The following is a 230686-nucleotide window of genomic DNA, read 5'->3' as shown; positions in this document are numbered from 1 at the left end:
GCGACATGCTAGGCAGCAATTTTCCTTTGGAACTGGTCCGAACCGATATTTCTTCATTCTACGAGAGCATAGACAGAAAAAAACTTCTTGAAAAGCTCGACAGCGACCAGCTCCTAAGCCCCGCATCGAAGAAGTACATCAAGCAAGTTCTGGTTTCGTATGGCGTGAAGTCTGGCACCTCAGTTGGCGTACCGCGCGGGGTCGGCATCAGTGCCTACCTCGCCGAATTTTACCTGCGTCCCGTTGATAACGCGATCCGGATGATACCCGGTCTAGTTCTCTATTGCCGGTTCGTCGACGATATCGTGGCCGTCTTCGCACGGCCCCCGGCTGGCAATAACCTTGGCTCCTACAAGGACCAGATCATCGACATCTTCGGCAAGAACGGGCTTGCGCACAATGCAGCGAAGACACATGATTTTGCCTTTCCTGACCCGAACCCACAGGACTTCGAGTACCTCGGTTATAAATTCAATATAAATGCCGGAAAATGCGAGATCGCGCCCAGCACGGCGAAGGTAGAAAAATATCGCACGCGGATGAAAGCCGCATTTGAGGAGTATCGGATGGAGCGCTCGCTGCGCACGCGGCGCGCTTACCGGGAGTTGATATGGCGAATCAAATTCCTGACCGGCAACACGCGGCTTTCAAACAGCAAATCTCGCGCGGCTACCGGCATCTACTACAACAACTCAATCGCGACCGACCTAACGAGCTTCGGCCAGCTCGACCAGGAACTGAAGGCGCTGATCGGGACGCTACATAGCGGCAGCCTGCAAAAGAAATTGAAGAAGCTCAAATTTACCACTGGATTCGAGCAACGCCGGTATCATCATTTCAGCGCGCGCGAATTGCAGACAATCGTGAGGGCATGGAAATATGCCTAAGCGCCGCATTTCACTTACTCATCGGAAACAACGATCCATCCTCACGGACATGCTACCGTTCGAGGTGCCACCGACATTTTCGAACCGGGGTTATTATCGCTTCCTGCGCGACAATAGCGTGGAGATTGAAAAAGGGCAGTTGCGCTGGGTTTGCAAGACCGACGCGCTCGACTGCACGATGCGTCTTTTGTTCGGCATCAAGGCTGCCACGCCCATCAATGCCAGCGTGGTGACCGAATGGGGCAAAGAGAAGACCATACGGTCAGCGCCCTACAACAAGTGCGAGATGGCGACGATCCCGTTTAATTTCCGGGTCGCGCACAATTTGGACGGTCGCACCCTGAGCGTCGTCCACCCGCGCAATCAGGTCGCTGTCGCGAGCTTCTATGCGACCCACAGCGCGTTGATTATCTACCATACGTCGGTCAGCGAATTTTCGATCCGCCGCCCGGTGTCGGTGTCACGCTATGCCTATTTTAAAGACAAGCTGCATGAGGAGAGGCTGGACTCCGTGGCAGGGCTGGAGGAGGAGGATCGCGAGTATGAGCAACTTGGATCCTACTTTGTTTACCGGAAATACCGGAACATCCATCGCTTCTTCGAATCCTACAAATACCATCGCAGCGAGAAGAAGTATGATGCGATGGTACAGATCGATGTCAGCAAATGCTTTGACAGCATCTATACCCACTCGCTGCCTTGGGCGGTTCTGGGCAAGGACCAAACGAAATTTAAACTAGAAGAGTCAAAGCGCACCTTCGCGGGGCGTTTCGACGCCCTTATGCAGAATTTGAATCATAGAGAGACAAACGGCATCGTAATCGGCCCCGAGTTTTCGCGGATTTTCGCCGAGATCATTTTGCAGTCGGTGGATGCCGAGCTGCTCAAGCAATTGGCAAAGGCCAACCTCCGCCACAAGGTGGATTACGAGATTTTCCGCTATGTCGATGACTTCTTCGTTTTCTACAATGAGGAATCAACGCAGCTCAAGATTTTCGAGACGCTCCAGCAAATCCTCAAGGGCAAGAAGCTCAGCATCAACACCGCGAAAATCAAGCATTATGAGAAGCCGATCATCACTGAGATTACGCTCGCCAAAGAGCGTATTTCTGCGCTTTTAAACGACCAAATTGACCCAGCCTGCGAGCAGGAGCCGCTGGCCGATCCGACCAAATCGCCGAGGAAGAATCTGGCCTGCGCGATCAACGCTAATCGGTTAATCATCCGCTACAAAGCTGCGATTAAGGAGGCCGGCGTCACTTACGGCGAACTGCTGAATTACACGTTCGCGATCATCGAGAACAAAATCGAGAAGCTATTCAAGGCCTACATTGAGAGCGACAAATCGGACCGGGACCGCAAGCGTTTGTCCAACGCCCTGCTGGCTATCATGGAGTTCGCATTTTTTGCCTACTCCGCGAGTCCCAAGGTCAATCACACCATCCGCATCTGCCGAATGATCGCGACCTCAGTGGACTTCGTCCACACGCAAGGTCTTCCCTACGAGCAGAAGCACCTTCTGTTTAAGTACGTCCACGACAACGTGATGCAACAGCTCGAAAAGAACACGATGAGCGAGCATCGCGAGGTGGAAAGCCTGTACCTGCTAATATCGCTCTCGCAGATCGGGCGGGAGTACTGGCTGCCGGTCTCTGTGCTGCTGCGGCACTTCCTGATCAAGGAGGAAGAGGCTACCGGAGATTACATTCGGCCGACCGGCTTCATGAACCATTTCTCGGTCACGATCCTGCTGTCCTATATCAAGCACAAGGTCAGGTACGCGAAGCTGAAAGCCTTCGTGGAAGCCGAAATCCTCGCCAAACTCCAATACATGAAGGCGCATTGCCCGGACGACGCCGAGACGCTGATCATGCTGCTCGACTTGATCGTGTGCCCCTACATCAGCAATGCAACCAAGGATGGCATTGGGGCAATCTTCGGTCTGGATGCCGCCGGTCTCGGAGCCGTTCAGGCGACCAATGACCATTGGTTCACCGCCTGGGGCGACAAATTCGACCTCAGTAAAGAGCTGGACGCCAAGCGCAGCCGTGAGGTATATTAACCTCGGCGCTCCGCTCTACCCTTAATGGCTGTTGGCAGCTCACACACAAGCGCCCACCTTTCCCCTGTATCAATCGGGGGCGGGGTAATGGGACGGTCGGAGCGGGCCGTTTCCCTATCCACCATAATCGACCACTACCAAGAGCCTGTTGCTACGTTCGCGGGCAGCTTGAGATTTGTCACCTCGCCGAGATCGTTGATCATAGCGAAGGTGGCGAGTTGCTTGCCCTTCGGTTTGCCAAACCACGTCTCGGCGACATGGATCAAATCCGAATTGGCCGGACGCTTGCCAAATTTTTCGAGGAGCGTGTGGGTCAGTTCACGGCTGGGCAGAGTAATGAAATCGCCAATGGCATTCAGGCTATCCAGATCGTACGCTTCGGTGGCGTTCGGTCGTTGCAGCATCTTACGCGGTATGACCGTGTCGCCCGTTGTGCCCGCGAAAGACTCCGGGAAGATCGGGGCCATGAAATCGATGATGTGGGTATCGGTCTGGACCCACATATGGAAGCCATCGGAATCTGCGACTATCTGGCCGCCTTCATTGCGACCAAAAAAGGCGACCTTTGGTTCGTCGCTAATGCAGATGGCGAGATTACCAGCGACTGCCGTCGCCGGGATTTTGTAGCGCGTCTCTAGGATGTAGGCCCCGAAGACGGCGAAGAAGATGCAGGACCGTTCGGCGGTGCCTAGGCCTTCGATCACGCCACGCGCCACCTGATGGATGCGGTTATATTCGCTGAGTGTGAGGAGGAATTTTTTCATTTCAGCCTCGGTGATAGATCGGTGGACATCTCTCAAACGCTAGGCGGAATATAAAAGATATCTGGACGCGGGTGATTAGGAAGAACTCTCAGTTAGGTATGCCAAGGCGATGTGGGTCGTCGATCCATCGCTTGATTGTTTCGATGAAGCCCCAGACATCATCATTGGCGGGAGTGAGGTAGTGGGCGTCATCCGGATCAGCGCCCATTGCAGCGAATGTATTCAGCAACCACTGCGTTTTGTTAGCAATCTTGGTGATCCCTCGGACTCCATTCAGCCAACACTCCAACTCGCCTGAAGTCACGAAAAACACGCCATAGCGTGCAAAGTCGTCTATAAGAGCCTTTGCGTCGTCGCGGCTGTCTTCGGGCAGAGCTCCAATCCCAAGCTTTTTGCAATCCTTCCTGCCAGTACTTGCCATGATCTTAGCCAGAGCATCACGTCGAACTTGTAGGGGCTTCAAAACAGCATCCTGTGCGCCGAGTAGCGGCCAGATATGAGCAAAATCGTTGTCCATCAGAACATCGAAATCCATGATGCTCGCCGCAGGCACCCCCAAGCTTCTCAAAGGCAAAGCGATGCGCGGAATAGTTTGCCAGTTCTGTGCGTTCAAAAACAGGGCATCTTCTATTCCGCGATGTTCCATCACCAACCGAGCATTGACCTCATCATAGAATGCTCGATCTGCATCGGCTTCGCAGACAATTACGCCTCGATGAAATAAACCCCGCATTGCATGTGCGGATCGCAAAAGCGGATCGCTCATGAGTTCGCGGACGCGTGCCGGCTCTATGGATCTGCTAGTTGCTCTTCCCAAGTCATGGGTTAGCCGTACGATCCTGAGTTCCGGCGCTGTTTGCATGCATCCCAGAAGGAAATCGGCGCTATGGGTCGCAACCACTAAGGTTGCGTTTCGCTCGCGTGCCGTCTGGGCGAGTACGCTGCCGACACGGCGTGACAGGGTTGGATGCAAGAACGCCTCTGGCTCATCAATGAGCAGAATGCGATCAGGCAAACTCATCACCGCAGACACGAGGCCGACAGATGTTTTGACGCCGTCTCCAAGATCGCTGAGCAGATCGGCATCCGCATGAAATGCGCGTGCTTCGCTATCCAGAGCTTGTTCCTCCGCCTCCGTCTTCGGTGCACGTTTGCTGAGACGGATACGAAATTGCGTCATACCCGTAGGGTCGACAACGAAGAACTTCGCGAACGCATCCTGAGTAAATTTTCTGACTTTCTGCCGGGCGTCTTTATCAAGGAAAAGCGCCCAGAGATGATTTTGCGGCTTCTCTTCAAGCGATCCCGTTGCTTTCGGATCTGTCAGATCAAATCGTGTGCGACCATCCAGTAGGATGGTGAAAAATTGAACGAAATTACTTCGTAAGGATTCGTGAAAAGCGTCGTCGGCCCAGCCCTCGAACCACTTGCCCGTATGGACGTGAATAAGTAGCTGCTGCTCATTCAGTTTTACGCTTGGTTTCTGAAAATAAGTATGATCGGCGACTGTCGTATTACCTGGCGGTGTAGCGATTTCAAACATCTTCATCATCGCCGCGATGCCCTTCCGATCCGGAAGGGAGAGTTCGATGCTGTCTAGTAATTGGTAGCTATCAATCTCCTTGTTCGCACACTTCGCATGTATCTCTCGCAGTGTACGACTTTTGCCGGCATTATTGGGGCCCACAAGGATCGTGACGTTCGGACAATCGATGGCCAAGGGAAGTTGGCCGGGCGCGGAGCCTGCCTTGAATGTCAGTCTAGCGACTTTGAGAACATCTTTCATGACAACGTTAAATCAGAACTCGCTCGACTTCGTCCAGTGTAACGTCATCGGCTGCTCCGATAACGATGCGGCGGGCGGATGACGGTCACCAACTTCCCACTATGATGCCGCTTTCGGGTGGGGGCAAATTCTTGCTGAACGTTCAGCTTGCAGCGCAACGCTGCAGAAGTGGAGCCGCTTTATAAATGGTCGCCTTCCCACGCCGTCGCCAAAGAGCAGCCGGTCCGCCACCCATTGCAGCCATTTTAGAGTGCTATAGCGTAGGTGTAGTTCTCGGTTTCGTCGGCTTCGGCCCGCCATGATGATTGTTCCCTTTGCATGTAAACTTTCGGTGCCGGGCGTTGTTCACCGGCAGGCTGGCCTGTGGCCTGATAGCCCGTTAGTTTGATACCCCGTAAGATATGGACTGCCTCCTTCAGACTGGTTTACGGAGGTCATGGTCCCAAACCGGGGCCTTTGGGAGGGAGCAACATGCAGATATCCGTACTGGTGATCGGTACCGTCGCCATGGCTATCGTGGCGTTTCTGGCGGCCGGGTTGGGGTATCTGCTGGCCATGAGGCGGGCTGGGTTGAAGATATCTGATCTTGCCATGCAGGTCCGGCAGATGGAGGTGGCCTTCCAGCAGGCCAGTGACCGGAATGTCAGGGATGGTGAGGAGCTTGCCCAGCTCAGGAACAGGCTTCATGACACGGAGCTTGCGGAGAATACAGCCCGCACGCAGCTGCGCAATGCCCATGAGACGGTCCAGCGGCTGGATGTGGCCCTGACGGAACGGGGCGGACAGTATGAGGCCCTCCTCCAGAAATATGGCATGCTGGAAAAAGAGCATGTGGAAATCAGAACGACGCTGGAGCGGAAAGAGGAACATTTCCGGGAGCAGATGCAGCAGCTTGGCGAGGCCAGGCAGTCGCTGGGGAAAGAGTTCGAAAATCTGGCCAACAGGATATTCGAGGAAAAAGGTAAAACCTTTGCCGATGCCAGTCAGGTCAGTCTGTCGTCCATGCTGAAGCCGTTCCGGGAGCAGATCGAAGGGTTTCAGAAGCGGGTCAACGAGGTGCATGATGCGTCTCTCCAGGGGAACAGCACCCTCAATGCGGAGATCAGGAAGGTTCTGGAGATCGGCCTGAAGATGAGTCAGGAGGCCACCAACCTGACATCAGCCCTGAAGGGGGATTCCCAGCAGCGTGGTGCCTGGGGGGAGGCGCAGCTTCGCCGGACCCTGGAGATGAGCGGTCTTGTGGAAGAAGCCCATTATGAGGTCCAGAGTTCCTTCCGGGATGCGGAGGGGCGGCAGAAACAGACGGACTATCTGATCCGGCTGCCCGAAGGCAAACACATCATCATCGACAGCAAGGTGTCACTGAATGCCTATGACCGGGCCGTGGCGGCGGAGAGCCAGACGGAGCATGAGGCCGCTCTCAGGGAGCATGTGAAATCCGTCCGCCGGCACATGGATGATCTGGCCTCCAAGGATTACACGAACCTGATCGGGATGCGCAGTCCCGGTTTTGTCCTCATGTTCATGCCGATCGAGCCGGCCTACATCAGTGCCCTGAAAGCAGACCGGGACCTGTTTGACTATGGGTACAGGAAGGGCATCGTGCTGGTGTCCCACACGACACTCATTCCCATCCTGCGGACGGTCGCCAATCTGTGGATGATCGAACGGAGCAACCGGGAAGCCCGTGAGATCAGCGAGAGGGCAGGGGACATCTACAATTCGGTATGCCTTGTGGCCGAAAGGTTGAATAAGCTGGGCGGAAGCCTGAACACGGCAAGCAACCATTACAACAGTGCCGTCAGGGCCTTGGCCGGGCAGCAGGGGCTGTATGGCCGGGTGGACCGTTTCAGGCAGCTTTCAGCCAAGGTCAGCAAAAATCTGCCCCGGCTGGAGGCCCAGCACATGGATTTTGAAACGGAACGTCTCGGTCTGATCGTGGAACCGGTGGAAGACGGCACCGGGCAGCCGGTACCGGTGACCGGTGCCTGAGCACGCCGCCCTTACTGGAAGAGGGACAGGATGTTCTGTGACTGGCCATTGGCGATGGAAAGGGACTTGATGCCGAGGGACTGTTTGGTCTGGAGAGATGTCAGTTTGGCAGACTCGGCAGACATGTCAGCATCCGTCAGCGCACCGGATGCTGCCGTGAGGGAATCGGACGATTTCTGCCCATAGGCACTCATGGAGCTGATGAGCTGCATGTTGGCGCCAAGGTCGGATGTGACGTTGGTCATCGCCTGGATGGCGTTCTGCGTGATCTGGATCATTCTGGGAAGACGCTGGGCCGTGGCCGCCGCATTGAAACCGTCGCTGATGCGGGCACCGTCAGGAGTGGCCGTCAGGAAGTTGTTCACGGTGGGGTCTTCCCCAGGCATTGCGCTGCCAGGTGTCATGCCGAACAGTTCCGTCATGATGTGGCCGATCCCGTAACCGGTCGTGAGGCCGATCATGTAACCGTAGCTGTTCAGTGTCTGCGTGTCTCCCTGGAGGCTGGTGACAAAGGTCAGGCTGTTGGAGGTAATGCCCATTCCGTCCCCCGTGCCGCTCAGCGTGCCGCCGGAAAGAAGATTGACGCCTTTCACCGTGGCGTTTCGGGCGATGGTGTCGATGCTCTTCATGTAACCTGTCAGCTCTTTGTTGAGCTGGCCGAGAGATGATTCATTGCCGATGTTGTTGCCAACGGTTGTCACGGCATTCTGGACATTCTGAAGAACCTTGATGATGCTGTTGGCCGCAGAGTTGGTAGCGCTGAGAACCTGGGAGGCATAGCTTAGCCCGTCATTGACAGCACTTTGTCCTGCAATGTCCCCGCCAATCTGGGAGGCAATGCCGAAAGCGGCTGGATTGTCGGAGGCATTCGCCACTTTCTTGCCAGTGGAAACAGCGTTTTCCGTGTGGGCCAGATCCGTCTGTGTCGTGTTCAGTGTTTCCAGGGCAGCCAAGGAAGACTGGTTGGTGTTGATGGAAAGACTCATGGCCCTTTCTCCCAGTTCATTAAGCGGAACCAACGGACATCTGCTGGCGGATGCAAGGAAACACGAAAATTTTACAAGCTTCTTAAATTTTGAATGAAAAATGGTTCTTCACTTGTTTTATGAAAGTCACATTAGAGCGCCATTAAGATTCATCATGTTGAGAGCTGATTGTTTATAATAGAGCAATATGAGTAATGTTTTAATTATATGAGATGGATTTCATGGCGACATGTCGTGAAAATGGCATATGTGCATCTCAACTTCATGAGCCAAGGACCGTCAGGATGACATGGGTTTCTTCCGGTCCGGTATTGTGAAACCAGTGCTCCATGTCCACGAGAATAATGGCCATCCAGCTGGTGGCAGGTGAAAATGGCGCGGGCAGGCGGTGGATTCAGAGGACAGTTCTGTAAGTATCTGTTTCTGTCATTCTGTCTTTCATGGGGTTGTTCTGTTTTTTCATCGTGTCCATCGCACGAGTGTCTGCTTCTGTTCCCCCAGCCCTTCAATGCCAAGCCGCATTTCGTCACCTTCCTGCAACCACAGGGGCGGCTTGTGTCCCATCCCGACACCGGGCGGTGTTCCGGTGGCAATGATGTCGCCGGGCAGGAGCGTCATGTACCGGCTGAGATAGGCGATGATCTCACGGACAGAGAAGATCATGGTGGCTGTCGAGCCGTCCTGACGGCGGGTTCCGTTCACGTCCAGCCAGAGGCGCAGGTTCTGCGGATCAGCGATCTCATCAGCCGTGACAAGGAAGGGGCCGACAGGCCCGAAATTGTCGCAGCCCTTGCCCTTGTCCCATTGTGAGGACTGCATCTGGAAACTGCGTTCTGACACATCATTGACGATGCAGTAGCCTGCCACATGCTCCAGAGCCTTCGCTTCCGTCACATGGCGGGCTGTGCTGCCGATGACGATGCCCAGCTCGACTTCCCAGTCCACTTGTGAAGCATGGGGCGGGATGGGGATGTCGTCATGGGCACCGCAGAGGGCGGAAGGAGCTTTCAGAAAGACGATTGGTTCCTGCGGGATGGGAAGACCGGCTTCTTCGGCATGATCGGCATAGTTCAGGCCAATGCAGACGCATTTGGAGACATGGCTGATGGGCACGCCGAACCGGGGAGAGCCTTCCACGGCTGGCAGGGTCGCTGCATCAATGGCTGCCACCTGAGCAAGGGATTGTGGGGAGAGACGCTCCGGCGTCAGGTCACTCCAGAGTCCCGAAAGGTCACGCAGTGTACCGGAACTGTCGATCAGTCCGGGCTTTTCAGAACCGGGGCGGCCATAGCGGCAGAGTTTTGTCATGACGGGGTTTTTCCTGAGGGTTGCGGGGTGGTCATCCGCTCCAGTTTTTCAACGATTTTTCCGCATCGTTGCGTGAAAGCTTCCCGGCTGTAATGCTGTTCGATGTAACGTTTTGCAGCTTTGCCGTAGTCGTTCAGCAGGGCCGGGTTCTGAAAAATTTCTGCCAGCGTGTCGCAGAAGGTTTCAGGAATCCTGTCAGGTTGCAGCAGGAATCCTGTCCGGTCAGGCTGGACGCTGTTGCGCATTTCCCCGACCGGTGTCGCCATGACAGGCAGGCTCATGTTCATGGCCTCATGGGCAGCCAGACACATGCCCTCATAACGTGAGGGCTGTGCGTAAAGCTGGAGCGTGCGGAGAAAGGCCGGAACATCCGTCTGGAAACCTTTCAGGGAGACGTGGTTTTCCAGCCCGTGCTGCCGGATGAGGGTTTCAAGCTCCGCCCGCTGGGGGCCATCGCCTGCAAAGGACAGGTGCACGAGGTCTGCCCACTGGGGATGACGTGCGCGGAACAGGGCCAGACCTTCGATGAGCAGGGGATAGTTTTTCACCTCATGCAGTCGCCCCGTGCTGCCGATGTGCAGAGGTGTCCCGCCATTCCAGTCCGGGGCCGGGTGGTTTTCGGGGGCGGCCACATAAAGAGGCCAGGACGTGATTTTCTCCGGCGGAATGTTCATTTTTTCCCGAAGGAAACGGGCTACATAAGCGGAATCTGCAACCCATAGCCGGGTAATGCGACGGCCTGCCGTGGTGGTGAAACGGATGCTGGCACTGTTCTTCCAGCTGACAACGGGAATATTGAGGAGTGCTCCGGCCAGCTGGCCCAGCAGTGTGGCCCGGCTCAGGGAGGTCCAGATGATGTCGGGCCGGTTCCGGCGGAGCAGGCGCAGGAGACGGATCAGCGTGAGGAAGAAACTGCGGCGCCGGCTGTCCAGAAGATGGTAGGGGATTCCGGCCTGTTCCAGATGGGGAGCTGCCCCCATGTCCCGAGGCTCGCAGGCGGTGACATCCACCTGATGGCCGAACTGTTCGAGGGTTTTTACGATATCCGGGATGGCAAATTCAGCCCCACCCGTTTCCAGGCTTGTGACAACATAATGGATCTTCATGGAGACGGCAGAACCTCGGACAAGGGCAGGGAGGCAGAAGTCTGGCTGCCCACAGGCGGGAGATCAAGCCCTTTGCGGGTGGCCTGCGTATGAATCCTCATCATGGGGCAGGGGGATGGGGCCTTCACCACGGAAGGGCTTGCTGGCATCCAGAAAATTCTCGTTTGTCCGCAAGGTGTGTTCGATCACCACAAGATGGGCCAGGGCACGGGTTATTTCCAGCCGGATGATGGCCTCATGGTCCTGTGTGTCCAGCTCACGCAGGCGGCGTATGGCGGCCCGGGTCAGGCGGGCTGCCCGGTCATGCCGGCGGGATGAGTGTTCAATGTAATAGAGAACCAGCGTGATGGGGCGGCGGGCGCTTTCCGGCAGATACTCACGGTTGAGCAACCCTCGCAGGCGGATGATGTTCAGCCCGAGTGTCAGGGTAGCCAGCGTACCCTGAATACCGGCCTCCACAAGGGGGGACAGGGTGGTTGCGTGGCTGAGAAGGCGAGAGAAGCGGTCCGTACTGTGGCCAATCCATGCGCTGATCTGCGGTGTGCTGCTCAGGCTGGCAAGATTGCGCAGCTCCCGCAGTGTGGCACGGCGCAGCCGGAATTCTTCGGCCTTGCGGTTGAAAGGCAGGATGCTGCGGAAGATCAGCACGGCCGTTACACCTGCAAGGATGATGGCGAGGTTGGTGTTGTAGAATTTCGTCTCGTCAATGACATGATGATTCTGGATGCCCAGCATCAGGGGCATCAGCAGGTTGAAGGCCGAGGCTGCCGGGGCTGTGGCGGGGTTGGCCCGGGCTAACCCTCCGATCATCATCACGCAGGACAGGATGAGCACCAGAGGTTCATATGTCGTGACCATGGGAATGAAGATGAAGCAGAGCAGCCAGGCCACGCACCAGCCTACCGCAAGCCCTTTGAGGAATTTGATTGTTCCCAGTACGGGGTCTTCCTTTGTGGCGAAAAGGCCGCAGATCAGGGCCGTGATGCTGATGAGTGTGTTGCCATTGGACCATGCCGTGATTTCATAAATGAAGGATGTGACCAGAATGGTCAGCGCCGCACGGAACCCGTTATTGAAGGCAAGTCGCCCGTCCCGGTGCGTATGGCGCTGGAACTGGAAATGGTCACCACGCACACTGTGCGTGCTGGCGTGATATTCCGTGATGGCTTCTTCCAGATCACCGATCAGATCCCCAAGGGATGAGAACAGAATACGTTCATCCAGTGCGGAATCAGTAATGATGGTGGTCTTGTCCCGTAGAGGGGTTAGTGGGCCAGAGGTGGAGATGATCTTTTGCCGGTGCGGGGTTGCATAACGGCGGCAGATGTCCCGGAGGTGCTGGAGCTCGGCGAGAAGTTCCGAGATTTCGGCTTCCTGGGGAAGGCGGCTGGAGAAGTCCTTCAGAAAATGCCGGAACGCCCGTGCCACCGTGTCAAAATCCTGATGGTTGGAGGAGAGCAGCTCCAACCGTGTAGCCATACCGAAACTGCGGGAGAGCAGGGCAGATACGGCGGCCAGGGCGGCACGGGCATGGTCGCCTTCATGACCATGCGCACCCATTTCCAGTTCCGCAAATTCGATCTGGTCGTTGATGGAGAGGATGGTGCCGAACAGCTTGCGGGCTTCTGTCAGGGCGCCGGTGTCCCTCTGGAGAATATGGTGGAGGGTGTCGGCCACCAATGTCAGGGCCGATTCCAGTTTCTGCCGTATCTTGAGATGGGCTACACGGTCCTGGTTGAAGGCGAAGAGAAGCCCGATGAAGGCCTCACACAGCACGCCGAGGATGATGTAACTGGCACGGGATACGGCAAACATGAAGATGCTGCCCGTATGCGGGACGACATCCATGCAGATGATGGCGCAGGTGTAGCCGGAGAGAACCAGCGCATAGGAGCGGAAGTTGCTGACAAAGGTGGCCAGCCCGCTGCAGAGGCCAATCCACAGGGCAATGATCGGGAAAAACAGCCAGGGAGCCTGCGGATATATGCCGACGAAGATCAGGGCCGCCACACCGCCAGCCAATGTTCCTATGATGCGCCAACGGGCTTTGGAGAGGCTTTCTCCTCGTGTCAGCTGCGCTACGGACCAGACCGTCATGGGGGCCCAGATGGGACTGTCCAGCTCCAGCCAGAGAGCGATCCCCAGAGACAGACAGGCTGCAATGGTAGTCCGCAGGGCGAAGAGAAATCCATCCAGAGACGGGGTGAAGATCCAGTAGAAAAAGGACGGGGTCCTGAAGTTCAGAAAACGGGTGATCATTGCGCATCCAGTGGCTTTCAGGACGGGAGATTACTGCCCTTTACGCATGGATGCGAGGGGTCACACTTATAATTGAACAAAAATATCGGAGTGATTTCAGAGGGAATATTTTTTTCATTATCATGGAATATTTCTCTTTTTTGTTTAAAGGAAAAATAGTAAAACTTTTCTGAAAATTCTGCTGAAGACTTGTAGCTGCAAAGGTTATTCAATGACGGACAATACTCAGGCTGAAGGAACTCAGACGGCCCCGAATGAAGAGCGCAGAAAGCTGCTGGAGCTGACGACTGATATTGTCGTCGCAAAGTTGACTGGTTCTGATGTCTCTGCTGACAGCCTGCCGGGACTGATCCGCCAGGTTTATGAGGCACTTGCCGGGCAGGGGGGAGAAAGCGGTGACGTAGTGGAGCAGACCCGGCAGCAGCCGGCCGTGCCCGTGCGCAAGTCCGTCTACCCTGATTATATCGTCTGTCTGGAAGACGGAAAGAAGCTGAAGATGCTGAAGCGGCACCTGAAGAGCACGTATGACATGACGCCGGACCAGTATCGGGAGAAGTGGGGTCTGCCTGCGGATTACCCGATGGTGGCGCCAGCCTATGCTGCACGGCGGTCCGAGCTGGCCAGAACGATTGGGCTCGGGCGTAATATTGGTGTCTCAGCCGAGAATAAACGGGATAATGGCAGTAAAAACTGAAACCGTTTATTAACATCAATCTGAAAAAAGCCGGGCGTAAACCCGGCTTTTTTCATAGTAGAGCATTTTTTCTTGACGTTTCTGGCGTCCTATTGTCACTCTTCGGAAGAATGATCAGTGACGGAGAGTTTGGATGACACGCTCGGAATTTGTCGCTTTACTGACCTCCCGCCTGGAGGGTGTTTCCAGAGATAAGGTTGATCAGGCTGTTGATGGGATATTTTCCCGTATCGCTTCTGGCCTTGCAGCAGGGAACAGGGCCGAACTGCGTGGCATAGGCAGTTTTGGAACACGCCAGCACACTGCCCATCAGGGACGGAACCCGAGAACGGGTCAGTCAGTGGCTGTCAGGGCGAAGCGTGTTCCTTTTTTCCGGGCTGGAAAAGACCTGCGCGAGAGGGTCAATCAGCCGAAGAAATGAACGGCTCTGCGCTATGTGAGGGGGTTTCTTTCCCCGTACGGGCCGTATTGAGTTCTTCCAGCAGGAAGTCCCGGAAGACTGAAATCCTTTTGGAGCTTCTCAGCTCTTCCGGATAGACAAAGAACGCCTCTGCCAGCGGGCCGTGCACATCTGGGAGGATACGGACAAGGTTAGGATGGGCGGAAGCCGTGTAGAAAGGCAGGGTTCCGATGCCGTTGCCCTGCGCAATGGCCATGCCGACCGCCGCAATGTTGTTGACGGCAAGGCGGACCTTGGGGTGGAGGATGATTTTATCCTTCACGAGCCGTTCAATCAGCCAGTTTACATGGGGCAGGGGAAGGTGCCAGCCAGCAAAGCCGATCAGATTGTGGTCGGCTAGGTCCTTCAGCGTGGTGGGGGTGCCGTGCTCTTCCAGATACTCCCGGCTGGCATAGATGGGCATGTGAAAACTGGCCAGGTGACGTTGGATGAGGTCGGGCTGGGTGGGAGGATGGAGACGGATGGCGACATCAGCTTCCCGCATGCTCAGGTCAAGATCGGAATCCTCAAGCAGGAGCGTGACTTCCACATGGGGATGACGTTCCATGAAATGATGGAGACGGGGTGTCAGCCAAGAGAGGCCAAAGCCTGATGTGGTCGTGACCTTGATCTTCCCGGCCGCTTTCTCCCTGTTTTCACTCAGGAAAGCCTGGGTCAGGGCCAGTTTGGAGAAGACCTCCCGGGCCGTGCGGTGGAGCACCTCGCCCTGCTCGGTCAGGATAAGCCCACGGGCGTGGCGATGGAAGAGAGGTACGCCCAGTACGTCTTCCAGTGCAGAAATCTGCCGGGAGACAGCAGACTGGCTCAGGTTGAGACGATCACCGGCATGAGTGAAGGAGCCGGCTTCCGCCACGGTATGAAAGATACGGAGTTTGTCCCAGTCCATTTTCTGATTCCCGTACGCCCCTTCGCAATAATCATGGCCAGCTCTGCTCATAACGCCCCGCATCGTAACCTTAACCGTCTATCTATTTCATGAAAAATTCCCGAAAAGAAACGATCGGTCAAGGGCAGAATGCCTCTAAAGTTGGTTATATTTTCGTTAAATGAAGATGAAAGGCCATGAAAAGGATAGAGTTTAGTCCATTTTAGCTAGTGTTGACTGATAGAGGGCAGATCATCTTTCAGCAAGGCGAAAATGAGAGATGGTCTGCCCCTGTGCAGGTCTGTCAGGCACCATATTTTTTTTCGGCAAGGTAACGTTCCGCTTCCAGAGCGGCCATGCAGCCCGTACCGGCAGCCGTGACAGCCTGACGGTACGTCTTGTCCTGAATGTCGCCGGCTGCGAAGATGCCGGGGATGGACGTTGAGGCAGTTCCCGGCTGGGTTGTGATGTAGCCTTCTTCATCACAGAGGACTTCATGCCGGAAGGGGCCTGTGCTGGGGCTGTGGCCGATGGCCACAAACACGCCATCCACGGCGAGACGCTCCGTTTTCGTGTTATCCTGCGTGTCTGTCAGCTCAAGGGCCGTCACGACGGCGGGTGAACCTTCACCGATGATTTCGCGGACAGCCCGGTTCCAGTGAATTTTGATCTTGGGATTGTCATGCAGGCGCTTCTGGAGGATGCGTTCGGCTTTCAGGCTGTCACGCCGGTGGATGAGATGCACGGTAGAGGCGTGGTGGGTCAGATAGAGGGCTTCTTCCACGGCCGTATTGCCCCCGCCTATGACGGCAACGTCCTTGCCGCGGTAGAAGAAGCCGTCGCAGGTTGCACAGGCAGACACGCCAGCACCCTGATATTTCTTTTCAGAATCGAGACCAAGCCACTTGGCCTGGGCGCCCGTGGCAATGACGACTGTACGTGCCAGGAACAGGTCGCCAGAATCCCCTTTCAGGTGGAAATAGCCTTCTGCATCAGGGCCCTGCTTGAGGGAGGCTTCCGTGATGAGGTCATAGAGCAGCTTCGTCCCGACATGTTCAGCCTGTTCCCGCATCTGTTCCATGAGCCATGGCCCCTGGACAGGTTGTGCAAAACCGGGAAAATTTTCGATTTCATCCGTGATGGTCAGCTGGCCACCGGGCTGCATGCCGGTAACCAGAAGAGGCTGCATGCCAGCCCGGGCGGCATAGATGGCTGCTGTATAGCCTGCCGGTCCGGCCCCGACGATCAGCATGTCGGTATGATGTGTCTCTGCCATTGAAAGCTCCGTGGTAAAGGGATCATCTTCCCGGCTAGGGGGATGAGAGGAATGGTTTCGAAGGGGCGGGGTGATCTTAGGTCCGCTACGGGCTGGAGGATAACAGATATAGTATATGAAAGATTTCGGTAAAAATAATTATCTTGCGGAGAAACGAAATATTATTTCTCTTTTCCATGGGAAGAGTTTTCACATAAGAAAGATCAGTCTATACAGGCGGGGATAACCCCCTGCGGATGAGCCCGTTCCCCATCCGGGCCGCATGGGGGTTCTGTGAGCAGAGTTGCTGGAAACCATATGAGCATTGCAGACCTTGATGAGATTGACCGCAGTATCCTGGCGGAGCTCCAGCAGGATGGCCGTGTTACCAATGTGGAGCTGGCCCGACGGGTGGGAATTTCTGCGCCGCCCTGTCTGCGTCGTGTCAGGCGGCTGGAGGAGATGGGGCTCATCCAAGGCTATCATGCGACGCTGGCTCCGGCGATGCTGGGTTGGTCCATCACATTTTTTGTTCTGGTCGGGCTGGACAGCCAGAAAGGTGCCGTGCTGGCAGAGTTCGAGGCCCTGGTCGCAGAATGGCCGGAAACGCAGGAATGCCACATGATCCGGGGAGGGGAGGATTTCCTCCTCCGTCTCATGGCCCGGGATGCGGAACATCAGAATCGTCTGACACGGGACCTGATCGAGGTAACGCACGTCGTACGGGTACAGACTTTCCAGGTCATCAGGACAAGCTGTGAGAGAGCCGGCGTTCCGCTCTAGGAGCGGATCATGCTGAAACCTGTCCGCTTTTTCAGGCGCTGGAAGCCATTGCATATCCTGTTCTGCTGTGCGGCTCTGGGGCTCATGGTGCGGCTTTTTCTGGCTGCTGAAGTACCTCTCATACCTGATGAGGCCTATTACTGGCTCTGGTCCCGCCATATGCAGGCAGGGTATCTGGACCATCCCTTCATGGTGGCGTTGTGGATTCGGCTGGGAACCCTCTTGTGGGGGGATACGCCGTTTGGCGTACGGTTCTGTGGTCTGGTCGGTTTTGTCTGTGCCAACATATGGCTTTTTCTGGCCGCCCGTCGTTTTTTCCCTTCTCGTGACAGGGTGGGAGTTCGGGCGATTCTACTGTTGAATGTGACCCTGATGGCGTCTGTGGGGCTTGTTCCGGCCACGCCAGATGTCCCTCTGTTTGTTTTCCTTTGTCTGATGTTATGGGCTTTGTCTGGAGCCTTGCAGTCCCATGGGGCGGCAGCCTGTGGCTGGTGGGTGCTGTGCGGTATTGGTCTTGGTCTGGCAGCCGATTCCAAATACACGGCTCTTCTGCCGGGGCTCGGTCTGGCGGGGTTTGTTCTGTTTGGCGGCCGGGGGGCTTGGCGTATGGCCGGCCCCTGGTTGGGGGGAGGGGCAGCAGCCCTCATGGTGCTGCCAACCCTGGTCTGGAATGAAAGGCATGGCTGGGCGGGTCTGCTGAAACAGGGCGGACGGGCTTCGTACTGGCATCCTGAACGGGCGGGGCAGTTTCTGGGGGAACTGCTGGCGGGGCAGCTGGCCCTGTTGACCCCTTGGGTTGCTGTCCTGTGTTTCATGGGGCTATGGCGTGCCCGCCATGGGCAGCGTGTGCTGTTGTGGCTGTCCGCTCCTGCGCTGCTGCTGTTTCTGGTGAATGTGACGGGAGAGCGTGTCCAGCCCAATTGGGTCTGGGTGCTGTATCCAGCCCTTATCCTGGCCGGGGCCGCTTATGCGGGTCGGCTCAGGGGAGCCTGTATGACGGGGGGCATCTGCACGGTTCTGGTCTATGCTCAGTGTCTGACGGGATGGTTGCCACTGCCCCCGCATATGGATCCCATCGCAAGGTTGGGGGCAGGTTGGGGTGATCTGGCAGCAGCGGTCGCAGAAGAGGCCGAAAAGGCAGGGATTTCATGTCTGGCAACGGACGATTATGCCCTGGCCTCAATTCTGGCGTTTCAGAAATCGCAAGGTCTTGCGGTGCTGGGAAAGGATTCCCGATGGGGCTATGTGGCAGGGCTTCCTCATGAGACGGTCAGGACGGTCCTGTATCTGAAGGATGGTCGGTATGGACCGGTGCCCGCAGGCGGCTGGGCCGTATGGCGGAAGGACAGGAAGCGGCCTGTAAGGGTCTATCTGCTGGAAAAACGGCACGACCTTTCCGGCTGGATCGTGCAGCGGCCTTGATGGGCGGCATGAAGGCAGACATGAAAAAAGCCATCCGAACATGGATGGCTTTCTCATTCGTACAAATACGAACAGGCTGACTTCAGAAGCCCTCGCGCTCCAGGCGCTTGCGCTCCATCTTGCGGGCGCGACGCACGGCCTCGGCAACCTCGCGGGCGCGGCGCTCGGACGGCTTTTCAAAGTGGCGACGGAGCTTCATCTCACGGAAGACGCCTTCGCGCTGCATTTTCTTCTTGAGGGCTTTCAGCGCCTGGTCAACATTATTATCACGAACGAGAACCTGCACGGTGTCGTCATCTCCTTTGGGGTTCTGATCCTTCCCGAGCGGTGTCTGTAGCATCACCCATTGAAGGACGCGGATCCGATTACAGTGTGAAGTGGCCTATCATACTCCAAAACGACAGACAATAGTTTCTGATGGGCATAAAGGGTGGAGGCCCTCTTTATCTGTGGATTATTTCGCCTGTCTGATGGTTCCTCATGGCTGGTGGGCGTATGGTGCATGTGGATGAGTGTGTGGTGAACAGGAGGAGGACGGGATGGGGGTACAGAATGACAGGCGTACCATGGTGGATGCGCACCTGTATCTGCGTGAAAATTCCATCAGGCAGTCCTTTGAGGGGCTCCTGGCCCTCTGGCGGTCCCTGTCCGCTGCTTGTGAAGGAGGGCTCGACTCTCACGGTCTGGGGCCTGCCCATTACCGGATCATGTTTTTTCTGGGCAGCCATGGCGGATTGCTGCCCAGTGAGCTGTGCAGGCGGCTTGGCATTACTAAACAGTCGCTGGGCCGGGCCCTTGGCGAGCTGAAAGCGAAAAAACTGGTCGAGCAGAAACAGGATGAAGGGGACCGGAGGAAGCGGCCCGTTTTTCTGACAGATGAGGGCAGACAGCTTGAGGCAGAACTTTTTGCTGCCATTCGCACTGTCCTGACACGGGCATACAGGCAGGTTGACGGAGCCGCTGTTGATGGGTTCCGCAGGGTCTTGCATGTTGCCGAATATGGCGGGCCGCTCTCGGAGGGGGGATAAGAAAAGGGGAGGAGCCGGACAAAGACTCTTCCCCTTCATGGAAAGGATTTTTCAGCCCGTTAGCCCGTCACCAGGCTGCTGGACGGATGGATCAGGGCATCGAGTTGCCGACGCCCCCATTGCCGGTGCCCTGGCCACTCATCGGGCCGGCACCCATGCCACCATTTCCCAGTCCGCCGAAGGTGCTGCCCATGCTGCTCATCGGGTTGTAGCGGCCCACATTGCCCAGCAGCTCCCGCAGAACAGAAATATGCGTGCCCGGTGTCGGTGTAGCTCCGCCTGCCATGGAGACACGGATGGCATCATGCCTGTCCAGCACGTTCATCTTGCGGAGAACGCCAGCATTGTCGAAATTCAGGACCAGGACCTGCTGCTTGTCCACAACCGGATGAGCCAGCGGCACGAGGTCCTTCGTCATGGAAATGTAGATCCATGTATTGTCATTGAAGGTTGCATGGGCTGTCGGAGAGCCCAGTATGCTCAGGGCATCATTCTGGGTGCTGGAGTTGAGGACCAGCTGGTCATAATCCAGTTTCTCGATCAGCGCCCCGCGCGGGATGGGCGGCGGGCTGATGGCCTCACAGCCGCTGAGCATCAGCACCCCACCGGCCAGAAGGCCTGTCCAGCAACGGCGTCGCAGTGCCATGAAGCGGGCCAGACGGGGGAAGGGGGAGCTCTTGTCCGGGGTGGAGGCAGTAGAGAAGCTGGTCATGAAGGGCAAACTGTCCTGATGATATGCGGGCAAGCCATACGTGCTCTTTCCGGTGCCTCAGAGAGGGCAGCATGTCAATCTTTTTCGTGGATTGTCGGGCTGTGGCTGTCCGGCAGCAGTTTAGGCTTGACTTCATGGCGTCAGCCCCTTCTGAAAGAGGCACCCTGGTAAATTATCGTGAGGTCATGATGTCATCTGGAGGCAGAGCAGACGCCGGAACACAGCCAGAAGAAAGGATTGCGCCAGAGTTCTCGCGCCGCATTCCACTGGCAAAGACGGGCCGCCCTCTTGAAGAGCATGTGGAGGCCAATGCTGAGGAGAGGGAAGGTCTGCGGAAGCGCTTTGGTCTTCTGTCTTTGAAGGAGCTGTCCTGCACTTTTGCGCTGAGGCGGGGGGCGGAGAATATCGTACTGGCGGAAGGTCATATCCGGGCGGAGGTGGAGCAGGCCTGCATCATCACGGGTGAACCGGTGAAAGAGGTGATCGACGAGCCGTTCAGTTTACGTTTCGTCCCGGTTTCCGAGATGCCTGATGAAGAGGATATCGATATTGAGGCTCTGCTTCAGGAAGATGCCGATGATGTTCCTTATGATGGCCGCATGATTGATCTGGGCGAGGCTGCGGCAGAACAGCTGGCCCTCTGCCTGACTCCTTATCCGCGGCGGGCAGGAGCAGGGCTGGAGCAGTTCGTGGAGGTCACACCGTCTGATGATGAGCTGGATGCACGGCCCGGCGCAGCCCGGGAAAATCCTTTTGACGTGCTGAAAAAACTCAGGAAGGAGCCGTGAAGGAGTGGTAATCTTTCCGCCTTTCTGGTAAAGGCAGGGAGTAAGGAGCGATGCCGTAGTGGCATTGATGCTTGCAGAGAGATGCTCTCTCTGCTAGAGCCCCACGCCTGAGCACCGTGGCTTATGGCGGTGGTGAAGACCTAATGAGATTTCTCTGGCTTGAGGCCGCGCCGTGCGGTAGCAGAAGCCGGATACGCAACCCAGTGAGAGGCAGATACCCATGGCCGTCCCTAAGAGAAAGACTACGCCGTCCCGTCGTGGCATGCGTCGCAGCCATCAGGCTCTTCGTGTTGAGGCGCATGCTGAATGCGCCAACTGTGGCGAGATGAAGCGCCCGCATCATGTGTGCAGCCATTGTGGCCATTATGATGGCCGTGAGGTTGTCAGTGCAGAGGGCCGTGCGCTGAAGACAGCCGTTCGCGCCTGATTGCCCGTATCCTGAGGGATACTGCCGCCCCGGGCTTCCGGTCCGGGGTTGCATTTTCGTGCATCCTGCCTGAGCAGGAAAAACAAGGAATTTCTGGGGGCTGCACTCATGACGGAGGCGTCTGGCGTCAGAGCTGAGGGTGGAGTCGAAAAGCAGGCTGCACAATCCCCGGCTCCTTTTACTCTGGCCGTTGATGCCATGGGGGGAGATAACGCCCCCGAGATCGTTCTTGCGGGACTGGAGATGACGGCCATCCGTCACCCGGACATCCGGATTCTTCTCATAGGTGATGAGAAGGTCCTGAACGCATCACTCGCAAATTATCCCAAACTTTCTGGAATCTGCACCGTGCGCCATGCGCCGGAAAGCATTCCCATGGAGATGAAACCCACTGCGGCGCTTCGCGTGCGGGGATCCTCCATGCGGGTCGCCATGGAGGCTGTTGCCTCTGGTGAGGCTCGTGGCGTCGTGTCCGCCGGGAACAGTGGTGCGATGCTTGCATTGGCAAAGATCATCGTAAAAGCCCTGCCCGGTATTTCTCGCCCGGCCATGGCGGCTGTCCAGCCATCCGCCCGTGGTGATGTCGTCATGCTTGATCTGGGTGCGAACATCGTATGCGATGCCCGCAATCTGGTCGAATTCGCCATCATGGGGGAGGCCTTCGCACAGGCGGCCCTGTCCCTCAAGGCGCCCAGCATCGGGCTGCTCAATGTTGGTTCGGAAGAGCTGAAGGGCGACGAACGCCTGAAGCAGGCTGCCGAGCGCCTTCGGGACAGTGTGTTGTCTGACCGTTTCCACGGTTTTGTGGAGGGGCATGACATTACCGCCGGTGTGACCGATGTTGTCGTGACGGATGGTTTTACGGGCAATGTGGCACTGAAGACTGGTGAAGGGGCGCTGAAGCTGGCTTTCGGGTTGCTCAGGAGCGTGTTCATGAGTAGCTGGTTGACCCGGATCGGCTACCTTCTGGTCCGCCCCGGTCTGCGCCGCATGAAGGAATGGATCGATCCTAGCCGCTATAATGGCGCCGTTTTTGTGGGGCTGAATGGCATCGTGGTGAAGTCACATGGTGGGGCAGATGCCGAGGGTTTCGCCTCTGCGGTGGATGTTGCCGTGGATGCGGTGGAAAACAGGCTGAATGACAAGATCCGCCATCGTCTGGATCAGCTCGGCATGTTGGGGCAGTCTGGAGAAAGCAGAGAGCAGGAGTGACGTCTTCCATGGCGCAGGATAAACAGGTCCGGGGAGCGGCAGCGGGTGCCCGTCTGACAGGTGTCGGCAGTGCCCTTCCGCAGCGTGCTTTCAGCAATGAGGAGCTGGCTGCCGAATTCAGACTTGATACGTCGGATGAGTGGATCAGGACCAGGACCGGAATCCGTCAGCGGCATATTGTGTCTGGCGATGAATCCGCCGTATCCCTTGCGCATCTGGCAGCCCAGCGGGCGCTGGAACATGCTGGCAGAACAGCAGATGATGTGGATGCCGTCATCGTGGCAACATCAACGCCGGATCAGGTATTCCCTTCCGTTGCCGTACGTGTTCAGGCGGCTCTGGGCATGGAACGTGGTTTCGGGTTTGACGTCAGCGCAGCCTGCTCTGGTTTCGTGTATGCGTTGACAGTGGCTGATTCCATGATCCGCTCCGGTCAGGTCAGGCGTGCCATGGTGATCGGTGTGGAGGTATTTTCCCGTCTTCTGGACTGGGAAGACCGTTCCACCTGTGTGCTGTTCGGGGATGGCGCTGGTGCGGTCCTGCTCGAGGCAGGCGCAGGTGAGGGAGAGGGTATCCTGTCCACGCATCTTCACGCAGATGGCCGTCTTGGTGATCTGCTCTATGTTGATGGTGCTGTTGGCTGTGCATCTGGCAAGGTGGCGTTGAAAATGCATGGGCGGGAGGTGTTCCGTCATGCTGTCGTCAACCTTGCTGCTGCTGTTGATGAAGCGCTGGAGACAAACGGTCTCAAGGGCACGGACATCCAGTGGCTGGTGCCGCATCAGGCGAATCTGCGGATCATTGATGGCATGGCCAAGAAGCTTGCCCTGCCGTCGGATCGTGTCGTGGTGACGGTAGACAGGCACGCCAACACGTCGGCGGCATCAATCCCTCTTGCTCTGGATGAAGCGGTCCGGGATGGGCGGATCAGGCAGGGCGATCTGGTCCTCATGGAGGCCCTTGGTGGTGGCCTTACATGGGGGTCTGCTCTGGTGAGAATGTAAGGCCTTTCCAGGCGGAATCAGCGCTTCTGAAACTCCCCTGATTTATATACAGGGGAGTTCGTTTTTTCAGTGTGCTAATCAGATGGCTCGTGATACCTTTTCCCATTATGGAGACAATTGCACGCGCTGATCTGATAGAGCTCCTCCAGGAGGAGCATGGCTTTTCCCGGCAGCAGGCTACCCTGTTTCTGGAGAAAATGTTTGAGCTGTTCATCCAGACTCTTGAGCAGGGCAAGTCGCTGAAGATCAGCGGCTTCGGTACGTTCGCTGTACGGGATAAAGCAACCCGTCTGGGGCGGAATCCCCTGACAGGGAAAGAGGCCATCATCTCGGCCCGGCGTGTGCCGTTCTTCCGGCCATCCCGTCTTCTGCGGGACAGCGTCAATGGCAGACCATCAGCTCAGGATGCCCATCAATGATGTCCACTGATTCATCTCAGCCTCAGCATGGGGGCTTGAGGACAGCCATCAGCGTTGCAGGGGAGCTGGGGTTGCCTCTGTACCGTCTGCATTCATGGGAAAGTCTTTATCCTGTTTTCAGGGTAAAGCAGGGTGAAGACGGGCAGAGTTATTACGATGAGCAGGCTGTCACGGTCGTGCGCAATATCGCCCGGCTCCTTTATCAGGATGGTGCCAGAAGCCATGAGGTTGTTCCATTGCTGAAGCGTGAGGGGATCATCAGTGATGGCACGCCGCTTTCCGTCTCGGGCGGGGCGGAGACAGCTGGTCACGGCGAAACCTCTTCACCTGACCAGCTGAAGGAGTTGCAGAAGGAAAACAGAACGCTCAGCGATCGTCTTGAGGAGTTTGGTCAGATTGCGCTCTCCCTCAAGACACTGGAAGATGAGAATGCTTCCCTGAAGGAAGCGCTGGAGCAGTCCCGGTCTGCCCCGCAGCCTCAGAAGGACGCAAAGGGTGGTTATGTTGCAGAGCTGGAAGAAGAGAATCTGGCTTTGCAGGAAACGGTTGAGCGTCTGACGGCGGAGACGGCCACGTATCAGCAGGCGGTTGCCGACGGGAAGGAGCAGCGGCTCCAGCTGGAGACGCTGCGATCAGAGCTTGCCGGGTTGCGGGCGGAGCGTGACAGGGCGTCGGCCCTGCATGAGGAGCTTGAGGCCGTACGGGCGGACATCAGGCGTCTTGAAACCGAGAACGGGGCGCTGCGTGCGGCTGGGCAGAAGCAGCGTGAAACGGAAGCCACTCAGGGACGTGTTCTGGAAGAGCGTAACGCCGAGTTGCAGAAAACTGTTGATCGCCTGATGGCTGAAGCCAGAGAGCATCAGAAAGAGGCAGAATCCCGGAGGGAACGTTTGAGCCAGCTGGAAGGGCTGCGGGTCAAGCTGGCCGACATGCAGGTCGAACATGGGCGGATACAGACCCTGAGCAGGGAGCTGGAAGAAGCCCGTGCTGAGGCAGAACGGTGCCGGGGGCTGGAAGCTGAAATCGAGACACTGCACAGGGCTGCCATGGAGCGGCAGACAGCGGGTCAGGCCAGACAGCAGGAACTGGAAAAGCAGGCTGCGTCTCTGCGGGAAACTGTTGATCGGCTGAAAGCTGACGCCAGAAAACAGGTGCTGGCAGAAGAAGCCAGGTGGAATGAGGTGCAGGCTCTTCAGGGGCAGTTGAAAACCCTGCAGGCAGAGCATGAGCAGGTGCAGACCTTGCAGTCGGAAGGCGCTGCTCAGCAGAAACAGCTTGCCAGTCGTCTGGAGGCTGTAGGGGCAGAGCGGCAGGAGCTTGTGCGGAAGCTGGAACAGTCTGTTCTGATCATGCAGTCCCTTGAGGATGAAAATGTCCGTCTCAAGCGTTCCCTGAAAGAGAGTGAGGAAAAATTGGCAGCACAGGCTGTCATCGTTGGCAGGGTGGAGCATCTTGAAGCGGAAAATGGCGAGCTGAAGCAGGCGCAGGCCGGGTTTGCCGGTGAGCGTGAACGCCATGCCGAGGCAGTGGAACGTATCCGTGCCCTTGAGGGGGAAGGCGTTGTCCTGCAACAGAAGCTGACAGCCCAGGATATGGAAAACCGTCTCCAGGTCCGGCGGAAGGATGAGCTGGACAGGCTGCTGCATGATCTTCTCGGCGAACTGGCCGAGATGAAAAAAACCCTTACCCTCTGAAAAAATATTAAAAAAAAGCCCCGGGCCATTGCAGGAATGGGCCGGGGCTGCTAGAGCTTCCTCACCGCAGGACGACGGGCAGTAGCGCAGTCTGGTAGCGCATCAGTCTGGGGGACTGGGGGTCGTGGGTTCGAATCCCGCCTGCCCGACCATCTCCTGCGGTTCACTCCCTCACAATATGTCCCGTACGCTGGCCAGAAACCTTGTTGCTGGTCCAGAGTGTCCAGAGCAGGTGCAGGGCCGCCATGATGGCTGGTCCGATGAACAGGCCCATCAGCTGCCATGTTTCCGCACCGCCCAGAATACCCATCAACACCCAGAGGAATGGGACTTTCGTGCTGCCGCCTATCAGGACAGGGCGAATGAAGTGGTCTGCCACGAACAGCACGACGGCACCAATCAGCCAGACGATGGCGGCGGCCAGCATGCTACCCTTGAAGGCGATCAGCAGGCATACGCCTGTCACGGCGATCCAGCCGAGCAGAGGGACCATGGCCGCAATGGCTGTCGCCAGCCCGAAGATGAGCGGCTGTGGGGCCCCGGCAACCACGTAGCACACGCCCATGATGGCCCCTTCACCCAGCCCGACCAGAACCAGGCCGGAAACCGTGCCATGAATGGAAGCCACAATCTGTCGTGCAAGGCTTTCTCCCTGCGCTCCGAAGAGACGCTGCGAGCCGATCATGCATTTCCGGATGATGCTGTCGCCATCCTTCAGCAGGAAGAAAAGTGTCAGCATGGAGAAGCCGAACAGGATGCCCCGGTGCAGGACTTCCGAACCGAATTGTTTGCCCACGGCCATGCCATGTCCCAGATTCAGGGAATGGAACAAATCGTTCAGGGCATCAGGATTGCTGAGATGCTCGGTCCAGAGGGCGGTGGCCGGTCCGGAAGCCACTGGCAGGCGGTCCAGCCAGGCGGGGGCCGGCAGCCCCTGATGGCGGATCGTATCAAGCCACAGGAAAGCCGAATGGATTTCGTCAGCCGTCTTGATGCTGATGAAGGAAACAGGGACGAGGAAGATCAGCGCCAGTACACCGGTAAAGAGCAGGGGAAGCCATATCGTGTGGCCGAACCGCCTTGTCGAGCGTTTGTATAGTGGCCAGAGGGCAATGGCGAAGATGCCGCCCCAGAGGAGGGCTGGCAGCATGTGTCTGAGTGTCCAGAGGGCTGCCAGCACGAAAAACAGTGCCAGAAAACCACGGGCCCGTTTCTGTAGGGTCTTGGAGGGCGGAGAGAGCCGCAGCGGTTGGGTGGTTCTGTGGTGTGGATGGGTCATGGTGCGTGGTGTCCCGGTCAGCGTGCCAGAATGGAATGAAGCAGCCACATCAGTGGGCTGGTCTGGAAAGGGTGGTCATGTGGGGTCACCCGTGTAAAGTTTCTGCCAGAATCAGACTATCCTGCTTATCGAACATCCCAAGTCGAAGGAAAAGGTCCAGAAGGACAAGATTAACGTTAAATTTGAAATCGTCTGTGTCCCGGACCAGCTGGAAGACGTTTTCGACAGGCATGAGATGGAAGGATTCCACTTCACCATCATTGGCCTGGGGAACGAAATCTTCCGGGAGCATGAGATCGTAACAGTAAAGCCGGTCGCGTCGCAGCCCCTCCGGACGTGTCATGGCGTAATGGAGCGTGCTGGCGTGGCGGGCCTGCCGGGCAAGGGCGGTGGGGATGGAGGCTTCTTCTCCGGCTTCCTTGACGAGTGTTTCCTCTGGGGTGAGGCCGCTGCTCATCCCGCCGGCAACCAGATGGTCGAGTTTGCCTGGGTCCAGCCGTTTCTGTGGGCTGCGGCGGGCAACCCAGAGGTGCAGCCCCGTTTTTTTCTGGACAAGGCCATTCATGTGGACACCAGAAGCTTCCACACCAAAAACCGGGATCAGAGCCCGGTCAATCTGCCCGATGATTGTTCCATCAGGTGAGCGGACATCAAACCATTCATGGAAGGGCACATAGCGTTCCTGCTCGGCCAGCATGTGGCTTATCTGGGACAGCCCCTGTCCATCGGGCAGGGTGATGTGCCCGTCCCCTATTTCCAGCAGGCCCATCTCGGCAGGAGCGGCCAGCCAGCCAAGGCAGGCAGGGTCGACCAGACCGATGGACAGGCCGTCATGCAGCAGGGGGATGCGCCCCGCCGGGAGGGTGACATTGCGGCACCGCTCAATATGGCGGAGAAAGGGAGAGGCAGCGGAGGACAGCATGGGTTCTCTCTGATGTTCATTCATGATGGCACGGAGGACGGACAGCAGCGGAGAGCCTGCCTGTCTCTGGGGCATCATTCAATTGGCAAAGGCTGGCAGGATGGGGAGGACCGTGTAAAAGCTCCCCCGGCAACAATGCCAGACATGGCAGCAGATCATCTATCAGGTTTTTATGGCATCAACAAAGATCGGACATCTGCCTTTACGGGCTTTCTGGCGGCTGGTTCGCCCGGCTTCCCTGAGGAGCTGGTTTCTGCGCTTCTTCTGTTCCTGTGTTCTGCTGGTCGTAGAGAGTGTGACGGCCGTTGCCACACCCTGGCTGTTCAGCGACATGGTGGCCCGGCTTTCGGGGAAGGAAGCGGTCATGGCGGCGGTCATGGCCCTGCTGGCGTCCTATACGGTCCTGCGCATGGCAGGTGCTCTGGCCGGGCCGTTGCGCAGCCTGCTCATGGTGCCGGTGAGGACGGCCCTGCGGGAGCGGATCAGCCTGCTGGGGCTGGAGCATGTCCACCAGCTGGGGGCCCGGTTCCATCAGCAGCGGCAGACAGGTGCGCTGACCCGTATCATCGATCGTGGTGCTGATGCTGCCAGCATGATCGTTGACATGACCTTCTCCAACGTCATGCCGAACCTTCTGGGGCTGGCCCTGACTTTTCTGGTCGTCTTGCGCGTTTTTGATGGCTGGTACCTGGTGCTGCTGTGTGCCACGCTGATCCTCTATTCCGCTGTTTCTTTCCTGTTTACCCGCTGGCGGATGCAGGCCAGACGGGAGCGCAATCAGGCGAACAACCATGCACATCGGCATCTGGTGGACAGTCTGCTCAATGCGGACATTGTCCGCATGTTCGGCAATGCCGCCCATGAATGCAGACGGCAGGAGGGGGCCTGGCAGGCGCTGCGCACGGCCGAGGCCCGTTTGCAGGGGCTTGTTGGAGGTTCCCAGGCCATTCGCAACAGTCTGATTGCCCTCGCCACGGCTGTATTGCTGGGGATGGCCATACGGGATATTCATGCGCATCGACTCGGTGTTGCACAATTCGTGTTGATGGGCACGTATCTCCGGAGTGTTTATGCCTCGGTCGGGGCGTTGAATTATGTCGGTGCAGGCTGGCGCAATGCCCGTGTCGACATGGAAGCCTATCTGGAGCTGATGGGGCTGGTACCAGAGATACAGTCTCCGCCAGCGCCTGTCCCCCTGCCTGCCGGACAGGCACATGGCGTGACGCTGGACATGCAGCATGTTTCTTTCGGATATGACCCGGAGCGGCTGATCCTGCGTCATGTCAGTTTCACGCTGGCGGCAGGGAAAATGCTCGCCATTGTCGGGCGGAGCGGGTCCGGAAAGTCCACAGTGGCGAAGCTCGTCAGCCGGCTGTATGACCCGCTGGAAGGAACCGTGCGAATGGAAGGTGTGCCACTTCCGGCACTATCGCTTGATGCCCTGCGGGGGCAGATCGGCGTGGTGGCGCAGGAGACCTCACTCTTCAATGCCACGATTGCCGAGAATATTGCTTACGGGCGGGCAGGGGCCAGCATGGCGGAGGTCAGGCAGGCAGCCGAGGCGGCCCAGCTTGGTCCTTTTGTGGACAGTCTGCCGGACGGGTTCGATACACTGGTCGGTGAGCGGGGGGTGCGGCTGTCGGGCGGGGAGAGGCAGAGAATGGCGATTGCCCGTGTCATCCTGCGCAATCCCCGTCTGCTTGTGCTGGATGAAGCCACCAGTGCCCTGGACAGTCGGACGGAAGAGGCCATCCAGAAAGAGCTGGAGAGCCTTTCCTCTGGCAGGACAACGCTCGTGATCGCCCATCGTCTCTCCACGATACAGAGGGCAGACCATATCCTTGTGATGGAGAACGGAGAGGTGGTGGAAGAGGGAACCCATCGCCAGCTGTTGGAAAAAGGTGGCATTTATGCAGGAATGTGGAGATTGCAGGCAAGAAGGGGTTCCGTTGAAAGTCATTCGGATGTAGAGGGGTAGCGGGCTGCTTCTGTCGGTATGAAAGGCAGGAAAGACTTGACGTATCAGCGTCAGTAAGTCATAAGCCCGCCTTATTTACGGAACATGCAGGTCTGCCTTGCGGCCCTGCGTATCACAGTATCGAGGAAGTTCTATGTCTCGCCGTTGCCATGTCACGGGCAAAGGGGTACTGACGGGCAATAACGTCAGCCACGCCAACAACAAGTCCCGTCGCCGTTTCCTGCCGAACCTTCAGGAAGCCACGCTCCTGTCCGATATTCTCGAGGCTCCGGTGCGTATGCGCCTTTCCGCCAAGGGGATCCGTACGGTCGAGCATAATGGCGGGCTTGATTCCTTCCTGCTGGGCACACCGAACCGGAAACTGACGCCAGAAGCTCTGGTCATCAAGCGTCGCATCCTGCGTATGCAGGAGCGCAAGGCTGCCCAGTCAGCTGCCTGATCAGGCAGCTGAAGCCCGTTCTCTCCGCAGGACGGGCGGCTGTTCCGGGGTGGCTCTGCCGGGGTAGTCTGTTTTTCTGGTATTCATACAGGGCCTGATGAGGGTGCCCCGGCGCAGGCGGTGGCACCTTTCCTTGCATTTTGGAGGTTTCCCGTGACCGACGACAGCGTTCAGGGCGCGAAGTCCGCTCTCTCAAAGATTCGCAACATCGGTATTACCGCTCACATTGATGCCGGTAAGACGACAACAACAGAGCGTATGCTCTATTACACCGGTATGTCCCACCGTATCGGTGAAGTGCATGACGGGAACACCACAACCGACTACATGGAGCAGGAGCGTGAGCGCGGCATCACCATCACGTCTGCTGCCGTGACCTGCGAGTGGGACGGCCACCGCATCAACATCATCGACACCCCTGGCCATATCGACTTCAACATCGAGGTGAACCGTTCCCTCCGTGTGCTCGATGGCGCCATCTTCGTGATTGAAGGTGTGGCTGGCGTGCAGCCGCAGTCCGAGACCAACTGGCGTCTGGCTGACCGCTACAACGTGCCCCGCATCATCTTCATCAACAAGCTGGACCGTACCGGTGCCGACTTCGACTACGCCTTCAGCACACTGAAGGAGAAGCTGGACATCGTGGCCATTCCGCTTCAGCTGCCGATCGGCTCTGAAGAGAACATGGTCGGTGTGGTGGACCTGGTGGAAATGCGTGCCATCGTCTGGGAAGGCGGTGAGCTGGGCGCCAAGTTCCACTATGAAGAAATTCCGGCCGACATGAAGGAACGTGCCGAGGAAGCCCGCCAGAACCTGCTCGATACCGCCCTGAGCGTCGATACCGCCGCCATGGAAGAGTATTTCGAGAAGGGTGAGGTGGATGTCGCAACCCTGAAACGCTGCATCAAGAAGGGCACCATCGCTGGTGAGTTCCGTCCTGTGCTGTGCGGTACGGCCTTCAAGAACAAGGGTGTGCAGCCGCTTCTGGATGCCGTGGTTGATTATCTGCCAGCACCGGACGAAGTCGAGGGCATCCGTATTGCTCCGCCGGAAGACAAGGAAGTTGACGAGAGCTTCCTGCCGATCATCCCAGTGGACCCGGAAGGTAAATTTGCTGGTCTGGCCTTCAAGATCATCTCCGACAAGTACGGTACACTGACCTTCGTCCGTGTCTATCGTGGCGTGCTGAACACGGGTGACACCGTATTGAATACCACCAAGGGCACGAAGGAACGCGTTGGCCGCATGTTCCAGATGCACGCTGACAAGCGTCAGGAAGTGAAGTCTGTTGGTGCTGGTGACATTGCTGCCTTCGTTGGTCTGAAAGATACCGTGACAGGTGACACGCTGGCCGATGCAGCTGATCCGGTCATTCTGGAGCGCATGCAGTTCCCGGTTCCGGTGATCGACATTTCTGTCGAGCCGAAGACCAAGGACGCCGTCGAGAAGATGACGCTGGCTCTCCAGAAGCTGACAGCCGAAGATCCGTCCCTGCATCTGCGGACAGACCAGGAAACGGGTCAGACCATTCTTTCCGGTATGGGTGAGCTGCATCTGGACATCATCGTGGACCGTCTGCGCCGTGAATATGGCGTTGATGCCAACATCGGTGCCCCGCAGGTTGCTTACCGTGAGACGATTACCCAGTCCCACACCGAGACCTACACCCACAAGAAGCAGTCCGGTGGTTCCGGTCAGTTCGCTGAGGTGAAGATCACCTTCGAGCCGCTGACGGAGAAGGGTGCCGAGGAGATTCTGTTCGAGAACAAGATCGTCGGTGGTGCCGTGCCGAAGGAATATATCCCGGCTGTCGAAAAGGGCGTGCGCATGCAGTCCACGACGGGTGTGCTGGCTGGCTTCGATACGGTGGGCTTCAAGTTCACTCTGGAAGACGGTAAGTACCACGACGTTGACTCTTCGGCTCTGGCCTTCGAAATCGCTGCCAAGGCCTGCTTCCGTGAAGGTATGAAGAAGGCCGGTCCGGTCATTCTGGAGCCGATCATGGATGTGGAGATCACCACGCCGAATGATCACGTCGGTGACGTGGTGGGTGACCTCAACCGTCGTCGTGGTATCATCCAGAACCAGGAGACCTCGGGTTCCACGGTTCTGATCCGCTCCCAGGTGCCGCTGAAGGAAATGTTCGGGTACATTTCCCATCTGCGTTCTGCCACGAAGGGCCGTGCGTCCTTCACCATGCAGTTCCACCACTACGAGCCGGTGCCTCGTAACGTGCAGGATGAGATCATCGCAGAGCGTAGCTGATACGTTCCCTGCTGACTGTTCTGTGAGGGAGGCCCTCCGCCAGCGTGCTGGCGGGGGGTTTTCTTTTTGCGTCTGCTTGACAGGTATTATGGGATCGTGTTTTTGAGAGGGAACGGTGATGGATTGCCACCGGGTTCCTTGTGGGCCGAACCGCCACCCGGTTGCCGGGGAAGGCTGATGATTCCTGCCAACAGAATCCCTCGCAGTGATCGGTGAGGGTGCGTTAGGGGGAATTTGTCATGTTGTTTTTCCAGAAAAGCGTTTCTTTTTTGTCCCGTCTGTTTCAGTGGTTCTGTGTACTGGTACCGCTGGCAGTTGTGGTGGGCAGTTTTTGCGCTCTTTTCCTCTGGATGCTGGAATGGGTGACGCAATACCGGTTTGACCATCCTGACATTCTCTATGGATTGCCTGTCGCCGGTGTGGCCGTGGCCCTGTCCTATTACTGGTGGGGCGGTCGTGCAGGAGGCGGTAATAATCTCATCCTTGATGAAATCCACAAACCTTCGGAAGGGGTACCGCTGCGCATGGCCCCGCTTGTGTTCATCGGGACAGTGGTCAGTCACCTTTTTGGGGCATCCGTGGGGCGTGAAGGCACTGCCGTGCAGATGGGTGGAAGTCTGGCCAGCAGTTTTGCCCGACTGTTCCGGCTGGACAGCCGCAACACGAGCATTCTGCTGACAGCTGGTGTAGCCTCCGGCCTTGGCGCCGTGTATGGCACGCCCATCACGGGGGCGATCTTTGGTCTGGAGGTCCTGACCCTTGGTACGTTGGATTATTCTGCTCTGCTGCCTGTGGCTGTCACGTCCATCATTGCGGACTGGACATGCCATCAATGGGGGATACATCATGCGGTCTATCCCGTTACATTCAGGGGATTGGCAGCTCCAGGGCAGACGCCTTTCCATGTTGATGCCCTGCTGTGGGTAAAGGTTGCTGTGGCGGCTGTGGCTTTCGGGTTTGCCAGCCGTGCCTTTGCAGAGGGTGTGTACAGGCTTGGTCCGGTCATCAAGAAAATCTGTCCGACACCCTGGTTGCAGCCAGCCATTGGCGGTGTCGTGACCATTCTGCTGGTCTGGCTGCTGGGAACACGGGATTATCTGGGCCTTGGTGTCGTGGCACCGGAGGCGGGCGGAGCGTCCATCGTCAACTTTTTCAGCACGACCCATTATGAGTGGAGCTGGCTGCTGAAGCTGGTTTTCACAGTCCTGGCTCTTGCCACAGGCTACAAGGGAGGAGAGGTTACGCCTCTATTCTTTGTAGGAGCTGGACTGGGAAATGCCCTTGCACCGGTGCTCGGTGTGCCTGGTGATCTTCTGGCCGGTGTGGGGATGGTGGCCGTGTTCGGTGGAGCCGTCAATACGCCTCTGGCCTGTACGGTCATGGGGGTGGAGCTGTTTGGTGGGACGAACATTGTCTATTACGCCACGGGCTGTTTCATCGCCTATCTCTGCTCAGGGCATACGGGGATTTACCTGTCCCAGAAAGTGGGGGTGCCCAAAATATGGCGACCTGATTTTGTCCCTGGTATAGCGCTGCGCCGTACGAGGGAAGGTATCTGGACAGAAGACTGAACGTCTCCAGAATGGATGGAGAGGAACGTGGGAAGAGTGTGGATCGTCTCCGTTTTGCAAGTCTGTGAGGATAGAAAAAGGGCCTCTTTCCACTGGGAAGGAGGCCCTTTTTCATGGTCGTGTTTCGCCTGATGGAGGAATGTCAGCCGAAGCAGTGATTGGCGTGCATGATAGCCACGCCGACCTCCCGGAGCAGGTCGAAGGCGTTTTGCAGTGGCTGGAATATCTCCCGATGCTCACGGGCAAAGCCCTGTGCCACAGCAGCGCCACCCGGTTCACCGAAATCGAGATCGGCAATGCTGGGGGCCGTGATGGGGAAGAGGTCATCCAGCAGGCGGAGAGCCCGTGGCACATCAAGACACAGGATGAGTGTCGTGATGGCTTCCCGTGTCAGAGTACCACGGGGACCGAAATAGGGGATGTGTGTTCCCAGGGTCCAGATGCGGTCCATCAGAGCAAAGCGGATGACGTGCAGGAGCTTTTCATCCACATCCATGCGAGGGGCTTCAGGCCATGCAGAGCGCAGGGCGATATCTTCCCTCTGGATGCGCCGGAACAGGGCCGGGATGCTCTTCCAGAATTCCAGCTCCTCAAGGTCACGGGCAATGTTGAGGAAATGGACCCGATCATCAGCATTGTCGCAGTCCGCAGCCCGGTTCAGCCATGTACCGGGGTCCAGCTGATGGATGGTGGCCCGGAGGACATCAAGGTCTGAATGGTTCAGAGCCTGGGAGGCAAAATCCATAAGCTGGCGGAAGCGGGGCGAGCTGTGACGCAACCGTTCAAACTGCTCTGTATGGCGGCGGGCAGCACTGCCGAGACCATGCAGGACATTGGCCCACCAGCCCAGCTGCTGGAGAATGGCATTGTTGGGGATGGCCCGGATCTGGCTTGGATGGGTTATGCGTGTTACCCGTGCTGTATCGGACTGACGTGCAGAGGGGCGGGAGCCGGTCTTGTCCACCAGCGCAGGGCCGAAGGCGCTGAGGAGGGCGGTATAGCCCGGGTCGTTCACCAGGTCACCCATCTTCAGGGCGATGGTGGAGAAGAAGTCCATGGCGAAATCGGGTTTGCTGAAAAGTGGATCATTCAGCTTGTCAGCCGCAATGGGCTCGCCCTGGGCTGCCACGAATTCAGCCAGCGTTGCAATGGTGGAGGCCGCCAGCCTGTCCGTACCGAAGGCGAGGTAGCCGTCCCCTCCCTGAAACGCAGCTTCAACCCGGCTTGCAATGCCCGCCTTGTGCAGCGCCTGCCTTGTGTTGGCCGGAGAGAAATATTCCAGACGCTCTTTCAGGCTGAAAGGATGGGCACCGCGGCCAATGCTTTCACCATGGGTATCGAACATGGTCAGGGCGATGTCTTCCAGCCCATGTTCTTTCATCAGCTCCAGTGTCCGCAGGCGCAGGCGTTCCACCATGGGGCCGGCCGCCAGCTGGCCGACATAACGCCCGGAATCCGAATAACCGAACTGGAGGGACAGGCGCCCATTGGCCCGGAGATAGGCCCGCCAGTGTGGTGAGCGGAAGGCTTCCTCCAGAATCTCGGCACCGTTCTCCAGAGCCGTTTCCGTTTCGAAGAGTGGGGAAATCTCGATCTGGTCATCACGGATGCCAAAGAGCCGGGCCAGCCATAGCGTGGCCAGCAGGGTGTAGCCGCTTTCCGTCTCGGCAATCAGGAAGCGGATGGGGGAGCCGGAATCCACATGTTTGAGGATTTGCGCCATCGTCATCATCAGGCGTGAGGCGGCACTGGGCTCTACCAGCAGGGCCCCGAAATCGATGGCCAGCGGCTTGAGGTCATCCATGGCGGCATCAATATGGGAGAGAAGCGCCCGACGATGGAAAGGCAGGGTCGGATCATCTGTCAGGCCCAGCCTTGTACGGGCCACGTTGTAAATCTGGGCTGCATTGAGGCGGGTATGGATGTGGGACAGTCCAAGCCCGTGATTGAGGAACCCCGTACGCATGACATCCAGCCGATGGGCTTTTTCACCATCCAGCCGGGCTGCCTCCTCACGGAAGAGAGGGCGTAGCTCATCAGCATTGAGCAGGGCCGTTTCCCGCAGGTCGATGAGGACATGGGCGAAGCGGGCGATGTCTTCCGGTTTCATGGTCTGGCCGGGGACAGAGCGGGGGCAGATGTCACGCTGCTTTTGCGTGGCGGCAAGGGCTTCGGCCACACGCCGGCTCAGCACACCTTCTTTCAGCCCGATCTGTTCCAGTCCTTCAAGCAGACGTTCCAGCTGGGCAATCTTGAGGCCAAGACGGATGCGGATGGTGTCCCACCAGCCAATGTCATTGCGGCCATCCGTATCAAACCCGACCCAGCTGGCCAGCCGGACAGGGGCAGGGGTCATCTCGTTGGCTTCAGGCCAGCGGCGACGGGCTGTCTGGAGGATCCCCATGGTAAGGCTGTCCAGCGCATCCCGCCCACGGGTGATGGCAGCCAGGGCAAGAGACTGTTCTTCATCCAGTGTTGGAGGCGCACTGCGGCGATGCGTCGGCAGGGTGGGAACAGGGCAGGACGGATCCTCCGCCCGACGGGCCAGAAGTTCGTACACATCATTGGCCAGAGCGAAGGTGGGATGAGCGGTGAAGACAGCAGCAAAACCGGTGACGGAGAGGTCATCCGGTGTCCGTGCCTGTGCGACAAGCTGCTCGGCGACCTTGCGCAGCCGGGGCTCCGGCGGGCATTCGGCTCCGTCATGCTCCAGCCCTACATACCGGCGCAGGGCGTCGGCCCGGGTCATGAAGTTGCGGTCCCGTAACAGACGTACGGTCTGACCGATTGCTTCCAGACCATTTTCCGTACCTGCCTTTTTCGCAAGGGAAATGATCAGGTTGGAAAAATCATGCGGAGAGTATGTCAGCGCAGTGGTGCAGGATTCAATCAGTTCAGCAGGCGATGCGTCAGTCTGGGAGGCGCAATCTGGCATGGGGAACAGTCTCGCTTGTCTTGGTCTCATATGGGCCGGGAACGGTGTGGCTCCATCGCCGGCGTGGTCGTTCCTGTATAGGCTCAATTGTGATAAAGCGCCAAGTCTTGTTAATAAGAAGTGCTTTTTGTTCGGCCTGCCTGAAGTTGGCAGGAGGGCGGCAACCAACGGTCATGCAGGAGGGCAGTCCATCGTCATGTTTCTTCCGGTGAGGAAAAACGGAGCCTCTCTCTGGGCAGGCCTGTTGCTGGTGGGGACGTCCGTGCTGGCTGTCATCAGCCGTCTGAGCGTCTGGCAGAAGCTGTTTGGCCCCTCACTCTGGCTGGAAATGCTGCGGGCTGGCAGCCAGGCGGGTGTCGTGGGGGGGCTTGCAGACTGGTTTGCCGTTACGGCCCTGTTCCGGCATCCTCTTGGGCTTCCCATACCGCATACGGCCATCCTGCCACAGAGGAAGGCCCAGCTGGGGGATGCGCTGGGCCGTTTCATGGCTGAGCATTTCCTGACAGAAGAAGAAATGCTGCGCCTGCTGGAAGGTGCCGATCTGCCAGCGGCCTTGGCCCGTCTTCTTCAGAAAAAGGAGACGGAAGAGGTTCTGCTGCGTCACCTTCGTGGTCTGGCCCCGGCGGTGCTGGAGCGCATCGGAGATGGACGGGGAGGCTCTTTTCTGGTCACCCTCTTTCCGACCCTAATGAAAAGGGATGACGTTACGGCACTTGTCATCCGTGCCCTGAGAGCCATGGTGGATGAGGATATCCATCAGGAAGTCTTTTCTTTCTTTCTGGCGCAGTTCAAGGAGTTGGTCAGCACGAAGGAGGATGACCTGCACCGGTTTGTGGAGAGGCGGGTGCGTGAGCAGGGGGGGCGGCTGGTTGGCTGGGCCATCGGGGCCTCGGTGGCCACGCAGGTGCTGACAGCCCTGAAGGCGGAGCTGGGCCGGGTGGACCCCATGGATTCCGATATCCGGCATGGGTTTACACGCTGGGTAAAACGGAAAATCCAGGATCTGGACGATGACCCGGAGAGCGCCCGTCAGCTCATGGGCAGCATCACGTCTTTTTTCGCACACGAGAGTGTGAAGGAATGGGGTGGCGGTTTGTGGCGGCGGCTCTGCCTGATGGTGGAGGAAGATAGTCGGCGGGATGATGGGTTGAGTACGCAGGCACTGCGGACTGCCTACCAGCAGCTGACGGGGACGCTCCTGCAAAGGACAGACCTGGCCAGCCAGCTGGACAGGGCGGTCCGGCAGGCTATCGTGAAATCCCTGCCGCAGATGCGGAAGAATGTAGCGGGGATGATTGCCCGTGTTATCGGACGCTGGGATGCCAGGAGCCTGTCAGTCCGGCTGGAGGCTGGTATCGGGAAAGATCTGGCCTATATTCGTGTCAATGGCACTGTCGTCGGCTTTGTGATAGGTGCCGTGCTGGAGGGGCTGCTTGTCTGTCTTGTTCCGTGATTGGGTATTTTTTAACAAAATATGAAAAACGCTTTATCCTGGCGGCACATAAGGCTTGACCATCGGGAAAATATGGGTCACTCCCTTGAATGGGTACCTGTTGGGTCTTAAATAGAGAATCATTGATATAGGATGTAGGTTTTTCATTGTGCTGAGACTGTCCAAACTGGCTGATTATGCGACCGTTGTTCTCGTGCGTCTTGGTGTGCGTGGTGATCTGGCCACGGCAGCGTCTTTGGCGCAGGAGACGGGGGTGCCAGAGCCAACAGTTGCCAAACTGTTGAAAGGGCTGGCAGCAGGTGGGCTGGTTGTCTCTTTCCGTGGTGCCCGGGGCGGCTATCGCTTGGCCGAGGAGCTGGCCGACATCTCCGTGGCCCGGGTCATCAGCGTGGTGGATGGTCCCATCTGCGTGACAGCCTGCTGTGATGGCAAGGAATGTGCACATGGTGAGACCTGCGGTCTGTCAGGGCAGTGGGATATGGTCAATGCAGCGGTCCGGCAGGCCCTGGAGACCATCACTCTGGCCGATATGGCCAACCCCGATCTGAAATTCGATCCGTCCTCTGCCACATCGGTGGAAGCGACAATGCATAGGCCTGAGGAACAGGGAGAATGTCATGCCGGCTGTGTCAGAAACCCGTGAAGCGGTCGAGAAACTGGCAAAGTCCAATTACGAATGGGGCTTTGAGACCAATGTGGAGATGGACCTCGCCCCGAAGGGGCTGAATGAGGACATCGTCCGGCTGATTTCTGCCCGCAAGAAAGAGCCGCAGTGGATGCTGGACTGGCGGCTGAAGGCCTTCCGTGCCTGGCAGGACATGAGCGAACCGGACTGGGCGAAGATCAAGCATCCGCCGATCGACTATCAGGACGCCCATTACTTCGCCCAGCCGAAGAAGAAATCAGGCCCGAAGAGCCTTGATGAGGTCGATCCCGAACTGCTCAGGACATATGAGAAGCTCGGCATCCCCCTGCATGAGCAGGAAATGCTGGCCGGCGTGGAAGGGGCAGGGCAGAAGACACCCGTTGCTGTTGATGCGGTGTTTGACAGCGTGTCCGTGGCCACGACCTTCCGCAAGACCCTGGCCGAGGCCGGGGTGATTTTCTGCCCGATTTCCGAAGCCATCATCGAGCATCCCGAGCTGGTGAAGAAATACCTGGGCACGGTCGTGCCAGTGGCGGACAATTTCTTCTCGGCCCTGAACTCGGCCGTCTTTACCGATGGTTCCTTCGTGTACGTGCCCAAGGGGGTGCGTTGCCCGATGGAGCTGTCCACCTATTTCCGCATCAATGCCCGCAATACGGGGCAGTTCGAGCGGACGCTGATCATTGCCGAGGACCAGGCCACTGTTTCCTATCTGGAAGGCTGCACGGCCCCGCAGCGTGATGAGAACCAGCTTCATGCCGCCGTGGTCGAGCTGGTGGCGATGGAAGATGCCTTCATCAAATATTCCACGGTGCAGAACTGGTACCCGGGGGATGAGAACGGCAAGGGCGGCATCTACAACTTCGTGACCAAGCGGGGCATCTGCAAAGGTGATCGTGCCCGCATCTCATGGACACAGGTCGAAACCGGTTCTGCCATCACGTGGAAGTATCCGTCCTGCATTCTGGCGGGGAAGGGTTCTGTCGGTGAGTTCTATTCCGTTGCGGTGACGAACGGACGTCAGCAGGCCGATACGGGTACGAAGATGATCCATCTCGCCCCGGATACACGGTCCACCATCGTGGCGAAGACCATATCCGCCGGACAGTCGGACAGCACCTATCGTGGGCTTGTCCGGATGCAGCCCAAGGCCCGCAACGGTCGGAACTTCACGCAGTGTGACAGCCTGCTGATCGGTGACCAGTGCGGTGCCCATACGGTGCCTTACATCGAGAGCCGCAACATGAGTGCGCGCATCGAGCATGAGGCGACGACATCCAAGATTTCCGAGGACCAGCTCTTCTACTGCCGGTCCCGTGGTTTTTCAGAAGAAGAAGCCGTTGGCCTGATCGTGAACGGTTTCTGCCGGGAAGTCCTCAAGGAACTTCCGATGGAATTTGCTGTGGAAGCACAGAAGCTGCTTCAGATCAGCCTGGAAGGGAGCGTTGGTTGAGCTATGAGTGATTTTCTGAAGATTGAGGGGCTGAAGGCCCAGATCGATGCTGACGGCACCCCCAAGGAAATTCTGAAGGGTCTGGACCTCACGATCCCCAAGGGAGAGGTTCACGCCATCATGGGGCCGAACGGTTCTGGCAAGTCCACGCTCTCCTATGTTCTGGCGGGGCGTGAGGATTACGAGGTGACAGGTGGTTCCGCCCATTTCAAGGGGCAGGACCTGCTGGAGCTGGAGCCGGAAGAACGTGCGGCACTGGGTGTGTTTCTGGCCTTCCAGTCCCCGGTGGAACTGCCCGGTGTCAACAACGCCAACTTCCTGCGGACGGCAGTAAACGCCGTGCGCAAGGCCCGTGGTGAGGAGGAGCTGGATGCCGTGTCCTTCCTCAAGCTGGCACGGGAGGAAACCAGCCGCCTTTCCATGTCCGGCGAGATGCTCAAGCGGGCCGTGAATGTCGGCTTCTCCGGTGGTGAGAAGAAGCGCAACGAGGTGCTCCAGATGCGCCTGCTCAAGCCTTCTCTGGCCATTCTGGACGAGACGGACAGCGGGCTGGACATCGATGCGCTGCGTATCGTGGCGGAGGGTGTGAACTCCCTGCGTGGGCCGGACTTCTCATCACTGGTGATTACCCATCACCAGCGTCTGCTGGAATATATCGTGCCGGACCGTGTGCATGTCATGGCGCACGGACGCATCATCCATAGTGGCGGCCCGGAAGTGGCAACACTGCTGGAAAAACAGGGCTACAAACAGTTTCTTGAGGCGGCAGCGTGAGTGAGAACAGTGCAGCAGCCTGGCAGGCCCTGACGGGGCGTGCCGGAGAGCGTGCAGCCCTGCTGGGAGCGGAAGGGCTGCCAACACGTCGGGTGGAGGCATGGCATTACACGCCACTCCAGTCCCTGAACGGGATTGCCTGGCAGGAGGCTCCAGCCCTTGAAGCCGCCACCGTGAAGCAGCGTGTGGAAGGCCTGAACCTGCCAGAGCATGATGGCCTGCTGGTCTTTGCCAATGGCCGTTTCTGCAAGGAGCTGTCCCACCTGCCAGACTGCATGGACGTGCAGGAATATGGTGACGGTTCTGCCGTGCAGCCGCTGCTGGCGGGGCGTTTCTCTGCCGGTCTGAATGCGGCCCTCCGTCAGCCGGGGGCACGGCTTCATGTTCCGGCCGGGACGGATGCCGGGCTGATCGTCATGGTCAGCCTGACGGAAGGGGATGGCGTGTCCACCCATCTTCATCACAGTGTCACGCTGGATGAGGGGGCGCAGCTGACCCTGCTGGATGTCCAGCTTGGCACGGGGCAGTATCTGACCAATCCGCAGGTGGATGTCCATTGTGCGGACAAGGCGCATCTCAGCCACATCACGCAGCAGGCTGAAAGCCATGAGGCCGCCCGTCTGGCCATTGTCGGGGCCCGTGTGGGTGAGCGTGGCAATTATGACAGCTTCACGCTCAATCAGGGGGGTGTGCTGGCCCGTCAGGAAGTCGTCACCCAGCTGTCTGGCCCGTTCAGCAACACGAACGTCAATGCGATCCAGCTTGTCGATGGTGCCCGGCTGAATGACCTGTCTTCCATGATCCATCATGCGTCACCGGACTGCACGTCCCGCCAGACGGTGCGGAGCGTGCTGTCGGAAAACGGACAGGGTGTCTTCCAGGGGAAGATTCTGGTGGACCGGATTGCCCAGAAGACTGATGGCTACCAGATGAACCAGGCCCTGCTCCTGTCCGAAAAGGCACAGATGAACAGCAAGCCTGAGCTTGAGATTTACGCTGATGACGTCAAGTGCAGCCACGGTGCGACCGTCGGTGCGCTGGATGAAGACCAGCTTTTCTATCTCCGCTCCCGTGGGGTTCAGGAGGAGCAGGCCCGTGACATGCTGGTTCAGGCCTTCCTTCTGGAAACGGTGGAACTGGTGGAGCATGAAAGCCTGCGGGACTATCTGCTGAAAGCGTTGCCCGGCCATGTCTGATAACGTGCGTGCCCGCTTCCCCATCCTGTCCGAAACGGCTCATGGTCGTCCGCTGGTCTTTCTGGACAGCGCAGCCTCTGCCCAGAAGCCGGACTGTGTCATCGAGGCGATGAGCGAAGCGGCACGGCACTGTTACGCCAATATCCATCGTGGTCTGTATGACATGAGCGAACGGACCACGCAGGCTTATGAAGCCGTGCGTGATGATGTGGCCCGGTTCCTCAATGCGGCGGACCGGCGGGAGATCGTGTTTACCAAGAACAGCACGGAGGGCCTCAATCTGCTGGCCCATTCGCTGGGCAGCCAGCTTAGGCCCGGTCAGGCCGTGCTGATCTCCGCTCTGGAGCACCATGCCAACATCGTGCCGTGGCTCATGCTGCGGGACAGGCTGGGCATCGAGCTGCGTGTGGCCCCCATCAATGCGGATGGGGACATCGATCTTGCCGCTTATGAAGAGCTGCTGGGTGATGGCCGTGTTGCGCTGGTTTCCGTCACGCACATGTCCAACGTGCTGGGGACCATCACGCCCGTGAAAAAGCTGGCGGAGCTGGCCCACAGGCACGGGGCGAAAGTCATCGTGGATGGCTCCCAGTCCATCGTCCACCGCAGGGTGGACGTGCAGGCTCTGGGGGCGGATTTCTTCGTCTTTACCGGCCACAAGCTTTATGGGCCTACGGGTGTCGGCATCCTCTGGGGCAGGCTGCCCCTGCTGGAGGAGATGCCGCCTTTTCTGGGTGGAGGGGACATGATCCGCTCCGTCTCGTTCGAGAAGGCAAGCTGGGCCGATGCGCCGCACAAATTCGAGGCTGGCACGCCCGCCATTCTGGAAGTGCTGGGTCTGGGAGCCGCCATCCGTTTCGTGGAGGAGCTGGGGGCAGAGGCGATCGAAGCACATGAGCGTGATCTGGTCGCCTATGCTCGGCAGGTGCTTGAAAAGACGGATGGTGTGAGCATCATGGGAAACCCGGTGGAGCGGGGTGGTGTCTTCTCACTTCAGGTGGAGGGGGCACACCCGCATGATCTTGCCGTGCTGCTGGATCAGCAGGGCATTGCCATCCGGGCCGGGCAGCATTGTGCTGAACCGCTGATGCAGGAGCTGGGCGTGCAGGCAACCGCCAGAGCCAGTTTTGCCATTTATACGACACGTGACGAGATAGACGCTCTGGCCCACGGCATTGAGCGTGCGCGTGCCTTACTTGCGTGAGGATGTCATGACAGAAACAGACGAGCTGAAGAGCAGAGATGAGGCGGTTTCTTCCGCTGTGGAAGAGAACGTTCCCGCCGGGCCGTCTGTTCCGACACGGGAGCAGGCCTATGCGGGGCAGGAGGAGCTTGTTCCTCCCCCCGTGGATGCGCCGCCAAAGCAGGATGAGGTCATCGCCGCCATCGAGACCGTCTTTGACCCGGAGATTCCGGTCAACGTCTACGAGCTGGGGCTGATCTACGCCATCGACCTGCATGATGACGGGCGTGTGGATATTGAGATGTCCCTCACGGCCCCGAACTGCCCGAGTGCGCAGGAGCTGCCCCAGATGGTGCGCTATGCCGTGCTGTCCGTTCCGACCGTGCGGGAAGTGACCGTCAAGGTGGTCTGGGATCCGCCGTGGGACATGAGCCGGATGAGCGACAATGCCCGTCTTGCCCTGAACATGTTCTGATCCTGAATGAACACGCTGGAAACTGAAGATCGGGAGGGTACCCTCATGACAGATACTGCCCCCAAACGCAGCCTGCCACCCCTGATGACCATGACAGACCGGGCCGCCGCCCGCCTGAAGACCCTGTATGAGGGAGCCGAGAAGGGAAAGTTCCTGCGCATCAGTGTGGGCAAGCGTGGCTGTTCCGGCATGTCTTACGAGATGAATTTCGTGCCGGAAGTCCAGAAAGGGGATGAGCGGATCGAGGATCATGGGCTGACCCTGCTGGTGGACAGCAAGGCGACGCTCTTCCTGATCGGCACGGTCATGGATTATGAGGTGAAGGAGCTGGAATCAGGCTTCACCTTCACCAACCCCAATGAGAAGGGCCGCTGTGGCTGCGGGGAGAGTTTCCACGTCTGATGGTGGAAGCAGGCGCAACGTGATGAAGCGGGAGGGAGGTTATCCCTTCCGCTTTTTTTCGGCCTTGCGGATGCGTTTCGGATCTCTGGAAAGAACCAGCACGGTCTCGACATCCGTGGACCAGAGAAACTGGTCGATCACGGTCCATGACAGCACGGCAAAACCGGCCTGCTTCAGGGCGGGGAGTTCTTTTTCCAGCGCAGCTGGATTGCAGCTGACATAGACCACATCCTGCACTTTGGAGCGCAGAAGGGAGGCCAGCTGCTTGCCTGAGCCAGCATAGGGCGGGTCCAGCACGACAACACGGGCCTGATTCAGTTCAGGCGGCAGGAGAGGCTGGCGATTCAGGTCCCGCTCGGAGCCTTCTGCACGGCTGCCGTGGGTAGCGGCACGGAGGGAGGCGATAGCCGCCCTGTCGCCCTCATAGGCCTGCACGAAACCGTGCTGGGCCAGCGGGAAGGTCAGGGTTCCGCATCCAGCATACAGCTCGATGATCCGGTCCTTCCGGTTCAGCGGCGGCAGACCGGCAAGAACGGCTTCACGGATGGCCTGCTCACCTTCCTGACTGGCCTGAAGGAAACTGGCTGGTGGGGGTGAGACCCTGACACCGCCAAAATGATGGAAGACCGGCCCCGTCTGTGCAGCCGTTTCCATCATCCTGCCGGGAGCCGGACGCCATGTGATGCGTGGAATCCCATGGTCCCGTGCAAAAGCGGCCAGTTTTTCCCTGTCAGAACCACTCAGGGGAGCGGGTGTCTCCAGCGTCAGGTCCGGGCCGCTGTCCAGAAGGTTGATGGCCAGATTGCCACGCCCTGTCAGGGCACCAAGGGAGGAGAGGCACTCACGGAGTGGAGGAAGCAGCTTCAGCAGTTCCGGGCGGATGAGGGGACATTCCGTCATGTCCACCGGGTCACCACCCCGTTGATGCAGCCCGAGAATGATGCCCCCTGGTACCCTTTGCAGGGCTACGTCCAGCCGCTGGCGGCTGTGAGGGGGCGTCTGGTACAGGGCAGGTTCTGGCAGGTCCGTAAAGCCGCTTCTGTTCAGGGCACGCTGGACCTGATCCTTTTTCCACTCCAGCAGGGCGGTCTGGTCCATGTGCTGGAGGGCACAGCCGCCGCAGAGGTCGGACAGGGAGCAGGGCGCTTCTACCCGATGGGGGGATGTGCTTTCCCGCTCCAGAAGTTCCGCTTCGCCGTCATGGAATCGCAGATGCAGTTGCTCGCCCGGCAGGGTTCCGGGAATGTACCAAGCCCGCCCCTCATGACGCACCATCCCGTCTCCCGAACGGCCGAGCTGTTCGACAGTGGCGTGAATCTGCGTGGACGTTTCCATCATGAGTCGGACGGATCACGTGGTTCCGGCAGGAAGCTGACCTTCATGAAAGCAGGTACATTCTCGCCAAAGCCATCCTGCATCCCGTTCTTTTCCGGTACGGGCGGCAGCAGTTCGGCTCGGCCGGACCGCTTGTGGTCATGCTTGCGGGCTTCCGGCAGAGGATCACGCTCCGGCTGCTTCTTGCGGGCCGGACGGTCTTCCTGCTTCGGTTCGGCAGTTTTCCTGTTTCTGCCATTCCGCTGCTGACCCTTGCTCTCATCCTTGGCGGAGGCAGGGGAAGCATCCTCCTCTCCACGCCATTCAAGATGGCGGAAGCCTTTTACAGTCAGCGGCTCGATCGTCTTGCCCGTCAGGCTCTCGACGGCCTCGAGCAGCTTCTGCTCATCAGGTGTGGCCAGACTGTAGGCCTTGCCTTCCTTGCCGGCACGGCCCGTGCGGCCAATACGGTGGACGTAATCTTCCGCATTGAAAGGCAGGTCATAGTTGAAGACATGGGACAGCCCGCCAATGTCAATGCCACGGGCCGCCACGTCGGAGCAGACGAGAATCTGGAGATCACCTGTGCGGAAGCGCTCGAGGGTTTCGAAACGCAGGTCCTGCGTCAGGTCGCCATGCAGGTGGCCGACAGAGAATTTCTGCCGTGTCAGATGGCGTTCCAGTGTGTCCACGTCACGCTTGCGGTTGCAGAAGATGATGGCGTTCTGCACGTCATCCTGCCGCAGCAGGGCGCAGAGGGCACGGCTCTTGTCCTTCTTCTCCACGACCAGCAGGCCCTCGGTAATGGTGCTGGCAACGGAGGACTGGCGGGCGACGGTGATTTCCTTGGGACTGTTCAGGAAATTGTCGGCCAGACGGCGGATCTCCGGAGCCATGGTGGCGGAGAAGAAAAGGGTCTGGCGCCGTCTGGGCAGCAGGCTCACGATGCGCTCAATATCGGGAATGAAGCCCATGTCCAGCATACGGTCGGCCTCATCAATGACGAGAAGGTCAGTCTGCGTCATCAGCAGTCCGCCCCGTTCGAACATGTCGAGCAGCCGCCCCGGGGTGGCGATGAGGACGTCCACGCCACGGTTGAGCAGTTCCTTCTGCTCGTTCATCTTGCCGCCACCGATCAGCAGGGCGTGGGTGAGGCGCAGATGCGCCCCGTACTGCTTGAAGTTCTCGGCAACCTGGAGGGCAAGCTCACGGGTGGGTTCCAGAATGAGCGAACGGGGCATCCTGGCCCGGGCTCGGGATTTGGAGAGCTTCTCCAGCATCGGCAGGGTGAAGGAGGCCGTCTTGCCGGTGCCAGTCTGCGCCACGCCAAGGACGTCACGCCCGGTCAGAATCTCTGGCACGGCCTGTGCCTGGATGGGCGTGGGATGAGTATAGCCCATTTCCTCCACGGCCCGGAGGATCGGTTCGGAAAGACCAAGATCGCTGAAGAGGATACGGCTTTCCGAGCCGGTCTCGGTGGGTGTTCCCTCAGCTGGTTTTTCTGCCTGCGGCTCAGCCGTTTCTGCTTCAGCCTTCTTCGCTCTTTTCCGGCGAGGCTTGGCTGGTGTGGCGGATGCCTTGTCTTCCGTTCCGGCTGGTGCGGCGCTGCCTGCCGTGGTTTCGACCGTTTCTTCAGCAGCTTTCCGACGGGTGGAAGGGCGGCGTGTTGGAGGGGTAGCCGACTCTTCGTGGTCGTCCACGGTTTCCGTGGCCGGTGTGGCTTCGGCCGTCTTTTTGCGGCGTGTGCGAGGCGTTGCCGGTTTTTTTTCCGGGACGTCGGCTTTGGCAGTTTCTGTTTCGGCTGTTTTTCTGGTGCGGGTAGTCGCCCTGCGTTTGCGTGCGGGGGGAGCTTCCTCACTCCCGGCAGCTGCTGTGGGGTCTGCCGGGGCAGATGCTTCCTCAGCAGTGGCAGCCTTGCGGCGGGTGGGCTTTACTGTTTTCTTTGCCGGAGTGGAGGCGCTGCTTTCTGTCGCCTCATCTGGGGAGGGAGCATCTTCTGGCGTGGGTTTCACGCTGCGGCGGCGCATCGTGCGCTTGGGTTTCTCGGCAGGCTCCGCAGCCTCAGCAGCCGGGGCTGTCTCATCAGCAGCCGTGGCGGCTGGAGTCGTGGCTTTCTTCCTGGTACCGGCTGCCGTGCTGCGGCGTCGTGTGGCTGGCTTGCGGGCGGCAGTGGTGGTGTCATCCTGCACAGTATCGTCCGCTGGCTGTTCCGTCCCGGTTTCTGTCCCGGTGCGGGGTGTCTTCGTGCGGGGAGTGGACGTTTTCCGCACGCGGCTGGTGCTGCTGCGGGTCTTGGACGGACCAGAGGATGGTTTACTGCTCAAATGACTCTCGGAATGTTTCTGTTACAGGGCAGGCTGCCCGGCAGCCTGTCGGGCAGATGAAAGGCAACCGGAGAGGAAGGGTATCAGCCTCTCCGGTTCGTTAATATCCGTTATCGTCAAATGCCGTTTTTGGCAAGGTAATAGGCGGTCGCTCACAGTGAAGAGAGCTGGATGTCAGGCGCCGCCACCAAGAGCACCGGCGATGATGGCGATGATGCCTGCCAGCGCCATGAGGGCTGCCCGCCGATGCAGGGAGCTGAAAAGCTGCGGCTGAGGGCGGATGGCACGCCGTGCTGCCCGCAGTGGGCCGAAAAGCATGCTCAGGAAAATGACGATCATCACCAGCCCGCAGAAGGCCATGAGGTGGAACGGCCAAGGCAGATAGGCGCCTGCATGGATGATGAGGGCGATTCCGCTGAGGACAGCCACAGGGACGACGTGGCAGAGCGCCTTGAGATAACGGCCATAGGTCTGAAGCAGAACCGTGTTGGCCTGCTGTGCTTCCAGCAGGCGGACGCTGCGGCGGGACTGGAGGCAGAAGATGGCGCCACCGACCCAGTAGGTGATGCAGAGGAGATGCAGGGCGAGGATGAGCCCCCAGAGAATGGAACTGGTCATGGTCAATCCGTAACGTGTAACTGAGTGATTGGCCACGTCTTATAGAGGGAAGATTCCATTATGTCCTGTTTTCCGTATCAGGAAGCCCTGTCGCAGGTTCTTCTGGCTCCTGAGGATACACGGCGGATGGATCATGTCATGGCATCGACTCTGCCTGTAATCATGGAGAGAGCTGGCATGATGGCTGCCCGGGCTGTCTGCCAGCATGTCCGGCCCTGCCGGGCTCTGGTGGCCTGTGGGCCAGGGAACAATGGGGGCGATGGCTATGTGCTGGCCCGTCATCTGGCTGAGCGTGGCTGGCCTGTGTCCGTGGCGGTGCTGCATCCGTCTGAGCCTGACAGTCTGGCTGACAGGATGGCAAAGCGCTGGCATGGGCCGGTGGTGGCTTTCACGCAGGAGGAGGCCCGACGGGCTGATCTGGTGATTGATGCCGTATTCGGTGCTGGCATGAACCGGTCCCTGCCGGAATGTGTCGAAGATTTCTTTGCTGCGGCACGGCAGATCATTGCCATTGACGTTCCATCTGGTCTGGACGGTGCTACAGGGGCGTGTTCGGGGCGTGTGGCAGCCTGCCGGATGACCATTGCCCTGATCCGCAAAAGGCCGGGCCATCTGCTGGAACCAGGGCGGTCGCTCTGTGGTGAGGTTGTCTGCGTCGATCTGGCGGCGCCTGCCGCTGCCATGATCCAGATGGAGAGTGTCCGGCTGTGGGAGAATGCACCGGGTTTATGGCGGCTCCCGGCGCAGAGGCCTGGGGACCACAAATACAGACGGGGCGTGGTAAGCATCTGTGGTGGTGCTGCCATGCACGGTGCCGCCTTGTTTGCGTTCGAGGCAGCCCGGCATGTCGGTGCCGGGCTTGTCCGCCTTACGGTGCCAGCCGAGGCTGCCACGCTGTACCGACTCGCTTCACCGGCTGCTATTGTGGATGCACAGCCCATGGAGCAGGCGCTGGAGGATGAGCGCCGGCACGTCTGGGTCTGTGGCCCCGGCCTGTGTCTGGAGGAGGTGGAGCGGACACTGCCATGCCTTCAGAAGTCTGGTCGAACAATCGTGGCTGATGCCGGTGCGCTGTCATGGGCGGCCGGGCACCCCGAGCGACTGAAGGGGGTTTCCGTCATGACGCCGCACATGGGTGAGTTTTCCCGCCTTTTCGGGCAGGTGGAGGGGAGCCGTCTGGAGGCCGCACGGCGGGCTGCAGCCCGGTTGGGTGTCGTGGTTGTTCTGAAGGGAGCTGATACGGTCATTGCGGCTCCGGATGGCCGTTCGTCCATCAACGTCCACGCCACGCCAGCTCTGGCCATTGCCGGGGCAGGGGATGTGCTGAGTGGGCTTGTCGGGGCCTTTCTCGCCGCAGGGCTGCCCGCCTGGGAGGCTGCTGCGGCGGCTGTCTGGGTTCATGGTGAGGCAGGACGGCGTGCTGCCCGCAGGAAAGCAGGCTGGATCGTACCGGAAGACCTTTTTGGAGAGCTGGGGGCGGCCCGGCATGCGGCTTCCAAGAGGCCTGAAGGGGACAGTGTGTGCGTGAGGGCAGAATAACAGGACCGCCCATGGCAGAAATGACATCTTTGCAAAGAGAAACCCTTGCCGATGCCTGTCTCATGCGCTAAATCCGCAGACTGATGAAGGGTCCGTGCCTGCCTGTCAGGGGGTGCGGATGCTGGAGAACAGGTCGTATGGTTCATGCGGGCGTGGTGAAATTGGTAGACACGCCAGATTTAGGTTCTGGTGGCGCAAGCTGTGGGGGTTCAAGTCCCTCCGCCCGCACCAAGGCAGTCTCCTCCTGAGTACAACAATGTCGATGATCCCCTTGTCATAGAGAAGGAATAGCGGTTTCATGCAGGTTACGCCCACACTCACCGAAGGCCTGAAGCGGTCCTTCACCGTAGTTATTCCCGCTGCTGACCTGCAGGGCCGTTGCGATGCCCGTCTGGCTGAAGTGGCTCGTGATGTGAAGCTTCCCGGCTTCCGCCCGGGCAAGGTTCCGGCCTCCGTCGTCAAGCAGCGCTTTGGTGAATCCGTCCAGGCGGAAGTGACGGAAAAGCTGGTGCAGGAGAGCGTGAAGTCCCTGCTGGAAGAGCGTGACATCCGCCCGGCCATGCAGCCGAAGGTTGAGATCGTTTCTGGTGGAACTGAGGGCAAGCCCTTCGAATTCACGCTGGAGATGGAAATCCTGCCGGAAATCCCGACCCCGGACATGGCAGGCACGAAGCTGACCCGCTACAGTGCCAAGGTTGCTGATGAGGTTGTGGACAAGGCTCTGGCCGAGGTTGCCCAGCGCAACCGCAAGTTCGAGACGGTGGATGAGAACCGTCCGGCTGGCAAGGGTGATGTGCTGAACGTCAATTTCGTTGGCAAGAAGGATGGCGTGCCGTTTGATGGTGGCACGGCCGAGGATGTCAATGTCGAGATTGGCGGTGCTGGTTTCATTCCCGGTTTTGCCGAGCAGATGGAAGGCATGAAGCCGGGTGAGGAACGCACGATCACGGTGACCTTCCCGGAGAATTACCAGGCCAAGGAGCTCGCTGGTCAGGAGGCTACATTCGAGATCAAGGCTAATGCGCTGAAGAAGCCGGTCGATCCGACGATTGATGATGAGTTTGCCAAGTCTCTGGGGCTGGAGGGCGTCGAGCAGATGCGCAAGCTGATTGCCGAGCAGGCAGAGGGCGAGTACAAGCAGCTTTCCCGTATGCGCATCAAGCGGGACCTGCTGGACATCCTGTCCGAGAAGGTTGACTTTGAGGCACCGCAGAGCATGGTGGATGCCGAGTTCGGCCAGATCTGGAGCCGTATCGAGGCTGAGCGCAAGAATGGCAGCCTTGATGAGAAGGATGCTGCCAAGGATGAGGAAACCCTGCGGGCCGACTATCGCAGGATTGCCGAGCGCCGTGTGAAGCTGGGTCTGCTTCTGGCCGAGCTTGGCCGCAAGCAGGACATCCAAGTCTCGCAGGAAGAGCTGCTCTCTGCCATGCAGCAGGAGGCTCGCCGTTACCCGGGGCAGGAGCAGGCCGTGTTCGAGTTCTTTACGAAGAATCCTCAGGCCATCGATACCCTGCGCGGGCCAATCCTTGAGGATAAGGTCGTCGATTATCTGATCGAGCTGGCTGAAGTGACCGACAAGGAAGTGACGGCAGAGGAACTGGCCAACATTCCGGATGCTGACTGATTGCTGCATCTGAGGAAGGAAGGGGCAGCAGCCGCTGCCCCTTTTTTTTGCTCTTGGCAGGAAGATTCCTCTGATATTAGTCCATTCTGTGCGAAGACACGGGCAAAGAGGGTGTGCTAGGCTAGGGGGAGTTGTAAAGGAAAATACCTATGGGCATTGAAGACCGTAATCCTCTGGACGTGTTCAATAACACTCTTGTTCCAATGGTGGTGGAGCAGACCTCAAGGGGTGAGCGCTCTTTCGACATTTATTCCCGGCTTTTGCAGGAGCGTATCATTTTTCTGACAGGCCCGGTCTATGACCAGGTCTCGTCTCTGATCTGTGCGCAGCTGCTCTATCTTGAGAGTGTCAGCCCGACCAAGGAAATCTCTTTCTATATCAACAGCCCTGGTGGGGTCGTCTCTGCCGGTCTGGCGATGTACGACACCATGCAGTATATCCGTTCACCGGTCAGCACGGTCTGTATCGGTCAGGCAGCGTCCATGGGGTCATTGCTGTTGGCTGCCGGTGAGGCGGGCCGTCGTTTCTGCCTGCCCAATGCCCGTGTCATGGTCCACCAGCCTTCCGGTGGAGCGCAGGGGCAGGCGTCGGACATCGAAATTCAGGCCCGTGAAATCCTGCATATCCGTCGCCGGCTGAATGAGATCTACCGTGAGCATACAGGGCGTGCGCTGGAGGAAATCGAGGAGGCGCTGGAGCGTGACCGTTATCTCTCTGCTGCGGAGGCCAAGGAGTTCGGGCTGGTGGATGAGGTTGTGACACGTCATCCCGCGGAGAAGAAAAGGGCCTGATCTGATTGTTGAACAGGGCATTCAGGGGTCTGAACATACCCGTCTCCCATACGGGTTTGAGGAGCTGTAATGAGCGGAAAAGATAGCGATTCAAAGAATACGCTTTATTGTTCATTCTGTGGGAAATCCCAGCATGAGGTGAAGAAACTCATTGCCGGGCCAACCGTATTCATCTGTAATGAATGTGTTGAACTGTGCACGGACATCATCCGTGAGGAGCGGAACACAGGCCCTGTGACCAGTGGTGAAGGGGTGCCAACTCCACGGGAAATCTGCCAGATACTCAATGATTATGTCATTGGCCAGAGTGAAGCCAAGAAGGTGCTTTCGGTGGCGGTGCATAATCATTACAAGCGGCTGGAGCAGTCCGAAAAGGCTGGTGATGTCGAGATCGGCAAGGCCAACATCATGCTGATCGGTCCGACGGGAACGGGGAAGACCCTGCTGGCCCAGACACTGGCCCGCATTCTGGACGTTCCCTTCACCATGGCCGATGCCACGACACTGACAGAAGCTGGCTATGTGGGAGAGGATGTTGAGAACATCATCCTCAAGCTGCTTCAGGCCTGTGACTATAATGTTGAACGTGCCCAGCGTGGCATTGTCTATATTGATGAGATCGACAAGATTTCCCGCAAGGCGGAGAATCCGTCCATCACCCGGGATGTCTCTGGTGAAGGCGTGCAGCAGGCTCTGCTGAAGCTGATGGAAGGCACGGTGGCCTCCGTTCCTCCGCAGGGAGGGCGCAAGCATCCGCAGCAGGAGTTCGTGCAGGTCGATACGACCAACATGCTCTTCATCTGTGGCGGGGCCTTTGCCGGGCTGGACAAGGTCATCAGTGCCCGTGGCAAGGGCAGTGGCATTGGTTTCGGGGCGGATGTGCGCTCCGAGGATGACCGCAAGCTGGGAGATATCCTCAAGGATATCGAGCCGGAAGACCTCATGAAATACGGCCTGATTCCGGAATTCATTGGTCGTCTGCCGGTCATCGCCACGCTGAATGACCTTGATGAGGCCGCTCTCGTCCAGATTCTGACAGAGCCGAAAAATGCTCTGGTCAAGCAGTATCAGCGTCTCTTCCAGATGGAAGGGGTGGAGCTGGAGTTTGAGGAAGAGGCCATCAAGGGGATTGCTGCCCGTGCCATCGAGCGGCAGACCGGGGCCCGGGGTCTGCGTTCCATCATGGAAAAAATCCTGATGGAAACGATGTTTGACCTTCCAGGCCGGAAGAATGTCGACAAGGTTGTCGTCACCCGGGATGTGGCGGAAGGCCGTGCAGAGCCTGTCTATGTTCACGGCCAGCAGGCTGAGGAAGAAAAACAGGCAGACTGAAAGAGGCGGATGCTGGCAGATTTCCATCATCTGCCAGCGCTTCGCAGCGACAGGGGTATTGTCCCTTGTGCCTTGATACCCCACATAGAGATACAGAATGAAAGAGCCCCTTGCCGTGCCACTTTTTCAGGGCGGCGGGGGTTTGATCGTCCGTTATGGAGATCCTGAAGCATGAGTGACGAAAAGAAACCAAAGACAGCCCGCCGCAAGACTGCTGCCAAGGATGCCGACAAGGGTAGCGTCGCCCGGACGCGGCGTACGGCTTCCACGTCTGCTACCCGTAAAGATGGAGAGGCCAAGGCTTCTGCGGTTCCTCGCAGGAAGGCTGCGTCCTCCAAGGCTGAAAGCGGCAAGGCTACAGTGGCCGCTCAGTCGCCCCGGAAGGAAGCGCCTGTCATGCCGGTGCTGCCCCTGCGGAATATTGTCGTCTTCCCACACATGATTGTTCCACTCTTTGTGGGACGTGAGAAATCAATCCATGCTCTGGAGCAGATGCCGGAGGATGTCCGTGAGATCATTCTCGTGTCCCAGAAAGATGTGGGCAAAGATGAGCCGACTGTTGATGATGTGTTCCGCATCGGGACGGTTGCCAGCGTCCTCCAGCTTCTGAAATTGCCCGATGGTACGGTGAAGGTTCTGGTGGAAGGGCTGCGCCGTGTCCGTCTTGTTGGCCTGAAGGAGCAGGATGGCTATTTTCAGAGCTCTGTGGAAGACCTTCCTGATGAGCTGGGTGCCCGTGGTGGGGAACGTGAAGCTCTGGCCCGTTCTGCCGTAAAACGGTTTGAGGATTATGCCCGGCTGAACAAGAAGGTGGCGCCGGAGGTACTGGCCTCGGTCAGCCATCTGGAGGATCCGTCCCGTCTGGCGGATACGATTGCCAGCCACCTCAACCTGCGGATTCCGGAACGGCAGGAGCTGCTGGAAACCCTCTCCGTGGAGGAGAGGCTGGAGCGTGTCTTTGCGGGGATGGAAGCGGAAATAGACGTTCTTCAGGTGGAGAAGCGTATCCGCAGCCGTGTGAAGAAGCAGATGGAGAAAACCCAGCGGGAGTATTATCTGAATGAGCAGATGAAGGCCATTCAGAAAGAACTGGGTGAAGGCGAGGATGGCCGTGACGAACTTGCCGAGATCGAAGAGAAGATCGAAACGCAGGGGCTAAGCCAGGAAGCCAGGGAGAAGGCCCGTGGCGAGCTGAAAAAGCTGCGGAGCATGAGCCCCATGTCTGCCGAGGGCACAGTGGTCCGCAGTTATCTGGACTGGCTGGTCAGCCTGCCATGGAAGAAACGCTCCAAACTGGCAAAATCCCTCCAGAAGGCGGAAGACGTTCTTGAGGCTGATCACTATGGGTTGGAGAAGATCAAGGAACGTGTCCTCGAGTATCTGGCCGTCCAGAGCCGTGCGAAGAAGCTGAAGGGGCCGATCCTCTGTCTGGTTGGCCCTCCGGGTGTTGGCAAGACCTCTCTGGCACGGTCCATCGCCAGGGCGACAGGGCGGAAATATGTCCGCATTTCCCTTGGGGGGATGAAGGATGAATCCGAGATACGTGGTCACAGACGGACCTATATCGGTGCCATGCCGGGCAAGATTGTCCAGGGTATCAAGAAGGCCGGGGTGAGCAATCCACTCTTCCTGCTGGATGAGGTGGACAAGCTGGGGTCGGACTGGCGGGGGGATCCGTCTTCCGCCCTGCTGGAGGTGCTGGACCCGGAACAGAACAACACGTTCGGGGACCATTACCTCGAGGTGGAATATGATCTTTCTGACATCATGTTCATCGCCACTGCCAATTCTCTCGACATGCCCCAGCCGTTGCTGGACCGCATGGAGATCATCCGCCTTTCTGGATATACGGAACAGGAGAAGCTGGAGATCGCCAAGAGGCATCTGCTGGCCAAGCAGGCGAAAGAGCATAATCTGAAGCCTGGTGAATGGCACGTGACAGACGAGGCTCTTCTGGCGCTTATACGGTCTTATACACGGGAAGCCGGGGTGCGCAGTCTGGAGAGGATGATCGCCCGTCTGGCGCGTAAGGCCGTGCGTGAGATTCTGTCTGGCAAGGTGAAAAAGATCGAGGTGACGCCAGAGACGCTGGAGGTTTATGCCGGTGTCCCACGTTACCGTCATGGTGAGGCTGATCAGGAGGATCAGATCGGTATCGTGACGGGCCTGGCCTGGACACAGGTTGGCGGAGAGATCCTGACCATCGAGAGCCTGACCATGCCGGGCAAGGGCACGATCCGTCATACCGGCAAGCTTGGTGATGTGATGAAGGAGAGCGTGTCTGCGGCTTTCTCCTATGTGAAGTCCCGTGCCGAGACATTCGGTATCGACCCGGCCGTGCTTGAGAAAACGGACATTCACGTGCACCTGCCAGAGGGGGCCGTGCCGAAGGATGGCCCTTCTGCGGGTTCAGCGCTGACCACGTCTCTCGTCAGTGTGCTGACACGCATCCCGGTCCGGCATGATGTTGCCATGACGGGGGAGGTGACCCTGCGTGGCCGTGTTCTGGAGATTGGTGGGTTGAAGGAGAAGCTGCTCGCAGCTCTGCGGGCTGGCATCAAGACGGTTCTCATCCCGGAAATGAATGTCAAAGACCTGGCTGAGATTCCTGAAAATGTGAAAGAAGGGTTACAGATCATTCCCGTCCAGCATATGGATGAAGTGCTGAATATTGCCTTGACAGAGCCGCCGAAGGCTTTGGCAGCGGGGCAGATGGCGGGCAGGAGTGCCAAGAAAGTGAACGGGGAAGGAATTTCTCGCTCAATTCAACATTAAGTAAGGGTATTCTTGGCTTCAGGCTGTTGACGCGGACGAAAACCGCTTCATAGTGCAGGTGTAAATCGCAATATGTGATTCTGGCCTCTTTGCGAGGCTGTCTCACCAAACGTTGAAAGGCTTACCATGGAGAAACCTCTGAACAAGCAGGAACTCATTGCTTCCGTTGCCGAGGCCGCTGATCTTCCCAAGGCGAAGGCTGGTGATGTCGTGGATGCCGTGTTCGGCACCATCGAGAAGACCCTGGCCAAGGGGCAGGAAGTTCGCCTGGTAGGCTTTGGCAGCTTCGTGACAGCCACCCGCAAGGCTGCCAAGGGCCGCAACCCGCGTACGGGTGAAGAGATCGACATTCCGGCTTCCACGTCCGTGCGTTTCAAGCCGGGCAAGGGCCTGAAGGATGCCGTCAGCAAGTAAGCTGGCATCGTGGAAACGGGGAAGATAATTTTCTGAAAAAAAATGAGAATTCCCCGTTGCGCTCCGTGAGGCTTTTGCCTATAAACCGGGGCGGGCAATTAGCTCAGCGGTAGAGCGTCTCGTTTACACCGAGAGGGTCGGCGGTTCGATCCCGTCATTGCCCACCATCTTACATTCAAGTTTTTTTATGACCTGGCGTTTCGAATATCATGAAACGCTGGCATCCACTTCCGATCTCTGTCGGAAACGGGCTGAAGCCGGCGAAGAAGACAGGCTGGCCGTTGTGGCAGAGCGACAGAGCGCAGCCCGGGGAAGCCGGGGGCGTAGCTGGCAGAGTGGCGAGGGAAATCTGGCATTTTCCTTTCTTTTCCGTTTTTCCGAAAATCAGGCCATGCGGGCGGTTCTGCCCTATATGGTGGCTCTGGCCCTTCGTGATGGGCTCGTGGCCGCAGCGGATCTGTCGGGGGAGGCTTCAGCCTCGCTATGGCTGAAATGGCCGAACGATCTTCTGCTTTCAGGCCGGAAAATGGCAGGTATTCTGATTGAAACCGGTTTTCTGGCAGCCGGGGCAGAGGGGCTGCCCTGTTGGGCGGTCATAGGCATGGGGGCCAATCTGCGGCAGGCTCCGATCATGGAAGGCCGGACACTCGCAGCCCTTTCCGAGGTCTGCTCTCCGCCGGATGCCCAGGCCTGCGCCCAGGCCATCGTGCGGGCGTTCGATGGATGGATGGAACGCTGGCAGCGTGAGGGCAACGGTGTGATCTGGGAGAGCTGGATGGAGCGTGCTCATCCTCTGGGTACTCGACTGATCCTTCGAAGACATGGTAGGGAAGTAGCAGGACAATTCGCCGGGCTTGATGCGCAGGGACATCTTCTGCTCGCACTGGACGATGGTGGCATGACCTCGGTCGTGACGGGTGATGTGATCTGTGAGTAAGGGAGGGGATGTGCTGCTCGTCATTGATGCTGGCAATACAAATGTGGTTTTTGCCGTTCATGATGGCGAGGCATGGGTAGGACGCTGGCGCATCTCGACGGATGATCGCAGAACGGCGGATGAATATGCCGTCTGGCTGCTGGCCTTGATGGAACGGGCAGGTCTGGGCCCGGATTGTGTAACGCAGGCCATTATCGGGACGGTGGTTCCGGCTGCGTTGTATGATCTGCGGCGCCTGTGCCGTAGCTGGCTGCATGTGGAGCCTCTTGTGGCCAATCATGAGCTGGACTGGAACATGGATGTGCTGGTGGATACGCCGGCAGAGCTTGGGGCTGACCGCCTGCTGAACGGCCTTGCCGCCCGCCAGCTTTACGGCGGGGGCCCGCTTGTGGTTGTGGATTTTGGTACGGCGACAACCTTCGATGTTGTCGATGCTCAGGGCCGCTATTGCGGTGGAGCGATTGCACCGGGGGTCAATCTCTCGATGGATGCCCTGCATCAGGCAGCGGCCCGTCTGCCCCGTGTCAGTGTTGGCCGGCCGGTGGAAGCAATAGGTCGCAGCACAAGTGTTGCGATGCGATCAGGCCTCTTCTGGGGGTATGTAGGTCTGGTCGAAGGGATTGTTCACCGCATTGCCGGTGAGATGGATGGACGTCCCCGGGTTGTGGCGACGGGCGGTCTGGCTCCGCTCTTCTCCGAGGGGACAACGTTATTTGATGAAGTGGCACCCGACCTGACGCTGGAGGGACTGCGCCTCCTGGCCGGGCAGAACAGGGACCGTTTCATCACCGATTTTTCCGGGCAACAGGCCCATACCGCCTTCGGGCACCCTGATAATTCTTGAACAGGAACTGATGCGTTTATGACAGACCAGAAGAGTGATTTTGCCTTCCTTCCCTTGGGAGGGACGGGCGAGATCGGCATGAATTTCAACCTGTACCGCCTGCGCGAAAATGGTGAGGAACACTGGCTGGCCATCGATTGTGGCATCGGCTTCTCCGGCAATGATACGCCGGAAGCCGACGTGCTGATGTCCGATCCGACCTTCATCGCAGAACGGAAAGACAGTCTGCACGGGCTGGTCATTACCCACGCCCATGAGGACCATGTGGGGGCTGTAGCCCACCTCTGGCGGCAGATGCGCTGTCCTGTCTACGCCACGCCGTTCACGGCAGCCGTGCTGCGGCGCAAGCTGAGCGAGGCGAACCTTCAGAACCAGGTCGTCATCCACATCATCATGCCGGGTTCCCGGTTTGAGGTCGGGCCGTTCGATCTCCAGTTCATCCCGGTAACCCACTCCATTGTGGAAGCCCAGTCCGTCGCCATTCGCAGTCCGTATGGCATTGTCATTCATACCGGGGACTGGAAGCTGGACCCGACTCCGCTTGTCGGCCCCGTGACGGACGAGGATGCCTTCCGTGCATTGGGTGATGAAGGCGTGCTGGCCATGGTGGGTGACAGCACCAATGTCATGAAGGAGGGGCGGTCCCAGTCTGAGGCGGATGTCCGTGTCGGCCTGACGGAAATGATCGCCGGGCTGGAAGGACGTGTGGCCGTGACGTGCTTCGCCAGCAACGTGGCCCGTGTGGAGAGCATCGCCAAGGCTGCGCTCGCTTCTGGCCGTGAGGTGATGGTGGTGGGACGCTCCCTGCGCAATCTGGAGGCCGCCGCCCGGGAATGTGGCTACTTTGCCGATCTGCCGCCTTTCCTGACGGAATATGACATCAAGGATGTTCCTGATGAAAACCTGCTGATGATCATTACGGGGAGCCAGGGTGAGGCCCGCTCCGCCCTGTCTCGTATCGCCTGTGATACCCATTCCACCATTTCCCTGGGGGAAGGGGACACGGTGATTTACAGCTCCCGTGTCATTCCGGGGAATGAGCAGGCCGTCATGACGGTGCAGGACAATCTGACACGCCGTGGCGTGACCGTGCTGACGGACAAGGATGGCATGGTGCATACATCCGGCCATGCAACGGGTGGGGATATCCGCCATCTCTACAGCCTTGTTCGCCCCCGTTACAGCATTCCCACCCATGGGGAATGGCGCCATCTGACAGCCCACGGGGCTTTGGCCCGTGAGGCCGGTGCTGAGGCCGTGCTGCTGGAGGATGGTGACATCCTCAATCTGGGGCCGGGGCCAGTCGAGGTGGTCGATACGGCTCCGACGGGCCTTCTGGCTCTGGATGGTGACCGCCTTCTGCCCATGACGGGCGGTGTGCTGGCGGCCCGTCGCCGGATGCTTTTCAATGGCGTGGTGCTGGCCAGCTTTGCCGTGGATGATGAGGGTTATGTCATTGGCGAACCACGCATCAGTGCACCAGGTCTTCTGGAGCGGGATGACCCTGAAAGCACCCGCATCCGTGAAGAATTCGCCTATGCCATTGATGAGATTCCTGATGAATTCCGTCAGGACGATCAGGCCTTCCGGGATGTGGCACGCACAGCCCTGCGGCGGGCACTCGGCCGCAAGCTGCGGAAGCGTCCGCTGGTTGATGTCCATCTCCTGCGCGTCTGAGGGAAAAAGAACATGCGGTTAAGTCAGGCATTCCAGCCTACTCTGAAAGAAGTCCCCGCCGAGGCGCAGATTGCCTCACACCGGCTGATGCTGCGGGCGGGGCTTGTGCGGCAGACATCCTCGGGCATCTATACATGGCTGCCCGCCGGGCTGCGTGTCCTGCGGAACATCGCCACCATCGTGCGGCAGGAGCAGGACCGGATTGGCGGACAGGAAATCCTGATGCCGACCGTTCAGTCCGCCGATCTGTGGCGGCGTTCCGGCCGTTATGATGCGTACGGACCGGAGATGCTGCGTCTTGAGGACCGGCACGGGCGTGAGATGCTTTACGGCCCGACCAATGAGGAAATGGTGACGGACCTTTTCGGCAGCACGGTGAAATCCTACCGTGAGCTGCCGAAGATGCTCTACCACATCCAGTGGAAGTTCAGGGACGAGGTCCGCCCCCGCTTCGGCGTGATGCGTGGCCGTGAGTTCTACATGAAGGACGGTTACAGTTTCGACCTGTCCTATGAGGATGCGGTGAGCAGCTATTACCGCATCATGCTGTCCTACCTGAAGATTTTCCGCCGTCTGGGTGTGCAGGCCGTGCCGATGGCGGCCGATACGGGGCCGATTGGTGGCGAGCTGAGCCATGAGTTCCTCGTTCTTGCTCCGACAGGGGAGAGTGAGGTCTTCTATGATGCTGGCTGGGACGAGATTGACTGGGACAGCATCGGCCTGGACCCGCAGAAGGAGGAAGACCTTCAGAAACTCCGTGAGATCGTGAAGACGACCTATTCCGCCACGGATGAAAAACATGACCTTTCCGCCTGGGAGGCCGTGCCGGAAGACCGTCGTCGTGGTGGCCGGGGCATCGAGGTCGGCCACATCTTCTATTTCGGCACGAAATATACCGAATCCATGGGTGTGGAAGTGAGCGGTGCCGATGGTGCGCCCCTGCATCCGCACATGGGGTCCTATGGCATCGGGGTGTCCCGTCTGGTCGGAGCCATCATCGAGGCGTCTCATGATGAAGCCGGGATCATCTGGCCGGAAGAGGTGGCTCCCTATCGGGCGGTTCTGCTCAACCTCCGCCCTGGTGATGAGCTGTGCGACCAGCTCTGTGAAACCATCTACAGCCGTGACCCGGAAGGGCTGCTCTATGATGACCGGTCCGACCGTGCCGGGGTGAAATTCAATGATGCCGACCTGATGGGTCATCCGTGGCAGATCATTGTCGGTCCCCGTGGGGCCAAGGCGGGCATGGTGGAGCTGAAGCATCGTGCCTCCGGCGAACGCAGCGAACTGCCTCTTGATGAAGCTCTGGCGAAACTGGGGCTTGGTTGAGCATGTTCGGGCGGTTTGAGCGAACGGTTGCCCTGCGTTATCTGAGGGCCCGCAAGGGGGAGCGTTTTGCGTCGGTCATTGCGCTGTTCTCCCTTGTCGGCATCTCTCTGGGGGTGGCGACGCTCATCATCGTCATGGCCGTGATGAACGGCTTCAAGGCCGACCTCATGGGCCGGATTCTCGGCCTGCATGGAGACCTGAATGTCTATGCCTATGGGCAGGTCATCCGGGACTACAAGGATGATGCCGCATTGATCCGCAGGGTGCCCGGCGTGACGCAGGTCCTGCCCATGACGCAGGGCACGGTCCTTGCGGAGGCGGGGCGTTATTCCACCGGGGCGATGCTGGAAGGGCTGGCACAGGAGGACCTGCGGAACTGGAAGGCTCTCAGCGATGGAATCATGGAAGGCAGTCTGGATGACTTCCAAGGGGATTCCGCCGTTGCCGTGGGGGTCACGCTGGCCGAGCGGGCCGGGCTGCATGTCGGTTCGTCGCTGACCATTCTCTCGCCCAACGGGCAGGCCACGCCATTCGGCACGATGCCACGGGTGCGGAAACTGCACGTGGCCCTGGTCTTTGATGCCAACTGGAATGATTACAACAGCAACATCATTCTCATGCCGCTGGCAGCCTCCCAGAAATTCCTGATGATGGGAGACGGGGTCTCGCTGATGCAGGTCAGCACCTCCGATCCGCTGAATGTCAGGCCGGTCAGCCGCCAGATCACGGAGGCCTTGAATGATCCCCGTCTTCAGGTGCTGGACTGGACACAGAGTGCCAACGGTTTTCTGGATGCCGTGACGGTAGAACAGAACGTGATGTTCCTCATCCTTACGCTCATCATTCTGGTGGCGGCCTTCAACGTGATCTCCTCGCTCATCATGATGGTCAAGGACAAGACACGGGACATCGCCGTCCTGCGGACTTTCGGAGCCAGCCGGGGCAGCGTGATGCGCATTTTCCTCATGTGCGGAGCGTCTGTTGGCGTCGTGGGGACCGTGGTGGGGACGGGGCTGGGCATCTGCTTCGCCCTGAACATCGAGCGGATCCGTCACGTTCTGGAATCCCTGACGGGCACGGACCTGTTCAATCCTGAGGTCTATTTCCTGGCCCGGCTGCCGGCCCGTCTGGTCTGGTCGCAGGTTGTGGAAGTCGCCGTGCTGTCGCTGGCCCTGTCCCTGCTGGCCACGCTGTATCCCTCATGGCGTGCGGCGAAGACCGACCCGGTGGAGGCCCTGCGTCATGAGTGACACGAAACAGACCACGGTTCTGACGCTTGAGAAGCTGGGGCGGTCCTTCCGTTCCGGGGATGAAGAACTGCACATTCTCCGGGAGGCTGATCTTTCCCTGAAAAGTGGTGAGCTGGTTGCCCTCGTGGCCCCGAGCGGCACGGGCAAGTCCACGCTGCTGCAGCTGGCTGGCCTTCTGGAACGCCCCGACAGGGGAGAGGTTCTTATCAGGGAGAAGGCCACATCCAGACTGGGCGAGGCGGGACGGACGGCCTTGCGGCGGGATGAAATCGGCTTCGTGTATCAGTTCCATCATCTGCTGCGGGAATTCACGGCCGTGGAGAATGTCATGCTGCCTCAGCTTGCGGCAGGCGTGAAACCTGCCGAGGCCCGGAAGCGGGCAGAAGACCTGCTGGTCCGTTTTGGGCTGTCCCATCGGCTGGAGGCTCTGCCGGGACGCATGTCCGGTGGGGAGCAGCAGCGTACGGCCATCGCCCGTGCGCTGGCGAACCGGCCCAGCCTGCTGCTGGCCGATGAGCCGACGGGCAATCTGGATACGAAAACCGCCGATCTCGTCTTCGCCGAGCTGATGCGTGTGGTGCGGGAAGAGGGCGTGGCGGCTTTGATTGCCACCCATAATGAGGCTCTGGCGGCGGCGATGGACCGTACCGTCACGCTGGATGAAGGGCGGATCGTTCCTTTTCAGGGGTAGGGCGTTTTCTGTTCCGCCCCGGCGCGGGGGCGTGGTAAATGGGCGGCATGTCCTATGCCAGCTTTGTCCATCTCCGTAATCACTCCGCCTATTCCCTCAGCCAGGGGGCGATTCGTGTCTCCGAGCTTGTGGAGCTGGCCAAAAAGAATGCCATGCCCGCCGTCGCCCTGACGGACAGCGGCAACATGTTTGGCGGGCTGGAATTTTCCCAGAGCTGCCGCAAGGCCGGTGTGCAGCCCATCATCGGGTGCCAGCTGGCCCTGCCGTCAGCTTCGGGCAGGCCCGGTGTCCCGGCGGAACCGCTGGTCGTTCTGGCCCGGACGGAAGAAGGGCTGGAGAATCTTCAGTATCTTTCCACGCAGGGCTTCCTGAATGGGGATTCGGCAGACCCGTCCATGCCGCTGGACGTGCTGTGCAGCCGTGCCGGTGGGCTGTTCCTGTTGACGGGTGGCAACCGGGGGCCGATCAACCGGCTCCTGCTGGGGGAGCAGAGGGCTGCGGCGAAGCAGATGCTCGAGCGTCTCAGGGAGGCCTTTGGGGGGTATGTGGCCGTCGAGATCAACCGGCTGGATGAAGCTGGTGAGGAGATCACGGAGCCGCAGCTGATCGCTCTGGCCGATGAGCTGGACCTCCCGCTTGTGGCGACCAATGAATGTTTTTTTCCTCGACCGGAACTGCATGAGGCGCACGATGCGCTGCTCTGCATCGCCCAGGGGCGTACCATGGCGGAGGAAGACCGCTGGCGTGTTTCCCGTCAGGCATGGTTCAAGACTCCGGATGAAATGCGGAAGCTCTTCCATGACCTGCCGGAGGCCTGCGACAATACGCTGGTGATCGCCCGTCACTGTGCCGTGGCGGTGAATACCCGCAAGCCGCTCCTGCCTGTCTGTCCGAAAGTTCGTGAAGGCAGCACGGAAGAGGAAACCCTGCGGGCCATGGCGCAGGAAGGGCTGGAGAAACGTCTGGCTGTCATGAAGGATGGGGAGAACCGTCGGGCCGAGTACGAGGAGCGGCTGGAGACCGAGCTGAAAATCATAGCCGATATGGGCTTCCCTGGTTACTTCCTCATCGTGGCGGACTTCATCCAGTGGGCCAAGGCGCATGACATTCCGGTGGGTCCGGGGCGTGGGTCCGGTGCTGGATCACTGGTAGCCTATGCGCTGACCATCACGGATATTGATCCCATTCCGTTCGGGCTGCTTTTCGAGCGGTTCCTGAATCCCGAACGTGTATCCATGCCGGACTTTGATATCGATTTCTGTCAGGACCGGCGGGATGAGGTCATCCGCTACGTGCGGAATGAATATGGCCACGAGCGTGTGGCGCAGATCATCACCTTCGGGAAACTCCAGGCCAAGGCGGCCGTGCGGGACGTAGGGCGTGTGCTGGGTCTGCCTTATGGCATGGTCAACCGTGTGGCGGAGCTGATCCCCAACAATCCGGCCAAACCGACACCACTGGCCCAGGCCATTGAGGAAGAACCCCGGCTTCAGGAGATGCGGGACACGGATGAGATGATCCGCCGCCTGCTGGAGATCGCCCTTCAGCTGGAGGGATTGTACCGCCACGCCTCGACCCATGCGGCCGGTGTGGTGATCGGGGACCGTGATCTTGTGGAGCTTGTGCCTCTCTATCGCGATCCACGAAGTGAGATGCTGGTCACCCAGTACAACATGAAGTTTGTGGAGCAGGCCGGGCTGGTCAAGTTCGACTTTCTGGGGCTGACGACCCTGACCATTCTCAAGCGGGGGGTCGATTTCCTGCGGGAGCTGGGGGAAGAAGTGGACCTCTCTCATATTCCGCTGGATGACAAGAAAACCTTCGAGATGATGGCCCGGGGAGACACGGCGGGTGTGTTCCAGTTCGAAGGGGCGGGCATGAGGGACATGCTCAAGCAGATGGCTGCCAGCCGTCTGGAAGACCTGATTGCCGGCGTGTCGCTCTACCGCCCCGGCCCGATGGAAAACATTCCTGAATATTGCCGCCGCAAGCATGGGGCACCGTGGGAGCCGCCTCACGAGGAAATCCGCCCGATTCTGGAAGAGACCTACGGCATCATGGTCTATCAGGAACAGGTGATGCAGATTGCCCAGAAGATGGCAGGCTACAGCCTTGGCGGGGCCGACCTGCTGCGGCGGGCCATGGGCAAGAAGATCGCCTCGGAGATGGAGAAACAGCGGGCCATTTTCTGCGAAGGGGCTACGAAGAGGGGCATCCCTGCCGAGAAAGCCGAAGAGGTGTTCGACCTCATGGCCAAATTCGCCAATTATGGCTTCAACAAGTCTCATGCTGCCGCTTATGCCTTCGTGTCCTATCAGACGGCCTGGATGAAGGCGAACCATCCTGTTCCCTTCCTGGCAGGCTGCATGTCTCTGGCACGGGAAAAGACGGAAAAGCTGGCGGCTCTCTGCCAGGAAGCCAGACGCATGGGGATCCCTGTCCTGCCGGTGGACATCAATAAATCCCAGGCCGATTTTTCCATCGAGAGGATGGAGGACGGGCAGCTGGGCATCCGCTACGCTCTGGCAGCGGTCAAGCGGGTTGGTTTCGTGGCTATGGAAGGGCTGGTGCAGGACCGTGGAGAAAAGCCGTTCTGCGATCTCACCGATTTTGCCGAACGGTGTGATTCTCGGCACATCAACAAGATACAGATGGAGAGTCTGGCCAAGGCAGGTGCGTTCGACAGTCTGGAGCCAGACCGTCACACCGTGTTTGCCAGTGCGGAGATCATCCTGCGGCGGGCGCAGTCCCGGGCGCAGGAGAAGGAAGTGGGACAGGCCGGTCTGTTCGGTGGGGGTGTCGATAGCAGCCTGCGGGAGGTCCTGCGGTTGAAGAAGGTCCGTCCCTGGCCGGATTTTGAGCGTCTCTCTCATGAGGCCGGGGTAATCGGGTTCCATATGAGTGCCCATCCGCTGGATGCTTACAGGCAGGTGCTGCGCCGACTGGGGATCACGCCTGCTCTCCAGCTGGAGAGCAGGGCGCATCAGGGTGTATCACGTGTTTCCATTGCGGGCTGTGTGGTGGACAAGAAGGAGCGTCCCACCAAGACCGGCAAGAAGATGGCATGGGTCACCCTGACGGATGCCAGCGGTGGCTGCGAAGTCACGTTATTTTCGGAAACATTGCAGAGTTGCCGGGACATGCTTGTGGCTGGGCAGGCTGTCCTGGTGCAGGCGGAGCTGAAATTGGATGGAGATGCCCTGCGCATCACGGCCAATAGCGTGCAGGACCTGGAAACAGCCGCAGCCAATGAGCAGGGAGAGCTGCGTATCTGGATTGATGATGAGGCAGCTCTGGCCCCCCTTCATGACATGCTGGCAGAGGTCAGGGGCGGGCGGGGGCGTGTCGTGCTGTTGCCTACTCTTGAGGAGACGCAGGCGATTGAGATCAGGCTGCCGGGTTTCTATCGTGTCACACCTCGTCTGGCGGAGCAGATGCACACACTGGAAGGAATCAGAAAGCTGGAACAGGCCTGAAACAGAAAGCCCCGCCTGTCAGGGCGGGGCGCTGTGGCATCAGAAGGGGATGGGAAGTTCGACACCATTGACCTTGACGGTGCCATTCTTCACGACGATGTGCCAGCCAACATGGTGGTCGGGTTCTCTGGCGCTCATGAAGCGGGCAATGAGCAGGGCGGCTTTGAGTTCTGTCGGGGCTACCCTGTTGACCCGATCGATCATTTCGCCGATCCGCCCAATGGAAAGGTGAACATCCGCCTTGAGGTTTTTTGTTCCTTCACCTGCCACGACCGTGCCCGTTCCAGTCACATCGCTGCCGTTGATGACGGTCTGGAACCTGTTGATGGTCAGATGATAGGGGGGCTGGGCTGCTGGTGTGAAGCTGACATCGCCAGACAGGGTCGGTGGCAGCAGGATGGCGCCGGGGGAATGAAGACCACTGGCATCAAACACGACATGAATGGTCGGTGTGGTGCTGAGGACATTCACATGTGCCGAGCTGGCGGTGGAGACCCGGTCTGGCCGGGTCATGGTGATGCCGCTCCAGTGCAGTTCTGGCAGGGTGTTTTTCACCTCTTCCACTTCGGGCAGAGGCTGTGTGGAGCAGACATCCGTCATGCCACGGTGATAGGCTGTCAGGGCAGCATAGGCGACCGCCGCATTGAGGCGGGTCAGGGCGGCCTCATCCATTTTCTGTTTATGGTCAACAGCCGTGGCGGAGACGACCGAGATGCGGTGCTGCGTGCCTGTCAGCTCGGCTTTCATGCCCTGGATGGTTACGCCATGGCCGGTCCTGATGACCTGGCCGGGAGAGTAGGTAAAACAGTCCGCCGAAAGGTGCGGCAGCGTATCGGCCGCTGCCGTGGGCAGGAGGGACTGGCTGCTCAATGCCAGCAGGGAGAGGCCGGCTGCTGCGGCCAGCGTGCGGAAAAGACGGGCAGGATGATGTCGCATGATGTTTTTGAGAGTGGCGGAGTCCGGGGCGCCTGACAATGGGGGAGAGGAAAATTATCCTCTCCGTCCCTGCCGGGCAGAGCGTGGGGCAAAAAGGGCTGTCAGCTGGGCTACCATGGTGTCCCCCAGGTCTTCGGCTGAACTGATGGTTACGCTGTTGGCGTAATATCGTGTGACGTCATGACCGATGCCAATGGCCAGCAGTTCCCCGGATGGATCATTTTCCAGCTGATGGATGACGCGGTGCAGATGCAGGTCCAGATATTCTGGCCCATTGGCGGAGGAGGTACTGTCATCGACTGGTGCGCCATCGGAAATCACCATGAGGATGCGACGATGTTCCGGACGGTGTTTCAGGCGTTTCCATGCCCAGAGAAGGGCCTCGCCATCGATGTTCTCTTTCAGCAGGCCTTCCCGCAGCATGAGGCCGATGTTGCGGCGTGCCCGCCGCCATGGCGTGTCTGCCGATTTGTAGATGATATGGCGTAGATCATTCAACCGTCCCGGTTTTGGTGGCCTGCTGTCCTGTGTCCATTTCACACGGCTTTCTCCGCCCTTCCATGTCCGTGTGGTGAACCCGAGAACCTCGACCTTGATGCCGCAACGTTCCAGCGTGCGGGCCAGAATGTCCCCACAGATGGCCGCTGTCGTGATGGGACGGCCCCGCATGGAGCCTGAATTGTCGATCAGCAGTGTGACGGTCGTGTCCCGGAAGTCGATCTTGCCTTCCTGCTTGTAGGAGAGTGGCAGGGAGGGGTTGCTGATGATGCGGGGCAGACGGGCTGCATCAAGGATGCCGTCTTCCTGATCGAAATGCCAGCGACGCTGCTGCTGGGCCAGCAGCTTCCGTTGCAGTCGATGGGCCAGACGGGAAACAAAACCTTGCGTCTGCTGGAGCTGCTCATCCAGTCTTTCACGGAGCAGGTCCAGCTCGGCCGGGTCGCAGAGATCGCTCGCATGGACCTCTTCGTCAAATTCCTGCGTATAGGCCTGATAGCCCCCAAGCCCCTTTATGGGACAGGGCCGTTCCTCTTCCGGCTGGGCAGAAGGACCTGCTGGCTGTTCGTATCCATTTTCACCCTCTGTCAGGATGGTTTCCATCTCATCAGAGGACAGACCTTCCGGGTTTGCTGATTCGTCGGAATCGTCGCTCAGGGCTGCCTGGGCATCTTCAGCCGTGCTGTCTTCTTCTTCCTGCCCGTCCGGGTCAGGGGCAGAGGATTCGCCACTTTCTGTCTGGTCGTCCTGGCTCTGCCCACGGGATTTTGAAGGGTCCGGCTCTTCTTCGGCCTCGCCTGTCTCCTTCAAGGTAAGAACATGCACGAAACGCTGGGAGGCTTCATTGAAGAGTGTCTGGTCGTTCTGCACGTCAGCCAGACGGGCCAGAGCCTCACGGGCCCTGGGGGTAAGGGACTGGCGCCATGCGGCCAATGCCGGCCCGGTCATGCTTTCCGGCAGTTTGCGGCCAGAGAGGGCCTCCCGTGTCAGCAGTTCCAGTGCGAGCGGCATGGGCATGTCGTCCTGCACAATCATTTTTGCGCTGTTGAGGGCATGAAGCCGCCGCCCCAGATAGTCTTCCAGATTGGCCTGCACCCCGGCCATGTGGCGGGCCCCATAGACCTCACAACGGGCCTGCTCCATGCCATCGGTGATGGTCTGGGTCTGGGCATCGGGGATGGTGATGCGTTTTTCCGGGTCGTGGTGCCGCTGGCGCAGGGCCACGGCATCGGTGGCCCCCCGGATATAAGTCTTGTCCTCGGGAGTGAGAGCCGCACGCTCCAGAGAAGCCAGAGCGGGTGTCATGGGAACATCCTGATGACCACTCAGGGCGCGCTGCGTGGCAAAAGTTGCCTTGCGGAAGAGTTCGTGCGGATCGGACATGAGACTTAACCCAGCGGCGAGGCGTTGAAGCAGCGCTGATAATATTCAGCCACGATGCTGCGTTCGGCTTCATCACATTTGTTGAGGAAACTCAGGCGGAACGCGAAGGGAACATCATTGAAGATCGTGATGTTTTCTGCCCAGGAGAGGACCGTCCGGGGGGAGATGACGGTGGAGATGTCTCCGTTCATGAAACCGGCACGGCTCAGGTCGGCCAGTTCCACCATCTGGCCGATGAGGGTCTCCTCCAGAGCATCGCCCATCTTGGCCTTGATGATGCGGATTTCCTGTTCCTTGGGCAGGTAATTCAGGGAGGTGACAATGTTCCAGCGGTCCATCTGGCCCTGGTTGATCTGCTGGGTGCCGTGATACAGCCCTGTTGTATCGCCCAGCCCGACCGTGTTGGCCGTGGCGAAAAGGCGGAAAGACGGATGTGGGTGGATGACGCGGTTCTGGTCCAGCAGGGTCAGGGCCCCGTTGGCTTCCAGCACGCGCTGGATGACGAACATCACGTCGGGCCGTCCGGCATCATATTCGTCAAAGATCAGGCTGCATGGATTCTGGAGACACCATGGCAGCAGACCTTCACGGAATTCCGTGACCTGCTTGCCATCTTCCAGCGTGATGGCGTCCTTGCCGATGAGGTCGATGCGGGAGATGTGACTATCGAGATTGATGCGGACGCAGGGCCAGTTCAGCCGTGCGGCGATCTGGTCGATATGGGAGGATTTTCCGGTCCCGTGAAAGCCCTGCACCAGAACACGGCGGTTATGCATGAAACCGGCCAGAATGGCCCGGGTCGTATCCCGGTCGAACTGGTAGGCGGAGTCGATCTCGGGGACATGGTCCGTCTTCTGTGACCAGACAGGGACTTCGAGATCAAGGTCGAGCCCAAACAGCTCCCGGGCGGATTTCAGGCTGTCAGGTGTCTGGGGCAGTGTCTCGGAGAGGGACTGTGCTGAAGGGAGAGCCATGACATGATTCCTGTCACTAAGTAGGGTGGTACATGGAAGACCGAATGAGTGTCTATCCTATTAAGGACTCTACAGGTACGATTACACAATCACCCGGTCATGAAAAGATGCAGGGAAGGCAAGGCAGCTATCCGGCTCCGGCTGTTGCCTGCTCAGTGCTGTTGGCAAAATGGTCCCGCAATGTGGCGTAGGCCGTTCCGATGACCTTGAAGCGTTCTTCCGCTCTTGGGTCGTCCCTGTTGGCATCAGGGTGATAACGGCGGGCCAGGACACGGTAGCGGGTCTTGATGATTTCAAGCGTGGTCGGCCATTCAAGATCAAGCTGGGCCAGGGGCTCACGTAGGGCTGGCGGGGCCTGCCGTCTCGTTTCGGTTGCCCGGGAAGGGCGACGGTGCCGGTTCAGGATGTCCAGAGGGTCATGCAGATCATCCAGTGTGAAGGAAGCCCGTGCCGAATCGTTGCCTGGCGTGCCCATCTTCCATGAAGGGCGCTGCCAGGAGGTATCTTCCCGCAGGTGGCGTTCGATCTGCCCTGGCGTCATGCCCCGGTAATAGTCCCAGCTGGCATTGTACTGGCGGACATGCTCCAGGCAGAACCAGTAATAGCTGCGCAGGTTGTCCCGCCCCCGGGGGGCCCGGTACCCTGCCGGCCTGTCACAGTCCGGGTGGTCGCAGCATTGCTGGGGGGCGTCCGGGTCCGGTGCGAAGGCTTTGTGTCTGGATGGTTTGCATTGCATGATGGACGATATGGGGAGAGGTCTGGCATGGATGCAAGCATCCTTTTCCTGGTGGGGAAAGATTCCTGTTATGGGCAGGACAGATGGAACCTGTAACTCCGTGGATGAGCGTGGAAGAAAACCGATGAAAAGAGTCGACCGCATGAGGGCAGTACTGGAGGAGGCCCTGAGCCCGTCCATACTGGAGATACGGGATGACAGTGCACGCCACCGGCATCATGCAGCCATGCGTACCCAGGCCCAGGAAAGCCGGGGGCCGGAGCAGGTGGGCGAGACGCATTATCATCTGCATGTCGTCAGCCGCCGGTTTGACGGGATGAAGACCCTGGCCCGACACAGGCTTGTGAATGACCTGCTGGCTGGAGAGTTCCAGACGGGCCTTCATGCCCTCTCCCTGTCTCTGGAAGGGGAGAGCCAGCCATGAAGCGCATGATGGCAGGCAGCCTGCTGTTCTGGGCCGGCATGGTGGCGGCTCCGTTGGCTGTTTCTGGTCTCACGGGGTGCGCCACATCAGGCTATGATCATCTTGTCACGAATGACAGGCACGATATCCGTCGGGTGGAGACCTATCTCAACGGGTTGTCGTCCCTCCAGGCGTCATTTGTGCAGGATGGCCCGGCCCAGCAGCAGGGGGATGGACATTTCACCTATGTGCCCGGACGGTTCGAGATGGTGTATGAGGTTCCTCATGCCATGAGGGCCGTGGCCCGTGATGGTCGGTTTGTCCTCCGGAATGCTGATAATGGTGCCGTGACGCACCTCTCTCTCAAGCGGAATCCGCTCGGACTTCTGCTCCGTCATCCTGTCAGTTTTGACAGGGATGTTCAGGTGACGAATGTCTCCCGTGGGACAGAATCGCTCCAGCTTTCCGTGGCAGAGGCTGACAATCCTTCCCAGGGGCTGCTGACCCTCCAGTTTTCTGACGTGCGTGGCCATCTGACCCTTGTTGGCATACAGGGGGTGGATGCCCGTCACCATCATTTTGGTCTCTCCCTGTTCGACGTGCAGGAGAACCAGCCTGTTTCCGAAAGCAGCTTCAGTCTGCCGGAGTAGCAGCTGGATGGATCACAGGGCCGAACAGGGCCGTCCAGCTTTTCAGCAGGGCCCTGTCGGCATCTTCCATCTGTAGGGCTGGGTTGAAGCGTTGCAGGCTGGTCACGCCATAGTCCCGGATGCCGCAGGGGATGATCCCGTCAAAGTCACTGAGTCGTGGCGAGACATTCAGTGAAATTCCGTGCCAGCTGACCCAGCGTGTGACACGGATTCCCAGAGCGGCGATCTTGGTTTCCAGCCCGCTTTCCCTATCGAAACACCAGACGCCGATACGGCCTTCCCGGGTGAAGGCGTCAATTCCCAGCTCCTGAAGGCTCATGATGAGCCAGCGTTCCAGCAGCTGGACGAAGGCCCGTATGTCCCGTGCGGGGAGGGGGGCGTGCGGCTGCGTGAGGTCCAGCATGACATAGGCGATGCGTTGTCCGGGACCGTGATAGGTCCACTGGCCACCCCGTCCGGCTTCGAACGTTGGATAGCCCTGAGAGTTGATGAGGTCTTCAGCCTTGGCAGAGGTCCCGGCGGTATAGAGGGGGGGGTGTTCTGTCAGCCAGATACGTTGGGGGGCCTGCTGATGGTGGATGGCCTCCACCTGCTGGCGCATGAAGGACAGGGCTTCGGGATATGGGCAGGTTTTTTTATCCGCCTGCCAGATAATTTCTTTATAAAACCGTGTCATGACCATTGCCCTCCCTGTTTTGATGGGCTATAGGCCATTTCACCGAAGCGGTCACGCCTCAGACGAGGGAAAACGGGACTGCTGATCACGGAGCGGCCGTGGCGGAATGGTAGACGCGCAAGCTTGAGGTGCTTGTGGGGGAAACCCCGTGGAAGTTCGAGTCTTCTCGGCCGCACCATATTTCTTCTGCAATTTGAGGATATGGTCCGTAACATGGGTTCCACCGTGTTACGTCTTTTTCATGAAAAACTGATTGTTGGCATCGGGATGGCCCCTGTATCGAAGATGTACTTTAGGTTACATCTTGCGTGGCGGCCTGTTTACCTGTGAGCAGCCGCCTTATGCCGAGATTGATGGATGAGTGCTCTGTCGGATGATGGAAGGCAGGGCAGACAGACCGAGAGAGAGCTGAGATGATCAAGCCATTGAAAAAAGCCGTTCTGCCTGTTGCAGGTCTGGGGACACGCTTCCTGCCAGCAACAAAGGCCATGCCAAAAGAAATGCTGCCCGTCGTGGACAAACCACTTATCCAGTACGCTATTGATGAGGCCCGTGCTGCCGGCATTGAGGAGTTCTGTCTGGTTACGGCCCGTGGCAAGGACAATCTGATTGATTATTTTGATATTGCCTACGAGCTTGAAAGTACCCTGAAAGAGCGGAAAAAGACGTCCGCCATCAAGGCTCTGGAAAGCAGCAGTGTGGAGGCTGGTTCACTGGTGGCTGTGCGCCAGCAGAATCCTCTGGGGCTTGGTCATGCCATCTGGTGCGCCCGCAACTTCATCGGGAATGACCCGTTCGCCATTCTTCTGCCGGATGATATCGTTCAGGGTGGGCGCAGCTGTGTGGCCCAGCTGGCTGATGTCTACCATCAGACAGGGGGAAATGTGGTTGCTGTGGATGAGGTCCCCCGGGAGTGGACGGACCGCTACGGTATTCTGAAAATTGGCGAGGATGATGGGCGCAAGGTTGAGGTCAAGGGACTGGTTGAAAAGCCCGCTCCGGCAGATGCTCCTTCCAATCTTGCCATCATTGGCCGGTATGTCCTGACAGCTGACGTGCTCAAGCCACTGTCCGCTCTGAAAACCGGCGTGGGTGGTGAAGTGCAGCTGACGGATGCCATGGCCGAGATGATCGGCAAGGTGCCGTTCCATGGTCTGCGTTATGAAGGCACGCGGTTTGACTGTGGCAGCAAGCTGGGCTTCCTCGAGGCTCAGGTTGCTCTGGCGCTCCAGCGTGAAGACCTGGAAGATGACGTGCGTGCCTTCCTGAAGAAATATGCCTGAGAGGATGTGAGCTCATGACGGGATTCAAGCATCATTTTGAGCCGACCAGCCTGCGGGAATACGACATTCGCGGCATTGTGGGGAAAACCCTTCATGCCGAGGATGCCTATGCGCTGGGCCGTGTTTTTGCGAGCATGATCCGCCGGGACGGTGGGAGCGTGGTGACGGTGGGTTATGATGGCCGCCTGTCATCGCCGGAACTGGAGGAGGCACTGGTCCGTGGTGCCGTGGATTCCGGTGTGACGGTGCGCCGTGTCGGGCGTGGGCCGACCCCGATGCTGTATTATGCGGCTGTCACGGGGGAGTCTGACGGTGCCATCATGGTGACGGGCAGCCACAATCCACCGGATCATAACGGCTTCAAGATGATGCTGAAGGGCAAGCCGTTTTTTGGCGAGCAGATCCGTGAGGTTGGCCGTCTGGCCGCAGCGGGTGACGTCGTGCCCAAGGCAGAAGGGAAGGTCGAGACGATTGATCCTTCTGAAGCCTATATTGAGCGTCTTCTCAAGGATTATGACGGGGAGCGGCCGCTGAAGGTCGTGTGGGACAATGGCAACTCCGCTGCTGGTGAGGTGCTGACCCGCCTGGTGAAGAAGCTGCCTGGTGAGCATACGGTCCTGTACCCTGAAATTGATGGGACCTTTCCAAATCATCATCCAGACCCGACCGTCGAGGGGAACCTGCAGGATCTGATCAGGACCGTCCGTGAGAAAAAAGCGGATATTGGCGTGGCCTTTGATGGCGATGCCGACCGGGTTGGCGTCGTGGATGGCAAGGGAGAGATTCTCTGGGGGGATCAGATTCTCGTTCTGCTGGCCCGTGACGTGCTGAAGAAACACCCGGGAGCGACCATTATTGCAGACGTCAAGGCCAGTCAGGTGCTGTTTGATGAAGTCGGCAAGGCTGGTGGTGAGCCTCTGATGTGGCGGACCGGGCATTCCCTCATCAAGAGCAAGATGGCCGAGACGTCGTCCCCTCTGGCGGGTGAGATGTCCGGGCATATCTTTTTTGCCGATAAGTGGTATGGATTCGATGATGCCCTCTATGGGGCGATCCGTGTTCTTGGGATCGTCGCCCGTCTGCCCGGCACTCTGGCAGACATGCGGGAGGCCCTGCCACAGATGGTCAACACGCCGGAGCTGCGCTTCCCTTGCGATGACACCCGCAAGTTTGATGTCATCAAGGAAGTGGCCGAGCGCCTGAAGAAGGAAGGGGCTGATGTGTCTTCCGTGGATGGCGTGCGTGTGAATACGCCTGATGGCTGGTGGCTGCTTCGTGCTTCCAATACGCAGGCGGTTCTTGTCGGGCGTATTGAGGCGCAGTCTCATGAGGGGCTGGCTCGCCTGAAGAAGGCGTTTGTCAGTCAGCTGGAGGCCTCTGGGCTTCAGGCGCCGGATTTTGACGCTGCCGCTGCCGGACACTGAGACCTCGGGGGAAGCACCGCCATCTCGTTTCTGAGGATGGCGGTGCTCTGAGAAAAGGTGGACTGGCTTTGCAGAAGTAAATGGCTTGGGCGGAATGTGCTGGACTGGCTCATTCCGCCCAATTGCGTTTCATGCGGGGAGGAAGTGGCATCGGGTGGTGGCTTTCTGTGTGGGCGCTGTTTTGCTGGGCTCCGGTTTGTCCATTCTCCCTTCTGTGATGCCTGTGCCCTGCCCATCACGCAGGAGGAGATGGCCGAGCGTGGGATGCTTTGTGCAGACTGTGAAAGGTCTCCACCGCCATGGCACAGGGCACGGGCGGCTTTTCTGTATGAAGGACAGGCCCGCAGCCTTGTCATGGGACTGAAATATGGAAGCCGGACAGAACATGCTGCAGCTCTGGCCCATTTCATGGCCCGGGCAGGGGGGGACCTGATAGGACCGGATGTGGTGCTTGTGCCTGTTCCTGTGCATCGTGGGCGTTTGTGGCAGCGTGGATATAATCAGGCGGCCCTGATGGCCATGGCCCTTGCCCGACGGGAAGGGCTTGCCTGTTATCCAGATGCGCTGCAACGGCGGTTCAGGACTGCATCTCTCGCAGGGCTCTCCCGGCAGGGGCGGCGGAGGCAGATGGCGGGAGCTGTCACGCTGCGGCCCCGTTACTGGAGTTTGCTGCGTGGGCGCCGGGTCGTGCTGGTTGATGATATCCTGACAACAGGGGCTACGGCAGAGGTCTGTGTAAAAGCATTGCTTGAGCATGGCTGCCTTTCCGTGGATATTCTTGTGGCAGCCCGGGTGACACTGGCATGACATCCGGCTTTGAGACCAGAAAGGATTGTTACATGCCAAAAGTTGAAATCTACACGCAGCCAGGGTGCCCTTACTGTGTCCGGGCCATCAGCCTGCTTCAGTCCAAGGATGTTCCCTTTGAGGAAATCCATGCCCCTCGTGGTTCTGCGGAGCGGGAAACAGCCCGGGAACGTTCAGGAGGAGGGACGACAGTGCCGCAGATTTTCATTGGCGGCAAAGCGGTAGGAGGGTGCAGTGAGCTCATGCAGCTGGAGCAGGATGGACAGCTTGATGCCTTGCTGGGCCGCGGCTAGGGCGTTGTTCGCCGCTGTTCTTGTTCTTGCTGGGGGTGTGATGGTCACGGTATCCCGTGCGCAGGCTCAGGCGGCATCCAGTCTGGTCGGGACATGGCTGGTAGAGGAAAAAGACGGCATTTTCAGTATTGCGCCCTGTCCGTCGGCTGCCAGCCGTCTCTGCGGCTGGCTGGTGGGCATGGATTATACGGAGGCCGAGCCGGAAAAGGATGTCTGGGGACGTTCGGAATGTGGGCTCGAGATCATCAGCAACATGAAGCGCCGCAAGAATGGACAGTGGCATGGGACGATTCTGGACCCGAGGAGCGGGCGGACCTACCAGGCGATCATGTGGCAGGGGAAGGGAGATACTCTCAAGCTGCGTGGCTATGTAGGGCTGAGTCTGTTTGGTGAAACGCAGACATGGAGCCGCATTGCGGCCCCGGTGATCGGCAGGCAGTGCCGCATGAAGATAAACTGATTGATTTTCCAGTCATTTTTCTTCCTATGATGAATGGCTCTTATGGAGAGAGGCCTTTTTTGGTAGCGTTGGCCCGTTCTTCCCGTAGGGGCAAAGTTGAAGGAGAGTAATACGTTATGTCACAGAGTCTTTCCCGGCGCCGGTTTACTCTGGCGCTTGCTGGATTCGGGGCCGCCACGGCCCTGTCGCCTCTGCGGGCAGCTCAGGCCCAGAAGGGGCCGTTGCCCCGTATCCTGTGCTTTGTTGGTGGTTATACGGAGCATGGTCCTCCGGGGGGAGCTGGTAACGGCAAGGGAATCTCTGTCTTCGAGATGGACCGTGATACCGGGTTTCTGACACCGGTTGCCACGTTCATGGACATTCCCAGCCCATCCTTCATTACGTTGAGCCGCAACCGGAAGTTCCTGTACGCTCTCAGCGAGATCAATGATTACGACAAGGCTGGCAGTGGCTCTGTGACGGCATTCTCCGTGGATACCCGCAATGGGACACTGGCCAAGATCAACACTGTCAGCTCCGGTGGTGCTGTCCCGGCCCATCTGAGTGTCCATCCATCCGGGAAGTATCTGCTCGTTGCCAATTACATGGGTGGCAGTGTGGCTGTCCTGCCCATCCATGCTGATGGGTCACTGGGCAAGGCTACGGATGTGGTCCACAATAGCGGGCCGAAGCAGCCGGAACGGGCGGCAGACAATCCGGAAGGCAATTTTGCCGTTTCCGATCATTCCAGTGCCCATCCGCACATGATTGCGACCGATCCGAGCGGTGCGTTCGTTCTGGTGGATGATGCTGGGCTGGACCGTGTCTATGTCTGGAAGCTGGACCTGGCCACAGGCAAGCTCATCCCGGCACAGAAGCCGTTCTACGACATGGAACCGGGTTCTGCTCCCCGTCACTTCGTGTTCGATCATTCGGGCCGTGTGCTGTACAACCTCTGTGAGCAGAACTCCAAGGTCGTGGTGTCCAAGTTTGATCCGCAGACAGGCGCCATCACGCAGATTCAGTCCGTCAGCACCGTGACCTCCCACTTCCGCGGGTCCACGCTGGCTGCGGAAATCCTGATCGCTGAGAGCGGGCGGTTTGTCTATGTTTCCAACCGTCTGGGTGACTCCCTGGCGGTCTTCTCCGTTGGCATGGATGGCACGCTGACGCTGGAGGATGAGGTCTGGATGCATGCCGACTATGGCCGTGCCATGATGTTCGACCCGAGCGGCTCATTCCTGTTCTGTGCCAACCAGCGCTCTGACTCCGTCACGGCTTTCCGTGTGGATCGTGAGACCGGCAAGCCTGTCTTCATGAACCACTTTACCGCCGTCGGCAGCCCGACGACGTTTGCCTTCATGGTGGCGGATTCCTGAGAGGTCTCTTCCCTCGTGAAGTAGAAAAGGCGCCCGTTTGTGGCGCCTTTTCTTTTGGTAGTGTCAGTCTTTCTGGAAGAGGGCGATGTAATTGATGCTGGTATCGTGGCTCTCCTGCCAGTGTGGCGGCCGGAAGGACAGCCCCTTGAGGTCCAGCAGGCGTAGCCCGACCTGCCGGGCCATGCTGTCCAGTTCTGTCGGACGGATGAATTTTTTCCAGTCATGGGTACCGACAGGGAGAAGGCGCAGCACATATTCCGCCCCCAGCTTGGCCATGAGGAATGAGCGCAGACTGCGGTCCATGGTGGAAATGGCGACATACCCGCCCGGCTTTGCCAGGCCTGATAGCAGGGAGAGAAAGACTTGCGGGTCCCGTACATGTTCAATGATCTCCAGGGCAGAGATCACGTCAAATTGCCGACCTTCCTCAAGAAGGGTTTCGGCACTGCTGCATAGATAGTGCAGGGGGGCGGCCTGCGGCGGCAGGGGGTGAAGGGCGACGTGTGCCCGGGCGGCCTGTATGCCGTCTTCGCTGGCATCAACGCCCAGAGTATCAAAACCAAGCGTGGCGAAGCGCTCACTCGCCAGTCCGGCACCGCAGCCAATATCCAGCAGGGTTGGCAGTTCGGGGAGATGGAAAAGCGAGGCAGGCAGATGCCGGACAATCCAGGAGGTGCGCAGAGGGTTCATGGCATGGAGCGGGGCCATGGGTCCTTTCGGGTTCCACCAGTCTTTGGCCAGTGCACTGAACTGAATTATTTCATCATTGATAACAGATGATGTTCCGTTACCTGCTCCGTTGGATGATGATGGTGATGAAACAGACATTCTTGGCGGTCCTCCCGGCTTTCATGGTGCTTTTCTGCCATGTTGTGGCTAGACGCGAAAGGGCAGGAGAGCTATGTGGAACGGATATTTATGTGATGCTAGCCTTATTGTTGGAGCTTTCTCCCCGATGTCCATACACGACTGTTCGGATGATGTAACACGGTCTGCGCCCCGCACGGTCGTGATGAAATTTGGCGGGACGTCCGTCAAGGATCTGGAGCGCATCCGCATCGTGGCTGAGAAGGTCCGGAAGGAGAGAGCCAGAGGACAGCGCATTGCGGTTGTCGTCTCTGCCATGTCGGGCGTGACCAACCAGATGGTGGATTATTGCCGCTCGCTGGATGCACAGGCTGATCCGGCGGAATATGACGCTGTTGTGGCGTCTGGCGAGCAGGTGACGAGCGGTCTGCTTGCCATTGCTTTGGGGGCGCTGGGTGTGCCGGCCCGTTCTTTCCAGGGGTGGCAGATTCCCTTGCTGACGGATGAAGCCCATGGCTGCGCCGCCATCGAGGATGTAGATGGGCGTGCCCTGCGGGAATGCATGGATGAAGGTATCGTGCCCGTGATCGCCGGGTTCCAGGGAGTGGATGCCAGAGGCCGTATTGCAACACTGGGCCGTGGTGGCTCCGATACGTCCGCCGTTGCGCTGGCGGCTGCCATCAGGGCGGACCAGTGTGATATCTATACGGATGTGGATGGCATTTACACGACCGACCCAAGGATTGTTAAGCAGGCCCGCCGTCTCGAGCGGATCACTTATGAGGAAATGCTGGAGCTGGCATCCGTAGGTGCCAAGGTTCTCCAGACCCGCAGCGTGGGGCTGGCCATGCGGGAAAAGGTGCATGTGCGTGTCCTGTCCTCTTTTGTGGAGACGGATGACAGCAGCGGAACCATTGTAGTGGATGAGGACGAAAGCGTGGAAAAGAAGCTGGTGACCGGTATTGCGTATTCCATGGATGATGCGAAGATCACCATCCGACAGGTACCTGACGAGCCGGGCATTGCGGCAAGAATCTTCGAACCTCTTTCCGCTGCAGGGCTGAATGTGGACATGATCGTCCAGAGCATCGGTGCGGATCGCAGCACGAACATGACTTTCACGGTCAGCAAGGGGGATGAGAGCCGGGCCTGCCAGATTTTGGAGGCAATGCGTGCCGAGATCGGTTTTGGCGGGTTGAGCACATCCCAGAATGTCGTGAAGATCAGCGTGGTCGGCGTGGGGATGCGGTCCAATACGGGCGTGGCCACCACCATGTTCCGGACACTCGCCGAGAAAGGGATCAACATTCAGGTCATTTCCACCAGCGAGATCAAGATTTCCGTTCTGATCGATGCAGAATATATGGAGCTGGCCATGCGGGCGCTGCACACCGCCTATGGGCTTGATGCCTCCGAGGGAGCACAGGCATGAGCGGGGAAGCAAACGCACGCGAGACGCTGGACCAGCTCTGGAAACCGGGATGTGATTTCCTGGGCAGTCGGTATGCCATTCTGGGCGGGGCCATGTCCTGGGTCAGTGAACGGAATCTGGTATCGGCCATTTCCAACGCAGGCGGCTTTGGTGTGATTGCCTGCGGTGCGATGGAGCCAGAGCGGCTTGAGGAAGAGATCGTTGCCACGCAGGCGCTGACAGACAAGCCTTTTGGCGTCAATCTCATCACCATGCATCCGAAGCTGGATGCGCTGGTGGATGTCTGTCTGGCCCACAAGGTGACCCACGTCGTGCTGGCTGGTGGTGTTCCGACCGGTGCGACCATCCGCCGGGTGCGGGATGGCGGCGCCAGGGTCATGGGGTTTGCTCCGGCGCTGGCTCTGGGCAAGCGGCTCGTGAAGCTGGGGATTGAGGCTCTGGTCATTGAGGGATCCGAGGCGGGCGGTCATGTCGGCCCGGTTTCCCTGAATGTTCTGGCGCAGGAAATCCTGCCCAACATCACGGAAGTGCCCGTTTTCGTTGCGGGTGGCCTTGGCCGTGGTGATGCCGTCCTGTCCTATCTGGAGCAGGGGGCAGCCGGTGGCCAGTTCGGGACAGTGTTTGCAGCCTCCCGGGAAAGCATCGCCCATGAGCGTTTCAAGGAGGCCTTCCGTCGGGGTAATGCCCGTGATGCCGTGATGTCCGTGCAGCTGGATGAGCGCTTTCCTGTCATTCCCGTGCGTGGCTTGGCCAATGCAGCTACGCGCCATTTCATGACCCATCAGGCGGATGTGATCGAGCGTTTTCGCAAAGGAGAGATCGAGCGGGAAGCTGCCCAGCTGGAAATCGAACATTTCTGGGCTGGGGCTCTGCGCCGTGCCGTCATTGAAGGTGACGTGGAAAACGGATCCATGATGGCCGGGCAGTCTGTCGGCATGGTCAAGGAGATCCGCCCGGTAGCGGATATCATCACCACGCTGGTGGATCAGGCTGTAGAAGCCCTCCAGAAGCGTGAGAAACGCCTCCATGCGGCGGTTGCACGGTAACGGCAGGATACTGGACAGACAGCGCTGTGTTCGGACTGGAGCTCTGGTCAGATGAGGAAGAGGGGTGACGTGATGGACGATAAAGCAAGGCAGAATATGGCCGGTCAGTCATCGGCCACTCTGGGAGCTCGCCTGATGGCCCGACGCAAAGAGTTGGGCTGGAGGCTTGAGGATGTCGAGGCTTACCTGAAGGTAAGGCTTGCAACACTTCAGGCCATTGAAGGCGGGCGTTATGCCGAGCTGCCAGACAAGGTCTATGCCCTTGGTTTCATCAAGAGCTATGCCCGTCTCCTGGGGATGGAGAGCGAGGAGTTCATGCAGCAGGCCAGGCAGGAGCTGTCGTCTCTTGCGCCGCCACGTCAGAGTGTCCATCTGGTTCTTCCCGGCCCCCAGGAAGGACGTTCAGCCGGTCTCTGGGTGTTGTTGGCTGTTGGTCTGGTGGTGATCGCCGGGGGATATGCCGGGTGGTATCACTTCTCTTCCCATGGGCAGCTGGCTTCGTCCGTTCTGCCGTCCCATCTGGCAGAGACTGGTGAAACGCCAGCGGCTGCGGTACCGCCTGTTGCCACACAGCCGACTGTTCCGTCTCCAGCAGCCGGGCAGTCTGCCACGGCGCAGCCCACAGCACCGGTTCTGTCTTCTGGTGCCCAAGGGGCGGCCACGGGGGCAGGGGATACTCCGAAAGATACGCCTGATCTGCCGCCAGCGCCGGAGGCTGTTTCTCCTGCTGCTACGGCCATGCCTTCTACTGTTGATGCAGCGGGTAATGAGGTGCCCCGCAATGAGGGTGATCACCAGGCCGGTTCGTCTTCTGGTGACAGTGTGACGGGGAATGCCCCGTCTGCCATGGAGACATCGAAGGCCCAGTCCCCGCAGCCGACGCCAGCGCAGCAGGCTCCTGCTCCGAGTCAGGAAGCAGCTGACAGAGTTGCAATACTGGCCCGGGAAGACAGCTGGGTGCAGGTTACGGATGCCTCTGGCAAGGTTCTGCTGGTTCGTGTGCTGAAGAAGGGAGAGAGCTGGCAGGGGACTGCTGGTGAAACCTATCGTGTGACGAGCGGCAATGCCGGGGGTGTTGTTTTTCAGGCGGGGAATGTTGTAAGCGCTCCCCTAGGGCTGCGTGGCAGGGTTGTCCGTAACGTGACGGTCGATGCAGCATCTGTGGAGCAGGGCCATTATGGTTACGGTTCCCTGGCCACCGGGGCCGGTGAGGTGCCGGGACCGGTGGACAAGCGCAGCCAATAAAATTCTGTGACCGTCCATGAGGCGGCCACGTTTATCATGGGTCAGTCCAGTCAGGACCCGGAGAGGTTATTGATGAGCAGTTTACGTCCCTATCAGCATATTGAACGCCGTAAATCACGGAAGATCTATGTTGGTAATGTTGCCGTTGGTGGCGATGCACCTGTTTCGGTGCAGACCATGACCAACACGCTGACAACGGATATCGAAGGAACGATTGCTCAGATCCGCAAGGCCGAAATGGCCGGTGTGGATATCGTCCGTGTATCCTGTCCCGATGAGGCCAGCACGAAGGCCCTGAAAACCATTGTGGAAGAAGTCAATGCGCCGATCGTGGCGGACATTCACTTCCATTACAAACGGGCTATCGAGGCAGCGGCGGCCGGTGCGGCCTGCCTGCGCATCAATCCGGGTAACATTGGCAGTGCCGATCGTGTGCGTGAGGTCGTCAAGGCAGCGCGTGATCATGGCTGCTCCATCCGTATTGGCGTCAATGCTGGGTCTCTGGAGCGGCATCTGCTGGAGAAATATGGCGAGCCGAAGCCGGAAGCACTGGTGGAAAGTGCGCTGGAACATGCGAAGATTCTGGAAGATCATGACTTCCATGAATTCAAGATCAGCGTGAAGGCTTCTGACGTTTTCATGGCCGTGGCGGCCTACAAGCAGCTGGCAGAATGCTGTGACCATCCGCTGCATATCGGCATTACGGAGGCTGGCTCCAAGCGGGCGGGGACGGTGAAGTCTGCCCTCGGGCTGGGCAATCTGCTCTGGGCTGGTGTAGGTGACACGATGCGCGTTTCCCTCTCTGCTCCTCCAGAAGAAGAGGTGCTGGTGGGCTGGGACATTCTCAAATCGCTCGGCCTGCGTCACCGTGGTGTGAAGATCATTTCCTGTCCGTCCTGTGCCCGTCAGGGTTTCAATGTGGTGGATACGGTCCAGACGCTGGAGGACCGTCTTCAGCACATCAAGACACCGCTGACACTTTCCATCATCGGTTGTGTGGTTAACGGGCCTGGTGAGGCGCTGATGACGGACATCGGTGTGACAGGTGGCGGGTCTGGTCGGCACATGGTCTATGCAGCGGGCAAGCAGGACCATACCATGCCGGCTGAGAACATGATCGACCATATCGTGGAGCTGGTGGAAGCCCGTGTGGCTGCCATTGAGGCCGGAACGGCCGAGAAGGCAGCGCACTGATGGCACGGTTTCAGCCGCCACGGGGGACGAGGGATCTGCTGGGCGAGGAGATGCGTCGCCACCAGCATGTTGTTGGTACGGGCAGGACGGTCTTCCGCCGTTATGGTTTCAGCCAGTGGGCCACCCCCATTTTTGAGGACACCCATGTTTTTGCCCGCTCTCTGGGGGAAAGCTCGGATGTTGTTTCCAAGGAAATGTATACGTTCGAGGATCGGGGAGGGGAGAGCCTGACCCTGCGTCCGGAGGGAACGGCGGGTGTGGCTCGTGCACTGGTTTCCAATGCGCTGACACAGGCCCTGCCACAGAAGATTTTCTATACGGGCCCAATGTTCCGCTATGAACGGCCGCAGAAAGGGCGCTTCCGTCAGTTCCATCAGATCGGTGCGGAGCTGATCGGTGCGGAAAGTGCCTTCCGTGATGCCGAGATCATCGCCATGGCCCGGGACTTTCTGGTCTCGCTTGGTCTGGCGGATGATCTGCGTCTGGAGCTGAACACGCTGGGTGACAAGGCCAGCCGCATGGCATGGCGGGAGGCTCTGGTGGCCTATTTCCGCCAGCATGAGGATCGCCTTTCCGAGGACAGCCGGTCACGGCTTGAAATCAACCCGCTGCGGATTCTGGACAGCAAGGCAGAGCAGGACAGGGCCCTTCTGGCTGATGCACCAGCTTTTGATGACTATCTCAATGAGGAATCCCGTACATTCTGGGAGGAGCTGAAGGCTGGTCTGAAGGCTTTCGGCGTCTCTTTCGTGGAGAATCCCCGAATTGTTCGTGGGCTGGATTATTACAGCCATACCGTATTCGAGTTTGTTACGGACAAGCTTGGTGCGCAGGGGACCGTTCTGGCCGGTGGCCGGTATGAGGGGCTGGTTGAAGAAATGGGCGGCCCTGCCGTGCCCTGCATCGGCTGGGCCGCTGGTGTTGAACGTCTCGCCGCTCTGATTGATGCTCCGGCTGAGGAGGTCAGTGATGTGGCCATCCTGCCGATGGGAGAAGCTGCCCTGCTCAAGGCCGCTTCCATTTCCCGGGCGTTGCGGGATGGTGGTCTGGCTGTCTCGATCGAGACACGGGGCAACATGAAGAAACGCATGGACCGTGTTGTGCAGTCCGGGGCGACGCATGCGCTCTTCCTGGGGGATGATGATCTGGCACGGGATGTCGTGCAGCTGCGTCATCTGGCATCACGGGAACAGGAAGAAGTGCCCGTGACGGACATCCTTGTTATTCTGGAGCGTGCCCGAGCCTCATGAGTGCGGCTATGGAGCATAAGCTGGAGCAGATCATTGCCCGCTTTGAGGAAATGCAGGCAATGATGGCCTCTGGTGAGGCCAGTGGAGACGAGTTTGTCCGTCTTTCCCGGGACTATGCTGCCATGGAAAAACCTGTGGCAGCCATCCGGGCGTGGCAGGCTGCTCAGAAGCGTCAGAAAGAGGCGCAGGCTCTGGTGCAGGACCCGGAGATGAAGGAGCTTGCCCAGCTTGAGCTGGAAGAGGTCGAGGCCGTGATGCCCGCTCTGGAGCAGGCCATGCAGCTGGCGCTTCTGCCTCGGGATGATGTTGATGAACGGAGCGCCATTCTGGAGGTCCGCCCCGCTGCCGGTGGGGATGAAGCAGCGCTGTTTGCGGCAGAACTCTTCGAGGCCTATCGTCGGTTTGCCGAGAGCAATGGCTGGCGTTTCGAGGTCATGTCCCTGACGGAAAGTGAGCTTTCTGGCATCCGGGAAGGCATGGCCACCATTACAGGGCGAGGCGTGTTTGCCCGTTTCAAATATGAGTCCGGCGTGCATCGTGTCCAGCGTGTCCCGGCGACAGAAAGCCAGGGACGCATCCATACATCTACCGTTACCGTTGCTGTGCTGCCGGAAGCGGAAGAGGTTGATGTGCAGGTGAATGAAGAAGACCTGCGGATTGATGTGTTCCGGGCCTCCGGTGCAGGGGGACAGCATGTGAACAAGACGGAGAGTGCTGTCCGTATCACGCATCTGCCGACAGGTGTTGTCGTGGCCATGCAGGAAGAAAAAAGTCAGCACCGCAACAAGGCCAAGGCCATGCAGATTCTGCGGGCCCGCCTGTATGAGGCGGAACGGCAGAAGGCGCATGACAGCAGGGCGGCCGACCGTAGATCCCAGGTTGGTACAGGAGACCGGTCTGAACGGATAAGAACCTACAACTTCCCCCAGGGGCGGGTGACGGATCACCGCATCAATCTTACTCTGTACAAGATTGATCAGGTCATGGGTGGCGAGTTTGACGAGATTGTCAGCGCCCTGACCCACCATGAGCAGATGGCCCTGCTGGCGGCGGAAATCGGCAGTTCCTGACAAGTCCCCTGGGCAGGGTGATCAGCTGTTGGAGGAGAGGCAGCGGGAGGAGTTGCCGTTGTGGTGATCGGTAGCAGCCGGATCGTTTTCATCCATCAGGAAGAAATCTCGGAAATTTTCGCTACCCACGGCTTCGAAATAATGGCCGTCCGGATTATGGAGGACACCATCTCCACTCACGTCCCGTGTTTCGGCCTTGCCATCATGCATGACGGTAACGGTGCCGCAAAGAGTATAGGGAATATCAACACGGCCCAGAGGCAGAGGGATCACGGCACTATCATCAGCATGGGCGAGGTCAAGGTGGAATGTCGCTGCCAGATGACCATTGAGATAGAGGCGTGTCGACTCTGACACCTCATCGGGCGCACGTCCGTCATGAACGGTGAAACTGCCCCCCGTTGGTCCATCCGGCATGGGCCCGACAGTTTCACCCTTTGCGGCTGGCAGCATCAGGATGCCGAGGCAGAGTGAAACAGGCAGGGAGCGCAGGAAACGGGCTATGGTCATCGTCTGGTTTTCCTGGATGATGGGAGGCGACAGGTCAGGGAATGAAATTCATGCGTAAAATAGACCTTTTGCAGCAGGCCGGGGAGAGGCTTTTTCAGGCCGGGATTGAAGAGGCAGCATTCGAGGCTCGCTTGCTGCTCTGCTGGGCCTGCGGGTGGACCCGGATGGAGCTGATGCAGCATGACGAGATTCCGGCCGAGGGTGTGGACCGCTTCCAGCGTGCCATTCAGCGCCGCAGCCAGCGGGAGCCGGTTGCCTTCATTACCGGGGAGCAGGGCTTCTGGACACTGGATTTTCACGTCTCACCGGAGACATTGATCCCCCGGGGCGATAGTGAGACCCTGCTGGAAGCGCTGCTGGACCATAAGCCGGATCGTCAGTCTGTCAGATCCATTCTGGACCTTGGAACGGGCACAGGCTGCCTGCTTCTGTCTGCTCTGAGTGAATATCCACGAGCCTGGGGGTTGGGTGTGGATATTGCTCCCGCCGCCGCCGCCCTTGCCCGACGGAATGCAGGCCGCAATGGCTTGTCGGACCGGGTGGCTTTTATGGCGGGAGACTGGGCTGCTGCGGTGGGAGGGCGTTTTGATGTCGTGTTGTCCAATCCTCCCTATATTGAACATGCGGACATGGCCCATCTGATGCCTGATGTTGCGGCATATGAACCGCATCGGGCTCTGGATGGGGGAGATGATGGCTTGGTGGCCTATCGCATCCTGTGCCGGAGCCTGCCACATCTGCTTATGCCGAACGGGTGTGCCGTGCTGGAGCTGGGGATGGGACAGGCAGATGCTGTCACAGAACTGGCCGAGGCGGAAGGACTTGCGGTGCTGGAGTGCCGGAAGGACCTGGGAGGTGTGGAGCGTGCCCTGGTGCTTGCCTTTTCTTAGGAAAGCAGTTGGCTTATGGGCTGATGCCTGATAGATTGCCGCAGGAAGATACAGGGGATGGACAGCGTTACGGTGATGGCTGTCGGTCAGGCGGTAAAGTGTCGTTTCCTCTGGGAGTGATGTTTCTTCGGACAATATGGGAAGAAACGGCAGATTGGCTGCTGAAGGCGCCATTGTGACAAGATTGCAGGTTTGAAAATATGAAGCGAATGAGGAACCGTCATCATCGTTCAGGCGGCGGTGGAGGAGCATCCCGTGGCAATAATGGTCAGATTCCTCTGAACCGGAACCATGTTTTTGAGAGCAACGGGCCTGATCTGCGCATTCGTGGCACTGCCCAGCAGCTGTTCGAAAAATATCTTCAGCTGGGTCGTGATGCCACCGGTACCGGGGACCGGGTGCAGGCGGAAGCCTATTTCCAGCATGCCGAGCATTATTTCCGTATGCTCAATGCCATGAATCAGGCAGCTCAGGCGGCCCAGCAGGAGCGTGCCGAACGGCAGCGCAATTATGAGCAGACACGTCAGGAGCGCCGGGAACGTCAGGAGCATGAGGACGAGGCGGCAGCTCCGGCCCCGGCGAGTGAGCGTCGTCCGTCCGAGCGTCGTCGTCGTGCTGAAAAGCGTGATGAAGAGGCCGAGCAGGACAGCGAGGACTGAGGCCACTTTCCCGACCGTACGGCACCAAGAGAGGGCGGGTTGGCTCAGGTCAACCTGCTTTCTTTTTATGAGGCTGTCAGTGTTCTGAAATTATGGGGAAGATACCTGCCAGCACCAGATGCACGGCATCCGCAACGGCTCATTCAGCAAATTTTCAGGGGATGGGAGAAGGGAAGATGGTAGCGGCGGACGGATTTGAACCGCCGACCAAGGGATTATGATTCCCCTGCTCTACCGCTGAGCTACGCCGCCATCATGTCCTTCAGGAGGCATCTGCCTTCCGATGAAGGTGCTTTTATGGCAGGCAGATGAGGAAGTCAACAGGGAGGTGGGCTATCATCATGTTTTTTTGTTCTTTTCTATTCACTTCCTGAGGCGAGGCTGTCATTTTTCGCTGACAGCCTGTTACACCTTCAGTCAGAGGGCTTTTCCTTTTGTCCCAGCATTTCACAAACATCCTCTTTGCGTTCAGCAATGCGCTTTCCTGGTTGCCACCTGCGATCGTATCGATCCTGATGCTCGTGATCGTTGGTCTGACAGCGTTTTATGCCGGACACGGGGCGAGTGCGCTGATCCTGCGTATTCCTGGTACACGCAGCGGGGCGATGATCCGCAACACCGTCAGCGTGTTGCGTCGGCCCATGCAGGTCATGGTTACATTGCTGGTCCTTCTGGCAGCGCTGCCAGCGGCCACGGGCTTTTCATATGAGGAGGAGCAGAATCTCAGGCTGTTCTTTTTCTTTCTGCTGATTCTGGTTTTCGGCTTTTCTCTCATCAGCATGTTCCGCCTGATGTCAGAGGCATATCTGAATCGTCTGGCACGGTTGGATTATGCGGATGACATCATGGCCCGTGCTCATCAGACACAGATCAAGGTGCTGCGGCGGCTTGGAGAGATTCTCATTGGCCTTGTGACGGTTGCTTCGGCCCTGATGCTTTTTCCGTCTGTCAAACAGTATGGTGTGTCCCTTTTTGCTTCTGCTGGAGCGGCCTCGCTGATTGTCGGTCTCTCGGCGCGGGGACTTCTGACGAACCTGATAGCGGGGGTGCAGATCGCCATCACCCAGCCCATCCGGATGGAGGATCTGGTCGTCATCAATGGTGACTGGTGTTGGGTGGAGGAAATCACGGCAACGTATGTCGTGCTGCGTGTCTGGGACTGGCGACGCCATATCGTGCCCATTTCTTATTTTCTTGAAAATCGCTTTGAAAATTGGACGCACAACTCGGCCGCCATAACCGGCGTCGTGTTTCTCTGGCTTGATTATGATGCCCCAATGGATGAAATCCGGGATATGCTGAGGGAGATCGTGCGAAGCTGCCCGCTCTGGGATGGCAAGGTGTTCGATGCCCAGGTGTCGGACTGCACAGATCAGGCCATGTCGGTCCGTGTCATTGCCAGTGCCCGCAATGCCATGCAGAGCTGGGATCTGCGTTGTGACATTCGGGAAAAAGCCATTGCCCGCATCCGGGCGGAGTTCCCGCAGGCGCTGCCACGGCGGCGTGTGGCGTTCGTTTCGCCGGAAACAGGGGCGAAACTGGATGTGACAGACCCGGATACCCTTTTGTCTCCTCCAGTACATCGCCCGCCACCGGGCAGTTACATGGGGCCCGGTAGCCGGGCCGATGGGCGCAGATAGTGTGGCGAAGGAGGGTCCCCCATCAGTCTCGGGCAAGTCAGGACTGATGGGGGCGGTATTATTCTGCTGAGGCTGACGGATTGGCCATGCGGGAGTTGTGATACCCGTAGAAGCGATAGGTCAGCGCACCGATCAGGAAGTAGGTGACCAGCAGAATGACGGGAACAGGATTGCCGCCCAGCAGGGCGTGGATCATGTTGAAGATCAGTGGCAGGATCATGATCAGGCAGAAAATGATCCCCAGAACAGGCGTAAGGCCAATCCAGAATCCCCGGATACGGATTCCTCCCAGTGGCACGCTGAAGGGGCGCCGGGTATCGGCAGCATAATTGCGCTGCCAGATGACCGTAAAGCAGACCATGGCGAAGGCCAGTGCTGTCCCGAGGGAAACGAGATCGCTGATGATGTCGATGGGCAGGGTGGCTGTCATCAGGGCAATGATGGTCCCCATGATGAATGTCCCACGGGCTGGTGTGCGGTAGCGCTTGTGGATCCTGCTAAAGACGGACGGGATGAGCCCGTCCCGCCCGGTGGTCAGCAGGATGCGGGACTGACCATACATCAGGCCCAGCAGGACGGAGGAAAGGCCGATGGTGGCGCCGCCATTCACCAGCAGGGCCAGCCACGGTTTGCCCATGGCCTGTGTGGCAACGGCCAGGGGGTCAGCCACATTCAGCTTGCTGTAGGGCACGATTCCCAGCAGTACGGCTGCTACGGCAACATAGATCAGCGTGCAGATCAGCAGGCTGCCAATGATGCCGATGGGAATGTCACGTGTTGGATTGCGGGCCTCTGATGAAGCAGTGGAAACGGCTTCGAACCCTCCATAGGCAAAGAATATGATGGAGGCTGCCCGGAAGATGCCAGCCACACCAAAGTGGAAATGGGCCTGAGCCGGTGGAATGAAGGGGAACCAGTTGGCCGGGGTGATGTAACTGACACCGATGATGAGGAAGAGGAACAGGACACCAATTTTCAGGGCGACAACGAGAGAGTTGAAGCGGGCGGATTCTTCAACACCACGGGCCAGCAGGGCGGTTACCAGCAACACGGAGATGAAGCCGATCAGGTCCAGCCGGAATCCGGCTGTCAGCGCTGTTCCTTCGGAGCCGGGCACCGGCTGAAGGCTTGTCTGTGTCAGCCAGACTGGCAGATGGATGTTGAAAATGCCCAGCAGGGAGTTCATGTAGCCCGAAAGACCAGCCGCTACAGCGGTGCAGGATATGCCGTATTCAAGCAGCATCAGCCAGCTGACATTCCATGCTGCCCGTTCTCCCATGGAGATGTAGGCATAGGAGTAGGAGGAGCCGGATACCGGGAAGGTGGAAGAGAGCTCCCCATAACAGAAAGCCGTGAAGAGACAGGCTGCCGCCGCTACAAGGAAGGAGAGCAGCACGGCAGGTCCGGCATATTCAGCCGCCGCCGTACCCGTCATGACATAGACGCCCGCCCCAACGGTCGTTCCGACCCCCATGAGCAGAAGCTGCGTGGCTGTCAGACTTCTTTTGAGCGTGACGGAATCATTTTCTGCCGTGATCTGGCTCATGGTCTTGCGCCGTGGATCACGACGCCTGGCGGAGGAGGAGGAACGTTTACGCATAAAGAGGGTGGATCATCCAGAAATAGACAGCGGACTTGATGGATGGGCAGGTTGCCCCTGCGGCCATCCTCGCCTCGTAATCGGAAATGGAAACCATGCAGCAGCCTTCGCCCTTCAGGATGGAGGCTGCTTCATGGTCGAGTTATGCCGTCCATAGAACAGATAGGTCGCAAAACCCAGCCCTGTATAGAGGATGAAGAAGGCCAGCGGGATGATGTTACCCTGCAGGGTGACGTGCAGTATGTTCAGCCCCAGGGGAACAATCATGCAGAGACAGAAGAAAATGCCCAGCATGGGCGTGATGCCCAGCCAGATCCCCCGGATGCGGATTCCTCCGAGTGGCACCTGGAAGGGCCGGTGTGTCTCCGGTGCCCTGTTGCGTTGCCAGATGACAGTGAAGCAGACGATGCTGAAGGCCAGTGTGGTGCCAATGCAGAGCAGATCCCCCAGCAGTGCGATGGGCATGGTGGCGCTCATCAGCCCCAGGATGAGGCCCAGCAGCAGCGTGGCCAGCCATGGTGTCCTGAAGCGTGGATGCACGACGCTGAAGATGCCCGGTAGAAGTCCGTCATGGCTGATGGCGTGGACCATGCGGGAAATTGCATAAAGCAGACCGATAAGAACGGAGAACAGCCCGACCGTGGCCCCTGCATTGATGAGAAAGGCCATCCACGGCTGATTCATGAGGCCCGTTGCGATGGCCAGAGGGTCTGGCACATCCAGCATCTGATAGGGCGCAATGCCCAGCAGTACGGCCGCCACGGTGACATAAACCAACGTACAGATGATGAGACTGCCGATGATGCCTATGGGCACATCCCTGGTGGGGTTGCGGGCTTCTGCCGCTGCGGTGGAGACGGTTTCGAAACCACCATAGGCAAAGAAGATGATCGAGGCAGCCCGGAAGATGCCAGCCACGCCGAAATGGAAATTCCCTTCCGAAGGCGGGATGAATGGGTGCCAGTAGGCAGGATGGAGATAGAACAGGCCAACCCCGACAAACAGTGCCAGCACGCCGATCTTGATGCTGACGAAGGCCGTGTTGAACCGTGCTGCGACCTCAATCCCACGGGTCAGGACCAGGCTGATGAACAGCATGACAACCAGGCCGATCAGGTTGAAGCTGGGATGAAAGGCCAGCAGGCCGGTACTTGAATGAGGGATGGACTGAAAGGTTGTCTGGGAAATGACAGCCGGAAGATGGATGCCGAACCCACTGAGCAGGGATGTCAGGTAGCCCGAAAAGCCGGCCGCCACGGCGGTACCGGCAATGCCATATTCCAGTATGAGCAGCCAGCCGGTCACCCATGCCATTTTCTCGCCCATGGAGAGATAGGCATAAGCATAGGCTGACCCGGAGACAGGGAAGGTGGAGGCCAGCTCCCCATAACAGAGTGCCGTGAACAGGCACGCCGCAGCGGCAATCAGGAAAGAGAGAAGGACGGAAGGCCCGGCATATTCTGCTGCCGCCGTCCCTGTGATGACGTACACGCCCGCTCCAATGGCGGTCCCCACGCCCATGAGCAGGAGCTGCGTGGCGCCAAGGCTGCGCTTGAAGTTATGCTGTCCACCAGCGGACTGTATCTGGGAGAGGGTCTTGCGGCGCGCCTTGTTCATGGCGTGGTCAGCTGGGGCATGAGTGTCACGATTCCTGCATAACGGGGCTGGAACGGTATGATACCGGAATGTTTTTATTCATGACTCCTTGGAAAGCCTTTGTAAATTATGCTGCGGAGTTTTTCTGTGCTCAGGGGTGAAAATGGAGAAGGCAGGCGCTGCCAAGGCCTGCAAGGATGCAGTAAATGCCGAATCCTGTCAGGGTGTGCCGGTTGTCATCATGGAAGAAGCGCAGCAGGAGCCGGGAGCAGATGAGGGCCGTTACGCCAGCCACGACAGCGCCGATGAGGGACTGCGTGATCATGCTGCTGGAGAGATGGACATGGCGGAGCTGCCAGGCCTCTTTGGCCGTGGCTGCCAGAATGATCGGCTGGGCCATGAGCAGGGAAAAGCGTGTCGCTGTCAGATGGTCCAGTCCCCGCATCAGCCCACCATTAATGGTGGCACCGGAGCGTGATAGCCCGGGGAACAGGGCCAGACATTGCCAGAGGCCGATGATGAGGGCATCTTTCCAGGAGAGTTCCTGTGTCTGGTAGGCATTGTCCTGTTCATGCCGGAGGGCCCGGCGGCGCATGATCTCCGTCAGGATGAGCAGCAGGCCGTTGAGGGTCAGGAATCCTGCCACCATGAGCGGATTGGCAAAAACGAGCCGCAGGTGATGCTCAAACAGTCCGCCCATGATGACGGCTGGTATTGTGGCCACGACAAGCAGGCTGCACAGGTGGATCGCCTTGTTGCGGGTTCTGGCTGTCCTGCGGGGGGAGAAGAGGCCGAGCAGGATAGCCCGCCAGTCCCCCCAGAAGACATGCGCCAGAGCCACCAGCGTGCCGACATGCAGCATGGTCAGAAAGGGCAGGAAGGTCGGGCTGTGTTCATCCAGCGACCAGTGAAGGATTCCGGGCAGAAGGACGGCATGGCCAAGGCTGCTGACAGGGAAGGGTTCCGTGATGCCCTGGATGATGGCGAGGATGAAGGCCTGGAGATCTGTCATGCGGAACCATGGTCTGTCTGGAGGTGGGGGAGATTGAGGAAAAGCCGTGACGGATGCTGGTGGGAAAGTCCCATCTATGGTAGCGGTAACGTTCTGTTGTTTTTCATGAAATCAGCTTCTCCGGTCGCAAGGCTAGCAGACTGGGGCGTGAATTTCGAGGTGTCTATGTGGGCGATCCTTAAAGGGCGTGGCGGAGCATTCATTGCCAGCAGCTGTGTTCTTCTGGCAGCCGGCGGGTTCGTTGCCTATGGGCTGGGCCTGCTGGAGGGGCCGGATCGCCACATGACAGGCTATCATGCGACATTCAGTTCCGCGAATGGTCTGGATGAGGGGGCTGACGTGGACCTTGGCGGTGTAACCGTGGGGCGTGTGCGTTCCATCACGCTGAATCCGGAAACCGCCATCGTGGACGTGCAGTTTGCCGTACGGGATGATCTGAAGCTCCCGCAGGATACGGCTGTGGCCATTGCGGCACCGACCATTGGCGGGGACAATGCCCTTCAGCTGCTGCCCGGCAAGGCAGGGCAGACATTGCCGGCTGGTGCCACCATTCTGGATGCCCACCCCCTGCTGTCTCTGGAGCAGCAGATCAGCAATTACATATTTGGTGCGGGCAGGCTTTAGGCTGTGTTTTCCCGCCGGGCTCCCGCCGGGCGGGAAAGGACCGGCGGGGTCCGGCCCGGTTGTTGCCTGCCTCAGTCGTTGGTCGGGTAGGACGCCAGCAGGCGCCGCTGCTTCAGCCAGGAGCGGAGCATCCCCAGAATGCCGGAACTTTTCCAGCCTTCTTTCTTTTTTGCAGCACCGATGAGGAAGGCCTGCCGGTAATGGTAGATCTGGGTGCGGTAGGCCTCTGTCAGAGTCGTGCGCCGGTCCCAGATATGGATGGCCTCTGACCCGACCCCATTGATCTCGATGATCTGAAAGTCTTCCCCACGCTTCAGAGCTTCTGGGGAAGCCATCTTGAGGTCGATCCGGCCGAAATGGAAGTCCGGTATGTCCAGCATGATGGCGTTGATGCGTTCCGTGAGTGCCGGAGTGATGTCCGGCCTCCCATTCCGGAAGATGGACCCCTTGCAGTGATTTCCGGCAAAAACCAGTGACAGCGTTTCTCCGGCGGGCAGAATCTCGGTTTCACGGCCACTGATACGGGGCAGATAGAGCTGTGGCACCTGTCGCATCCGGGGGTCGGCCATGATGAGCTCCTTGAGTGTGGAGCGACCATTGCCGGTCAGGACAGGGGCCTCCTTGTAAGTGAGGGAGGTGATGCGGCCGACAGGCTCATCAGGATGACGGATATAGAAGATGCCTGCTTCCATCGGGTAGGTGATGAGCTGCTGCACCATCAGGGCCACACCCGCCGGGAAGAGTGGCAGCACCTCGTGGAGCATGGCCAGGGAGGTGATCAGCCTCACTCCCGTACCGTTACAGCCGATGTCAGGCTTGAGCACGACCGGGAAGTCGATCCCCATTTCCTTCATGGCGGCCAGCACATCCCGGGCTGCATCAGCTCCGTTATGAATGATCCGATACGGGGCAATGGCCTCTCGGGCCGTGGGGCCGACCATGTCCAGAATGGAGCTTTTGCTCTCGCCACAGAGGCCACCTGTTTCGATACGGGGATTGGCAGCCGTGGAGATGCTGAGGTCTCCATGACGTAACCCCATGAGAATCCAGTAGATGACGATGGGGGTATAGAAAATGCTGTCGGGCCAGAACTCGAAGAGGGACAGCGTCTTGTGATGGGAAGAAGGTGCTGTCATGGACTATGTGTTCCTACGTTGCAGGTGGCTGATGAAACGTCCCATCAGGAAAATGCAGAGGATGAAGCCGATGATTCCCGCCCAGCGCCAGCCACCCTGATGCGCCAGAAGCCACCCGCCAACATGCAGTGCCAGCAGGAAGAGCAGGCTTGTCCAGACCAGCGTTGCGCCTATGGCCGTCAGGGCGAAGGCCAGAAAGGGCGCACGGAAGAAACCGCAGGCCGTATAGAGCGGCAGGCGGCTGCCTGGAACAAAGCGGGAAATGGCCACAACCCCTATGATGTTGCGGGAGAACCACCATTTTGCCTGCTCCTCGCTGGGGAGGGTCAGGAAACGGCGCAGGAACGTCCATCGGCTTCCTGCCAGACCGAGGGCATAAAGGCCCATGTCACCCAAGGCCACCCCGGCATAAAGGCTGCCAAGTGCCAGAGGGATGGAAATCTGGTTTCCTTTGGACGCAATGGCCGCCAGGACGGTTGCAACATCTTCCAGGATAAAGGTACCAAGGATGACAGAAAAGGCTTTCAGCCAGACAGGCTGGGACGCCATGATAGCGCTGATACGGATCACAAAGAACGGTCCTGGCTGTGGTTGGCGGGACTGTGCCATGAAATGCGTCTGTCCGCAATCGGCAGTGCCGGGTATATCGGGGCGTTCCTTTGGATGATGAAGGGGAGATCAGGCGTGATGGGAAGTGGAATGATGAAGAGGCGTCATTTTCTGGCTGCCACGGCGGGAGGGTTGATGATGGGCGGTCTGCCTGCCTGGGCAGGTGGTCGGGCGGTGGCCTCTCGGGGGACGGCCGATTATGCAGCGTTCCTGGGAGGTGTGCGGCAGCAGGCCCTGTCGGCTGGTGTGCCGTCGGCTATTGTGGAGCAGTCCCTTGCGCTGGCTCAGGCCCCCAATCAGGAGGTTTTGCGGCTGGACCGGCACCAGCCGGAATTTACCCTGACATGGGCGCAATACCGTGCACGTGTGATCTCGTCTGCCCGGGAAGAAAAAGGGCGGCAGGCCTGGCAGAGGGTGCGGGGGACACTGTCGCCTTTGGGGCAGACGCTGGGCTGTGATGACAACGCCATCATGGGCATATGGGGGCTGGAATCAGGGTTTGGAGAGCATCAGGGCCGTTTTAATGTCATCGAGGCCTTGGCCACTCTGGCCTTTGATGGCAGGCGGGCTGCCTTTTTCCGTAGCGAGCTGATCAAGGCCATGCAGATATTGGCTCAGGGGGTCATCAGTCCGGCCAGCATGCTGGGCAGCTATGCCGGTGCCATGGGGCAGCCTCAGTTCATGCCGAGTGCCTATCTGCGTTTTGCGGCGGATGGTGATGGTGATGGAAAGGCGAATATCTGGAGTTCCGAAGCGGATGTTTTTGCCTCCATTGCCAATTACTTGGGACGGTCGGGCTGGCGGCGTGGTGAACCCTGGGGAGAAGAGGTTGTGGTCCCGCTGGGGAGCAATGGGCAGTTCACGGCTCTGGCTGCCACGAAATCCCGCCATGCCCCCGTGCATCCTGTCAGCACGTGGCAGGCTATGGGGGTGAGGCCGGTCCAGTCTTCCGGGTTCCTGGCACCGCAGGCTACGGGCAGCCTGCTCCAGCCGGATGGACCTGGTGGACAGGCCTTCCTCGTTTATCATAATTTCCGTGCGATACGGGCCTATAATCCTTCCGATTATTATGCATTGGCGGTCGGGATTCTGGGCGATAGGATGACCCGATAATCACGCCGTCCGGCATGGTGCCGGGTGGCCCGCATGGCGGGCATCGCAGGTTTTTTCATGAAGGCCCCGCCGGTATGGCGGGCATGCAGTGCGGGGATTGACGTGCAGACAAGACGTTCTCTCATGGGGGGAGTTGCCGGTTTTACGGCATGTTCCCTGCTGGCATCATCACGGGCCGGGCAGGCCGCCGGGCTGCACAGGCAGGGGCGGGGGCGTCCGGCAGGGCAGGTGAAGGAAGCAGGTCCGGCTACCGATTCGGTCGTGGGGGATGCCGTGACTCCAATGGGTCCCATGCCGACCTCTGCCCGTTGGGCCTATATTCTCGACAGCACGACGGGGACGGTGTTGCTGAGTCGCAATGCGGAAGAGCGGATGCCGCCGTCATCCCTTACCAAGATGATGACGGCCTATGTCGTTTTTGCTTTTCTGGCCTCCGGGCGTATCCGGCTGGAGCAGGAATTCCCTGTCAGCTCCAGGGCCTGGAAGATGGAAGGTTCCCGCATGTTTGTCCCGCTTGGCAGTTCTGTCAGCGTGGAGAATCTGATCCGTGGCATGCTCATCCAGTCCGGCAATGATGCCTGTGTCGTGCTGGCGGAGGGGATTGCGGGGTCTGAAGAGCGTTTCGTGGCCTTGATGAACGAGGCAGCCCAGCGCATTGGCTTACGCAACTCTCATTTCATGAACGTGACCGGCCTGCCGGATGCCAGCCATTACATGTGCGCTCAGGATGTGGCCATGCTGGCGCAGCATCTCATTCGTGATTTCCCCCGTTATTACGGGTTCTTCGGGGAGAAGGAATTCACCTTCAACCATATCCGTCAGGGGAACCGCAATGTGCTGGTCGACAAGGGGCTGGCTGATGGTCTGAAGACTGGCCATACCGATGCAGGGGGGTTTGGCCTGTGTGCCAGTTCAGAACGGAACGGCAACCGTGTCATTGTCGTCATCAATGGGACTGCCTCTACCAATGAGCGTGCTCATGAGGGTGAGCGGCTGATGAGCTGGGCATTCTCCAGTTTTGAGACGGTTCAGCTGCTGCACAAGGGGCAGGTTGTGGAGCCGGCCGCTGCCGTGTGGAATGGGGAGCATCGCACGGTTGGTCTGGCTGTTGCGGAGGATGTCAGCCTGACCATCCCTGTCGGCTGGTCCTCGAAAGTGCAGATCAGCGTGGATTATCCGTCCCCCATTCCGGCACCGGTGGCAGCAGGGCAGAAGTCTGGCCATGTTTCCGTTGGCCTGCCAGGTCAGCCCAGGGTCTATTCACCACTTTATACGGTGTCTCCGGTCGGTGAGCTTGGCTTTGCAGGGCGGATCCTGTCACGGTTCGGTCATGCTCCGCAGTAAGACCGAGGGAGTGTTCATTACATTGGAAGGGGGGGAAGGTGCGGGCAAAAGCACGCAGCTGGCCCGCCTTTCCGAGCAGCTGGAAGGCGCTGGTTTCCCGGTTTTCCAGACGAGAGAGCCCGGTGGGACGCCAGCAGCCGAAGCGTTGCGGAACCTGCTCCTTTTTGGGGAGGAGAGTTTCTGCTGGCAGGCGGAGATCATGCTTCATATGGCGGCCCGGGCGGATCACCTCGCCAAGGCAATCCGACCGGCTCTGGCAGAAGGGAAAATCGTCCTCTGTGATCGGTTCCATGATTCCACATGGGCCTATCAAGGGTATGGAATCGGAGAGGGCCGGGCAGAAGTTCTGGAGTATATCCGCTCCTTGCGGCAGGTCGTGGGAGGAGAGCCTGATGTAACGTTATGGCTGGACCTGCCCTGCGAAGTGGCCCGTCAGCGTATTTACCGGCGGGGTGGAAAGCTGGACCGGTACGAGGGACAGCAGATGCAGTTTCATCAGCGTGTGCGGGCTGGTTTTCAGGATATTGCCGAGAAGGATCCTGCCCGCATCCGGCGGGTTGATGCCAGCCAGTCGCTGGAAGAGGTGCAGGCGCACCTATACGCTCTCGTGCGGCAGCATATGGCTGGAGAGGGCGCTGCGTGAGGGGGCCTCCGCCTGAACCACGTCTGGCAGCCCATGTGTATGGGCATCAGGCAGCCATACAGCAGTTTGAAGAGTCTTTTGCGTCTGGCAGGCTGCATCATGCGTGGCTGATTTCTGGCCCGTCCGGTGTAGGCAAGGTGACATTGGCGTTCCATCTGGCCCGCAGGCTGCTGGGGGGCAGCGATCTGGAAAGTCCTGCTGGACGGCGCATCTCTGCGGGGACGCATGGAGATCTGTTGACGATTGCCCGGAAGATGGACCCCCGCAAGGGACAGCTGAAGGGGGAGATCACGGTTGCTGATGTCCAGCCCATCCAGAATTTTCTGCATCACACGGCCACGGAGGGTGGCTGGCGGGTCGTGGTCGTGGACGGGCTGGAAAGTCTGAACCGTTTTGCCGCCAATGCGCTGTTGAAGATTCTTGAGGAACCTCCTCCGAAGACCGCCCTCTTCCTGACGACTTCTTCACCGGGCACATTGCTGCCGACATTGCGGAGCCGTTGCCGTGTGCTGGCCCTCGCCGGGCTGGATGAGGCTGACATGAAGGCCGTTCTGCCTGACGTGCCGGATGATGTCCTGCACCGTGCCCATGGGTCTCCCGGTCGTGCCCTGTTTCTGGCACAGGACCGGGACGGCATCTGTGCCGGGCTGGTGGAGCGGGCATTGGCCGGTGAAGAGCTGGATCATGAAAATTGGGTGATCGTCAGCCAGATCGCTCGTGAAGCAGAGGGTTTTGCGTTAGTGTGCGATCTGCTAGGCGAGGCACTGGCCGGTCAGGCACGGGATGCCGCCTTTGCGGGAGATCTGCCCCGGGCAGCTCTCATGGCGGATCGGGCCGGGCGGTTGGGGCAGATGCGGTTGCAGAGTGAGTGCTTCAGCCTTGACAGGGCCGAGGCCATCCGGGAAGTCCTTGCTCTGGCCCGCCAGGGGTAGCAGGCCCGGTTGTGGGTTTTGGTAAAATTTGGACGACAGGACAGATAGATCATGAAGCGGCATTTCACCATCACGACTCCCATTTTCTATGTGAATGGTGCGCCGCATATCGGCCACGCTTATACCTCCATCGCCTGTGATGTGATCGCCCGTTTCCATCGGCTGGATGGCAACGATGTTCTGTTCGTCAGCGGGACGGACGAGCATGGACAGAAGGTGGAGCAGAGCGCAAAGGCGCAGAATGTTCCTCCGCAGGATTTTGCGGACCGCATCTCCCAGAGCTTCCGCCAGATGCAGAAGGACATGGCGGTCCAGACGGATGAGTTCATCCGCACGACAGAAGCCCGACACAAGAAGGCAGCCCAGACCCTTTGGGAGAAGGTTGCCGAAAATGGTCATATCTATCTCGATGCCTATGAAGGCTGGTACTCCACCCGGGATGAGATGTTTGTCGGTGAGGATGAGATCACCCGGCATCCCGACGGCAGCCGGACGGCACCTTCCGGTGCGCCGCTGGAGTGGGTGCGGGAACCATCCTACTTTTTCCGCCTTTCCGATTTTCAGGACAGGCTGCTGAAGCTGTATGAAGAAAATCCCGATTTCATCGGCCCGCATGGTCCGAAACGGGAGGTGGTCAGCTTCGTGAAGCAGGGGCTGCGGGACCTCTCCATCAGCCGGACCAGCTTCCGCTGGGGCGTGGAGGTGCCGGGTGACCCGGACCATGTCATGTATGTCTGGTTCGATGCGCTGGCGAATTATCTGACAGCCGTTGGTTACCCGGACATGAAGGATCCCCGGCATGTTCACTGGCCCGCCGACGTGCATGTGGTGGGCAAGGAGATCATACGCTTCCACTGCATCTACTGGCCGGCCTTCCTTATGGCTGCTGGTCTGCCGCTGCCGAAACGGGTTTTCGCTCATGGCTGGTGGACGGTCGAGGGTGAGAAGATGAGCAAGTCTCTCGGCAACGTGCTGGACCCCAAGGCTCTGGCCGATGAGTTCGGGCTGGACCAGCTGCGCTTCTTCCTGATGCGGGAAGTGCCCTTTGGTGGGGATTCCAATTTCAGTCGCCGTTCCCTCATCACACGGATGAATGTCGAACTGGCCAACGACCTTGGCAATCTTGCCCAGCGGACGCTCAGTCAGGTGGCCCGCAATCTTCAGGGTGTCCTGCCGGAACGTGGTGCCCTGACAGAGGATGATGAGAAGATTCTGGCCCAGGCCACCCTGCTGCCGTCTCTCACACGCACGCATATCGAGCGTCTGGCCATCAGTGATGCGCTGGAAGATATCTGGAAGCTCATCCGGGAGGCCAATGCCTATATCGACCGGCAGGCCCCCTGGGTGCTGAAGAAGGAAAATCCGGCCCGCATGGCGGATGTGCTGCGGGTTCTGGTGGATGTGATCCGCACCGTGGCGACGCTCCTCCAGCCCTATATGCCAGATACGATGGAGAAGATGCTGGACCAGCTGGGTGTGGAGAAGGGCGAGCGTCATATCGCTGCGCTGGAAACACCACTGCCCGGTGGGCGTACCCTGCCCAAGCCACAAGGTCTGTTCCCCCGTTTCGTGGAGGAAGAGAAGGACGCATGAAGGGGCTGATTGACACGCACTGCCATCTGGACCGTCTGGAAGACCTCCCTGCCAGTCTGGATTTTGCCCGGCAGGCTGGTCTGGCGGGAATGGTCACGATCGGGACACGCTGGTCAGAACGGGCCAGGCAGAAGGCCCTGACGGAGCATGACAGTCCGGACCTGCGTATCTGGTGTGCGTTGGGCACACATCCCGATCATGCCCATGAGGAGGTTCTTCCCAGTCTTGATGACATGCTGGCAGAGCTTGAGGCTCCGCAGGTAGCGGCCATCGGAGAGTCTGGCCTTGATTATTTTCATGGCACGGAGGAGGTGAAACCAGTCCAGCATGCATCCTTCCGCCGTCATATCGAGGCAGCCCGTGTGACGGGTCTGCCGCTGGTCATCCATACGAGACAGGCGGATGATGACACCATCGCCATTCTGCGGGACGAGCATGAGAAGGGGGCTTTCCCTTTTCTGATCCATTGCTTTGCCTCCGGTCCGAAGCTGGCCGGAGCCGCTCTGGAGCTGGGGGGGTACCTGAGCTTTTCCGGGCTTCTGACCTTCAAGAAGTGTGAAGAAATCCGGGACGTGGCCCGTCATGCGCCGGAGGACCGTATCCTCGTGGAAACAGACAGTCCTTTTCTGGCCCCCGTTCCCAAGCGGGGCAAGCCGAACACGCCGGGCTATGTCGTGCATACGGCGGTTCGTCTGGCCGAAGAACGTGGTCTGACGGGTGAGCGGCTGGTGGAGATTACGCAAGCCAACACACGGCGTCTCTTCACACGGGTAGCCGTATGAAGATCACGATTCTCGGTTGTGGTGGCTCCGCTGGCGTCCCCATGATCGGGGGTGAGGAAGGGGCCGGAACGGGCCTCTGGGGTGCGTGCGATCCGACAGACAGGCGGAATCGCCGTCTGCGTTCATCCATCGTGATCGAGCATGAGGGGTTCCGTCTTCTGGTCGACAGTGGGCCAGACCTGCGGCAGCAGATGCTGGCAAACGGGCTGACCCATATTGATGCCGTGTTCTATACGCACGCTCATAGTGACCATATCGGTGGGCTGGATGAATTGAGGGCTGTCAATCGTGTGATCGGTCGGCCGATCCAGCTTCTGGCCACGGCAGAGGTTCTGGCCGAGCTGCGGCAGCGTTTCGACTATGCTTTCCGGCCGTGGGAGGGAGGCACCTTCTATCGTCCTGCTTTTGACGTGCAGGAAATTCCCACCCATGGCCCGCTGAAGGTCGGCCCGCTGGAAGGCTGCATCTTCCCGCAGAAGCATGGCTGGACGACAAGTCTCGGCCTGCGTCTCGGGTCGTTTGCCTATTGTACGGATGTTGAGAGTTTCCCCACAGAATCACAGGCCGTTCTGCATGGCCTGTCCTGCTGGGTCGTCGGGTGCTTCCAGCGGGAGGCACATCCATCTCATGGCTGGTTGGGGCGTGTCATGGAATGGCGGCAGCAGTTCCGGCCCCGGCATACGGTCCTGACCCACATGGGGCCGGACATGGATTACGGTCAGCTCTGCGAAAGCCTGCCCGAAGACGTCCGCCCAGCCCGGGATGGCCTGGTCCTGACCCTCTGACTGGGGGAGACTGCCTGTTCAGGCAGCGTTTAATCTGTCCCGTTCAAGAACCACAGGTTCAAGATGCACGCAGAAGAGCCCCCGTACCCAGCGGGGCATGGGTGGGAGGCCGACCCAGGCAGTTCTGGCCTGGTTGCTCTGTCTGGGAGAACGGGTGAGAGCAGAAGGAACGGGTAGAGACCATTCCTGAGCCCCCATGAACAGGATCACGTCTCTGATGGTCTGATCCAGCAGGGTAGTGGCCGTCATGTCCAGGAAGACATGAGGTGTTTCAGCGGGGAGAAGGAAGTTGAACCATCCCCTGTGGTGGTGTTGGCAGGGTATGACGTTGCCTGTCGGGCCGAGCAGGCGAAGTTCTGTTTTCATGGCAGGAGAAACCCAGAAGGGAGTCGTGTTGCCAGCCCGCATGTACTCATAACGGGCTGGATCCTTCAGAATGATTTCTGTCAGCGTTACCATCATGACCACTCCATCCTGAACAAGGCAGATTGCAGGGTCACTCTAGGAAGGTCATCTTGATAAAGCGTGAAGAAAGGAAAATCTTTTATCTGTTATCAGTCATGCTTATTGGTAAATAGCCAGTTTTTGCGGTCAATGCCCTGTAATCATGAGAAAAGGTGAAAGCAGGAACTCCCACTTTCACCTTTCTTGATAATCTCTCGCATGATTTCTGAAGAATCACGTCATTTCATTCTGGCGGATATATCTGCGGATACGTCACTTTCTCAGACGGGCCGGGAGGCTTGGGAGCCCCCGGTCGGCCGCAGGCGCTCAGTCCCAGCAGGAAAATGCCACCCATGAGGGCCAGAACGGCCCGCGTCATGAAAGAGGAATGAAGCCGATGCATGATCATCTCTCCGTTCAGGCCTGTCCAAGCCGTTCCAGCCACCCCTTGGCCTGTGCCTGCACATTGGCTGGTGCCGTGCCGCCGTGGCTGGTGCGGGAGGCGAGGGAGGAGTCCACGGTCAGGACGTCATAGATGGACCTGTTGATGCCTGATTCCACGGCCTGCATGTCTTCGAGTGAAAGGTCGGCCAGATCGCAGCCTTTCTGCTCGGCCAGACTGACAAGACGCCCTGTGACATGATGGGCCGTGCGGAAGGGCAGACGCAGCTCCCGCACCAGCCAGTCGGCAAGGTCCGTGGCGGTGGAGAAGCCAGCACCTGCCAGCTCCCGCATCCGTTCCTTGTTTGGTTTGAGGTCCCGGATCATCCCTTCCATGGCGGCCAAGGACAGGGTGATGGCCGTCGTGGCGTCAAAGACGGGTTCCTTGTCTTCCTGCGTGTCCTTCGCATAGGCCAGCGGCAGACCTTTCATGACCGTCAGCAGCCCGATCAGATCGCCGGTGATGCGGCCCACCTTGGCACGGACCAGCTCGGCAGCATCCGGGTTGCGCTTCTGTGGCATGATGGAGGAGCCGGTGGTGAAGGCGTCGGACAGATGGACGAAATTGAAGGCCGCAGAGGCCCACTGCACGATCTCTTCCGAAAGGCGGGAGAGATGCATGGCCTCCATGGAGAGGACAGACAGATATTCCAGCGCAAAGTCGCGGTCGGACACGGCGTCCAGCGAGTTTGACGTCGGGCGGTCGAAACCGAGGGCCTGCGCCGTCATGTCCCGGTCGATGGGGAAGGACGTGCCTGCCAGGGCGGCAGACCCCAGCGGGCATTCATTCATCCGGCGGCGGGCATCACGCAGGCGGGAGGCATCACGGGCCAGCATTTCCACATAAGCCAGCAGATGATGACCGAAGGTGACGGGCTGGGCGACCTGAAGATGGGTGAAACCCGGCATGGGGGTGTCATGATATTCCAGTGCACGGCGGGCGAGGGTGCGCATCAGGGCTTCCGTCTGTTCCACGATGCCGTCGATGGAATCCCGGACCCAGAGGCGGAAGTCCGTGGCAATCTGGTCATTGCGGGAACGGGCGGTGTGCAGCCGCTTTCCGGCTTCCCCGATCCGCTCGGACAGGCGGGATTCGATATTCATGTGAATATCTTCCAGTGCCGGGGAGAAAGCGAAGCGGCCTTCTTCGATTTCCGTGGCAATATCGGCCAGCCCCTGCTGGATTTCGGCTTCTTCCTGTTCTGTCAGCAGGCCAACCTTGCGGAGCATGGCAGCATGGGCGAGGGAGCCACGGATATCCTGTCGCCAGAGAATTCTGTCGAACCCGATGGAGGCGTTGATCTCCTCCATGATGGCTGCCGGACCGCTGGCGAAACGGCCACCCCACTGGGGGTTGGCAGCGTCCGTGCTGGCGGGTCTGTTTGCAGGGGAGGCGTTGCTGGTATTATTGTGCGTCATGAGGACCGATATGATCAGAAACTGGAAAAAGATTCGTACATGCGCCGTTCTGGCGGGCTGGCTGAGTGTAGCGGCTGCGGGCCTGTGGCACAATTGTGTGCGGGCTGAAGCGTTGCAGAGTTTGCAGGAGCTGGAGCCGGAACCGGCCCTGTCAGCCCCGGTCACGCTGGCCATTGCGGGGCTGGGCGGCACGAAGGCAAGCCTGCCCATGAAGGCGGGGAAGCCGTACATGCTGCATCTCTGGGCCACATGGTGCACACCCTGTCGGGAAGAGCTGCCCCAGCTGGCCGCTTTCCTGGACAGAAATCCCGATCTGCCCGTGATCCCCGTTGCTCTGGACAGTGGTTCACCGGAGCGTGTTCAGGCAGCCCTGCCCCGTCTCCATGCCGAGGGCCTGCCCGTCTGGACGGCGGAGCGTCAGGCTGTGGATCCGTTCCTGAAGAGTCTTCGGGAACCCGGACTGCCCATGACGCTGCTGATTGATGCCCAGGGGCAGGTGCGGGCCATTTCTGATGGCGGCGTGGAGTGGAAGGACGCCGCTGCGGCCAGCACGGTCCGCTCCCTTCTTCATCAGGTTGAGTGAGGCTGGGCGTGATGAACAGGCAGACTGAGGCCATGCCCCTTCTGGGGAAGAGTGAGGCCCGCCCTTATCATGTCCATGCAGCGGTGACGGACAGTCCTTTCGTCATGATCAGCGACCATGCGGGCCGTGCCGTGCCAGAAAGGCTGGGTGATCTTGGCCTACCCGTGGATGAATGGGACAGGCACATCGCCTATGATATTGGCATCCGGGAAGTGGGGAGGCACCTCCAGCAGGCTCTCGGTTGCCTGCTTGTAGAGCAGGTCTATTCCCGCCTCGTGATCGACTGCAACCGGGCTGCCGGGCATCCGACCTCCATTCCTCCCGTCAGTGACGGTGCGCCCGTGCCGGGGAATCAGGGCCTGTCAGCCGTGGAGAGACGGCAGCGGGAAGAGGCCATTCTCCATGCCTATCACGATGAGATAGAACGCCATCTGTCCCGGCGGAAGCCGGAAACGACGTTGTTCGTGTCCCTGCACAGTTTCACTCCTGCCATGCAGGATGGGCGGAGACGCCCGTGGGACATCGGGCTGCTGCACGATCATGACCCTCACTCAGCCCGCCTGATGCGGACATTGCTGGAGGAGGAAGGCGGCCTCCATGTGGGGGACAACCAGCCCTATGTGCTGAACAGCCAGAATGAATACAGCGTGCCCTATCACGCCGGACGGCGGAATCTGCCAGCCCTTGAGATTGAGATAAGGCAGGACCTCATCAGTGATGAAGTGGGGCAGAAGCTCTGGGCGGAGCGCCTGGCCCGTCTGCTGCCCCGCTTCTGGGAAAGACGGAAGGAGATGGCGTGACGATTGATGGCAGGACCAGACTGGCTGGCGTGATAGGCTGGCCGGTCGATCATTCCCGGTCTCCCATGTTGCATAACCACTGGTGCCGGGTGCATCAGGTCAACGGGGCCTATGTGCCGCTGCCGGTCAAGCCGGGACAGCTGGAAATGGCTCTGAAGGGGCTGGTGGCAGCGGGGTTCCGTGGGGTGAATGTCACGATTCCACACAAGGAGGAGGCTTTCCGCCTCTGTGACGAACTGACAGAAACGGCCCGCCGGGCCGGGGCAGCCAATACGCTGCGTTTTGTGGAGGGGCGGGTTATTGGCGACTGCACCGATGGCACCGGCTTCTGCGACAATCTTCTGGCTCATGGCGTGAGGCTGGAAGGGCGTGCTCTCATCCTCGGGGCGGGGGGAGCCGCCCGGGCCGTAGCGGCAGCGTTGCAGGATCGTGGCTGTGAGGTCTTCATTTCCAACCGTACAGCTTCCCGGGCCGAGGCTCTGGTGCAGGCCCTGGGGGGCGGAATCGTGCTGGACTGGACAGACTGGCCCAGCAGGCTGGGAGAGATGAATCTGCTCGTCAATGCGACATCACTGGGCATGGGAGGACGTGATGACACGGCATGGTCCAGCCTGCTGCAGAAGGGGCAGGAGGGGCTGAGCGTGGCGGACATCGTCTATACGCCTCGGCAGACACCTCTGCTGAAGGCAGCGCAGGAGCGTGGCTTCTGCACCGTGGACGGGCTGGGCATGCTGATCTGTCAGGCACGGGCCGGGTTTCAGGAATGGTTCGGTGTACTGCCGGAAGCCGATGAAGCCAGTTTTGACATTCTGGCGCAGGACCTCGCCCGGCATGGCCTTTCCTGACATGGTGATGGTCGGGGCCTGTTCGTGAAGGCTCTGGGGCTGACGGGTGGCATGGCCGCCGGGAAGAGTACGGTGGCATCTCTCTTCCGCAGGGCGGGTGTGCCTGTTTTTGATGCCGATGCCTGCGTCCGTCATCTTCAGGCCCCTCATGGGCGGGCGGTTCCTGCCCTGCAGAAGGCGTTTCCCGGCATCGTGCATGATGGCGTGCTGGACAGGGCAGCCCTGCGCCGTCTCATAGCGGCGGATCCAACCGTCCTGCCCCGGCTGGAAGCCATCATCCATCCGATGGTCCGGCAGGAGAGACAGGCTTTTCTGAGGCGTTGCCGGTCCCGTCAGGTGCCGTTCTGTGTTCTGGACATTCCCCTTCTGTGGGAAACGGGGGCGGATCGGGACTGTACGCTCGTCATGGTGGTGTCGGCTCCGCTGTCTGTCCGTCAGTCCCGCATCCGGCAGCGTTACAGGAGGGGTGGGCAGATGAGCGAGGCGGATGCGAAAGCCCTGCTGGCCCGGCAGATGCCGGACAGGGAGCGGCGACGCCGGGCCGATATCGTGATAAGGACGGGCCTCTCCCGTGCCTGTGCGGCCCGTCAGGTCCGTGCCATTCTGGCCTCCCTGTGGCAGATGCGTGAAAGACGATGACATGACCCGTTCTATTCTTTTTGATACCGAGACGACAGGGCTGGACCCGGATACCGGGGACAGGGTGATCGAAATTGCCGCCCTGGAGCTGGTGAATGACCTGCGGACGGGGAATTATTTCCATGTGCTGGTGAATCCCGAACGGGACATTCCCCCCGAGGCCACGAAGGTGCATGGTTTCACGCTGGCGGACCTGGAAGGGAAACCTCTTTTCGCTGACATTGCTGATGAGTTCCTGGAGTTCATCGGTGACGGGAAGATGATCGCCCATAATGCACCGTTCGACTTCAAGTTCATCAATGCGGAGCTGAAGCGGGCCGGACGTCCCGTGCTGGATTATGACAGTCGGGCCATTGATACCGTCATCATGGCCCGGAAGAAATTCCCCGGGATGCCTGCCAATCTGGACGCCCTCTGCCGCCGTTTCGGGATCGACCTCTCCGAGCGTGGCACCCACAATGCCCTGCTGGACTGCCGCCTGCTGGCCGACGTGTATGTGGAGCTGATCGGGGGGCGGCAGCGTGGCCTTGGTCTGGGCAGTGACCGGCAGCAGTCTGCCGGCCCGGGTGGGGCGGGGAAGCGCAGGGTCGTGACGGGTCGCAAGGCCCGTCCCATGCCACCACCGGATGAGGCCCCTCTGGCCCGTCATGCCGAATTTCTCGCAACCCTGTCAGACCCGATCTGGTTGCAGGAGTGAAACGCATCCTCTTCATCACGGCGCATCGTCTTGGTGATGCCGTGATTGCCATGGGGGCGCTGGCCGGGATGATGGAGCGTCATCCTCAGGCCCGATTCACCATCGCCTGCGGTCCGGCCGTGCAGGACCTGTTCCGGTACATGCCCCGTTGCGAGCGGATCATCGTGGTGGAGAAGAAGCCTCATAACAGGCACTGGCTGGCCCTGTGGTGGCAGGTTGTGCGCCATCGCTGGGAAGTGGTGGTGGATCTCCGTTCATCGCCTCTGGCCTATGGAGTATGGAGCCGTTCCCGTCATGTCGTCAGGGGGGGCAGGCGGACAGGGCTGAAGCTGGAGCAGCAGGCCCGGTCGCTGGGCTTCAGGCAGCCCTTCCGTCCGCATGTCTGGCTGGGACCGGAGGAGCAGGACATGGCCGCCCGCCTCCTGCCCGGTGATATCCGCTGGCTGGCTCTGGCTCCGACAGCAGGAACGGAGACGAAACTCTGGCCTGCCTCATCTTTTGCGGCTCTCGCAGACCGGCTGGGGGCAGAGGGGATGCGTCCTGTCCTGTTCTACGGTCCGGGAGAGCGGGAGGCGAGGCTGGCCGCTCCGGCCCGGGCTGCCATGCCGGAGGCTCTGGACCTTGGCGGGAGATATTCACTGGCGCAGGTTGCAGCCCTGCTGGTCCGCTGCTGCCTGTTTGTCGGGAGTGATTCAGGGCTGATGCACCTGTCAGCAGCTCTGGACGTGCCAACGCTGGGCATGTTCGGTCCCAGCCGTGCCGCAGAATATGCGCCTTCTGGCCGCTGGACGGCTGTGGTTGAGGCTCCCGGCCCGCCCGGTGCCGGAAACATGGAGGGCCTGAAGGCTGAAGATGTCTGTCAGGCCGCCCTCTCTCTTTATGAATGGTCCGGAGAGGGGTAAGAACCGGTCATCACTGTGATGAAACGATGACAGATTTTCAGGGAGACATCATGCATTTTGATCTCATAATCCGTAATGGACGGTGCGTATTTCCATGGGGTGAGGCACAGGCCGACATCGGCATCCGTGATCAGCGGATCGCTTCCCTGTCCGTTTCCGCCAGTGATGAGGCTGACCGTGTCATTGATGCCACGGGCCTGCATGTCCTGCCCGGGCTGATCGACTCTCACGTACATCTGCGTGATCCCGGCAAGCCGGAGGCTGAAACGCTGGAGACAGGTACCCGGGCGGCGGCTCTGGGTGGCATCACGGCTGTGTTTGACATGCCGAACACCAACCCGACCATCACGGACAGGAAGATGCTGGACTGGAAGCGTCAGCATATCGTGGAGACGGCGAATATTGACGTCGCCATGTATATTGGTGCGACCCGGGAGAACACGCCCCTTCTGGCCGAGTTCGAGCAGGAAGAGGGTGTCTGTGGCGTCAAGGTTTTTGCGGGGTCTTCGACCGGCGATCTCATGATCGAGGATGATGAGGGGATCGAGGCGGTCCTGCGCTCCGGCCATCGCCGTGTGTCCTTCCACTCGGAGGATGAATACCGCCTGCGGGAGCGGCGGAAGCTGTTCGAGCCGGGGCAGCCCTACCACTGTCATGCCGAGTGGCGGGATGCGGAATGTGCCATTCGGGGTACGCAGCGTATCCTGGCCCTGTCCCGCAAGACGGGGCGGCCCATCCATATCCTGCATGTTTCAACGGAAGAAGAGTTCATTCTTCTGGGCGAAAACCGCCGTCATGCCACGGTGGAGGTTCTGGTCAATCATCTGACCAACGAAGGGCCGGGCTGTTATGAGCGTCTGGGTGGCAAGGCCGTGATGAACCCTCCGCTGCGGAATGAGCGGCGTCATTTTGAGGCAGGCTGGGCCGCCCTGCGGGATGGACGGGTGGATGTGGTGTCTTCCGACCATGCGCCGCACCCCAAAGAGGCCAAGGAACTGCCGTGGCTGGAATGTCCGTCCGGCCTGACGGGCGTGCAGACGATCGTTCCGCTGATGCTGGATCACGTCAATGCAGGGCGTCTGAGCCTGACCCGGCTCGTGGACGTTATGGCCGCTGGTCCGGCCCGGGTCTATGGGCTGCCGAACAAGGGCCGTCTGGCCGTCGGGTTCGATGGTGACATCACCCTTGTGGACATGAAGAAGCAGCGGACCATCACCAATGACTGGATCGCCTCTCCCGCAGGCTGGACACCTTATGACGGAAAGACCGTCACGGGCTGGCCCGTGGGGACCATCGTCCGGGGGCAGGTCGTGATGCAGGATGATGAGATCGTCACCAGCAATGTGGGGCGTCCCATCAGCTTCCAGCCCTGAGGGGAGAAAAGAGGGGCTCTTCCGGCGGGAGGGGCCCCTTTCCGGTTAGTGGAGGCTGCGTCCTTCGGGAAAGCCATACATCAGATAATGGGCCAGTGGTCCTGATTCATAGCCTGCCACATCAGGGTGACGGGCCAGATAGGCGTGGCTGTTCCAGACATGAAGCCTGCCAGACCGGGAACGGATCAGGGGCAGGCCCTCACGAAAATAGATGTGAACCTCATCCCGGTAGAGAGTCTCATACTCGTCATGGGAGCGGAGAAGCATGTGGCAGAGATGACTGCCCGGGCAGTGTGGTCTGGAGAGGTGAGCAAGAATCTTCTGCCGGTCAAATACATCGTCAGGTCTCTCCATTTCGGGCATCAGTTTTGCCCGGGAGAGGTCGATCATTTCCTGATAGGGCCGGTTGTGGCTGTGGAGATAGACAAAACGTGTCATTTTCACATCCGTGGTGTTGGCCAGAGCAGGGGCATGGTGCCCATTGTCGATGGTGGCGTCGTGGTAGGCGGGCACGAAGCCTTTGTGAAAATGACGGTTGGGGGCGTACCAGCCTTCATGTCCGTCCCCAGGCAGGTTGAACAGGCTCAGCTCGATGCGGAAGGGGCGGCCCCAAGGCTTCAGGCGTGCAAACTCGGCCAGAATGTCTGCCTTTCCTAGAGAAAGCCCGGTCTCCGTAAAAACGCAGAGCAGTTCATCGCAATCTACCGGCAGGGCGAAATCATACTCTGCATCCTGATTCAGGGAGCGTATGACGTTCGTGAAATGCCCGCCCTTGTTCTGGAAATCAAACGCCGTATCCAGATCCCGCCGGACATGGGCGCCGCATCGTTCGGCTTCATCCAGCAGGGCCAGAGTGGTGACCTCTTCCGATCTGTTATCAAAGATGAGAAGATTTTCCATGCCGAAGAGGCAGGCATAATGGGTCAGCCAGCGGGCAAGGCGGGGCCCCTCATCCTTCTGCATCATCATGACCTTGACGATGGGGGGGCGGGCTGGAGCGGTAATTTTTGTCGGGGAGGATGTTTGCCGCTGGTCCGTCATGCTATAGGAGTGTCAGAATTATCATGATTGGTCCAGCAAGGATATGGCGTGTCAGACGATTTGATTAAGGAAGTGGAAGAAGAGCAGCGTCTTCTGCGGCTCAGATCCATGGCCCTCCGTGTGGGCGGCGTGCTGGTGGTTCTTCTGGTGCTGGCTGGTGTTGCCGGTGGTGTATGGGGATGGCAGCAGCACCGGCTCCATACGGCTCAGGCCGTGGCGTCGGACCGCTATTTCGAGGCCATGAAGCTTCTTGGTGATCTGAATGCTCTGCCGTCTGCTGAAAGTGATGCACGACAGAAGGCCGAAGGCATTTTCTCGGATCTGGCCCAGTCCGCCCCGCAGGGTGTACGCAGCTATGCCGCCATGTATCTGGCCGAGCTGAAAGAGCAGGATCATGACCGTTCCACAGCGTTGAAGCTGTGGCAGCAGGTGGTGGATGATCGAGCTTCCGAAAGGTCTCTGGCGTTGATGGCGCAGTATCGCCTCCTGAATGCCCGGATGGGTATCGCTCCCAGGGATGAGCTGAGGCGTGGTTATCAGGCGCTCGTTCAGACAGGGGGAAGCTGGGTCCCTCTGGCGAAGGAAGGGTTGGCCGTGCTGGACCTGAGGGACGATGCCAAACCGGAGGAACGGGCAGAGGCACGCCGCCTGCTGCTGGAGGTTCAGACATCAGCGGACAGCACGGATGATTTACGGCGTCGGGCCGGACTATTGTTGCAGACTTTGGGAGAGGCTGGATGAACCGCCATTTTTCTTCATTGCCGGGGATGGGGGGCGTAAAGGCTTCCCGTCGTTCTCTTCTCAAGGGCGCCTGTTCATTTGCTGCCATGACGGGGCTGGCGGGTTGTGGTGCCTTCTCGGACGATCCGAAGAAAACGGTTCTGCCGGGCAGACGGATTGACGTCCTGTCAACCGGGGCAGGTCTGGCCGTGGACACGCATGATACAGCCCCCATCACCCTGCCTGCCGTACAGCCCGTCACTGCATGGATGCAGGAAGGGCGGACAGCGTCGCATGAAGCGGTCAATGCAGTCTGGAATGGTACGCGACAGCTATGGAGTGAGTCGGTTGGCTCCGGTGTCAATCGGGTTGGCTGGCTTTCCATGGTGGCGTTTGTCCCCAATCGCAAAGGGGCCTTGCAGTCCCCGCCCGTGATTGGCGATGGTCGCATGTTCACGGTGGATGCCCAGGGCGTCATCCGGGCCTGGAGCTGGCCGGAGCGCAGGCAGCTCTGGCACCTCCAGCCAGCCCGCAAGACCCGTTCTACCAATATTGGCGGTGGCCTCGCCCTGGTGGGGAATACGCTTTATGTCGTTGATGGCGTGGCGCAGGCCCTGGCGCTGGATGCTGCCACGGGTCGACAGAAATGGGCCGTGGATATCGGGACGCCGGGGCGCTCCGCCCCGACTGTTGTCGGTGGTCTGATGGTTTTCACGACCATTGATGCCCGCCTGTACGCTCTGGATGCGGCAACGGGCCAGCAGCGCTGGACCTATCAGGCGACCGATGTCAGCACGACCCTCTTTGGGGCTGGGGCTCCGGCCATTGTCAATGACATTGTGGTGGCTGGTTTCGGCAGTGGTGATCTGGTGGCCCTGCGTGCAGCTTCTGGCGAGGTTGTCTGGAGTGACAGCCTTGGCGGAGGCAACGGGCTGGGCGCCATGTTGGATTTCGCCTGCGTGCGTGGGGGGCCTGTCGTTGTTGGCGGGACAGCCTATGCCATATCTTTGTCTCGTGTGCTTGTGGCCATCGACATGCGCTCGGGGCGTCGTCTGTGGGAGCGGGAGGTCAGTGGTCAGTCGCCGCTCTGTGTTTGTGGCGAATGGCTGTATCTCATCTCCCTGGACCAGCAGCTGGCCTGCCTGGACCGTGTGACGGGACAGGTACGGTGGGTCAAACAGTTGCCCCGTTTCAAAAAACCGGAGCATGAGAAGGGTCCCATCCAGTGGATGGGACCGATCATGCTGAACAACAGGCTTGTCTGTCTTTCCAGCATGAACCGTGGTGGCATGGTGATCGTGAATGCCAGGACGGGCCAGGAAGAAGGAAAGATAGAAACACCGTCATCCTGCCAGGTACAGCCGATTGTCTGTGATGGACAGCTGCTCGTTCTGAGCGAAGATGGTGTTCTGCGCGCTTATGGTTGATCCCGCTGGGACAGGCAGGCTGCCTGTCGTCGTTATCGCAGGGCGCCCCAATGTGGGGAAGTCCACCATCTTCAACCGGCTTGTCGGGAGGCGTCAGGCGATCGTGTCGGACGAGCCCGGTGTGACGCGGGATCGCAAGGACGGCGTGGCCATGCTGCGTGGTCGCCGTGTGCGGCTCGTGGATACGGCAGGGCTGGAGGAAGCAGCTCCCGAGACGTTGTTTGGCCGTATGCGGGCTTCGTCCGAGCAGGGGATCGCACAGGCTGATCTGGTTGTTTTCTGCGTGGATGCACGGTCTGGCATTACACCTGCTGATGCACATTTTGCCAACTGGTTACGGCGGCAGAACCGGCCTGTCCTCCTCGTTGCCAACAAGGCCGAAGGCCGGGCCGGTGCAGAAGCAGCCATGGAGGCCTTCTCTCTTGGGCTGGGAACCCCGCTTGCCATGTCTGCTGAACATGGTGAGGGACTGGCCGACCTGATGAGCGAGATCGTCAGCCTTCTGCCGGATGAGGAGACACTCGCCGAGCAGGATGGAGAGAAACCGCTGCGCCTTGCCATCATTGGCCGTCCGAATGCTGGAAAATCAACGCTTCTGAACAGCCTTCTGGGCGAGGAGAGGATGATCACGGGGCCGGAAGCTGGCCTGACACGTGATGCTGTCAGTGTCATGCTCGAGGACGAGGCCGGGCCGATCGAAATCGTTGACACGGCTGGAATGCGGAAGCGTGCCCGTGTTCAGGAAGGGCTGGAGCGTGTCTCTGTTTCCGCCTCTATTGAGGCCATGAAAATGGCTGAAGTGGTTGTGCTGGTTCTGGATGCAGATCGTGGTGTTGATGAGCAGGACCTCCAGATTGCCCGTCTGATTGAGCGGGAGGGGAGAGCCTGTGTTCTTGCTCTCAACAAGTGGGATGCCGTCAAGGAGCGTCAGGCAACACGCAAGGCGATTTCTGATCGTATCGAAATTTCACTGGCGCAGATGCGTGGGATCGAGGTTGTGACATTCTCGGCTCTGACAGGCGAGGGGCTGCACCGCCTTCTGCCGGCCGTCCGAAGGGCCAGCGAGGTCTGGAACGCCCGTGTGGGCACGAGCGATCTTAACCGCTGGTTTGAGGAGGCGGTGGAACGTCATCAGCCGCCGCTGGTGGATGGGCGCCGACTGAAGTTACGCTACATGACACAGGCCAAAAGCCGCCCGCCGACCTTTGTGCTGTTTGGCACAAGGGCGGAGCAGCTGCCGGACAGTTACAAAAGATACCTCATAAATGGGTTGCGGGAGACCTTCCATCTTCCCGGCACGCCGATCCGGCTTCTGCTGCGGGGGAGCCGTAATCCATTCGTGAAGCAGGATGAGCGATAATTTATTGAATTTGGAGCAATAACGTCCATAATCGCCGCACGCCCCGATGCCGGAGGGGTGTGTGACCTTTATGAATGAGGAGTTATCATGGTAGGAGTAACGCCGGCAGCCAGGAGTGGGGGCGGTGCCTCTTCGTCTCAGAAGACGACAGGGCGTGCTACGTTTCTTGGCATTCTTGCGGCCCTTTCCGGGTTGATGTTTGGGTTGGATACAGGCGTTGTCGCTGGTGCTTTGCCGTTCATTGCGACTGATTTCCATGCTGGTGCTGCCATGCAGGGGTGGATCGTGTCGTCCATGATGGCTGGTGCTGCTGTTGGTGCTACATTTGCTGGTCGCATTTCCGTTTCTTTTGGTCGCCCGGGTGCCATGCTGGGCGCTGGGATCCTTTTTCTCGTTGGTACGCTTTTCTGTGCGTTTGCTCCCGGGGTGGCCCTGCTCATCACAGGGCGTGTCCTGCTTGGTCTGGCTGTTGGCGTGGCAGCATTTGCAGCGCCGCTCTACATTTCTGAGATCACGGTCGAATCGGCCCGTGGTGCCATGATTTCTTTCTATCAGCTGATGGTTACGCTCGGGATTTTTCTGGCATTCGTGTCCGATAGCATCCTGTCCGAAGGTGGGCACTGGCGCTGGATGCTCGGGATCATGGGCGTTCCGGCGGCCCTGTTCCTCGGTGTAGTGCTGATTCTGCCGCACAGCCCTCGCTGGCTGATGATGCGTGGTGATACGGAGCGTGCCCGCAAGGTGCTGCGTATGCTGCGTTCTGACGAGGAAGTGGCGGAAGCAGAGCTGGCCGATATCAACGACCGCCTCTCCAAGAGCAGTGATGCCGGATATGGGCTGTTTCGCAGCAATCCGAACTTCCGTCGTTCCGTGTTTCTGGGTATCACCCTCCAGATCATGCAGCAGCTGAGCGGAATCAACGCCCTGCTTTACTACGCACCGCGCGTGTTCGAAGCTGCCCATTTCGGGACCAATGCTGCCGTGTGGGCCACGACACTGGTCGGGCTGACCAACATGGTTTTCACAGGTGTGGCCATCCGATACGCCGACAGGTGGGGCCGTCGTCCGCTGCTGTTGACGAGCTGTGTCATCGTTGGTGCTTCGCTGGTTGGTGTCGGTGCAGTGCTGGCTTTTGGTGGTGGCAGCCTGGCCGCTTCCATCCTGCTCTGCGCTCTGATCCTTGTCTTTGTGGCCGGTTTTGCCATTGGTGAGGGACCGCTTGTCTGGGCCCTGTGCTCTGAGGTTCAGCCGACACGTGGCCGTGACTTTGGTATCGGCTGTTCCACGGTGACAAACTGGGTGGCCAACTGGGTTGTTTCCAGCATTTTCCCGCTGATGATGCTGGCGATGGGTGCGTCTTGGACCTTCATCCTGTTTGCAGCGTTCAATGGCCTGTTCGTGCTGATTACTCTGGGTTTTGTCCCGGAGACGAAGGGTGCTTCGCTGGAGCGGATCGAAGCGAATCTTTTTGCAGGGGTGCCCCTGCGTAAATTGGGAGAACCAGAGGGTAATGGGCAGTAAGATGGCAGATCCTAGCCTTGAGGGAGAATACGACCCGGAGAGGCACGCAGGCCTTTACGGGATGCAACGCTTCAAGGCGATGTCATCTGTCATTCTGGCATTGATGCTTTCGATCCTGGATTATTCCGTTGCGAATGTGGCCCTGCCCACCATCGCAACGGATCTCCACTCTTCTGCTTCGCAGGCGATCTGGGTCATCAATGCCTACCAGCTGGCCAATCTGGCCTGTCTCCTGCCATTGGCCGCCATTGGGGCCAGGGTTGGTTTCGGGCGGATGAGCCAGCTGGGAATTGTCCTGTTTCTCATTGCGTCTGTGGCCTGTGCCATGTCGCAGAACATGCTGGAGCTGACGCTTGCCCGGGCTCTTCAGGGTGTTGGCAGCTCCTGCATCATGAGTGTGAATATTGCTCTTGTGCGCTTCATTTATCCGCACAAGCTCATAGGCAAGGGGATTGCGCTCAACGGGCTGTTCATCGGCCTGGGTGTGGCGCTGGGGCCGACCATCGGCTCCTTCATCCTCTCCATTGCCTCCTGGCCCTGGATTTTCTGGGTGAATCTGCCGCTGGGTGGCATTGCCATCCTTCTAGCCAGCAAGGCTCTGCCCAAAACGCCGCGGAGCGACGTGAAGGTCGATATCCCTGGTTCCTTGCTCACGGTGGCTTCTTTCGCCCTGCTGGGGATCGGGCTGGACAGCCTCATGCATGGTGATCTGGGCTGGGGTGCCGGGTTGACGGGCTGGAGCCTTGTCAGCTGGTGGCTTCTCCTGCGCTGGCAGAAAAAGCGGCAGGAGCCTATTGTGCCGCTGGACCTGCTGAAGCGTGTGCCCTTTCTGCTGGCCTGTCTGGTCAGTTTCTGTGGGTTTGTGGCTTCGAACCTGTATATTGTGGCCATGCCTTTCACGCTGGCAGTGGCTTTTCATAAAAATCCGGCCACAGTCGGTCTGTTGATTGCACCGTGGGCTGTGGGCGTGGCGGTGATGTCTTTTATTGTCGGAAAGATTGCAGACCGTTTTCCGGCAGCTCTGCTGTCTTCCATTGGGCTGCTGGTGACATGTCTTGGCTTTGTCCTTCTCTGTACCCTGCCGCTGGATGCCGATAACACGGCCATTGCCTGGCGGACGCTTCTGGCTGGCATGGGGTTTGGCTTTTTCCAGCCACCGAACAACCGGGCCATCATGGTGACAGCCCCTCCCGGCCGGGAGGGTGGTGCAAGCGGGATGCTCTCCGTGGCCCGTCTTTCAGGGCAGACGACAGGGGCATTGCTGGTCGCCGGGCTGTTCACCCTGTTCCCTCATCCTGCATTCATCTGTCTCGGAGCCGCCGCTGCCGTGGCTTTCTGTGGAGCAGCATTGAGTGCAGGGCGGACGCTTTTCAGAAGGCGCACGACCTGAGCAGGTCGCTCGATACAGGTCAGTCTGTTGTATGAAAAATCCCCGGGGTGCTGGTTCTGCCCCGGGGATTTTTCATGTCGGCCCTCTCACGCTCATGGAGCAGATCAGGTTTAGTGCCAAAATGTCGGGCTGGCCCCCAGGATGAAGGCGGCTGCCAGGACGAAGCCTATTGCGACGTTCTGCCGGAAGAAGTGCAGACAGAGAGGAGCATCATAGGGCGAAAGCTGGACAGTCTGACGGCCCAGCAGGAGGCAGGCTAGCAGGAAAGGCAGCCAGAAGAGTGGGTGCAACCCGGCCTGTAGAGCCGAGAGTGCAAACAGGCAGAGGGCTAGGGCGTAACAGCTGCCTATGAAGAGGCGGGCATGGTTCAGCATCAGGCGGGAGGTGGATTTGACCCCGATACGGGCATCATCCTCCATATCCTGAAAACCATAGATGGTATCGAATCCCAGCTGCCAGATGATGACGCCGCCGTAGAGCAGCAGGCCCGGCAGGTCCAGAGTGTTCTGGCTGGCCGCATAGCCCATGGGAGCGCCGAAGCCGAAGGTGAATCCCATGACAAGCTGGGGCCACCATGTCAGTCTTTTTGCGGCCGGGTAGAAGGCGACAAGGATCAGCGCCAGAGGTGCCAGCATCCAGCAGACGGGCGGCAGGGCGAGCAATACGGCCAGCCCTCCGAGTAGCAACACTGCCAGCAGAGCCAGTCCCTGTGTCAGGTTGAGTGCGCCGCTGGCCAGGGGCCTGCCTGCCGTGCGTGAAACCTGGGCATCAATTTTGCGATCCCAGATGTCGTTGATGACACAGCCCGCCGAACGCATGAGCAGCGATCCGATGGCGAAGAGCGCCGTATAGAAGAGCCGGCGTTCCAGAGGGGGCCCTTGTGGGGCAAGAAAGATGCCGAACACGCCGGGCAGCAGCAGCAGCCATGTGCCAACGGGACGGTCCAGCCGGGCAAGCAGTGCATAGGATCGCCAAGGGTCTGGCAGGCGGCCGATCAGGCCATTGCTGCGGATATCGGTATGAAGATGGGTCTGGGACATGGGATGAGTGATTGGCCAGAAACAGGATGAGGTCAATATTTTATCGCAGATGCTGGAAAGTGAGTGGGGAAAGCGGTATGCCCGAAACATGAGCCGTACTGATCCACGCCTTTTTATTGTTGATGCAGAGTCTCCCTGGCAGGAAGGGGAGACGGTGTCCCTGTCTGCCGGTCAGGCCCATTATCTGGGCAAGGTCATGCGTCTTCAGCCGGGCGATGGTGTGGTGCTGTTCAATGGCCGGGATGGCGAGTGGCAGGCGACTGTCGAGGGGCTGAAAAAAAATCAGGCCACGGTGCGCGTCACGTCCTGTCTGCGGCCCCAGCAGGATACAGAAGGGGTGGAGCTTCTTTTTGCGCCACTCAAGAGGGATGCGACGGAGCTGCTCATCCGCATGGGGACAGAGCTGGGTGTGACACGCTTTCGCCCCGTCCTGACAGCCCGGACAAACACACATCGCCTGAATCTTGAGCGGTTGGGGCTGATCGCACAGGAAGCTGCCGAACAGTGTGAGCGGCTGGATGTCCCGACCCTCATGCCGCTGGAGCCTCTGGCGGCTGTTCTGGCCCGCTGGCCGGTTCGGCGCAGGCTTGCTGTGGCGCTGGAGCGCCATGGGCAGGGAGGGCCTCCCGCTGGCTGTGATGCATTGCTCATCGGGCCAGAAGGAGGCTTTGCGGAGGAAGAGGTCCAACGGCTTTCCCGGCATGAGGCCATACAGTCTTTTTCGCTCGGCCCCCGGATATTGCGGGCAGATACGGCAGCCTGTGCTGCCTTGGCCCAGATCGGAGCAGCCAACCGGCAGGCATGAACGGCCCGAGGCTGCTCGAATATGTGTCGGTTCTCTTGAATGAAGGTAAATATGCCCCCTAGTATAGGGGGTATCTGGCTTACGGACAGTCTGAGCGTCCTGCGGCATAGCGTGGTGAATTTTAGCCGATAAGGGTTTGTGCATGTCCAATCCAGGTGAAAGCAATACGACACTGATCGAGAGCAGGGCGCAGCTTGTCGAGGTTCTGGCTCGTGGCTGCAAGCCGAAGGCTGAATGGCGTATTGGGACAGAACATGAAAAGTTCGGGTTCCGTCTGCCAGAACGGGCCAGAGGAGAGCTGAAGCCGTTTGCGCCACCAGCGTATGAGCCGGATGGCATCGGTGCCCTGCTTGGCGCTCTGGAAGGGCCGGACTGGCAGGCCATCCGTGATGATGGCCATTTGATAGGCCTGAAAGGTGCGGGCCCGCACAAGGGGCGATCCATCTCTCTGGAACCTGCTGGACAGTTTGAGCTCTCCGGTGCGCCTGTCAGGACGGTGCAGGAAACCGAACAGGAGATGATTGCCCATTTCAGGCAGATCACCGGGCCTGCGCAGGAGCTGGGCCTTGGTTTTGCGCCTCTTGGTTTTCAGCCTCTCTGGCCCCGGGAGGCCATGCCGTGGATGCCCAAGAGCCGGTATGCCATCATGCGCCGCTACATGCCAGAGGTCGGGCGTCGTGGGCTGGACATGATGACACGGACCTGCACTGTGCAGGTGAATCTGGATTTTTCCAGCGAGGCAGACATGGCCCGCAAAATGCGGGTGTCGCTCGCTCTCCAGCCTCTCATCACGGCCCTGATGGTCAATTCGCCGTTTGCTGATGGCAGGCCGACAGGGCGTCTGTCCAACCGGGCCTATATCTGGCTGGATACGGACAATCAGCGCAGTGGTCAGCCGACGTTCTTTTTTGAGGAAGGCTTCGGGTTTGAGCGCTACGTGGACTGGGCGCTGGATGTCCCTATGTATTTCGTCAATCGTGAAGGGCGGAATATTGATGCCGCAGGCTGTTCGTTCCGTAAATGGCTCGATGGTGTCGAGCAGGAGCCGTTGGCAGGCCTGCGCCCAACGGTCGGGGATTTTGAAGACCATCTGACGACACTGTTCCCTGATGTCCGGCTCAAGCAGTTTCTTGAGATGCGTGGTGCCGATGCTGGACGGCCAGACATGATGGTGGCCCAGTCTGCGTTCTGGGTGGGGCTGCTATATGACGAAGATGTGCTGGCTGAAGCCGAACGGGTGGTGAAGGAGCAGTCTTGGCTGCATTATCAGTCTCTGGCGGAGCTTGTTGTCGAACAGGCCATGGATGCTCCTTTCCCGGGCGGGCTGCGTCATCTGGCAAAGCGTATTCTGACACTGGCCGAGCAGGGACTTCAGAAACGGGGCCATGGGGAGGAGTATTATCTTGCTCCGCTCTATGAGATTGCTGATGGTGCCAAAACACAGGCGGAGCGGTGGCTGGAGCGGTACCATGATGTCTGGCAGGGTGATGTCCGGCACATTTTCCGGGAAGCGGATATTTCCTTGTGAGGAAAGGAATCGTGGTGATGGTGGTGCGGCGTCTTGTCATGGCCTGCGGCGTGGCTTTTGCTGTGGGGGGGATGGGTCTGCTGGGGAATCCGGCACTGGCGGCAGGCGTTCCCCTGACCCAGGCCCAGCAGGGATGGGTTCACAGAATTGAGTCCAGCCTTGCGGCGACGAAGACATTTCAGGCCCGGTTTGAGCAGGTAACCGAGCATGACGGGGCATCCACCGGGACAGTTCTGCTGGAGCGGCCGGGAAAGATGCGGTTTTCTTACGATCCTCCCAGCCCGCTTCTGCTTGTGGCCAATGAAGGCAAGGTCGTGTTTCAGGATCGCAGCATCGGTCAGATCACGACAATCCCTCTGGATCATACGCCATTGGGTCTTCTTCTGCGGCCGGATCCCCGTTTCTCGGGGGATGTATCCATTCTGGGGTACGAACAGCAGAATAGCGAGATCCAGTTGCGGGTGACACGGACGGAAAATCCGGGTGAAGGCGAGATGACGCTCTTTTTCTCCACCCGTCCGCTCAGTCTGAAGGGCTGGACAGTGTTGGATGCCCAAGGGCACAGGACGGTCGTGCATTTTTCCAGCGTGCAGACCGGCATCAGCGTTCCGGCTTCAAGTTTTGTCCTGCCAAAGGATGAGGACTAACCGCCCTTTTTCTGTCTGGCCAGCTCAAGTGCCCGGTTATAGACGGTGCGCTTGGGCAGGTTGACGATCCCTGCTATCAGCGCTGCGGCATCCTTGACGGAGTGGGTTTTCAGGGCATCCTGCAAGGCCTGGTCGAGCTCCTGTGCTCCTGTATCGTCTGCGGCTGGTGGACCAAGAAGCAGGGTGATCTCTCCCCGTGGGGCTGTTTCTTCAAAATGGGCAATGAGTTCGGCAAGACTGCCCCGGACCATTTCTTCAAAATGTTTTGTCAGTTCACGCCCTACGGCCGCAGGGCGGTCTGAGCCGAATACCTGCTGCTGTGTTTTCAGTGTTTCCAGAAGTCGGTGCGGTGATTCATACCAGATGAGCGTGGCAGCCAGACCAGCCTGTTCGGCAGCACGCAGGGCGGTAAAGCTGTGTCGGCGGGCCTCTCCCCGGGGAGGAAAGCCCAGAAACATGAAGGGAATGGGAGGCAGGCCGGAGAGTGTCAGAGCCGTGACGGCAGCATTGGCACCGGGCAGGGACGTGATGGCGATATTTTCTGCCTGTGCGGCCCGGACGAGGCGGTATCCAGGGTCCGAAACAATGGGTGTACCGGCATCAGAGACCAGGGCCAGACATTCTCCCTGCTGGAGGCGCTCAATGAGGGCGGGGATGCGGTCCTGTTCATTATGGTCGTGGAGAGGGAAGAGCTGGTTGCTTATGCCATAATGCCGCAGCAGTTTTGTGGTAACGCGGGTATCTTCACACAGGATGGCATCAGCGGTCCTTAAAGCATCAAGGGCACGCTGGCTTATGTCGGCGAGGTTGCCGACAGGCGTTGCCACCAGCACGAGCTGCCCGGTAGAAGAAGGAAATGTTCCGTGATCGGGGGGAGTATATGGTTTCTCAGACATCGTTATCCTCAATGAGCCGCTCTGGCCTTTATAGCCGTGGTGGGCAGGGGCGCGGCAAGAGAGGAAACGGCCAGGCAGCATTGGCCGTTGGTATTTTCATGTTTCTGGGAGCCTGCTCCGGGGAAGATGGTCATGAAAGGAAACTGGCCCCGGTGGCAGCCGCTCCGCAGCCAGTGGAAAAACCGGCCCGTGTCGGGCTGATCGTACCGTTGAGTGGCCCTCATGCTGCCATCGGCCTGCGCCTGAGGGATGCGGCCCGGCTGGCTCTGCCGGACAACCAGCCTCCTCCCATGGATGTATTTGACAGTGCCCAGCCAGCAGGGCCTGCCCATGCCGCCCAGCAGGCTCTGGAGGCCGGAGACAGTATTGTTCTGGGGCCGCTTACGGCAGGTGATACGCAGGCCGTGTCCTCTGTCCTGCAGCCAGCGAATGTGCCGGAGTTGGCTTTCACCAGTGATGTGGCTCAGGCCAGACCGGGTGTCTGGGTCATGGGACTGACGCCAGAGCAGCAGGTTCGTCGTCTTGTTGACGCTGCCCGGGTAGAAGGACGGAAGCGTTTTGCTGCGTTTCTGCCAGATACGGCGCTGGGGCACGCCATGGGGGAAGGGCTGACCCTGGCCTGTCAGGAGGCTGGGCTGGATGTCCCGCAGATTACTTTCCACAGTAGTGACATCAATGACATCACGCAGAAAATGGCGCAGCTGAGCCGTCGGCCGGTTGCATCTGCCGGTACTGCACAGGGGGCGGCCACGGCGGAGAGCGGACCTTCTGCCATTGACCCTCTGAATGAGGGTGATGAAATGACGGTTTCTTCCTCCCGGCCAGCCCAGAAGGATCAGACCGCTTCGACCCCTTCGGAGGTCAGCCCGCCGCCATTTGATGCCCTGCTTCTGGGTGATACCGGGCTGGATCTGGCCCGTGTGATCGATGCGCTGAAAAACAACCAGCTTCTGGTTCCTCAGGTTCGTATTCTTGGTCCGATGCTCTGGCGTTCCTTTGACGCCAAACTGGGGGACCTGCGCGGTGCCTGGTATGTGGCGTTTGATGAGAAACAGCGCAGTGGCTATGTGCAGAGTTATCAGAATGCCTATCAGCAGAAGCCTTCTCCTGTCGCAGATTTTGCCTACGATGCGGCCGCCCTGGCTGGCGCCCTGATCCGCCAGAACAAGCTGAATGTGGCAACACTGACCCAGCGTGAAGGCTATCTGGGCGTGAATGGTCTCTTCCATCTGCGTCCGGATGGCCGGATGATTCGGGCGCTGGGCATCTATCAGATTGCTCCGGGTGGGGGCAGCCAGCTGATCGTCCCAGCCTCCCGTGATCTGACATCGCCATCATCTCTTTCCGTAGGGCCGGCCGTGCCGGGGCGGGGGACTGCCTCGGCATCGGCTGATATGGCCGTATGGTCACCTGCAAAGCAGACAGCTGGAGCAGTACCGGCACAGGCTCAGGCTGGGAAGAAACCGGCCGCTCCTGATGTGGCGGTCTGGTCGCCATCCCGTCATGCGGGTGCTGGGAGCGGCACGTCCTCAACACCCTGACAGGTTTTGGCTTTTTGCCTGCTTCCATGGGAAAAAGCCCGTCTGCATGTCAGACGGGCTTTTTCTGTAGAACGAAAAATCGCTTCAGCAGGACGTCATGTCAGGCTGATGCATGCAGGGGCAGAACGGGACGGATGGTATGAAGTGCTTCGGAGAAGGTCCGGTAACGGCCAAGCTCGTTGTCTCTCAGGCAGTCCGTGAGAACCCAGTAGGGACCACGCAGGCTGATGAGGTAGGCAGGGTCGGCATTTTCCCGAACCCAGATGACCACCAGGCTGGGATCGGCTGTCTGCTGGTCCGGAGATGATTCAATGGAGGCATCAAGAATGCCCATTTTCTCGCTGGCAATGAGCCATGTGGCCAGGTAGTGGCGATGATGGGAAAGGAGCTTCTGGCGGAACGGGACGACAACACCGCCCGCATGTTCCCGGGCGCTGGAGGAGGGGGCCGTGGCGTGTTCTGCCACGCGGAATGCTTTCTGAGCCATGTCAGCATCTCCTTCATGGGAACAGGGAAACCCCTGCTGCATCACAATCAGAACAACCCATGGTGCCGAAGCGCGCTATCTGAAAACTGAACAGGAAGGCTTGGCTGCTATGATCTTGTTCTCATTTTGCAATCCTACCATGTTTCGGACGCATGGCTAGGTAAAATTTACTTTTTCTTATTCCGGTAACAGGATTTTGCCCATCGCCGATGCAACCAGAGCCAGTTTTCCGGGCGTTTCGTAATCCATTGTTCCAGCTCATCATTCAGGAGCTGGGTCAGGTGACGAATCATGTCATGGCGGGAACGGGCTGTGCTGGCATGATCTTTCGGGTCAAGGCAGGACCCCACCTCCAGAACCAGACGGGCCGGGCCTTCCCGCCAGACATGCCCTGTAATGATCAGAGCATTGAATCTGAGGGCCAGGGCCGCAGCAGCCGGGGCTGTCATGGTAGGATGGCCGAAGAAGGAAACCTCAATCCCATCGTTCATTTTCTGGTCCCCCAGCACGCCAAGATATCCACCTCTGGCGAGATGGCGGACAGCATCCCGTGCTCCCTGCTTCCCTTTTGGGAAGAATGAAACGGGTGTGCCGACAATGTGGCGTCGCAGCCGACAGAGCAGCTGGTCAACCAGAGGGTTGTTGGGGGCACGGTAGAAAGGGGAAAAAGCCATGTCATAACGGGCAACAATCAGGGGCATGAGTTCCCAGTTGCCGAGATGGCCTGAAAAGAAAATGACAGGGCGCCCGCTTTTGCGGGCCTGGTGCAGGAGTTCATCATTCAGGACACGCCAGCCGGGACCTGTAGCAGCCCCTTCCGGCAGGTCAGGAAGGTGGGGGAGTTCTCCCAATGTGCTGCCAATGTTCCACCAGCAGCCTCTGACGAGCCTCCGGCGTGTCTTTCGGTCCATCGTGGGAAAGGCACGGTGCAGGTTGATGTCGGCAATGCGGGATGAGGGAAGGCACGGCCCGACAAGAGCCGCCACGGTTCCTCCCAAACGGGAAGACAGACCCGCAGGCAGCTTGCTGGCAAACCAGAGAAGCCCCTTCAGGCCCCATGCCTCAAGATAATGTTTCATGGGTGCGGGGCCGGGACATGAGAGGGGCAGTTACTCTGCCAGAAAGTGGTCAAGAAGTTCATCCATCAGCCTAGGGTTGCTCCATCGGGGTTCAACATCAAGGCTAACCACGAAATTCTGGAAGAGTGGGGGCAGTTTTACAAAATCTTTTTCCGTCGTGACCAGAACGGTCTCTGGCATATGGGCCAGCTGGGCCAGTTTCTTCAGTTCACGGGCCGAGTAGATGTGATGGTCAGGGAATGTGAGAGTCCGCAACAGGGTAAGGCCTGCATCCTGAAGGGTGGAGAAGAATTTCTGGGGGCGACCGATCCCGGCAAAGGCAATGAGCTGATAGCCCCGCAGCTTCTGGATGGCGGTGCCAGGGGAGAGGGTTCCTTTCAGGACAGGAAGGGACGGAGGCAGCTGCCCGGCGATATGCTGGCGGTCGTCACCGAGGATGACAGTGGCGTGTAGCCGGGGCAGGAGATCAGGAAGTGATTCCCGCAATGGCCCGGCAGGAAGCAGGCGCTGGTTGCCCAGCCCCGCCGGACCGTCAATGACCAGCAGGGAGAGGTCTTTGTGGAGGGAAGGGTCCTGTAGACCGTCATCCATGACCAGGCAGTCTGCCCCTGCTTCGATGGCCCGCAGGGCATTGGCTCTGCGGTCCGGTCCTCGCCATGTGGGGGCAAGGCGGGCCAGCAGGATGGTTTCATCGCCGACATCAACGGCCCTGTCCAGTGTGGGGGAGATCAGTCCTGTCTTTTTGGACCGGCCACCGTGACCACGGGTTAGGGCATGGGGAGTCCGTCCTCTCTGGATCAGCTTTTGGAGCAGATGGAGGCTCATGGGCGTTTTGCCAGTTCCGCCTACGGTGATGTTTCCACAGCATAGAACAGGAACGGGCAGCCTGAGTGAAGGCTGGGTCTGACGTTGCCTGGCGACGAACCCCGTCACTTTACTGAAAGGCAAAAGAAGATTGGAAAGCATGGTCGGGGCAGGGGTCTGCCAGAAAGAAGGGGCCGTCAATTTCATCAAAATGACTTTTTAGTCAAAATTGTGTCCTTAATAAGGCGAATTGCCTGCCTGCCTGCCTGATTCTGCTGAGGGGGCCTGGGGCTGGGAAGATGGCGGGCTTTCAGCCAGCGTGCGAGTGCCTCCTGATGCTCAACAGGATGGAGTGAGCCTGCATGACGGGCGCAGAGTGCTGTCCAGTTCTGCATGTATGGACCGATGGCCGTAGGGCGGCGGAAATGGAGGGATTCCAGAGGGTTGTGGCCTCCTCCGGGTGGGACAAGGGAATTGCCGATGAAGACCCGCTCGGCAAGCTGAAAGAAGAGGCCGACTTCTCCCAGCGTGTCGATGATCCATACATCATCCCCACCTCCAGGAACCTGTCCCTTGGAACGGCAGGGAGCCTGATGGGTCTGGGCCAGTTCTTTGCCTCTTTCAGGATGACGGGGGATGATGACGGTGAGCAGGTCAGGGCGTTCTTTTTTGGCCTGCCGGGCGGCTGCAATGATGATCTCTTCTTCGCCCGGATGCGTGGAAGCCGCCACAAAAATGGAGCGTTCCCCAAGTTGCCTGCGCAGGGTGACAGCCTCGGATGCATCAAAGGGCAGAGGGGGCGAATCTTCTTTCAGATCCGCCGGGGGCAGGAGTGGCCCGATTCCGAATCGGGCAAAAGCCTGCGCATCATCCATGCTTCGGGGCATGATCCAGTGGCAGGCTTCCAGGAGGTGGCGCAGCAGGGGTGATGCCCACCGCCAGCGTGCGGCAGAACGGGGCGAGAGACGTGCATTGAGCAGCATGACAGGCAGTTTTTTTTGTCGGCTCAGGCAGAGCAGGCCCGGCCAGAGTTCACTTTCCGTAAGAACCAGCCCGATCGGTTGCCAGTATGCCATGAAACGCTCAAGGAGATGCGGGGCATCATAGGGGATGAGCTGATGGATCAGCCGCCCCGTGTGACTGGCCGGATGGGCGGCGACCGTTTCTCCACCGGTCAGGGTGGCTGTTGTCATGAGGATGGTCAGCTTGGGGCTGTCTGCCAGAAGCTGACTGACAACAGGCAGGATGCACCGGCTTTCTCCCACACTGGCAGCATGAACCCAAAGGAGCGGTCCGTCATGGGAGGGGCGGGGCATTCCTGCCCGGGCGAAACGTTCCGGCAGGCGGGTTCTGTTTTCCCTGCCCTGCTGCAGCCTTTTGCGGGCATGACGGCGGAGCCATGGCATGGCGGCATGGCCGATCAGCGACCATATTGTGAGAAGGGGGGCGGCCAGAGGCGTGAAGGAAGGGTAACGGCCCATTGCGTGTTCCATGCGGCACGGGTGGTGCATTTTCGCATCATCTCCCCAGCACAACGCAGAGGGAAGCGTAAAAACGTTTTCCTCGTGACGGGAGGGCCTTGCCGAGTGGCCAGCCTTGTGCGACGAGATGACCCACTTATTATATATCCAGGATTATCCTCAAGGGGGCTGACCATGTCAGAAACGGAAGCGCACACGCAGCAGGAAACAGCCAAGGGAACACTCATGGCTGGCAAGCGTGGTGTTGTCATGGGTGTGGCAAACAAGAACTCCATTGCCTGGGCCATTGCCAAGGCCTGTGCGGACCAGGGGGCTGAAATCGCCTTCACCTATCAGGGTGAGGCTCTGGGCAAGCGTGTACGTCCGCTGGCAGAAAGTGTGGGGTCCACCATGGTCCTGCCCTGTGATGTGAGTGATGACGCTGCCATCAATGCCACGTTCGATGAGGTCGAGAAGGCCTGGGGCAAGATCGACTTTGTCGTTCATGCCATTGGCTGGGCTGACAAGCAGTATCTGCGCGGGCGCTATGTGGATACCCCCCGTGAGGCTTTCCTCCAGGCGCTGGATATTTCCTGCTTCTCTTTCACGGCAGTGGCCCGTCGGGCTGCGGCCATGATGAATGCCGGTGGCTCCCTGCTGACCCTGACCTATCTGGGGGCAGAGCGTGTCATGCCGCATTATAATGTGATGGGTGTTGCCAAGGCAGCACTTGAAGCCTCCGTCCGTTACATGGCGGTGGATCTGGGTCGTGATGATATCCGTGTGAACGGCATTTCTGCCGGACCGATCATGACACTGGCAGCCAATGGCATCGGGGACTTCCGCTACATCCTGCGCTGGAATCAGGTCAATGCTCCGATGGAGCGCAATGTGTCCCTGAAGGATGTCGGTGGTTCCGGCCTGTATCTGCTGTCAGATCTTTCCAGCGGTGTGACGGGTGAGGTGCATCACGTGGATTGCGGTTACAACATCATTGGCATGAAGAACCCGGAAGCTCCCGACATGAGCCTCTCCTCTGGGGAATAAGAATAATGTCTGAAAACAGTTTTGGGCGTCTGCTACGTGTTACGACATGGGGAGAGAGCCACGGTCCAGCGATTGGCTGCGTGATTGATGGCTGTCCGCCACGCCTGAAACTGTCGGAGGATGACATTCAGCCCTGGCTGGAGAAGAGGCGGCCGGGTCAGTCCCGTTATACGACGCAGCGGCGTGAACCGGATGAGGTGCGGATTCTCTCCGGGGTGTTTGAGGGGCAGACGACGGGCACCCCCATTTCCCTGATGATTGAGAATACGGATCAGCGGTCCCGGGATTATGGGGAGATTGCCCGGCAGTATCGGCCTGGCCATGCAGATATTGCCTATGATCTGAAGTACGGCATCCGTGACTATCGTGGTGGCGGGCGGTCTTCCGCACGGGAGACGGCCATGCGTGTCGCAGCGGGAGCCGTGGCACGGGTCATCCTGCGGGAGCTTGTCGGGCCGCAGCTGCTCATCCGTGGTGCCCTTACGGGTATTGGTGGGCAGTCCGTGGACAGGGAACGCTGGGATTGGGATGAGGTGGAACGGAATCCGTTCTTCTCTCCAGATGCGGGAATCGTTCCGGCGTGGAGCGAGCAGCTGGAAGAGGTGAGAAAGTCCGGATCCTCCATCGGTGCGACGCTGGAGGTCGTGGCGGAAGGCGTTCCTGCCGGGCTGGGGGCGCCTGTTTATGGCAAGCTGGACTCCGAACTGGCTGGCGGCCTCATGGGTATCAATGGTGTGAAAGCGGTCGAGATTGGTGATGGCATGGGGGTTGCCGCCCTCCATGGCGAGGAAAATGCGGATCCCATCCGTCCCTCCGATAATCCGATGGAGCCTGTATTTCTCAGCAATCACGCCGGGGGTATTCTGGGGGGTATCTCCACGGGGCAGCCTATCGTGGCCCGCATGGCGATCAAACCAACCAGCTCCATATTGCTGCCCGTACCGAGCATCACGCGGGATGGTGAGGCGGTGGATGTCCGGACAAAGGGGCGGCATGACCCCTGCATCGGCATCCGGGCCGTACCGGTGGCCGAGGCCATGATGGCCTGCATCCTGGCGGACCAGTTGCTGCGTAACCATGCCCAATGTGGGTGGCTCTGAAAACTGTTGTTATTCAGCAGGAAGGGTGAGAGCTCGTTACAATATATAGTGTTCATTGTGAACGGGTTAACCCTATATATGCGAAAATGCATAAAACCTGACGAAAAACAAGCCTTGAAATATGCCCTTCATCCATGGGAGATGGGAGGACTGTTTAAGCCGAAAATGATGCCGAAATGAGGGGCTCGATTCATGACCATGCATGATGCGCAGACGTTCGCTCACCCGTTGGGTGGGACAGAAGAACCCGAGCTCTTCCCCAATGTTGTTCAGCTGCCGGGGCATCCGCCTGTGCGGACGACGCCGGAACGTGACGAGCGCCTGACAGACTTCGGTCGTGCCACTCTGGATGACCGCTACCTGCTGGAAGGTGAGACATATCAGGGGCTGTTTGCGCGCGTGGCATCCCGGTATGGAGCTGATGAGGGGCATGCACAGCGTATTTACGATTACATGTCCCAGCACTGGTTCATGCCAGCCACACCTGTTCTTTCCAACGGCGGGACGAATCGTGGTCTTCCGATTTCCTGTTTTCTCAATGAATCGGAGGACAGTCTCGAGGGGATTGTCGGGCTCTGGAATGAGAATGTCTGGCTGGCTGCCAAAGGAGGGGGGATTGGTTCCTATTGGGGCAATCTGCGGTCTATCGGGGAGAATATCGGCCGGAATGGTAAAACATCCGGTGTGATTCCCTTTATTCGGGTGATGGACAGCCTGACGCTCGCCATCAGCCAGGGCAGCCTGCGGCGTGGTTCCGCTGCAGTTTATCTGCCTATCTGGCATCCCGAGATTGAAGAATTCATCGAGATGCGCCGTCCCACTGGTGGTGATCCCAACCGCAAGGCCCTCAATCTGCATCATGGTGTGCTGCTGACGGACGATTTCATGCGGGCCGTGGCGGGTGATGAGGAATGGCCACTCGTTTCCCCCAAGGATCATAGCGTCATTCGCAAGGTGTCGGCCCGTGGCCTGTGGATACGCCTTCTGACAGCACGCATGGAACAGGGCGAGCCCTACATCGTGTTTTCGGACACGGTGAACCGTGCCCGGCCGGAACATCACAGGCTGGCAGGGCTGGAGGTGAAGACCTCCAACCTCTGTGCCGAGATCACCCTGCCGACGGGGATTGACCATCATGGCAAGACCCGTACGGCTGTCTGCTGTCTTTCATCCCTGAATCTGGAATATTGGGATGAATGGAAAGATGACCCGCACTTCATCAAGGATGTGATGCTGTTCCTCGACAATGTGTTGCAGGACTTCATCGACAATGCGCCGGACGACATGGCCCATGCCCGTTATGCCGCCATGCGGGAGCGGTCGGTCGGGTTGGGTGTGATGGGTTTCCATTCCTTCCTTCAGTCCAGGATGGTGCCCTTTGGTAGTGTCATGGCGAAGGTGTGGAACAAGAAGTTCTTTGAGCATATCTCGAAGCAGACGGCTGAGGCATCCCGCGAGCTGGCAAAGACACGGGGCCCGTGTCCGGATGCTGAAGAATATGGTTTTCAGGAACGGTTCTCCAACAGGATGGCCGTGGCGCCGACAGCGTCCATTTCCATCATTGCGGGCAATGCCAGCCCGGGGATTGATCCCATCAGTGCCAACGTGTTTCTCCAGAAGACACTGTCCGGCTCCTTCACGGTGCGGAACCGCCATCTGGCGAAGCTGCTCCAGAAGTATGGGCGGGATACGGATGAGGTCTGGTCTTCCATCACATTGAGCAAGGGGTCCGTACAGCATCTCGATTTCCTGACACAGGATGAGAAGGATGTTTTCAGAACAGCCTTCGAGATTGACCAGCGCTGGGTGATTGAGCATGCTGCCGACCGTGCTCCGTTCATCTGCCAGTCGCAGTCGGTCAATCTGTTCCTGCCGGCGGATGTGCACAAGCGTGACCTTGTCCGCATCCATTACGAGGCATGGAAGAAGGGCGTCAAATCGCTGTATTATTGCCGCTCCCTTTCCATCCAGAGGGCCGATACGGTGTCCAATGTTGCCGTGAAGCGTGACATCATGGAGGGGGATGACGATCATCTTCCGCAGGCTACGCCACGCCATGCGGAGAGTGGTGCCGGGAGTTATGAGGAATGTCTCTCCTGCCAGTAAGGCGGAGGGTGTGAGGTGGGGCCTGCCCGGCATGGCCTCATCTCTGGATATTGGAGGGATTCAGCCTGGAAGGGCTGTGTCTCAAGGGAAAAAGGTTTCGCGAGATGACAGATGGCACTCCATTGCCGCCGGCCCCGGAAGCGGCCGAGCAGGCCAATCTTCTGGTTGAAAACCCGGTTTACAAGCCATTCCGCTACCCTTGGGCCTATGATGCCTGGTTGACCCAGCAGCGTCTGCACTGGCTGCCGGAGGAAGTTCCGCTGGCCGAGGATGTGAAGGACTGGCACCGTAAACTTTCAGAGGCCGAGCAGAATCTCGTCACGCAGATTTTCCGCTTTTTCACGCAGGCGGACGTGGAAGTGAACTCCGCCTACATGAAGTATTACAGTCAGGTCTTCAAGCCGACCGAAGTCCTGATGATGCTCTCCTGTTTCTCGAACATCGAGACCATCCATATTGCGGCCTATTCCCACCTGCTGGATACGATCGGGATGCCGGAGACGGAGTATTCCGCCTTTCTGAAATACAAGGAAATGAAGGACAAGTATGATTTCATGCAGTCCTTCAACATCAACAGCAAGCGGGATGTTGCCAAGACGATGGCAGCCTTCGGAGCCTTCATGGAGGGTCTCCAGCTGTTTGCGTCTTTTGCCATCCTGCTGAATTTCCCCCGCTTCAACAAGCTGAAGGGGATGGGACAGATCGTTTCATGGTCCGTGCGTGATGAAACGCTGCACTGCCTCTCCATGATCCGGCTTTTCCGCACCTTCATTCGGGAAAATCCGGAACTCTGGACGGAAGAATTCCGGGCTGAACTGGTGGAAATCTGCCGTCAGACAGTCGCCCACGAGGATGCCTTCATCGAACTGGCCTTCGAAATGGGGCCTGTGGAGGGCCTGTCTGCCGGGCAGGTGGAGCGCTACATCCGCTTCATTGCTGATCGCCGGCTGATCCAGCTTGGTCTGGACCCGATCTATGGCATCGAGGAAAATCCGCTGCCATGGGTGGATGACATGCTCAATGCGGTGGAACATACGAATTTCTTCGAGAATCGTGCGACTGAATATTCCCGTGCTTCCACGCAGGGTACGTGGGAAGATGCCTTCGAAAGTGGTGTGTTCTCCTGAGAGGAAAGCAGGGAAATTACCCGTTATCTGAATGGTTTATGATAGGGCTGTCTTGACCGGGCCTGCTTTGCTGCTCATATGGACGGAAGTATTTTCTAATAGGGGTATGGGCTGCGTTCTGCCCGGCCATACGTTCTGAGAAGACGTATCCCGGAGGAAAGGCAGCCGCCCGAGACTGTCTGCTCCAGCGTGCTGGAGCAGGGAGAACTGGAGTTGTGCGTTTTGGTTTCTTCCTCATCAGAGCCCAACACTGTATCTGGCGGTGAGGCTGCGGGTAGAGAGGTCAAAGGGGAAGACGCCCTGAAGGCCCTTTCCGCCTATCTGGCCGATGACATGACAGCCTGCAATCAGGCCATCATTGACAGGATGCAGAGCTCTGTTCCGTTGATTCCCCAGCTGGGAGCGCATCTCGTGGCGGCTGGTGGAAAGAGGCTGCGTCCATTGCTGACGCTCGCTTCTGCCCGTCTTTGTGGTTATGGGGAGAAGGAGGGGGAAACACGCCATATCGGCCTGGCGGCCTGTGTAGAGTTCATCCATACAGCAACGCTGCTGCATGATGATGTGGTGGATGAAAGCACGCTGCGGCGTGGCATGGCCTCTGCCAATGCCCTTTTTGGCAACAAGGCTTCCGTGCTGGTGGGGGACTTCCTGTTTGCCCGCTCGTTTCAGCTCATGACGGCGGATGGATCGCTGGAGGTCATGGCCATTCTTTCAGCTGCTTCGGCAACGATTGCTGAAGGTGAAGTTCTCCAGATGTCCACCCAGAATGATCTTTCTACCCCGATAGAGCGTTATCTGGAGGTCATCCATGGCAAGACGGCGGCCCTGTTTGCGGCGGCCTGTCGGGTAGGCGCCGTCGTGGCCGGGCATGGTCGTGAGGCTGAGCTGGCGCTGGAGCAGTACGGAACCAGCCTGGGTATGGCCTTCCAGCTTGTGGATGATGCGCTGGATTATGCAGCGGATCAGCAGGTGCTGGGGAAGACGGTCGGGGATGATTTCCGTGAAGGGAAGATCACGCTCCCGGTGCTGGCTGCTTATGAGCAGGGTACGGAGGAAGAACGTCAGTTCTGGAAACGTGTGATCGAGGATAATGAGCAGACAGAGGCTGATCTGCCTCATGCTCTGGAGATCATTGCCCGGAGGGATGCCATCCGTAAGACGATTGAAAAGGCCCGGGATTATGCGGCGCAGGCCGTGGAGGCGTTGTCCTGTTTCCCGGAGAGCGGGTTGAAAAATCTGTTGCGTGAGACGGTGCTTTATACGGTCGAGCGGGCCCGTTAAGAAAAAACGTCCCAGCCATTGGCGAATCCCAGCCAGGCGATGTTTCTGGCAAGCTCCTCTCCGTTCTGTGGATGAGCTGTCAGGAAGAAGCGGTCCGCTGGGCTGGACGGGCTGGCGGGAAGCGAGGCTTCCGTTACATCACATAACCGCCGGAGGGCCTGCTGGGCGACGGCGGGGGCGGGGTCCAGCCACATGATGCCCGCAGGGCCGAGGCGCTGGAAGTAGGGTAGCAGAAACGTATAGTGCGTGCAGCCCAGCCCAACAGCGTCAATGTCATTTCCACCGGGCTGCTGAAAGAGGCATGCGAGTTCCTGCTGCACTTCAGCCGGATCCAGCTGCTCGCCCCGAAAAGCCCGCTCGGCCAGATTGGCCAGATGGCGGGAGCCATGTATGAGCAGTCGGCAATCGGCAGCAAATTCGTCATGAAGCTGTTTGAGATAGGGGCGTCGTGCCGTGGCGCTTGTAGCCAGCAGACCGATGGTGCGGTTGGCAGAGACCCGTCCGGCCCAGCGGATGGGCGGGACACAGCCTACGACAGGCAGATCGAGCCGCTCCCGTAATATGGGCAGTGCCAGGGTGCTGGCCGTGTTGCAGGCAATGATGGCCAGAGCCGGTTCCAGTGTATCGCAAGCCTTGCAGACGAGGTCGGCAATGCGCTCCCGCAGGATATCATCCGGCTGTTCCCCATAGGGAAACAGGGCCGTATCGGCGAGGTAGTCTATTGTCAGGGAAGGGGCCAGACTGCGCAGCGCCTGAACAACACCCAGCCCGCCGATGCCTGAATCAAAGACCAGAATGCGGGGAGAGGATGGTGCAGGCATGGGCGTATCCGCTGAGACGTGATGGTGGGGCCTGAAAAGGAGAGAAAGGTTGCCCTCCTTTCATCGTCCTTTTCAGGCTGGGTGTGAAACGGTCAGCCCCGTTTGAAGGCAAGAGCTTCTTCTGCGCTGCCGACACCGCCATGGGCTTTGGACCAGCTGCATGGGTCCTCAAGGAAGCGGCGAACTTCTGCGCTGTCTTCGGCAGAGAAATACTGACCATCGGCGCAGGCTTCCAGTACATCCCACCAGGTGCAGAGTGCATGCAGGCTGATGCCCATGTCCTGAAGGGTTTTCTGGGCGCCGGGGAAGACGCCGTAGAAGAAGACGACAAAGGTGTGATCCACGATGGCACCTGCTTCACGCAGGGCATTGGCAAAACGGATCTTGGAGGCGCCGTCTGTTGTCAGGTCCTCTACCAGCAGGGTGCGCATGCCCTCTGGCACGTCACCTTCAATCTGTGCATTGCGGCCAAAGCCTTTAGGCTTCTTGCGCACATAGGCCATTGGTGTCATCAGCCGGTCAGCAATCCAAGCGGAGAAGGGAATACCTGCCGTCTCACCGCCCACGACAGCATCAATGCTTTCATAGCCGATGTGGCGGCCAATTTTTTCAACGGCCAGTTCCATCAGTTTCTTGCGGGCGCGGGGGAAGAAGATGATCTTGCGGCAGTCGATATAGACGGGGGATTTCCAGCCGGATGTCAGCGTGTAAGGCTCGCTGGGCCGGAAGTTGATGGCTTTGATTTCCAGAAGAATGCGCGCCGTTGTCAGCGCAGCATCACGGTCCCACTGTGTGGGGCGGATGCCCAGATTTGATGCTGTGCCAGATGCAGGCATTATTCTCTCCGTAATCTCGAAAAATGGTTCCTTTGGAGACATCTACCCGTTAGAAGGAAGGAGGGGTAGGGCAAAGATGTCTTTTTTGCCCATTCTCTTATTGGTGACGCTTTATTCTGTTATTGGTAGGGCTGATGGTAGTGGCCCGCCTTTCCTGATGGAGGTTTTTCCTGGGGAAAACAGGGTATTGTAGGGGTTATGGGATATGAAAATCGACACCGGGCACATTGGTCGCAAATGCGAACGCGCCGTAATTACAGCTTATCAGGAGCTGCATGATATGGGGCAAAGCGAGATGAGTATTTTTGCTGCCTGCACAACCCTGTATCGCATCCATCATCCAGAATCGTCCCTGCCAGAAGCCCGGCTGCTCGTCTCGGAGTGGATAGATCATCACATCGTCCGGCGTTCGGCTGCGCCTACGCGTGGCTGTAACTGCCCTCCAACCAGGCCACATTGAAGCCACAACATGGCCTGATGCTGTCCTTCGCTCTTTGGGCCAGAGACACATGATGAAGCGGGGTGCCGGATGGCTCTCCGCTTTTTTGATATTTTCAGTTTTGATTAAATCTCTCAGGCCCTCTGGCTGCCCGGAGAAGCAGACAGCCAGAGGGAGCAGATCATTTTGTTGCCTGCTCTGGCAGGGTATAGACAACCAGCTGATCGGAAACAGGTGTCCCCATGAGGTGGTGCCCCCCGGCCATGATGGCGACATATTGCCGACCATTGACGGCATAGGTCATGGCGTTGGCCTGTCCTCCACCGGGCAGCACGTCCGTCCAGAGTGTCTTGCCTGTCTTGAGGTCGACGGCGTGGATCTGGTTGTCGGTTGACGCCCCGATGAAGGCCACACCGCCAGCCGTCATGACAGACCCGCCATTGTTTGGCGTGCCGATTTCGATGGGCAGACCTGTCGGCAGCCCCCATGGACCATTGGCACGGGCCGAGCCGAAGGGCCGCTGCCACAGAACCTTGTGTGCCTTGAGATCAATGGCGGTGAGCATGCCGTAGGGAGGTGCGTTGCACATTACCCTCGTGAATTCGTTCCAGAAGGGACCAACCAGAGTGCCATACGGCGTCTCAGCCTGGGCGGCATTGCCGGCTGTCATGCCATGGCGTGGCGTGTATTCGGGAACATCCACAGGGATCAGTCGCAGCTGGTCCGCCGTTTTGCGGTTCACAAGCTGGTTGTACATGGGAACATTGTTCCAGTTGGCCAGCATGATGCCCGTCTGCGGGTTATAGGAGATGCTGCCCCAGTCACTGCCCCCATTATAGCCGGGGGATTCAATCCATGGCTTTTTGAGGGAAGGGGGTGTGAACTCGCCAACATAACTGGCCCGACGGAACTTGATGCGGCAGGCCAGCTGGTCTAGCGGCGAGACGCCCCACATGTCCGATTCCTTCAGGTCTGGAAAACCGAGGCGGGGAACCCCGACAGACCATGGCTGCGTCGGCGTACGGGGATCATCCTTCATGACACCGGCGGGGGCCGGTTTTTCCACGACAGGGAAGTCTGGCAGCGGCTTGCCTGTCCGACGGTCGAGGATGAAGGTCTGGCCCCGTTTTGTAGGCATGATGAGGGCCGGGATGATGCTTCCGTCATCGGCATGATAGTCGAACAGCGTTGCCTGGGAACCAATGTCGTAATCCCAGACATCCTTGTGGACGGTCTGGAAGACCCACCGGGGTTCGCCCGTGCGGACATCAAGCGCCACCACGGCGGATGACACCTTGTTTTCCGCATCGCTGCGCATGGCGCTGTAATAGTCAGCCGAGGAATTGCCCATGGGGACATAGACCAGCCCCAGGGCATTGTCGCCCGTCATGGCCGTCCAGGAATTGGGTGTTCCACGGCTGTAATAATGGTCCTTGTCCGGCTGGTGGTGGTTGTCCGGATTATTGACATCCCAAGCCCAGAGGAACTTCCCACTTTCGGCATCATATCCCCGGATGACGCCTGATGGTGCCCAGCGGCGCTGACCGTCCAGCACTTCATGATTGACCACGATCACGCCATTGATGATGGGAACCGGACTGGTCACCCCAACAAAACGGGGCACGGACCAGCCCATGCCCTGCATGAGATTGACCTGCCCGCCATGGCCAAAGGCCTCGCACGGTTTGCCATCTTCGGCATCAACGGCGATCATCCGGTTGTCCAGCGTGGCCTCAATGATGCGGTTATGGCAGGTCTGCCCATCCGCTGCGGTGGATGACGTGTAGTAGGTGACGGATTTGCAGGCAGAGGTGAAGGGAATGGCATCGTAGCTTTCATGGGCATGGAAGTGCCATTTCTCCTGCCCCGTAGCGGCATCGACACGCATCATGTCATTCGTGGCGGAGCAGAGATACAGGGAATCCCCCACCTTGATGGGGGCCGTTTCCGGCGCCAGTCGATTCAGTTTGCCTTTTGGTTGCAGGACTCCGGTATGGTAGACGAACGCCCGTTGCAGCCTGCTGACATTCTCCGGTGTGATCTGGGTCAGCGGGGAATAGCGTGTGGCCCGGTCGTCCCGCCCATAGGCAGGCCAGTCCTCAGCTTTGGGATTGGCACTCTCCTGAGGGACGGCCTGGGGAAGCTGGTCGATGGGGAGCTCATCAATATCCGGCAGGTTGGCGGCATTGACGCCTGTGGCCTGGGGTGTGTTGGGAGCAGGGGGATGATAGATGGTGGAAACCGTTTCCTCCGCAGGTGCCGTCTCGTGAGACGTGCTGGGGGAGGCGGCCTCCTGGGCTTTTACGGCGGATAGTGATGTGCCAAGGATGGTACCTCCCAGAAGGAGACCAAGAAGACGGACTTGATTACGCATCGGGAGTGACTTTCTGGTTGCGGAGGAGACGGGGAAGAAAAGCAGCGACCACGATGGCCAGCAAGGTGGGCCCGAAGAGGCGCGGCAGCCATCCCCAGAAATTGAAACCGACCTCGTAGATCGTCCAGGGAATTGTCAGGGCCCAGGCGAGAAGATAGGTCCAGGCACCCACAGGGCTCTGGCGGAAAAGATAGATGCCTGAGAGGCAGAGGAGCAGTCCGCAGAGGGTGTAATACCAGGACCCACCCAGCAGAATGAGCCATGAGCCGAAAATGACGAAATAAAGCCCGAAAAGCAGAATCAGCAGGGCAAATGCCCAGATGGCTATATCTGCGCCTTTGGGTTTTTCATTGGGATAAGAGAGAAAAGACACAGTTCCATCTCCAGTTGACCAGAAAATATCAGGAAGCCATGGGGATACACGTTTCGGATAAAAACGGATTGACAAGATCAACCCATATATTTGGTCAGGGAACTCAGGTTGATACACTGGACATGCCGGTTACATGATTTTTTCATGCAACCGGCACGATCCCAGGGTTACTTGCTGTCTGCCTCTGGCAGAGCATAGACAACCAGCGCATCAGACACCGGGCTGCGCATGAAGTGATGCCCCCCGGCCATGATGGCGACATATTGCCGACCATTGACGGCATAGGTCATGGCGTTGGCCTGTCCCCCACCGGGCAGCACGTCAGTCCAGAGCGTCTTGCCTGTCTTGAGGTCAATGGCGTGTATCTGGTTATCGGTCGATGCTCCGATGAAGGCGACACCGCCAGCCGTCATGACAGGACCGCCATTGTTGGGCGTACCGATTGTCAGCGGCAGGTGCGAGGCGATGCCCCACGGGCCATTGGCACGGGCCGAACCAAGCGGCTTCTGCCACAGGACCTTGTGCGCTTTGAGGTCAATGGCGGTGACCATCCCATAGGGCGGCACATTGCACATCATCTGGGTGAAGCTGTTCCAGTACGGGGTGACGACAATTCCATAGGGAGTCTGCGCCTGTGCCCCGTTACCTTCAGCCCCACCAGCGCCAGCTTTGAACTGGGGTGAATCAATGGGAATCAGCCCCATTTTGTCAGCTTTCTTGCGGCTGACGAGCTGGTCATACATGGGCAGGCTGCTCCAGTTGGCCAGCAGGATGCCCGTCTGCGGGTTATAGGAGATGCTGCCCCAGTCACTGCCCCCATTATAGCCGGGGTATTCCAGCCACGGCTGCTTGATGGTAGGCGGTGTGAACTCGCCGACATAATGGGCCCGACGGAATTTGATGCGGCAGGCCAGCTGGTCCAGTGGTGAGATGCCCCATGTGGCGGCTTCTGTCAGCTCCGGGAAGCCAAGACGGGGAACCCCGACAGACCACGGCTGCGTTGGAGCCCGTGGATCACCCTGGACGAAGCCCGGGCTGGGAGCCGGTTTTTCCACAACGGGGAAGTCTGGCAGCGGCTTGCCTGTCCGACGGTCGAGGATGAAGGTCTGGCCCCGTTTTGTAGGCATGATGAGGGCCGGGATGATGCTTCCGTCATCGGCATGATAGTCGAACAGCGTTGCCTGGGAACCAATGTCGTAATCCCAGACATCCTTGTGGACGGTCTGGAAGACCCACCGGGGTTCACCCGTGCGGACATCAAGCGCCACCACGGCGGATGACACCTTGTTTTCCGCATCGCTGCGCATGGCGCTGTAATAGTCAACCGCAGAGTTGCCTGTGGGCACATAGACCAGCCCCAGGGCATTGTCGCCCGTCATGGCCGCCCAGGAATTGGGTGTTCCACGGCTGTAATAATGGTCCTTGTCCGGCTGGTGGTGGTTGTCCGGATTATTGACATCCCAAGCCCAGAGGAACTTCCCACTTTCGGCATCATATCCCCGGATGACGCCTGATGGTGCCCAGCGGCGCTGGCCATCAAGCACTTCATGATTGACGACGATCACGCCATTGACGATGGGCGGAGCTGTTGTCATGGCCACGAAACCGGGGACGGACCAGCCCATGCCCTGCATGAGATTGACCTGCCCGCCATGGCCAAAAGTCTCGCAGAGCTTGCCATCTTCGGCATCAACAGCAATCAGCCTGTTGTCCAGTGTCGATTCAATGATGCGGTTATGGCAGGGCTGCCCATCCGCTGCGGTGGATGACGTGTAGTAGGTGACGGATTTGCAGGCCGCCGTATAGGGAATGGCATCGTAGCTTTCATGGGCATGGAAGTGCCATTTCTCCTGCCCCGTAGCGGCATCGACACGCATCATGTCATTCGTGGCGGAGCAGAGATACAGGGAATCACCCACCTTGATCGGCGTGGTTTCTGCAGCCCACTTGTTGGCCTTCCCTTTGGGAGGGAGGCTGCCGGTATGGTAGACGAACGCCCGTTGCAGTCTGCTGACATTTTCCGGCGTGATCTGTGTCAGCGGAGAATAGCGTGTCGCCTGGTCATCACGCCCATAGGCAGGCCAGTCCTCAGCTTTGGGATTGGCACTCTCCTGAGGGACGGCCTGGGGGAGCTGGTCGATGGGGAGCTCATCAATATCCGGCAGGTTGGCGGCATTGACGCCTGTTGGCTGGGGGGTACCCGGCTCAGGGTCGTGGTAGATGCTGGAGCTCGTCTGCGCTTCGCTGTCATTGTCCGGGCCGGGGGTTTCCAGCGAGGGAGGAATCTGGGCATGGGCCACATGGACCGGGAGCGAGGTGCCAAGGATGGTGCCACCCAGAAGGATACCGAGAAGGTAAGACTGGTTACGCATTGTAGTGTTCCTTCTGGTTGCGGAGAAGGTGAGGCAGGCAGGCAACAACGGCAACCGCCAGCAGGGTGGGCCCGAAGAGGCGCGGCAACCATCCCCAGAAATTGAAACCGACCTCATAGATCGTCCAGGGAATTGTCAGGGCCCAGGCGAGAAGATAGCTCCATGCTCCTGTGGGGCTCTGGCGGAAGAGATAGATGCCGGAAATGCAGAGAAGGAGTCCGCAGGGGGTGTAATACCAGGACCCACCCAGCAGAATGAGCCATGAGCCGAAAATGACAAAATAAAGGCCGAAAAGCAGGATCAGAAGCGCCAGTGCGTAAGTCGCCAGGCTTGCCAATCCTTGCTTCGGTCTGGAGGATGATGATGGTGACACGACATTATCTCCAGTCTAGCAGAAACCATGTCGTAACTATGAGGCCATCCAGGATGGGAGAAAAATAGATAAATAAAGTTAATTTATATTTATGATAGGTAAAATGGATCAATCTATTCTTTATTCAGGACGGGATTTTGTGGCGTATCCTGAAACTGTGCAGCAATAGCTTTATGATTGGCAATGACCTCCCCAACAAGAAAGGCAAAGAACTTTTTTGTGAAGTCAATGTCCAATCCGGCATCCTGGGCCAGAGCATGCAGGCGGACCAGCTGCTTTTTCTCCCGGGCCGGGTCGCAGGCAGGGAGGTGGGAGGAGGCTTTTAGAGCCCCCACATCGGCTGTGCAGCGGAAACGTTCTGCCAGCATATAGATGAGGGCAGCATCGATATTGTCGATACGCTGGCGGAGAGCGGTCAGCTGACGGGTTGGATCAGGCAATGTGTCATTTTTAGAGGTCATTGAGGTCAATCCATGCGAGATGGCCGCCTTTGCCGGCGCCGAGATCCATGAAGATGGCTTTTCCTCCCAGCCGGCCAGTCCGGTGCAGTGGGCGGCCATCAAGGGACCGTCTGTCATGCCCGACATAAACGGTTATACCTTCTGGAATACGGTTGATCCAGCTCAGGCGTCGTTCTGGATACCCGTCCGGCTGGAGGCGGCTTGTCGTTTCTCCGAAGAGTGCCCGTGAAAGAGGGGCGGACATGTCGGCAAGCCCTGTCTGTGGCGGGGGGCCGGAGAGCATGGCCGTGTGGAACCCACCATGAACGAAGAGCATGTTGCCCAGCCTCTGCCATGCCGGTGCCTGAGCGACGGCTTTGAGGGAACGGTTAGCGAGGTCTTCGGCTGTGGAGGTCTGAATCTGTTTCAGGGTGGTTTCCAGCGGGAGGTCACGGCGCAGCCGCCGCCCTTCCAACGCTCGGCCCAACTTGCGGTCGTGATTGCCGAGAACGAACATGCCCCTGTGCGTCTCCAGCAGGTCCAGCATGGTTTCCAGCACGCCAGCACTGTCCGGCCCGTGATCGACGAGATCTCCCAGCTGGATGATGAAGCGTTTTGTGGCTATGGCATGGCGGAAAGCGTTGAGATCACCGTGCACGTCTCCCACAATGCGAAGACCATGCTCACGAATGCGGGATAAAACCGATTCGTCAAGCCGTGGTTCTGAAAAGATAGGTCGATCGCTCACGGTTTTGTAAACTCAGCCTCCAGTTGCCTTAAAGGGCACTAATTGTCTGATGATAATGGGAGAAGGTCAACCATTTACCATGCGGGTGCTTTCATCCAGATTGACAGAGAGCAGGCGGCTCACGCCCCGTTCCTGCATGGTGATCCCATAGAGACGGTCCATATGGGCCATGGTCAGCTGGTGATGGGTGATGACCAGAAAACGGGTGCCCGTTTCTTTGGTGATGTCACGGATGAGTGTGCAGAAGCGCTCCACATTGGCATCATCAAGGGGGGCATCAACCTCATCCAGAACGCAGATGGGAGCTGGCGTGCAGTGAAAGGCTGCAAAAATGAGCGAGAGGGCTGTGAGAGCCTGTTCTCCGCCGGAGAGAAGAGACAGGGTTGAGAGTTTCTTTCCGGGGGGCTGGGCAAATATTTCCAGCCCGGCCTCCAGCGGATCGTCGCTGCCAACCATCTGGAGATGTGCCTTGCCTCCACCAAACATGCGGGTGAAGAGCTTCTGGAAATGCTCATTGATGTCCGCAAAGACGGCCATGAGGCGCTGTCGGCCTTCCCGGTTGATCGCCCCGACCCCGCCACGCAGGCGGGCAATGGCGGTTGAGAGGTCCTGATGCTCCCGGGCGATTCGTTCGGATTCTTTCTGGGCTGTCTGGAACTCGTCTTCGGCACAGAGATTGACCGGGCCCAGATCATCACGGCGCTTCAGGGCCCGCTTCAGGGCCTGCCGCAGGGCCTGTTCAGCATCGGCTGAAACAGTGTCCGGGGCTTCGGCATTGTCTGGCAGGGGGGAATCATGGCGCAGGAGAGCCAGAGCCTCTTCTGCCTGTTCGGCCCGTTCACCAAGCCGGATGGTGTCTTCACGGTAGCGGCTGCTGCCATCCTTGTGGTGGTCCAGCAGGGCCTGCTGGTCATGCAGGGTGGCTTCGGTCTGGGCCAGGTGGCTGGTGAAGACCTTCTCTTCTTCTTCCAGCGTTCTGAGCGTTTCCATATCCTGCTGGAGCTGCTCTTCATGGCGGGCAAGGCTGCAGTCTTCCGCCTGCTCCGGGGTGGCCGTCATCAGGGCTGCGTGGCGGTCCGTCAGGTCCTTGATGAGGGTCTGGAGCTGGGCATGCCGGTCGGCCTGTTTCTGGCTGTCCGTCAGCAGATGCCCGTGTCGTTCTTTTAGCAGGGAAAGAGTCTGCGACAGGGTGTTATGGTCTGCCCGGTGCTGCTGAAGGGCATCCGTGGTGCTGGTCAGCCCGGCCTTCGTCCGGTCGAGTTCTTCTTTCAGAATGGCGATGTCCGGCAGATCGGACTGATTTTTCTGGCAGGCTGCTTCATCAGTCAGGCGTTTTTCCAGAGTGGTCTTCAGGGTCAGGATCTGCTGCTGGAGGCTTTCCCGCCGGGCTTGCAGGCCAGCCAGAAGGCGGCTTCGCTCCTGAAGGGCCTGTTCCTGTCGTGTGGCCTCTTTGCGGACTGTTTCGGCCTTTTGTATGGCCTCCGCTGCGGCCTGTCGGGCATGATGGAGTGCGTCTTCTGCTGTTTTCAGAGCCGACTGAAGAGCTGGAAGGTCGATCTTTGCCTGTGTGTCCAGTACGGTCTGTTTCTGTCCGCTCAGCTCCCTGATGTCCTGCTCCAGCTGGTCGATGGTCTGTGTCCGTTCAGCGAGCTGTTTCTTCAGGGCATCGTTCCTGAACAGGGCCTGTTGTCGCTCGTTTTCAGCTTTCTGGTGTTGGGAGCGGGCCTCTTCAGAGGCCAGTCGGGCTGACTGTTCTTCATCCCGGATGGTCTGGAGTACTGCCGCAGCGTCGGAGACGGCCTTGTCTGAAACGGGAAGGGCCTTCAGCTCTGACTGTACCGCAGCAAGCTGTGACTTTGTCCGGTTCTGCTGTGCCTCATGGCCGGAGGCTTCCTGTTGGAGAAGGGAGATCTGCTCCTGCTGGAAGGCATGGCGTTCCGTAAGCCCTTCCAGCTGGTGCTTCTGCCGTGCCTGTTCGTCACGTTCGTTTTGGGCAGACTGGCGCTGTTCTGCCAGTGCCTGTGCCAGTGTTTCACACTGTGTGTGCAGTGTGTCGGCGGCAGCTTTCTGGACAGCGTGCTGCTGGTCGAGTGTTTGAATGGCGGCAGCGGTCTTTTTGAGGGCCTGTGCCTGTTGGAGGCGTACCATTTCTGCCGTGGGCGTGTTGGGCTGGCGGATGAAACCATCCCAGCGCCAGAGGCCCCCTTCTTTTGTGACGAGGGCCTGACCAGGCTGAAGATAGTGGTGGAGGGCAGGGCCGTCTTCAGTCTTTTCCAGCAGGAAAATGGCCCGGAAAGCCCGCTCAAGTGGAGCCGGTATATTGATAAGGGATGCCAGACTGGGCAGGGCCGCCAGTGCCTTGACTGCGGGTGTCTGTTTCCCAAGCGGGGGCAGAGAGCGCCATTGCCGTGGCGTATCAGTCAGGGGTTCTCCCTCAGGGGGGAGAGACGCTTCCAGCCCATCTGTCAGGGCGCTTGCAACGGCCCTGATGAGGGCGTCCGGGATTTCCAGCTGTTCCAGTACGGGATGGGGGATGGCGAGGAGACCGCCTTGCAGGGTGCTTTGCAGCCCTTCATGCTCGCTCTGGTAACGCAGCCGGTCCGTTTCGATCTGTTGCAGGGCCTGCCGTGCCTCTTTTTCCTGTTCCAGAAGAGCATTGTGCTGTTCTTCGGTCTGGGTGATGGCTTCGAGGCGGGAGTTGATCTGCTTTGCCAGCATGTTGAGACGGGTCCGTGCGCCATCGAGCTCTTCGATGCTGATCGCACGGTCAAGGGCGTCCTTCAGAGCGGCCTGCGCTGCTGTGGAGCGTGCCTGCTGGTCTGCCAGCTGTTCGGTCAGGCGTTTGACGTCCTGTTGCAGAAATTCGCGGCGTTGCTGGCATTTTTCCAGCGCAGCCTGCTCGCTGAGCCAGAGCTGCTCTGCCTGTTCACGCGTCTGTATCAGACCTTTTTCAGCAAGGGCGGTCTGTTCTGCCAGTGTCCGTGTGGTCTGACAGGCTGCCTGAAACCGCTCTTCTGCGGTCTTGTCAAGCAGGCCGTGTCTGATTTCCTGCTTCTGGGTTCGTTCCGTTTCCAGACGGGACTGCTGCCTGGTCACTGCCTGGGTCAGTTCTTTTTCACGCTGTTGCAGCTGTTCAAGCCGGGTTCTGGCTTCATGCAGATCACGCTGTGTGCGGTCGGTGAGAAGTCTCTGTTCCTGAAAATGAGCTTCGGCTTCCCGGGCGCTGCGTTCGCAGCTGCTGGCTTCCTCCATGCTGGCGAAGACCTGCTGGCGCAGCTGATCAGCAATTGCTTCCCGGGTGCAGTCCTGTTCGATGGCCTGAAGTTCGATTTCCAGATGGTTGAGGTTTTCCCTGTCATCAGCAATCTGACGTGCCAGCTCCTGCTGGCGGCTCTGGAGCCGTTCATGCTGGAGTGTTCCATCCTGATAACGGGATGACAGCGCAGCATGGTCGGCCCGTTGGGTGGCTTCTGTCTGTTGCAGGGCCGTGATCGTCTCTTCCAGCGCAGGGAGCTTCGTGGCGGTGGCCCGTTGCTGGTCCATGATCTGTTCCAGTGCCAGCCGGGTCTGAGCCTGCTGTTCTTCCAGCTGGCTCAGCTCTTTTTTCTGTCGGGCCAGATCATCTTCCAGCTGGGCCCGCTGTCTGGCATGGTCGGCCGAGGCCTGCTGCAGGTGCTGGAGGGCAGCTTCTGCTACGCCGACATGGATGCGGTACTGCTCCAGCCGCTGGCGGAGCGTGGCCAGAGCTTCGCTTTCCTGCTGGCGTTTTTCTGCCTGTAGTTCAACATGCTTTTTGGCATCCAGAAGAGCCTGCTCATTTCTGGCCAGGGCTTCTTTGGCTTTTTCCAGAGCGGTCCGGCGGCTCTGGACGAGCTCTTCGGCTCTGGCATGTTGAAGGATGAGCAGGGACCGTTCATGCTGGCGTATATCCTCTGATGCCTGCCGGTAGCGTCGGGCCTGTTCGGACTGGGTGGAGAGGCTGCTGAGCTGCTGGTCCAGCGTTCTGCGATGCTCTTCGGCCCGTTCCAGATTGCTTTCAGCCTGACGCAGTTTCAGCTCAGCGTCCCGGCGGCGGACATGCAGGCCGGTGATCCCGGCGGCTTCCTCCAGCAGGAGGCGACGCTCTTCCGGTTTGGCAGCGATGAGCTGGCTGACACGGTTCTGGCTGATGATGGATGAGCTGCGGGCACCGGAGGACAGGTCCGCAAAGATGGTCTGTACGTCTTTGGCCCGCATGACACGATTGTTGATGCGGTAGGTGCTGCCCGCACCACGTTCTGCCTGACGGGAGACTTCCAGCACTTCCGATTGCTGGAAGGGCGGCGGCGCAAGACCGGCAGCCGCACCAAGATGGAGGGTGACACGGGCCAGATTGCGGGCCGGGCGGCTGCCTGTCCCGGCAAAGATGAGGTCATCGCTCTCTCCACCACGTAGGGCACGGGCGGAGCTTTCCCCCATCGTCCAGCGCAGGGCCTCGACAATGTTGGACTTGCCGCAGCCATTGGGGCCGACAATGCCGGTCAGGCCCGGCAGGATGTCCAGATGGACCTCATCAGCAAAGCTTTTGAAGCCGACAATATCGAGGCGGGTCGTGATCGCCTTGTGCTGTGTCATTGAACCCCGTGTGGACTGTGGCGATGGAGGAAAGCGGAAGAGGGGATCAGGCCTTGCTGACGAGCTCGGCAAATTTCTCCACGGTCTCAGGGTCCTGAGCGAATGGTGTGCTGTTGAAGCGGAAGTAGGGTGTTCCCTTGATGTCGTAGGTCTGTCCGTCCTGCTGGGTCAGCTGATACAGTTCCTGCCCGAAGGTCATGTCCTTGCTGATCCTGTCGAATTCATCCGGGGCAATTCCGGCCAGGGCAGCCTCCTGCTTGAGGTGGGCAACCGGGTCTCCACCAGAGAAGGCCCACTGCATCTGGCGGGAGAAGAGGGAGCTGATGAAGGGTAGGTAACGTTCTTCAGGCAGGGAGCGTGCCACCATGGCAGCAATCATGGCAACCTGATCCAGTGGGAAATCGTGGAACTGATAACGGATCTTCCCGGTATCGATGAACTGTTCCTTGACCTGGGGGAAGATGTCCGTCGCAAAATGGGCGCAGTGGGTGCAGGTCAGGGAGAACCATTCCTGAACGAGTACGGGAGCCTTGGCATCACCGATGATGCGGGGAGAGAGGCGGGGGTCTTTCGGTGAGGCAGCCTGTGTCTGTGCCAGAGCGGGACTCTGGGCAAGGAGGGTGCCGGCAGTCAGCCCGGTTGCCAGCAGGGCAGAACCACTGGTCAGAAAATGACGGCGTGAAAATGGGTGGTGGGAGGTCATGACGGCTCCTTTGTTCTGGGGGAAAGGCTACGGTGCGGTATCGGTCAACGGTTCATCCTGCCATGAACGGCAAGAGAGGTGGTACCGTCAAGAGGATGGGCCGGTGGAGGGTGTCTGCCCGTCCGCCGTTTCCGGCTGCCGCCGCAGGTGGGCAGGGACACGCATCCGCAAGGTCAGGATATGCCGGGCATCGGAATCGATCACCCGGAACTCCAGCCCGCTGGGATGAACCAGCACTTCATCACGGGCCGGGACATGCTCGGCCAGATGGAAGACAAGACCACCGACAGTTTCGATTTCTGCCTCCCGTTCCTCCCGTGTCAGAACAGGGCCAAGGCGCTCTTCCAGCTCCTTGACGGGTAGCCGGGCATCAAGGTCGATCGTGCCATCGGGACGGTTGAACCATGGTGTGGTGACCGGCTCGTCATGTTCATCAGAGATGTCGCCAACAATGGTTTCGATGAGGTCTTCAATAGTCACAAGGCCATCGATGCTGCCATATTCATCAATGACAAGCGCCATGTGGGTACGGCGCTGACGCATCTGGAGCTGGAGGTCCAGCACCGGGATGCTGGGTGCGACGAGCAGAGGCTGGCGGAGAAGGGAACGCAGGTTGAAAGGTTCTTTCGTACCGATATGGGCGACAAGGTCCTTGACGTGGATCATCCCGACGATGTCATCCAGCTCATCATGGTAGACGGGCATTCGGGAGTGGTTTTCCTCCCGCATCAGCCCCAGAGCCTCATCAAAGGAGAGATCATCCGACATGGCGATGATGTCGGCCCGGGGGATCATGACGTCATCAGCGGTGATGGTACGCAGGCGCAGTACGTTCATGATGAGCGCCCGTTCCTGCCTGTCCAGCTCGGGAGAGTCAGGATTGGTCTTCCCCAGACTGGCGGCTTCCCGGACGAGGTCAGCAATATGCTGCCTTATGGTCTTTGTGCGTGCCTTGCGGTGGAAAAGTTTCATCGGGTGCGGAACGTTCCTGTTTGCGGGCGGAAGAAAAATGTGACGGTTTTTCAGGGATCAGCGGCGGGAGTGAGGGCGTGGCCTCCATGGGTCGCCGAATCCCATCCGGCAGAGAATGAAAGTTTCCAGCCCTTCCATCTGCCGGGCTTCACCGGGATGATGATGGTCATGTCCGGCCAGATGGAGCAGGCCATGAACGATCAGATGTGCCGTATGGGCCCGGAGGCTCTTGCGGGCCTGTAACGCCTCCCGGTGCATGGTCTGGTAAGCAAGGATGATGTCTCCACCCAGCATGGGAGCAGGGGGCTCGAATGTCAGGACATTCGTTGGCTTGTTCTTGCTGCGGAACTGCGCATTGAGCCGCTGGATGTGGCGGTCGTCCGTAAAGACGAATGAAGGGCCCGGCCTGCCTTGAGGGAAGACATTCCCATAGCGCTGGGCCATCTGGCAGGATTGTCGGACAAGCCGCTCCACATCTCCCAATGCAGCCCGCCAGCGTGGATCAGAAACCAGAACCTCAGCGTGGGGAGTAACGGGGCGTTTCATCATCTGTCCGGTAGGAGTGGTAGGGGTTGGCCGCTGCATCGACACCCTTCTGATCGTAGGCTTCGACGATGCGGGCGACAAGGGGGTGGCGGACAACATCGGCTGCTGTGAGCGGGCAGACAGCAATGCCTTTGACCCCTTCCAGCGTGGCCACGGCGTCCCGCAGGCCGGATGTCACACCACGCGGCAGGTCTATCTGGCTCAGGTCGCCCGTAATGGCCATGCGGGTACCAGCCCCCATGCGGGTCAGGAACATTTTCATCTGGGCAGGGGTGGTGTTCTGGGCCTCGTCAAGAATGACATAGGCATGGGCCAGTGTCCGTCCCCGCATGAAGGCCAGTGGCGCCACTTCGATTTCTCCACTGGCCATGCGGCGTGAGACCTGGTCACCGGGCATCATGTCGTGGAGGGCATCGTAAAGGGGGCGCAGATAGGGGTCGATCTTTTCCCGCATGTCGCCGGGCAGGAACCCAAGTCTTTCTCCGGCTTCAACGGCAGGGCGGGAGAGGATGATGCGATCCACCTGTCCTGCCTGGAACATGGCAACGGCCTGTGCCACGGCCAGATAGGTCTTCCCTGTACCCGCAGGTCCAAGGCCGAAGACAAGCTCTTTGCTGGCCAGAGCCTTCATGTAGGCGCTCTGTCCGGGGGAGCGGGGAGCAATGGCTCCACGTTTTGTCTGGATATGCGGGAGATTGTCCAGTGAGGAAGCATCCATGGGTGGAGCAGTTTCTTCAGCTGTGGGGCGGTGTGGGCTGCGGCGATGGGATGGCAGGGCTGTCAGCCTGATGACGCCATCAACCTGGTCTCCATCCAGTGTCACGCCTTTGCCAGCCTGCTGGTAGAGCGCCTGGAGGACGGCCTGTGCCCGATTGACGGCATCCGTCTCTCCGGAAATGGCCACACGGTTGCCGCGGCAGACCAGTCTCGTGCCGGTTCCCTGTTCCAGCCGGATGAGGTGACGGTCATGGTCCCCGAGGACTTTCTGCAGGCGATGATTGTCCTCGAAGCGGAGTGTCGTCGTGCGGTGTCCTTCCTGACCGGAGGAAAAGGACGCTGGGGCGGAGCGGCTCAAATGGCTGTGCTTTCCTGTTCATGAAGGTGGCCACCAAGGGAATTGGTGAAGGGCGCTGTAATGCGAACCTTGACGATCTCGCCGATCAGGGAGGGGGAGCCCTCAAAATGGACAGGCTGAAGATAGGGTGATCGTCCGTTGAGTTGCCCCGGCTTGCGACCGTGGCCTGTGACGAGAACATCCTGAACCGTACCGACAAGGGAAGCATTGAATGCATCCTGCTGTTCTCGCAGAAGAGCCTGAAGGGCTGCAAGCCGTTTTTCCTTCACATTTTCAGCCACCTGGAAAGGCTGTCCAGCAGCAGGCGTGCCGGGGCGCTGGGAGTATTTGAAGCTGTAGGCACTGGCGAATCGTATATCTCGCACCAGCTGCATGGTGGCTTCAAAATCCTCATCTGTTTCGCCGGGGTGACCGACGATGAAGTCGGATGTCAGGGCTATGTCAGGACGGGCCTCTCTCAGACGTCTGATGATCTCCCGGTATTCATCAGCCGTATGGCCACGGTTCATGGCTTTCAGCACCTTGTCGGACCCGCTCTGGACTGGCAGGTGGAGGTACGGCATGAAAATGGGATTGCTCCGGTGGGCATCTATCAGTGCCTGCTCCATATCCCTGGGATGGGACGTTATGTAACGCAGACGTTTGAGCGCTGGAATCTTTTCATGCAGGAGGGCGGCCAGTTCCGGCAGGGAGGCCGTGCCGCCGTTCCAGTCGCCATGGAAGGCATTCACGTTCTGTCCCAGCAGGGTGATTTCCTTGACACCACTGGCGACGAGCCGTTCGGCTTCGGCCAGGATGGAGGCGACAGGGCGGCTTGTCTCGGCCCCGCGGGTGTAGGGGACCACGCAGAAGGAGCAGAATTTGTCACAGCCTTCCTGGATTGTGAGAAAAGCGGTCAGGTTGCCTTCATTCTGCGGGGCGGCTTCCTCCGGAAGGAGGTCGAATTTGGATTCAACGGGGAAATCCGTATCAATCACGCTGCCACCGGCACGGGCGATGCGGGCGACCATCTCCGGGAGGCGATGGTATGTCTGCGGGCCAAGCACGAGGTCCACATAGGGGGCCCGGGCCAGAAGCTCCTTGCCTTCTGCCTGTGCCACGCATCCTGCGACAGCGATGAGGGTCTCTTTCCCCTCCAGCTTGCGGGCCTCACGGATCTGGCGCAGCCGCCCCAGTTCCGAGAAGACCTTCTCGGCCGCCCGCTCACGGATATGGCAGGTATTGAGGATGATCATGTCCGCATTGTCGGGCAGGTCCACCGGGCTGTAACCCAACGGACGCAGAACATCCGCCATACGGGCGCTGTCATAGACGTTCATCTGACAGCCCCATGTGATGATGTGCAGGCCCCGTGATGGGGAGGTGGAAATCTGTTCTTGCATGATGATCGCAGTCTGTCCGTGAATCAGCGGGCTATGAAAGAAAGAAGCAGGTCATGAGCGGGTGGAAGGGGTGATATCCTGCAGACGGTTCTGCCGCAGGTCTTCGCTGCCCTGTTCGATGGCGGCCCGTGCAGCATTGGAGAGGGCCTTGCGGGACGGGTAATCCTCCGGCTTGATGGGAGGGTGGAACACGACAGTGGCCCGCATGGAGCGCCACTTGCCAAGGCCCATCAGATGGGGGCCAAAATCCATGTCTCCGAACCACGAAAAGACGAAAGACCGTCTGTGCCGCCCTACGGGCAGGCCCTCCAGCTGGTCATAAGCCACCGTGACGGGCTGGATGATGCAGGAGGGGTGATCGTCAGTGGCCGGCTCACTGGGGCGGCGGACTGGTTTCGCAATGGCAAAGAGTGACGACATGAAAGGCAGCAGACCATTGCCTTTGGAGGTCGTACCCTCCGGGAAAAAGGCGATGTCATACCCTTTGCGCAGCTGGTTGATGACGTTTTCGACATCCTGTCCGGCTTCCTGCCGGTTGCGGTTGATGTAAATTGTCCGGCCAAGGAAGGTCAGATAGCCGATGACAGGCCAGTGGCGGACTTCCTGTTTGGCGATGAAGAAGGCCGGAAGAACTTTCCCCAACACCAGCACGTCCAGCCATGAGCAGTGGTTGGCCACGTAGATGACCCGTCGTCCATCAGCCCGTGGCGTGAGGGACCCCGCCCGCTCTCCGATCGTGCGGACTTTCAGGTTGAGGATGCGGCAGGCCACGCTCCAGAAAAAGAGAGGGAACCGGCGGAACATTTTGCCGGGCATGAGCAGGCACGACCCCTGCCCGACGCACCCGGCAGCAGCCCAAGCCAGCAGGGCACCAGCCCGCAGGCGGGCCCGCAGACGGTCCGTGAATGTATCCTGCAAGGCACGGTTCTGCTCGGCAAAAAGACGGTCCGGGTCGAAAACCGGCCGATGGCTCTTTCGTTTTTTTGTTGGGTGAGGCTCTGCAACAGACATAGTCGTCTAGATAGGCATTTTATGGAAGAGAGACAATCTTTATCAGCAGGATAGGGCGATCTTCCTGTCGTGACAGTGAAGAATGCTTCATATGACAGAACAGAAACTTTTTTAGAACAGAACTGTCTGTCATAAGGGGCCGGAACAGCCAGTGTTCTGGAATATATGCCGGAACTGGTTGAATCAGCGGGAAAAATGACGAGTCATCATTTGGCAGGCAGGATGGGGAAACGGTCGGAGCGTGTTGCAACGCTACTGTTGTGTGTGGTGGTGCTGGGGTGGGAGACCATGCCGGTATGGGGTGAGGACAGCATGCCTGTCGTGCACGAACTGGTGCGGCACGCCCTGCCTTACACGACAAAGATTGAACCGGTTGATGACAAGGCCGTCACGGATGGCATGGCGGCAGCGTCCCAGCTGGTCAGTCTTCAGGCTACACGCAGTGTTGGTCCATATGCTCTCGCTGGCCGGATAAGGGCTGATTATGAGCGGGTGCAGGGGGCGTTGCAGTCGCGTGGTTATTATGGCGGGCATGTGAGGATCAGTGTGGAGGCCGGAGGCAGGACCGTGGATGGCCGTGCGCCGGATCTGGCTGGTTTTCTGGCGTCCGTGCAGCCGGGAGAGGCGGTCACGATCCATCTGGGAGCTGTATTGGGGGAGCAGTTCACGGTTGGGCGGATCATCATTGTCGGGGAAGATGGTGATGGCCAGGGGACGGCTGGCAAGGTTGCGGATGGGAAACAGGAAAAGGCGGACCAGCCTTCCGTACGGCAGGTTCTTTCTCTCTCGGAGGGGGAGCGCAGCAGCCTGGGGCTGAAGGAGGGAGCCCCTGCTGTTGCAGAGGATGTGCTGGCCATACAGGGCCGCCTGCTGACATATCTTCAGGAAGAAGGCTACGGGCTTTCCGACGTGCAGGCGCCTCAGGCCATCCTGCATCCGGAGCGGAAGCAGATCGATGTGCAGATCAGGATGAAGCGGGGCCCCAAACTGGTCATTGGCCCCATGACGCTGAAGGGGCTGGAGCGTGTGAAGCCGGATTATGTCCGACGCCGCATGTTGCTCAGGGAGGGGCAGCTGTATCAGCCGTCCGTGCTGGAGCAGGCACGTCTCGATCTGGGGAGTACGGGGCTGTTTGCTTCGGTCATACAGAAGAATGGGGACAAGGTATTGCCCCTACCCAGTCAGAAACCTGCCCCCGGTGGGAAAAAGTCGGCTGGGAAGAAAATGGCGGAACAGCCTCTGCCTCCTGGAGTGGAGGGGGCGCTGCCAATCGATTTTGATTTCAGCGAAGGCAAACGACACCGTCTGACAGGTGATGTCGGTTATTCGACCGATCTTGGCGGGCGTGCCGGCGTTTCATGGCTGCACAGGAACCTGCTGGGCCGTGGTGAGCAGCTGCGTGTTGCTGCCATGGCCACGGGGCTGGGTGGAACAGCCCAGCAGGGCCTTGGCTATGACGGGTATGTGGATTTCATGAAGCCGGATTTCCTTCAGCGCAGCCAGTCGCTTGACCTCCGGATCGAAGCCATACGTCAGCTTCTTTATTCCTACCGGCAGACGGCTTTTCTGGTTCAGGGGCGTGTGGAACGCCCCTTGTGGAAGGATTTTTCTGGCAGTGTAGGCATGACGCTGGAGCAGGAACATATCCGCCAGTTTGGCAGGAAGGCGGAGTATTTCATTGCTTCTGTTCCCATCAAGCTGGATTATGACGGGACGCATCGCTCAAGCCCCATTGAACCGGCGACGCATGGTTTCCGTGTTTCGCTGGGTGTGACGCCATCTGTTTCCCTGGAGCACAAGACCTCGTTCTTCATTCCCATGAACATGCAGGCTTCCACCTATTTCGATCTGGCCCGTCTGGGGCTGACCAGGCCCGGCTCCAGCGTCATTGCCATGCGTGTCATGATAGGGTCGATCCAGGGGGCTTCCACCTGGAATCTTCCGCCGGATCAGCGTCTGTATGCGGGAGGGCCGGGGTCCATCCGTGGTTTCCGCTATCAGGGGGTCGGGCCTCAGTATGGAACGACCAAATATGCCATAGGCGGGACGAGCATGGATGCCGGGACAGTGGAGTTCCGGCAGCGTCTGCCAAAGAATTTCGGTCTGGCGGCCTTTGTGGATGCAGGCCAGGTCAGTGGCAATTCCATGCCTGGTCATGGGAGACTGCGTGTCGGTTGTGGCGGGGGTGTCCGGTACTTCACGCCGATCGGCCCTGTTCGTGTGGATGTGGCCATGCCGATCAACCGGCCGAACCGTGGTGACAAGTGGGAACTCTATCTGGGCCTTGGGGAGACTTTCTGATGCTGGCGCTGGGACGCAGGATTCTCCGTTACGCCGTCGTCTTTCTGGGATGTGTGTGCCTGCTGGTGGCCGTGCTGCTGGTGGGTATCAATCTGCCACCGGCAAAACGGTTCGTGGAGCAGAAATTGCCAGAGTGGTCAGGCGGCATGGTTCAGGTCGAGGGGATGGAAGGGATTCTGCCCTGGCATCTGGCGCTGTCTCATGTGGTTCTGCGGGACCCGCAGGGCATATGGCTGGAAGGGCGGAATGCGGACCTCCGGCTCGGCCTGTTGTCCCTGCTGCACAAACAGGTCCATGTGCGGCACCTTTCTGCGGAGCAGCTGGCCTATGTCCGCAATCCTGCTTTCCCACCGGACCCGAAGGCGCAGGAAAAACCTTCAACTGGTCTGCCAGACTGGGGGGTGCGGGTCGATCATCTGGGCCTTTCCCTGCTGACAGTCGGGCCGACTGTGTTCGGGCAGGCGGCCAGTCTGAAGATTGAAGGCAAGGCCCGGCTGGAAAGCCTCAGTGCGCTGACCCGTATGCCCTCATTCAAGAAAATGCCGGCCCTACGGCTCTGGGTGAAGGCAGAGCGTCTCGACAGGCCGGCCCATCTTCTGGTTGATCTGCAAACCTGGCGGCACAGGACACATGGCCAGCTGCATTATGATGAAGATGCTCAGGGATTTGCAGCCTCGCCGGGCGGGCTGGCCGTGTTTGATCCTCTTTCGGTCGATCTCTCCCTGCATGGGCCTTACAGGGCACTGGCCGTAAAGCTGGATGTCCGGGCTGCTACCCAGCAGGACAGCCCCCTGACGGCCCTGCTGAAAGGTCGTCTCGACCTTGTCCATCTGAAGAATGACCTGACACTGGATGTCCATGCGCCGCCCATGACGGTTCTGCCCGGTATGGGGTGGGAGAAGCTTGATCTGGCTGCCGCTCTGGATGGCGCCATGCTGGACCCTCATGGCACTATCCGGCTTGATGGCGTGAATCTGATGGCAGCAGGGGCCGGGGCAGGGCATCTGCATCTCCAGCTTGATGGGCAGGGAGGTGGCCTGCAGGCCCTTCTGGCACGGGATGCCATGACGTTCAGGAAGGTCATCAGAGGGCAGAACAGGGAAAGCAGGCTTTCCCTGTCCGCACGTTTTGATGGTGTCCGGGTACCTGGAAAAGCCCCGGCCATGCTAGCGGAGGCTCCGCTGGTTCTTGCAGCAACAGTGCAGCCCTATCGGGTGGACAGGCCCTATGAGGTGCATCTGGAACATGATGCGGTACGGCTGAATGTTACGGGAACGATGACTTCGGTTCTGGAGGGACACATGCAGCTGGATGTGGGGCGGTTGCCGGAACTTGCTGCTCTGCTCGGCCAGAAGATGGCCGGATCGTTCCATGCTGGTGGGGCCTTCAGTGTTCCTCTGGGGGCACCGGGCAACATGACGGCCCGTCTGGAGGGGCATTTCGGCCTGAAGGAAGGCCCGGCACAGGCAGTGGCCCTGATCGGAGATCAGGGAGCCTTGCGCCTTCAGGCGAAGCGGGACAGGGCGGGTCTGCTTCAGCTGGACCAGCTCTTTCTGGGAGGGAAAGCGTTCCGGCTGGAAGGGAAAGGCCAGCTGGACCCACAGCAGGTAGTGTCTGCCTCGCTCAGGTTGGCCCTGTCTGATCTGTCCGCATTGCATGAGGCCCTGCGGGGGCAGGCCACGCTGGAGACCAGAGTGGAAGGATTGGTGACGGACCTTGCCACACAGGCCCATCTGGCAGGAATGCTGGGGGTTGTGCATCCTGGTGTTTCCCTGCCCATGGCGCCGGTGGATCTCCATCTGGACCTGGCCCATCTTCCCTCCCGGCCGCAGGGGACAGTGCAGATGCAGGGTACGCTGGACCGTGCGCCCCTGAAGTTGCACATGACGTTTGCCCGCAAGGATGATGGCGAGGTCGTGGCCGACCTTGATACTCTGGCGTGGAAGGATCTTCAGGGGCGGGCCGCCCTGGCTCTGCCGACCGGGCAGCGCATCCCGTGGGGTGATGTGGAGTTGAGGATCGCCCGGCTGGATGGTTTCAGCCGTCTTCTGGGGCGGCCAATGGCCGGGCATCTCCAGCTGGGTCTGCATACGGTACCGGGGGTGGAGAAAGGGCTTGCGGGAGCTCCAGCGCCTGACCGCCTGACTCTGGCGCTGGATGGCCAGTTTCATACGAATGGCTATGCCGTGAAAATGGCGAGCCTGAAGGGTGAGCTTCAGCATCTTCAGGAAGACCCGGTGGCGGACATGTCTTTCCAGCTTTCTGGTCTGCAGGTCAATGACATGACGGGTAGCCTGAAGATGCGGATGAAAGGACCACAGACAGCCTTGGGGATTCAGGCTGATGGTCTTTTTGAGCATGTCATGCAAGCTCCGGCCCGTTTTGGGCTTCTGGCGCAGGCTGACATTCCGGGGCAGGCCGTGAAGCTGGGCAGACTGTCTGCTGCTCTGAAAGGTGAAACCCTTCGTCTCCTGCGGCCGGTGACTGTGCATTACGGGCCAGCCATGGCGGTTGACCACCTGACTCTTGAAGTCCAGCCTCCTCATGGTGTTGCCGCACGGCTAACGCTGAATGGTAGTCTCAAGCCAGAGATGGCTCTTGAAGCCAGCCTGGAGCATGTCACGCCTGCCCTGGCAGAGCCATTTGTTCCGTCTCTTCATGCCGCAGGTGAATTTGCTGCTTCAGCGAGATTGAAGGGCAGTCTGGCAGCTCCAGCGGGCCGGATTACGCTGGATGGGACAGACCTGCGCCTGATGAGTGAGCCGACGGCGTCTTTCCCGGCAGGACGACTGCATGTTCAGGCTGATCTGAATGGGAAACAGGCCCAGCTGCGGACGGAGCTGCGTGCCGGTGAGCCGATAGCCCTGCTGGTGACAGGCCGTGTGCCGCTGTCGCCAGCAGGGGATATGGACCTTGCTGCAAAAGGGCGGCTGGTCCTGTCGGTTGCCAATGCGTTTCTGGGGACGGATGGCATGGCGGCCGGTGGGCAGATGAGCCTCGATCTTGGCATCAGAGGTCCCATGAAGCAGCCCAGCATCGATGGGAGTGTGCAGCTGCATGGCGGTTCGTTCGACCATTATGCTCAGGGGGTGCATCTTCAGGCCATTGATGCCGTGCTCATGGCTCATGGGGATACGCTGGTTCTGGATCATGTCACGGCCCGGGCGGGGCGGGGAACATTGGGGATGAAGGGGCAGGTGGGTGTCCTGCGGCCTGGTCTGCCGGTTGACCTGGAGTTCCTCATGGAGAAGGCCCAGCCGATACAGAGTGACATGTTGACGGAGCTTATCAACAGTCATCTGCATATTCATGGTCAGGCTACGACCAGGCTTGATGTTGAGGGTGACATCACGGTGCCGGAGGCTTCGATCACCCTGCCTGATTCCATGCCGGCTTCGGTGCCGCAACTGGAGATTATCACGCCGGAAGAGGCCAGGGAGGCTCCCCGACCGGAGCCGAAACTGGTCGTGGGGCTGAATATTGATTTCATCTCTCCTGGCAGACTGTTCGTCAGGGGGCATGGCCTGTTTGCCGAGATGCAGGGCAAGCTGCACATAGGTGGTGTGAGTACGGCACCCCTGCTGACAGGCGGGATCAATCTGAAGAGGGGCAATTTCAACCTGGCGGGGATCAATCTCAATTTCACACATGGGCAGGTTGGCTTTACTGGCGGTGGTGCGGCCCACCGGCTTGATCCGACAATCGATTTCAGAGCGGACCGCAACGCCAATGGGACTCTGGCAAGCCTGCTCGTGCGTGGTTATGCGAGTGATCCGAAGATTGATTTTGTCTCCAATCCGAGCCGTCCGCGTGATGAGGTCCTCTCCATCCTGCTTTTCGGGACGGACAGAAACTCTCTTTCTTCAACTCAGCTGGCATCTCTGGGGTTGGCGATCGTGCAGATTGGTGGTGGCTCTGCTTTTGACCCGATGGGCAAGGTCCGCAGCACGCTGGGGCTGGACCATCTGGCCATTGGTGGGGGCAACAGCGTGGGCAAGGGGGCTGCCAGTGTGGAGGCAGGCAAATACGTGATGAAGGGTGTCTATGTCGGTGCCAAGGAAGGTCTGTCCGGCAAGGGGGCGCAGGCGCAGGTCAAGGTTGATCTGACGAAACGGTTGCAGCTGAACACGACAGTCGGCACTGGTGGACAGGTGACAGGCTTTACAACTCCGGAGAATGATCCGGGCTCCAGCGTCGGGCTCTCCTATGGGATAGATTATTAGAGCCTGCTCCTGTAGAGAAAAGAGGCAGAGGCTTCAGTCTGCCACACGTTTTTACAGGGGAAGGACCTGCCATGCGTTTCTCATTACGGTCTGTTTTTACGGCCATTGCTCTTTCCTGCTCGGTTCCGGCAGTGGCGTCTGCACAGGTCGTGACGGATGCATTCCAGATCCAGCCGGGATATTACAGGGTCGAGCCCCAGCATACGCAGGTCAGCTTTACCGTGCTGCATTTCGGTTTTTCCGTGTTTGAAGGGCTTTTCTCCGGGGCTTCTGGTGTGCTTCGGCTGGATCCCCGCCAGCCGGAAGCCTCCAGCCTTTCCGTTTCCGTGCCGGTGTCTTCTGTCCTGACGACAAACAGCAAACTGATGGAGGAGCTGAAAGGGAGCGAATGGCTGGCGGCGGGCCAGTTTCCCAAGGCTGAGTTTGTTTCTGTCAGTGTCAAACAGACGGGACCGAATGACGCCCTCGTATCGGGCAACCTGACACTGCACGGCATCACGCATCCTGAGACGCTGCGTGTTCATTTCCTTGGGGCGGGCGTCAATATGCTCGACAAGAAATATACGGTCGGTTTTGATGCGACAGCGACCATCAGACGCAGCGATTTTGGCGTCAGGATGTTCATTCCGTATGTCAGCGATGAAGTTGAGTTGAGGATCGCTGCCGCTTTTGAACGGCAGGACGTGGCCGTTCCAGCAGGATCGGATGACAGGTGAAAGGCAGACGGCCCCGGCGGAACATCTGCGCCGGAGCCGTCTCTGGTCTTATGATGACCAGTTGTGTTCAAAATCTCCATAAAGGGTCAGGCCACCATCGACATAGAGTGTCTGGCCCGTGATGTAGCTGCTTTCCTCAGAGGCAAGGAAGCCCATGGCCGTAGCGATTTCGTCGCTGTTGCCGGGACGTTTCATAGGGATGTGGCTGGCAACTGCTTCATACTGCTTGGGATCGTTCACCCAGGCATCGTTGATCGGCGTAACGATGGCGCCGGGTGCGACGATGTTGAACCGTATTCCACGGGAGGCATATTCCAGAGCCAGGGTACGGACGATGTTGCCCACGGCACCTTTGGAAGCTGAATAGCCCAGATAATGAGGCTTGGGGATCAGCTGGTGGACGGAGGAGTTAACAACGGTTCGCCCCTTCACGCCGGTTTTCAGCCAATAGCGCAGGGCCGCACGGCAACAGAGCATGACGCCTGTCACGTTCACGGCCATGACACCTTCAAAATCGGCCAGTTTCACGTCTTCGGAGGGAGAGGGAATCTGATAGCCTGCATTGCAGATGAGGATATCAAGGCCCCCCATGCCTTCAATGCTCTTTTGGAAAACACTTTCGACAGCTTCTTCACTGGAGATGTCACCGGCAGCGATGACATGCTCGCCGCCAGCCACTTTTGGGAGGGTTTCCAGAACGGTCCGCAGTTTGTCTTCCTTGCGTCCGTTAATGGCTACCTGTGCCCCGTGTCTGGCGAAATACTGCGCAGCAGCCTCACCGATTCCCTGGGAGGCGCCGGTAATCAGGACCTTCTGCCCTGCAAAACGCTTTGATGAAGTTGTGGACATAACCTCTAACCTTTCCCGGCAGGGTTCTGGAGGAAGCACCCCTCCCGGAGAGACAGGTCTGAGGGAGGGGACGAGGGATCAGGCGTTCTTCATGGTCTGGGTCAGATCTTCAAGAACCTTGGCCGGATCCTTGTTCTCAAGTACAGCCAGCTCGGCGACGAAACGTTCCTGAGCGGCTTCGAAAAGTTTACGTTCGGAAAAGCTGCCGTCAAGGCTGTCCACATTGCGGCGCAGGTCACGCAGAACCTCCGCAATCTGGACAAGATCACCGGAGTTGATCTTTTCCTGGTAGGCCACGGCGCGGCGGGCCCACATGCCACGGCTGACATGCGGCTTGCCCTTGATGACGGACATGGCCTTGTCCACGATCTCGCGCGTGGCGATCTTGCGCAGGCCGGATTTGCGGGCCTTGGCAAGCGGGATACGCAGTGTCATCTGGTTGCCGGGGAAAGAAATCTGGATCATTTCGATCTTCGTGTCGGCGATCTCTTCTTCGCCGATACGGTCAACCCGGCCTACGCCGTGGGCGGCGTAAACGATGGCATCACCCTCGCGGAAAGGATTCTTTTCCTGCTCTGGGTCTTTCTGACGGGCAGTGTGCTCGGCGGCGGCGCGGGCCATCTCGTCAGTAACACCACCCTTCTGGGACATTCTGAAGCTGTTGTTCATGGCGGGGAGGATAGCAGAAAAACGGGAATATGTCTTGCAGAACCTGAAACTGGTCTTCCATGGGTGTCTGTCATGGCATCTGCCCGAAGCGGGGCTGTGGCAATGGGTGATATTCCATGCCCAGTGGCTGGAGCAGGTCCCGCTCGATCGTGCGGCTCATTGTCAGCATGGGCAGGGAATGGGGGCTGACCTTGAAAGGCTCCTGAAGGTTCTGCCCGCTCCGGTCCAGCATCTGGAAGAGCACGCCAATGATGCTGGAGCCCAGCGGGGTGATCCAGCCCAGGGTCTGCACGGCGGACAGGGGCAGCAGGATGCAGAAGAGATGCGTGATGACTTTTGGCAGAAGTGAATACTGCACGGGCAGGGGCGTGTTGCGGATGCGTTCCAGTCCGCCCTGGGCATTGGCGAGGTCGGAGAGGATACGGTCCACCGTACCATGTACGGCTCCGTCTATGTGCCGTTCCTCAACCAGGGTACGGACCTTCTGGCCGATTCTGTAAAGCAGGGCATTGGCCGGATTTGTGCAGGAGAAGACAAACCGGTAGGTGTCCGCATCCAGCAGGCCCTGGATGGCGCTGTCCGGCTCGTTGCCGCTCAGTGAGGATTTCAGGATATAGGGATAGGCTGCCATGGCCCGGGCCAGGCTGGGCTGCCCTCCGAGCAGGGACTCCAGTTCTCGCCCGAAAGAGCGGCAGTTGTTGGTGATGGCACCCCACAGGGTGCGGGCTTCCCACCAGCGGGCATAGGCGGCGTTGTTGCGGATTCCCAGAAAAATGGCCAGGGCTGACCCCATGAGAGAAAAGGGAAGGGCGGGCTGTTCCATCCATTCCTGATGGAATATCTGGAACAGGATGACCACCACGCAGTCCCATCCTGTGAGGATGACCAGAGGGGGGAGTATCTCCCGGAAGAGTATGGAAAGTCCGTAGCGGCGTTTGATGATCAAGGTGGCAGATTCCTCACATGGCGAGTGGTGAATATGTCAGGGCTTGAAGCCCGTTCATTCTGTGGCACAATTCGGGCCGCAGAAACAGCGACAGACAGAATTAATAAGGGGTAATGAAAATGGATGTTCGCGCCGCAATCGCTCTTGAAGCAGGCAAACCGCTGGTTGTTGATACCGTCCAGCTGGAAGGTCCCCGGGATGGGGAAGTGCTGGTGGAGATCATGGCCACGGGGCTGTGTCATACGGATAAATACACGCTTTCCGGCAAGGATCCTGAAGGTCTGTTTCCGTCCATTCTGGGGCATGAGGGAGCCGGGATTGTCCGTGAGGTCGGTGCCGGGGTGAAGCACCTCAAGCCTGGTGATCATGTCATTCCCCTTTACACCCCGGAATGTCGTGAGTGTCCGTCATGCCTTTCCCGCAAGACCAATCTGTGCACGTCCATCCGCAGTACGCAGGGCAGAGGCCTGATGCCGGATGGCACGACACGGTTCTCTTACAAGGGAAAGCCGGTCCACCATTATATGGGCTGTTCCACATTCGCCAATTTCACGGTCATGCCGGAAATTGCCCTGGCAAAGATCCGTTCTGATGCTCCGTTCGACAAGGTCTGCTACATCGGCTGCGGCGTGACGACCGGCATTGGTGCCGTGCTGTTCACGGCCAAGGTCGAGGCCGGCTCCACCGTGGCGGTGTTCGGTCTGGGCGGAATCGGCCTGAATGTCATTCAGGGAGCCAAAATGGTCGGGGCAAACCGCATCATCGGCATCGATATCAACCCCGAGCGTGAGGCCATTGCCCGTAAATTCGGCATGACGGATTTCGTCAATCCCAAGGATCTGGGAGAGAATGGTGATCTTGTTGGTCATCTCATCGAACTGACGGGGGGCGGCGCCGACTATACGTTCGAGTGTGTGGGTAATGTCAGCCTGATGCGTCAGGCGCTGGAAAGTGCCCATCGCGGCTGGGGTGTGTCCTGCGTGATTGGCGTGGCCGGTGCAGGGCAGGAAATCAGCACGCGGCCTTTCCAGCTCGTGACAGGTCGCCGCTGGATCGGCTCTGCCTTCGGGGGGGCCCGTGGCCGGACTGACGTTCCGAAGATCGTGGACTGGTACATGGAAGGGCGCATCAACATTGATGATCTCATCACCCATGAGATGAAACTGGATGACATCAACCAGGGCTTCGAGATGATGGAGCGTGGCGAAGGCATCCGCAACATTGTGAATTACGGGCTATGATGGGCAGGAATCCATTCACACTGATTGAGCGTCATGCCTGCTGTGGAGGGGAGGTACACTTCCTCTCCCACCAGTCGCAGGAACTTGGGTTGCCGGCCCGTGTCAGCATTTTCCTTCCGGTAAAGGCGCTTGCTGGTGATCGTGTGCCTGCCATTCATGTTCTGGCGGGCCTGACCTGCACGCAGGAGACGTTCCTCATCAAGAGCAACGCCATCCGTCATGCGGCGGACCATGGCCTTGCCCTGGTGGCGCCGGATACATCCTCACGGGGTGCAAACGTGGCCGGGGAAGATGATGCCTATGATCTGGGCACGGGTGCCGGCTATTATGTCGATGCCACGACAGACCCATGGGCGGCCCATTATCGCATGGGCTCCTATGTGCGCCGGGAGCTGCCTGCTCTGGTGGAAGAGCATTTTCCCATCATGGCCGGACGCCGTGGAATCATGGGTCATTCCATGGGAGGCATGGGGGCTCTGGCTGTGGCGCTTGGTGATGCTGGAGCGTGGCAGACTGTGTCAGCTTTTGCTCCCATTTCTTCACCCTCGCAGGTGGATTGGGGGCATAAGGTGACGGATGCCTATTTTGGCGGGCACGAGGCCGAGTGGGCGCAGTACGATCCTTGCCTTCTTCTGGAGGCCGGCATGACTCATCCGGGCACGCTGCTGGTCGATCAGGGACTGGATGACGAATTCCTGTCCCGTTTGCAGCCGGAGCGGCTGGAACAGGCGGCAAAGGCGGCTGGGCAGTCCCTGACACTGCGGCGGCATGAGGGGTATGACCATTCTTACTGGTTCGTGCAGAGTTTCATACAGGACCATCTCAAACATCATGCCGAAGGCCTGCTCTGATCATTCATGATTATGGCGTGGCTGAAGCCCTTTCCACCTTCGGGTCGGAAAGGGCTTTTCTGTATCAGGATGATTTTTTCGTGCTGTAAAGTTCTTCAGGAGCAATGGCCGGGCTGGTCAGCTCTACACAGCCGGCAGGGGTGAGGGACTGATAAAAGCAGCTGCGGCGACCCGTATGGCAGGCAACGCCTTTCTGCTGGACGGTCAGGAGCAGACAGTCCGCATCACAGTCCAGAGCGGCGGCAAGAAGGTGCTGTTCCTGCCCGGAGCTTTCTCCTTTGCGCCAGAGTGTGTTCCGGCTGCGGGAATAGTAGCAGACCCGCCCTGTTGCCAATGTTTCGGCCAGGGCTTCCCGGTTCATCCAGGCCAGCATGAGAACTTCGCCGTTTTCATCCTGTGCGATGGCGCTGATGAGGCCCCGGCTGTTGAAATGAACTTCATCCAGCAGGGTTGTCAGGGTAGGATCGGTGATAGGCTGCCAAGGCATGTCAGGAGTCCTTTTCTTGGGTCTGTTCCGTATCTCTGGGGAGCCAGTCAGGCCAGTCCAGCGTGATGGGGTGGTCGTCCAGCTGTAGCCCGCTGGTGTTCCAGGCCCGACGGTGCAGCAGGGCGAGCCCGTGCTGACCGGCATGTGACCTGAGCTCACCGACCTCCTGTCCGTCCAGTGTCACAGTGCCCTCATCGGGTAGGGGCTGGCCATCGGTAGACCGTACCGGCAGCAGCCGTTTCTTGATGAGCCCCCGATAATGGGTCCGAGCGGTGACCTCCTGCCCCAGGTAGCAGCCTTTGGTCCATGATACGCCATGGAGGTGGTCCATGTTGGCCTCCAGCACCAGTGTCTGGCCGGGGACGATATCCTCATCTCCCGGAATACCGGTTTGAAGGCGCCGGGCAAGCAGGGCGTCGGCTTCTCTCTGCTGGACGGCTTCATCATTGGCGGGAGAGCCTGGAATGATGGCCCGCCAGCCCAGTGCTGGATGCCGGGGGTCTGCAGCATGGATGAGTGCCCCGTCCGGCCGTGGGGTTTCCGGCGCTCCTGTCAGGATGGTGGCGTCCATCCGTTCCATGTGTACGTCTGCTCTCAGTCTGAAGCGACGCAGGGTTTTCAGGAGGGAGTCCGTTTCAGTCTCCGGGAGGTCGAGAAGGAGAGCCTCTTCAGTTTTCCATAGGAAGAAGAGCGTCTGTATGCGTCCCTGAGCATTGAGCATGGCGGCCCATGCGGTCCCGTTTTGTGAAAGGGCCTGTACATCATTGGTTATGAGGCCGTTCAGAAAGCTGGTCCGTTCATTTCCTGTGAGTGAAATGACAGAACGGCGTGAAAGATGGTTGCGCTTCATCAGTGTCCGCATGATAGTGGTGGCAAAAGAAAAGGGACCTTCGCCCTATTCCAGCATGGCATAAAAGGTATCATTTCGGGATACCGGATGACCGAGGGGGATTCTAGAGCCTTGCCGACAGATGAGATCATAGATCCCGCCATTGATACGACAGGGCGGCGCTGGCAGCTTTTTCAGTTCATAGGGCCAATCCTTGGCGTGATCCTGGTCATCATGACCATCGGAGTTGTCACGCTCTACACGTACAGGACCATGCGGGAGGGGGCGATCACCCTTTCGCGGAATCTGCTCAAAAGCCAGCAGCGTTATATTACGGAAGAAGTCAGCCATTATCTCTCTCCGGCGACGGGTATTTCCTTCATGGCCAGTGGAATGCTGGCCAGTGATGACATGAAGGCGAATGCCAGTGCCTTCATGTCGTTGGGGCGCTCTGTCCTGCGGGGCATTCCGCATGTGGACAGTTTCTATCTGGCTGATGATCAGGGGCATTTCTGGATGTCTGCCCGGCGGGAAGGGCAGTACGAGGAAACGACTCTTCAGGAAGAAGACGGGGCCCCCTATTACCGCCATAGGGTCACCGACAAGGATGGCCGCTTCATCTCTACGGACAGGCTTTCTGCCGAAGGGTATGATCCACGGCTGCGTCCCTGGTACAAGGGGGCCCTCCGGTTTGAGGACAGGACACCGGACCGGCGCCTGTTCTGGACCGACCCTTATCCTTATCTCTCGACGCATCAGTTCATCGTCACGGCCTCCATGGCCTTCAGGACACTGGATGGACGGCACGTCGTTTTTGCCATCAGCATTTCATTGAATCAGCTGACACGCTTCGTGAACAGCCTCAAGGTCGGCAAGAGCGGACAGGCTGTGATCGTGGATCTGAGTGGTCATGTGATTGCGGGCCATAACATGCTGGATGTCGGCAAGCCAGGTTTCGATGCGGAGAATGTCCATCTGGACCCCAAGACACAGCCGGTGTTCGTCCGGGCGCTCAATGTGTTTCGTGTCATGGGAGATGGTACGGGCATGGTCCATGCCAGGGGACAGAACTATGTTACCATTGCCTCTGCCATGCCGCTGGCCAAGAGGTCGTGGGTGCTGCTGCTGAATGCACCTGAAAGTGACTTTGCCAGTTTTACACATGCCGTGCAGAAACAGGCGGTTTATTTTTCTGTTGTGATTGTCGGGCTGGCGCTGATTCTCGCCATGGGGCTGATCTATCAGGGACGGCGGGTTGAACGGTTGCAGACCGGCCTGAATGTGCTTGATGAAAAAAAGAAGGAAGACAATGCGGTCCTTCTGAAGATCACCAACATGGAAGGTCTGCTCGATCCAGAGCAGGAACAGCCTTATTTCTGCGAGGCTCTGGCCGAACGTGCCGTAGCACGCCGGGCCAGCATCTGGCGGCTGCTGGCTGATGGGGACAGGCTGCTGTGTGAGGACATGTTCGACCGTGGCAGGGATGCTCACGGTTCGGGCATGGAGCTGACCAGAAACGGTCACTCTGGCGTCTTTGAATGTCTGGAAAGCGGCCATGCCGTTGATCTGCCAGATGCGGAGGAGGATCAGCGTTTCCAGAGCCTTCAGCGTGTGGTCATGCGGATGATCGGAGCCAGACATCTCTTCTTCATGCCTGTGATGGAAGAGCACCGGCCGGTGGGCGCCATCATGCTGGAGGATCCCTACCAGCTGGGTGAGGCAGACCGTGTTATTGGTCTGATCGCTTCGATTCTGGCTGTCCGTTTCGGTCATGTTCAGGAGGAAGAGAAAAAGGCGGCGCAGGCTCAGGGCGGGCCTGTCACCATGGCCGATTCTGCTGGCCGGTCCCCCAGACCCCAGATGCGTATTGTCGAGGGCTTTCTCATTCATCCGGAAGAGGAAACCGACAGGACACCGCCCATGCCCGGCCTGTATCCGACGGTGCCCATCATGGTTCTGGAATTTTCCGAGGCTTATTCTTCCAACCGCGATGCTGCCCAGGCCATGCTGGAACTGGTGGCCGAACTTGGCGGGAAGATCGAAGGCATTGCCAGGGAGCGTGGTCTGTTTTCGGCCCAGGTGGCGGGGAATCGGTTCATTTTCCTGGGCAGCTGTTCCCAGAACGTTGATGCGGAGGGGGCCGTCCATCTTGCAGAGGCAGCCATCGGAATCAGGGAAGCCTGCCTGATGGTCATTGCCCAGATGAACACGCAGCTCATGTTCCGTATCGGGATTGACGTCGGGCCTGTCCTTGTTGCCTATTTTGGGGAGAGACGGGACATCTTCAATCTGTGGGGAGAGGGGCTCACCATGGCAGAAGCCTTGGCCCACAATGCTCCTGATGGGGGGCAGATACAGGTCTCAGAGCGAGCCTATCAGGCCCTGCAGGGCATTTTCCTGTTCCGTCTGAGGGGAGAGTTTTTCCTGCCCAACAATGGGATCTCCAACAGCTACATTCTGGCAGGCAGGAGTGAGAACACGGCGGCAGGGGGATCATGAATTTCTCCGAGCGCTTTGCCGTCATTAATAGTGGCCTGGCCATGCTGGGCCGTTTTGCCCGGTCCCAGCCCCGGTTCTTTCTCATCATGATCGGGGCTGCATGGGGGGTCGTCTATGAGATGCTGCACCCCAGCTCATGGCGTCGGACGGTCATTATCGAGTTTCGTCGCAATCTGCGTCAGCTGGTAGGTAGCGGTTTTTTCAGCGTAGTGGTGGTGGCCGTCATCACGGGGTTGGGGCTGGTTTCGCAGGCTGTTTACTGGCTGGGTTTTGCTGGCATGTCGCAGATGACCGGAAGCCTTCTCTCCAGCGTCCTGCTGCGGGAAATTGCGCCCATTCTCGTCGGCGTCATTCTTCTGGGACGTTCTGGCATGTTGATGCTGACGGAAATGGGCACTCTGACAACCAGCGGGCGGCTCAAGACCCTGAATGGCATGGGTATTGATCCGTTTCTGGCACTTGTCGTGCCACGAACCATTGCGACGACGGTGGGCGGGGTCACGCTGGGTACCTTTTTCAGCGTCATAGCTTTGGGCATGGGGTATGTGGCCTGCTGGATGAAAGGGATCGTCACGTCATCCATCTGGTCTTTCATTTTCGATGTGATCAACAGCATGCAGCCGGGTGATTATATCGGGATTCCTCTGAAATTTCTTCTGAGCGGGGCCTGTGTCGGTCTGTGCTGCTGTCTGTCTGGCATGGATGTGACGGCAGAGGACAATCTGACAACCTTCATGCCACGGGGCTTTGCGCGTGGCATCATGTCCATTCTGGTCATCAATGTGGTGATCGACGTCATTCTGGGGAGCTTCTGACGGTGGAAGGCACAACTCTTTCAGAAGGGGATTATGGTTTTGTCCTGAAGCTGGATGATGCTGTTCCGGTGTCTGATTCCACAGGGTTGCCTTCAGTAAAATACAATCTGGCACTGGCACCCGGTGAATGTGTGTTCGTGGAGTGTCGTGACAGTTTCAGGGCGTCGCAGTTTACGGATTTCTGCGCAGGGCTTCTGCCCGTCAGGCAGGATGCGAGGACAGGCAGGGGACAGGGAACGGTCAGCTGCATGGGGCTGAACTGGGCGGAGCTGGATGAAAGACGGGCGCAGGCACTGCGGGGGCGTATCGGTCGCATTACCGAGGACAGTGGCTGGATTGACCTGTACGAGATGCATATGAACATTCTCTGGCCTAGCCTGCATCACAGTCGTGCCTCTTATGACAGACTGGTGGTGGAGGCCGTCCAGCTGGCCCAGTCATTCGGCATGCCCGGCCTGCCAACGCAGCTGCCTGAAAAACTCTCCCCGCTGGACAGGAAACGCTCGGAATATGTGCGAACCTTCATGAACAGGCCGTCCTTGCTTCTGTTGGAAAATCCTATCAGTCTTGGGGGACCGGTCGAGCTGTACAACGCTTTTCTGACAGAACTGACAGCTGCACGGGAGCGGGGCTGTGCGGTCGTGTGGATCGGTTCGGAGCGTTCCGCCTGGGCTGGTTATGCCGGGCCCGGCATGCAGTGTTTTCGCCTCGGTAGTAATGGTCTCGTAAAGTGAGAGATATGTGATGCGTCCTTTACGTTTACGTCGGCGTTCCGGTCTGGCAGCTCCTCTGTTCAGGAGCTCTTTCGTGGATGAGTGGGTCGGGCTGCTTGTTCTGCTGGCTCTTGTCATCCTGACAGCTGTTCTGGTCGAGGCCGGTTTTCTCAAGCAGTGGCTGACACCGGCAGGGCGTCTCCATTTCGTGCTGCCGGAAAGTGGTGTGGCGGGGTTGGCTGTCAATAATGACATTGAAGTCATGGGGGTCCGTGTAGGGGAAATCCGGCGGCTGGACCTCAATGAATCAGGCCGTATGTATGCGGAAGGGACGATCGAACCCCATTTCGAGCGTTATATTCGCAGTGACAGCATTGCTACCATCAAACGTCGCCTTGTCGTGGCGGGTGCGGGATATATTGAAATCACCCGTGGGCAGGGAGAGCCGCTCAACTGGGACTATGCCGTGTTGAATACCAGCGTGGAACCCAACCCTGCGGACATGATTGTCCAGACCCTGATAGATCTGCGGGCCAGATTGCTTCCTGCCATGGATAATGTGGAAGAGATCACGAAGCAGGCCAAGGACATCATGGTGGACCTTCATGCAGGTAAGGGGACAGCTGGTGCCCTGCTGACCAATGAGGAAACGGCCCAGCGTGTAAATACGATCCTGGTTTCATTGAACAAGGCCATTGAGGCTGTGCAGCCACTGGAACAGAAGTTGCAGATTACGCTGAATGAAGCCAATGGCGTGATGCAGAATGTGCATGGCCTGACCAAGGGGTTGAAAGATTCCGGCCCGGAAGTGCAGCGGAGCGTCCGTAATGTGGCTGATGCCACGGAGCAGCTTCCCGCCGTTCTGGCTGAAGCTGAGGCTACGGCAGACAGCCTGCGCAAGCTGAGTGATCAGCTGCGGGGTTTGTGGTTGCTGGGCGGTGGTGGCGGCAAAAACAGGCACCGGCCTGACCGCAGGCTCCCGGCCCGTGAGGTGAGACCATGAAATTTTGCAATGTCATCATCTCTCTTTCCCTCTCCGCCGGGCTTCTCTCAGGTTGTTCCAGCGGTCCCGGTGAGTGGGAAGACCAGCGCTACGCCACAAGAATGGATGCTGCCGACAGTGTGTTCAGTCTTGGCTATATCCAACAGGCGAGGCAGCATTACGCAGATGCTCTGGAGCGGGCGTTTCTGATTGATGATGTTCAGGCCATCCATGATGCCGGTTTCAACCTGGCTACCAGCGAGCTGCGTCTGAAAGACTATCAGGCGAGTCTGGAGACATTACGCCGGGTGTCTGAAGCATTGATGGTGAGGGGCTGGACTGGCGGACGGCAGGCTGATCTGCATCTCGTACGGGCATCTGTCTTTTATGCCCAGACATATTGGCAGCATGCGGGTGATGAGGCGAAGCTGGCCAGGACCAGTCCGGATGATCGGATACGTTTCAGCGCTTATGCGTTGGGTGGTCTGGCAGCAGCTGCGCAGTTTGATCGGGCTGGGCTGGAGGAGGCCATCACCGCTCTTGCTCCCAGCAGGAATGACAAGGACCAGGCCAACCTGAAAGAACTTCTTACCCTGCGTCTGATCCTGAACAGGGATTGGCAGCCAGCGGCAGAGTCTGCCGAGGGGCTGGTGAAAATACGCAGGGAAGACATGGATTACGAAGCCATGCGTCGGGCTCTGCTGCTGGAGGCCAAAGCTCTTCGTGCCATGGGGAATGAGCAGGCTGCTGGGCGTGTCATGCAGCGTTTCAGGGATAGTGCCCGGAAGCAGCAGACCAGCCTGTAAGCTCGCTGCCTGTCTGGTCAGGTGGATGCGCGCCAGAAACCGTTCTGGAGCGCATCCATGGTGGGGTCAGATCAGGCTGTTGCCGTTTTCTGCATCATGGGGCTCATGCCCAGCATGGTCAGAAGCTCTGTGTCCCTGTTCTGTGCCGGATTGGGCGTCGTGAGCAGCTTTTCCCCCCAGAAAATGGAGTTGGCTCCTGCCAGAAAACAGAGCGCATGTGTTGATTCGGACATGTTTTCACGTCCCGCTGCCAGACGGACATGACTGGCTGGCATCATGATGCGGGCTGTTGCAATCACGCGGGCGAAGGTGATCGGATCCACGGCCTCTTCATCAGCCAGCGGAGTGCCCTCCACGCGGACGAGCAGGTTGATGGGAACACTTTCCGGGTGGGTCGGTAGATTGGCCAGTGTCGTCAGCAGGCCGGCACGGTCCTGCGTGTCTTCACCCATGCCGATGATCCCGCCGCAGCAGACCTTGATGCCGGCATCACGCACATTGGCCAGAGTATCCAGACGTTCCTGATAGGTCCGTGTGGTGATGATCTTGCCGTAGAAATCTTCTGACGTATCAAGATTATGATTGTAATAGTCCAGACCGGCCTCTTTCAGGCGGGCAGACTGGCTGGGCGTGAGCATCCCTATGGTCAGGCAGGTCTCCAGTCCGAGAGCCTTGACCTCCTCAACCATGCGGCAGACAGCATCCAGGTCACGGTCCTTCGGGGCACGCCATGCAGCGCCCATGCAGAACCGCCCGGCACCGGCTTCCTTCGAGCGTCTGGCATCGGCGATGACACGCTCCAGCGGCATGAGCTTTTCAGCGGCCATGCGCTTGTCGTGGTGGGCGCTCTGCGGACAGTAGGAGCAGTCTTCCGGGCAACCGCCGCTCTTTATGGAGAGCAGGGTTGATATCTGTACCTTTGTGGGGTCAAAAAATTGCCGGTGTGCCAGCTGTGCCTGAAAGATCAGCTCCGGGAAGGGCAGCGCAAGAAGGGCTTCTGCTTCTTCGCGAGCCCAGTCGTGCCGGAGCGTGACCTTCTGAGGCGAGGGGCAGGTCTGTTCAGTCATCTAGCTTTTGTCTCCAGAGTTGGCTGCATACACCTACCCAAAAGATGGACGCTATGCCATCCGAAAAGTATGATAGATGCATGAAGGGTTAACGTCATTTCGGAAAATTCAGGGTGTCTTTATGAAACATTGGCAGATTGATCAGATGGACTGGGCCGCCTTTGACGCGACGAAGGTGAACCCTGATATCCTTGCCCTCGTGAAGGCAGCTTCTGTGGTGGAGCGGAATGCACGGGACTATACCTGTTACCTCAGGAATGTTTTCCATGACGATTCCGGTTTCCGGGATGCCGCACAGAACTGGGCGGAAGAAGAGGTCCAGCATGGAGATGCCCTTGGGAAATGGGCCATGCTGGCAGACCCGGACTGGGATTACGCCAAAGCTTTTGAGCGATATCGGGACGCTTACAGGATAGATACGGACGTGTCCTCATCCATCAGGGGGTCTCGTACGGGGGAGCTGATTGCCCGCTGCATGGTGGAAACGGGAACATCCTCTTTCTATACGGCACTGGCTGATGCTACGGATGAGCCCGTTCTGAAGGCAGTCTGCAAGCAGATCGCTGCTGATGAATACCGTCATTTCAAACTGTTTTATGACAACATGCATCGTTATCTGGAACGTGAGAAGCTGGGGCGCTGGTTCCGTCTGCGGATTGCCCTGAGCCGTGTGATGGAAAGTGAGGATGACGAACTTGCAACAGCCTTTTACATCACGAACAGTGAGAAATTCCGTTTTTATGATCACAAGAACTGTATTGCTGCCTACATGGCCCGGGCCCTGTCCTTCTACCAGCAGAAGCATCTGGACCGTGTCACGGCCATGATTTTGAAGACATCGGGCCTGACACCCCATTCCCGCATGCAGCGGTGGCTTGCGAAGGGGATGCATGCCCTGATCTCTTGGAAGCAGAGGTCGTTCGCCCGTCAGCTTCAGCCGGCCTGAGCTGTTTCATACCCTTTTTTCAACAATGGATGTTTTCATGAAAATTCCATCATTCCGTACCGTCCTGAAACAGTGCAGCATGCTCATGGTGATCGGGGCCGGGCTTGCCGCAGGGGCAGCTGGCCACGCACAGACCCAGACGCCTCAGGCCTACAGGAATGGCTGGGGGTTTGATCAGGCAGGAATGGATCCGGCCACTCCGCCAGGGCAGGATTTCTTTACCTATGCCAACGGCCATTATATCGGGCAGCTGAAGATTCCTGACGACATGAGCAGTTACGGGCCTTTCCATATTCTCGCTGAACTGTCTCAGGTAAGGCAGAAAGCGCTTCTGGAGGCCTTGCTACCGTATGCGGAGGTGGGAGACGAACGCAGCAAGCTGGCAACCTTTTATAGCAGCTTTCTCGATCAGAAGACTGTTGATGCCAAAGGTGGCGATCCGCTTGAGGTGGAGCTGGACCAGATACGGGACATGAATGACAGGGCATCCTTGGCCCGTCTGTTCGGTCTTTCGGCCAGCTCCCTCATGTACAGCCCTTTTGCTCTGGATATTGAACAGAACCAGAAGGATCCGACACAGTACATGCTGATGCTGGATCAGGGCATGAGTATTGGCATCAGTGGCGGTCTTGGGCTGCCTGACATCAGCTACTACAGCAATCCTGCCCTGGCCCCGCAGAAAAATGCCTACCGGGCTCATGTTGCCAGAATGTTGGAACTGCTGGACTGGCCTGATCCGGACAATGACGCCTCAGCTGTTGTGGCTCTGGAAACGGCACTGGCGAAGGTGGAAACTCCCCGTGATCAGACACGGGACCCCGTGAAGATGTTCAATCCGATGATGGTAAAAGAGCTGGTTGGTCTGGCGCCCGATGTGGATTGGGTCACTTACCTGCGGACCATGGGGGTGCCAGAGGCAGGTCTGATGGAGCGTGTGATCGATGTGCGTGAACCGGAATCCATTGCGGAGATGGCCCGGATCATTGCCGGGGCTGACAGGAGGACGGTCAAGGCCTGGCTGTCTTTTCATCTGGCCGACAATGCAGCGCCATATCTCTCTCGTGAGTTTTCAGATGCGTCTTTTGATTTCAATGGTCGGGTTCTGATGGGCATGAAGCGCCAGCCCGACCGCTGGAAGCGTGCTGTCCGTGCTACGAATACGGCCATGGGCTGGGCGCTGGGGCGCCTCTATGTAGAACATTATTTCCCGCCTGAGGCGAAGGACCGGATCACCGGGCTGGTCCAGGAGCTGAAGAAGGCCTTCCGCTGGCGGCTGGAGCATAATGAATGGATGGATGCTCCGACCCGTCAGGCGGCGCTCGTCAAGCTGGATCATTTTGCCATGCAGGTGGGCTATCCCCACAAATGGTGGGACTACTCCGCACTGGATATTCGCCCGGGCGATGTCTATGGCAATGCCTCACGTGGCATCGCTTTCAACTGGCATCATCGTCTGGACCAGCTCGACCGTCCCGTGGACCGGGACGAATGGGACATGACGCCTCAGACAGTGAATGCCTATAATGACCCGGTAAAGAACGAGATCGTTTTCCCTGCGGCCATTCTCCAGCCGCCATTCTTTGACCCCACGGGTGATATGGCCGTTAATTATGGCGGCATTGGCGGGGTCATTGGTCATGAGATGAGCCATGGTTTTGATGATCAGGGCCGTCATTATGATGAGCATGGTCGCCTGCATGACTGGTGGAGCAGCCGGTCTTCCCAGGCTTTTGAGGAAAGAGCAAAAAGACTCGGGGCCCAGTATGATGCCGAGGAAGTTTTTCCCGGCCTGCATGTGAATGGCAGGATGACCATGGGGGAAAATATTGCTGACCTTGGGGGGCTGAATCTGGCGGTGCAGGCCTATCATGACAGCCTTCATGGTCGGACGGAGGCACCTCTTCATGGTTGGACGGGAGACCAGAGAGTGTTTCTCGGCTGGGCGCAGGTCTGGCGTGAGAAGGACAGGCCAGATGCCCTGAAACGGCAGGTTCTTTCCAACGAGCATGCTCCAGCTGCCAGCCGGGTGAACATGCCGGTTCACAATATCGATCTCTGGTATCAGGTGTTCGGTGTGAAAGCGGGAGACAGGCTGTATCTGCCGCCGGAGCAGCGGGTCAAGATATGGTAACAGGAGCAGACCATCGTCCTGCGAAGCCAGCCCCTGCCTGAGGGAAAAATGGGGGCGGGGCTTCACAAACGGCCGGGCTATGGCTATCCCGGGTCTGTTTCTTCATCATGCGGGGCTGTTTCATGTCATATCTCACTATTGGTCATCTTTACACGGCGTTGCATGCCGCCTGTGCCAGTGGCGTGGCCCGTGTCATCGAGGCGAATGGTGAGGAAGTCGCCTATGCTGATCTGAGCCGGGATGAACGTTTACAGGCTTTGGACGATGGCGAGGTCGATATTCTCGTGTCGGCATGGTTCCCGCAGGATGAGGTCATTCTGTCTCATGGGCATGAAGCCATTGGTAGCCTGTATCATCCTGAACTTCAGTTTTCCGCCCTTAAAAAATCAGGGAAGGGGGCTGGCTGGAAGGCTGCAGACTTTACCTCCCTTCTCACCACGGCCGAGGCACGCCCGTTTGTGGAGAAAGCTTTTGAGCAGCGTCCTGCCCTCAAGGAGCTCCCTCTTGAAGTTGTTGCGCCGGAAGAGGTCTTCCCGCGGTTGAAGCAGGCGGAAGAGGCAGGGGATTGTCCTCTGGTCGCTGTCTGGCAGCCTCATGCCGTTTTCCATGTCGAGATGCTGGAGGGTCTTCCTGATGGAGACCTGCTTGCTGGCGAGGTGCAGACGGCCCGGCTTGTTCTGCGCAAGGGGCTTCGTGCAGAGGTGGATGAAGACATGCTGGATGAGCTGTCCATCATGATGCTGAGCAACAAGGTCATGAGCGCTCTTGACTACGCCGTAAGCATTGATGGAATGGGCCCCGGAGACGCTGCGGAATCATGGCAGCGCGGGCGGTTGATTCCCCGCTGACGTTCTTTTGTCATCACCGTTGATAAACTGAAAGCTGGAGGTGTTTGCATGGCTCGTCATGCGTTTGTGTTTCCTGGTCAGGGCAGCCAGTCTGTCGGGATGGGGCTGGAGTTGTACAAGGCATTCCCTGTTGCCCGTGCCGTGTTTGAAGAGGTGGATGAAGCTCTTGGGGCCAATCTTTCCCGGCTGATTTTTGAGGGGGATCCCGCCGAGCTGACGGCAACGGAGAACACCCAGCCGGCTCTTTTTGCAGTTTCCATGGCGACCGTGCGGGTGCTGGAACATGAAGGGGGCTTTGCCCTGAAAGAGAAAGCCATGCTTCTGGCAGGCCATTCCCTGGGAGAATATGCTGCCCTGACAGCAGCTGGTGTCATGGGGATTGCCGAGGGTGCCCGCCTTCTCCGCCTGCGGGGCCAGGCGATGCAGCGTGCCGTGCCTGCAGGGCAGGGAGGCATGGCGGCCATTCTGGGTGTTGAGCCGGATGTGGCGCAGGAGATCTGTGCAGACTGTGCGGAAGGTGATGTTCTGGAAATCGCCAATGACAATGGTGGTGGGCAGATCGTCATTTCGGGGCATATGGCAGCGGTGGACCGTGCCATGGCAGCGGCAAAGGACAGAGGCATCCGCCGTGTGGTGAAGCTGCCCGTATCAGCCCCGTTCCATTCTTCTTTGATGGCACCGGCTGCCGCCGAGATGGAAGAGGCTCTGGCAGGGGCAGCGTTCCGGCCTGCCGCCATTCCTGTCATTGCCAACGTGACGGCAGAACCAGTCTCTCAGCCTGATGACATCCGTACCTTGCTGGGCCAGCAGATCACCGGGCGTGTGCGCTGGCGGGAGACTGTACTTTCCATGCCGGGCAAGGATGTTACCTGCCAGCATGAGCTGGGTGCCGGGAAGGTGCTGACAGGGCTGGCGCGTCGCATCGTGCCTGATCTGGCGGCTGATCATGCTGGAACTCCGGCAGAGATCGAAACAATGCTGAAAAGCCTGTAAGGGGGTAGTCCTGATGTTTTCTCTTTCTGGTAAGCTGGCTCTGGTGACTGGCGCTTCTGGTGGTATTGGTGCGGCCATTGCCCGTCAGCTGCATGAGTGTGGTGCGACTGTCGTGCTGAGCGGAACACGGGAGGGAGCCCTCCAGGATGTGGCAGCGGCTCTGGGTGGTGAGCGTGTGCATGTCGTCACGGCCAATCTGTCGGATGATGCACAGGCCGATGCTCTGGTGGCCCGTGCAGAGGAAGTGGCAGGGCAACCTCTGGATATTCTTGTCAACAATGCGGGGCTGACACGGGATACGTTGGCCGTGCGGATGAAGGATGATGATTGGGCACAGGTGCTCAAAGTCGATCTGGAAAGTCCGTTCCGTCTGGCCCGTGCTGCGCTGAAAGGGATGCAGCGGCGCCGTACCGGGCGTATCATCTCCATTTCTTCCATTGTGGGGACAACGGGCAATCCGGGGCAGGCCAATTATGCAGCTGCAAAGGCCGGTCTGGTGGGCATGAGCAAGTCTCTGGCCCAGGAAGCAGGCCGCCGTGGTGTGACGGTCAATGTTGTGGCACCGGGCTTCGTGGAGACTGCGATGACCGATGTTCTGCCGGAAGCTGTACGGGAGAAGCTGCTGGGTAACATTCCGCTTGGCCGTATGGGGCGCCCGGAGGATGTTGCTGCAGCCGTTGTCTATCTTGCTTCGGACGAGGCCGCATGGGTGACGGGCACGACGCTTCATGTTAATGGTGGGATGGCCATGGTCTGAAAAAGTTGGCGTTTGCAGGAAAACATGCTAAGCGCGGCCTGCTTGGCCTGGCAAAGGCTCAGAGTATGGCTTCATTGCCGGGCATTCCGATGTCCCGAAGCTGACAGGCAGGCAGGTTTTTTTCTTAGAAACACCCGGTAGGGGTAGCAAGGATTTAAGGCAGATGAGCAACGAAATCGCTGACAAGGTGAAGAAGATCGTCGTCGAGCATTTGGGCGTCGAAGAAAGCCAGGTGAAGCCGGATGCTTCCTTCATCGACGATCTGGGCGCTGACAGTCTGGACACGGTCGAGCTGGTCATGGCTTTCGAGGAAGCATTCTCCGTCGAGATTCCGGAAGATGCCGCCGAGAAGATTGCTACTGTGAATGATGCCATCGAGTATATCACCAAGCAGAAAGCTGCCTGATTCCCGGTGTAGGGATTGGATGACGGGACGGGCTGGTCGGGGATCAGTCCGCTCCGTTCTGAAAGAGCGAAGCGGAGCAAGTCCGTTTCGCTTTATGCGTATTTACGAATTGTGAGGTAAGGCGGCGATGAGCGGCTCTGGAACGGACAGAAAACGTGTGGTCGTTACGGGAATAGGCGTAGTCAGCCCGTTGGCTGTTGGTGCAGAACTGACATGGAAGCGCCTTATCAACTCTCAATCCGGCATTGGTCCGATCACACAGTTTGACGCTTCTGATCTTCCGGCGAGAATTGCAGGCGAAGTCCCAGCCGGACCAACGGAAGAGGGTGGACTTACCCTTTCCGACTGGGTGCCTGTCAAGGAACAGAAAAAGATGGACCGGTTCATCCATCTTGGTCTGGCAGCGGGTATCCAGGCTGTGGAAGATTCAGGCTGGAAGCCGGAATCAGAGGAAGATCGTTGTGCAACAGGTGTCATGATCGGTTCTGGCATTGGCGGCCTGAAAACGATCTACGACAACTCGCTGGCTGTGGCAGCAGGCAAGGCACGTCGTCTTTCTCCTTTCTTCATTCCTTCATCGCTGATCAATCTCACGGCGGGGCATTTGTCCATCCGTTATGGTTTCAAGGGGCCGAATCATGCCGTGGTGACCGCTTGTGCGTCCGGTACCCATGCGATCGGTGATGCGTCCCGTCTGATCCAGCATGGCGATGCGAAGGTAATGGTTGCTGGTGGCGCAGAGTCGGCCATCTGTGAGCTCGGTATTGCCGGTTTCTGTTCAGCCCGCGCCCTTTCGACCAGTTTCAATGACAGTCCGACAACAGCATCCCGCCCGTGGGACAGGCAGCGTGACGGGTTTGTCATGGGTGAGGGTGCCGGCGTGGTCGTGCTGGAAGAGTACGAACATGCAAAGCGTCGTGGTGCCAAGATTTATGGCGAAGTCGTTGGGTATGGTCTTTCGGGGGATGCCTATCACATCACCGCTCCAGCGGAGAATCATGAAGGGGCCTTCCGTGCCATGCAGGCTGCCCTGAAGGATGCCCGGGTCAGCCCTGCCGAGATTGGCTATGTCAATGCTCATGGGACCTCCACAATGGCGGATGATCTGGAACTCGGGGCTGTAGAGCGCCTGTTTGGTGATGCAGCTGCTGGTACGAGCATGTCGTCCACAAAGTCGGCGATCGGGCATCTGCTGGGTGCCGCTGGCGCCGTGGAGGCCATTTTCTGCCTTCAGGCCATGCGTGATGGTATCCTGCCTCCTACGCTCAATCTGGATGAACCGTCCAGTGAGAGCGCCATGGACCGTATCCCTCACAAGGCGAAAGAGCAGCAGGTGGATGTTGCTCTTTCCAACAGCTTTGGCTTTGGTGGGACCAACGCCAGCCTTGTTCTGAAGCGGTTCAGGGGCTGATCTGACTGTCTGATGCAGATTTTCGACGCTGGAGACTGAAACGATGGCACAGGAACCTGCATCAGACACTTCCAGAAAACAGGGGCCTGAAGAAGAGAGTGGAAGCAGGGCCAGGAAGCGTTTCCGTCTCCTGACAAAAGGACGGGTCTTTGCTTTGCTGCTGGCCGCTGCTGGTGGAACCGTTTTCGCCGGGTATGGCCATTACACAGACCCGGGGCCTTTACAGACAGAGCGTGTGGTTGTCATCCCAAAGGGTGGCACTGGTCGGGTCATTGAAGCCCTTCAGGAAAATGGGATTCTGGCACGGGGTGGTGTGTCTTCCCTGTTCTTCAAGGTAGCCATGTATGCCACCCGCTCACAGGGAGCGATTCACGCAGCGGAACTGAAGTTTCCAGAGCGGGTGTCCATGGCTCACAGTCTTGAGATTCTCCGTCATGGGCATCCTGTCACGCACAGTTTGACCGTAGCGGAGGGCCTGACAGCAAAGCGCATCAGGACATTACTGATGCAGGCACCTGCGTTGCAAGGAGACCTTCCCACCATAGGGGAGGGGCAGGTGGCACCTCAGACGTTCTTTTATGTCTGGGGCATGGAGCGACAGGCACTTCTGCATCACATGACAGAATTGATGGGTAAGACGCTTCAGGCGATCTGGGAGCAGCGGGATCAAGCAGCCTTGCAGGGTGTCATAACCACACCAGAACAGCTGCTGATTCTGGCTTCGCTTGTGGAAAGGGAGACGTCTTTGGCAGAGGAGAGACCACAGATCGCCCGGGTCTTCCTGAACCGTCTGAAACAGGGAATGAAGCTTCAGACAGATCCGACTGTCATTTATGGGTTGAGCGATGGAGATGGGGTGCTGCCTCGCCCCTTGACGCATGAGGACCTGCAGACAGAAAGCCCCTACAACAGTTATCTTCATCCGGGTCTGCCTCCGGGGCCTATCTGTTCGCCCGGTCGTGAGTCGTTGGAGGCAGCAGCTCATCCCGCTTCGGGTAATGCGCTGTATTTTGTCGCAACAGGACATGGGGGGCATAATTTTGCCCATACCCTTGCCGAACAGACGGATAACGTCCGTGCCTATCGCCGTATGAAAAAAGCGGCAGCCCAGTAATTTTTCCTGTGCAGCGGGATACCTGAAAAGAAGAAGGGGCATTATCCACTTCTGGATAATGCTCCCATCTGTGAGAAGACCGTATGATCTGCCTCAATCTTACTGGTTGAAGGCCTTCATGACGACACGACGCAGCGCATCGGCTGACTTGTTGTTGACCTGCATCCGCACGACGATGTCTTCCGGCCCGACGACCTGATGGTAATAGGAACGGTTCGCCTCACTATCGGGTTTCAGCTTGCTGCTGCCGAGGGACACACCAGCAAAAACCCCCTTCATCTTCTGCATGGCATAGACTTCCTTGGGGGTGTTCTGCGTGCTGCTGCTGTCATTGCCAAAAGCAGCATCGGCACTGGCGTCAAAGCTGAACTCGTGATCCATCAGGTTCAGGAGTGCTTTCTGGGACGTGATGAAGAAGAAAAGCTGGCTGTGCTGATAACCAGCCTGAAGACCAAAGGAGCCTGCGCTCAGGTTATAGAAAGCCGGGTCAGACCAGGAATTGTTGGCACCACGGGCCAGCAGGACGCAACGCCCACCGGTACCACCAACGATGAGAGACATCTTCGTGACGTCGGGACAGATCACGACGGCTTTTGTCTCGCCAAGTACATGGGCCGTCTTTTCCTTGACTTTGGAGTCAAGCAGAGCGGACTGCACGGCGAATGTAGCCTTGTTTACGAGAACCTGCTGTTTGGAAATCTTGGCAGCGGCTGCGTCACCGGCGCAGGCGCTCATGGCGAGCATGCCAACACCCGCAGCAATGGAAACAGTCCGTGAGATGTAGGAAAATGACTTGGACATCGGAAACCTCCTGTAGGCTGAAAACGGATGCACGTTGGAACTATAAACTTAATCTAGTGTAACGCCTAGTGTCTTCGAGAGGGTTGCCGCAACCAGCGGGGCACAGGCGAGGATGGTCGTACGCTGCGTCAGGCCGCCCATTTTCAGGAAAGGTGACACGTGGGCTCCAGCTTCATCAAGAAGGACCAGGGCCGCAGCAACATCCCAGAGGAAGATGACGTATTCGTGATAACCATCCGAGCGACCACAGGCAACGTCAGCCAGAGCGAGGGCGCCAGACCCCAGCGACCGTGGCATGACCCCCTTGTGCAAAAGGGCCTGCATCTTTTCGGGGTACCAGCCTTCGGGGACGTAGGGTGACCAGCCAATTTCCACCATGGCTTCATTCATCTTGTCGGTTGTTGATGCCTTGATGGGGGCTCCATTGAGGAAGGCGCCTTTTCCCTTTCTTGCCGTAAAGCTTTCCCGGATGGCTGGAGCTTCTATGATACCTGCCACCGGGACATTCCGGTGCATGAGGCCTAGAGAAATGCACCAGCGATTACGGCCTCTGGCATAATTGGATGTGCCATCAATAGGGTCTATGACCCATCGGAAGAGTCCGGATGAGCTGCCACCATGCTCTTCTCCCAGAAAGGCATCCTCGGGGAAGAGGGCTCCCAGACGGGCCGTGACAAACTGTTCCACGGTCCTGTCTGCTTCAGTCACGTAGTCCTGATGGCCCTTGAGATCAGCGGCTGGCTTACCGGGGGCAGGCTGCATGTTCAGGGCCAGGGCCGCAGCTTCCTTGATGATGGAACAGGCCGCATGAAAGCGGATGTCGATGGCGGTATCCGTATCGTATGTGATGGGCATTCATGAATCCTTGAATATGGCAGCTGCGACGTGTCCGGGGCAGAAAAGTACAGGAAGATGCTCCGGCTGTCAGCCATTCCAGAGGAACAGTAGCTCTTCCACTGGAGAGGGCAGCTCTGTATGGTGGAAGATGATTTTATGAGCATGTATCCGTAGGATGATAAGAGATGAAGCTGTTTAAAATGGACTATTGGCGTTCGGCCATTCTTCATGCTCCTTTTGAGCAGGTTATCCGGCAGAACAGTCTGGACGACATAGACATGACGTTCCTGCCGTCCTGTGGAAAGGATGGGTTTCTTGCAGATCCTTTTGGTCTGTGGGACGGGGGACGCTTGCATGTTTTTGCTGAGTATTATGATTACAGCCAGGCCAAGGGTGTCATTGAGGTTCTCATTTATGATGAGTCCTTCGCCCTGCAGGAGCGTCGCTGTGTCCTGAGTGAGGATTGGCATCTCTCTTATCCCTATGTGTTCCGGCACGAGGGAGTGACCTACATGCTGCCGGAGGCCTACAAGTCCGGGCGTCTGACACTCTACAAGGCAACATCCTTTCCCTATGAGTGGCAGCGTGTGCCCATGTTCGACTTCCCCATTGGAGCGATTGACGCCACCCCGCTTCATTATGCTGGACGCTGGTGGCTGTTCTGGACACCACCTGCCCCTAAACAGGCACGGCAGAGCACATTGCACATTGCTCTTGCAGAAGAGCTGACAGGCCCATGGTGCGATATGGGGCATTTTCTGATTGACCGCAGCGGTGCCCGTCCGGGAGGGACGCCGTTTGTTGAGGGCGATGAAGTGTTCCTGCCAGTGCAGGATTGTTCGGAGACATATGGCGGTGGCATCCGTCTGCTTCGGATCAGTGGCTTTGGTAAGGGGAGGCCGTCAATTTGCGGGGGAGATTCCGTCCCAGTGCATCTGCCGGAAATCAGGGACTATCCAGACGGCATGCATACTCTTTCTGCCGCTGGAGATGTAACGCTGGCGGATTTCAAGAAAATACGCCGCGGACTGGGACCTCTTCTCTTCAATATCAAGAGACAGATTTTGAAGTAAGATCGTGTTTCTCTTCATGCCGTTGTCAGAATGGGGCGGCATGAAGGGAAATGTCAGGGGTGACTCAGCAACTGCTCTGCGAGAGCTGCGTCAGCGGGTTTGTCAACATCGACAGCAGCTCGGCCGTCAGAGAGAGGGATAAGTCGTATTCTGGCGCCCGTAAGGGCATGTATGCGTTCTTCAAGCCTGTGGGAACTGAGCGTGTGCGTAAGGGTACGCAGAATGGTCGGCAGCCCCAGAATCATGGCCATGCGCAGAGGCTGTTTCCGGTAACGCTGAAGACGCTGCCAGAGCGCAACTACGGCTTTCGCCTGTGGAGTAGCCAGCCAGAAGAGATTGCAGCCTGAAAACTGAATATCTGCCAAGCGGATGTAGGTCCGCCTGGTCTGGGGTACGTCCCGCAGGATTGTCTCCTTCAAGGCGACACCGGCCGTCAGGTCGACATTGGCTGTCCGACTCTTTTCGATGAATTCCCTGACCCACTCCGGGCGGAGCAGAGCATGGTCTGCCGTCGTGACGAGGCAGGGCGTGCCGATGGCGTCGAGTGCCTGGGCAACACTTTCGCTTGGAGAGGGGGCAGACCGCAAAAGAGTGATGCGATCCCCCAAATGGCTCAATAGATCGGGCTGTTCGATACTGACCCATATTGGCCCGATTTCAGGAACCTGTTCAAGCGTATGGAGAACACGCTCAATCATGGGGCTGTTTGCAATGGGTAGCAATGCCTTGTGAGATACCTGCCCCATGCGGGCCAGAGGGTCACGCTCGCCGTCACGCGACCCGGCCAGTATCAGGACTGGAATGTTCATGCGCTCTTGGAAAGTTCTTCGTTCTTGGGAGCACGGGCAGGGTCCGGCCGGTCACGGGGAGGGGCACCTGTCCGCCGCATGACCCAAGGATAACGCTCTGCCTCTTCGACCGTGTAGCCCAGATTGAAGACATACGGGCTGCGGGGGCGTTCCTTGGCGGCCCGGTAAAAGGTACCCATCAGGCGATCTGGCAGATAGTTGGTGATGCCGTAATTGCCATCTTCATCGTGAAAATGGTGCAGGACATGGAGCTGCTTGATGTACACCACCCACTGCCAGCGGGGTTTGTAGGCCAGATGCTGGATGCAGTGGAAAAATTCATAGATGCAGGTCATGACCAGCGCTGTGGAGAGTGCTGAAAAAGCTCCACCCCAGCCGCCAATCAGCCAGCCTATGGGCATGGTGATGACCATCATGGTCGGAACTGTGTTCAGAGGAGAGCCGAACAGGACTTCGAGCAGATGGGGATCCTGGTGGTGGTCAAAATGGATACGCTTCCACATGGAGGCTGTGATGGGGTTCCGGTAGAACCAGCGTCCGTGCAGGATGTAACGGTGGATGATGTACCAGGCTGTCGGATAGACAGCGACAATGACGGGAATGGGGATGAGGACTCCCCACCAGCTGTGACGCAGATACAGGCTAAGTATGGCCGTACCGATAATCAGGGCAAAATAGAGCAGGATTGTCGGATAGGTAAGGTAAGCCGCCCATAACTGCGAAAGATTCATTTTTCCCAGATCATAACTCCTGCCTTTCTGCATGAGAGTCGTGCCCTGGAAAAATTGTTTGAACGTACTCATTTTTCCTCCATCCGCAGTATCCATGCCAGACCAAACAGGGCTGCCACGATCTGGCCCGAACTTATAGCGATTAATATGGGAAGGGAACCTGAATTTCCCAGAGCCGAAATCATGCCCTGTAGAATGACCACTCCCAGACCAGCCGCCATCACGTACACCGGCAACGGGTTCCGCAATCCCGCACGCGGCGGAATGTAGGTGATGGGCAGAGTGATGAGAAGCATCACCGCCATCTGCACCGGCAGCATCAGTGTAGCATATAATGCCATCAGATAATTTGACCTAGGTAAATTGGATGGCACTTTTCCCGAGAAAATTTTCCAGAACTGATGCGGGGTATAATACACGCCCTGCAATGTCATGTTGATGATCTCCTGCGGGGATGCCGTCAGGGTGGGAGGGGGCGGTTCGCTGCTCAGCTGAACCTGTGTCTGTTCGTTGGAAACGGTCAGCTGCCTGGCGATGCCATGGTTGACCCAGTGTCCTCCTTCATGGACCAGATTTTCATAATACTGGGCTGCGGTCAGGTTTCCGTTCTCGGCCTGACGACGGTAGAAGATGACCTTGGAAAGGTTTCTTCCACCATGGCTGATGGTTTCAACATGGATGATGTCTGTTCCGAGGCGGAACCACAGGCTGTGTAGATCGTCAGTGGCATTGGCCTGCGTTGCGCCTTCGTTCCACCAGCGGTTGAGTTCCTGCTCACAGGGGGGAATGACCCATAGTTGCACGGCCATGCAGATGACGCCAAGCAGGAGTGGAATGGGCAGAAGGTAGCGGAACATGTTGAGGGTAGAGAGCCCGGCTGCCCGCAGCACGGCAATCTCGCTGGAGAGTGCCATCTGAAGCAGCGTGAACAGGCCCCCGATCATGACCGAGAGGGGCATGATTTCAACGATGAGTGTTGGCAGGTGCAGGCCTATGTATCGGAACAGGCCACTAATCCCCAGATGCCTGTCCAGAATGGTGGAGGCATCATCCAGCAGGGCAAGAATCTCGAGCAGGGCTGTCAGCACGCCACAGCATAGGAGAATCTTTGTCAGAAGCGGCTTGAGAAAGACCTGAAGCAGGGTGGGATTGGAGGGCAGGACTCTCATGGTGACGTCCTGTTCAGGAGTACCGGTTTTCTGTGACGCCAGGAGACCTGGGAGCGTGCCAGCAGGGCTGCTGTGCAGCCAATGCAGAAGAGGAATTCGGGAACCCAGATCGTCAGCCAGACGGAGGCTTTTCCATTTGTGGCCATGCTGTGCCCAAAAAGGAGAACCTCATTGAAGCCGACCAGAATGATGGCGAGCATGATCTGCCCGACCACGGATCGGCGACGTTTGCGCCCGATGGCGAAAGCGATGGCAAGCAGTGGAATGAACATGATGCTGATGGCCCGTGCCAGACGGAAATCCATTTCGGAGCGGAGCACGATGTAGGAAATGCGTGGGGAGCCGTGGCGGAGGGCCTGGAACAGCTCGGGTGTGGTCATTTCCCGTTCATCATCACCACGGGATCGAAAAGCTTTTCGGCTTTTGCTGCGTTCGATGACACGGGCTATATGTTCAAAATGGGTAACGGTAGCATGGTCGTCAGGCACATCTGGTGTGTTAACGTGAATGACCTGCCCATCCCAGAGGTCGAGCTGGGTGGCCTGGTCCCGCTCAGAAATGGTCAGCAGCCCTCTGGGAGCCGTGATGAGCTCAGCTTTCCCATTATCCTTCAGATTGCGGATGAAGATGTTTTTCAGACGGGCCCCACCATGGTCGACACGGTCTGCTGTCAGCATGGTGGTGGAAGATGTTGAGGCGAACATGCCAGACTGAAGGTGGGGTGCCCAGCCCGTATGTTTGGCGAAATAGAATCCTTCCCGGTAGTCATATCGGGCAATCGGTTGAATGTAGCCGTACAGGAGCAGGCTGAGGGTGGCCAATATGGCCCCGACCTTGATGTAAGGCTGGCTGATGCGCAGCAGGGAAATATGGCCGGCACACAGCACGTCAATCTCGTTGTGATCGCTCATCCGGTTGACGGTCATGAAGATTGCGATGCAGAGGGCAGCCGGTAGCGCCAGTCCCATATAATGGGGCAGGAGATCGCTGAGAAGCGTGATCAGTGTGGCAATGGAGCTGCCGCTGCTGGCCAGATGGTTGAACAGCGTCAGCAGTCGCTCCAGCAGCAGGGCAACAAGCATAGTCCCCAATGCAATCGTGAAGGGGGGAATCAGCTGCTTCAGCAGGTAGCGATCCAGTGTTGGCAGGGTACTTCGTATCAACATGCAGGCTGCCTTGCCGAAATGCTGGAGAAGCATTCCATGTGGGAAAAGGGGTGCCCCGTGTGGTCTCGGCGGATGAGCCTGATCTGCCATCCTTCTTCATGCGGGGTAAAGGTAAGATGGTTCCATGAGGCCCTGCGCTCGGGATTCTGGCTGTTCATGGCCGCAGCGCCGACCCCCAGAAGGGGTATGTCTGTCCCCTCGACGGTGGTTATGGTTGCATCGTGAGAGTGTCCGTGCAGGACCAGTTCTGCTCCATGGCGACGCAGGAGGCTGGACAGGGCTGGCGTGTTGATCAGGGATTTCCTGAAAGGCAGCAGCTTTTTGCGAGGGGGATGATGAAGCATGACAACCCGGCAGTATCCTTCTTCACCCAATTTCGCAAGAAGGCTTGCCAGTTTTTGGCGCTGTTTCCTGTCGATGCGTCCGTAGGCGGTAAAAGGAGGGGTTGGCAGGGCGGAGTTGAGCCCGATGACGGCGACCCTTCCGAAAAAACGGACAAAAGGAAAGGCACTGTCGGACCACGTTTCCCACTGTGCCAGGCTGTTCCTGTAAGAAATGGGTGCCATGAAGTCATGGTTGCCTGGTACGACGACGGGAGTGAGAGGCAAGGTGGACAGCCAGGCAGCCGCCTGACGATATTCTTCCTTCGTGCCGAAATTTGTTATGTCGCCGCTGATGAGCAGGGCAGAAAGTTCCTTGTGGGAGGCGATGTTTTCGAGCAGCTCGGCTGTGACGGATGGTAGCAGGACATGCTTCCGTCTGCTGACCCAGAGAATGCGGCTGAGCAGACGTTTGTTGAGGAAGGCAGACCATGCGATGGTGGGGGGAGGCAGATGCGGGTCTGACATATGGGCCAGACAGACAGAAAGGTCACGCCGGGAAGATGCAGTGGCGGACGGGTCGGAAAGCATTGTTGCACCATATCCATGAAGGGGCGGGTGATCTCTCAGGAGAAAAACTCCTTGCTGGCCCCCTTAGCATAGCCATGTTAAAGGGGTTCGGCCAGCGTATGAAATAGCCTGGCTTTTTTATGTTTCTGGGCGGATGCGTGGTGGATAGATGCAGAAATTGATGAATGTCGTACAATCGGCCCTGATACATAACCCCAACAGCCGCAAAAATGCTCAGGACAAAGGGCAGTTCGTGCGAATGGCACGGCAAAAAATGGGGGATTTCTGCGTATCTGCTCTAAATGACAGCCATCTCCCTGCGCATCTGACTGAACTGAAAAGCCGGGGTGTGGATCTGATTGCCATCAGTGGGGGGGATGGTACGGTCAGTGCCTGTCTGACAGCGATTGCTTCTGTCTATCATGACTGTCCCCTGCCGTCCGTGGCCATTCTGCCTTCCGGCAATACCAATCTCATAGCCGGTGATGTCGGGTTCGGCCTGCATGGCGAGGCCGCCATTGATCGTCTGTTGCGCCCTGAAGGGCTGAAAAGCTGTATTAGGACGCCCATAAGATTGTCCTGGCCGGATGGAGAACGGCCTTCGGTACTGGGCATGTTTGGTGGCTGTACGGGATATGCCAGAGCTGTCCGTATCGCTCATTCGCCGAATGTCCTGAAATTTGCTCCGCATGATCTTGCTGTTTTCTTTACGCTCTTCAGCAGCATGGCGAGCCTTCTTTTCCGTCGCAGCCGCCATTCCTGGATGAATGGGGACAGGCTCTCCTGGTCGGCAGAGGGAACGGGATTGCCTGTGCCAGGCAGGGAGGGGCGCAGCTTCCTTTTCATGACGACAGCGCTGGAAAAACTGTCTCGTGGCATCTGGCCATTCTGGAATGAAGATACCAGTAGGGACGGGTTCCATTTTCTTGATGTCCATGCGTTTCCTGAGGCGTTGCCGAAGGCCTGTTTCAACCTTCTGAGGGGGCGGGCACCGGAATGGCTGCGGGCACACAAGGATTACACGAGCGCTACTGCCCGGGCGATGCAGCTTGAAACAGACAGTGATTTTGTTCTGGATGGTGAGGTCTTTCCAGTTTCTGCCGGTGGCCGCCTGAAACTGGAAGAAGGACCGGCCTTTCGGTTTGTCCATGTCTGACATCATCAGGAAGACGCTCATCAATGAGCTGACAACGCCCGTAGCTGGAGAGCTCGCCCAGTTTGCAGAGGCTGTTGCCAGCCGGCTGCGCAGGCCGCCGCTCGGTGTCCTGTTTTATGGATCGGTTCTCCGCAAGGTTGATCCCGAGGGGATCGTTGATTTCTATGTCATCACAGACCGGCCGGAAAGTCTGGGTGGACATGCCTTGGCCCGTATGGCCAATCGTCTTCTTCCCCCCAATGTCTATTACATGGAACATGAGGTAGAGGGGCGGACCATACGGGCAAAAGTTGCCTTTCTGTCCATAGCGCAGTTTCTCGGGCGCAGTACGCTTTTTACAGTGGATACGACCATATGGGCCCGCTTCTGCCAGCCGGTGCGTCTGGTCTGGGTACGTGATGCTGGAAGTGCTGATCGTCTTTTACAGGCCATCAGCCAATGTGTGGTTACGGCATCCTGCTGGGCGGCCTTGCTGGGACCTGAGCAGGGCAGGGCGGACGTATACTGGCACGATCTGTTTGCCCATACCTACGCTGCCGAGCTGCGTGTGGAAAAGAAGGGACGCAGCCACAACCTTCTGGCAGGAAGAGAAGAGCGATACGAAATCCTGCTGAAAGCAGCCTGGAGGCAGGCCTCCCTGAGCTATGCTGCGCAGGGAGACGTTCTGCTTCCCCAGCTTACGGCTTCAGCGAGAGACAAGGCAACACGGGACTGGGGAAGGGTGAAAGCCTTTGGGAAGCCGTTGAACGTGGCACGTCTCATCAAGGCAGCGTTTACGTTCAGGGATGGGGTGAGCTACCTGCTGTGGAAAATACAGAGGCACACGGGACAGACGATCCACGTATCGGCTTTTGAGAAAAGGCACCCTATTTGGACCCTGCCGCTTTTTCTTTGGCGGGCCCGGCATCTCCGGTCAGGGAGATCATGACAACGGCCTGATGGGGATGCTTATCAAAAGAAAAGCCCCCAAAGCGGAATCATGATCCTGCTTTGGGGGCTTCGGCCTGTCGGGCGGGATCAGACCAGCTTCAGTTCCTTGGCGATGGTGCCGAATGTCTCTACGGCCCGGTCAATTTCGGCAGCAGAATGTGCCGCCATGACAGAGCAGCGCAGCAACGGCCTGTTGTCCGGCGTTGCCGGAGGCAGGGAGAGATTGACATAGACTCCGGCATCAAGGAGTGCGTTCCAGAAGGTAATGGCCTGCGGAATATCTTCCAGCGTGACGGCAATGACCGGGGAGACGAAGTTGCTCGTGTTCAGTCCGACAGACTTGAATCCCTGATGCAGTCGGGCTGCATTATCTTGCAGTTTCTGGCGCAGATCAGGACGGTTCTGGATTTCCTCGAGAGCCGCCAGGGTTGCTGCGATGATTTCAGGTGGCAGCGAGGCTGTGAACATGTAGGGGCGGGAGCAGAGGCGCATGAGATCAATTTCATCATGATCCGTTACGCAATATCCCCCGACCGTCCCGAGAGATTTGGAGAACGTTCCGACGATAAAGTCGATATCGTCCTCACAGCCCTGCATTTCTGCAACGCCACGGCCATGCTCGCCCAGCACACCAAAAGAATGGGCCTCATCTATCATCAGGGGAATGTTGTGGCGCTTCTTGACCTCGACGAACTCCTTGAGGGGAGCGATGTTCCCCGTCATGGAGTAGATGCCTTCAGCGATGATCAGGCGGGCTCCGGTCGTTTTGGCTGTTCTGGCGACACGCTTCTCCAGGTCCGCCGGATCATTGTGCCGGAAGCGGATGACCTGTGCCCCAGAAAGGCGGGCTCCGTCATAGATGGAAGCATGACTGTCAGCATCGAGAAAAAGGATGTCATCCTTGTTCACGAGGGCCGAAATCGTCCCCAGATTGGCCTGGTATCCTGTCGAGAACACCATGGCGTGTTTTTTTCTGAAAACGGACGTTAGAGCCTTTTCCAACTGCTGATGCAGTCCGAACGTACCATTGGCAATGCGGGAGCCTGTAGTGCCCACGCCCATGGTTTTGGCCGTATGGATGGCTGCATCCCGTGCTGCGGTGGATTGGCTGAGACCAAGGTAATTGTTGGTACCGAAGAGAAGGGTTTCCCGCCCCTCGATGATACCGACCGTAGCGGAAAGAGGGCGCTCTATCACGACGCCAAAAGGATTCCTCGGGCTTGCAGCCATGAGGGAGTCGTAATTTCCCTTCAGAGTGGCGTATTTGTCAAAAATGCCAGCGCTCATGCCTGTTCTGCCTTGATGGTATGCAGACAGGAAGCGAGATCTTTGATGGTACGGATGTCTGCAAGCTTGTCGAGAGGGACGGAGACATCAAGCATATCCTCAATCTCCATCACAAAATTCATGACGGCGAGACTGTCGAAGGCCAAGTCTTCCACGATCCGACTGTCTTCGGAAATGTCGCGTGGCACTTTCGGGTTTTCCAGAAGTTTCTGGAGAATCATGTGAGAGATATCAGCAACACTGTCTGTCATGTCTTGTCCCTTTGTGACCAAGCGAAGAAGGAAGACCAGCATGACCTTCCTTCTCATATTTGGGAATGGCCTCTTCAGCTCTCAGGCGAATTCCTTGTTGAGGTACATGGCCCTGGCACGAGCCCGGGTCAACTTTCCCGATGAGGTCTGGGGCAGAGACCGTGGCGGCACCAGCACCACATCCACATCAATACCATGTAGACGGCGGAACAGGGCAACCAGTTCTTCTTTCAGTCTGCTACGGGGTTCTTCTTCCGTGTAGCGACACTGGACCAGCGCCACAACTCGCTCTCCCTGGCCATCTTCAACCGAGAAGACGGCGACATCACGGGAACGGAGAGAGTCGACTTCATGCTCTGCGGCCCATTCCAGGTCCTGTGGCCAGATGTTTCGGGCATTGATGATGATGAGATCCTTGGCACGCCCGGTAATGACGATCTGGTTATCAAGCATGTAGCCGATATCGCCAGTATTCAGCCACCCATCCCCGGAGAAGGCCTTTGCCGTTTCGTCCGGGCGGTTGAAATAGCCTTTCATCAGGCTGGGGCCGCGGACATGGACGGTGCCAACCTGACGTTCCTTCAGTGCCTTGCCGGAACCGTCACGCACTTCGATCTGATGTCCGGGCAGGCAGACGCCACACAGCACGAAGTCACGTGCCGTATCGGTACCTTTCTCAGCCGGCTGCGCATAATCTTCCCGTTCCATGATGGAGAGGTCGACCGTATCTGTACGCAGCCCGGTGTTGAGCGGGGCAAAGCTGATGGCCAGAGTTGTTTCGGCCATGCCATAGCTGGCGACGAAGGCCTTTTCATCAAAGCCACGTTTGGCAAAAGTCTCGGCGAAATTGTGGATGATGTGCGGGCGGATCATATCACCGCCGATACCGGCCACACGCCATGAGGAAAGATCAATATCCTCCCGGGCGCCACGGCGGGCGCAGAGCTCGTAGCCAAAGGAAGGACTGTAGGACATGGTTGCCTTGTTGCGGGCAATCAGCTCCAGCCAGATATGCGGACGGCGTGCAAACTCCCGTGTGGGCAGGAGATCGACAGAAAGCTGGCAGGTCATGGGTGTCAGGAAAAAACCGACAAGCCCCATGTCATGATAAAGCGGCAGCCATGAGACGCAACGGTCATCCCGCTCATCAGAGCTGGGATAGACTTGGAGACCATGACGGGCAATGGCGTGAGCATTGGCCATTCCGGCTTGCTGCGTCACACTGATGCCCATGGGAAAGCGAGTGCTGCCCGATGAAAACTGGAGGTAGGAGAGAGCATCCTCACTGATTTCCGGCAGCGGAATATCCTTTTCCTCACAGGCTGTCAGTTCAGCCGGGGACCCGCCAAAGAGAAGGGAAAAACCAGCGACGATATCGGCTGTCCAGTCACCGATGACCTTGGGGACGACAACGGCTCTGGCATCCGCACTTGTGATCATGCCACGCAGTGTCTCGATGTACCCTTCCTTGCCACCAAAAGCGACAGGGAGGGGCAGGGGGGCGGGGACGAGACCGGCATACTGGCAACCGAAGAAAATGCGGGCGAAATCACCGTCACTTTCCGCAACAATGGCCACCCTGTCTCCCGGCTCCAGTCCAAGGCCGAGCAGGCGGCGGGCCATGGCATGGGCCTGCTGTCGCAGCTTGCTGTAGGGGAGGACTTCCAGCAGGGTTCCCCGTCCAGAATAGATATTGAAGCCACTGGCCCCCTGTGCTGCGTAGTCAAGGGCAGCGGGGAAGCTGGGGAAGTCTCCATAGCGGCGCTCGATGCCGGAGCGGCTCGGGGTAATGGAGAGTGTGGGAGTGGGTTTCTGATTGGCCTCGGTCAAACCTGGACTAGCTCCGTTTGGACCATCGGACTGAACATCCTGAGGCCCCTGCGAAATCAAAAAAACTTGACCCCTGTTCATAGGGTAAAGACCACTCTGCGCCCGCAGAGCAGTAATGCTGTGCCCTGTCTCTAATACAGAACACCCCTCTGCCTCAAGCATATGTCATGATTTTCACCGACAAAATTGCTGCCCTCTGGCGGGAGGCTTTGTCTTCCTTCCTGAAAACTGGGAGAAAAGCCCGGAAAACAGGGAAAAAACGGTATGGGATTTTATCATTAAATAATAATTTCTAAGGAAGATATTTCCTGTAAGATCAGGGCGCCTGATCTTGGACAGCATGAGAATGAGAGGCCAGAGAGATGCATTTCTGCAAGCAGACAAGTGCCCGTCTGACGGTGGATCTTGCCGCTATCAGGAGGAACCATGCGTGGTTGGCGGAGTGCGTACGGGGTGCGGAATGTGCTGCTGTGGTCAAGGCTGATGCTTATGGGCTGGGTGTGCGGGAGATTGCCTCCAGTCTTGCTGACAGGGTCCAGACCTTTTTTGTGGCCCAGCCGGAGGAAGGATGCCAGCTGCGGAGACTGCTGCCGGACAAGAGGATTTTCGTGCTGCATGGCTTCCTGACAGGGCAGCCGGAAACGATGGTGGAGCATGGTCTGATCCCGGTTCTGAACAGTTTGGAGCAGGTAAGGCAGTGGCGGGCTTTCTGTCATGGGGGGGGACAGGATCATCCGGCAGCTCTTCAGTTCGACACGGGCATGTCCCGTTTCGGGGTTTCGAAAGATGACCTTCGCGCCGAGGTTCTGAGAGGGCTGAAGCCGGTTCTCGTCATGAGCCATCTGGCCTGTGCTGACCAGCCGGATGACCCTGCCAACAGGGAGCAGCTTCAGCGTTTTCTGGCCATGAGTGCAGTTTTTCCCGATGTGCCTCGGTCATTGGCGGCTTCTTCCGGCATTTTCCTGGGAGCTGACTATCATTTCGAGATGGTTCGCCCCGGTATTGCGCTTTATGGCATTCCGCCGCATGGGGAGAGCTGCCCACTCGTGCCAGCCATTGGGCTTGAGGCTCAGATATTGCAGGTCAGGACTGTCGAAGCAGGGGGGAGTATCGGGTATGGCCTGACCTATCGTGCAGAGCGGCCCATGCGTGTGGCGACTGTTGGTATTGGCTATGCCGATGGCATCTTCCGTTCTTTTGCCCGGGATGGTGCCTTGTGGTGGGGAGATAGACGTCTGCCTGTTCTCGGGCGGATTTCCATGGATAGTCTTTCCGTTGATGTTACGGAGTTGCCGGATGAGGTTGCCCGGGAGGGTGTATGGCTGACACTCATCGGACCGCAGCAGGATATTGCTATGATGGCCGAATGTGTGGGTACGATCGGTTATGAGGTGCTGACGTCTCTGGGCTACAGGTTTGATCGTTTTTATAATGGTTCGTCCGGTAATTGTCTGTCAGTTTCTGATCTGTTGATGGCCAAGAACAGAACTGGGTAATGGTATGGGCTGGATCAGCCCAATGCACCATATGGTCGCAGCATGGGATGCACATTGCCATGGGGTTCTGTGAGGTCATATGATTGTGGCGTCATGGATGTTTGATACGTTGAATTTGCTGGTATGTATGGCTGGTCGTTAGATTATCTGGTTGGTTTTAACATATATGAGTTTGCATAATCTTTATTATGCGATTTTCTTTTGTGAAGGGAACTCCCACAAGATTTCTGTCGCTGCTATAAGACAACCCATGACTGACAGATTATTTGATATCCTTCCAGCCAGATATAAAAACCCGAAGACTGAATTTCTTGGGCATCCCAAAGGTTTGTGGGTTCTGTTCTGGACGGAAGGCTGGCTCTCCTTTGCCCAATACGGGATGCTTTCCATATTGGTGGTGTATCTGAAGGACATCCTGCAGCACACAGACCGGGCCCGGCATATTCTGGGCCTACCGTCCCTTCTGTCCATCAATGATAGCCTGTACGCTCCCAGTGGTCTGGACGCCACAGCTGGGAGTCTTTCGGGCCTCATCATGGCGGTCATATTTGCAGCTCCATTTGTGGGAAGTTTCATGGCAGATCACGGCCTTGGCCGGACGCGTTCTGCTGTCATTGGCATCAGTCTGCTGACAGTCAGTTTTACCCTCATGATGGCGGAAAGCTGTTTTGTTCTGGCCCTGTGGCTCTTTTTGGCAGGTGTTGCTTTGTCCGGCAGCCTGAAGGCGCAGGTTGGAGCGCTATATACGTTGGAAGACCGTAGACGTTCTGATGCTTATCAGCTTTACAGCCAGAGCATACAGATCATGGCCATCATCTCTCCCCTTCTCTGCGCCTTTCTGGGAACCATTGCCTGGCGTTGGGCTTTCATGGCAACAGCTTGTGCGATGATGATGGGGCTGGCTGGCTATCTCATGGGGTGTCGCTATCTCCCAGAAGAAACGGCCTCCTTTGCTGTTGGCAAGGATATCCGGCCAGTCGGTTGCACGGTGGTGGAAAAGAAACGGATTGTCTTTCTGCTCTGGCTGGTAGGCCTGTTTGCCCTTGGAGTTCTTCCCAATCAGGAAATCATGGATGGTTATCTTCTCTGGGGCAGTGATCATTATCGCCTGACTGTCATGGGCATTACGTGTCCCGTCAGTACGCTGGTTTCATTGGATAGCGTCATCAGCATGATTACGGGATTTCTGGTCCTGTGGTTCTGGCGCTGGTATGATCACCGCCGTGGCCGCCCCGGACATGACATGACAAAGATCATCATTGGTAGCGCCATTGCGACAGCTGGGCCGTTATTCCTGATCGCAGGAGAATATGTCTGCCCCGCCCCTCATCAGATCAGCCTCTGGTGGGGTGTGGCCTTCCATACCGTCAATGACATTGGCTGCGGGATGACTTTTCCTATCGGAATGGCCCTCTTCTCCCGTTATGCACCTGCACGGTACAGTACGACACTGATTTCCTGCTTTACATTGCATATTTTTCTGGGAAACCTGATGGTCGGCAAGCTGGCAGGGATGCTGCACCAGATCCCTGATGCGCTTTTCTGGTCGCTTCATTCAGGCGCTGCTTTCCTGTCTACGCTCGGCCTGATGGCTTCCAGCAGGATTGGCAGCCGCCTGTTTCTGGCAGGTTCTTCCCACGGCTGAAAAGGTCAGCGTTTTTCCACGATAGGCGAAATGATGAAACCGGCTTCATGGGCTGGAGAGATGGTGTTGCCTTCTCTGGTAATGACCACGTTGGCTCCGAGAGAGCCCTTCAGCCTCATGTCATGCCGCTTCATGATCTGACGCTTCACGATGGGAAAGGTTTGCAAAAGCCTGTCAAAATCAGCTTTTGGAATGGCCAGCATGTGGGAAAATTGCAGGGAGCGGACCGTATTATGCGCTCTCTGTCCCTGAATATGGCTGTTGGCGCCAATCAGGTCTCCTGCTCCCAGCATGACTTCCTGGGTTTCCGTGCTGGTGGATGTTTCTACAAGACCTGCCACCTGCGCATAGATCGTGCGGATGCGCTCGCCTTTGCGGATCAGTATCTCCCCTGGCGAGAGGAAACAGATGAAGACCCGGCCCGCCAGTTCATGAAGGGCTGCATCTGGAACCCCGTTGAAGGCAGGGAAAGACCTCAGACGCTGCTCAATGCCACTGCGCAGGTTGAAGCGTAACGGCGTGTCCAGCCGATTCCTCTGTCGTTCGATCGACTTATGAAGCTCCCGATGCAGTTCCTGCGAGATGAGGTTGTCCTTTGCCAGAGTGGCATATTCTTCATCTTCCAGACGGAGGGCTATCTGGCGCAACAGACGTCCCTCCAGCGCTTCTGAATAGCCGGAATAATGCAGCCTCAGTGTTGCTAGGGCATCATCCAGCAGTTTGCGCTGCCGTCCCAGCACTTCAGACACGATTTCCGTAATACGGAGTCCCAGAGTGGGTTCCATGCGTTCCCGGACAAAGCGTATCAGGGATGTGGAAACCAGATGGGAAATGATCAGCGTTTCAAAACGCTCCATCATGCAGGCGGTCAGCGGGCGATCAATATGAAAGCGCCTGTGCAGCATCTGTGCCAGGCGGAGACGCCAGGAAGGCTGAAGACTCTTGCGGCGTGTCTTGACGTAGCCATACCGTCCCTCCAGCTGGGTGGCATCCACGATGGCCTCTGTAGCGCGCAGCAGGGTCTCGATCACCCGACGGCTGGACATTCCCTGAACCCGGAAAAGGTCCAGCAGCAGGGTCCGCTCCTGGTTGGCGATGGTCAGCAGGGCCATGTTGACGCGATCTTTGTCGGTCAGTGCTGTCTCAAAATTGTTGCTGGCTTTTTCCTTTTCGGCACGCTGTTCAAGCCGGCTGATGACCCCGCCCCGTGTCCGGGCACCAAAACTGAGTTCATCAGACACATGGGCCACACGCTGAGCCACATGGCTGAGACCGATACCGATGATCTGGTTTCGCAGGGCTTCATCAATGGGGGACAGCCTGTCGAGCTTCAGGAAAAGAACCAGAGAGCGTAGCGTCGTGCCATTGATGAGAAGTGTGGTCAGTACAAATCCGGTAGCTACGATCCCGACAAAATGGGTGATGGAATCGTTGATGTGCGGGTTTTCATTGACAGCAAGTGCCAGCGCCAGCGTGATGGCGCCACGCAGGCCACCCCAGGCCATGGTGGTCTTGAAGCGTAATGGAACAGGTGGCGACAGTCTGGTGAGGATCAGGAGAGGAAGGAGGCCGAAGATGACGGCTGCTCTGGCGATCAGCCCTGCCAGACTGGCAATGAAGATCAGCAGAAGGTCCCACTTCGTCATGCCGATCATCATACGGGGGACAAGCATGGCCGCTAGCATGAAGACGAGCGTACTGGCCCAGAACTCGATCTGCTCCCACAATTCCCGGAGAAAGCGCCACGTTTGGGGACGGAAGGTGGATGGACCAAAAGCTGAAATGGTCAGACCGGCAGAGGCCGTGGCGACCACACCGGAAAACCCGAGGATATCGTCACAGAGGATGTAAACCCCATAGGGCAGCACGAGGGAGAGTGTGATCTCAGCTGCGGGGAATCCGCTGATGGCAGTAATCATGATGAGGGCCAGTCGGGCGACTGACACACCGATGATGACGGCTCCGGCAAAGTTGGTCAGAAAATCTATGCAGGCTTCACTGAAACTGATCTGGTGATGGGCGGTGATGGCCGATACCAGGATGGTGAAAATGGCAATGGCCGCTGCATCGTTCAGCAGGGCTTCCCCTTCCACAAGGCGGCTTAGGCGGGCCGCTGCGCCGATCTCACGGAAAATGCTGGCCACGGCAGAAGGATCTGTCGTGGCCACGATGGCCCCCAGCAGGAGGCAGGCAACGAGGCTCTGCTGTGCAAAGGGATAGAGGGCAAAGCCAATAGTCGCTGTGGAGACAATGACAGCCACGATGGCCAGCAGCAGCACCGTGGCGATTTCATGGGTCAGACTGCGGACATTGATCCCCATGGCCCCCTGAAAGACCAGGAGTGGCAGGAAGATGAGCAGGAAGCCCTCACTGCTGATGGGGAATGACAGGAGAGCCCCTGCCGGTCCTTCCAGCAGGTCCAGCCCCATGGAATTGTTGACGAGAGAGGACGCTGCCCCCAGCCCTATCCCCAATACGGCAATGATGACCGTTTCAGGCAGGTTGATCTTCTTGGCCAGGGGCGGAATGAAGCTGATGAGAAAAAGGAGGAAAACCAGGGTCAGAAGTACAGCTGCCAGCCCTATTTCCATCTGATATCCCCTTTTTTCACCCTCTGATCACGCTGCCCGGAGAGTAAGCGCAAAACCCCTGTCAGGCAAGCCTTGCAGGGGGTTATTACCTGCTTTCCACCTTTCTGAAGCATTAACGGGGCGCCGTCGTTACTCCACGGTAACAGACTTGGCCAGATTGCGGGGCTGGTCCACGTCCGTACCTTTCAGCAGGGCAACTTCGTAGGCCAGAATCTGTACCGGAATGGTGTAGAGGATGGGCGCCACGAAGGCACTGACATCCGGCAGGATGACCATGTGTTCTGCAATGCCTTTCAGCCGTTCAGCCCCCTTGTCATCGGTAAAGACAAGAATGCGTCCCCCACGGGCCCGGGCTTCCTGAAGGTTGGAAAGTGTCTTGTCAAACAGGATGGTGGAAGGTGCGATCGCCACGACAGGAACACTGGGGTCGATCAGGCTGATGGGACCATGTTTCAACTCTCCAGCGGCATAGGCTTCTGCATGGATGTAGCTGATTTCCTTGAGCTTCAGCGCCCCTTCCTGGGCAACAGGCATGCAGATTCCACGTCCCAGATAGAGGACGTCCCTGGCCTGGGCAATCACCCGTGCCATGGTGCGTATCTGGTCGAACAGGCCCAGAACTTCCATGGCATGGGATGGAAGGTCCAGCAGGTTGTCTGTCAGCTCCCGTTCCCGTTTTTCATCCAGCAGGTTGCGCTGGCGGGCAAAATCGATGGTCAGGGCAGCAAGCACGGCAAGCTGGGCCGTAAATGCCTTGGTGGAGGCAACTGATATTTCTGGTCCGGCTACCATGCCCAGAACCAGATCACTCTCCCGGCCCATGGTGGAATGTTCCACGTTCAGGATGGAGACGATGCTCTGCCCAGCCGTCTTGAGCTCCCTCAGCACCCCGAGTGTATCGGCTGTTTCACCGGACTGGGATATGAGCAGTGCCAGCCCCTTGTCAGGCTGTGGCGGGTTCCGGTAGCGCAGCTCGGAGGCTACATCAATATCAACCGGCAGCCGGGCCAGCTCTTCAAGCCAGTAGCGGCCGACCATGCCAGCATAAAAAGCTGAACCGCAGGCCGTGATCGTAGCACGGGACAGCGTACTGGCATCAAATGGCATATCTGGCAGAGCAATGCGGCGTGTGACAGGGTCGATGATGCGCTGGAGCGTCTGGCCAATGGCTACGGGATGTTCATGGAGTTCCTTCTCCATGAAATGCCGGTACCCATCCTTGCCAATCTGCCCTGTTGTCAGGGAGGCTGTCTGGATCGGCCGCTCAACAGCCCTGCCCTGCCCGTCCAGAATCTCGACATGCTCCCGTGTCAGCACGCACCAGTCCCCATCTTCAAGATAGGATATCTGGCTGGAGAGCGGTGCCAGGGCGAGACTGTCCGACCCGAGGAACATCTCCCCTTCGCCGTAGCCAATAGCCAGAGGAGCGCCATGACGGGCCCCGATGAGGAGATTGTCATGTCCCTCAAAGATCATGGCAATGGCATAAGCACCCTGGAGCTGACGGATGGTTGCAAAAGCAGCTTCCTTGGGAGGCAGACCGTTCTGGATATGCTCATCCAGCAGATGGGCAACGGCTTCTGAATCCGTTTCAGTCTCGAAGGTACGCCCCCCGGCTTCAAGGGTTTTCTTCAGGTCTGAAAAATTCTCGATGATACCGTTATGAACAATCGCCACTTTTCCGACCCTGTGCGGGTGGGCATTGTTGGTGGTTGGTGCTCCGTGGGTTGCCCAACGGGTATGGCCAATACCTGTGGTACCGGAAAGGGGTGTTTCCTCCAGAGCCTTGGCCAGATTATCCAGCTTTCCGGCAGCCCGGCAACGTGCGAGCCGACCATGCTCCACGGTCGCAATGCCGGAAGAATCATAACCGCGATATTCCAGCCGACGGAGCCCTTCAAATACGATCGGAGTAGCAGGACGGTGTCCGACGACGCCACAAATACCACACATCAGCCCTGTTCCTTCTTCTTCCGCAGTGCCTGCTGGAGAGCCTTCCCCTTGCCTGCCTTATTGTCCTGCCGTGTCCGCCCGAATGCAAGGGCCTCGGCGGGAACGTCCTGCGTGATGACACTGCCTGCCGCTGTCATGGCATCATCGCCAATCTGGATGGGGGCCACCATGATGGTATTGGACCCTATGAAGCAGCCTTCCCCAATAACGGTTCCGTGCTTGAAGACGCCATCATAATTGCAGGTTATGCTGCCAGCGCCAACATTGCTCCCCGCACCTATCTGGCTGTCCCCCAGATAGCTGAGATGATTTGCCTTGCTTCCGGCCCCCAGAGTCGTGTTTTTGAGTTCCACGAAATTGCCGACGTGGCTGCCTTCATGGCAGACAGTGCCAGGACGCAGCCGGGCATAAGGGCCAATCACGACGCCCTGCTTCACAACACATCCTTCCAGATGTGAAAAGGCACGGATTACGCAACCTTCTTCGAGAGTGACGCCAGGCCCAATGAACACGTTGGGTTCGATCACCACATCGGCAGAAATGATGGTATCAGGGTCGAAAAAGACGCTGGATGGATCAATTAGGGTGGCGCCCTGTTGCAATGCTTTCTGGCGCAGACGCTGTTGGAGCCGTGCTTCGGCCTCTGCCAGCTCGGCCCGGGAGTTGATGCCGGCCAGCTCGTCCTCCGTCCCCTCGACGCAGCTTACTCGTCCTTGCCGGGCTGCGAGAGCGACGATATCCGTCAGATAATACTCGTTCTGGGCATTTTCGGGGGTGATGCGGCTCAACCAGTCTTTCAGCTGCGCAACCTCAGCACACATCATGCCTGCATTGCAGAGTGTAATGCGCCTTTCGGCGTCGGAAGCATCCTTGAACTCGACGATCCGTTCCACCTGCCCATCGGGGCCTGTCACAATCCGCCCATAATGCCCGGGCACAGCAGGGCGCATTCCCAACAGGGACAGTACGTTCTCCTGTTCTCCCTGGGCATCCAGCAGGCGCTGCATGGTATCGGCTGTCAGAAGTGGGTTATCAGCATAAAGTATGACAGCCCGTCCCTCTTCCAACCCATCCACGCCTGTTTTTGCGGCGTGTCCCGTACCCAGACGTTCATGCTGGATGACAGTTGTGTGGGGAGATACCTGCCGGGCCAGATCATCCATTCCCGGGCCGATGACGACCACAATGCGGTCCACGACCTGCCGGGCTGTTTCGATCAGATGCCAGATCATGGGGCGGTTTCCCAGACGCTGCATGGCCTTGGGATACCGGGACTTCATGCGTGTTCCCATACCGGCAGCCAGAATGATGGCAGTAGTCATGGAACTCATAGATCAGGCCTCCCATGGAATGAAGACAGGTGCATGAGGGGAAGGCTCAGCGGGTCTGGGTGTGTGTGACAGCAGAGACTTTTGGTGCTGCCTGTAGAACGACAAGAATCTGCCCCATCTTGTAGTGATCGAATTCGATGCGTGCTGGAACGAACCCGCCCTGAGGATCATGGACAAACCAGACGGTTCCTTTGTGAGGACTGGACTGGGCGGCCTTGAAGCGTGTGCCGATGGAAAAACCACCAATCTGCCGTCCCGTGAAATCACATTTCAGGGCGTCCCCCCGAAAATAGGACCCATGATCCTTGGGAAGGGTCGTCTGGCTGGGGCCATGAACATCCAGATAGGACAGACGGATACCGTCGAAAACAGGTCTGCTGAAAGTGCAGTCCTGTTTCAGCGTCATCCGGTGTGTCAGCGCAACAAGAAAACTGAGCATGTCGACAGACTGCTTCAGCTCTGCAGCGGGCAATGGCTCCCGCTGTTTGTCTACTGGCAGGAAGACGGCCACATGCGGGCCAGTCAGATCAAAATCAATGTGAGCTTTTTCTTCCTCGCCATGGGCAAATCCACTGTTGCTGAAGGAAACCGGCGCAACATTATCTCCGTTGAAGTGCCCCTGGGCACTGCTCAGCAGATTCAGTGTCAAAAACCAGCTGGCGAGACCAACGGTATAAAGATGCGTCTCCACTCCGTAGCCCCAAGGTTGCAGGACATAATCTGCATCAGCGCCCAAGGCACGATACCCATGAATGAAAACACCGTACCGGAGATGTATGTTCTGTGCGGCAGGCAGGGTGTCGGCTGCGCTTTTCAGTGAGGGTGCCGGTGCAGGCGCGTCTGCCTGCTCTGCCAGAGCCCCCGGGGCCAGCAGACAGGAAGAAGCCAGCGTCAGGCCCGCCAGCAGGCGGCCAGTGATGGAGCGGCGGATTGAAAGCGTGTCAGACGTCAAGATTGGCAACCTTCAGTGCGTTATCCACGATGAACTCACGACGGGGTTCGACAACATCCCCCATGAGGGTGGAGAAAACCTGCCCCGCTTCTTCGACATCGCCAACCTGCACTTGCAGGAGGGTCCGGGTGGCCGGGTCCAGCGTGGTGTGCCAGAGCTGCTCATCATTCATTTCGCCCAGGCCCTTGAAGCGGTTGATGGCCAGACCACGGCGCCCCTGGGCCAGTATCTGTTCCATCATCATGCCCGGGCCAGAAAATTCGAAATTCTTCTGGTCAAGCTGCAATGTCACGGGCCTGCTGAAGAATTCAGCAAGCCACTGGGACTGCGCGAGAAGACGGCGTGCTTCACTGGAGCGAAGCAGTGTGGCTTCAAACGTGTAGCGTTCTCCCACACCACGGAGAAAACGACGGCAGGTGACGCCCTGGCTGTCGGCCTCAACTTCCCAGCCCCGCTCATTTTCGGGAGATGCTGCTTCCAGTCTGGCCAGGAAGCCATCGACTGCTTTCTGTCGGATCGCTGCATCAGGGTTGATGAGCCCGCTGACAGCCGCCTGCTCCATGATCCAGAGCGGGACACGGGCTGAAAGTGCCCGCATGTCCTGTGCCAGTCGGCTGCAACGGTCAATCACGTTACGGAGTTCCGCACCGTCCAGTACGGTTCCGTCATGGCAGGTCAGGGATGCATTGCTCAGGGCCTTGTCCAGCAGGTAGCTGTCCAGTGCAGGTTCATCCTTGAGGTAGCGTTCCTCTTGTCCACGTTTGGCACGGAAGAGCGGCGGTTGGGCAATGTAGAGATGGCCGTTTTCGATGAGTTGGGGCATCTGCCGGAAGAAGAAGGTCAGAAGCAGGGTGCGGATGTGGGAGCCATCCACGTCAGCGTCCGTCATGATGACAATCTTGTGGTAACGGAGCTTGTCAATATTGAAGCCCCCCTGCTCGGCTGGACCATGACCGATCCCCGTGCCCAAGGCTGTGATGAGGGTGCCAATTTCGGCAGAGCCAAGCATCCGGTCGAAGCGGGCACGCTCAATGTTGAGAATTTTGCCACGCAAAGGCAGAATGGCCTGGAAACGGCGGTCCCGTCCCTGTTTTGCTGTTCCGCCGGCAGAATCCCCCTCCACAATGAAGAGTTCTGCCCCTTCCGGGTTGCGTTCCTGGCAGTCGGCCAGTTTGCCCGGCAGGGATGAGACATCCAGAACGCCTTTGCGCCGTGTCAGTTCCCGGGCACGGCGGGCGGCCTCTCTCGCACTGGCGGCATCAGCAATCTTGGCAATGATGATGCGGGCTTCCTTGGGATGCGTCTCGAACCAGTGGCCGATCATGTCGGCGGCGATGGTGTGCACGACAGGCTGAACTTCGGAAGAAACCAGCTTGTCTTTTGTCTGGGATGAGAATTTAGGATCGGGAACCTTGACGGAAAGAACGGCGGAGAGCCCCTCCCGCATATCCTCACCTGTGAGATTGCTGGTTTCTTTCTTGTTGCCCAGCAGAGAGGCATATTTCCCGACGGCCCTCGTCAGGGCCTGCCTGAAACCGGCCAGATGGGTGCCGCCATCACGTTGGGGAATGTTGTTGGTGAAGCACAGCATGGTCTCGTGGAAGCTGTCATTCCAGCAGAGAGCAAATTCCACCTTGATGCCAGATGTTTCATCCTGCAGCTCCCCGGTGATGGGAGGGTCGATCAGTGGCGTCTTGGAGCTGTTGAGCCATTTGACGAACGCTGTCAGTCCCCCTTCATAGTGGAAGACAACCTCCCGTGGCTCACTGTGACGCTCATCACGCAGGATGATCTTCATACCCGAATTCAGGAAGGCCAGCTCACGGACACGGCGCTCCAGGATACTGAATTCGAATTCAGTTTTGGAGAATGTCTCCGCACTCGGCTTGAAGGTGACTTCCGTCCCGTTTTCTTCGTCCGAATCACCGATGACGGCCAAGGGAGCTACACGCTCACCGTGCCGGAAATGAATGGCATGTTCCTTGCCCTGTCGCCAGATGCGTACATCCATGGTCTCGGAGAGAGCATTGACAACCGCAGCCCCCACACCGTGCAGACCGCCGGAAACCTTGTAGGAATTCTGATTGAATTTGCCCCCGGCATGCAGTTTGGTCAGCACGACTTCAGCCGCACTGATCCCCTCTTCCTCGTGCAGGTCTGTCGGGATACCACGCCCGTTATCCCGGACTGTGACAGAGCCGTCCCCATTCAGAGTGAGAATGCAGTAGGAGGCGAAACCTGCCTGTACCTCATCAACGGCATTATCAATGATCTCGAAGACCATGTGATGCAGGCCGGAGCCATCATCCGTATCCCCGATATACATGCCAGGCCGCTTGCGGACAGCATCCAGCCCCCGCAGGACGGAGATGGAAGAGGCGCCATATTCCTCATGATCGGAAGACTGAATTTCCGGCTGGTTATGGGATTCTGACATGCCTGCGCATTACTCCGGTTGGCTGAGAGCTTTGATGAGTGAATATACTGTCAGAAGCCTTTCCTGACCAGTGCTGTCACCGGGGTTATCCCGAAATAACCGTGAGAAAAGGCCATATTCTGGCCGCCTCATGCCGGATGGAGTGCGCCATTCTGAACATGAAAGAAAGCTGCAATGTTTCTGATGGAAGAAAAAGGTTCAGCTTCGGTTCCTGTCAGGATGGTGGTCGTTTTCAGGGCAGAGAGACTGTCCATCAGGATGATCCGCCGCCGTTCATCAAGATGGGTCAAAGGTTCATCCAGAAGGATGACGGGAGCCTGCCCCCAGACCCTGCTGATGGCATGGGCATGGGAGAGGATGACGCTCAGGAACATGATTTTCTTCTGTCCACTGCTGGAGTGTGCTGCCTGACGGCCTGTCATGGCGTCCCGCAGGCTCATGTCAGCCCTGTGTGCTCCGATGGAGGTGCTCTTGCGGGCTTTGTCCTGAAGGCGGGACTGTTGCAGGGCGTGGCGGAGCTTGTCTTCCACTTCCAGAGCCGGGCTGGCTTTCAGCGCTGTGGCGATGGGGCAGTGCAGCTCCAGAAGGGTTTGGGGGAAAGCTTCATTGCCGAAAGGGGTTTCTTCCAATGTTTCGAGGAGATGCAGCCGGGCTGCCGTTATGGCGACTGCGTGGCGGCTTATGGATTCTTCCAGGGAGGTCAGCCAGGCCGTTTCATCAGGCTGTTCCAGCAGGATGCGGTTCCGGCTCATGACGGACCGCTCATGTGCCATGAGCTGCTGCGTATGATCCGGCAGGAGAGCGACGGTCAGCCGGTCCAGAAACCGTCTACGGCTGCCAGCACCTTCAAGAAAGAGACGTTCCATCTGCGGAGTAAGCCAGACGCAGGAATAAAGTCGGGCAATTTCTGCCATGGTCCGTGTTCTTTCTCCGTCCAGGAGAAAGATGCGGCGTCCCCGCCCCTCGGTCAGGCCGGTAGACAGTTGGAACTGTTGTCCTTCCCGCTCCAGATGGGCGGCGACGCCCCATTGGGTTGTTCCGTGGCGGGGCAGCATATGAGCTGGTGAGCCCAGAAGCCCCCGCCCCGGGGCAAGCAGGGAAAGGGCTTCCAGAAAATTGGTTTTGCCGCTGCCATTCTCCCCTGTCAGGACGGACAGGGTGGCGGACGGCTCCCAGACGCACCGTCTGTAATTACGAAAATCCGTTAATGTCAGACGGTGCAGGTTCAAGGAGATCGTTCAGACCCGGATGGGCATGAGAACGTAAAGAGCCGCAGGTTCGGCCGTATCGCGGATCAGTGTCGGAGATGAACTGTCGGCAAGGGCGAACTCGGCTTCAGCGTCGATCTGGTCGGTGATGTCCGTCAGGTAACGGGCCTGGAAGCCGATCTCCATGTCGTCTTTGTCGTAGGTGACGCTGTTTTCATCCAGCTCCTCCTGAGCAATGCCCTGATCGGGGCTGGTTGCGGAGAGGGTCAGATGGTTCTTCGTGATGGTCAGCTTTACCGGGCGGGAACGTTCCTGGCTGATGGCCGCCACACGACCTACGGCTGCCGCAAGATCCTGCTTGGTAACACGCAGGATGCGTGAATTGGACTGGGGAATGACGCGGGTATATTCCGGAAAAGTGCCATCCACCAGCTTGGAGGTCAACAAGATGGAACCGATACGGAACTGGATGCGCGTCTCTGAAAGAGCCACCTCTACGGAGGCTCCATCATTGTCCAGCAGTTTCCGAACTTCGGTTACGGTCTTGCGGGGGATGATGATGCCCGGCATTTCTTTTACGCCGAAAGGCGCTGGAACGTCGACTTTGGCCAGCCGGTGTCCATCTGTCGCCACAGCCCGGAGATGGTTCTTTTTGTCCACCAGTACGATATGGAGATAGATGCCGTTGAGATAATAACGGGTCTCCTCGTTGGACATGGCAAAGCGGGTACGGTCGACCAGCCGACGCAAATCACCTGCCTGAATGGCAAAATGATGAGGCAGATCGCCTGCTACCATGGCCGGAAAGTCATCAACTGGCAGAACGTTCAGGCTCGTCTCGTACCGCCCGGCCTTGAGGTGAAGGGGCCCTTCCGCATCCTTCTGTTCGAACTCGATCAGGGCACCATCGGTCAGTTTGCGGACGATCTCGAAGAGAACGGCAGCCGGAACAGTGACGGACCCGGCATGTGTGGCCTCTGATGGAATTTCCTCAACGACGGCAATCTCCATGTCCGTCGCTGTCAGGCGCAGAACCTCGCCATCATGCTCCATCAGCACATTGGCGAGAATGGGGATGGTGTTCCGTTTTTCAGCGACACCCTGAATGTGAGACAGTGCACGCAGAAGTGGCGCGCGATCAACTGTGAACTTCATGACAACCCCAAAGCCTTATCGGGAAGAGTAATATGTCTCTCTAGCAAAACAAGGACATGCTTGAAAAGCCATCTTCAGCTTTCCAGCATGTGGCGCAGCAGCTCGACGCTTTCAGCCAGACCGGGGTCCTGTTCCATAAGCTCCGAAATGCGGTTCACGGCATGCATGACAGTCGTATGGTCCCGATTGCCGAATTTCCGGCCGATTTCCGGGAGGCTGCGGCTTGTAAGCTGTTTGGCCAGATACATGGCAATCTGCCGGGGGCGGGCCACGGCCCGGGCACGACGGGCTGATGACATGTCGGTCAGACGGATATTGAAATGCTCGGCCACCTTGCGCTGGATTTCATCGATCGTGACACGGCGCTCATGAGCTTTGAGCATGTCTTTGAGGACATCCTGTGTCGATTCCAGCGTGACGGGTCTGCCTACCAGATCAGCATGGGCGATGAGGCGGTTCAGTGCACCTTCCAGCTCCCGCACGTTGGTGGTGATCTTGTGGGCCAGATATTCCAGCACCTTGGGAGGGACAGGCGTGCCAGAGGCCTTGGCCTTGGCTTCCAGAATGGAAATGCGCAGTTCGAAGGTCGTAGCGTGAATATCCGCTACCATACCGCAGCCCAGCCGTGTGCGGAGCCTGTCCTCCAGACCGGAAAGATCAGAGGGGCTCTTGTCAGCACTGACGATGATCTGCCGCCCTGCATCCACCAGCGCATTGAAGGTATGGAAGAATTCTTCCTGCGTGCTGTTCTTCCCGATCAGGAACTGGAGGTCGTCAATCATCAGCACATCAACCGACCGGAGCTGTTCCTTGAACTCCATCTGGGATTTGGACTGCATGGACGCAATGAAACGGTACATGAATTTCTCGGCAGACATATAGGCGACCGAGATGTTCCCGCGGCTGATCAGCTTGAGGCCAATAGCGTGCATGAGATGGGTCTTGCCAAGACCAACGCCACCGTACAGGAAGAGCGGGTTGAAACCGGGGCTGGCGGGATGATCCGCAACACGCCCTGCACAGGCATAGGCGAATTCATTGGGCTTGCCGACCACGAAATTGTCGAACGTGAAGCGTCGGTCCAGCGGGACGGCAAGATCATTCCGCACTTCATTCATCGAGGGCGAAGTGGCTGCAACGGCCTCTTCACGATCCAAGGCCGCTGCATCTTCATTGGCCATGGCGCTGATGGAGAGATTCGCAGCCCCCCCGCCCTCTTCAGCCTGTGGAGCATCATCCCCGGTTTTTGCGGCACGCTGTGCTTTCTTGTCGATCCGTAATTCGACATGCTGGACAGCTGGATTCTCTTCACGCCACAGGGACTGAAGGCGTTGGCCATACTGGGCACGGACCCAGTCTCTCAGAAAACGTTCCGGCAGGTAGAGGGTAATTTCATCATCATCCAGCGGGCCCAACGTAATGCGCTGGATCCACATCCTGTATTCCACATCGCCGACCTCACCTTTCAGGCGATCGCAGATGCGCAGCCAAGATGCCTTGAGAGCAGAATTTTCAGAAGAGGCCATAGCAGCGTCCTGGGACTGAGCTTTTTCCACTTCTGATCTCCGTACTTCATGGTCTTGCAGGCCTTCGGCTAGGGTAGAACCCGCCAGAAGGGGTAATCAAGTGTTTTTGCCGGGGCGTTGGGTGCCTTGTCACACTAGCTTAACCTTCAGGAAAGGGAAAGCCTGCTTGGGCCATGATACGACCCCGCCTTGCGTGAGGGCAAAAAAAGCACGCGCCCAGTGGGCGCGCCCGAAGCCGTTTCATCAGGTCCTGATGAAACGGGCCATTCTGCCTGGATCGGACGATCAGGCAGCGGCGGTAAGAGACTTGATGCGGGCAGAGAGGCGGGAGAGCTTGCGGCTGACCGTGTTGCGGGAAATCACACCCTTGCCAGCTGCACGCTGCATCTCAGGCTGGGCCGCACGAAGTGCTTCTGCCGCTGCATTCTTGTCGCCGGACAGGATGGCCTTCTCAACATTCTTGATGAAGGTACGCATACGGGACAGGCGGGAAGCGTTGCGCAGACGGCGGCGCTCGTTCTGACGGATGCGTTTACGGGCAGATGCGTTGTTTGCCATGGGCTTCAGGTTTCCTGCGGATAGTTCGCTAAAAAATAATGTCTGCCCCTCTACCGCTCCGCTGACATGGCGTCAAGCACTGTCTTCATATCCTGCGGCAATAACGGGTCACTTACGCAACTTTTTCTGGCAGTGTGGACAGAAAAACGTGGACCGACTGCTCTGTGTCATACGCTGTATGGGGATGGAATGCCCTTTTGCCAGGCATGCTGGGCAGGGTTGCCCTTCCCTGCCATAGACAAGATGCAGGGTCTGGAAAGTCCCTGGCTGGCCATCAGTGTGCACATAGTCCCGCAATGTGGAGCCTCCGGCTGCAATAGCCGTCTGGAGTATCTCCACAATGAGGCTGCAGAGACGTTTTGTCTCCGCTTTGCTCAGACTGTCAGCGGCCCGTGCGGGATGGATGCGGGCCCGAAACAGGGCTTCGCAGACATAGATGTTCCCCAGTCCGACAATCCGGCGCTGGTCCAGCAGGGCATTCTTGATAGGCATCCGTGTCGTGACCAGGGTTGCCGCAAGGGTTTCTGCCGTAAACTGGTCAGAAAGAGGTTCCACTCCCAGATGGGCAAGCTGTGGCTGCTGGTGTTCCTGTTCTGTCTGGAAGAGACAGACCATGCCGAAACGTCTGGGATCCACCAGGGCGACACGATGGTCGTTGCTGGTCCACAGGACGAGATGCTCATGCTTGCGGGGTGGCAGATTCTGGCGGGCAGGGTCGATGAACAGCCTGCCGGACATGCCCAGATGTATGAGAAGGGTCCAGCCATGCTGGAAATCCATCAGAATATATTTGGCACGACGTCTCAACTGGATGATCGTTTGATGGAGGAGGATTGTGGAGAGACCTGGCGGAAAAGGCAGACGCAGGTCAGGCCGGTTGACCTCCACGCTGGACAGGCTGTGCCCCTTCAGCGAAGCCTTCATGCTCTGGAGAATGGTTTCAACTTCTGGGAGTTCTGGCATAAATATCCGCAATGAGATAACGGTGGCATATGACTGAACACCATTCTTCCCATACCTCCTCTTCTTCGTCAGCTGATTTTGAGGCTGATACGATTGATTTCGGCTACCGTGATGTGCCACGGGGCGAAAAGAAACCGCTGGTCCGACAGGTTTTTGAAAGCGTTGCTGGCAAATACGACGTCATGAATGACGCCATGTCCCTCGGTATCCATCGGGTCTGGAAGCGCATCTTCGTGACCATGCTGTCCCCGCAGCCGGGATACAGGCTGCTCGACCTTGCTGGCGGTACGGGAGACATCACTTTTGGCTGGTTGCGTCGTGGTGGTGGCCATGCCGTGCTTTCGGACATCAACGAGGCCATGCTGGAAGTTGGCCGTCAGCGGGCCATCAAGGCCGGGCTGATCGGGGAGATGGATGTCTGTGTTGCCGATGCCGAGGCACTGCCTTTTCCCGATGCTTCGATGGACAGGGTCTCCATGGCGTTCGGACTGCGCAACTGTACGGACAAGGATGCTGTCCTGCGGGAGGTCCGTCGTGTGCTGAAGCCGGGCGGGCGTTTTCTCTGCCTTGAATTTTCGAAAGTGGATGTGGCGGCCCTCTCGGCCCTTTATGATCTCTGGTCCTTTCAGGTGCTGCCCCGCATGGGGCAGATGATTGCTGGTGATGCGGAGAGCTATCAGTATCTTGCCGAAAGCATCCGCATGTTCCCGGATCAGGAAACACTGGCAGGCATGATGCGGGCGGCGGGGATGGATCGTGTATCCTATCAGAATCTTTCGGGAGGAATCGTGGCCATTCATTCTGGCTGGCGGCTTTGAGCATGGCCCGCGTCATTCTCATTCTGGGAGGTGGCATTGCTGCCTACAGGGCGCTGGATCTCGCCCGGCAGCTCCGGCATGAGGGCATGGAGGTCGTGCCCGTCATGACGGAAGCGGCGAAGCAGTTCGTGACGCCATTGTCCCTGGAAGTGTTGTGTGGCGCTCCTGTCCATGATGAGCTGTTCCGCCCCGGGCAGGAAAGTGAAATCGGTCATATCGCTCTTGCCAGGTCGGCCGACCTGGTGCTGGTCTGCCCGGCCACGGCCAATCTGATGGCTCGCATGGCACAGGGCATGGCTGATGATCTGGCCACGACCCTTCTCCTGGCAACGGCAGCTCCCATTCTTCTGGCACCGGCCATGAATCCTCACATGTGGTCCCATCCTGCCACACAGGCCAATCTTGCCCTGTTGGAGCAGCGGGGTGTCCGATGCATTGGTCCGGCGCATGGTGCCGTGGCCTGTGGTGAAACCGGCATGGGACGTCTGGCAGAGCTGGACGAGATTCTGGCGGCAGTCCGTTCAACCCTGTCGGGGGGAACAGGCCTGAGGGGGCGCCGTATCATTGTCACGGCCGGCCCGACGGTAGAGCCGATTGACCCTGTCCGCTTCATTTCCAACCATTCATCAGGGCTTCAGGGCTATGCCATTGCAGGCGCTCTGGCGGCCAGAGGTGCCGACGTCCGGCTCGTGAGTGGTCCTGTCTTTCTGCCCACTCCACCGTCTGTCCAGCGGATTGACGTAAGGACGGCAGAAGAGATGAAGGCTGCCTGCCTTGCACAGCTTCCGGCTGATGCAGCCATCTGTGTGGCAGCTGTCAGTGACTGGCGCCCTGAGACTGTCAGCAGCCGGAAGATGAAAAAAACGGCAGAGGCTCCGCCTGTTCTTTCCCTGAGAGAGAATCCTGACATTCTGGCCACGCTGTCCCATGTTGCAAAACGTCCGGCACTGGTTGTCGGGTTTGCGGCGGAGACGGATGATCTTCAGAGTCATGCGGAGCAGAAGCGTCGCCGCAAGGGGTGTGATTGGCTTCTTGCCAATGATGTGAGCCGGCATCCGTTTGGTGGGCAGAAAAATCAGGTATTGTTCCTGACAGAGAATGGAACGGAGAGCTGGCCAGAAATGACCAAACCCGCTCTGGCAGAACAGCTTGCAGAGCGGGTGGTGGCTTTTTTCCAGAAACAGGATTAACAGTCCTCTGGCTTTAGCTGTGAGGGGATCAAGCCATGTCCGATGTCGTGAAAGTCCGTATTCTTCGCCTCCCCCATTCCGAGGGGCTGGAGCTGCCTGCCTATGGAACTGCCGGAGCTGCCGGTGTTGACTTCCAGGCGGCGGTGCAGGAGCCTCTGATACTTCGTCCGGGGGAGCGGAAACTGGTGCCGACAGGGCTGTGTGTTGCCCTGCCTGAGGGGCATGAGCTTCAGATACGTCCCCGCTCCGGGTTGGCCCTGAAGCACGGCATCATGGTGCCCAACAGTCCCGGCACCATTGATGAAGATTATCGGGGAGAAATCCGCATCATCCTCATCAATGCCGGGGCGGAAGATTTTGTCATCGAACGTGGGATGAGGATTGCCCAGGGGGTTCTGGCGCCTGTCGTGAGAATGCAGTGGCAGGAGTGCAGCAGCCTTGATACAACAGACCGAGGGCATGGGGGCTTCGGCAGTACCGGCCATTGACCGGTTTTCCAGTCCCGGCGGCTGATTTTTGAGGGGTCGGTCATGAAGATTCATTCGGCCATGGGCCAGCCATGAGACGGGATACTTGGCCCTTTGCGTACCTTTCCAGACTGGGGGAAAGAAGCAGGCACTGGCTGTTGGCTTATCAGGGAAGTGGTCTCTCCTGCTGTGTCCTGATTCTGGGGGGACTGTATGGGCTTCTGCGGGCATGTGGTCTGGTGCCCTTCCCTGTCTTCCCGTCTCCATGGGATGATATGTTCTGGACCCTGGGCAAGGGAGTGATGGCGCTGCTTCTGGCGGCTGCGGGGCATTGTGTTCTCCTCTCCTTGGCGGCCTGTTCGACTGGCCTGCGTCGGGCGCTGGCTGGTGTGACGGCCATACTGGGAGAAATTCCCTCCCTTTGCCTTGTCGGGCTGTTCTGTATGGTCATGACGCCGTTCTGGGATGTCGTGGCGGTGGGCTGCTTCAGCCTGCTGGTCAGGAGTGTCCACGCCACCCTGAAAGCGGAAACAGGAATCCCGTCCAGTTTTCTGAAAACGGCAAGAGCCTTGCGGCTGGGGCGCTGGCAGGGTTTCTGGCGCCTTCACATCCCGTTTGCCTTCCCTGAACTCGTACGGTCCGTTCTGAGGGACCTGCCCGATTTCTGGCTCCGTATTCTGGGAGGGGAGCTGGTTCTTGCACTGTTTCTTTCCCATACCCCTTCCGGGTTGGGGGGAGCACTTCTCTCGGCCCTGAAAACAGGCGGAGAGTTGTCCGCCTGTGGCGTACTGCTTCTCATGCTGGTGCCTGTGCTGCTGGTTCAGCATGGTCTCATTGGGCCCCTGCGCGGATACGGTCGGCATTATGCCGTCTGTGACCAGATGCAGACACAGAGGCTGGAGGAGCGTTCCGTTTCCTGGAAGAGGCGCTGCCTGCTGGGAGGGGCCGGAACCATGCTGACCATGATCCTTTCCTGGGGGTTCTGGGGCATACCGGGGCCGTTGGGAGCTCTTGTGGTAGCGGTCTGTCTGGTTGGTGGGGTCTGGGGGTGGCTGGGGGGCCTGCTGCTGGGGGCTCCTGTACAGGTGCAGAAGCGGATCCGGAAGGCCTGCCTGGTGGTAGCGCTTTTTCCTGTTTTCATGGTCTGGCTGGGACTGTCCGTACCCGTCCCTCTGAATGTCATGCCGGCTCTGGCGGTCATGGGCATCACTGGCTGGGCGTTTCTTCGGGAAGCCGACGTTGCGGGGCGTCAGTTCATCGTGATGGGGCATCATCTTCGTTTGCCCCTGTGGTCATTCTGGAAGGATGTCCGCCTGCCCCTGCTTTGCCCGCCTCTGCTGCAGGCAGCTGTCGTGGCGCTGCCGTTTTTCTGGGATAATGTCTATCTGGCCGCTCTGCTGGAAAGGAAAACGCTCCATCTGCGTATTCTTCAGGCTCACGCCTACAGTGTACAGGGCATCCTGCTGTGCCTGATGACGCTGATGGCTGTGTCTGTCCGATGGGGTATCTGCATTCCATTGCAGGAGCGCATGGCGCACCGTTATAGGATCTAGCTCATGAGTGCTATCTTACGCTTGGCCGACTGTGCACAGTTTGCACATAAATCCCGCCATCAGGACGTTCCCATTGTTGAACAGGTCAACATGGATGTTCGGGAGGGGGAAATTCTGGGGCTTGTCGGACGTTCAGGCTCGGGCAAATCCAGCCTTCTGAAGATCATGGCTGGCCTGGAACAGCCCCGAAAGGGGAAAGTGTTCTGGCGGGAAGGACGAGCTACTGCCCAGGCGCTCGAAACGGTGTCCATCATCCTTCAGGATGATGTTCTCTTTCCATGGCTGACAGTACGGGAAAATGTTCTTCTTGCTCTGGAGGCCAGACGTCAGCCCCGGGAAGAGCGGGAAAAAATTGCGGATGCCATCATCGAGGTCCTCGATATGGACGGATATGAAGGTGCCTATCCGAGAGAGCTTTCTGATGCTCTGGCAGAACGGGCCTCGCTGATCCGTGCTCTGGCACGGCAGCCTGAAATCCTTCTGCTTGATGAGCCTTTTCTCAATATCGATCATCTGAGTGCCGAAAATCTGCGAACAGACCTGATAGAACTGTGGCAGGAACATCGGCTGGGACCTTTGAAAGCCATGGTGCTGGCCACTCATGCCATTGAAGAAGCCGTGCTGATGTGTGACAGGATTTTACTGTTCTCATCGGGGCCAGGGCGTATCACGCATGAGATTGTTGTGCCCTTCCCCCATCCCCGGAATCGTCAGGACGATGATTTCCGCCATTTTGTGGACCAGATATATACATTGATGACCCTTCGGGCGCCCAGTGTTTCGGAGGCTGACCTTTCCACGCCCGATCAGGGAGAGGTTCATGATGAAAGTGATTCCTTCATCGTGCTGCCCGACATTTCCATTGAACTTCTGGTCGGCCTCATGGAATCGCTGGAACATGCGCCCCTCTCTGGTCGGGCAGACCTGCCGGAGCTGGCCAATCAACTCCAGATGACTCTTGATGACCTTTTCCCGCTGGGTGAAACCCTGCAATTGCTGGATTTTGCAGAGCTGGAGGATGGAGACATCATGCTTACCAGCACGGGCCGTACCTTCGTGGAAGGCGATGCCGATGCGCGCCGGGACATCATGCGGACGGCCCTGCTCCATTCCGTCCCGCTGCTGAAGCTGATCCGCAGCACGCTGGATGAGCGGAGCAACCATGCCATGGATGCTGATATATTCCGTCGCAAGCTGGAAGATACCATGTCCACAACCTATGCCCGGCAGACAATGAATACAGCCATATCATGGGCCCGTTATGCCAATCTGTTTGGCTATGATGAAGAAACGGACCGTGTGCTGCTGGAATATGACGAGTGAAGGAACCTTTTTCCGTTCCTCCACTGTTTTCATGATGGAGAACTGATTATTTCAGCCGGTCCCGGTAGAGCTTGCGGGCCTTGGCAACCTTGGGGGCCACGACAGCGGCGCAATAGGCTGTTTCCGGGTTGCGGGCAAAATAATCATGATGGCTTTCTTCCGCCTCCCAGAAGTGGGCAGGTCCCTCAATGGAGGTGACAAGCGGTGCCTCCCAGATGTTCTGGGCTGCAATGTCGTCCCGGACTGTCCGGGCAACGGCCTGTTGGGCTTCATCACCAAAGATGACGGAGCGGTATTGCGTGCCTACGTCATTGCCCTGCCTGTTCAGCTGGGTCGGGTCATGGGTTGTGAAGAAAACCCGGAGAATATCCTCCAGACCAATTTCAGCAGGATTGAACACCACCCGTACTACCTCGGCATGGCCGGTCCTGCCGGTACAGACAGCCTTGTAGCTGGGATGCTCTACATGACCACCCGCATACCCCGGTTTGGCAGAGATGATGCCCCTGAGACCGTTGAAGATGGCTTCGACACACCAGAAGCACCCGCCCCCAAGGATGATGGATGATGTCTGTGTCATGGTTGCTCCTGTCCGTGTAAAATCGTGAGTGCCCTGCATATGGCCTTCAGCGGCCTGTATCGCTAGGGGGCAATCGCCATGCTTTTCATATCTTTCAATTTTTTTGTTTTATGTTACCGTTTCTTACTATAGAACGCCCTGAAATATTTTTTTTGAAAGAGGTTTCCTGAATGCCTGCCTATCGTTCCCATACAAGCACCCGTGGCCGCAACATGGCAGGGGCCCGTGCGCTCTGGAGAGCGACAGGCATGAAGGATGGGGACTTCAGCAAGCCCATCATTGCCATTGCCAATTCCTATACCCAGTTCGTGCCCGGTCATGTCCATCTCAAGGACATGGGAGCTCTGGTGGCTTCGGCTGTGGAGGAAGCCGGTGGTGTGGCCAGGGAATTCAACACCATTGCCGTGGATGACGGTATCGCCATGGGGCATGGCGGGATGCTCTATTCCCTGCCCTCACGGGAACTGATTGCGGATTCCGTGGAATATATGGTCAATGCCCACTGTGCCGATGCGCTGGTCTGTATCAGCAACTGTGACAAGATTACACCGGGCATGCTCATGGCCTCGCTACGGCTGAACATCCCGACCGTTTTCGTGTCTGGCGGGCCAATGGAAGCTGGCAAGGCAGACATGGACGGCATTGAGCGGGCGGTTGATCTTGTGACCTCCATGGTGGCGGCAGCTGATGAACGTGTCAGTGATGACATCTCCGAACGTGTGGAACGATCCGCCTGTCCGACCTGCGGTTCATGCTCGGGCATGTTCACGGCCAATTCCATGAATTGTCTGACGGAGGCGCTTGGTCTTTCCCTGCCGGGCAATGGCTCTCTTCTGGCGACACATGCCAAACGTAAGGAGCTTTTTCTTGGGGCTGGCCGCCTGAGCGTAGAGCTGGCAAAGCGCTGGTATGAGGAAGGCGATGCAACGGCTCTTCCCCGTGGCATTGCTACGAAGGCGGCTTTCACCAACGCCATGACGCTGGACATTGCCATGGGGGGCTCCACCAACACGGTGCTGCATCTGTTGGCCGCAGCCCGGGAAGCCGGAGTCGATTTCACGATGAGTGATATTGATGCCCTGTCCCGGAAGGTCCCTCACCTCTGCAAGGTGTCGCCCTCCGTTGCCAATGTACATATGGAGGATGTCCACCGGGCTGGCGGGATTCCGGCCATTCTTGGAGAGCTGGATCGTGCCGGCCTGATTGATGCGGGAACGCCGACTGTGCACTCTCCTACGCTGGCGGCGTCCCTGAGGCGTTGGGACATCATGCAGAATCAGGATGAGGCAGAAGAGCTGTTCCGGGCAGCGCCTGGTGGTGTGCGGACGGTTGAGGCTTTTTCCCAGAACAGCCTGTACAGGGAGCTGGACCGGGACCGTCGGACCGGTGTTCTGCGTGACCGGAACCACGCCTTCTCGCAGGATGGCGGGCTGGCTGTTCTTTATGGAAATCTGGCGCTGGATGGCGCCATCGTCAAAACGGCAGGGGTTGCAGAACATATTCTGAAGTTCAAGGGGCGTGCCCGTGTCTTTGACAGTCAGGATGCTGCTGTGAATGCCATTCTGGGCAAGGAGATCATACCGGGTGATGTCGTGGTCATCCGGTATGAAGGGCCCAAAGGCGGACCGGGAATGCAGGAAATGCTCTACCCGACCAGCTATCTTAAATCCATGGGGCTGGGAGAATCCTGCGCACTGATTACTGATGGACGTTTTTCAGGCGGGAGTTCTGGGCTTTCTGTTGGTCACATGTCTCCGGAAGCCGCTGAAGGCGGTCTGATCGGCCTAGTGGAAGAAGGTGATACCATTATCATCGACATTCCTGAAAGGCGTCTGCATCTGGAAGTGTCGGAGACAGAGCTTGAAGCGCGCCGTGCTGCCATGCATGGGAAGGGCTCTGCAGGCTGGCAGCCTCAGCGTGAACGTGTCGTTTCCACGGCTCTGAAGGCTTATGCGGCCATGACGACCAGTGCAGCCCATGGGGCTGTTCGGGATCTGTCCCAGATCATCGTCAAGAAGCTGTAATATCAGGGACGGTTGTCAGTACCGTCCCTCTCGATAAATCCCTTGCAATAAAAAAAGCCTGCCGTTTCAGGGCAGGCTTTTTTTTACTCTGATGGCAACGGGAAATCAGCTTATACGCCCCAGAGCTGTTTTCTGCTTGGCAAGCTCCTGCTGGAACGTCTCCAGCCGGTCACGATTTTCCTGAACAACCTCAGGCTTGGCACGGGCAACAAAGTTCTCATTGCCGAGCTTCTTTTCGACCTTGCCGATTTCCCCCTCAAGCCGTGTGATTTCCTTCTGGAGACGGGCTTTTTCCGCCTCAAGGTCGATCACGCCCTCCAGCGGCAGGAAGATGGTTGCTTCATCCAGAATGAGCTGGGCAGCCATTTTCGGCGGCTCCCCTGCCAGTGGTGAAACTTCGGAGGCACGAGCCATCTGGTCGATGGCAGCCTGCCATTTACGGGCCCGTTCGAGCGTTTTTTCCGAAGCATCACGCAGCAGCAGCGGGGCTTTCTGGGATGGCGGAACATTCATTTCTGCCCGAACAGTCCGCACGTCACTGATCAACCGGATGACCCAGTTGACTTCATCCGCAGCGTCTTCAGCACCGGCAATCTGGGGAATCTCAGGCCAGCTGTCGGTCCCAAACGGTCCAGAATAACCCAGCTTCTCCCAGAGCGTGCTGGTCACGAATGGAATGACGGGGTGCATCATGCGCAGAATAATACCCAGTACATACGCACCAGCTGCCTTCAGCTCTTCTGCCTCCACACCACCGGCCCGGAAGGTCGGTTTGGAGAATTCCACGAACCAGTCACAGAAAATATTCCAGACAAAATTGTAACAGCAGCGTGTGTACTCATCAAAACGGGAGGCTTCCAGTGCCGCATCGGCTTGTGTCACGGCCTTGCGGGCTTCCTCCAGAATCCAGCGGGCCATGGTGGACTGGACAGCAGATGGATTGAAACCGGGATTCGGTTTCACTCCATTCATCTGGAGGAACCGGGAGGCGTTCCAGAGCTTCGTGATGAAGGCTCTATGTTCTTCAACACGGGTACGGCCCAGCTTGATGTCCCGTCCCAGCCCAGCACCCGCAGCAATGGCAAGGCGGGTAGCGTCCGCTCCGTAATCGGCAATCAGATCCAGAGGATCAATACCATTGCCTCGGGACTTGGACATTTTCTGTCCCTTCTCATCCCGAACAAGGCCATGGATCAGTATTTTGCGGAAAGGAACCTTCCCCATGAAGTGAAGCCCCATCATCATCATCCGGGATACCCAGAAAAAGATGATGTCAAAGCCGGTGACCAGGGTGCTGGTTGGATAATAGAACTCCAGCTCTTCCGTCCTGTCCGGCCAGCCCAGTGTCGTGAACGGCCAGAGAGCCGAGCTGAACCATGTGTCCAGCACGTCTTCATCCTGCGTCAGGGTGATGGAAGGGCCAGCCTTCTTCTGGGCTTCTTCTTCCGTCTCTGCAACGTAGGTTTTTCCATCAGACCCATACCAGGCCGGTATCTGGTGACCCCACCAGAGCTGACGGCTGATGCACCACGGCTGAAGGTCCCTCATCCAGGCGAAGAAGGTATTCTCCCATTGTTGGGGTTCAAAGACCATTTCACCGGACTGGACAGCCTCGACGGCGGGCTGTGCCAGTCTGGGCGCATCGCAGTACCATTGCAGCGTCAGTCTCGGCTCCACAATGGCACCGCCACGTTCGGCTGTGGGTACCTGAAGCACATGGGGCTCGATTTTTTCCAGCCAGCCCATCTCTTCCAGCTTTTCAACGATCTTCTTACGGGCCTCATCACGGTGGAGACCTTCCAGAGCCTGGACGAACTCGATGTCGCTTATGCCAGCGTGGTCAGCCAGTTCGGCACGGATCTCATCCAGCCAGATGCAGGCGCTTTCATCCAGAATGGTCGGTGCTGGCAGGTCATGACGCTTTCCGACTTCGAAGTCATTGAAATCATGAGCTGGTGTGATTTTAACAGCCCCTGTTCCCTTTTCCGGGTCTGAATGTCCATCTGCCACGACAGGGATGCGCCGCCCCGTCAGGGGAAGGATGATGGTCTGGCCAACCATGCTGGTATAGCGGTCATCTTCCGGATTGACGGCCACAGCCACGTCGCCCAGCATGGTTTCCGGTCGGGTTGTGGCAATCGTGATGGTTCCACCGTTTTCCAGAGGATAACGGATATGCCACATGGAGCCTTTTGTTTCCCTGTTCTCCACCTCCAGATCAGAAATGGCCGAGCGGAAAACAGGGTCCCAGTTGACAAGACGACGGTCCCGATAGATCAGCCCTTCTTCATGCAGCTGGACGAATACCTTGCGAACGGCGCGTGACAGACCTTCATCCATGGTGAACCGTTCACGGGTCCAGTCTGCCGAGGCACCAAGGCGGCGAAGCTGCTGGATGATGGTCCCGCCATATTCATTCTTCCAGTCCCAGACACGCTCAATGAAGCGGGGCCGACCAAGCTCTTTCCTGTTGATGCCTTCCTTGTCCAGAGCCCGTTCGACAACCATTTGCGTGGCGATACCGGCATGATCTGTACCGGGCTGCCAGAGAACATTGGCCCCTTTCTCCCTTTGCCAGCGGATAAGAATATCCTGGAGAGTGAAGGTCAGGGCGTGCCCGAGATGCAGTGTCCCCGTGACGTTGGGGGGCGGAAACATGATGGAATAAGGTGAGCCACCTTTCCCGGGGTCCGCCCTGAACGTCCCGGCATTTTCCCACAATCTGTAAAGCGTGGTTTCGTAATCGGCGGGGATGAAGGCCTTTTCCAGATCGGAAGGAATCAGAGAAGAGTGTGCATTCTGTTCGGACATGGTTTCCCGGGTCATGATGTAGCGTGTCAGAGGGTGATGTTCATATCACCGGCATGAAAACTTGCCGATAGGCAGAGGCGAAAAACCCCTCCCCCATTTATCGGCCTGGCTGGTTCACCTGATAATCCCCAACGCCCCAGAGGCGGTTTTTAACGGCATGATAATAGGCTTTTTCATCATACAGGGGGACATTCAGTTTCAGGTCCACAGCGGTGAGATGGCCCATGGCACGGGCAATGTCGTAGGAGGAGGTGACCAGGGATGTCACGCTCTGGATGAGTGCACGCTGTGACTGCAACAATGTCGCCTGCTGCTGGAGGACGGACAGGGTTGTTGCCGTACCGACAAGAGCCTGCCTTTCGACACCGGCAAGGGCCGCCATATTGGAGGAAACGGCAATCTGGTGGCTGCGGAGCGTGTCCTTGATGGACATGTAGGTCTGCCAGCTTTCTGATGTCTGCTCCAGGGCAGACCTGCGCTGGACATCCACCTCATTGCGGGCTGCGATGGCCGTCTGGCGGGCCTGCCGGACGGCTGCATATTCACTCCCTCCCTGATAGAGGGGAATCTGGAGGTTGAGCGTGGCGTATTTGTTGTCCTGCAGGGACTGGTCCTGCCCCTGATCTTTTGAACGCTGATAAGCCACTCCGGCAGAAAGTTTGGGCATGATGGCCGACATCTGGAGGGAGATGTTGTCTTTCTGCTGTGCTTCATTGAAGAGTGCGGCGATCACGTTCGGATTGTTCCGCACGGCCTCTGCTACGGCTTCCTGTTCCGTACGGACAGGCAGGGCCAGAGGCTGTGGTGGAACGAGGTCTGGTGGGGCCGGCACACCAACGACCTGGAGATAGCTGGCCTGGGCTGCCTGCACGGCACCTTCTGTCTGATGACGTTCGGCCGTGGCTGTTGCAAGGGCACCCTGCGCCTGCGCCACGTCTGTCCGGCTCAGTTCCCCGAGGCGGAAGCGCCTGTTCGCTGCATCCAGCTGGGCCCGCAGAGCCCTCTCATTATTGATGCTGACCTGGAGGAGCTGAAGATTGGCGACCAGACGGACATAGGCATTCATGGCCCCGTAAAGGACCTCCTGCTCCGTTTCTATCAGCCGAGCTCTCTGGGCAAAAATCTGGTTGCGGGCCATATGGATGCTCGCAACCGTTTTTCCGCCCTGATAGATGGGCTGGGTCAGCGATACGGTCGTGTTGTAACCGCCACTGTTATAATGCTGGATGTTGGGCAGCCTGACAGTCTGGCCATTGATCTCGGTCTGCTGTGTGTAGCGGCTGCTGCCCTTGTAGTAGGTCAGTGACCCATTGGCCGTAATGGTTGGTCGCCACCCCGCCTCTGCTGCGGACATCTGCTCATCAACAGAGCGGAGCTGCGCCCGGGCTTCCCGAAGCTGGGGGTTCGTCAGATAGGTCAGAGCCAAGGCATCTTTCAGGGTATGAGGGACGAACTCCGGGTTGCCATTGGGATTTGTAACCGCTGTCTGGGCATGGCCATGCTGGCACAGGAGCCCGGCTCCAACACATAGGCCCAGCCCCATCTTCATCGATTTTCTAATTTTTGAAAAAAAATGGGGCGGGAGTTTCATGCTCGTTAATCTGCCGGTTTGGTCGTCTGTTTCGGAAAAGATGTGCAAGAGGGACTATAAGGGAGAATCTCACTGAAAATAAGCGAAAAATGCCCTGTATCGTTTTCTCCCTATTGACCTGTGAGTAATAATCCTTATTAAGGACACACACCTGAGGTCTGGTGGCAGAATGGCTATGCATCGGACTGCAAATCCGCGTATGTGGGTTCGATTCCCGCCCAGACCTCCATGGTGTTATCCCGATTCCTCCCGATACGTCCCAGACACCTTGAGAAACAGCCATTCTCGGGGTAGCGACTATTCCGATTAGTCCCGGTGTATCCCACAATTTTGGGGGTATATCAGGGGGTAATATTTCTGGGGAATTTCCCTTTTTGATGACGGTTTTTTGTGTGGTCGCAGGCCACACAGGCGCTTCATGGAATTTCAGATTCTACTTCGTCCAAGCTGTTTCTCCCGAAACATGACGAAAAAGGGTGCGGCTTGGCAAAACATGGAGCGAATGGAACAGGGCCCTCGATCAGACCTGCATTTTTTCAGAAAATCATATCATGATGAAGGAAGGGAGCATCCTCTTTCTGGATGACTCCCCTCCCCTCATTCAGATCAAGTAGTTTCTGCCTGTTTGCTGGCTGTTTGGCTGGCATAAGCAGCGGCAGCACCGTACAGGCCAGGCTGCGGATGTGTGATGATTTTCACCGGCATTTCGCTCATCATGGTTTCGAAACGCCCCTTGGCGATGAACCGCTCAGCAAAGCCGGAATGCGGTAGAATATTTGCCAGGCGCTGGCCCAGCCCACCGGCCACAACAACACCATGAGCCCCATGGGCAAGAGCCAGGTCCCCGGCAACAGCTCCGAGACTCAGGAAGAAGCGCTCCAGTGCTGCGGCGGCCAGATTGTCCGTTCCTTCCATCGCTGTGGTCCACAGGGTGCGGTTGTCCTTGATGGTGATGGGACGATCCTGAAGTTCTGCAATGACTTCATACAGGTTGGTCAGGCCCGGCCCTGAGACGATTCTCTCAACAGAAACACGACGGAAACGTTCACGAAGCGCCTGAAGGATATGATCTTCCACCGCATCCAGCGGCGAGAAGTCCATGTGCCCACCTTCCGTTGCGATCACATGATATCCATCTTCGCCACGCAGAAGGCTTGCAACCCCCAGCCCCGTACCCGGACCAAGAATGGTGATGGTCCCCTCGGAGGGAAGATCAACATCTGGACCACACAGGTGGTTCATGTATTCCGGGCCAACCTGGGCCACAGCATGACCGATCGCTCCGAAGTCGTTCACCAGAACGAAATCATCCAGCTTCAGGCGGCTGCCAAGCTGGGCCGGCTGGATGATCCACGGATTGTTGGTCATCTTGAGGACTTCGCCATTGATCGGACAGGCCACGGCAATGCCCGCTTCCCGGGGAATGGGGCGCCCCAGTGACCGGCCAAAAGCCTCCCATGCCAGCGCCAGGGAAGCGTGCTCGGCACATTTGAGTGTCGTTGCTTCCCCGAGAGACACCACCCGACCATCCTTGATTTCAGCGATGGCAAAGCGGGCATGGGTTCCGCCGATATCAACGGCAACAATTTCTTTCATACGTTTATCCCTTCAATACGCAGAGAGATGTGCTGCCCCATTTTCCCATGCCCCCTTCCTGTCTGCAAGCACCTGACCTGTAAGGTTTTCTTCAATTATTGGTGGGCAGTCTTTTCATGTTCAGGATGCTGCATGACATCCAGCCGCCGCAGGATGCGATGGGCGATAGGACGGGGAAGGACCATCTCCAGCAGACGGGTCATCTGGAACACCCACGGGAATACAAGAACTCCCCTGCCCTGATTGATGCTGCGGGCAATTTTGCGGGCTGCTTTCTCCACCGGAACGAGGAAAGCCTGCTCACCGTCCAGCCGCTGGCTCATGGGGGTATCCACAAAACCGGGGGCGATCAGGCAGACACGGACATTATGAGGTGTCATGGCTGCCTGGAGGGCCGTGCTGAAGCGTCCCAACCCTGCTTTGGAGCCACTATAGACTGTGGCCAGCGGCAGATCATGGAAGGAAGCGACAGACCCCATCAGGGCGATGCGTCCATGACGACGGGCTGCCATGCGGTTTGCCATTTCGGTGGCCATGGCCACAG

General features: G+C 58.4%; 198 protein-coding genes, 6 tRNA genes and 1 riboswitch (2 of these 205 only partly in view). Of the genes, 120 read left to right on the top strand and 84 right to left on the bottom strand.

Annotated features, from left to right (window positions below):
• Together drt3a and drt3b are read left to right on the top strand one after the other, a co-directional pair.
• Positions 1-887, top strand: the 3' portion of a protein-coding gene (gene drt3a, locus J8Z04_RS03100; RefSeq protein ID WP_332067159.1) for an antiviral reverse transcriptase Drt3a. The gene continues 265 nt to the left of window position 1, outside the view; the window shows 887 of its 1152 coding nt (coding positions 266-1152); its start codon lies beyond the left edge, outside the window; its stop codon occupies positions 885-887.
• Entirely contained in the window at positions 880-2949 is a 2070-nt protein-coding gene (gene drt3b / locus J8Z04_RS03095) for an antiviral reverse transcriptase Drt3b (RefSeq protein ID WP_197981602.1), read from the top strand. The genes drt3a and drt3b overlap by 8 nt, the downstream gene beginning before the upstream one ends.
• 134 nt (positions 2950-3083) lie before the next feature.
• Here the strand turns inward: drt3b and J8Z04_RS03090 are convergent, their stop codons facing one another.
• Complete coding sequence (locus J8Z04_RS03090) at positions 3084-3713, bottom strand: DUF2026 family protein (protein ID WP_192848267.1); 630 nt, start codon at positions 3711-3713, stop codon at positions 3084-3086.
• An 88-nt stretch (positions 3714-3801) separates the two neighbouring features.
• Positions 3802-5499, bottom strand: a complete 1698-nt coding sequence (locus J8Z04_RS03085) for an ATP-dependent nuclease (protein ID WP_192848266.1) — start codon at positions 5497-5499, stop codon at positions 3802-3804.
• A gap of 471 nt (positions 5500-5970) precedes the next feature.
• Between J8Z04_RS03085 and rmuC the strand changes: the two genes are divergently transcribed.
• The gene (rmuC, locus tag J8Z04_RS03080) at positions 5971-7491 is read left to right on the top strand and encodes a DNA recombination protein RmuC (RefSeq protein ID WP_192848265.1); all 1521 of its coding nucleotides are present in this window, start codon (positions 5971-5973) and stop codon (positions 7489-7491) included.
• 11 nt (positions 7492-7502) lie between these two features.
• Here the strand turns inward: rmuC and J8Z04_RS03075 are convergent, their stop codons facing one another.
• The 4 genes from J8Z04_RS03075 to J8Z04_RS03060 form a co-directional block, all read right to left on the bottom strand.
• Positions 7503-8477, bottom strand: a complete 975-nt coding sequence (locus J8Z04_RS03075; RefSeq protein ID WP_086431468.1) for a flagellin — start codon at positions 8475-8477, stop codon at positions 7503-7505.
• A 459-nt stretch (positions 8478-8936) separates the two neighbouring features.
• Positions 8937-9785, bottom strand: coding sequence for a fumarylacetoacetate hydrolase family protein (locus J8Z04_RS03070; protein ID WP_043559873.1), 849 nt, complete (start codon positions 9783-9785; stop codon positions 8937-8939).
• Entirely contained in the window at positions 9782-10891 is a 1110-nt protein-coding gene (locus J8Z04_RS03065) for a glycosyltransferase family 4 protein (RefSeq protein ID WP_192848264.1), read from the bottom strand. Before J8Z04_RS03065 ends, J8Z04_RS03070 begins: the two co-directional genes overlap by 4 nt.
• A gap of 63 nt (positions 10892-10954) precedes the next feature.
• Entirely contained in the window at positions 10955-13150 is a 2196-nt protein-coding gene (locus J8Z04_RS03060) for an FUSC family protein (protein WP_081847696.1), read from the bottom strand.
• A gap of 211 nt (positions 13151-13361) precedes the next feature.
• On the opposite strand from J8Z04_RS03060, the gene J8Z04_RS03055 reads away from it, so the two are divergent.
• Both J8Z04_RS03055 and J8Z04_RS03050 read left to right on the top strand, forming a co-directional pair.
• A complete protein-coding gene (locus J8Z04_RS03055; RefSeq protein WP_086431465.1) occupies positions 13362-13844 on the top strand; it encodes a MucR family transcriptional regulator in 483 nt (160 codons plus the stop codon).
• 133 nt (positions 13845-13977) lie between these two features.
• Positions 13978-14265, top strand: coding sequence for an HU family DNA-binding protein (locus J8Z04_RS03050; RefSeq protein WP_103765590.1), 288 nt, complete (start codon positions 13978-13980; stop codon positions 14263-14265).
• On the opposite strand, the gene J8Z04_RS03045 is transcribed toward J8Z04_RS03050, so the two are convergent.
• On the bottom strand, positions 14246-15190 hold the full coding sequence (locus tag J8Z04_RS03045) for a LysR family transcriptional regulator (RefSeq protein WP_052349033.1): 945 nt from the start codon (positions 15188-15190) through the stop codon (positions 14246-14248). The two genes, J8Z04_RS03050 and J8Z04_RS03045, sit on opposite strands and share 20 nt — an antisense overlap.
• A gap of 283 nt (positions 15191-15473) precedes the next feature.
• A complete protein-coding gene (gene trxB, locus J8Z04_RS03040) occupies positions 15474-16445 on the bottom strand; it encodes a thioredoxin-disulfide reductase (RefSeq protein ID WP_192848263.1) in 972 nt (323 codons plus the stop codon).
• Between the two features lie 297 nt (positions 16446-16742).
• On the opposite strand from trxB, the gene J8Z04_RS03035 reads away from it, so the two are divergent.
• Positions 16743-17207, top strand: coding sequence for an Lrp/AsnC family transcriptional regulator (locus J8Z04_RS03035; RefSeq protein WP_043559880.1), 465 nt, complete (start codon positions 16743-16745; stop codon positions 17205-17207).
• A gap of 9 nt (positions 17208-17216) precedes the next feature.
• A complete protein-coding gene (locus J8Z04_RS03030) occupies positions 17217-18629 on the top strand; it encodes an ArnT family glycosyltransferase (protein WP_192848262.1) in 1413 nt (470 codons plus the stop codon).
• Between the two features lie 82 nt (positions 18630-18711).
• Here the strand turns inward: J8Z04_RS03030 and rpsU are convergent, their stop codons facing one another.
• The gene (gene rpsU / locus J8Z04_RS03025) at positions 18712-18915 is read right to left on the bottom strand and encodes a 30S ribosomal protein S21 (RefSeq protein WP_026294133.1); all 204 of its coding nucleotides are present in this window, start codon (positions 18913-18915) and stop codon (positions 18712-18714) included.
• Positions 18916-19168: 253 nt separating this feature from the next.
• Between rpsU and J8Z04_RS03020 the strand changes: the two genes are divergently transcribed.
• On the top strand, positions 19169-19657 hold the full coding sequence (locus J8Z04_RS03020; RefSeq protein WP_052349035.1) for a MarR family winged helix-turn-helix transcriptional regulator: 489 nt from the start codon (positions 19169-19171) through the stop codon (positions 19655-19657).
• A gap of 91 nt (positions 19658-19748) precedes the next feature.
• On the opposite strand, the gene J8Z04_RS03015 is transcribed toward J8Z04_RS03020, so the two are convergent.
• Positions 19749-20369, bottom strand: a complete 621-nt coding sequence (locus J8Z04_RS03015) for an outer membrane protein assembly factor BamE (RefSeq protein ID WP_373364574.1) — start codon at positions 20367-20369, stop codon at positions 19749-19751.
• Between the two features lie 185 nt (positions 20370-20554).
• Between J8Z04_RS03015 and J8Z04_RS03010 the strand changes: the two genes are divergently transcribed.
• From J8Z04_RS03010 to J8Z04_RS02980, 7 genes are all read left to right on the top strand, one after another.
• Positions 20555-21157, top strand: a complete 603-nt coding sequence (locus tag J8Z04_RS03010) for a DUF177 domain-containing protein (protein ID WP_166651601.1) — start codon at positions 20555-20557, stop codon at positions 21155-21157.
• 220 nt (positions 21158-21377) lie between these two features.
• The gene (rpmF, locus tag J8Z04_RS03005) at positions 21378-21584 is read left to right on the top strand and encodes a 50S ribosomal protein L32 (RefSeq protein WP_043559883.1); all 207 of its coding nucleotides are present in this window, start codon (positions 21378-21380) and stop codon (positions 21582-21584) included.
• A 108-nt stretch (positions 21585-21692) separates the two neighbouring features.
• Positions 21693-22796: a phosphate acyltransferase PlsX gene (gene plsX / locus J8Z04_RS03000; RefSeq protein ID WP_081563495.1), complete on the top strand. Its 1104-nt coding sequence runs from the start codon at positions 21693-21695 to the stop codon at positions 22794-22796.
• A gap of 8 nt (positions 22797-22804) precedes the next feature.
• Positions 22805-23800 (top strand): beta-ketoacyl-ACP synthase III, encoded by a 996-nt coding sequence (locus J8Z04_RS02995; RefSeq protein WP_086431530.1) that lies wholly within the window; start codon positions 22805-22807, stop codon positions 23798-23800.
• 107 nt (positions 23801-23907) lie between these two features.
• Positions 23908-24219 (top strand): integration host factor subunit alpha, encoded by a 312-nt coding sequence (locus J8Z04_RS02990; RefSeq protein WP_043561110.1) that lies wholly within the window; start codon positions 23908-23910, stop codon positions 24217-24219.
• Positions 24216-25913, top strand: a complete 1698-nt coding sequence (locus J8Z04_RS02985) for a MerR family transcriptional regulator (protein ID WP_192848261.1) — start codon at positions 24216-24218, stop codon at positions 25911-25913. Before J8Z04_RS02990 ends, J8Z04_RS02985 begins: the two co-directional genes overlap by 4 nt.
• Before the next feature lie 75 nt (positions 25914-25988).
• Positions 25989-26065 (top strand) — tRNA-Pro (locus tag J8Z04_RS02980).
• Positions 26066-26076: 11 nt separating this feature from the next.
• Here J8Z04_RS02980 and J8Z04_RS02975 read toward each other — a convergent pair.
• Together J8Z04_RS02975 and J8Z04_RS02970 are read right to left on the bottom strand one after the other, a co-directional pair.
• Positions 26077-27192 (bottom strand): AI-2E family transporter, encoded by a 1116-nt coding sequence (locus J8Z04_RS02975; RefSeq protein ID WP_043561113.1) that lies wholly within the window; start codon positions 27190-27192, stop codon positions 26077-26079.
• 85 nt (positions 27193-27277) lie between these two features.
• Positions 27278-28114 (bottom strand): NUDIX hydrolase, encoded by an 837-nt coding sequence (locus J8Z04_RS02970; RefSeq protein WP_244978044.1) that lies wholly within the window; start codon positions 28112-28114, stop codon positions 27278-27280.
• Between the two features lie 172 nt (positions 28115-28286).
• Between J8Z04_RS02970 and J8Z04_RS02965 the strand changes: the two genes are divergently transcribed.
• The 4 genes from J8Z04_RS02965 to J8Z04_RS02950 all read left to right on the top strand — a co-directional run bounded on the left by J8Z04_RS02965 (position 28287) and on the right by J8Z04_RS02950 (position 34367).
• The gene (locus J8Z04_RS02965; RefSeq protein WP_052349037.1) at positions 28287-30092 is read left to right on the top strand and encodes an ABCB family ABC transporter ATP-binding protein/permease; all 1806 of its coding nucleotides are present in this window, start codon (positions 28287-28289) and stop codon (positions 30090-30092) included.
• Positions 30093-30225: 133 nt separating this feature from the next.
• Positions 30226-30531 carry a 50S ribosomal protein L28 gene (gene rpmB / locus J8Z04_RS02960; RefSeq protein WP_192848260.1) on the top strand — a complete coding sequence of 102 codons (306 nt, stop codon included), beginning with the start codon at positions 30226-30228 and terminating at the stop codon, positions 30529-30531.
• Positions 30532-30684: 153 nt separating this feature from the next.
• Positions 30685-32796, top strand: a complete 2112-nt coding sequence (gene fusA / locus J8Z04_RS02955; protein WP_043559890.1) for an elongation factor G — start codon at positions 30685-30687, stop codon at positions 32794-32796.
• A gap of 105 nt (positions 32797-32901) precedes the next feature.
• A riboswitch (Fluoride riboswitch) is annotated at positions 32902-32990 on the top strand.
• Between the two features lie 45 nt (positions 32991-33035).
• Positions 33036-34367 carry a voltage-gated chloride channel family protein gene (locus J8Z04_RS02950; RefSeq protein WP_086431459.1) on the top strand — a complete coding sequence of 444 codons (1332 nt, stop codon included), beginning with the start codon at positions 33036-33038 and terminating at the stop codon, positions 34365-34367.
• A 142-nt stretch (positions 34368-34509) separates the two neighbouring features.
• On the opposite strand, the gene J8Z04_RS02945 is transcribed toward J8Z04_RS02950, so the two are convergent.
• Positions 34510-37302 (bottom strand): phosphoenolpyruvate carboxylase, encoded by a 2793-nt coding sequence (locus tag J8Z04_RS02945; RefSeq protein WP_192848259.1) that lies wholly within the window; start codon positions 37300-37302, stop codon positions 34510-34512.
• A gap of 196 nt (positions 37303-37498) precedes the next feature.
• Here J8Z04_RS02945 and J8Z04_RS02940 point away from each other — a divergent pair, with 196 nt between their 5' ends.
• The 8 genes from J8Z04_RS02940 to J8Z04_RS02905 all read left to right on the top strand — a co-directional run bounded on the left by J8Z04_RS02940 (position 37499) and on the right by J8Z04_RS02905 (position 44884).
• Positions 37499-38755 (top strand): DUF445 domain-containing protein, encoded by a 1257-nt coding sequence (locus tag J8Z04_RS02940; RefSeq protein ID WP_086431457.1) that lies wholly within the window; start codon positions 37499-37501, stop codon positions 38753-38755.
• 148 nt (positions 38756-38903) lie between these two features.
• Positions 38904-39398 (top strand): SUF system Fe-S cluster assembly regulator, encoded by a 495-nt coding sequence (locus J8Z04_RS02935; RefSeq protein WP_081563234.1) that lies wholly within the window; start codon positions 38904-38906, stop codon positions 39396-39398.
• Positions 39373-40854, top strand: a complete 1482-nt coding sequence (gene sufB, locus J8Z04_RS02930) for a Fe-S cluster assembly protein SufB (protein WP_043559895.1) — start codon at positions 39373-39375, stop codon at positions 40852-40854. Before J8Z04_RS02935 ends, sufB begins: the two co-directional genes overlap by 26 nt.
• Positions 40855-40857: 3 nt before the next feature.
• Positions 40858-41628, top strand: coding sequence for a Fe-S cluster assembly ATPase SufC (sufC, locus tag J8Z04_RS02925; protein WP_043559896.1), 771 nt, complete (start codon positions 40858-40860; stop codon positions 41626-41628).
• Positions 41625-42824 carry a Fe-S cluster assembly protein SufD gene (sufD, locus tag J8Z04_RS02920; RefSeq protein WP_086431456.1) on the top strand — a complete coding sequence of 400 codons (1200 nt, stop codon included), beginning with the start codon at positions 41625-41627 and terminating at the stop codon, positions 42822-42824. Before sufC ends, sufD begins: the two co-directional genes overlap by 4 nt.
• Positions 42817-44028 carry an aminotransferase class V-fold PLP-dependent enzyme gene (locus tag J8Z04_RS02915; RefSeq protein ID WP_192848258.1) on the top strand — a complete coding sequence of 404 codons (1212 nt, stop codon included), beginning with the start codon at positions 42817-42819 and terminating at the stop codon, positions 44026-44028. Before sufD ends, J8Z04_RS02915 begins: the two co-directional genes overlap by 8 nt.
• 7 nt (positions 44029-44035) lie before the next feature.
• Complete coding sequence (locus J8Z04_RS02910) at positions 44036-44482, top strand: SUF system Fe-S cluster assembly protein (RefSeq protein WP_192848257.1); 447 nt, start codon at positions 44036-44038, stop codon at positions 44480-44482.
• A gap of 45 nt (positions 44483-44527) precedes the next feature.
• Positions 44528-44884 carry a HesB/IscA family protein gene (locus J8Z04_RS02905; RefSeq protein WP_043561127.1) on the top strand — a complete coding sequence of 119 codons (357 nt, stop codon included), beginning with the start codon at positions 44528-44530 and terminating at the stop codon, positions 44882-44884.
• Between the two features lie 39 nt (positions 44885-44923).
• Here J8Z04_RS02905 and J8Z04_RS02900 read toward each other — a convergent pair whose 3' ends face one another.
• The 3 genes from J8Z04_RS02900 to J8Z04_RS02890 form a co-directional block, all read right to left on the bottom strand.
• Positions 44924-46222: a class I SAM-dependent RNA methyltransferase gene (locus J8Z04_RS02900; RefSeq protein WP_154981391.1), complete on the bottom strand. Its 1299-nt coding sequence runs from the start codon at positions 46220-46222 to the stop codon at positions 44924-44926.
• Entirely contained in the window at positions 46219-48522 is a 2304-nt protein-coding gene (locus tag J8Z04_RS02895) for a DEAD/DEAH box helicase (RefSeq protein WP_232086337.1), read from the bottom strand. The genes J8Z04_RS02900 and J8Z04_RS02895 overlap by 4 nt, the downstream gene beginning before the upstream one ends.
• 174 nt (positions 48523-48696) lie before the next feature.
• Positions 48697-49140: a hypothetical protein gene (locus J8Z04_RS02890; protein WP_043559900.1), complete on the bottom strand. Its 444-nt coding sequence runs from the start codon at positions 49138-49140 to the stop codon at positions 48697-48699.
• Between the two features lie 60 nt (positions 49141-49200).
• On the opposite strand from J8Z04_RS02890, the gene J8Z04_RS02885 reads away from it, so the two are divergent.
• The 15 genes from J8Z04_RS02885 to dnaE all read left to right on the top strand — a co-directional run bounded on the left by J8Z04_RS02885 (position 49201) and on the right by dnaE (position 67822).
• Positions 49201-50679: an NAD(P)H-hydrate dehydratase gene (locus J8Z04_RS02885; protein ID WP_192848256.1), complete on the top strand. Its 1479-nt coding sequence runs from the start codon at positions 49201-49203 to the stop codon at positions 50677-50679.
• Positions 50680-50825: 146 nt separating this feature from the next.
• Positions 50826-50910: transfer RNA gene (locus J8Z04_RS02880), tRNA-Leu, on the top strand.
• A gap of 67 nt (positions 50911-50977) precedes the next feature.
• Complete coding sequence (gene tig, locus J8Z04_RS02875) at positions 50978-52306, top strand: trigger factor (RefSeq protein ID WP_192848255.1); 1329 nt, start codon at positions 50978-50980, stop codon at positions 52304-52306.
• A gap of 149 nt (positions 52307-52455) precedes the next feature.
• Positions 52456-53097, top strand: coding sequence for an ATP-dependent Clp protease proteolytic subunit (locus J8Z04_RS02870; protein WP_043559905.1), 642 nt, complete (start codon positions 52456-52458; stop codon positions 53095-53097).
• A gap of 69 nt (positions 53098-53166) precedes the next feature.
• Positions 53167-54429: an ATP-dependent Clp protease ATP-binding subunit ClpX gene (clpX, locus tag J8Z04_RS02865; RefSeq protein ID WP_043559908.1), complete on the top strand. Its 1263-nt coding sequence runs from the start codon at positions 53167-53169 to the stop codon at positions 54427-54429.
• A 171-nt stretch (positions 54430-54600) separates the two neighbouring features.
• The gene (gene lon / locus J8Z04_RS02860) at positions 54601-57204 is read left to right on the top strand and encodes an endopeptidase La (protein WP_192848254.1); all 2604 of its coding nucleotides are present in this window, start codon (positions 54601-54603) and stop codon (positions 57202-57204) included.
• Between the two features lie 126 nt (positions 57205-57330).
• Entirely contained in the window at positions 57331-57618 is a 288-nt protein-coding gene (locus tag J8Z04_RS02855; RefSeq protein WP_043559910.1) for an HU family DNA-binding protein, read from the top strand.
• Positions 57619-57710: 92 nt separating this feature from the next.
• A tRNA-Val gene (locus tag J8Z04_RS02850) sits at positions 57711-57785 on the top strand.
• 20 nt (positions 57786-57805) lie between these two features.
• Positions 57806-58555, top strand: coding sequence for a biotin--[acetyl-CoA-carboxylase] ligase (locus J8Z04_RS02845; protein WP_192848253.1), 750 nt, complete (start codon positions 57806-57808; stop codon positions 58553-58555).
• Between the two features lie 10 nt (positions 58556-58565).
• The gene (locus J8Z04_RS02840; protein WP_086431450.1) at positions 58566-59399 is read left to right on the top strand and encodes a type III pantothenate kinase; all 834 of its coding nucleotides are present in this window, start codon (positions 58566-58568) and stop codon (positions 59397-59399) included.
• 18 nt (positions 59400-59417) lie between these two features.
• On the top strand, positions 59418-61076 hold the full coding sequence (locus tag J8Z04_RS02835) for a ribonuclease J (RefSeq protein ID WP_043559916.1): 1659 nt from the start codon (positions 59418-59420) through the stop codon (positions 61074-61076).
• A 12-nt stretch (positions 61077-61088) separates the two neighbouring features.
• Positions 61089-62405, top strand: a complete 1317-nt coding sequence (gene proS, locus J8Z04_RS02830; protein WP_192848252.1) for a proline--tRNA ligase — start codon at positions 61089-61091, stop codon at positions 62403-62405.
• 2 nt (positions 62406-62407) lie between these two features.
• Positions 62408-63655: a lipoprotein-releasing ABC transporter permease subunit gene (locus J8Z04_RS02825; protein WP_043559921.1), complete on the top strand. Its 1248-nt coding sequence runs from the start codon at positions 62408-62410 to the stop codon at positions 63653-63655.
• A complete protein-coding gene (locus tag J8Z04_RS02820; protein WP_192848251.1) occupies positions 63648-64346 on the top strand; it encodes an ABC transporter ATP-binding protein in 699 nt (232 codons plus the stop codon). The genes J8Z04_RS02825 and J8Z04_RS02820 overlap by 8 nt, the downstream gene beginning before the upstream one ends.
• 47 nt (positions 64347-64393) lie before the next feature.
• Positions 64394-67822 (top strand): DNA polymerase III subunit alpha, encoded by a 3429-nt coding sequence (dnaE, locus tag J8Z04_RS02815; RefSeq protein ID WP_086431448.1) that lies wholly within the window; start codon positions 64394-64396, stop codon positions 67820-67822.
• Positions 67823-67861: 39 nt separating this feature from the next.
• On the opposite strand, the gene J8Z04_RS02810 is transcribed toward dnaE, so the two are convergent.
• From J8Z04_RS02810 to J8Z04_RS02795, 4 genes are all read right to left on the bottom strand, one after another.
• Positions 67862-68758: a hypothetical protein gene (locus tag J8Z04_RS02810; protein WP_192848250.1), complete on the bottom strand. Its 897-nt coding sequence runs from the start codon at positions 68756-68758 to the stop codon at positions 67862-67864.
• 54 nt (positions 68759-68812) lie between these two features.
• On the bottom strand, positions 68813-70639 hold the full coding sequence (locus J8Z04_RS02805) for a cobaltochelatase CobT-related protein (protein WP_192848249.1): 1827 nt from the start codon (positions 70637-70639) through the stop codon (positions 68813-68815).
• Positions 70640-70644: 5 nt separating this feature from the next.
• Positions 70645-71613 carry an AAA family ATPase gene (locus J8Z04_RS02800; RefSeq protein ID WP_043559934.1) on the bottom strand — a complete coding sequence of 323 codons (969 nt, stop codon included), beginning with the start codon at positions 71611-71613 and terminating at the stop codon, positions 70645-70647.
• 127 nt (positions 71614-71740) lie between these two features.
• Positions 71741-72349: a J domain-containing protein gene (locus J8Z04_RS02795; RefSeq protein WP_043561138.1), complete on the bottom strand. Its 609-nt coding sequence runs from the start codon at positions 72347-72349 to the stop codon at positions 71741-71743.
• Between the two features lie 142 nt (positions 72350-72491).
• On the opposite strand from J8Z04_RS02795, the gene J8Z04_RS02790 reads away from it, so the two are divergent.
• Both J8Z04_RS02790 and J8Z04_RS02785 read left to right on the top strand, forming a co-directional pair.
• On the top strand, positions 72492-72773 hold the full coding sequence (locus J8Z04_RS02790; protein ID WP_227431452.1) for a BolA family protein: 282 nt from the start codon (positions 72492-72494) through the stop codon (positions 72771-72773).
• Positions 72770-73402, top strand: coding sequence for a LolA family protein (locus J8Z04_RS02785; protein ID WP_227449710.1), 633 nt, complete (start codon positions 72770-72772; stop codon positions 73400-73402). The genes J8Z04_RS02790 and J8Z04_RS02785 overlap by 4 nt, the downstream gene beginning before the upstream one ends.
• On the opposite strand, the gene lipB is transcribed toward J8Z04_RS02785, so the two are convergent.
• Entirely contained in the window at positions 73386-74078 is a 693-nt protein-coding gene (lipB, locus tag J8Z04_RS02780; RefSeq protein WP_192848248.1) for a lipoyl(octanoyl) transferase LipB, read from the bottom strand. The genes J8Z04_RS02785 and lipB overlap by 17 nt on opposite strands.
• A gap of 92 nt (positions 74079-74170) precedes the next feature.
• On the opposite strand from lipB, the gene J8Z04_RS02775 reads away from it, so the two are divergent.
• The 7 genes from J8Z04_RS02775 (at position 74171) to J8Z04_RS02745 (ending at position 79703) form a co-directional block, all read left to right on the top strand.
• Positions 74171-74256, top strand: a tRNA-Leu gene (locus J8Z04_RS02775).
• Positions 74257-74491: 235 nt separating this feature from the next.
• Positions 74492-75361: a UTP--glucose-1-phosphate uridylyltransferase GalU gene (gene galU, locus J8Z04_RS02770; protein WP_043559938.1), complete on the top strand. Its 870-nt coding sequence runs from the start codon at positions 74492-74494 to the stop codon at positions 75359-75361.
• A 14-nt stretch (positions 75362-75375) separates the two neighbouring features.
• On the top strand, positions 75376-76785 hold the full coding sequence (pgmG, locus tag J8Z04_RS02765) for a phosphoglucomutase/phosphomannomutase PgmG (protein ID WP_043559940.1): 1410 nt from the start codon (positions 75376-75378) through the stop codon (positions 76783-76785).
• Between the two features lie 57 nt (positions 76786-76842).
• Positions 76843-77592: a ComF family protein gene (locus J8Z04_RS02760; protein ID WP_086431446.1), complete on the top strand. Its 750-nt coding sequence runs from the start codon at positions 76843-76845 to the stop codon at positions 77590-77592.
• 32 nt (positions 77593-77624) lie between these two features.
• The gene (gene grxC, locus J8Z04_RS02755; protein ID WP_081563490.1) at positions 77625-77885 is read left to right on the top strand and encodes a glutaredoxin 3; all 261 of its coding nucleotides are present in this window, start codon (positions 77625-77627) and stop codon (positions 77883-77885) included.
• Entirely contained in the window at positions 77863-78345 is a 483-nt protein-coding gene (locus tag J8Z04_RS02750) for a DUF2147 domain-containing protein (RefSeq protein ID WP_192848247.1), read from the top strand. Before grxC ends, J8Z04_RS02750 begins: the two co-directional genes overlap by 23 nt.
• Positions 78346-78461: 116 nt before the next feature.
• Entirely contained in the window at positions 78462-79703 is a 1242-nt protein-coding gene (locus tag J8Z04_RS02745) for a lactonase family protein (RefSeq protein ID WP_212125563.1), read from the top strand.
• A 63-nt stretch (positions 79704-79766) separates the two neighbouring features.
• Here J8Z04_RS02745 and ubiG read toward each other — a convergent pair whose 3' ends face one another.
• A complete protein-coding gene (gene ubiG / locus J8Z04_RS02740) occupies positions 79767-80531 on the bottom strand; it encodes a bifunctional 2-polyprenyl-6-hydroxyphenol methylase/3-demethylubiquinol 3-O-methyltransferase UbiG (RefSeq protein ID WP_043559948.1) in 765 nt (254 codons plus the stop codon).
• A 127-nt stretch (positions 80532-80658) separates the two neighbouring features.
• Here ubiG and J8Z04_RS02735 point away from each other — a divergent pair, with 127 nt between their 5' ends.
• The 6 genes from J8Z04_RS02735 (at position 80659) to prfA (ending at position 87747) form a co-directional block, all read left to right on the top strand.
• Positions 80659-81942, top strand: coding sequence for an aspartate kinase (locus tag J8Z04_RS02735; protein WP_043559949.1), 1284 nt, complete (start codon positions 80659-80661; stop codon positions 81940-81942).
• Positions 81939-82988: an NAD(P)H-dependent flavin oxidoreductase gene (locus J8Z04_RS02730; protein WP_043559951.1), complete on the top strand. Its 1050-nt coding sequence runs from the start codon at positions 81939-81941 to the stop codon at positions 82986-82988. The genes J8Z04_RS02735 and J8Z04_RS02730 overlap by 4 nt, the downstream gene beginning before the upstream one ends.
• 72 nt (positions 82989-83060) lie before the next feature.
• Positions 83061-84233, top strand: coding sequence for a helix-turn-helix domain-containing protein (locus tag J8Z04_RS02725; RefSeq protein ID WP_232086362.1), 1173 nt, complete (start codon positions 83061-83063; stop codon positions 84231-84233).
• Positions 84234-84305: 72 nt separating this feature from the next.
• Positions 84306-85427 (top strand): flavodoxin-dependent (E)-4-hydroxy-3-methylbut-2-enyl-diphosphate synthase, encoded by a 1122-nt coding sequence (ispG, locus tag J8Z04_RS02720; protein ID WP_043559955.1) that lies wholly within the window; start codon positions 84306-84308, stop codon positions 85425-85427.
• Positions 85427-86677, top strand: coding sequence for a histidine--tRNA ligase (gene hisS, locus J8Z04_RS02715; protein ID WP_086441698.1), 1251 nt, complete (start codon positions 85427-85429; stop codon positions 86675-86677). Before ispG ends, hisS begins: the two co-directional genes overlap by 1 nt.
• A complete protein-coding gene (gene prfA, locus J8Z04_RS02710; RefSeq protein WP_192848245.1) occupies positions 86674-87747 on the top strand; it encodes a peptide chain release factor 1 in 1074 nt (357 codons plus the stop codon). Before hisS ends, prfA begins: the two co-directional genes overlap by 4 nt.
• 21 nt (positions 87748-87768) lie before the next feature.
• Here prfA and J8Z04_RS02705 read toward each other — a convergent pair whose 3' ends face one another.
• Positions 87769-88257: a hypothetical protein gene (locus tag J8Z04_RS02705; protein ID WP_232086336.1), complete on the bottom strand. Its 489-nt coding sequence runs from the start codon at positions 88255-88257 to the stop codon at positions 87769-87771.
• A gap of 50 nt (positions 88258-88307) precedes the next feature.
• Here J8Z04_RS02705 and prmC point away from each other — a divergent pair, with 50 nt between their 5' ends.
• Both prmC and J8Z04_RS02695 read left to right on the top strand, forming a co-directional pair.
• The gene (prmC, locus tag J8Z04_RS02700) at positions 88308-89147 is read left to right on the top strand and encodes a peptide chain release factor N(5)-glutamine methyltransferase (protein ID WP_154981401.1); all 840 of its coding nucleotides are present in this window, start codon (positions 88308-88310) and stop codon (positions 89145-89147) included.
• 200 nt (positions 89148-89347) lie between these two features.
• The gene (locus tag J8Z04_RS02695; RefSeq protein WP_043559964.1) at positions 89348-89806 is read left to right on the top strand and encodes a DUF4167 domain-containing protein; all 459 of its coding nucleotides are present in this window, start codon (positions 89348-89350) and stop codon (positions 89804-89806) included.
• Between the two features lie 177 nt (positions 89807-89983).
• On the opposite strand, the gene J8Z04_RS02690 is transcribed toward J8Z04_RS02695, so the two are convergent.
• Positions 89984-90058: transfer RNA gene (locus J8Z04_RS02690), tRNA-Met, on the bottom strand.
• Positions 90059-90240: 182 nt separating this feature from the next.
• Here J8Z04_RS02690 and J8Z04_RS02685 point away from each other — a divergent pair.
• On the top strand, positions 90241-91446 hold the full coding sequence (locus tag J8Z04_RS02685; RefSeq protein ID WP_081563210.1) for a mechanosensitive ion channel family protein: 1206 nt from the start codon (positions 90241-90243) through the stop codon (positions 91444-91446).
• Positions 91447-91504: 58 nt separating this feature from the next.
• Here the strand turns inward: J8Z04_RS02685 and J8Z04_RS02680 are convergent, their stop codons facing one another.
• The 3 genes from J8Z04_RS02680 to J8Z04_RS02670 form a co-directional block, all read right to left on the bottom strand.
• On the bottom strand, positions 91505-93046 hold the full coding sequence (locus J8Z04_RS02680) for an APC family permease (protein ID WP_081563209.1): 1542 nt from the start codon (positions 93044-93046) through the stop codon (positions 91505-91507).
• 114 nt (positions 93047-93160) lie between these two features.
• Positions 93161-94663, bottom strand: coding sequence for an APC family permease (locus tag J8Z04_RS02675; protein WP_192848244.1), 1503 nt, complete (start codon positions 94661-94663; stop codon positions 93161-93163).
• A 130-nt stretch (positions 94664-94793) separates the two neighbouring features.
• Positions 94794-95654 carry an undecaprenyl-diphosphate phosphatase gene (locus J8Z04_RS02670; protein WP_043559970.1) on the bottom strand — a complete coding sequence of 287 codons (861 nt, stop codon included), beginning with the start codon at positions 95652-95654 and terminating at the stop codon, positions 94794-94796.
• Positions 95655-95759: 105 nt separating this feature from the next.
• Between J8Z04_RS02670 and J8Z04_RS02665 the strand changes: the two genes are divergently transcribed.
• The gene (locus J8Z04_RS02665) at positions 95760-96278 is read left to right on the top strand and encodes an MlaD family protein (RefSeq protein WP_232086335.1); all 519 of its coding nucleotides are present in this window, start codon (positions 95760-95762) and stop codon (positions 96276-96278) included.
• A gap of 71 nt (positions 96279-96349) precedes the next feature.
• Here the strand turns inward: J8Z04_RS02665 and J8Z04_RS02660 are convergent, their stop codons facing one another.
• Together J8Z04_RS02660 and J8Z04_RS02655 are read right to left on the bottom strand one after the other, a co-directional pair.
• The gene (locus tag J8Z04_RS02660) at positions 96350-97414 is read right to left on the bottom strand and encodes an ATP-grasp domain-containing protein (RefSeq protein WP_081563207.1); all 1065 of its coding nucleotides are present in this window, start codon (positions 97412-97414) and stop codon (positions 96350-96352) included.
• 3 nt (positions 97415-97417) lie between these two features.
• Positions 97418-97963 carry a DedA family protein gene (locus J8Z04_RS02655; RefSeq protein WP_192848354.1) on the bottom strand — a complete coding sequence of 182 codons (546 nt, stop codon included), beginning with the start codon at positions 97961-97963 and terminating at the stop codon, positions 97418-97420.
• Positions 97964-98113: 150 nt separating this feature from the next.
• Between J8Z04_RS02655 and J8Z04_RS02650 the strand changes: the two genes are divergently transcribed.
• The 7 genes from J8Z04_RS02650 to J8Z04_RS02620 are packed head-to-tail and all read left to right on the top strand — an operon-like array spanning position 98114 to position 105215.
• Entirely contained in the window at positions 98114-99136 is a 1023-nt protein-coding gene (locus tag J8Z04_RS02650) for a lytic murein transglycosylase (protein ID WP_043559976.1), read from the top strand.
• A gap of 57 nt (positions 99137-99193) precedes the next feature.
• Positions 99194-100480, top strand: coding sequence for a D-alanyl-D-alanine carboxypeptidase family protein (locus J8Z04_RS02645; protein WP_043561153.1), 1287 nt, complete (start codon positions 99194-99196; stop codon positions 100478-100480).
• The gene (tmk, locus tag J8Z04_RS02640) at positions 100467-101123 is read left to right on the top strand and encodes a dTMP kinase (protein ID WP_192848243.1); all 657 of its coding nucleotides are present in this window, start codon (positions 100467-100469) and stop codon (positions 101121-101123) included. The genes J8Z04_RS02645 and tmk overlap by 14 nt, the downstream gene beginning before the upstream one ends.
• On the top strand, positions 101120-102055 hold the full coding sequence (locus J8Z04_RS02635) for a DNA polymerase III subunit delta' (protein WP_192848242.1): 936 nt from the start codon (positions 101120-101122) through the stop codon (positions 102053-102055). The genes tmk and J8Z04_RS02635 overlap by 4 nt, the downstream gene beginning before the upstream one ends.
• 51 nt (positions 102056-102106) lie before the next feature.
• Positions 102107-103648, top strand: coding sequence for a methionine--tRNA ligase (gene metG, locus J8Z04_RS02630; protein WP_043559982.1), 1542 nt, complete (start codon positions 102107-102109; stop codon positions 103646-103648).
• Positions 103645-104430, top strand: coding sequence for a TatD family hydrolase (locus tag J8Z04_RS02625; protein ID WP_192848241.1), 786 nt, complete (start codon positions 103645-103647; stop codon positions 104428-104430). The genes metG and J8Z04_RS02625 overlap by 4 nt, the downstream gene beginning before the upstream one ends.
• Entirely contained in the window at positions 104427-105215 is a 789-nt protein-coding gene (locus J8Z04_RS02620) for an MBL fold metallo-hydrolase (protein WP_192848240.1), read from the top strand. The genes J8Z04_RS02625 and J8Z04_RS02620 overlap by 4 nt, the downstream gene beginning before the upstream one ends.
• An 18-nt stretch (positions 105216-105233) precedes the next feature.
• Here the strand turns inward: J8Z04_RS02620 and J8Z04_RS02615 are convergent, their stop codons facing one another.
• Positions 105234-105677 (bottom strand): hypothetical protein, encoded by a 444-nt coding sequence (locus tag J8Z04_RS02615; RefSeq protein WP_043559988.1) that lies wholly within the window; start codon positions 105675-105677, stop codon positions 105234-105236.
• A 399-nt stretch (positions 105678-106076) separates the two neighbouring features.
• Complete coding sequence (gene argH / locus J8Z04_RS02610; protein WP_081563486.1) at positions 106077-107519, bottom strand: argininosuccinate lyase; 1443 nt, start codon at positions 107517-107519, stop codon at positions 106077-106079.
• Here argH and J8Z04_RS02605 point away from each other — a divergent pair.
• The 7 genes from J8Z04_RS02605 to J8Z04_RS02575 are packed head-to-tail and all read left to right on the top strand — an operon-like array spanning position 107518 to position 113358.
• Entirely contained in the window at positions 107518-108102 is a 585-nt protein-coding gene (locus J8Z04_RS02605; protein ID WP_181005209.1) for a TlpA disulfide reductase family protein, read from the top strand. The genes argH and J8Z04_RS02605 overlap by 2 nt on opposite strands.
• 11 nt (positions 108103-108113) lie before the next feature.
• Positions 108114-108902 carry an N-formylglutamate amidohydrolase gene (locus J8Z04_RS02600; protein ID WP_232086334.1) on the top strand — a complete coding sequence of 263 codons (789 nt, stop codon included), beginning with the start codon at positions 108114-108116 and terminating at the stop codon, positions 108900-108902.
• Complete coding sequence (locus J8Z04_RS02595; protein WP_192848239.1) at positions 108899-109747, top strand: shikimate dehydrogenase; 849 nt, start codon at positions 108899-108901, stop codon at positions 109745-109747. Before J8Z04_RS02600 ends, J8Z04_RS02595 begins: the two co-directional genes overlap by 4 nt.
• 24 nt (positions 109748-109771) lie before the next feature.
• Positions 109772-110386, top strand: a complete 615-nt coding sequence (gene coaE / locus J8Z04_RS02590) for a dephospho-CoA kinase (protein ID WP_192848238.1) — start codon at positions 109772-109774, stop codon at positions 110384-110386.
• Between the two features lies 1 nt (position 110387).
• Positions 110388-111083 carry a DNA polymerase III subunit epsilon gene (gene dnaQ, locus J8Z04_RS02585; RefSeq protein ID WP_212125562.1) on the top strand — a complete coding sequence of 232 codons (696 nt, stop codon included), beginning with the start codon at positions 110388-110390 and terminating at the stop codon, positions 111081-111083.
• On the top strand, positions 111080-111985 hold the full coding sequence (locus J8Z04_RS02580; protein ID WP_332067149.1) for a glycosyltransferase family 9 protein: 906 nt from the start codon (positions 111080-111082) through the stop codon (positions 111983-111985). Before dnaQ ends, J8Z04_RS02580 begins: the two co-directional genes overlap by 4 nt.
• A 50-nt stretch (positions 111986-112035) precedes the next feature.
• Positions 112036-113358 carry a dihydroorotase gene (locus J8Z04_RS02575; RefSeq protein ID WP_081563482.1) on the top strand — a complete coding sequence of 441 codons (1323 nt, stop codon included), beginning with the start codon at positions 112036-112038 and terminating at the stop codon, positions 113356-113358.
• Between the two features lie 45 nt (positions 113359-113403).
• Here J8Z04_RS02575 and J8Z04_RS02570 read toward each other — a convergent pair whose 3' ends face one another.
• Complete coding sequence (locus J8Z04_RS02570; RefSeq protein ID WP_192848237.1) at positions 113404-114327, bottom strand: glycosyltransferase family 2 protein; 924 nt, start codon at positions 114325-114327, stop codon at positions 113404-113406.
• Positions 114328-114447: 120 nt separating this feature from the next.
• Between J8Z04_RS02570 and J8Z04_RS02565 the strand changes: the two genes are divergently transcribed.
• The 5 genes from J8Z04_RS02565 (at position 114448) to J8Z04_RS02545 (ending at position 120817) form a co-directional block, all read left to right on the top strand.
• On the top strand, positions 114448-115140 hold the full coding sequence (locus J8Z04_RS02565) for a tetratricopeptide repeat protein (RefSeq protein ID WP_143539930.1): 693 nt from the start codon (positions 114448-114450) through the stop codon (positions 115138-115140).
• Complete coding sequence (locus J8Z04_RS02560; protein WP_227449706.1) at positions 115137-116546, top strand: PQQ-binding-like beta-propeller repeat protein; 1410 nt, start codon at positions 115137-115139, stop codon at positions 116544-116546. The genes J8Z04_RS02565 and J8Z04_RS02560 overlap by 4 nt, the downstream gene beginning before the upstream one ends.
• Entirely contained in the window at positions 116539-117906 is a 1368-nt protein-coding gene (gene der / locus J8Z04_RS02555) for a ribosome biogenesis GTPase Der (RefSeq protein WP_043560004.1), read from the top strand. The genes J8Z04_RS02560 and der overlap by 8 nt, the downstream gene beginning before the upstream one ends.
• Before the next feature lie 87 nt (positions 117907-117993).
• On the top strand, positions 117994-119427 hold the full coding sequence (locus J8Z04_RS02550; protein WP_043560006.1) for a sugar porter family MFS transporter: 1434 nt from the start codon (positions 117994-117996) through the stop codon (positions 119425-119427).
• Between the two features lies 1 nt (position 119428).
• Positions 119429-120817 (top strand): MFS transporter, encoded by a 1389-nt coding sequence (locus tag J8Z04_RS02545; protein ID WP_043561164.1) that lies wholly within the window; start codon positions 119429-119431, stop codon positions 120815-120817.
• Between the two features lie 110 nt (positions 120818-120927).
• Here the strand turns inward: J8Z04_RS02545 and ubiA are convergent, their stop codons facing one another.
• Positions 120928-121857, bottom strand: a complete 930-nt coding sequence (ubiA, locus tag J8Z04_RS02540; protein ID WP_192848236.1) for a 4-hydroxybenzoate octaprenyltransferase — start codon at positions 121855-121857, stop codon at positions 120928-120930.
• Between the two features lie 88 nt (positions 121858-121945).
• Between ubiA and J8Z04_RS02535 the strand changes: the two genes are divergently transcribed.
• The 3 genes from J8Z04_RS02535 to J8Z04_RS02525 all read left to right on the top strand — a co-directional run bounded on the left by J8Z04_RS02535 (position 121946) and on the right by J8Z04_RS02525 (position 124837).
• Positions 121946-122662 (top strand): 16S rRNA (uracil(1498)-N(3))-methyltransferase, encoded by a 717-nt coding sequence (locus J8Z04_RS02535; RefSeq protein ID WP_103765607.1) that lies wholly within the window; start codon positions 121946-121948, stop codon positions 122660-122662.
• A gap of 142 nt (positions 122663-122804) precedes the next feature.
• Positions 122805-124190, top strand: coding sequence for a glutamate--cysteine ligase (locus tag J8Z04_RS02530; RefSeq protein ID WP_192848235.1), 1386 nt, complete (start codon positions 122805-122807; stop codon positions 124188-124190).
• Positions 124187-124837, top strand: a complete 651-nt coding sequence (locus J8Z04_RS02525; protein WP_332067148.1) for a LolA family protein — start codon at positions 124187-124189, stop codon at positions 124835-124837. Before J8Z04_RS02530 ends, J8Z04_RS02525 begins: the two co-directional genes overlap by 4 nt.
• On the opposite strand, the gene rsmI is transcribed toward J8Z04_RS02525, so the two are convergent.
• Entirely contained in the window at positions 124834-125667 is an 834-nt protein-coding gene (gene rsmI, locus J8Z04_RS02520) for a 16S rRNA (cytidine(1402)-2'-O)-methyltransferase (RefSeq protein ID WP_408610212.1), read from the bottom strand. The genes J8Z04_RS02525 and rsmI overlap by 4 nt on opposite strands.
• Before the next feature lie 77 nt (positions 125668-125744).
• Here rsmI and J8Z04_RS02515 point away from each other — a divergent pair, with 77 nt between their 5' ends.
• On the top strand, positions 125745-127274 hold the full coding sequence (locus J8Z04_RS02515; RefSeq protein ID WP_192848233.1) for a penicillin-binding protein activator: 1530 nt from the start codon (positions 125745-125747) through the stop codon (positions 127272-127274).
• Between the two features lie 100 nt (positions 127275-127374).
• Here J8Z04_RS02515 and J8Z04_RS02510 read toward each other — a convergent pair whose 3' ends face one another.
• From J8Z04_RS02510 to J8Z04_RS02495, 4 genes are all read right to left on the bottom strand, one after another.
• Positions 127375-127761 carry a hypothetical protein gene (locus tag J8Z04_RS02510; RefSeq protein ID WP_227449703.1) on the bottom strand — a complete coding sequence of 129 codons (387 nt, stop codon included), beginning with the start codon at positions 127759-127761 and terminating at the stop codon, positions 127375-127377.
• 167 nt (positions 127762-127928) lie between these two features.
• Positions 127929-128840, bottom strand: a complete 912-nt coding sequence (locus J8Z04_RS02505; RefSeq protein WP_043560014.1) for a lysophospholipid acyltransferase family protein — start codon at positions 128838-128840, stop codon at positions 127929-127931.
• 30 nt (positions 128841-128870) lie between these two features.
• Positions 128871-129806, bottom strand: coding sequence for a tetraacyldisaccharide 4'-kinase (lpxK, locus tag J8Z04_RS02500; protein WP_232086360.1), 936 nt, complete (start codon positions 129804-129806; stop codon positions 128871-128873).
• A 44-nt stretch (positions 129807-129850) separates the two neighbouring features.
• Positions 129851-131125: a 3-deoxy-D-manno-octulosonic acid transferase gene (locus J8Z04_RS02495; RefSeq protein ID WP_192848231.1), complete on the bottom strand. Its 1275-nt coding sequence runs from the start codon at positions 131123-131125 to the stop codon at positions 129851-129853.
• A 174-nt stretch (positions 131126-131299) separates the two neighbouring features.
• Between J8Z04_RS02495 and fabI the strand changes: the two genes are divergently transcribed.
• The 5 genes from fabI to J8Z04_RS02470 all read left to right on the top strand — a co-directional run bounded on the left by fabI (position 131300) and on the right by J8Z04_RS02470 (position 137765).
• Positions 131300-132151 (top strand): enoyl-ACP reductase FabI, encoded by an 852-nt coding sequence (gene fabI / locus J8Z04_RS02490; RefSeq protein ID WP_043560018.1) that lies wholly within the window; start codon positions 131300-131302, stop codon positions 132149-132151.
• Between the two features lie 5 nt (positions 132152-132156).
• Positions 132157-133251 (top strand): chorismate synthase, encoded by a 1095-nt coding sequence (gene aroC, locus J8Z04_RS02485; protein WP_103765565.1) that lies wholly within the window; start codon positions 132157-132159, stop codon positions 133249-133251.
• Between the two features lie 198 nt (positions 133252-133449).
• Complete coding sequence (locus J8Z04_RS02480; protein WP_373364576.1) at positions 133450-135357, top strand: ribonucleoside-diphosphate reductase subunit alpha; 1908 nt, start codon at positions 133450-133452, stop codon at positions 135355-135357.
• A 104-nt stretch (positions 135358-135461) separates the two neighbouring features.
• Complete coding sequence (locus tag J8Z04_RS02475; RefSeq protein ID WP_043560023.1) at positions 135462-136484, top strand: ribonucleotide-diphosphate reductase subunit beta; 1023 nt, start codon at positions 135462-135464, stop codon at positions 136482-136484.
• A gap of 213 nt (positions 136485-136697) precedes the next feature.
• Entirely contained in the window at positions 136698-137765 is a 1068-nt protein-coding gene (locus J8Z04_RS02470) for a polyprenyl synthetase family protein (RefSeq protein WP_373364575.1), read from the top strand.
• On the opposite strand, the gene murI is transcribed toward J8Z04_RS02470, so the two are convergent.
• Both murI and J8Z04_RS02460 read right to left on the bottom strand, forming a co-directional pair.
• On the bottom strand, positions 137762-138586 hold the full coding sequence (murI, locus tag J8Z04_RS02465) for a glutamate racemase (protein ID WP_081847702.1): 825 nt from the start codon (positions 138584-138586) through the stop codon (positions 137762-137764). The two genes, J8Z04_RS02470 and murI, sit on opposite strands and share 4 nt — an antisense overlap.
• 92 nt (positions 138587-138678) lie before the next feature.
• Positions 138679-139422, bottom strand: a complete 744-nt coding sequence (locus J8Z04_RS02460) for an orotate phosphoribosyltransferase (protein ID WP_052349051.1) — start codon at positions 139420-139422, stop codon at positions 138679-138681.
• A 205-nt stretch (positions 139423-139627) separates the two neighbouring features.
• On the opposite strand from J8Z04_RS02460, the gene J8Z04_RS09385 reads away from it, so the two are divergent.
• Positions 139628-139882, top strand: coding sequence for a hypothetical protein (locus J8Z04_RS09385; protein WP_081563192.1), 255 nt, complete (start codon positions 139628-139630; stop codon positions 139880-139882).
• 160 nt (positions 139883-140042) lie between these two features.
• Here J8Z04_RS09385 and J8Z04_RS02455 read toward each other — a convergent pair whose 3' ends face one another.
• The 13 genes from J8Z04_RS02455 to J8Z04_RS02395 form a co-directional block, all read right to left on the bottom strand.
• Positions 140043-142235 carry a pyrroloquinoline quinone-dependent dehydrogenase gene (locus J8Z04_RS02455; RefSeq protein ID WP_103765563.1) on the bottom strand — a complete coding sequence of 731 codons (2193 nt, stop codon included), beginning with the start codon at positions 142233-142235 and terminating at the stop codon, positions 140043-140045.
• The gene (locus J8Z04_RS02450; protein WP_227431441.1) at positions 142228-142608 is read right to left on the bottom strand and encodes a glycerol dehydrogenase; all 381 of its coding nucleotides are present in this window, start codon (positions 142606-142608) and stop codon (positions 142228-142230) included. The genes J8Z04_RS02455 and J8Z04_RS02450 overlap by 8 nt, the downstream gene beginning before the upstream one ends.
• 167 nt (positions 142609-142775) lie before the next feature.
• Positions 142776-144980 carry a pyrroloquinoline quinone-dependent dehydrogenase gene (locus J8Z04_RS02445; RefSeq protein WP_192848230.1) on the bottom strand — a complete coding sequence of 735 codons (2205 nt, stop codon included), beginning with the start codon at positions 144978-144980 and terminating at the stop codon, positions 142776-142778.
• The gene (locus J8Z04_RS02440; RefSeq protein ID WP_052349052.1) at positions 144973-145353 is read right to left on the bottom strand and encodes a hypothetical protein; all 381 of its coding nucleotides are present in this window, start codon (positions 145351-145353) and stop codon (positions 144973-144975) included. The genes J8Z04_RS02445 and J8Z04_RS02440 overlap by 8 nt, the downstream gene beginning before the upstream one ends.
• Before the next feature lie 113 nt (positions 145354-145466).
• A complete protein-coding gene (locus tag J8Z04_RS02435) occupies positions 145467-145814 on the bottom strand; it encodes a chorismate mutase (protein ID WP_197981600.1) in 348 nt (115 codons plus the stop codon).
• Positions 145804-146460 (bottom strand): metallophosphoesterase, encoded by a 657-nt coding sequence (locus J8Z04_RS02430; RefSeq protein ID WP_081563190.1) that lies wholly within the window; start codon positions 146458-146460, stop codon positions 145804-145806. The genes J8Z04_RS02435 and J8Z04_RS02430 overlap by 11 nt, the downstream gene beginning before the upstream one ends.
• A 147-nt stretch (positions 146461-146607) precedes the next feature.
• Positions 146608-151155: an AAA family ATPase gene (locus tag J8Z04_RS02425; RefSeq protein ID WP_192848228.1), complete on the bottom strand. Its 4548-nt coding sequence runs from the start codon at positions 151153-151155 to the stop codon at positions 146608-146610.
• Between the two features lie 46 nt (positions 151156-151201).
• Complete coding sequence (locus tag J8Z04_RS02420) at positions 151202-151858, bottom strand: thioredoxin domain-containing protein (protein ID WP_081563188.1); 657 nt, start codon at positions 151856-151858, stop codon at positions 151202-151204.
• Between the two features lie 87 nt (positions 151859-151945).
• Positions 151946-152830: a hemolysin family protein gene (locus J8Z04_RS02415; protein ID WP_081563187.1), complete on the bottom strand. Its 885-nt coding sequence runs from the start codon at positions 152828-152830 to the stop codon at positions 151946-151948.
• A 57-nt stretch (positions 152831-152887) separates the two neighbouring features.
• On the bottom strand, positions 152888-153379 hold the full coding sequence (gene ybeY / locus J8Z04_RS02410) for an rRNA maturation RNase YbeY (RefSeq protein WP_081563186.1): 492 nt from the start codon (positions 153377-153379) through the stop codon (positions 152888-152890).
• On the bottom strand, positions 153348-154451 hold the full coding sequence (locus J8Z04_RS02405; protein ID WP_192848227.1) for a PhoH family protein: 1104 nt from the start codon (positions 154449-154451) through the stop codon (positions 153348-153350). Before J8Z04_RS02405 ends, ybeY begins: the two co-directional genes overlap by 32 nt.
• A complete protein-coding gene (miaB, locus tag J8Z04_RS02400; protein WP_192848226.1) occupies positions 154448-155833 on the bottom strand; it encodes a tRNA (N6-isopentenyl adenosine(37)-C2)-methylthiotransferase MiaB in 1386 nt (461 codons plus the stop codon). The genes J8Z04_RS02405 and miaB overlap by 4 nt, the downstream gene beginning before the upstream one ends.
• Before the next feature lie 51 nt (positions 155834-155884).
• Positions 155885-156844, bottom strand: a complete 960-nt coding sequence (locus tag J8Z04_RS02395; RefSeq protein ID WP_192848225.1) for a lysophospholipid acyltransferase family protein — start codon at positions 156842-156844, stop codon at positions 155885-155887.
• Between the two features lie 195 nt (positions 156845-157039).
• On the opposite strand from J8Z04_RS02395, the gene J8Z04_RS02390 reads away from it, so the two are divergent.
• The 3 genes from J8Z04_RS02390 (at position 157040) to J8Z04_RS02380 (ending at position 164084) form a co-directional block, all read left to right on the top strand.
• Positions 157040-159145 (top strand): autotransporter assembly complex protein TamA, encoded by a 2106-nt coding sequence (locus J8Z04_RS02390; protein ID WP_232086332.1) that lies wholly within the window; start codon positions 157040-157042, stop codon positions 159143-159145.
• A complete protein-coding gene (locus J8Z04_RS02385) occupies positions 159145-163368 on the top strand; it encodes a translocation/assembly module TamB domain-containing protein (RefSeq protein ID WP_192848224.1) in 4224 nt (1407 codons plus the stop codon). Before J8Z04_RS02390 ends, J8Z04_RS02385 begins: the two co-directional genes overlap by 1 nt.
• 71 nt (positions 163369-163439) lie before the next feature.
• Positions 163440-164084 (top strand): YceI family protein, encoded by a 645-nt coding sequence (locus tag J8Z04_RS02380; protein ID WP_086431421.1) that lies wholly within the window; start codon positions 163440-163442, stop codon positions 164082-164084.
• A gap of 48 nt (positions 164085-164132) precedes the next feature.
• Here J8Z04_RS02380 and J8Z04_RS02375 read toward each other — a convergent pair whose 3' ends face one another.
• The 3 genes from J8Z04_RS02375 to J8Z04_RS02365 form a co-directional block, all read right to left on the bottom strand.
• Positions 164133-164933, bottom strand: a complete 801-nt coding sequence (locus tag J8Z04_RS02375) for an SDR family NAD(P)-dependent oxidoreductase (protein ID WP_081563181.1) — start codon at positions 164931-164933, stop codon at positions 164133-164135.
• A gap of 78 nt (positions 164934-165011) precedes the next feature.
• On the bottom strand, positions 165012-165584 hold the full coding sequence (locus J8Z04_RS02370) for a CarD family transcriptional regulator (protein WP_227431438.1): 573 nt from the start codon (positions 165582-165584) through the stop codon (positions 165012-165014).
• Positions 165585-165672: 88 nt separating this feature from the next.
• Positions 165673-166548, bottom strand: coding sequence for a bestrophin family protein (locus J8Z04_RS02365; protein ID WP_086431419.1), 876 nt, complete (start codon positions 166546-166548; stop codon positions 165673-165675).
• Between the two features lie 119 nt (positions 166549-166667).
• Here J8Z04_RS02365 and J8Z04_RS02360 point away from each other — a divergent pair, with 119 nt between their 5' ends.
• Positions 166668-167789 (top strand): S-(hydroxymethyl)glutathione dehydrogenase/class III alcohol dehydrogenase, encoded by a 1122-nt coding sequence (locus J8Z04_RS02360; protein ID WP_043561195.1) that lies wholly within the window; start codon positions 166668-166670, stop codon positions 167787-167789.
• Positions 167789-168640: an S-formylglutathione hydrolase gene (gene fghA / locus J8Z04_RS02355; protein ID WP_408610211.1), complete on the top strand. Its 852-nt coding sequence runs from the start codon at positions 167789-167791 to the stop codon at positions 168638-168640. The genes J8Z04_RS02360 and fghA overlap by 1 nt, the downstream gene beginning before the upstream one ends.
• A 64-nt stretch (positions 168641-168704) precedes the next feature.
• Here the strand turns inward: fghA and hisI are convergent, their stop codons facing one another.
• Positions 168705-169127 carry a phosphoribosyl-AMP cyclohydrolase gene (hisI, locus tag J8Z04_RS02350; RefSeq protein WP_081563179.1) on the bottom strand — a complete coding sequence of 141 codons (423 nt, stop codon included), beginning with the start codon at positions 169125-169127 and terminating at the stop codon, positions 168705-168707.
• Position 169128: 1 nt separating this feature from the next.
• Positions 169129-169977, bottom strand: a complete 849-nt coding sequence (gene ygfZ, locus J8Z04_RS02345) for a CAF17-like 4Fe-4S cluster assembly/insertion protein YgfZ (protein WP_166651606.1) — start codon at positions 169975-169977, stop codon at positions 169129-169131.
• A gap of 87 nt (positions 169978-170064) precedes the next feature.
• Here ygfZ and J8Z04_RS02340 point away from each other — a divergent pair, with 87 nt between their 5' ends.
• The 5 genes from J8Z04_RS02340 to J8Z04_RS02320 all read left to right on the top strand — a co-directional run bounded on the left by J8Z04_RS02340 (position 170065) and on the right by J8Z04_RS02320 (position 175771).
• Positions 170065-172455, top strand: a complete 2391-nt coding sequence (locus J8Z04_RS02340) for a cache domain-containing protein (RefSeq protein ID WP_227449700.1) — start codon at positions 170065-170067, stop codon at positions 172453-172455.
• Positions 172452-173270 (top strand): MlaE family ABC transporter permease, encoded by an 819-nt coding sequence (locus J8Z04_RS02335; protein WP_154981426.1) that lies wholly within the window; start codon positions 172452-172454, stop codon positions 173268-173270. Before J8Z04_RS02340 ends, J8Z04_RS02335 begins: the two co-directional genes overlap by 4 nt.
• A gap of 2 nt (positions 173271-173272) precedes the next feature.
• Positions 173273-174004, top strand: a complete 732-nt coding sequence (locus J8Z04_RS02330; RefSeq protein WP_276830246.1) for a P-loop NTPase family protein — start codon at positions 173273-173275, stop codon at positions 174002-174004.
• Positions 174005-174077: 73 nt separating this feature from the next.
• The gene (locus J8Z04_RS02325) at positions 174078-174986 is read left to right on the top strand and encodes an MlaD family protein (RefSeq protein ID WP_227449698.1); all 909 of its coding nucleotides are present in this window, start codon (positions 174078-174080) and stop codon (positions 174984-174986) included.
• A complete protein-coding gene (locus J8Z04_RS02320) occupies positions 174983-175771 on the top strand; it encodes a hypothetical protein (RefSeq protein WP_086431416.1) in 789 nt (262 codons plus the stop codon). The genes J8Z04_RS02325 and J8Z04_RS02320 overlap by 4 nt, the downstream gene beginning before the upstream one ends.
• A 71-nt stretch (positions 175772-175842) precedes the next feature.
• Here J8Z04_RS02320 and bioB read toward each other — a convergent pair whose 3' ends face one another.
• Positions 175843-176838 (bottom strand): biotin synthase BioB, encoded by a 996-nt coding sequence (gene bioB, locus J8Z04_RS02315; protein ID WP_086431415.1) that lies wholly within the window; start codon positions 176836-176838, stop codon positions 175843-175845.
• 121 nt (positions 176839-176959) lie between these two features.
• Between bioB and J8Z04_RS02310 the strand changes: the two genes are divergently transcribed.
• From J8Z04_RS02310 to mltG, 8 genes are all read left to right on the top strand, one after another.
• A complete protein-coding gene (locus J8Z04_RS02310) occupies positions 176960-177784 on the top strand; it encodes an acyl-ACP desaturase (RefSeq protein ID WP_086431414.1) in 825 nt (274 codons plus the stop codon).
• Positions 177785-177821: 37 nt separating this feature from the next.
• A complete protein-coding gene (locus J8Z04_RS02305; protein ID WP_192848222.1) occupies positions 177822-179915 on the top strand; it encodes a M13 family metallopeptidase in 2094 nt (697 codons plus the stop codon).
• A gap of 122 nt (positions 179916-180037) precedes the next feature.
• Positions 180038-180763: a glycine betaine ABC transporter substrate-binding protein gene (locus J8Z04_RS02300; RefSeq protein WP_043560070.1), complete on the top strand. Its 726-nt coding sequence runs from the start codon at positions 180038-180040 to the stop codon at positions 180761-180763.
• 48 nt (positions 180764-180811) lie between these two features.
• A complete protein-coding gene (gene fabD, locus J8Z04_RS02295) occupies positions 180812-181756 on the top strand; it encodes an ACP S-malonyltransferase (protein ID WP_103765550.1) in 945 nt (314 codons plus the stop codon).
• Positions 181757-181769: 13 nt separating this feature from the next.
• The gene (gene fabG / locus J8Z04_RS02290; protein WP_043560072.1) at positions 181770-182513 is read left to right on the top strand and encodes a 3-oxoacyl-[acyl-carrier-protein] reductase; all 744 of its coding nucleotides are present in this window, start codon (positions 181770-181772) and stop codon (positions 182511-182513) included.
• 163 nt (positions 182514-182676) lie between these two features.
• Positions 182677-182919: an acyl carrier protein gene (locus J8Z04_RS02285; protein WP_043560073.1), complete on the top strand. Its 243-nt coding sequence runs from the start codon at positions 182677-182679 to the stop codon at positions 182917-182919.
• Positions 182920-183046: 127 nt separating this feature from the next.
• On the top strand, positions 183047-184330 hold the full coding sequence (fabF, locus tag J8Z04_RS02280; protein ID WP_043560074.1) for a beta-ketoacyl-ACP synthase II: 1284 nt from the start codon (positions 183047-183049) through the stop codon (positions 184328-184330).
• 43 nt (positions 184331-184373) lie between these two features.
• On the top strand, positions 184374-185444 hold the full coding sequence (mltG, locus tag J8Z04_RS02275) for an endolytic transglycosylase MltG (protein WP_192848221.1): 1071 nt from the start codon (positions 184374-184376) through the stop codon (positions 185442-185444).
• 99 nt (positions 185445-185543) lie between these two features.
• On the opposite strand, the gene J8Z04_RS02270 is transcribed toward mltG, so the two are convergent.
• Both J8Z04_RS02270 and J8Z04_RS02265 read right to left on the bottom strand, forming a co-directional pair.
• Positions 185544-186245, bottom strand: a complete 702-nt coding sequence (locus J8Z04_RS02270) for a lipid-binding SYLF domain-containing protein (protein WP_052349055.1) — start codon at positions 186243-186245, stop codon at positions 185544-185546.
• A gap of 48 nt (positions 186246-186293) precedes the next feature.
• The gene (locus tag J8Z04_RS02265; RefSeq protein ID WP_192848220.1) at positions 186294-187100 is read right to left on the bottom strand and encodes an inositol monophosphatase family protein; all 807 of its coding nucleotides are present in this window, start codon (positions 187098-187100) and stop codon (positions 186294-186296) included.
• A gap of 167 nt (positions 187101-187267) precedes the next feature.
• On the opposite strand from J8Z04_RS02265, the gene J8Z04_RS02260 reads away from it, so the two are divergent.
• Positions 187268-188155, top strand: coding sequence for a glucosamine inositolphosphorylceramide transferase family protein (locus J8Z04_RS02260; RefSeq protein WP_043560078.1), 888 nt, complete (start codon positions 187268-187270; stop codon positions 188153-188155).
• A 53-nt stretch (positions 188156-188208) separates the two neighbouring features.
• Here the strand turns inward: J8Z04_RS02260 and J8Z04_RS02255 are convergent, their stop codons facing one another.
• Genes J8Z04_RS02255 through J8Z04_RS02235 form a run of 5 tightly spaced genes read right to left on the bottom strand, consistent with a single transcriptional unit; the run spans position 188209 to position 192941 of the window.
• Positions 188209-188964, bottom strand: coding sequence for a nucleotidyltransferase family protein (locus J8Z04_RS02255; RefSeq protein WP_192848219.1), 756 nt, complete (start codon positions 188962-188964; stop codon positions 188209-188211).
• Positions 188961-189767, bottom strand: coding sequence for a sterol desaturase family protein (locus J8Z04_RS02250; RefSeq protein WP_043560082.1), 807 nt, complete (start codon positions 189765-189767; stop codon positions 188961-188963). The genes J8Z04_RS02255 and J8Z04_RS02250 overlap by 4 nt, the downstream gene beginning before the upstream one ends.
• Entirely contained in the window at positions 189764-190864 is a 1101-nt protein-coding gene (locus tag J8Z04_RS02245) for an LptF/LptG family permease (RefSeq protein ID WP_052349056.1), read from the bottom strand. Before J8Z04_RS02245 ends, J8Z04_RS02250 begins: the two co-directional genes overlap by 4 nt.
• Positions 190861-192030: an LptF/LptG family permease gene (locus J8Z04_RS02240; RefSeq protein WP_081563172.1), complete on the bottom strand. Its 1170-nt coding sequence runs from the start codon at positions 192028-192030 to the stop codon at positions 190861-190863. Before J8Z04_RS02240 ends, J8Z04_RS02245 begins: the two co-directional genes overlap by 4 nt.
• Positions 192024-192941: a metallophosphoesterase family protein gene (locus tag J8Z04_RS02235; RefSeq protein WP_192848218.1), complete on the bottom strand. Its 918-nt coding sequence runs from the start codon at positions 192939-192941 to the stop codon at positions 192024-192026. Before J8Z04_RS02235 ends, J8Z04_RS02240 begins: the two co-directional genes overlap by 7 nt.
• Before the next feature lie 148 nt (positions 192942-193089).
• Here J8Z04_RS02235 and J8Z04_RS02230 point away from each other — a divergent pair, with 148 nt between their 5' ends.
• A complete protein-coding gene (locus J8Z04_RS02230) occupies positions 193090-194076 on the top strand; it encodes a diacylglycerol/lipid kinase family protein (RefSeq protein WP_232086331.1) in 987 nt (328 codons plus the stop codon).
• Complete coding sequence (locus tag J8Z04_RS02225) at positions 194069-195004, top strand: hypothetical protein (RefSeq protein WP_081563169.1); 936 nt, start codon at positions 194069-194071, stop codon at positions 195002-195004. Before J8Z04_RS02230 ends, J8Z04_RS02225 begins: the two co-directional genes overlap by 8 nt.
• An 89-nt stretch (positions 195005-195093) precedes the next feature.
• On the opposite strand, the gene spt is transcribed toward J8Z04_RS02225, so the two are convergent.
• The 3 genes from spt to J8Z04_RS02210 form a co-directional block, all read right to left on the bottom strand.
• Positions 195094-196293 (bottom strand): serine palmitoyltransferase, encoded by a 1200-nt coding sequence (spt, locus tag J8Z04_RS02220; protein ID WP_086441647.1) that lies wholly within the window; start codon positions 196291-196293, stop codon positions 195094-195096.
• The gene (locus J8Z04_RS02215; RefSeq protein ID WP_043561221.1) at positions 196290-196544 is read right to left on the bottom strand and encodes an acyl carrier protein; all 255 of its coding nucleotides are present in this window, start codon (positions 196542-196544) and stop codon (positions 196290-196292) included. The genes spt and J8Z04_RS02215 overlap by 4 nt, the downstream gene beginning before the upstream one ends.
• 81 nt (positions 196545-196625) lie before the next feature.
• On the bottom strand, positions 196626-198374 hold the full coding sequence (locus J8Z04_RS02210; protein ID WP_232086330.1) for a fatty acyl-AMP ligase: 1749 nt from the start codon (positions 198372-198374) through the stop codon (positions 196626-196628).
• 362 nt (positions 198375-198736) lie between these two features.
• Between J8Z04_RS02210 and alr the strand changes: the two genes are divergently transcribed.
• Positions 198737-199870, top strand: a complete 1134-nt coding sequence (gene alr, locus J8Z04_RS02205) for an alanine racemase (RefSeq protein ID WP_192848216.1) — start codon at positions 198737-198739, stop codon at positions 199868-199870.
• 250 nt (positions 199871-200120) lie between these two features.
• Positions 200121-201515 carry a peptide MFS transporter gene (locus J8Z04_RS02200; RefSeq protein WP_192848215.1) on the top strand — a complete coding sequence of 465 codons (1395 nt, stop codon included), beginning with the start codon at positions 200121-200123 and terminating at the stop codon, positions 201513-201515.
• A 5-nt stretch (positions 201516-201520) separates the two neighbouring features.
• Here the strand turns inward: J8Z04_RS02200 and J8Z04_RS02195 are convergent, their stop codons facing one another.
• From J8Z04_RS02195 to mutM, 10 genes are all read right to left on the bottom strand, one after another.
• Positions 201521-204106 carry a cation:proton antiporter gene (locus J8Z04_RS02195; RefSeq protein ID WP_086431402.1) on the bottom strand — a complete coding sequence of 862 codons (2586 nt, stop codon included), beginning with the start codon at positions 204104-204106 and terminating at the stop codon, positions 201521-201523.
• Positions 204107-204235: 129 nt separating this feature from the next.
• A complete protein-coding gene (gene glmS, locus J8Z04_RS02190; RefSeq protein WP_192848214.1) occupies positions 204236-206059 on the bottom strand; it encodes a glutamine--fructose-6-phosphate transaminase (isomerizing) in 1824 nt (607 codons plus the stop codon).
• A complete protein-coding gene (gene glmU, locus J8Z04_RS02185) occupies positions 206059-207390 on the bottom strand; it encodes a bifunctional UDP-N-acetylglucosamine diphosphorylase/glucosamine-1-phosphate N-acetyltransferase GlmU (RefSeq protein ID WP_192848213.1) in 1332 nt (443 codons plus the stop codon). Before glmU ends, glmS begins: the two co-directional genes overlap by 1 nt.
• A 46-nt stretch (positions 207391-207436) precedes the next feature.
• Positions 207437-208342, bottom strand: coding sequence for a DUF3108 domain-containing protein (locus J8Z04_RS02180; RefSeq protein ID WP_052349059.1), 906 nt, complete (start codon positions 208340-208342; stop codon positions 207437-207439).
• Entirely contained in the window at positions 208332-210779 is a 2448-nt protein-coding gene (gene gyrB, locus J8Z04_RS02175; RefSeq protein WP_192848212.1) for a DNA topoisomerase (ATP-hydrolyzing) subunit B, read from the bottom strand. The genes J8Z04_RS02180 and gyrB overlap by 11 nt, the downstream gene beginning before the upstream one ends.
• 128 nt (positions 210780-210907) lie before the next feature.
• Positions 210908-212008, bottom strand: a complete 1101-nt coding sequence (gene recF, locus J8Z04_RS02170) for a DNA replication/repair protein RecF (RefSeq protein ID WP_192848211.1) — start codon at positions 212006-212008, stop codon at positions 210908-210910.
• A 9-nt stretch (positions 212009-212017) separates the two neighbouring features.
• Positions 212018-213142, bottom strand: a complete 1125-nt coding sequence (gene dnaN, locus J8Z04_RS02165; protein WP_212125561.1) for a DNA polymerase III subunit beta — start codon at positions 213140-213142, stop codon at positions 212018-212020.
• A gap of 74 nt (positions 213143-213216) precedes the next feature.
• Entirely contained in the window at positions 213217-214668 is a 1452-nt protein-coding gene (gene dnaA, locus J8Z04_RS02160; RefSeq protein ID WP_154981439.1) for a chromosomal replication initiator protein DnaA, read from the bottom strand.
• 285 nt (positions 214669-214953) lie between these two features.
• Positions 214954-215226, bottom strand: a complete 273-nt coding sequence (rpsT, locus tag J8Z04_RS02155; RefSeq protein ID WP_043560115.1) for a 30S ribosomal protein S20 — start codon at positions 215224-215226, stop codon at positions 214954-214956.
• Between the two features lie 108 nt (positions 215227-215334).
• Complete coding sequence (gene mutM, locus J8Z04_RS02150; RefSeq protein ID WP_192848210.1) at positions 215335-216189, bottom strand: bifunctional DNA-formamidopyrimidine glycosylase/DNA-(apurinic or apyrimidinic site) lyase; 855 nt, start codon at positions 216187-216189, stop codon at positions 215335-215337.
• 29 nt (positions 216190-216218) lie between these two features.
• On the opposite strand from mutM, the gene ubiE reads away from it, so the two are divergent.
• From ubiE to J8Z04_RS02125, 5 genes are all read left to right on the top strand, one after another.
• On the top strand, positions 216219-217007 hold the full coding sequence (ubiE, locus tag J8Z04_RS02145; protein WP_081563158.1) for a bifunctional demethylmenaquinone methyltransferase/2-methoxy-6-polyprenyl-1,4-benzoquinol methylase UbiE: 789 nt from the start codon (positions 216219-216221) through the stop codon (positions 217005-217007).
• Positions 217008-217009: 2 nt separating this feature from the next.
• Entirely contained in the window at positions 217010-218197 is a 1188-nt protein-coding gene (gene coaBC / locus J8Z04_RS02140) for a bifunctional phosphopantothenoylcysteine decarboxylase/phosphopantothenate--cysteine ligase CoaBC (RefSeq protein WP_192848209.1), read from the top strand.
• Positions 218198-218232: 35 nt separating this feature from the next.
• Entirely contained in the window at positions 218233-218685 is a 453-nt protein-coding gene (dut, locus tag J8Z04_RS02135; RefSeq protein ID WP_043560125.1) for a dUTP diphosphatase, read from the top strand.
• A 137-nt stretch (positions 218686-218822) separates the two neighbouring features.
• A complete protein-coding gene (locus J8Z04_RS02130) occupies positions 218823-220217 on the top strand; it encodes a hypothetical protein (protein ID WP_212125560.1) in 1395 nt (464 codons plus the stop codon).
• A gap of 3 nt (positions 220218-220220) precedes the next feature.
• Complete coding sequence (locus J8Z04_RS02125) at positions 220221-221540, top strand: ABC transporter ATP-binding protein (RefSeq protein WP_192848207.1); 1320 nt, start codon at positions 220221-220223, stop codon at positions 221538-221540.
• 46 nt (positions 221541-221586) lie between these two features.
• Here J8Z04_RS02125 and msrA read toward each other — a convergent pair whose 3' ends face one another.
• A complete protein-coding gene (gene msrA / locus J8Z04_RS02120; protein WP_043560130.1) occupies positions 221587-222120 on the bottom strand; it encodes a peptide-methionine (S)-S-oxide reductase MsrA in 534 nt (177 codons plus the stop codon).
• 170 nt (positions 222121-222290) lie between these two features.
• On the opposite strand from msrA, the gene ilvD reads away from it, so the two are divergent.
• Entirely contained in the window at positions 222291-224144 is a 1854-nt protein-coding gene (ilvD, locus tag J8Z04_RS02115) for a dihydroxy-acid dehydratase (protein ID WP_081563153.1), read from the top strand.
• Positions 224145-224249: 105 nt separating this feature from the next.
• Here the strand turns inward: ilvD and J8Z04_RS02110 are convergent, their stop codons facing one another.
• Both J8Z04_RS02110 and J8Z04_RS02105 read right to left on the bottom strand, forming a co-directional pair.
• Positions 224250-226955, bottom strand: coding sequence for a valine--tRNA ligase (locus tag J8Z04_RS02110; protein WP_192848206.1), 2706 nt, complete (start codon positions 226953-226955; stop codon positions 224250-224252).
• Positions 226956-227052: 97 nt separating this feature from the next.
• A complete protein-coding gene (locus J8Z04_RS02105; protein WP_081563152.1) occupies positions 227053-228504 on the bottom strand; it encodes a TolC family outer membrane protein in 1452 nt (483 codons plus the stop codon).
• 197 nt (positions 228505-228701) lie between these two features.
• Here J8Z04_RS02105 and J8Z04_RS02100 point away from each other — a divergent pair.
• Positions 228702-228775: transfer RNA gene (locus J8Z04_RS02100), tRNA-Cys, on the top strand.
• Positions 228776-229152: 377 nt separating this feature from the next.
• Here J8Z04_RS02100 and glk read toward each other — a convergent pair.
• Positions 229153-230142, bottom strand: coding sequence for a glucokinase (glk, locus tag J8Z04_RS02095; protein ID WP_192848205.1), 990 nt, complete (start codon positions 230140-230142; stop codon positions 229153-229155).
• Between the two features lie 95 nt (positions 230143-230237).
• On the bottom strand, positions 230238-230686 hold the 3' portion of the coding sequence (locus J8Z04_RS02090; protein WP_232086329.1) for an SDR family NAD(P)-dependent oxidoreductase. 346 nt of this gene lie beyond the right edge of the window; only the last 449 of its 795 coding nucleotides appear in the window; the start codon falls outside the window, past its right edge; the stop codon is at positions 230238-230240.

The organism is Bombella apis, from assembly GCF_018221685.1.
GTDB lineage: Bacteria > Pseudomonadota > Alphaproteobacteria > Acetobacterales > Acetobacteraceae > Bombella > Bombella apis.
The sequence above is the reverse complement of the archived record's forward strand: the minus strand, read 5'-3'. Positions and strand labels throughout refer to the sequence as shown.

Excerpts from the sequence above, each read along its gene's own strand:
- drt3b (WP_197981602.1), top strand. The coding sequence starts at position 880 with ATGCCTAAGCGCCGCATTTCACTTACTCATCGGAAACAACGATCCATC.
- J8Z04_RS03090 (WP_192848267.1), bottom strand. The coding sequence starts at position 3,713 with ATGAAAAAATTCCTCCTCACACTCAGCGAATATAACCGCATCCATCAG.
- J8Z04_RS03085 (WP_192848266.1), bottom strand. The coding sequence starts at position 5,499 with ATGAAAGATGTTCTCAAAGTCGCTAGACTGACATTCAAGGCAGGCTCC.
- rmuC (WP_192848265.1), top strand. The coding sequence starts at position 5,971 with ATGCAGATATCCGTACTGGTGATCGGTACCGTCGCCATGGCTATCGTG.
- J8Z04_RS03075 (WP_086431468.1), bottom strand. The coding sequence starts at position 8,477 with ATGAGTCTTTCCATCAACACCAACCAGTCTTCCTTGGCTGCCCTGGAA.
- J8Z04_RS03070 (WP_043559873.1), bottom strand. The coding sequence starts at position 9,785 with ATGACAAAACTCTGCCGCTATGGCCGCCCCGGTTCTGAAAAGCCCGGA.
- J8Z04_RS03065 (WP_192848264.1), bottom strand. The coding sequence starts at position 10,891 with ATGAAGATCCATTATGTTGTCACAAGCCTGGAAACGGGTGGGGCTGAA.
- J8Z04_RS03060 (WP_081847696.1), bottom strand. The coding sequence starts at position 13,150 with ATGATCACCCGTTTTCTGAACTTCAGGACCCCGTCCTTTTTCTACTGG.
- J8Z04_RS03055 (WP_086431465.1), top strand. The coding sequence starts at position 13,362 with ATGACGGACAATACTCAGGCTGAAGGAACTCAGACGGCCCCGAATGAA.
- J8Z04_RS03050 (WP_103765590.1), top strand. The coding sequence starts at position 13,978 with ATGACACGCTCGGAATTTGTCGCTTTACTGACCTCCCGCCTGGAGGGT.
- J8Z04_RS03045 (WP_052349033.1), bottom strand. The coding sequence starts at position 15,190 with ATGGACTGGGACAAACTCCGTATCTTTCATACCGTGGCGGAAGCCGGC.
- trxB (WP_192848263.1), bottom strand. The coding sequence starts at position 16,445 with ATGGCAGAGACACATCATACCGACATGCTGATCGTCGGGGCCGGACCG.
- J8Z04_RS03035 (WP_043559880.1), top strand. The coding sequence starts at position 16,743 with ATGAGCATTGCAGACCTTGATGAGATTGACCGCAGTATCCTGGCGGAG.
- J8Z04_RS03030 (WP_192848262.1), top strand. The coding sequence starts at position 17,217 with ATGCTGAAACCTGTCCGCTTTTTCAGGCGCTGGAAGCCATTGCATATC.
- J8Z04_RS03020 (WP_052349035.1), top strand. The coding sequence starts at position 19,169 with ATGGGGGTACAGAATGACAGGCGTACCATGGTGGATGCGCACCTGTAT.
- J8Z04_RS03015 (WP_373364574.1), bottom strand. The coding sequence starts at position 20,369 with ATGACCAGCTTCTCTACTGCCTCCACCCCGGACAAGAGCTCCCCCTTC.
- J8Z04_RS03010 (WP_166651601.1), top strand. The coding sequence starts at position 20,555 with ATGATGTCATCTGGAGGCAGAGCAGACGCCGGAACACAGCCAGAAGAA.
- rpmF (WP_043559883.1), top strand. The coding sequence starts at position 21,378 with ATGGCCGTCCCTAAGAGAAAGACTACGCCGTCCCGTCGTGGCATGCGT.
- plsX (WP_081563495.1), top strand. The coding sequence starts at position 21,693 with ATGACGGAGGCGTCTGGCGTCAGAGCTGAGGGTGGAGTCGAAAAGCAG.
- J8Z04_RS02995 (WP_086431530.1), top strand. The coding sequence starts at position 22,805 with ATGGCGCAGGATAAACAGGTCCGGGGAGCGGCAGCGGGTGCCCGTCTG.
- J8Z04_RS02990 (WP_043561110.1), top strand. The coding sequence starts at position 23,908 with ATGGAGACAATTGCACGCGCTGATCTGATAGAGCTCCTCCAGGAGGAG.
- J8Z04_RS02985 (WP_192848261.1), top strand. The coding sequence starts at position 24,216 with ATGATGTCCACTGATTCATCTCAGCCTCAGCATGGGGGCTTGAGGACA.
- J8Z04_RS02975 (WP_043561113.1), bottom strand. The coding sequence starts at position 27,192 with ATGACCCATCCACACCACAGAACCACCCAACCGCTGCGGCTCTCTCCG.
- J8Z04_RS02970 (WP_244978044.1), bottom strand. The coding sequence starts at position 28,114 with ATGCTGTCCTCCGCTGCCTCTCCCTTTCTCCGCCATATTGAGCGGTGC.
- J8Z04_RS02965 (WP_052349037.1), top strand. The coding sequence starts at position 28,287 with ATGGCATCAACAAAGATCGGACATCTGCCTTTACGGGCTTTCTGGCGG.
- rpmB (WP_192848260.1), top strand. The coding sequence starts at position 30,226 with ATGTCTCGCCGTTGCCATGTCACGGGCAAAGGGGTACTGACGGGCAAT.
- J8Z04_RS02950 (WP_086431459.1), top strand. The coding sequence starts at position 33,036 with ATGTTGTTTTTCCAGAAAAGCGTTTCTTTTTTGTCCCGTCTGTTTCAG.
- J8Z04_RS02945 (WP_192848259.1), bottom strand. The coding sequence starts at position 37,302 with ATGCCAGATTGCGCCTCCCAGACTGACGCATCGCCTGCTGAACTGATT.
- J8Z04_RS02940 (WP_086431457.1), top strand. The coding sequence starts at position 37,499 with ATGTTTCTTCCGGTGAGGAAAAACGGAGCCTCTCTCTGGGCAGGCCTG.
- sufB (WP_043559895.1), top strand. The coding sequence starts at position 39,373 with ATGCCGGCTGTGTCAGAAACCCGTGAAGCGGTCGAGAAACTGGCAAAG.
- sufC (WP_043559896.1), top strand. The coding sequence starts at position 40,858 with ATGAGTGATTTTCTGAAGATTGAGGGGCTGAAGGCCCAGATCGATGCT.
- J8Z04_RS02915 (WP_192848258.1), top strand. The coding sequence starts at position 42,817 with ATGTCTGATAACGTGCGTGCCCGCTTCCCCATCCTGTCCGAAACGGCT.
- J8Z04_RS02910 (WP_192848257.1), top strand. The coding sequence starts at position 44,036 with ATGACAGAAACAGACGAGCTGAAGAGCAGAGATGAGGCGGTTTCTTCC.
- J8Z04_RS02905 (WP_043561127.1), top strand. The coding sequence starts at position 44,528 with ATGACAGATACTGCCCCCAAACGCAGCCTGCCACCCCTGATGACCATG.
- J8Z04_RS02900 (WP_154981391.1), bottom strand. The coding sequence starts at position 46,222 with ATGATGGAAACGTCCACGCAGATTCACGCCACTGTCGAACAGCTCGGC.
- J8Z04_RS02890 (WP_043559900.1), bottom strand. The coding sequence starts at position 49,140 with ATGACCAGTTCCATTCTCTGGGGGCTCATCCTCGCCCTGCATCTCCTC.
- J8Z04_RS02885 (WP_192848256.1), top strand. The coding sequence starts at position 49,201 with ATGTCCTGTTTTCCGTATCAGGAAGCCCTGTCGCAGGTTCTTCTGGCT.
- tig (WP_192848255.1), top strand. The coding sequence starts at position 50,978 with ATGCAGGTTACGCCCACACTCACCGAAGGCCTGAAGCGGTCCTTCACC.
- J8Z04_RS02870 (WP_043559905.1), top strand. The coding sequence starts at position 52,456 with ATGGGCATTGAAGACCGTAATCCTCTGGACGTGTTCAATAACACTCTT.
- clpX (WP_043559908.1), top strand. The coding sequence starts at position 53,167 with ATGAGCGGAAAAGATAGCGATTCAAAGAATACGCTTTATTGTTCATTC.
- lon (WP_192848254.1), top strand. The coding sequence starts at position 54,601 with ATGAGTGACGAAAAGAAACCAAAGACAGCCCGCCGCAAGACTGCTGCC.
- J8Z04_RS02855 (WP_043559910.1), top strand. The coding sequence starts at position 57,331 with ATGGAGAAACCTCTGAACAAGCAGGAACTCATTGCTTCCGTTGCCGAG.
- J8Z04_RS02845 (WP_192848253.1), top strand. The coding sequence starts at position 57,806 with ATGACCTGGCGTTTCGAATATCATGAAACGCTGGCATCCACTTCCGAT.
- J8Z04_RS02835 (WP_043559916.1), top strand. The coding sequence starts at position 59,418 with ATGACAGACCAGAAGAGTGATTTTGCCTTCCTTCCCTTGGGAGGGACG.
- proS (WP_192848252.1), top strand. The coding sequence starts at position 61,089 with ATGCGGTTAAGTCAGGCATTCCAGCCTACTCTGAAAGAAGTCCCCGCC.
- J8Z04_RS02825 (WP_043559921.1), top strand. The coding sequence starts at position 62,408 with ATGTTCGGGCGGTTTGAGCGAACGGTTGCCCTGCGTTATCTGAGGGCC.
- J8Z04_RS02820 (WP_192848251.1), top strand. The coding sequence starts at position 63,648 with ATGAGTGACACGAAACAGACCACGGTTCTGACGCTTGAGAAGCTGGGG.
- dnaE (WP_086431448.1), top strand. The coding sequence starts at position 64,394 with ATGTCCTATGCCAGCTTTGTCCATCTCCGTAATCACTCCGCCTATTCC.
- J8Z04_RS02810 (WP_192848250.1), bottom strand. The coding sequence starts at position 68,758 with ATGCGACATCATCCTGCCCGTCTTTTCCGCACGCTGGCCGCAGCAGCC.
- J8Z04_RS02805 (WP_192848249.1), bottom strand. The coding sequence starts at position 70,639 with ATGTCCGATCCGCACGAACTCTTCCGCAAGGCAACTTTTGCCACGCAG.
- J8Z04_RS02800 (WP_043559934.1), bottom strand. The coding sequence starts at position 71,613 with ATGGCTCTCCCTTCAGCACAGTCCCTCTCCGAGACACTGCCCCAGACA.
- J8Z04_RS02795 (WP_043561138.1), bottom strand. The coding sequence starts at position 72,349 with ATGCAATGCAAACCATCCAGACACAAAGCCTTCGCACCGGACCCGGAC.
- J8Z04_RS02790 (WP_227431452.1), top strand. The coding sequence starts at position 72,492 with ATGAGGGCAGTACTGGAGGAGGCCCTGAGCCCGTCCATACTGGAGATA.
- J8Z04_RS02785 (WP_227449710.1), top strand. The coding sequence starts at position 72,770 with ATGAAGCGCATGATGGCAGGCAGCCTGCTGTTCTGGGCCGGCATGGTG.
- lipB (WP_192848248.1), bottom strand. The coding sequence starts at position 74,078 with ATGACACGGTTTTATAAAGAAATTATCTGGCAGGCGGATAAAAAAACC.
- galU (WP_043559938.1), top strand. The coding sequence starts at position 74,492 with ATGATCAAGCCATTGAAAAAAGCCGTTCTGCCTGTTGCAGGTCTGGGG.
- pgmG (WP_043559940.1), top strand. The coding sequence starts at position 75,376 with ATGACGGGATTCAAGCATCATTTTGAGCCGACCAGCCTGCGGGAATAC.
- grxC (WP_081563490.1), top strand. The coding sequence starts at position 77,625 with ATGCCAAAAGTTGAAATCTACACGCAGCCAGGGTGCCCTTACTGTGTC.
- J8Z04_RS02750 (WP_192848247.1), top strand. The coding sequence starts at position 77,863 with ATGCCTTGCTGGGCCGCGGCTAGGGCGTTGTTCGCCGCTGTTCTTGTT.
- J8Z04_RS02745 (WP_212125563.1), top strand. The coding sequence starts at position 78,462 with ATGTCACAGAGTCTTTCCCGGCGCCGGTTTACTCTGGCGCTTGCTGGA.
- ubiG (WP_043559948.1), bottom strand. The coding sequence starts at position 80,531 with ATGTCTGTTTCATCACCATCATCATCCAACGGAGCAGGTAACGGAACA.
- J8Z04_RS02735 (WP_043559949.1), top strand. The coding sequence starts at position 80,659 with ATGTCCATACACGACTGTTCGGATGATGTAACACGGTCTGCGCCCCGC.
- J8Z04_RS02730 (WP_043559951.1), top strand. The coding sequence starts at position 81,939 with ATGAGCGGGGAAGCAAACGCACGCGAGACGCTGGACCAGCTCTGGAAA.
- J8Z04_RS02725 (WP_232086362.1), top strand. The coding sequence starts at position 83,061 with ATGGACGATAAAGCAAGGCAGAATATGGCCGGTCAGTCATCGGCCACT.
- ispG (WP_043559955.1), top strand. The coding sequence starts at position 84,306 with ATGAGCAGTTTACGTCCCTATCAGCATATTGAACGCCGTAAATCACGG.
- hisS (WP_086441698.1), top strand. The coding sequence starts at position 85,427 with ATGGCACGGTTTCAGCCGCCACGGGGGACGAGGGATCTGCTGGGCGAG.
- prfA (WP_192848245.1), top strand. The coding sequence starts at position 86,674 with ATGAGTGCGGCTATGGAGCATAAGCTGGAGCAGATCATTGCCCGCTTT.
- J8Z04_RS02705 (WP_232086336.1), bottom strand. The coding sequence starts at position 88,257 with ATGACCATAGCCCGTTTCCTGCGCTCCCTGCCTGTTTCACTCTGCCTC.
- prmC (WP_154981401.1), top strand. The coding sequence starts at position 88,308 with ATGCGTAAAATAGACCTTTTGCAGCAGGCCGGGGAGAGGCTTTTTCAG.
- J8Z04_RS02695 (WP_043559964.1), top strand. The coding sequence starts at position 89,348 with ATGAAGCGAATGAGGAACCGTCATCATCGTTCAGGCGGCGGTGGAGGA.
- J8Z04_RS02680 (WP_081563209.1), bottom strand. The coding sequence starts at position 93,046 with ATGCGTAAACGTTCCTCCTCCTCCGCCAGGCGTCGTGATCCACGGCGC.
- J8Z04_RS02675 (WP_192848244.1), bottom strand. The coding sequence starts at position 94,663 with ATGAACAAGGCGCGCCGCAAGACCCTCTCCCAGATACAGTCCGCTGGT.
- J8Z04_RS02670 (WP_043559970.1), bottom strand. The coding sequence starts at position 95,654 with ATGACAGATCTCCAGGCCTTCATCCTCGCCATCATCCAGGGCATCACG.
- J8Z04_RS02665 (WP_232086335.1), top strand. The coding sequence starts at position 95,760 with ATGAAATCAGCTTCTCCGGTCGCAAGGCTAGCAGACTGGGGCGTGAAT.
- J8Z04_RS02660 (WP_081563207.1), bottom strand. The coding sequence starts at position 97,414 with ATGACAGCACCTTCTTCCCATCACAAGACGCTGTCCCTCTTCGAGTTC.
- J8Z04_RS02655 (WP_192848354.1), bottom strand. The coding sequence starts at position 97,963 with ATGGCGTCCCAGCCTGTCTGGCTGAAAGCCTTTTCTGTCATCCTTGGT.
- J8Z04_RS02650 (WP_043559976.1), top strand. The coding sequence starts at position 98,114 with ATGATGAAGAGGCGTCATTTTCTGGCTGCCACGGCGGGAGGGTTGATG.
- J8Z04_RS02645 (WP_043561153.1), top strand. The coding sequence starts at position 99,194 with ATGAAGGCCCCGCCGGTATGGCGGGCATGCAGTGCGGGGATTGACGTG.
- tmk (WP_192848243.1), top strand. The coding sequence starts at position 100,467 with ATGCTCCGCAGTAAGACCGAGGGAGTGTTCATTACATTGGAAGGGGGG.
- metG (WP_043559982.1), top strand. The coding sequence starts at position 102,107 with ATGAAGCGGCATTTCACCATCACGACTCCCATTTTCTATGTGAATGGT.
- J8Z04_RS02625 (WP_192848241.1), top strand. The coding sequence starts at position 103,645 with ATGAAGGGGCTGATTGACACGCACTGCCATCTGGACCGTCTGGAAGAC.
- J8Z04_RS02620 (WP_192848240.1), top strand. The coding sequence starts at position 104,427 with ATGAAGATCACGATTCTCGGTTGTGGTGGCTCCGCTGGCGTCCCCATG.
- J8Z04_RS02615 (WP_043559988.1), bottom strand. The coding sequence starts at position 105,677 with ATGATGGTAACGCTGACAGAAATCATTCTGAAGGATCCAGCCCGTTAT.
- J8Z04_RS02605 (WP_181005209.1), top strand. The coding sequence starts at position 107,518 with ATGAGGACCGATATGATCAGAAACTGGAAAAAGATTCGTACATGCGCC.
- argH (WP_081563486.1), bottom strand. The coding sequence starts at position 107,519 with ATGACGCACAATAATACCAGCAACGCCTCCCCTGCAAACAGACCCGCC.
- J8Z04_RS02600 (WP_232086334.1), top strand. The coding sequence starts at position 108,114 with ATGAACAGGCAGACTGAGGCCATGCCCCTTCTGGGGAAGAGTGAGGCC.
- dnaQ (WP_212125562.1), top strand. The coding sequence starts at position 110,388 with ATGACCCGTTCTATTCTTTTTGATACCGAGACGACAGGGCTGGACCCG.
- J8Z04_RS02575 (WP_081563482.1), top strand. The coding sequence starts at position 112,036 with ATGCATTTTGATCTCATAATCCGTAATGGACGGTGCGTATTTCCATGG.
- J8Z04_RS02570 (WP_192848237.1), bottom strand. The coding sequence starts at position 114,327 with ATGATGATGCAGAAGGATGAGGGGCCCCGCCTTGCCCGCTGGCTGACC.
- J8Z04_RS02560 (WP_227449706.1), top strand. The coding sequence starts at position 115,137 with ATGAACCGCCATTTTTCTTCATTGCCGGGGATGGGGGGCGTAAAGGCT.
- der (WP_043560004.1), top strand. The coding sequence starts at position 116,539 with ATGGTTGATCCCGCTGGGACAGGCAGGCTGCCTGTCGTCGTTATCGCA.
- J8Z04_RS02550 (WP_043560006.1), top strand. The coding sequence starts at position 117,994 with ATGGTAGGAGTAACGCCGGCAGCCAGGAGTGGGGGCGGTGCCTCTTCG.
- J8Z04_RS02545 (WP_043561164.1), top strand. The coding sequence starts at position 119,429 with ATGGCAGATCCTAGCCTTGAGGGAGAATACGACCCGGAGAGGCACGCA.
- ubiA (WP_192848236.1), bottom strand. The coding sequence starts at position 121,857 with ATGTCCCAGACCCATCTTCATACCGATATCCGCAGCAATGGCCTGATC.
- J8Z04_RS02535 (WP_103765607.1), top strand. The coding sequence starts at position 121,946 with ATGAGCCGTACTGATCCACGCCTTTTTATTGTTGATGCAGAGTCTCCC.
- J8Z04_RS02530 (WP_192848235.1), top strand. The coding sequence starts at position 122,805 with ATGTCCAATCCAGGTGAAAGCAATACGACACTGATCGAGAGCAGGGCG.
- J8Z04_RS02515 (WP_192848233.1), top strand. The coding sequence starts at position 125,745 with ATGAGCCGCTCTGGCCTTTATAGCCGTGGTGGGCAGGGGCGCGGCAAG.
- J8Z04_RS02510 (WP_227449703.1), bottom strand. The coding sequence starts at position 127,761 with ATGGCTCAGAAAGCATTCCGCGTGGCAGAACACGCCACGGCCCCCTCC.
- J8Z04_RS02505 (WP_043560014.1), bottom strand. The coding sequence starts at position 128,840 with ATGAAACATTATCTTGAGGCATGGGGCCTGAAGGGGCTTCTCTGGTTT.
- lpxK (WP_232086360.1), bottom strand. The coding sequence starts at position 129,806 with ATGCTTTCCAATCTTCTTTTGCCTTTCAGTAAAGTGACGGGGTTCGTC.
- J8Z04_RS02495 (WP_192848231.1), bottom strand. The coding sequence starts at position 131,125 with ATGGGCCGTTACCCTTCCTTCACGCCTCTGGCCGCCCCCCTTCTCACA.
- fabI (WP_043560018.1), top strand. The coding sequence starts at position 131,300 with ATGTCAGAAACGGAAGCGCACACGCAGCAGGAAACAGCCAAGGGAACA.
- aroC (WP_103765565.1), top strand. The coding sequence starts at position 132,157 with ATGTCTGAAAACAGTTTTGGGCGTCTGCTACGTGTTACGACATGGGGA.
- J8Z04_RS02480 (WP_373364576.1), top strand. The coding sequence starts at position 133,450 with ATGCATGATGCGCAGACGTTCGCTCACCCGTTGGGTGGGACAGAAGAA.
- J8Z04_RS02475 (WP_043560023.1), top strand. The coding sequence starts at position 135,462 with ATGACAGATGGCACTCCATTGCCGCCGGCCCCGGAAGCGGCCGAGCAG.
- murI (WP_081847702.1), bottom strand. The coding sequence starts at position 138,586 with ATGCCTGCACCATCCTCTCCCCGCATTCTGGTCTTTGATTCAGGCATC.
- J8Z04_RS02460 (WP_052349051.1), bottom strand. The coding sequence starts at position 139,422 with ATGCCTGCATCTGGCACAGCATCAAATCTGGGCATCCGCCCCACACAG.
- J8Z04_RS09385 (WP_081563192.1), top strand. The coding sequence starts at position 139,628 with ATGAAAATCGACACCGGGCACATTGGTCGCAAATGCGAACGCGCCGTA.
- J8Z04_RS02455 (WP_103765563.1), bottom strand. The coding sequence starts at position 142,235 with ATGCGTAATCAAGTCCGTCTTCTTGGTCTCCTTCTGGGAGGTACCATC.
- J8Z04_RS02445 (WP_192848230.1), bottom strand. The coding sequence starts at position 144,980 with ATGCGTAACCAGTCTTACCTTCTCGGTATCCTTCTGGGTGGCACCATC.
- J8Z04_RS02435 (WP_197981600.1), bottom strand. The coding sequence starts at position 145,814 with ATGACCTCTAAAAATGACACATTGCCTGATCCAACCCGTCAGCTGACC.
- J8Z04_RS02425 (WP_192848228.1), bottom strand. The coding sequence starts at position 151,155 with ATGACACAGCACAAGGCGATCACGACCCGCCTCGATATTGTCGGCTTC.
- J8Z04_RS02420 (WP_081563188.1), bottom strand. The coding sequence starts at position 151,858 with ATGACCTCCCACCACCCATTTTCACGCCGTCATTTTCTGACCAGTGGT.
- J8Z04_RS02415 (WP_081563187.1), bottom strand. The coding sequence starts at position 152,830 with ATGAAACTTTTCCACCGCAAGGCACGCACAAAGACCATAAGGCAGCAT.
- ybeY (WP_081563186.1), bottom strand. The coding sequence starts at position 153,379 with ATGATGAAACGCCCCGTTACTCCCCACGCTGAGGTTCTGGTTTCTGAT.
- miaB (WP_192848226.1), bottom strand. The coding sequence starts at position 155,833 with ATGCAAGAACAGATTTCCACCTCCCCATCACGGGGCCTGCACATCATC.
- J8Z04_RS02395 (WP_192848225.1), bottom strand. The coding sequence starts at position 156,844 with ATGTCTGTTGCAGAGCCTCACCCAACAAAAAAACGAAAGAGCCATCGG.
- J8Z04_RS02390 (WP_232086332.1), top strand. The coding sequence starts at position 157,040 with ATGACGAGTCATCATTTGGCAGGCAGGATGGGGAAACGGTCGGAGCGT.
- J8Z04_RS02385 (WP_192848224.1), top strand. The coding sequence starts at position 159,145 with ATGCTGGCGCTGGGACGCAGGATTCTCCGTTACGCCGTCGTCTTTCTG.
- J8Z04_RS02380 (WP_086431421.1), top strand. The coding sequence starts at position 163,440 with ATGCGTTTCTCATTACGGTCTGTTTTTACGGCCATTGCTCTTTCCTGC.
- J8Z04_RS02375 (WP_081563181.1), bottom strand. The coding sequence starts at position 164,933 with ATGTCCACAACTTCATCAAAGCGTTTTGCAGGGCAGAAGGTCCTGATT.
- J8Z04_RS02370 (WP_227431438.1), bottom strand. The coding sequence starts at position 165,584 with ATGTCCCAGAAGGGTGGTGTTACTGACGAGATGGCCCGCGCCGCCGCC.
- J8Z04_RS02360 (WP_043561195.1), top strand. The coding sequence starts at position 166,668 with ATGGATGTTCGCGCCGCAATCGCTCTTGAAGCAGGCAAACCGCTGGTT.
- fghA (WP_408610211.1), top strand. The coding sequence starts at position 167,789 with ATGGGCAGGAATCCATTCACACTGATTGAGCGTCATGCCTGCTGTGGA.
- hisI (WP_081563179.1), bottom strand. The coding sequence starts at position 169,127 with ATGCCTTGGCAGCCTATCACCGATCCTACCCTGACAACCCTGCTGGAT.
- ygfZ (WP_166651606.1), bottom strand. The coding sequence starts at position 169,977 with ATGAAGCGCAACCATCTTTCACGCCGTTCTGTCATTTCACTCACAGGA.
- J8Z04_RS02340 (WP_227449700.1), top strand. The coding sequence starts at position 170,065 with ATGACCGAGGGGGATTCTAGAGCCTTGCCGACAGATGAGATCATAGAT.
- J8Z04_RS02335 (WP_154981426.1), top strand. The coding sequence starts at position 172,452 with ATGAATTTCTCCGAGCGCTTTGCCGTCATTAATAGTGGCCTGGCCATG.
- J8Z04_RS02320 (WP_086431416.1), top strand. The coding sequence starts at position 174,983 with ATGAAATTTTGCAATGTCATCATCTCTCTTTCCCTCTCCGCCGGGCTT.
- bioB (WP_086431415.1), bottom strand. The coding sequence starts at position 176,838 with ATGACTGAACAGACCTGCCCCTCGCCTCAGAAGGTCACGCTCCGGCAC.
- J8Z04_RS02310 (WP_086431414.1), top strand. The coding sequence starts at position 176,960 with ATGAAACATTGGCAGATTGATCAGATGGACTGGGCCGCCTTTGACGCG.
- J8Z04_RS02305 (WP_192848222.1), top strand. The coding sequence starts at position 177,822 with ATGAAAATTCCATCATTCCGTACCGTCCTGAAACAGTGCAGCATGCTC.
- J8Z04_RS02300 (WP_043560070.1), top strand. The coding sequence starts at position 180,038 with ATGTCATATCTCACTATTGGTCATCTTTACACGGCGTTGCATGCCGCC.
- fabD (WP_103765550.1), top strand. The coding sequence starts at position 180,812 with ATGGCTCGTCATGCGTTTGTGTTTCCTGGTCAGGGCAGCCAGTCTGTC.
- fabG (WP_043560072.1), top strand. The coding sequence starts at position 181,770 with ATGTTTTCTCTTTCTGGTAAGCTGGCTCTGGTGACTGGCGCTTCTGGT.
- J8Z04_RS02285 (WP_043560073.1), top strand. The coding sequence starts at position 182,677 with ATGAGCAACGAAATCGCTGACAAGGTGAAGAAGATCGTCGTCGAGCAT.
- fabF (WP_043560074.1), top strand. The coding sequence starts at position 183,047 with ATGAGCGGCTCTGGAACGGACAGAAAACGTGTGGTCGTTACGGGAATA.
- mltG (WP_192848221.1), top strand. The coding sequence starts at position 184,374 with ATGGCACAGGAACCTGCATCAGACACTTCCAGAAAACAGGGGCCTGAA.
- J8Z04_RS02270 (WP_052349055.1), bottom strand. The coding sequence starts at position 186,245 with ATGTCCAAGTCATTTTCCTACATCTCACGGACTGTTTCCATTGCTGCG.
- J8Z04_RS02265 (WP_192848220.1), bottom strand. The coding sequence starts at position 187,100 with ATGCCCATCACATACGATACGGATACCGCCATCGACATCCGCTTTCAT.
- J8Z04_RS02260 (WP_043560078.1), top strand. The coding sequence starts at position 187,268 with ATGAAGCTGTTTAAAATGGACTATTGGCGTTCGGCCATTCTTCATGCT.
- J8Z04_RS02255 (WP_192848219.1), bottom strand. The coding sequence starts at position 188,964 with ATGAACATTCCAGTCCTGATACTGGCCGGGTCGCGTGACGGCGAGCGT.
- J8Z04_RS02250 (WP_043560082.1), bottom strand. The coding sequence starts at position 189,767 with ATGAGTACGTTCAAACAATTTTTCCAGGGCACGACTCTCATGCAGAAA.
- J8Z04_RS02245 (WP_052349056.1), bottom strand. The coding sequence starts at position 190,864 with ATGAGAGTCCTGCCCTCCAATCCCACCCTGCTTCAGGTCTTTCTCAAG.
- J8Z04_RS02240 (WP_081563172.1), bottom strand. The coding sequence starts at position 192,030 with ATGTTGATACGAAGTACCCTGCCAACACTGGATCGCTACCTGCTGAAG.
- J8Z04_RS02235 (WP_192848218.1), bottom strand. The coding sequence starts at position 192,941 with ATGCTTTCCGACCCGTCCGCCACTGCATCTTCCCGGCGTGACCTTTCT.
- J8Z04_RS02230 (WP_232086331.1), top strand. The coding sequence starts at position 193,090 with ATGCAGAAATTGATGAATGTCGTACAATCGGCCCTGATACATAACCCC.
- J8Z04_RS02225 (WP_081563169.1), top strand. The coding sequence starts at position 194,069 with ATGTCTGACATCATCAGGAAGACGCTCATCAATGAGCTGACAACGCCC.
- spt (WP_086441647.1), bottom strand. The coding sequence starts at position 196,293 with ATGAGCGCTGGCATTTTTGACAAATACGCCACTCTGAAGGGAAATTAC.
- J8Z04_RS02215 (WP_043561221.1), bottom strand. The coding sequence starts at position 196,544 with ATGACAGACAGTGTTGCTGATATCTCTCACATGATTCTCCAGAAACTT.
- alr (WP_192848216.1), top strand. The coding sequence starts at position 198,737 with ATGCATTTCTGCAAGCAGACAAGTGCCCGTCTGACGGTGGATCTTGCC.
- J8Z04_RS02200 (WP_192848215.1), top strand. The coding sequence starts at position 200,121 with ATGACTGACAGATTATTTGATATCCTTCCAGCCAGATATAAAAACCCG.
- J8Z04_RS02195 (WP_086431402.1), bottom strand. The coding sequence starts at position 204,106 with ATGGAAATAGGGCTGGCAGCTGTACTTCTGACCCTGGTTTTCCTCCTT.
- glmS (WP_192848214.1), bottom strand. The coding sequence starts at position 206,059 with ATGTGTGGTATTTGTGGCGTCGTCGGACACCGTCCTGCTACTCCGATC.
- glmU (WP_192848213.1), bottom strand. The coding sequence starts at position 207,390 with ATGAGTTCCATGACTACTGCCATCATTCTGGCTGCCGGTATGGGAACA.
- gyrB (WP_192848212.1), bottom strand. The coding sequence starts at position 210,779 with ATGTCAGAATCCCATAACCAGCCGGAAATTCAGTCTTCCGATCATGAG.
- dnaN (WP_212125561.1), bottom strand. The coding sequence starts at position 213,142 with ATGAAGTTCACAGTTGATCGCGCGCCACTTCTGCGTGCACTGTCTCAC.
- dnaA (WP_154981439.1), bottom strand. The coding sequence starts at position 214,668 with ATGGCCTCTTCTGAAAATTCTGCTCTCAAGGCATCTTGGCTGCGCATC.
- rpsT (WP_043560115.1), bottom strand. The coding sequence starts at position 215,226 with ATGGCAAACAACGCATCTGCCCGTAAACGCATCCGTCAGAACGAGCGC.
- mutM (WP_192848210.1), bottom strand. The coding sequence starts at position 216,189 with ATGCCAGAACTCCCAGAAGTTGAAACCATTCTCCAGAGCATGAAGGCT.
- ubiE (WP_081563158.1), top strand. The coding sequence starts at position 216,219 with ATGACTGAACACCATTCTTCCCATACCTCCTCTTCTTCGTCAGCTGAT.
- coaBC (WP_192848209.1), top strand. The coding sequence starts at position 217,010 with ATGGCCCGCGTCATTCTCATTCTGGGAGGTGGCATTGCTGCCTACAGG.
- dut (WP_043560125.1), top strand. The coding sequence starts at position 218,233 with ATGTCCGATGTCGTGAAAGTCCGTATTCTTCGCCTCCCCCATTCCGAG.
- J8Z04_RS02125 (WP_192848207.1), top strand. The coding sequence starts at position 220,221 with ATGAGTGCTATCTTACGCTTGGCCGACTGTGCACAGTTTGCACATAAA.
- msrA (WP_043560130.1), bottom strand. The coding sequence starts at position 222,120 with ATGACACAGACATCATCCATCATCCTTGGGGGCGGGTGCTTCTGGTGT.
- ilvD (WP_081563153.1), top strand. The coding sequence starts at position 222,291 with ATGCCTGCCTATCGTTCCCATACAAGCACCCGTGGCCGCAACATGGCA.
- J8Z04_RS02110 (WP_192848206.1), bottom strand. The coding sequence starts at position 226,955 with ATGTCCGAACAGAATGCACACTCTTCTCTGATTCCTTCCGATCTGGAA.
- J8Z04_RS02105 (WP_081563152.1), bottom strand. The coding sequence starts at position 228,504 with ATGAAGATGGGGCTGGGCCTATGTGTTGGAGCCGGGCTCCTGTGCCAG.
- glk (WP_192848205.1), bottom strand. The coding sequence starts at position 230,142 with ATGAAAGAAATTGTTGCCGTTGATATCGGCGGAACCCATGCCCGCTTT.